Source organism: Nonomuraea sp. NPDC050680, from assembly GCF_040654555.1.
In the GTDB taxonomy this organism is placed as follows: Bacteria; Actinomycetota; Actinomycetes; order Streptosporangiales; family Streptosporangiaceae; genus Nonomuraea.
The window spans coordinates 675,014-905,699 of sequence record NZ_JBFAIF010000003.1; the positions used below are offsets into that span (position 1 = coordinate 675,014).

At 69.3% G+C, this 230,686-nt stretch carries 189 protein-coding genes, 1 tRNA gene and 6 pseudogenes (1 of these 196 only partly in view); 97 read left to right on the plus strand and 99 right to left on the minus strand.

The genetic code is table 11. The features are described 5' to 3' along the window. Positions 1–13: 13 nt before the first annotated feature. Positions 14–748 (plus strand): ZIP family metal transporter, encoded by a 735-nt coding sequence (locus AB0H88_RS14360; RefSeq protein ID WP_357644277.1) that lies wholly within the window; start codon positions 14–16, stop codon positions 746–748. 143 nt (positions 749–891) lie between these two features. Here the strand turns inward: AB0H88_RS14360 and AB0H88_RS14365 are convergent, their stop codons facing one another. Beyond that, a complete protein-coding gene (locus tag AB0H88_RS14365; RefSeq protein ID WP_357644279.1) occupies positions 892–1,842 on the minus strand; it encodes a tyrosine-type recombinase/integrase in 951 nt (316 codons plus the stop codon). Positions 1,843–1,933: 91 nt separating this feature from the next. Between AB0H88_RS14365 and AB0H88_RS14370 the strand changes: the two genes are divergently transcribed. After that, positions 1,934–2,007: transfer RNA gene (locus AB0H88_RS14370), tRNA-Arg, on the plus strand. 208 nt (positions 2,008–2,215) lie between these two features. Here the strand turns inward: AB0H88_RS14370 and AB0H88_RS14375 are convergent. The 10 genes and pseudogenes from AB0H88_RS14375 to AB0H88_RS14420 all read right to left on the minus strand — a co-directional run bounded on the left by AB0H88_RS14375 (position 2,216) and on the right by AB0H88_RS14420 (position 12,752). Then, positions 2,216–2,398, minus strand: a complete 183-nt coding sequence (locus AB0H88_RS14375) for a hypothetical protein (protein ID WP_357644281.1) — start codon at positions 2,396–2,398, stop codon at positions 2,216–2,218. A 9-nt stretch (positions 2,399–2,407) separates the two neighbouring features. Beyond that, positions 2,408–3,499: an integrase core domain-containing protein gene (locus AB0H88_RS14380; RefSeq protein WP_357644283.1), complete on the minus strand. Its 1,092-nt coding sequence runs from the start codon at positions 3,497–3,499 to the stop codon at positions 2,408–2,410. Positions 3,500–3,941: 442 nt separating this feature from the next. Next, a pseudogene (locus tag AB0H88_RS14385) lies at positions 3,942–4,283 on the minus strand (helix-turn-helix domain-containing protein); the annotation flags it as partial. Between the two features lie 135 nt (positions 4,284–4,418). Then, complete coding sequence (locus AB0H88_RS14390; protein WP_357644285.1) at positions 4,419–5,264, minus strand: hypothetical protein; 846 nt, start codon at positions 5,262–5,264, stop codon at positions 4,419–4,421. Next, positions 5,261–6,197: pseudogene (locus tag AB0H88_RS14395) on the minus strand (ATP-binding cassette domain-containing protein). The gene AB0H88_RS14390 and the pseudogene AB0H88_RS14395 overlap by 4 nt, the downstream one beginning before the upstream one ends. Before the next feature lie 145 nt (positions 6,198–6,342). Then, positions 6,343–7,689 carry a ferredoxin reductase family protein gene (locus AB0H88_RS14400; RefSeq protein WP_357644287.1) on the minus strand — a complete coding sequence of 449 codons (1,347 nt, stop codon included), beginning with the start codon at positions 7,687–7,689 and terminating at the stop codon, positions 6,343–6,345. Between the two features lie 115 nt (positions 7,690–7,804). Beyond that, on the minus strand, positions 7,805–8,086 hold the full coding sequence (locus AB0H88_RS14405; RefSeq protein ID WP_357644289.1) for a YceI family protein: 282 nt from the start codon (positions 8,084–8,086) through the stop codon (positions 7,805–7,807). 101 nt (positions 8,087–8,187) lie between these two features. After that, positions 8,188–8,379 (minus strand): hypothetical protein, encoded by a 192-nt coding sequence (locus AB0H88_RS14410; protein ID WP_357644291.1) that lies wholly within the window; start codon positions 8,377–8,379, stop codon positions 8,188–8,190. 751 nt (positions 8,380–9,130) lie between these two features. Then, positions 9,131–10,411 (minus strand): glycosyltransferase, encoded by a 1,281-nt coding sequence (locus AB0H88_RS14415; protein ID WP_357644294.1) that lies wholly within the window; start codon positions 10,409–10,411, stop codon positions 9,131–9,133. A gap of 136 nt (positions 10,412–10,547) precedes the next feature. Further along, on the minus strand, positions 10,548–12,752 hold the full coding sequence (locus tag AB0H88_RS14420; protein WP_357644296.1) for a helix-turn-helix domain-containing protein: 2,205 nt from the start codon (positions 12,750–12,752) through the stop codon (positions 10,548–10,550). A 133-nt stretch (positions 12,753–12,885) separates the two neighbouring features. Here AB0H88_RS14420 and AB0H88_RS14425 point away from each other — a divergent pair, with 133 nt between their 5' ends. Continuing rightward, positions 12,886–13,689, plus strand: coding sequence for a nuclear transport factor 2 family protein (locus AB0H88_RS14425; RefSeq protein WP_357644298.1), 804 nt, complete (start codon positions 12,886–12,888; stop codon positions 13,687–13,689). Between the two features lie 508 nt (positions 13,690–14,197). On the opposite strand, the gene AB0H88_RS14430 is transcribed toward AB0H88_RS14425, so the two are convergent. After that, positions 14,198–15,007 carry a transposase gene (locus tag AB0H88_RS14430; RefSeq protein ID WP_357644300.1) on the minus strand — a complete coding sequence of 270 codons (810 nt, stop codon included), beginning with the start codon at positions 15,005–15,007 and terminating at the stop codon, positions 14,198–14,200. A gap of 897 nt (positions 15,008–15,904) precedes the next feature. On the opposite strand from AB0H88_RS14430, the gene AB0H88_RS14435 reads away from it, so the two are divergent. Beyond that, positions 15,905–16,030, plus strand: a complete 126-nt coding sequence (locus tag AB0H88_RS14435; protein ID WP_357644302.1) for a hypothetical protein — start codon at positions 15,905–15,907, stop codon at positions 16,028–16,030. Between the two features lie 271 nt (positions 16,031–16,301). On the opposite strand, the gene AB0H88_RS14440 is transcribed toward AB0H88_RS14435, so the two are convergent. Next, entirely contained in the window at positions 16,302–17,075 is a 774-nt protein-coding gene (locus AB0H88_RS14440) for a class I SAM-dependent methyltransferase (protein WP_357644304.1), read from the minus strand. 91 nt (positions 17,076–17,166) lie between these two features. On the opposite strand from AB0H88_RS14440, the gene AB0H88_RS14445 reads away from it, so the two are divergent. Beyond that, positions 17,167–17,436, plus strand: a complete 270-nt coding sequence (locus AB0H88_RS14445; protein WP_357644306.1) for an ATP-binding protein — start codon at positions 17,167–17,169, stop codon at positions 17,434–17,436. A gap of 262 nt (positions 17,437–17,698) precedes the next feature. Beyond that, positions 17,699–18,091: a hypothetical protein gene (locus AB0H88_RS14450; protein ID WP_357644307.1), complete on the plus strand. Its 393-nt coding sequence runs from the start codon at positions 17,699–17,701 to the stop codon at positions 18,089–18,091. Positions 18,092–18,111: 20 nt separating this feature from the next. Here AB0H88_RS14450 and AB0H88_RS14455 read toward each other — a convergent pair whose 3' ends face one another. The 3 genes from AB0H88_RS14455 to AB0H88_RS14465 are packed head-to-tail and all read right to left on the minus strand — an operon-like array spanning position 18,112 to position 20,673. Next, positions 18,112–19,473 (minus strand): carotenoid oxygenase family protein, encoded by a 1,362-nt coding sequence (locus AB0H88_RS14455; protein ID WP_357644309.1) that lies wholly within the window; start codon positions 19,471–19,473, stop codon positions 18,112–18,114. Further along, positions 19,470–19,679 carry a hypothetical protein gene (locus tag AB0H88_RS14460; RefSeq protein WP_357644311.1) on the minus strand — a complete coding sequence of 70 codons (210 nt, stop codon included), beginning with the start codon at positions 19,677–19,679 and terminating at the stop codon, positions 19,470–19,472. Before AB0H88_RS14460 ends, AB0H88_RS14455 begins: the two co-directional genes overlap by 4 nt. A 34-nt stretch (positions 19,680–19,713) precedes the next feature. Next, positions 19,714–20,673, minus strand: a complete 960-nt coding sequence (locus AB0H88_RS14465) for a zinc-binding alcohol dehydrogenase family protein (RefSeq protein ID WP_357644313.1) — start codon at positions 20,671–20,673, stop codon at positions 19,714–19,716. Positions 20,674–20,743: 70 nt separating this feature from the next. On the opposite strand from AB0H88_RS14465, the gene AB0H88_RS14470 reads away from it, so the two are divergent. Further along, positions 20,744–21,382 (plus strand): TetR/AcrR family transcriptional regulator C-terminal domain-containing protein, encoded by a 639-nt coding sequence (locus AB0H88_RS14470; RefSeq protein WP_357644315.1) that lies wholly within the window; start codon positions 20,744–20,746, stop codon positions 21,380–21,382. 67 nt (positions 21,383–21,449) lie between these two features. Here AB0H88_RS14470 and AB0H88_RS14475 read toward each other — a convergent pair. Next, positions 21,450–21,572: pseudogene (locus AB0H88_RS14475) on the minus strand (hypothetical protein); the annotation flags it as partial. Positions 21,573–22,264: 692 nt separating this feature from the next. Continuing rightward, entirely contained in the window at positions 22,265–22,861 is a 597-nt protein-coding gene (locus AB0H88_RS14480) for a helix-turn-helix domain-containing protein (protein WP_357644317.1), read from the minus strand. A 102-nt stretch (positions 22,862–22,963) separates the two neighbouring features. Here AB0H88_RS14480 and AB0H88_RS14485 point away from each other — a divergent pair, with 102 nt between their 5' ends. Beyond that, the gene (locus AB0H88_RS14485; protein ID WP_357644319.1) at positions 22,964–23,923 is read left to right on the plus strand and encodes an NADP-dependent oxidoreductase; all 960 of its coding nucleotides are present in this window, start codon (positions 22,964–22,966) and stop codon (positions 23,921–23,923) included. Here the strand turns inward: AB0H88_RS14485 and AB0H88_RS14490 are convergent. Further along, entirely contained in the window at positions 23,910–24,311 is a 402-nt protein-coding gene (locus tag AB0H88_RS14490; RefSeq protein ID WP_357644320.1) for a hypothetical protein, read from the minus strand. The genes AB0H88_RS14485 and AB0H88_RS14490 overlap by 14 nt on opposite strands. Before the next feature lie 65 nt (positions 24,312–24,376). Here AB0H88_RS14490 and AB0H88_RS14495 point away from each other — a divergent pair. Further along, a pseudogene (locus AB0H88_RS14495) lies at positions 24,377–24,982 on the plus strand (alpha/beta hydrolase); the annotation flags it as partial. 248 nt (positions 24,983–25,230) lie between these two features. Then, the gene (locus AB0H88_RS14500; RefSeq protein WP_357644799.1) at positions 25,231–25,500 is read left to right on the plus strand and encodes a hypothetical protein; all 270 of its coding nucleotides are present in this window, start codon (positions 25,231–25,233) and stop codon (positions 25,498–25,500) included. Here AB0H88_RS14500 and AB0H88_RS14505 read toward each other — a convergent pair. Further along, entirely contained in the window at positions 25,493–26,434 is a 942-nt protein-coding gene (locus AB0H88_RS14505; RefSeq protein WP_357644322.1) for a helix-turn-helix domain-containing protein, read from the minus strand. The genes AB0H88_RS14500 and AB0H88_RS14505 overlap by 8 nt on opposite strands. Before the next feature lie 108 nt (positions 26,435–26,542). Between AB0H88_RS14505 and AB0H88_RS14510 the strand changes: the two genes are divergently transcribed. Further along, a complete protein-coding gene (locus AB0H88_RS14510; protein ID WP_357644324.1) occupies positions 26,543–27,268 on the plus strand; it encodes an SDR family NAD(P)-dependent oxidoreductase in 726 nt (241 codons plus the stop codon). Between the two features lie 542 nt (positions 27,269–27,810). On the opposite strand, the gene AB0H88_RS14515 is transcribed toward AB0H88_RS14510, so the two are convergent. Then, positions 27,811–28,278 (minus strand): MarR family transcriptional regulator, encoded by a 468-nt coding sequence (locus AB0H88_RS14515; RefSeq protein ID WP_357644326.1) that lies wholly within the window; start codon positions 28,276–28,278, stop codon positions 27,811–27,813. A gap of 82 nt (positions 28,279–28,360) precedes the next feature. On the opposite strand from AB0H88_RS14515, the gene AB0H88_RS14520 reads away from it, so the two are divergent. Then, positions 28,361–29,809 carry an MFS transporter gene (locus AB0H88_RS14520; protein ID WP_357644328.1) on the plus strand — a complete coding sequence of 483 codons (1,449 nt, stop codon included), beginning with the start codon at positions 28,361–28,363 and terminating at the stop codon, positions 29,807–29,809. A gap of 101 nt (positions 29,810–29,910) precedes the next feature. Here AB0H88_RS14520 and AB0H88_RS14525 read toward each other — a convergent pair whose 3' ends face one another. The 3 genes from AB0H88_RS14525 to AB0H88_RS14535 all read right to left on the minus strand — a co-directional run bounded on the left by AB0H88_RS14525 (position 29,911) and on the right by AB0H88_RS14535 (position 33,592). Then, positions 29,911–31,383 (minus strand): multicopper oxidase domain-containing protein, encoded by a 1,473-nt coding sequence (locus tag AB0H88_RS14525; RefSeq protein ID WP_357644330.1) that lies wholly within the window; start codon positions 31,381–31,383, stop codon positions 29,911–29,913. Positions 31,384–31,587: 204 nt separating this feature from the next. Beyond that, on the minus strand, positions 31,588–32,772 hold the full coding sequence (locus tag AB0H88_RS14530) for a cytochrome P450 (RefSeq protein ID WP_357644332.1): 1,185 nt from the start codon (positions 32,770–32,772) through the stop codon (positions 31,588–31,590). A 28-nt stretch (positions 32,773–32,800) separates the two neighbouring features. Further along, the gene (locus AB0H88_RS14535) at positions 32,801–33,592 is read right to left on the minus strand and encodes an alpha/beta hydrolase (protein WP_357644334.1); all 792 of its coding nucleotides are present in this window, start codon (positions 33,590–33,592) and stop codon (positions 32,801–32,803) included. 88 nt (positions 33,593–33,680) lie between these two features. Between AB0H88_RS14535 and AB0H88_RS14540 the strand changes: the two genes are divergently transcribed. From AB0H88_RS14540 to AB0H88_RS14560, 5 genes are all read left to right on the plus strand, one after another. Next, on the plus strand, positions 33,681–34,277 hold the full coding sequence (locus tag AB0H88_RS14540; RefSeq protein WP_357644336.1) for a TetR/AcrR family transcriptional regulator: 597 nt from the start codon (positions 33,681–33,683) through the stop codon (positions 34,275–34,277). An 842-nt stretch (positions 34,278–35,119) separates the two neighbouring features. After that, a complete protein-coding gene (locus tag AB0H88_RS14545) occupies positions 35,120–36,247 on the plus strand; it encodes an ATP-binding protein (RefSeq protein WP_357644338.1) in 1,128 nt (375 codons plus the stop codon). Next, positions 36,240–37,349, plus strand: a complete 1,110-nt coding sequence (locus AB0H88_RS14550; RefSeq protein ID WP_357644340.1) for a hypothetical protein — start codon at positions 36,240–36,242, stop codon at positions 37,347–37,349. The genes AB0H88_RS14545 and AB0H88_RS14550 overlap by 8 nt, the downstream gene beginning before the upstream one ends. Further along, on the plus strand, positions 37,331–38,008 hold the full coding sequence (locus tag AB0H88_RS14555) for a response regulator transcription factor (protein WP_357644342.1): 678 nt from the start codon (positions 37,331–37,333) through the stop codon (positions 38,006–38,008). The genes AB0H88_RS14550 and AB0H88_RS14555 overlap by 19 nt, the downstream gene beginning before the upstream one ends. Positions 38,009–38,484: 476 nt before the next feature. Then, positions 38,485–40,545 (plus strand): BTAD domain-containing putative transcriptional regulator, encoded by a 2,061-nt coding sequence (locus AB0H88_RS14560; protein WP_357644344.1) that lies wholly within the window; start codon positions 38,485–38,487, stop codon positions 40,543–40,545. A gap of 135 nt (positions 40,546–40,680) precedes the next feature. Here AB0H88_RS14560 and AB0H88_RS14565 read toward each other — a convergent pair whose 3' ends face one another. The 7 genes from AB0H88_RS14565 to AB0H88_RS14595 form a co-directional block, all read right to left on the minus strand. Continuing rightward, positions 40,681–42,585, minus strand: coding sequence for a hypothetical protein (locus AB0H88_RS14565; RefSeq protein ID WP_357644345.1), 1,905 nt, complete (start codon positions 42,583–42,585; stop codon positions 40,681–40,683). Further along, positions 42,582–43,448, minus strand: coding sequence for a hypothetical protein (locus AB0H88_RS14570; RefSeq protein WP_357644347.1), 867 nt, complete (start codon positions 43,446–43,448; stop codon positions 42,582–42,584). Before AB0H88_RS14570 ends, AB0H88_RS14565 begins: the two co-directional genes overlap by 4 nt. Positions 43,449–43,849: 401 nt before the next feature. Continuing rightward, on the minus strand, positions 43,850–44,200 hold the full coding sequence (locus AB0H88_RS14575) for a tyrosine-type recombinase/integrase (RefSeq protein ID WP_357644349.1): 351 nt from the start codon (positions 44,198–44,200) through the stop codon (positions 43,850–43,852). A gap of 186 nt (positions 44,201–44,386) precedes the next feature. Continuing rightward, on the minus strand, positions 44,387–45,439 hold the full coding sequence (locus AB0H88_RS14580; protein WP_357644351.1) for a hypothetical protein: 1,053 nt from the start codon (positions 45,437–45,439) through the stop codon (positions 44,387–44,389). Further along, positions 45,436–49,851 carry a hypothetical protein gene (locus AB0H88_RS14585; RefSeq protein WP_357644353.1) on the minus strand — a complete coding sequence of 1,472 codons (4,416 nt, stop codon included), beginning with the start codon at positions 49,849–49,851 and terminating at the stop codon, positions 45,436–45,438. Before AB0H88_RS14585 ends, AB0H88_RS14580 begins: the two co-directional genes overlap by 4 nt. Continuing rightward, entirely contained in the window at positions 49,848–50,579 is a 732-nt protein-coding gene (locus AB0H88_RS14590) for a hypothetical protein (protein ID WP_357644355.1), read from the minus strand. The genes AB0H88_RS14585 and AB0H88_RS14590 overlap by 4 nt, the downstream gene beginning before the upstream one ends. Continuing rightward, positions 50,576–52,108 carry a hypothetical protein gene (locus tag AB0H88_RS14595; protein WP_357644357.1) on the minus strand — a complete coding sequence of 511 codons (1,533 nt, stop codon included), beginning with the start codon at positions 52,106–52,108 and terminating at the stop codon, positions 50,576–50,578. The genes AB0H88_RS14590 and AB0H88_RS14595 overlap by 4 nt, the downstream gene beginning before the upstream one ends. Before the next feature lie 728 nt (positions 52,109–52,836). Between AB0H88_RS14595 and AB0H88_RS14600 the strand changes: the two genes are divergently transcribed. Further along, complete coding sequence (locus AB0H88_RS14600; RefSeq protein WP_357644359.1) at positions 52,837–53,028, plus strand: hypothetical protein; 192 nt, start codon at positions 52,837–52,839, stop codon at positions 53,026–53,028. Positions 53,029–53,171: 143 nt separating this feature from the next. Here the strand turns inward: AB0H88_RS14600 and AB0H88_RS14605 are convergent, their stop codons facing one another. The 7 genes from AB0H88_RS14605 to AB0H88_RS14635 all read right to left on the minus strand — a co-directional run bounded on the left by AB0H88_RS14605 (position 53,172) and on the right by AB0H88_RS14635 (position 61,701). Next, positions 53,172–54,359, minus strand: a complete 1,188-nt coding sequence (locus tag AB0H88_RS14605; protein WP_357644361.1) for a hypothetical protein — start codon at positions 54,357–54,359, stop codon at positions 53,172–53,174. Continuing rightward, positions 54,356–57,283 (minus strand): AAA domain-containing protein, encoded by a 2,928-nt coding sequence (locus AB0H88_RS14610; RefSeq protein WP_357644363.1) that lies wholly within the window; start codon positions 57,281–57,283, stop codon positions 54,356–54,358. The genes AB0H88_RS14605 and AB0H88_RS14610 overlap by 4 nt, the downstream gene beginning before the upstream one ends. Before the next feature lie 16 nt (positions 57,284–57,299). Then, on the minus strand, positions 57,300–58,382 hold the full coding sequence (locus AB0H88_RS14615; protein ID WP_357644365.1) for a hypothetical protein: 1,083 nt from the start codon (positions 58,380–58,382) through the stop codon (positions 57,300–57,302). Positions 58,383–58,814: 432 nt separating this feature from the next. Further along, positions 58,815–59,459 carry a hypothetical protein gene (locus AB0H88_RS14620; protein ID WP_357644367.1) on the minus strand — a complete coding sequence of 215 codons (645 nt, stop codon included), beginning with the start codon at positions 59,457–59,459 and terminating at the stop codon, positions 58,815–58,817. Continuing rightward, positions 59,443–59,811, minus strand: a complete 369-nt coding sequence (locus AB0H88_RS14625) for a hypothetical protein (RefSeq protein ID WP_357644369.1) — start codon at positions 59,809–59,811, stop codon at positions 59,443–59,445. The genes AB0H88_RS14620 and AB0H88_RS14625 overlap by 17 nt, the downstream gene beginning before the upstream one ends. A gap of 355 nt (positions 59,812–60,166) precedes the next feature. Next, positions 60,167–61,357, minus strand: a complete 1,191-nt coding sequence (locus AB0H88_RS14630; protein ID WP_357644371.1) for a zinc-dependent alcohol dehydrogenase — start codon at positions 61,355–61,357, stop codon at positions 60,167–60,169. Then, positions 61,354–61,701 (minus strand): hypothetical protein, encoded by a 348-nt coding sequence (locus tag AB0H88_RS14635; RefSeq protein ID WP_357644373.1) that lies wholly within the window; start codon positions 61,699–61,701, stop codon positions 61,354–61,356. Before AB0H88_RS14635 ends, AB0H88_RS14630 begins: the two co-directional genes overlap by 4 nt. A 305-nt stretch (positions 61,702–62,006) precedes the next feature. Here AB0H88_RS14635 and AB0H88_RS14640 point away from each other — a divergent pair, with 305 nt between their 5' ends. The 3 genes from AB0H88_RS14640 to AB0H88_RS14650 all read left to right on the plus strand — a co-directional run bounded on the left by AB0H88_RS14640 (position 62,007) and on the right by AB0H88_RS14650 (position 63,229). Next, positions 62,007–62,363, plus strand: a complete 357-nt coding sequence (locus AB0H88_RS14640; RefSeq protein WP_357644375.1) for an STAS domain-containing protein — start codon at positions 62,007–62,009, stop codon at positions 62,361–62,363. Positions 62,364–62,395: 32 nt separating this feature from the next. Next, positions 62,396–62,515 carry a DUF2795 domain-containing protein gene (locus AB0H88_RS14645; RefSeq protein WP_357644377.1) on the plus strand — a complete coding sequence of 40 codons (120 nt, stop codon included), beginning with the start codon at positions 62,396–62,398 and terminating at the stop codon, positions 62,513–62,515. 228 nt (positions 62,516–62,743) lie between these two features. Then, complete coding sequence (locus AB0H88_RS14650; protein ID WP_357644379.1) at positions 62,744–63,229, plus strand: DUF2231 domain-containing protein; 486 nt, start codon at positions 62,744–62,746, stop codon at positions 63,227–63,229. Between the two features lie 374 nt (positions 63,230–63,603). On the opposite strand, the gene AB0H88_RS14655 is transcribed toward AB0H88_RS14650, so the two are convergent. Next, entirely contained in the window at positions 63,604–64,251 is a 648-nt protein-coding gene (locus AB0H88_RS14655) for a helix-turn-helix domain-containing protein (RefSeq protein WP_357644777.1), read from the minus strand. 191 nt (positions 64,252–64,442) lie between these two features. On the opposite strand from AB0H88_RS14655, the pseudogene AB0H88_RS14660 reads away from it, so the two are divergent. From AB0H88_RS14660 to AB0H88_RS14680, 5 genes and pseudogenes are all read left to right on the plus strand, one after another. Continuing rightward, positions 64,443–65,885: pseudogene (locus AB0H88_RS14660) on the plus strand (MFS transporter); the annotation flags it as partial. 267 nt (positions 65,886–66,152) lie between these two features. Then, entirely contained in the window at positions 66,153–66,806 is a 654-nt protein-coding gene (locus AB0H88_RS14665) for a carboxypeptidase-like regulatory domain-containing protein (protein WP_357644779.1), read from the plus strand. A 68-nt stretch (positions 66,807–66,874) separates the two neighbouring features. Next, positions 66,875–67,723 carry a YceI family protein gene (locus tag AB0H88_RS14670; protein WP_357644381.1) on the plus strand — a complete coding sequence of 283 codons (849 nt, stop codon included), beginning with the start codon at positions 66,875–66,877 and terminating at the stop codon, positions 67,721–67,723. 189 nt (positions 67,724–67,912) lie between these two features. Beyond that, entirely contained in the window at positions 67,913–68,041 is a 129-nt protein-coding gene (locus AB0H88_RS14675) for a hypothetical protein (protein WP_357644383.1), read from the plus strand. Position 68,042: 1 nt separating this feature from the next. Further along, positions 68,043–70,439 carry a DUF4132 domain-containing protein gene (locus tag AB0H88_RS14680; RefSeq protein WP_357644386.1) on the plus strand — a complete coding sequence of 799 codons (2,397 nt, stop codon included), beginning with the start codon at positions 68,043–68,045 and terminating at the stop codon, positions 70,437–70,439. Positions 70,440–70,685: 246 nt separating this feature from the next. Here AB0H88_RS14680 and AB0H88_RS14685 read toward each other — a convergent pair whose 3' ends face one another. Together AB0H88_RS14685 and AB0H88_RS14690 are read right to left on the minus strand one after the other, a co-directional pair. Next, a complete protein-coding gene (locus tag AB0H88_RS14685) occupies positions 70,686–73,520 on the minus strand; it encodes a M48 family metalloprotease (protein ID WP_357644781.1) in 2,835 nt (944 codons plus the stop codon). An 8-nt stretch (positions 73,521–73,528) separates the two neighbouring features. Then, positions 73,529–74,017, minus strand: coding sequence for a hypothetical protein (locus tag AB0H88_RS14690; RefSeq protein WP_357644388.1), 489 nt, complete (start codon positions 74,015–74,017; stop codon positions 73,529–73,531). Positions 74,018–74,696: 679 nt separating this feature from the next. Between AB0H88_RS14690 and AB0H88_RS14695 the strand changes: the two genes are divergently transcribed. From AB0H88_RS14695 to AB0H88_RS14740, 10 genes are all read left to right on the plus strand, one after another. Further along, positions 74,697–74,897, plus strand: coding sequence for a hypothetical protein (locus tag AB0H88_RS14695; RefSeq protein ID WP_357644390.1), 201 nt, complete (start codon positions 74,697–74,699; stop codon positions 74,895–74,897). 144 nt (positions 74,898–75,041) lie between these two features. After that, a complete protein-coding gene (locus tag AB0H88_RS14700; protein ID WP_357644392.1) occupies positions 75,042–76,628 on the plus strand; it encodes an FAD-dependent oxidoreductase in 1,587 nt (528 codons plus the stop codon). A 14-nt stretch (positions 76,629–76,642) separates the two neighbouring features. Continuing rightward, complete coding sequence (locus AB0H88_RS14705; RefSeq protein ID WP_357644394.1) at positions 76,643–77,272, plus strand: Rid family hydrolase; 630 nt, start codon at positions 76,643–76,645, stop codon at positions 77,270–77,272. Between the two features lie 330 nt (positions 77,273–77,602). Then, the gene (locus AB0H88_RS14710; protein ID WP_357644396.1) at positions 77,603–78,598 is read left to right on the plus strand and encodes a LacI family DNA-binding transcriptional regulator; all 996 of its coding nucleotides are present in this window, start codon (positions 77,603–77,605) and stop codon (positions 78,596–78,598) included. A 575-nt stretch (positions 78,599–79,173) separates the two neighbouring features. Next, positions 79,174–80,349 carry a hypothetical protein gene (locus tag AB0H88_RS14715; protein ID WP_357644398.1) on the plus strand — a complete coding sequence of 392 codons (1,176 nt, stop codon included), beginning with the start codon at positions 79,174–79,176 and terminating at the stop codon, positions 80,347–80,349. Positions 80,350–80,371: 22 nt separating this feature from the next. Then, positions 80,372–81,622 carry an extracellular solute-binding protein gene (locus AB0H88_RS14720; RefSeq protein ID WP_357644400.1) on the plus strand — a complete coding sequence of 417 codons (1,251 nt, stop codon included), beginning with the start codon at positions 80,372–80,374 and terminating at the stop codon, positions 81,620–81,622. A gap of 37 nt (positions 81,623–81,659) precedes the next feature. Continuing rightward, positions 81,660–82,721 (plus strand): sugar ABC transporter permease, encoded by a 1,062-nt coding sequence (locus AB0H88_RS14725; protein WP_357644402.1) that lies wholly within the window; start codon positions 81,660–81,662, stop codon positions 82,719–82,721. 112 nt (positions 82,722–82,833) lie between these two features. Continuing rightward, the gene (locus AB0H88_RS14730) at positions 82,834–83,574 is read left to right on the plus strand and encodes a carbohydrate ABC transporter permease (protein WP_357644404.1); all 741 of its coding nucleotides are present in this window, start codon (positions 82,834–82,836) and stop codon (positions 83,572–83,574) included. Further along, positions 83,571–85,346 carry an alpha-galactosidase gene (locus AB0H88_RS14735; RefSeq protein ID WP_357644407.1) on the plus strand — a complete coding sequence of 592 codons (1,776 nt, stop codon included), beginning with the start codon at positions 83,571–83,573 and terminating at the stop codon, positions 85,344–85,346. The genes AB0H88_RS14730 and AB0H88_RS14735 overlap by 4 nt, the downstream gene beginning before the upstream one ends. 69 nt (positions 85,347–85,415) lie before the next feature. Beyond that, positions 85,416–87,140, plus strand: a complete 1,725-nt coding sequence (locus tag AB0H88_RS14740) for a right-handed parallel beta-helix repeat-containing protein (protein ID WP_357644409.1) — start codon at positions 85,416–85,418, stop codon at positions 87,138–87,140. Positions 87,141–87,174: 34 nt separating this feature from the next. Here AB0H88_RS14740 and AB0H88_RS14745 read toward each other — a convergent pair whose 3' ends face one another. Beyond that, entirely contained in the window at positions 87,175–88,023 is an 849-nt protein-coding gene (locus tag AB0H88_RS14745; protein ID WP_357644411.1) for a hypothetical protein, read from the minus strand. A gap of 393 nt (positions 88,024–88,416) precedes the next feature. Beyond that, positions 88,417–91,542 (minus strand): amidohydrolase family protein, encoded by a 3,126-nt coding sequence (locus tag AB0H88_RS14750; RefSeq protein WP_357644413.1) that lies wholly within the window; start codon positions 91,540–91,542, stop codon positions 88,417–88,419. Between the two features lie 407 nt (positions 91,543–91,949). On the opposite strand from AB0H88_RS14750, the gene AB0H88_RS14755 reads away from it, so the two are divergent. Then, on the plus strand, positions 91,950–93,146 hold the full coding sequence (locus AB0H88_RS14755) for an acyltransferase (RefSeq protein WP_357644415.1): 1,197 nt from the start codon (positions 91,950–91,952) through the stop codon (positions 93,144–93,146). Here the strand turns inward: AB0H88_RS14755 and AB0H88_RS14760 are convergent. From AB0H88_RS14760 to AB0H88_RS14770, 3 genes are all read right to left on the minus strand, one after another. Then, entirely contained in the window at positions 93,124–94,986 is a 1,863-nt protein-coding gene (locus tag AB0H88_RS14760) for a potassium transporter TrkA (RefSeq protein ID WP_357644418.1), read from the minus strand. The genes AB0H88_RS14755 and AB0H88_RS14760 overlap by 23 nt on opposite strands. Positions 94,987–95,142: 156 nt before the next feature. Further along, positions 95,143–96,603 (minus strand): LCP family protein, encoded by a 1,461-nt coding sequence (locus AB0H88_RS14765; RefSeq protein ID WP_357644421.1) that lies wholly within the window; start codon positions 96,601–96,603, stop codon positions 95,143–95,145. A 213-nt stretch (positions 96,604–96,816) separates the two neighbouring features. Then, entirely contained in the window at positions 96,817–97,710 is an 894-nt protein-coding gene (locus AB0H88_RS14770) for a LysR substrate-binding domain-containing protein (RefSeq protein WP_357644424.1), read from the minus strand. A gap of 71 nt (positions 97,711–97,781) precedes the next feature. Between AB0H88_RS14770 and AB0H88_RS14775 the strand changes: the two genes are divergently transcribed. From AB0H88_RS14775 to AB0H88_RS14785, 3 genes are read left to right on the plus strand one after another with little or no spacing between them, the layout of a single operon-like run. Further along, a complete protein-coding gene (locus AB0H88_RS14775) occupies positions 97,782–98,981 on the plus strand; it encodes a thiolase family protein (RefSeq protein ID WP_357644426.1) in 1,200 nt (399 codons plus the stop codon). Further along, positions 98,978–99,646 (plus strand): 3-oxoacid CoA-transferase subunit A, encoded by a 669-nt coding sequence (locus AB0H88_RS14780; protein ID WP_357644428.1) that lies wholly within the window; start codon positions 98,978–98,980, stop codon positions 99,644–99,646. The genes AB0H88_RS14775 and AB0H88_RS14780 overlap by 4 nt, the downstream gene beginning before the upstream one ends. 2 nt (positions 99,647–99,648) lie before the next feature. Continuing rightward, complete coding sequence (locus tag AB0H88_RS14785) at positions 99,649–100,266, plus strand: 3-oxoacid CoA-transferase subunit B (RefSeq protein ID WP_357644783.1); 618 nt, start codon at positions 99,649–99,651, stop codon at positions 100,264–100,266. A 44-nt stretch (positions 100,267–100,310) separates the two neighbouring features. Here AB0H88_RS14785 and AB0H88_RS14790 read toward each other — a convergent pair whose 3' ends face one another. Continuing rightward, positions 100,311–101,261: an alpha/beta hydrolase gene (locus AB0H88_RS14790; RefSeq protein WP_357644430.1), complete on the minus strand. Its 951-nt coding sequence runs from the start codon at positions 101,259–101,261 to the stop codon at positions 100,311–100,313. 374 nt (positions 101,262–101,635) lie between these two features. Here AB0H88_RS14790 and AB0H88_RS14795 point away from each other — a divergent pair, with 374 nt between their 5' ends. From AB0H88_RS14795 to AB0H88_RS14810, 4 genes are all read left to right on the plus strand, one after another. Beyond that, complete coding sequence (locus AB0H88_RS14795; protein ID WP_357644431.1) at positions 101,636–102,469, plus strand: CPBP family intramembrane glutamic endopeptidase; 834 nt, start codon at positions 101,636–101,638, stop codon at positions 102,467–102,469. Further along, entirely contained in the window at positions 102,466–103,620 is a 1,155-nt protein-coding gene (locus AB0H88_RS14800) for a histidine kinase (protein WP_357644433.1), read from the plus strand. Before AB0H88_RS14795 ends, AB0H88_RS14800 begins: the two co-directional genes overlap by 4 nt. Beyond that, on the plus strand, positions 103,617–104,276 hold the full coding sequence (locus AB0H88_RS14805; protein WP_357644435.1) for a response regulator transcription factor: 660 nt from the start codon (positions 103,617–103,619) through the stop codon (positions 104,274–104,276). Before AB0H88_RS14800 ends, AB0H88_RS14805 begins: the two co-directional genes overlap by 4 nt. 254 nt (positions 104,277–104,530) lie before the next feature. Continuing rightward, positions 104,531–106,033 (plus strand): three-helix bundle dimerization domain-containing protein, encoded by a 1,503-nt coding sequence (locus tag AB0H88_RS14810; RefSeq protein WP_357644437.1) that lies wholly within the window; start codon positions 104,531–104,533, stop codon positions 106,031–106,033. A 164-nt stretch (positions 106,034–106,197) separates the two neighbouring features. Here AB0H88_RS14810 and AB0H88_RS14815 read toward each other — a convergent pair whose 3' ends face one another. Continuing rightward, positions 106,198–106,944, minus strand: a complete 747-nt coding sequence (locus AB0H88_RS14815; protein WP_357644439.1) for a ThuA domain-containing protein — start codon at positions 106,942–106,944, stop codon at positions 106,198–106,200. A gap of 76 nt (positions 106,945–107,020) precedes the next feature. Between AB0H88_RS14815 and AB0H88_RS14820 the strand changes: the two genes are divergently transcribed. Beyond that, positions 107,021–107,473, plus strand: coding sequence for an ROK family protein (locus tag AB0H88_RS14820; protein WP_357644441.1), 453 nt, complete (start codon positions 107,021–107,023; stop codon positions 107,471–107,473). On the opposite strand, the gene AB0H88_RS14825 is transcribed toward AB0H88_RS14820, so the two are convergent. Beyond that, on the minus strand, positions 107,460–107,693 hold the full coding sequence (locus AB0H88_RS14825; RefSeq protein WP_357644443.1) for a hypothetical protein: 234 nt from the start codon (positions 107,691–107,693) through the stop codon (positions 107,460–107,462). The two genes, AB0H88_RS14820 and AB0H88_RS14825, sit on opposite strands and share 14 nt — an antisense overlap. A 244-nt stretch (positions 107,694–107,937) precedes the next feature. Here AB0H88_RS14825 and AB0H88_RS14830 point away from each other — a divergent pair, with 244 nt between their 5' ends. After that, entirely contained in the window at positions 107,938–109,257 is a 1,320-nt protein-coding gene (locus AB0H88_RS14830; RefSeq protein ID WP_357644445.1) for a cellulose binding domain-containing protein, read from the plus strand. 22 nt (positions 109,258–109,279) lie between these two features. On the opposite strand, the gene AB0H88_RS14835 is transcribed toward AB0H88_RS14830, so the two are convergent. Further along, complete coding sequence (locus AB0H88_RS14835; RefSeq protein ID WP_357644447.1) at positions 109,280–112,117, minus strand: beta-L-arabinofuranosidase domain-containing protein; 2,838 nt, start codon at positions 112,115–112,117, stop codon at positions 109,280–109,282. A gap of 248 nt (positions 112,118–112,365) precedes the next feature. Between AB0H88_RS14835 and AB0H88_RS14840 the strand changes: the two genes are divergently transcribed. After that, positions 112,366–112,596 (plus strand): DUF6289 family protein, encoded by a 231-nt coding sequence (locus tag AB0H88_RS14840; protein WP_357644449.1) that lies wholly within the window; start codon positions 112,366–112,368, stop codon positions 112,594–112,596. 33 nt (positions 112,597–112,629) lie between these two features. Here AB0H88_RS14840 and AB0H88_RS14845 read toward each other — a convergent pair whose 3' ends face one another. From AB0H88_RS14845 to AB0H88_RS14865, 5 genes are all read right to left on the minus strand, one after another. Next, positions 112,630–114,297: a glycosyl hydrolase family 28-related protein gene (locus tag AB0H88_RS14845; RefSeq protein ID WP_357644451.1), complete on the minus strand. Its 1,668-nt coding sequence runs from the start codon at positions 114,295–114,297 to the stop codon at positions 112,630–112,632. Positions 114,298–114,380: 83 nt separating this feature from the next. Then, positions 114,381–115,514 (minus strand): FAD-binding oxidoreductase, encoded by a 1,134-nt coding sequence (locus tag AB0H88_RS14850; protein ID WP_357644453.1) that lies wholly within the window; start codon positions 115,512–115,514, stop codon positions 114,381–114,383. A 109-nt stretch (positions 115,515–115,623) separates the two neighbouring features. After that, the gene (locus AB0H88_RS14855) at positions 115,624–116,388 is read right to left on the minus strand and encodes an amino acid ABC transporter ATP-binding protein (protein WP_357644455.1); all 765 of its coding nucleotides are present in this window, start codon (positions 116,386–116,388) and stop codon (positions 115,624–115,626) included. Continuing rightward, a complete protein-coding gene (locus AB0H88_RS14860) occupies positions 116,385–117,236 on the minus strand; it encodes an amino acid ABC transporter permease (protein WP_357644457.1) in 852 nt (283 codons plus the stop codon). The genes AB0H88_RS14855 and AB0H88_RS14860 overlap by 4 nt, the downstream gene beginning before the upstream one ends. After that, positions 117,233–118,120, minus strand: coding sequence for an ABC transporter substrate-binding protein (locus tag AB0H88_RS14865; RefSeq protein ID WP_357644459.1), 888 nt, complete (start codon positions 118,118–118,120; stop codon positions 117,233–117,235). The genes AB0H88_RS14860 and AB0H88_RS14865 overlap by 4 nt, the downstream gene beginning before the upstream one ends. A 231-nt stretch (positions 118,121–118,351) precedes the next feature. Here AB0H88_RS14865 and AB0H88_RS14870 point away from each other — a divergent pair, with 231 nt between their 5' ends. Continuing rightward, complete coding sequence (locus AB0H88_RS14870; protein ID WP_357644461.1) at positions 118,352–119,278, plus strand: LysR family transcriptional regulator; 927 nt, start codon at positions 118,352–118,354, stop codon at positions 119,276–119,278. 42 nt (positions 119,279–119,320) lie between these two features. Here the strand turns inward: AB0H88_RS14870 and AB0H88_RS14875 are convergent, their stop codons facing one another. The 3 genes from AB0H88_RS14875 to AB0H88_RS14885 form a co-directional block, all read right to left on the minus strand. Next, the gene (locus tag AB0H88_RS14875) at positions 119,321–119,656 is read right to left on the minus strand and encodes a hypothetical protein (RefSeq protein WP_357644463.1); all 336 of its coding nucleotides are present in this window, start codon (positions 119,654–119,656) and stop codon (positions 119,321–119,323) included. A gap of 99 nt (positions 119,657–119,755) precedes the next feature. Further along, complete coding sequence (locus tag AB0H88_RS14880; protein WP_357644465.1) at positions 119,756–120,655, minus strand: ADP-ribosylglycohydrolase family protein; 900 nt, start codon at positions 120,653–120,655, stop codon at positions 119,756–119,758. A gap of 40 nt (positions 120,656–120,695) precedes the next feature. After that, on the minus strand, positions 120,696–122,156 hold the full coding sequence (locus AB0H88_RS14885) for an MFS transporter (protein WP_357644467.1): 1,461 nt from the start codon (positions 122,154–122,156) through the stop codon (positions 120,696–120,698). A 183-nt stretch (positions 122,157–122,339) separates the two neighbouring features. Between AB0H88_RS14885 and AB0H88_RS14890 the strand changes: the two genes are divergently transcribed. Then, complete coding sequence (locus AB0H88_RS14890) at positions 122,340–122,816, plus strand: response regulator transcription factor (protein ID WP_357644469.1); 477 nt, start codon at positions 122,340–122,342, stop codon at positions 122,814–122,816. A gap of 30 nt (positions 122,817–122,846) precedes the next feature. Here AB0H88_RS14890 and AB0H88_RS14895 read toward each other — a convergent pair whose 3' ends face one another. Continuing rightward, positions 122,847–123,245: a VOC family protein gene (locus AB0H88_RS14895; RefSeq protein ID WP_357644471.1), complete on the minus strand. Its 399-nt coding sequence runs from the start codon at positions 123,243–123,245 to the stop codon at positions 122,847–122,849. A gap of 163 nt (positions 123,246–123,408) precedes the next feature. Between AB0H88_RS14895 and AB0H88_RS14900 the strand changes: the two genes are divergently transcribed. Beyond that, positions 123,409–124,062: a TetR/AcrR family transcriptional regulator gene (locus tag AB0H88_RS14900; RefSeq protein ID WP_357644473.1), complete on the plus strand. Its 654-nt coding sequence runs from the start codon at positions 123,409–123,411 to the stop codon at positions 124,060–124,062. Positions 124,063–124,167: 105 nt separating this feature from the next. Here AB0H88_RS14900 and AB0H88_RS14905 read toward each other — a convergent pair whose 3' ends face one another. The 3 genes from AB0H88_RS14905 to AB0H88_RS14915 all read right to left on the minus strand — a co-directional run bounded on the left by AB0H88_RS14905 (position 124,168) and on the right by AB0H88_RS14915 (position 126,952). Further along, complete coding sequence (locus tag AB0H88_RS14905) at positions 124,168–124,368, minus strand: ferredoxin (RefSeq protein WP_357644475.1); 201 nt, start codon at positions 124,366–124,368, stop codon at positions 124,168–124,170. Between the two features lie 28 nt (positions 124,369–124,396). Further along, positions 124,397–125,611: a cytochrome P450 gene (locus tag AB0H88_RS14910; RefSeq protein WP_357644478.1), complete on the minus strand. Its 1,215-nt coding sequence runs from the start codon at positions 125,609–125,611 to the stop codon at positions 124,397–124,399. Positions 125,612–125,674: 63 nt separating this feature from the next. Next, positions 125,675–126,952: an FAD-dependent oxidoreductase gene (locus tag AB0H88_RS14915; protein WP_357644480.1), complete on the minus strand. Its 1,278-nt coding sequence runs from the start codon at positions 126,950–126,952 to the stop codon at positions 125,675–125,677. Positions 126,953–127,076: 124 nt separating this feature from the next. On the opposite strand from AB0H88_RS14915, the gene AB0H88_RS14920 reads away from it, so the two are divergent. Continuing rightward, positions 127,077–127,703, plus strand: a complete 627-nt coding sequence (locus tag AB0H88_RS14920; RefSeq protein WP_357644482.1) for a TetR/AcrR family transcriptional regulator — start codon at positions 127,077–127,079, stop codon at positions 127,701–127,703. A 167-nt stretch (positions 127,704–127,870) separates the two neighbouring features. Beyond that, positions 127,871–128,680 (plus strand): glucose 1-dehydrogenase, encoded by an 810-nt coding sequence (locus AB0H88_RS14925; protein WP_357644484.1) that lies wholly within the window; start codon positions 127,871–127,873, stop codon positions 128,678–128,680. Between the two features lie 10 nt (positions 128,681–128,690). Here AB0H88_RS14925 and AB0H88_RS14930 read toward each other — a convergent pair whose 3' ends face one another. Together AB0H88_RS14930 and AB0H88_RS14935 are read right to left on the minus strand one after the other, a co-directional pair. Then, positions 128,691–129,653 (minus strand): ankyrin repeat domain-containing protein, encoded by a 963-nt coding sequence (locus tag AB0H88_RS14930; RefSeq protein WP_357644486.1) that lies wholly within the window; start codon positions 129,651–129,653, stop codon positions 128,691–128,693. Positions 129,654–129,728: 75 nt separating this feature from the next. Then, entirely contained in the window at positions 129,729–130,640 is a 912-nt protein-coding gene (locus AB0H88_RS14935) for an NAD(P)/FAD-dependent oxidoreductase (RefSeq protein WP_357644488.1), read from the minus strand. Here AB0H88_RS14935 and AB0H88_RS14940 point away from each other — a divergent pair, their 5' ends adjacent. From AB0H88_RS14940 to AB0H88_RS14955, 4 genes are all read left to right on the plus strand, one after another. Beyond that, complete coding sequence (locus AB0H88_RS14940) at positions 130,641–130,805, plus strand: hypothetical protein (RefSeq protein WP_357644490.1); 165 nt, start codon at positions 130,641–130,643, stop codon at positions 130,803–130,805. It begins immediately after the preceding gene. Positions 130,806–130,966: 161 nt separating this feature from the next. Then, positions 130,967–135,670, plus strand: a complete 4,704-nt coding sequence (locus AB0H88_RS14945) for an amino acid adenylation domain-containing protein (RefSeq protein WP_357644492.1) — start codon at positions 130,967–130,969, stop codon at positions 135,668–135,670. Then, positions 135,667–145,260, plus strand: coding sequence for an amino acid adenylation domain-containing protein (locus AB0H88_RS14950; protein WP_357644494.1), 9,594 nt, complete (start codon positions 135,667–135,669; stop codon positions 145,258–145,260). Before AB0H88_RS14945 ends, AB0H88_RS14950 begins: the two co-directional genes overlap by 4 nt. Before the next feature lie 126 nt (positions 145,261–145,386). Further along, complete coding sequence (locus AB0H88_RS14955) at positions 145,387–146,718, plus strand: M1 family metallopeptidase (RefSeq protein ID WP_357644496.1); 1,332 nt, start codon at positions 145,387–145,389, stop codon at positions 146,716–146,718. A gap of 115 nt (positions 146,719–146,833) precedes the next feature. Here the strand turns inward: AB0H88_RS14955 and AB0H88_RS14960 are convergent, their stop codons facing one another. Further along, a complete protein-coding gene (locus AB0H88_RS14960; RefSeq protein WP_357644498.1) occupies positions 146,834–148,000 on the minus strand; it encodes an acyl-CoA dehydrogenase family protein in 1,167 nt (388 codons plus the stop codon). Positions 148,001–148,090: 90 nt separating this feature from the next. Then, entirely contained in the window at positions 148,091–149,530 is a 1,440-nt protein-coding gene (locus AB0H88_RS14965) for an MFS transporter (RefSeq protein ID WP_357644500.1), read from the minus strand. A 152-nt stretch (positions 149,531–149,682) separates the two neighbouring features. On the opposite strand from AB0H88_RS14965, the gene AB0H88_RS14970 reads away from it, so the two are divergent. Continuing rightward, a complete protein-coding gene (locus tag AB0H88_RS14970) occupies positions 149,683–150,159 on the plus strand; it encodes a hypothetical protein (protein WP_357644501.1) in 477 nt (158 codons plus the stop codon). Positions 150,160–150,166: 7 nt separating this feature from the next. Here the strand turns inward: AB0H88_RS14970 and AB0H88_RS14975 are convergent, their stop codons facing one another. The 3 genes from AB0H88_RS14975 to AB0H88_RS14985 all read right to left on the minus strand — a co-directional run bounded on the left by AB0H88_RS14975 (position 150,167) and on the right by AB0H88_RS14985 (position 152,863). Further along, positions 150,167–150,847: a phosphatase PAP2 family protein gene (locus AB0H88_RS14975; RefSeq protein ID WP_357644503.1), complete on the minus strand. Its 681-nt coding sequence runs from the start codon at positions 150,845–150,847 to the stop codon at positions 150,167–150,169. Then, on the minus strand, positions 150,834–151,580 hold the full coding sequence (locus AB0H88_RS14980) for a phosphatase PAP2 family protein (RefSeq protein WP_357644505.1): 747 nt from the start codon (positions 151,578–151,580) through the stop codon (positions 150,834–150,836). Before AB0H88_RS14980 ends, AB0H88_RS14975 begins: the two co-directional genes overlap by 14 nt. Positions 151,581–151,717: 137 nt before the next feature. Next, complete coding sequence (locus AB0H88_RS14985; protein ID WP_357644507.1) at positions 151,718–152,863, minus strand: transposase; 1,146 nt, start codon at positions 152,861–152,863, stop codon at positions 151,718–151,720. Between the two features lie 21 nt (positions 152,864–152,884). Between AB0H88_RS14985 and tnpA the strand changes: the two are divergent. Next, a pseudogene (gene tnpA, locus AB0H88_RS14990) lies at positions 152,885–153,320 on the plus strand (IS200/IS605 family transposase). 169 nt (positions 153,321–153,489) lie between these two features. Continuing rightward, positions 153,490–154,446: a diacylglycerol kinase family protein gene (locus tag AB0H88_RS14995; protein WP_357644784.1), complete on the plus strand. Its 957-nt coding sequence runs from the start codon at positions 153,490–153,492 to the stop codon at positions 154,444–154,446. Between the two features lie 3 nt (positions 154,447–154,449). Here AB0H88_RS14995 and AB0H88_RS15000 read toward each other — a convergent pair whose 3' ends face one another. The 3 genes from AB0H88_RS15000 to AB0H88_RS15010 form a co-directional block, all read right to left on the minus strand. Beyond that, positions 154,450–155,661 (minus strand): dipeptidase, encoded by a 1,212-nt coding sequence (locus AB0H88_RS15000; RefSeq protein ID WP_357644509.1) that lies wholly within the window; start codon positions 155,659–155,661, stop codon positions 154,450–154,452. A 54-nt stretch (positions 155,662–155,715) separates the two neighbouring features. Beyond that, the gene (locus AB0H88_RS15005; RefSeq protein ID WP_357644510.1) at positions 155,716–156,507 is read right to left on the minus strand and encodes a DUF1206 domain-containing protein; all 792 of its coding nucleotides are present in this window, start codon (positions 156,505–156,507) and stop codon (positions 155,716–155,718) included. Between the two features lie 86 nt (positions 156,508–156,593). Further along, on the minus strand, positions 156,594–157,481 hold the full coding sequence (locus AB0H88_RS15010; protein ID WP_357644512.1) for a hypothetical protein: 888 nt from the start codon (positions 157,479–157,481) through the stop codon (positions 156,594–156,596). Positions 157,482–157,567: 86 nt separating this feature from the next. On the opposite strand from AB0H88_RS15010, the gene AB0H88_RS15015 reads away from it, so the two are divergent. Then, positions 157,568–157,825: an antitoxin gene (locus AB0H88_RS15015; RefSeq protein WP_357644514.1), complete on the plus strand. Its 258-nt coding sequence runs from the start codon at positions 157,568–157,570 to the stop codon at positions 157,823–157,825. Between the two features lie 60 nt (positions 157,826–157,885). Here the strand turns inward: AB0H88_RS15015 and AB0H88_RS15020 are convergent, their stop codons facing one another. Continuing rightward, complete coding sequence (locus AB0H88_RS15020; RefSeq protein WP_357644516.1) at positions 157,886–160,054, minus strand: helicase-associated domain-containing protein; 2,169 nt, start codon at positions 160,052–160,054, stop codon at positions 157,886–157,888. Positions 160,055–160,167: 113 nt separating this feature from the next. Here AB0H88_RS15020 and AB0H88_RS15025 point away from each other — a divergent pair, with 113 nt between their 5' ends. Both AB0H88_RS15025 and AB0H88_RS15030 read left to right on the plus strand, forming a co-directional pair. Next, positions 160,168–161,403 (plus strand): GAF domain-containing SpoIIE family protein phosphatase, encoded by a 1,236-nt coding sequence (locus tag AB0H88_RS15025; RefSeq protein ID WP_357644518.1) that lies wholly within the window; start codon positions 160,168–160,170, stop codon positions 161,401–161,403. Between the two features lie 36 nt (positions 161,404–161,439). Next, a complete protein-coding gene (locus AB0H88_RS15030) occupies positions 161,440–162,924 on the plus strand; it encodes a cobyric acid synthase (RefSeq protein ID WP_357644787.1) in 1,485 nt (494 codons plus the stop codon). On the opposite strand, the gene AB0H88_RS15035 is transcribed toward AB0H88_RS15030, so the two are convergent. The 5 genes from AB0H88_RS15035 to AB0H88_RS15055 form a co-directional block, all read right to left on the minus strand. After that, complete coding sequence (locus AB0H88_RS15035) at positions 162,911–163,921, minus strand: 1-acyl-sn-glycerol-3-phosphate acyltransferase (RefSeq protein WP_357644520.1); 1,011 nt, start codon at positions 163,919–163,921, stop codon at positions 162,911–162,913. The genes AB0H88_RS15030 and AB0H88_RS15035 overlap by 14 nt on opposite strands. Positions 163,922–163,949: 28 nt before the next feature. Then, positions 163,950–164,762, minus strand: a complete 813-nt coding sequence (locus AB0H88_RS15040; RefSeq protein ID WP_357644522.1) for a patatin-like phospholipase family protein — start codon at positions 164,760–164,762, stop codon at positions 163,950–163,952. A 189-nt stretch (positions 164,763–164,951) separates the two neighbouring features. Beyond that, entirely contained in the window at positions 164,952–165,899 is a 948-nt protein-coding gene (locus AB0H88_RS15045; RefSeq protein ID WP_357644524.1) for a quinone oxidoreductase, read from the minus strand. Between the two features lie 52 nt (positions 165,900–165,951). Beyond that, on the minus strand, positions 165,952–166,806 hold the full coding sequence (locus tag AB0H88_RS15050) for a virginiamycin B lyase (RefSeq protein WP_357644526.1): 855 nt from the start codon (positions 166,804–166,806) through the stop codon (positions 165,952–165,954). A gap of 6 nt (positions 166,807–166,812) precedes the next feature. After that, on the minus strand, positions 166,813–168,531 hold the full coding sequence (locus AB0H88_RS15055; protein ID WP_357644528.1) for a serine/threonine-protein kinase: 1,719 nt from the start codon (positions 168,529–168,531) through the stop codon (positions 166,813–166,815). Between the two features lie 109 nt (positions 168,532–168,640). Here AB0H88_RS15055 and AB0H88_RS15060 point away from each other — a divergent pair, with 109 nt between their 5' ends. Next, on the plus strand, positions 168,641–168,787 hold the full coding sequence (locus AB0H88_RS15060) for a hypothetical protein (protein ID WP_357644530.1): 147 nt from the start codon (positions 168,641–168,643) through the stop codon (positions 168,785–168,787). A 41-nt stretch (positions 168,788–168,828) separates the two neighbouring features. Here the strand turns inward: AB0H88_RS15060 and AB0H88_RS15065 are convergent, their stop codons facing one another. Genes AB0H88_RS15065 through AB0H88_RS15085 form a run of 5 tightly spaced genes read right to left on the minus strand, consistent with a single transcriptional unit; the run spans position 168,829 to position 173,374 of the window. Beyond that, positions 168,829–169,506 carry an HAD family phosphatase gene (locus AB0H88_RS15065; RefSeq protein WP_357644531.1) on the minus strand — a complete coding sequence of 226 codons (678 nt, stop codon included), beginning with the start codon at positions 169,504–169,506 and terminating at the stop codon, positions 168,829–168,831. Further along, the gene (locus AB0H88_RS15070; RefSeq protein WP_357644533.1) at positions 169,496–170,572 is read right to left on the minus strand and encodes an ABC transporter ATP-binding protein; all 1,077 of its coding nucleotides are present in this window, start codon (positions 170,570–170,572) and stop codon (positions 169,496–169,498) included. Before AB0H88_RS15070 ends, AB0H88_RS15065 begins: the two co-directional genes overlap by 11 nt. Continuing rightward, positions 170,569–171,420 (minus strand): ABC transporter permease subunit, encoded by an 852-nt coding sequence (locus AB0H88_RS15075; RefSeq protein ID WP_357644535.1) that lies wholly within the window; start codon positions 171,418–171,420, stop codon positions 170,569–170,571. The genes AB0H88_RS15070 and AB0H88_RS15075 overlap by 4 nt, the downstream gene beginning before the upstream one ends. Next, positions 171,408–172,226 (minus strand): ABC transporter permease, encoded by an 819-nt coding sequence (locus tag AB0H88_RS15080; RefSeq protein WP_357644538.1) that lies wholly within the window; start codon positions 172,224–172,226, stop codon positions 171,408–171,410. Before AB0H88_RS15080 ends, AB0H88_RS15075 begins: the two co-directional genes overlap by 13 nt. Continuing rightward, positions 172,223–173,374, minus strand: coding sequence for an ABC transporter substrate-binding protein (locus AB0H88_RS15085; protein WP_357644540.1), 1,152 nt, complete (start codon positions 173,372–173,374; stop codon positions 172,223–172,225). Before AB0H88_RS15085 ends, AB0H88_RS15080 begins: the two co-directional genes overlap by 4 nt. A 114-nt stretch (positions 173,375–173,488) precedes the next feature. Here AB0H88_RS15085 and AB0H88_RS15090 point away from each other — a divergent pair, with 114 nt between their 5' ends. The 3 genes from AB0H88_RS15090 to dnaE all read left to right on the plus strand — a co-directional run bounded on the left by AB0H88_RS15090 (position 173,489) and on the right by dnaE (position 178,195). Beyond that, on the plus strand, positions 173,489–174,235 hold the full coding sequence (locus AB0H88_RS15090; protein WP_357644542.1) for a GntR family transcriptional regulator: 747 nt from the start codon (positions 173,489–173,491) through the stop codon (positions 174,233–174,235). 79 nt (positions 174,236–174,314) lie between these two features. Beyond that, positions 174,315–174,581, plus strand: a complete 267-nt coding sequence (locus AB0H88_RS15095; RefSeq protein WP_357644544.1) for a DUF6504 family protein — start codon at positions 174,315–174,317, stop codon at positions 174,579–174,581. Next, positions 174,581–178,195, plus strand: a complete 3,615-nt coding sequence (dnaE, locus tag AB0H88_RS15100) for a DNA polymerase III subunit alpha (RefSeq protein WP_357644789.1) — start codon at positions 174,581–174,583, stop codon at positions 178,193–178,195. Before AB0H88_RS15095 ends, dnaE begins: the two co-directional genes overlap by 1 nt. 5 nt (positions 178,196–178,200) lie before the next feature. Here the strand turns inward: dnaE and AB0H88_RS15105 are convergent, their stop codons facing one another. Next, on the minus strand, positions 178,201–178,929 hold the full coding sequence (locus AB0H88_RS15105; protein WP_357644546.1) for a DUF4328 domain-containing protein: 729 nt from the start codon (positions 178,927–178,929) through the stop codon (positions 178,201–178,203). 63 nt (positions 178,930–178,992) lie between these two features. Next, a complete protein-coding gene (locus tag AB0H88_RS15110) occupies positions 178,993–179,643 on the minus strand; it encodes a response regulator transcription factor (RefSeq protein ID WP_357644549.1) in 651 nt (216 codons plus the stop codon). A gap of 175 nt (positions 179,644–179,818) precedes the next feature. Between AB0H88_RS15110 and AB0H88_RS15115 the strand changes: the two genes are divergently transcribed. After that, positions 179,819–180,496 (plus strand): ABC transporter ATP-binding protein, encoded by a 678-nt coding sequence (locus AB0H88_RS15115; RefSeq protein ID WP_357644551.1) that lies wholly within the window; start codon positions 179,819–179,821, stop codon positions 180,494–180,496. A gap of 43 nt (positions 180,497–180,539) precedes the next feature. Beyond that, on the plus strand, positions 180,540–182,492 hold the full coding sequence (locus AB0H88_RS15120; RefSeq protein WP_357644553.1) for an FtsX-like permease family protein: 1,953 nt from the start codon (positions 180,540–180,542) through the stop codon (positions 182,490–182,492). 3 nt (positions 182,493–182,495) lie between these two features. Here AB0H88_RS15120 and AB0H88_RS15125 read toward each other — a convergent pair whose 3' ends face one another. After that, entirely contained in the window at positions 182,496–183,497 is a 1,002-nt protein-coding gene (locus AB0H88_RS15125; protein WP_357644555.1) for an LLM class F420-dependent oxidoreductase, read from the minus strand. A gap of 144 nt (positions 183,498–183,641) precedes the next feature. Here AB0H88_RS15125 and AB0H88_RS15130 point away from each other — a divergent pair, with 144 nt between their 5' ends. Further along, positions 183,642–185,021 (plus strand): sulfatase, encoded by a 1,380-nt coding sequence (locus tag AB0H88_RS15130; protein ID WP_357644557.1) that lies wholly within the window; start codon positions 183,642–183,644, stop codon positions 185,019–185,021. Here AB0H88_RS15130 and AB0H88_RS15135 read toward each other — a convergent pair. Next, positions 185,010–185,825 carry a helix-turn-helix domain-containing protein gene (locus tag AB0H88_RS15135; protein ID WP_357644558.1) on the minus strand — a complete coding sequence of 272 codons (816 nt, stop codon included), beginning with the start codon at positions 185,823–185,825 and terminating at the stop codon, positions 185,010–185,012. The genes AB0H88_RS15130 and AB0H88_RS15135 overlap by 12 nt on opposite strands. Before the next feature lie 52 nt (positions 185,826–185,877). Between AB0H88_RS15135 and AB0H88_RS15140 the strand changes: the two genes are divergently transcribed. After that, positions 185,878–186,720 carry an NAD(P)H-binding protein gene (locus AB0H88_RS15140; RefSeq protein WP_357644560.1) on the plus strand — a complete coding sequence of 281 codons (843 nt, stop codon included), beginning with the start codon at positions 185,878–185,880 and terminating at the stop codon, positions 186,718–186,720. 6 nt (positions 186,721–186,726) lie between these two features. On the opposite strand, the gene AB0H88_RS15145 is transcribed toward AB0H88_RS15140, so the two are convergent. Further along, the gene (locus AB0H88_RS15145) at positions 186,727–187,419 is read right to left on the minus strand and encodes a FadR/GntR family transcriptional regulator (RefSeq protein ID WP_357644562.1); all 693 of its coding nucleotides are present in this window, start codon (positions 187,417–187,419) and stop codon (positions 186,727–186,729) included. Between the two features lie 70 nt (positions 187,420–187,489). Here AB0H88_RS15145 and AB0H88_RS15150 point away from each other — a divergent pair, with 70 nt between their 5' ends. From AB0H88_RS15150 to AB0H88_RS15160, 3 genes are read left to right on the plus strand one after another with little or no spacing between them, the layout of a single operon-like run. Next, the gene (locus AB0H88_RS15150; RefSeq protein WP_357644564.1) at positions 187,490–188,227 is read left to right on the plus strand and encodes a (Fe-S)-binding protein; all 738 of its coding nucleotides are present in this window, start codon (positions 187,490–187,492) and stop codon (positions 188,225–188,227) included. Then, positions 188,224–189,615, plus strand: a complete 1,392-nt coding sequence (locus AB0H88_RS15155; RefSeq protein WP_357644566.1) for a lactate utilization protein B — start codon at positions 188,224–188,226, stop codon at positions 189,613–189,615. Before AB0H88_RS15150 ends, AB0H88_RS15155 begins: the two co-directional genes overlap by 4 nt. Continuing rightward, positions 189,602–190,186, plus strand: coding sequence for a lactate utilization protein C (locus AB0H88_RS15160; protein WP_357644568.1), 585 nt, complete (start codon positions 189,602–189,604; stop codon positions 190,184–190,186). The genes AB0H88_RS15155 and AB0H88_RS15160 overlap by 14 nt, the downstream gene beginning before the upstream one ends. On the opposite strand, the gene AB0H88_RS15165 is transcribed toward AB0H88_RS15160, so the two are convergent. Together AB0H88_RS15165 and AB0H88_RS15170 are read right to left on the minus strand one after the other, a co-directional pair. Then, positions 190,173–191,213 (minus strand): Vms1/Ankzf1 family peptidyl-tRNA hydrolase, encoded by a 1,041-nt coding sequence (locus tag AB0H88_RS15165; protein WP_357644570.1) that lies wholly within the window; start codon positions 191,211–191,213, stop codon positions 190,173–190,175. The genes AB0H88_RS15160 and AB0H88_RS15165 overlap by 14 nt on opposite strands. A gap of 3 nt (positions 191,214–191,216) precedes the next feature. After that, a complete protein-coding gene (locus AB0H88_RS15170; protein WP_357644571.1) occupies positions 191,217–191,510 on the minus strand; it encodes a DUF2795 domain-containing protein in 294 nt (97 codons plus the stop codon). 89 nt (positions 191,511–191,599) lie between these two features. On the opposite strand from AB0H88_RS15170, the gene AB0H88_RS15175 reads away from it, so the two are divergent. From AB0H88_RS15175 to AB0H88_RS15240, 14 genes are all read left to right on the plus strand, one after another. Continuing rightward, entirely contained in the window at positions 191,600–192,664 is a 1,065-nt protein-coding gene (locus AB0H88_RS15175) for a GNAT family N-acetyltransferase (RefSeq protein ID WP_357644573.1), read from the plus strand. Between the two features lie 125 nt (positions 192,665–192,789). Next, positions 192,790–193,965, plus strand: a complete 1,176-nt coding sequence (locus AB0H88_RS15180; RefSeq protein WP_357644791.1) for an SAM-dependent methyltransferase — start codon at positions 192,790–192,792, stop codon at positions 193,963–193,965. A gap of 65 nt (positions 193,966–194,030) precedes the next feature. Then, positions 194,031–194,873, plus strand: a complete 843-nt coding sequence (locus tag AB0H88_RS15185) for a sirohydrochlorin chelatase (protein ID WP_357644575.1) — start codon at positions 194,031–194,033, stop codon at positions 194,871–194,873. A 21-nt stretch (positions 194,874–194,894) separates the two neighbouring features. Continuing rightward, positions 194,895–195,965 (plus strand): nicotinate-nucleotide--dimethylbenzimidazole phosphoribosyltransferase, encoded by a 1,071-nt coding sequence (gene cobT / locus AB0H88_RS15190; RefSeq protein WP_357644577.1) that lies wholly within the window; start codon positions 194,895–194,897, stop codon positions 195,963–195,965. A gap of 10 nt (positions 195,966–195,975) precedes the next feature. Further along, entirely contained in the window at positions 195,976–196,989 is a 1,014-nt protein-coding gene (gene speB, locus AB0H88_RS15195) for an agmatinase (protein WP_357644578.1), read from the plus strand. A gap of 69 nt (positions 196,990–197,058) precedes the next feature. Next, positions 197,059–198,291: a uroporphyrinogen-III C-methyltransferase gene (gene cobA, locus AB0H88_RS15200; protein WP_357644580.1), complete on the plus strand. Its 1,233-nt coding sequence runs from the start codon at positions 197,059–197,061 to the stop codon at positions 198,289–198,291. Next, positions 198,288–200,801 (plus strand): AAA family ATPase, encoded by a 2,514-nt coding sequence (locus AB0H88_RS15205; protein ID WP_357644582.1) that lies wholly within the window; start codon positions 198,288–198,290, stop codon positions 200,799–200,801. The genes cobA and AB0H88_RS15205 overlap by 4 nt, the downstream gene beginning before the upstream one ends. Continuing rightward, positions 200,798–202,420, plus strand: a complete 1,623-nt coding sequence (locus tag AB0H88_RS15210) for an ABC transporter (RefSeq protein WP_357644585.1) — start codon at positions 200,798–200,800, stop codon at positions 202,418–202,420. The genes AB0H88_RS15205 and AB0H88_RS15210 overlap by 4 nt, the downstream gene beginning before the upstream one ends. A gap of 348 nt (positions 202,421–202,768) precedes the next feature. Continuing rightward, positions 202,769–203,890, plus strand: coding sequence for a single-stranded DNA-binding protein (locus tag AB0H88_RS15215; RefSeq protein WP_357644587.1), 1,122 nt, complete (start codon positions 202,769–202,771; stop codon positions 203,888–203,890). A 433-nt stretch (positions 203,891–204,323) separates the two neighbouring features. Then, on the plus strand, positions 204,324–205,616 hold the full coding sequence (locus AB0H88_RS15220; protein WP_357644589.1) for a GGDEF domain-containing protein: 1,293 nt from the start codon (positions 204,324–204,326) through the stop codon (positions 205,614–205,616). A gap of 380 nt (positions 205,617–205,996) precedes the next feature. Beyond that, positions 205,997–206,479, plus strand: a complete 483-nt coding sequence (locus tag AB0H88_RS15225; protein ID WP_357644591.1) for a MarR family transcriptional regulator — start codon at positions 205,997–205,999, stop codon at positions 206,477–206,479. A 104-nt stretch (positions 206,480–206,583) separates the two neighbouring features. After that, on the plus strand, positions 206,584–207,783 hold the full coding sequence (locus AB0H88_RS15230; RefSeq protein WP_357644593.1) for a cytochrome P450: 1,200 nt from the start codon (positions 206,584–206,586) through the stop codon (positions 207,781–207,783). 385 nt (positions 207,784–208,168) lie between these two features. Further along, entirely contained in the window at positions 208,169–209,833 is a 1,665-nt protein-coding gene (gene ettA / locus AB0H88_RS15235; RefSeq protein WP_357644595.1) for an energy-dependent translational throttle protein EttA, read from the plus strand. 214 nt (positions 209,834–210,047) lie between these two features. Next, positions 210,048–210,710 carry a haloacid dehalogenase-like hydrolase gene (locus AB0H88_RS15240; RefSeq protein WP_357644597.1) on the plus strand — a complete coding sequence of 221 codons (663 nt, stop codon included), beginning with the start codon at positions 210,048–210,050 and terminating at the stop codon, positions 210,708–210,710. A 179-nt stretch (positions 210,711–210,889) separates the two neighbouring features. Here the strand turns inward: AB0H88_RS15240 and AB0H88_RS15245 are convergent, their stop codons facing one another. Then, positions 210,890–212,206 carry an MFS transporter gene (locus tag AB0H88_RS15245; RefSeq protein WP_357644599.1) on the minus strand — a complete coding sequence of 439 codons (1,317 nt, stop codon included), beginning with the start codon at positions 212,204–212,206 and terminating at the stop codon, positions 210,890–210,892. Positions 212,207–212,359: 153 nt separating this feature from the next. On the opposite strand from AB0H88_RS15245, the gene AB0H88_RS15250 reads away from it, so the two are divergent. Further along, positions 212,360–212,869: a VOC family protein gene (locus tag AB0H88_RS15250; RefSeq protein WP_357644600.1), complete on the plus strand. Its 510-nt coding sequence runs from the start codon at positions 212,360–212,362 to the stop codon at positions 212,867–212,869. 122 nt (positions 212,870–212,991) lie between these two features. Here AB0H88_RS15250 and AB0H88_RS15255 read toward each other — a convergent pair whose 3' ends face one another. Beyond that, positions 212,992–215,088: an acetate--CoA ligase family protein gene (locus AB0H88_RS15255; protein WP_357644602.1), complete on the minus strand. Its 2,097-nt coding sequence runs from the start codon at positions 215,086–215,088 to the stop codon at positions 212,992–212,994. A 31-nt stretch (positions 215,089–215,119) separates the two neighbouring features. Beyond that, the gene (locus AB0H88_RS15260) at positions 215,120–216,274 is read right to left on the minus strand and encodes an acyl-CoA dehydrogenase family protein (protein ID WP_357644604.1); all 1,155 of its coding nucleotides are present in this window, start codon (positions 216,272–216,274) and stop codon (positions 215,120–215,122) included. Between the two features lie 101 nt (positions 216,275–216,375). Here AB0H88_RS15260 and AB0H88_RS15265 point away from each other — a divergent pair, with 101 nt between their 5' ends. Next, a complete protein-coding gene (locus AB0H88_RS15265; RefSeq protein WP_357644606.1) occupies positions 216,376–216,987 on the plus strand; it encodes a helix-turn-helix domain-containing protein in 612 nt (203 codons plus the stop codon). A gap of 31 nt (positions 216,988–217,018) precedes the next feature. On the opposite strand, the gene AB0H88_RS15270 is transcribed toward AB0H88_RS15265, so the two are convergent. After that, positions 217,019–217,924, minus strand: coding sequence for an SDR family oxidoreductase (locus tag AB0H88_RS15270; RefSeq protein WP_357644608.1), 906 nt, complete (start codon positions 217,922–217,924; stop codon positions 217,019–217,021). A gap of 128 nt (positions 217,925–218,052) precedes the next feature. Here AB0H88_RS15270 and AB0H88_RS15275 point away from each other — a divergent pair, with 128 nt between their 5' ends. From AB0H88_RS15275 to AB0H88_RS15285, 3 genes are all read left to right on the plus strand, one after another. Beyond that, entirely contained in the window at positions 218,053–219,489 is a 1,437-nt protein-coding gene (locus tag AB0H88_RS15275; RefSeq protein WP_357644610.1) for an MFS transporter, read from the plus strand. Positions 219,490–219,554: 65 nt separating this feature from the next. After that, positions 219,555–219,935, plus strand: a complete 381-nt coding sequence (locus AB0H88_RS15280) for a thioesterase family protein (RefSeq protein WP_357644612.1) — start codon at positions 219,555–219,557, stop codon at positions 219,933–219,935. Next, entirely contained in the window at positions 219,932–221,122 is a 1,191-nt protein-coding gene (locus AB0H88_RS15285) for an MFS transporter (protein WP_357644614.1), read from the plus strand. The genes AB0H88_RS15280 and AB0H88_RS15285 overlap by 4 nt, the downstream gene beginning before the upstream one ends. An 84-nt stretch (positions 221,123–221,206) precedes the next feature. On the opposite strand, the gene AB0H88_RS15290 is transcribed toward AB0H88_RS15285, so the two are convergent. From AB0H88_RS15290 to AB0H88_RS15305, 4 genes are all read right to left on the minus strand, one after another. Beyond that, positions 221,207–222,715, minus strand: coding sequence for an alpha-amylase family glycosyl hydrolase (locus tag AB0H88_RS15290; protein WP_357644616.1), 1,509 nt, complete (start codon positions 222,713–222,715; stop codon positions 221,207–221,209). 16 nt (positions 222,716–222,731) lie between these two features. Next, entirely contained in the window at positions 222,732–223,115 is a 384-nt protein-coding gene (locus tag AB0H88_RS15295) for a globin (protein ID WP_357644618.1), read from the minus strand. A 9-nt stretch (positions 223,116–223,124) separates the two neighbouring features. After that, complete coding sequence (locus AB0H88_RS15300; protein ID WP_357644620.1) at positions 223,125–224,057, minus strand: mechanosensitive ion channel family protein; 933 nt, start codon at positions 224,055–224,057, stop codon at positions 223,125–223,127. Positions 224,058–224,551: 494 nt separating this feature from the next. Then, positions 224,552–224,836: a hypothetical protein gene (locus tag AB0H88_RS15305; protein ID WP_357644622.1), complete on the minus strand. Its 285-nt coding sequence runs from the start codon at positions 224,834–224,836 to the stop codon at positions 224,552–224,554. 297 nt (positions 224,837–225,133) lie between these two features. Between AB0H88_RS15305 and AB0H88_RS15310 the strand changes: the two genes are divergently transcribed. The 3 genes from AB0H88_RS15310 (at position 225,134) to AB0H88_RS15320 (ending at position 228,653) form a co-directional block, all read left to right on the plus strand. Next, complete coding sequence (locus AB0H88_RS15310; RefSeq protein ID WP_357644624.1) at positions 225,134–226,660, plus strand: XRE family transcriptional regulator; 1,527 nt, start codon at positions 225,134–225,136, stop codon at positions 226,658–226,660. Further along, on the plus strand, positions 226,657–227,178 hold the full coding sequence (locus AB0H88_RS15315) for a GNAT family N-acetyltransferase (RefSeq protein ID WP_357644625.1): 522 nt from the start codon (positions 226,657–226,659) through the stop codon (positions 227,176–227,178). The genes AB0H88_RS15310 and AB0H88_RS15315 overlap by 4 nt, the downstream gene beginning before the upstream one ends. 227 nt (positions 227,179–227,405) lie before the next feature. Then, a complete protein-coding gene (locus tag AB0H88_RS15320; RefSeq protein WP_357644627.1) occupies positions 227,406–228,653 on the plus strand; it encodes a DMT family transporter in 1,248 nt (415 codons plus the stop codon). Positions 228,654–228,663: 10 nt separating this feature from the next. Here the strand turns inward: AB0H88_RS15320 and AB0H88_RS15325 are convergent, their stop codons facing one another. Beyond that, a complete protein-coding gene (locus AB0H88_RS15325) occupies positions 228,664–228,840 on the minus strand; it encodes a hypothetical protein (RefSeq protein WP_357644629.1) in 177 nt (58 codons plus the stop codon). Between the two features lie 81 nt (positions 228,841–228,921). On the opposite strand from AB0H88_RS15325, the gene AB0H88_RS15330 reads away from it, so the two are divergent. After that, the gene (locus AB0H88_RS15330) at positions 228,922–230,574 is read left to right on the plus strand and encodes a tetratricopeptide repeat protein (protein ID WP_357644631.1); all 1,653 of its coding nucleotides are present in this window, start codon (positions 228,922–228,924) and stop codon (positions 230,572–230,574) included. A gap of 40 nt (positions 230,575–230,614) precedes the next feature. After that, a protein-coding gene (locus AB0H88_RS15335) for a hypothetical protein (protein WP_357644632.1) crosses the window boundary here: on the plus strand, positions 230,615–230,686 show its start. Its footprint extends 384 nt past the window's final position; only the first 72 of its 456 coding nucleotides appear in the window; its start codon is at positions 230,615–230,617; its stop codon lies beyond the right edge, outside the window.

The window sequence follows — 230,686 nt, forward strand, 5'->3', positions numbered from 1 at the left end:
AGCCTGAAGCCTCATGCCGATCATGCTGTCGTTCGCGGCATTCCTGATGACGCTGCTCGGCGGGCTGGTCGCGCATCGGGTCAGGGAACGCCGTCACCTCGTCCTCGGCGCCGCCGCCGGCGTCATGCTGGGCGTGGTGGCGTTCGACCTGCTGCCGGAGGCGCTCTCCCGCGACCCGGCCCAGCTCGGTGGGGTGCCGGTGCCGATGCTCATGTTCGCGCTGGCGTTCCTGGGCATCCACAGCGTCGAACGCTCCATGGGCATCCACGACGCCCACGAAGGCGACTACGCCTCACACCGCCACTCGCACGCGGGCGTCGGCCTCGTCGCCGGCGCCGCGCTCGTCGTCCACAGCTTCCTCGACGGCGCCGCGATCGGCGCCGCCTTCCAGACTGACACCACGCTCGCGGTCGCGGTCGCGATCGGCGTCATCGCGCACGACTTCACGGACGGGTTCAACACGTACACGATCACTTCCCTGTACGGGAACGCGCGCCGCCGGGCGCTGATTCTGCTGGGTCTGGATGCTCTGGCGCCGGTGACGGGGGCTACCTTGACGTCTCTGATCGCGATACCGGCGGGGGTGCTGGGGGCGTATCTGGGGATGTTCGCCGGGTTTCTGCTGTACTTGGCGACGTCGGACATCCTGCCCGAGGCCCACACCACCAGCCGCGCGGCGGGTCCGACGCTGCTGGCCACGGTGGCGGGGGCGGCGTTCATGTGGGTGGTGATCGCACTGACGGACTGACGCGCTCGCGCCGTTTGTGGTCCGCTACGGGCGGCATGGCAGCTACCGGCAGTCGGCACCGAGGTCTGGTGGCGTTCGGCGGCATCGAGGTCTGGTGGCGTTCGGCGGCATCGAGGTCTGGTGGCGTTCGGCGGTGCTGAGATTTAGTGACGTTCGGCGGTGCTGAGGTACCGGCGTACCATCTCCACGCTCTTCCACCCGGTGATCCGCATCAGGTCGAGCGGGTCGCCGCCCTTCTCCAGGTAGCCGTCGGCCATCGTCTGCCGGAACCGGTGCGGATGCAGCCGCCCCGGGATCCCCGCCTCCCGACCCCGCCGTTCCAGCATCTGCTGTATGCCCGTCGCGGTCAGCCGCCGCTGCCCACCCTCGGCTGTGATGCCGCGTACCGGAAGCCAGAGCCAGGGCGACGCCGCGTGCGGATGCCGCGCACGGGCCCGCAGATACCGATCGATCGCCGCGGCGGTCTTCGGCCCGATCGGCACCAGATGCGCGTCGTCGCCCTTACGGACGATCCGCAGCAGCCGCCGATCCAACCACACATCCCCGACCCGCCCGGTTTGAGTACTGTCCCGCTGATCATCGGTAGGACCGTGCCGGAGCCCGGCCAGCCAGGACAGCCGCATCCCGTTGTCCATGAGCACCCGCACGATCGCGTTATCCCGACGATCCACCCAAGACCCCCCGGAACACACCTCCAGCAACGCCTCAAGCTCCCGATCAGCCAGCAACTCGACCGTCCGACTGGCCCCCTTCGGCGGATCGATCCCGTCCATGGGCGTCCCCGCGATCCGCTCCTCTTCCGCGATCAGCCAGTTGAAGAACACCCGCAGGTTGCGAAAATGCTTGCGCGCGTTCCCCGAACTGGTCGCGGCCGTACTGGCATCGAGAAACGCGCGCACGTTCGCGGCGTCGACCGCCTCCACCTCCACGGGCAACCCGCGCTCGGAGAGAAACCGGGCCAGGACGCGTACGCTGTCGAGGTAACTCCGGATCGTTCCGGGTGACTTGTCAGCCGCCTGTAGGGACAATTCCCAGGAGGACACCATGTCGAGCAGGGGAGGCGAAGGGGGCATCTGTCTTCGGGATCGCGCCATGGCCTCTCCAAATCCGATACTGTTCGATCGGCGTATGATTATGCTACCGTCTCTCCTGGTCGGCTGACGTGCTGGTCAGAGGCTAATTCGAGCGCCCTTAGCTCAGCTGGATAGAGCATCGGACTTCTAATCCGACGGTCGCAGGTTCGAATCCTGCAGGGCGCGCTTTGATCATGCTCTGACCTGCGGTTTTGTGGGATCGGACTCGTTCTAGAATTTTCGTCTAGCGGTTGCGTGCTCCCTGCGTGCTCGCCCGCACCAACCCCGCACACACCATGATCCATTCGCCATCTCCGGCTGCTGCGGTGAGAGCAGCGGCCCCGCCTCGCCGCGAGCAGGCGGCGAACGCGGGGCCGAATGCTTAATCCGACTGTCAGCTCCTCAGCGAGATGACTTGCCCGGGCTGGGCCTGGTCTTCCTTGCCGAACAGCAGAGCCGCGGTCTTCTCGGCCGCGGCCGTGGCGACCTGCGGGTAGACGGATGTGTAGGTGTCGGCGGTGAATGCGCTGGAGGTGTGGCCCAGGGTCTCCTGCACTTGCGGGTGCCGATTAATCATCCGGCCAGGTCAAGCTGCATGCCGATACTCCTTCAGGATGCCTCCAAGTCGATCACGTCGATGGATGTCGAGCGCCGTGATCTGGGCTGGGGCGGCGTTGGGAATGGGAAGCGGCCGGAGCGGAGCTGCCTGGCGGAGAGCCCGATGCGCCCGGTGTCCGTTGTAGAAGGTTTCGAACTCGCGCAGCGCGTGCAGAAGGTGGTGCTGGTTCCAGATCAACGTCCGGTCCAGCAGTTCGCGTCGGCAGGTCTGAATCCAGCGCTCCATGATGGAGTTCATTCGCGGTATCCGGACACCGCTTTTGACGATGCGTATTCCGGCATCGGCCAGCACCGCGTCGAAGGCCGCGGCGAACTTGGCGTCCCGGTCACGGATGAGGAGCTTGGCCGAGCTACCCACGTCTTGCAGGTCCATGGCGAGGTTGCGGCCGAGTTGGGTGACCCACTGGCCGGTAGGGTGCGCGGTGACGCCGAGGACGCGGATGCGGCGGGTGGCGTGCTCGATGACCGCTAGAACGTACAGGCGGGCGCCGGTGAGGGTGCGGACTTCGAAGAAGTCGCACGCCAGCAAGGCATTTGCCTGGCTGCGCAGGAAGGTGGCCCAGGTTGTGGTGGTCCGTTCGGGAGCCGGGTCGATGCCGTGTGCTTTGAGGATCTCCCACACGGTGGAGGCAGCGACCTTGATGCTGAGCGCGGCCAGTTCACCGTGAATGCGCCGGTAGCCCCACGAGGCGTTTTCACGTGCCAGTCGCAACACCAGCAACTGTATGGACCGGATGGTACGCGGACGTCCGCGCCCGCGAGGCGCGCTGGCAGCGGCGTGACGGTGCCGCAGCAGATCGCGGTGCCAGCGTAGGACGGTGTCCGGGCGGACCAGCAACACAAGGTGCCGGAGTCTCTCCGTGGGCAGGCGGTGAAGCAGCCCAGCGAAGAGGTACCGATCAGTCGGCGTGAAGGCAGGCTTGGTCACCTGCCGCTGCAGCACCATCAACTGGTGCCGTAACGCCAGGATTTCGATCTCTTTGTCCCGGTCGGTTCGGGAAAGCAGCCCCAGGAACGAGAAGGTGGTCGTCACCGTGAGGTAGGCCAAGCGCAATAACACGATCGACCATCATGCCGTGCGCGGCGCGCGCGACGGGAGCGGGAGAGAACGCATTACCTCCATGACCTGCACGGATGAATGCTCGGCACCCGCAGGGTATGCTCCCCGATCCGGGCGTCCCGGCCGGGTGTGGCCGGTCGAGTTCGTGACACGCTGCGTCGTTCGGAGACGATGTTCATCGAGCCAGACCTGGCGGTCTACGAACGCACGCCCGCCAGCCTCTCACGGCGACGGCGCAGGCCATCACCAACACCACGAAGTCGAATAAGTGACCGACAGAACGACGAAACGTAACCGGTGAACACCTCCTCCCTGATTTGCTCGCTCTCCGTTTGGACTCGTTCACTCGTTAGGAAATTGCCATGAACGAAGCCCTGATCAACACGTTCAGTCCCGTCGTAACCGTTGGTGCGGCTCGATGTCGCGGGTGCCGGGCTTGGTTTTACTCGGCCGCCCCCGGAACCGGGGCCGACGCACGGAAGGTGCGCCGGTAGGTCGACGGGGCGACCCCCGCTTCCGCCGCCAGGTGTCGACGTAGCGACGTGGCGGTGGTGAAGCCGACCTCGTGGGCGACTCGGTCCACCGGCAGGTCGCTGGACTCCAGCAGGTGCCGCGCCCGCCGCAGGCGGTGCTGCGTCAGCCAGCGACCGGGACTCATGCCGGTCTCCTCTAGGAAGCGCCGGGCGAAAGTACGGGTGCTCATCGCCGCGTGGGTGGCCAGTTCGTTCAGCGACAGCGGCGATTCGAGGCGCTGCAGCGCCCAGTCACGCGTCGGCCCGGTGCCGGTCGCGCTCGCCGGCAGCGCGGCGGTCCACGACAGGAGCGTCGCGGCCTGATCGTCCTTGCGCACGTGCCTCACTTGTCCATCGTGGCGGAAGAGCGCCGGTGCGGTACCGGAGTACCTCACCGGCGACCCGGCTCAGGCGTCCGACCGCGCCAGCCGGTACGCGGCTCCGCCCAGGAGCAGCACGGTCCAGCCGAGGAACACCAGCAACCCGGCGGTCGGCGACAGGCTGGTGGCGTCATGGGTCAGGGCGAACATCGACTGGCCCGCGTTGCTCGGCAGGTACGGGCCGATGGTGTCCTGCCAGGAAGCCGGCAGCAGCGAGATCAGGCCGGGAATCAGCATGAGCGCCGCCACGAGGACCGAGGTACCGCCGGCGACCGAACGCAGCAGCGCTCCCAGCGCGACCCCGAGCACGCCGATCAGGCCCAGGTAGGGACCGGCGCCCAGCAGGCTGCGCACGACACCGTCGTGCGACGGCGTCATCGCCGCGGGCGTCGCGGACACGATGCCGCTGCCGACGACGAAGGCGGCGAACACGCCGGCCACGCCGGCCACGCCGACGAGCAGCGCGACGGCGCCGTACACCGCCGACTTGGACCACAGCACGGGCAGCCGGCGCAGAACGCCGGTCAGGGTGGAGCGGATCATGCCGGTCGAGTACTCGCCGGCGGTGACGAGCACCCCCAGCACGCCCAGCGCCAGTTGCGCGAAGTTCGTGCCGAAGAGGGACAGGCTGAGTGCGGTGGCGTTGGCGAAGTCTTCGTCGAGCGGCTGGCCGGAGCCGACGCTGGACTGGTACCGCGCGGCGGAGATCAGCCCGAAGGCCACCAGGAACACCAAGCCGAGGCCGAGGGTGATCCACGTGGAGCGCAGCGACCAGAGCTTCGTCCACTCCGAACGCAGGACACGGAGCCCGGTCACGCGGTAGGCCGGGCGGGCCGCGCGAGTGCGGACGGCCGGCGTCGTCAGGGTGCTCATGCCACCCTCCCCATAGTGTCGAGCCCGGCGGTGGCGCCGTGGTACTCGACGGCGTCGCGGGTCAGGTCCATGAAAGCGTTCTCCAGGGAGACCGTCCGTGCGGAAAGCTCGAACAGGGCGATGCCGTGTTCGGCGGCCTTCAGCCCGATGGTGCGGGCCGAGAGGCCGCTGACTTGCAGTTCTTCGGATCCGGTGCGACCGACGATCTCGACACCGGGTCCGGCCAGGACGTCGCGCAGCCGGCCCGGCTCGGCCGTGGCCACATGTACGGCGTCGCCGCCGGCGCTCCGGACGAGGTCGTGCACGGTCGTGTCGGCGAGCAGCCGCCCCCGGCCGACGACGATCAGGTGCTCGGCGACGAGCGCCATCTCGCTCATGAGGTGCGAGGACACGAACACCGTCCGGCCGTCGGCGGCGAGCTCGGTGAGCAAGGTGCGGATCCAGAGCACCCCCTCCGGATCCAGGCCGTTGACCGGCTCGTCGAGCATGATCGTCGCGGGGTCGCCCAGCAGGGCGGCGGCGATCCCCAGCCGCTGACCCATGCCGAGCGAGAAGTTCCCGACGCGTTTCTTCGCCACGGACTGCAGCCCGGCCAGCTCGATCACCTCATCGACGCGCCGGCGCGAAATGCCGTGGGTCTGGGCTTGCGCGAGCAGGTGGTCGTGGGCCGACCGGCCCGGGTGCACCGACTTCGCCTCGAGCAGGACCCCGACCTCCTGCAGCGGTGCCCGGTGCTCGGCGTAGCGGCGGCCGTTGACGTGACCGAGCCGGCGGTCGGGGCGTCGAGCCCGACGATCATCCGCATCGTGGTCGACTTGCCCGCGCCGTTGGGGCCGAGGAATCCGGTGACCACGCCGGGCGGACGGTGAAGTCCAAGCCGTCCACGGCGGTTTTCACCCCGTATCGCTTCGTCAGCTGTCGTGCTTCGATCATTGCTTGTCCCCTGGGATTTCCGGTCCGGACAGCCCGGTCCGTTCGCTCTTCACGCTAGGGCCGGGGCCGAGACGAAACGTGGTACCGGGGGAGGGAATCGGTGCCGCCCGTAGTACCTGGGTACGACGGCAACGCTGGGCGGTTCCTAGCGGAACTCGAAGTGCTCGGCGTGAACGTAATCGCGCGGGATGCCGTTCCGCCGCAGGCCGGCGCTGAGCCCCGCGACCATCGCCGCCGGACCGCACAGGAACACGTGCGTGTCAGTCGTCACCGGACCGGCCGCGGCCTCGATGCGGTCGATGGTGAGCCTGCCGTGCTCCTGGGAGAAGACCGGGTGCACCTCGAGGTTCGGCAATCGGTCGGCGGCCGCGACGAGGTCGGCCAGGAACACCGCGTCGGCCTCGGTGCCGACGCAGTAGAACAGATCGATGCGGCTCGGCTCGCCGACCCGCTCGGTGGTCAGCCAGCCCAGGAACGGCGCGACTCCGATACCGCCGGCGATCCAGATCTGGCGAGCGCCGCCGAGGGTGTGGTCGAACATGCCGTACGGGCCGTTGACCACGGCCGGCAGCCCCGGACGCAGGTTTTCGCGCAGCCGCCGAGTGCCCCGGCCGCGGGCGCGGATAGTGAGCCGGACCGAGCCGTCCGGCGACGTCCCGGCCACGCTGAACGGGTGTTCGCGCCAGCGGTGTTCCTCGCCCACGCTCAGGTAGACGAACTGCCCGCCCCGCAACGGCGAACCGGCACCGGTCGGCGTCAGCAGGACGTCGGTGATGTGCGGTCCCGGGCGGAGCACCTCCTTGATCACGTAGCCGGCTTTCGGCGCTCTGCGCCGGAGCAGCAGTTCGTCGTAGCCGTACGCGATGACTCCGACCGCGCTGATGATCAGATAGATGACACGCAATACGGCCGATCCCGCCAGTACTTCGTCGAGTAGCCAGCCGTGTACCAGTGCCGCAATCAGCAACAGGCCGATGAAGCGGTGCGTCACCTGCCAAAGCCGGTAACCGACCCGCAGCAGCCGGCTCACCCGGGCCAGTGACACCAGGATCAGCGCGATCAAGCCAACCGCGGCGGAAATGCCCAGCACCCGCCCCGCCACGCCGGAGAAGGCGAGTTCCCCCTCGGGTGCCGTCTGACCGCCGCCGGTGATCAGCGTGTGCGGGACGAACAGCAGCAGGGACCAGATCCCGCACAGCCGGTGCCAGAAGTACACGCGGTCCAGGCCGCCGAAGCAGCGTTCCAGTGTGGACAAGCGGCTGGCCAGGACCGTCGTCCAGGTCATCAGGTAGACCGCGAGCACGCCGAGGACTTCGCCCAGCAGGTAAGAAGTGGCGATCCCGTCCGGCCGGAGCTTGCTCCAGGCCGCCACCACCGCCCCGGCGCCGGAAACCACCCCCAGTGGGCCGGCGTGCCGCAGCTTCAGCCGGACGTCCATCGGCTGGCGCAGGATGCGGACGACGTAGATGGCGATGGCGACGAGGAACGACATGGCGTGACTCCACGTGTCGGTCGGCCGGACAGGTTCTCGGTCGGCACCTTAACTAAGTTCAAGTACTCTGTCGACGATGCCTGAACTTAGTTAAGGTGTCAAGGGCGCGCGGTTGTCAGTCCAGGGTCGCCTGGATCGCCAGCGCGACGGAGATCCTGTCGCCGGTCACTGGGCCGCCGCCGTCCAGTGGCAGGCCGATGCTGACGTCGAACGTCTTGCGGCTCAGCTCGCTGGGCGCTGTGAACGCCACGCGGGTTTCGCTGAAGCCCTCGAGCTGCAAGCGCAGTGGCACCTCGGCGGTGACGCCGTGGCAGGCGAGGTTGTCCCGCAGGGTGGGTACGTGCTCGGCGCCGATCAGGACACGCAGCGGGCGGGTCGCGGTCGTTCCCGTGGGCACGGATACTCCTGGATGGTCGGGGAGAGGTACCGCACCACGATCTCGATCCTGGGTGAATCGCGATCACGATGCGGTTCGGAATCCGGTAAGAGGCGCTGCGGTCAGTGCGCCGTGGGTGTTCCGCCGGGCGCCGGGCCCCGGACGAGGAACGCCCCGACGATCGTGAACAACGACAGCGTGGCCGCTACCAGGAACGCCGCGTGCATGCCGCCCGCCGTCTGCTCCACGAGCGGCACGCCTTCGGCGGTGAGCGCCGCCGAGCGCGCCGACAGCACACTGACCAGCAGCGCCACCCGGCAGCCCCGGCCAGTTGCTGGGCGGTGCTGAAGATCGCGCTGCCGTAGGAGTACAACTTCGGCGGCACCGCCCCCAGGCCCGCGGCGAACAGCGCCGTGAACACGAACGCCAGTCCGACCGACAGCAGCAGGTGGAACCCGACCTGTAGGGCGTCAGAACTCGCGTGTGGGGTCTGATCTGGGGTTTCTCCAGTTGAGTCAGGCGGCTCGACGGTACTCGTTGATCGCTCCTCCGAGTGCCTCGTGGCGCTTAATCATGGTGCTGCGACCTGGCTGCGGCCCAGTAACATCAGCCGGCCGAACACCCGCAGCGTGATGAGGTAGAGCAGGCGGACAAGCACAAGACGCGATCTTGTCTGCAGGGACGGGTCCCATCAAGCCGCAGGCCAGCGCCATCGTGGCTGGGTTTTGACGCGGCACAGGATCGGCCATTTCTCCTCAGGGACAACGGTTCCCAACGGGTCTCCTCAGTTACCGGCGAGACCGTACCGAAGCTGAGCGTCCGAGAGGTCTGATTCCAAGTAACTGACAGGAAGGCGGTGCACCGGTTCTGGTCATCATCCAAGCAACGTGGCTCGGCGCGGCCGGGGAACGGTCAAGGACTTTGGAGAGCCAGGGGCGCTCCGAAGCCAGAGCTCGGGTACGCAGTGCTCGCCCGCGCCCACACCGCCGGGACCGTGACGGGCGGGGTGTGGGTCACCGTCGACGAGGCCGGACGAGCCACGGCAGACGGTCGTGAACGGAGATGTCACGCGCCGTCGATGATGTCGAGGACGGCGCGCACCGGGTCGGCGGCCCGGTAGTCCGCGCTCAGGTCCCGCGCCCGGCGTCGGAACGTCGGCTCGTCCAGTACCCGTCGGACGGCCTGCCCGACCGCGGCGGTCTCCGGTCGGCCGGTGCGCAGGTCGACGCCGACGCCGAAGTCCGCGACCCGGGCGGCCACCGCGGGCTTGTCCTCGCTGCCGCCCGCTACGACGAGCGGCACGCCGTGGTGCAGGGCGAGCTGCACGCCGCCGTACCCGCCGTTGGTGACCACGACGTCGACCAGCGGGAAGAGCGCGTCGAACGGGATGAACGACTCGACGCGTGCGTTCGACGGCACGCGTAGGTCGCCGGGGGCGAGCTCGCGGCCGCCGAGCCCGGCCACGACGAGCACGTCCTCGTCGGCCAGCGCGTCGAGCGTGGGTTGGACAAGATCGGTCAGGTCGTGGTTGGCCACCGTACCTTGGGTGAGCGCGACGACCCGGCGCTGCGACAGCTCGGGCCACCACGAGGGCGGCTCCCATGCGGTGGGCGGTTCGGGCGGCAGGGCCCCGACCAGCCGCAGCGTCGGCGGCGCATCGACCCGGGGGTACTCGAAGGACGGCACGGTGAGCTGAGCGAACACGTCGGGCAGCAGGACCTGCGCGTCGCTGATCACCGGCAGCGTGTCCGTCGCGCCCAGCCCTGCCATGACCTGCTGGGCGTGCGCGGTGGCGCCGGCGAGCTGCGCGGCGAGTTCGGCGTTGAACGCCGCAGCCGCTCCCCGCACGTCGAGCCCGGCGCGCGGGGGAGGAGGCCCCATCATGGTCAGCTCGGCCCCGCTGAGAGTCAGGGGGAACACCCCGAGGCCGACGGTGCGCCGCGGCCGGATCCCGGGCGCGCCCAGCAGCTGCGGCCACGTCCCGTAGAAGGCGGCCTCGTGGACGACGGCGGCGTCCGGCTGCTCCGCCAATACCTCCTGCAGCACGGCGTTCTGCGCCGGCGCCATATCGGTGAACCAGCCGAACATGGCCTGCAGGAACGCCGGGCCCGGCGCCAGCTTGTGCAGCCACGGCTGCAGCTCACCGAGGCGGCGGTCGTCGAAGTCGGCCGGTCCGGCCAGCGGGACGAACGCCGCTCCCGCCGCTTCGGCCTGCGACGCGAACCGACTGCCGCTGACGACTGTGACCCGCCGTCCGGCGGCGACGAAGTGGCGGGCGAGGTTCAGCACCGGCCGGATGTGACCGGTGAGCGGGGTCGCGGCGAGCACGATGGGTGCGGCTGTCATGGGAGGGCTTCCTCGGGGTCGACGGAGGGCGGCCCGCGGAGGCGGCCGACCCGATGAACCCGATTCTCGCCACCCCCGCTCGCTGAAGACCACCGGACACCGACCGGACACCGCCGGTACGGGCGGACGGCCGAGCTCAGTCCCGTCCAGAGACGGTGTCGGCACGCCGGACAAGCTCCCAGAACCGCTCACCGAGCTCATCGGTGTCCAACGGGGCTGCGTCCGACTCCGCCACGCCCTCCCACCACTGTGCCGACGCCACATCACCGAGGTCGGCCGCCACGGCCGCGGCCACGCCCGCCAGGTGTGCCCGCGGCCGGTGCCCGTCCCGCTGGGGGGCCAGCCCGCCGGCGACGGCGAGCATCACGGCCGCGTCGTCCAGGCGTCCTTCGCCGCGGGCGGCCTGCGCGCACTCCGCAAGGACTGCGGCCACCGAGAATCCGCTGCCCAGCTCCTGCGCCGTGGCTGCGGCCCCCCGCCAGTGCCGCGCCGCCGCGGACCGATCACCGCGCAGCAGCGCGCCGTCCCCACGGCCGATGGGCACGTGCACGGCCGCCCACACGTCGCGTTCAACGTCGAGGCGCTCCTTCATGTGGGCCTCTGCCCTGGCCAGCAGAACCCCCGAACCATCGAAGTCCTCCAGGCGCAGCGCCGCCGCCGACGCGAAGATCGCCGCCTCCGTGGCCAGCGAGACGTCGTCGATCCGCTCGGCCAGCCGCATTGCCCGCTCCGCGGTGGCGAACAGGTCCGCGGCGACGCGGTTGAACCCGGCGCGCGCCACCAACCAGCGGGCCCGGCCCCCCTCGCTCAGGTCGTCCTCGTGCAGGCGGTCGGTCCAGGCGAGGCCTTCGTGGGTGTGCCCGGTCATCCACAGCGGCAGCCACACCGACCACAGCAGCTCGGCGGCGTCGTCGTGCCGGCGGGCGTCGACGAGTTGGTCGAAGCCGAGCCGCAGCACGTGGCGATCGACCTCGACCTGCTCGACCGCCGTCATGTCGCCGCGGCCCCGGATCCGCGCACCATGTTCGCGCGCCGCCCGCAAGGCCCATTGGGCCACGCCCCGACGGACCTGTTCCCGGTCGGTCGGTTCGAGCGTCTCGAGCGCGTACCGGCGGACCGGTTCCAGCAGCCGGAACCGCGCGACCAGCCCTGCGTCGTCGCCGCGGGTGACCAGTGAGTGCTCGATCAGCTCGGCGAGCGCACCCACCGCACCTGCCGCGTCCGGCGCAGCGATCGCGTCGACGGTGTCGAGGGAGAAGCTGCCCGGGACCATGGCGAGCCGGGGGAGCAGTCGCCGGGCCGCGGGGCCGAGCATCCGGCAGCTCCACTCGATGGTGGCCGCCATGGTGCGTTGCCGCGCCGGCAGGTCCCGCGGGCCGGCCACGGGCAGATCCGTCAGCTGATCGACCCGCTTGAGCAGTTCCCGTGGCCCGAGTCGGGCGGCCGCGGCGGCCAGGAGCTCGATGGCCAGTGGCAGCCCGTCGGCCCGCCGGCACAGCTGCGCGACGGCACCGTCGTCCCCACTCCCGGCGGGCGGTGGCGCGCCGGCGGCGGCCAGCCGCTCGCCGAAGAGCCGCACGGCCGCAGCCGGGCCGAGCGGGGCGATGCGCACCTCACGTTCCCGGCGCACCCGCAGCGGGACGCGGCTGGTGGCCAGGACCACCGCGGCCGGGGCTGCCGCCAGCAACTCGACCAGCTGCGGGCCGCAGGCCGTCACGCGCTCCAGGTTGTCGAGCACGAGCAGGGCCGACGTCCCGGCGAGGTGCGCGGCGAGGCCGGTCACCGTGTCGGCGTGGGATCCCGCGGCGCGGGCCACGACGGCGACGGCGTCGTCGGGGTCGGTGACGTCGGTAAGGTCGGCGAAGTACACGCCGCCCGGGTGATCGGCGGCCACCACATCCGCAGCCACCAGCGCGACGGTGGTCTTGCCCACCCCGCCCGGGCCGGTGAGCGTCACCAGCCGGCCCGGCGTGGCGCGCAGGGCGGCCACGATCTCGGCGACCTCATCGTCCCGCCCGACCACCGGGACGGCCGGAGGCGACGGCGGGCGGGTCGTCAACGTGCGGGGCGGCATTTCGAGGGCCCCGTCCCCGGCCCGGCCCAGGGTGGACAGCAGCGCCATGCGGTCGGCGTCGCGGAGCTGCAGCGCCGAGGCCAGCGATCGCACGGTGTGCGGCTGGGGCTGGGTCCGCCGCCCGCGTTCCAACGCGCTGACCGCGTCGACGGACAGTCCGGCGGCGGCGGCCAGCTCCTGCTGGGTCAGCGACCTGGCCTCCCGTAGTTCACGCAGCATGGCCGCGAAGCTGCTCGTCCTCCGCGCTGGTCCCAACGAGTCGTTCACAAGCTCGATTATGCCCAGCAGGGCAGAGGCGGTGTCCGGGCGGTGTCCGGGCGGTGTCCGGTTGCCGGGCAGTACCCCCGATGTTCATGCTCGACGGTGACAGAACGAACCAGATAGCTAGGAGATCGACGGCATGCTCCCCCAAGCCCTCCACGCACTGCGCGAGGCGATCAACTCCCACGTCCCGGAGCGGATCGCCGGCTGCTTCACCGACGACTACGTCGCCGAACGACCGCTGCGACCGGCCGAGGGGTTCATCGGTTCCCACCAGGTCGCCGCGAACTGGATGAAGATCTTGGCCGGCCTCCCCGACCTGCAGGCCGAGATCCTGCGCCACGCCCAGAACGGCGACGAGCTGTGGTCGGAGTGGGAATACCGGGGCACCGCCCCGACCGGGGCGACGGTCGTGCTGCGCGGCCCGGTGGTGCTCACCACCCGCGACGGACGGATCGCATGGGCCCGGTTCTACCCCGACCCGGTCACCATGGTCGGCCCAACCCACACCACCGTCTCCCGGGTGCTGGACGCCCCGGCCGAACGGATCTTCGCGGCGCTCCGCGACCCCCGCCGCCACCCCGAATTCGACGCCACCGGCCTCCTGCGGCACGCCGAAACCTCCCACCCGGTCGACGCCGTCGGCGACACCTTCGTCATGGCCATGCACAACGACGAGATGGGCGACTACCGGATCGAGAACCACGTCGTGGCCTTCACCGAGAACCGGGTCATCGCCTGGGCGCCCGGCCAACCGGGTCAGCGCCCGACCGGTCACCGCTTCACCTGGAAGCTCACCCCGACCGACGACGGCCACACCGAGGTGACCCAGACCTACGACTGGACGGCGGTCACCCACCCGGCAGAGGTGCCTCGCCTGCCGGTCGTCTCCGCCGACGAGCTCGACGGGTCGTTGACCCACCTGGCCGCGGCGGTGGCGTAGGGAAGCCGAAGGACTCGGGCGCAGTCCGTGTACCGGCTGAAGCGACGTTTCGCGACGGTCCCTAATGGTCATGGCGACGTAGGGGTGCAGGGGGTGCCGCGAAGAACTGGCGCCCCACAGCCCACGCTCTGACTACCGTCGCCCCGCTGGAACAACGGGAGACAACGCCCGCTCAGCGGTCTGGGCCACCCGCGTGCGGGCCTTGGCCCAAGGCCGGGTAGCTAGTAGGGCTTGGTCAGGTTCACTTGTGAGTGGCGTGTCCATTAGTTCCGCCGCGCATCGCGCATAACTCTCAGCCTGAATCCGCAGTGTGATTCCAGATGATCATTTTCCGGCCCAATTCCTCCACGAGGACAGATTCCGCAGGTGGAGGGGCTGTTTCAGGGCGTGGGAGGGCCGCCGTGCTCGGGTCACGGCTTGTCCGGTGTGCGTCTGGGGGATCCGGGCGCGCGGTGGCGTGGGTGACCGTGAAGGTCGTCGGCGGTGCATGACCCGAGGTATCGGCTGGTCAGGCCCTTCGTGCGGTGGGTGGGTCGTGGATGGCGGTGAAGGCGTTCAGCCAGGCAGACTGCCAGCGCCATCCGGCGGGCAGATGCAGGGTGAGATGACCTTGCCCACCGGATCGTCCGTGCCGGGCCACCCGGGCGGGCACGCTGATGAGGTGACGGCGCAGGGTCGCCCCGCGCGCCTTGGCGTGGAAGGTCGAGGCCAGGCAGCCCAGGGCCCGCAGCAGGTTGTGGGTGATCGCCGCACAGGTCAGCCACGCGGCGTTGGCCGCGAAATGGCCAGAGGGCAGGTGCGCAAGCGGCCCGTCGATCAAATCCGCGTTGATCTGCTCCTGCACCGCGTGATCACGGTGCTGTTCCTCGGCCTGCACCAGCGCATAGGGGCTGTCGGTGAAAATCGGGTAGTACCGCCAGGCGGGAAACAACTCGTCTTGGCCGCGTTCGGCCTGCTCATTCAGCTTCTTGACCCGGCGCACGATCAGCCGAGCGGTGACCTGCTTGCTCTTCTTGCTCGTGAACGCGGTGTAGGTGGCCTCGGCGACCTCGGCGTCGGAGATCCAGCCGCCGGCCTGCTCATCGAAGATCGCCCGAGGGTACTTGATCGGCGTCCAGGCGTCCTCGCCGATAGCGGCGATGGCGGCTTTGATCTTCGCATCCAGCTTGGCGGTGACCGAGAAGCGGACATCCCGGCGGCAGGCGGCCACCACCTGCTCGCTGTAGAAGGCCGAGTCGCCGTGCAGGACCAGCGTGCCCGAGCAGCCCGCCGCCCGCGCAGTGGCGATCGACTCTGCGCCTGCCGAAATTCCATCCATGCAGGTCAAGCAGCATGTGAGTACTCGTGGAGGACGCCGCCAAGCCGGTCTCGTCGGCGTATGTTCAGGTCGATGATTCGCTCTGGATCCGTGATCGGGTTCGGGACGGTGCGCAGCGGGGCGGCTTGGGCCAGAGCTTGATGGGCTCGGTGCTGGTTGTAGAACCGTTCGTACTCGGTTGCGTCCACGGGAGTGCTGTACGGGTCAGAGCACGTGCCGAGCACTGCGAGCGACCTCTACAGACGGTGCCTGCATGACTGGAGCGCGAAATCCACTTCCGCGGAGCTAGGATGCAACCGCCGAACAGGGCGGCGGCCGTGCTCCGTGCGTGCTCGTACGCCCCGACATGCGTCGTCAGGACGCGGCACTGCCTGACACGCAAAATGTGTGAAGGCGGCACGAACCACCACCAGGCGGCACCGCGCGGCACTAAAGGATCTTGCTCCTAATCCGACGGTCGCAGGTTCGAATCCTGCAGGGCGCGCGACCTCCTAGCAGCACAAGAGGGCCTCTGACCTGCGGTGAAGCAGGACAGAGGCTCTCTTCATGTGTCCGGCTGTCTACGGCAGTCAGTGATCGTTTGCGGGCATCTTCGCCCAATGCTTGCCCACGATTCCGTGGGTGGTCCAGATCATGAGTCGCTGAACTTGAGCGCCTCGACGATTCGTCGCTTGGCTGCCGGACCATGCAGGTGGCATAGATCCTGAGCAGCACTTGCATGCTGGACCGCGCCCTACCCAGTCGTGCGTGACGTGGTTCTGTCGGTAGTTGGTGACGTCAGTTGTTCGTGAAAGCTGACGGCACCAGGTGATGGCCCAGAAAGATGTTCGCGAATTCCGACGTCACCATCGGGGTTGCGGTGTCAAGCTGGATGTGCTCGGTAAAGGAGCACCCCCGATGCTGCCTGGCCAGTCGAAGGTCGAGTTGTACGCCGCGCTGCGGCGCGACTCCCGCGATGGCATGTCGAACCGGGCGTTGCAGTGCAAGTACGGCGTCACCTGGAGCACGGTCAACAAGGCCTGACCTCGGCTTGGCCGCAGCCACGCACGACAACCGCTTCGGCGCGGCCGTCGAAGCTGGATCCGTTCACGCCGCTGATCGACGAGATCCTGCTCATTGATCTGGACGCGACCAGGAAACAGCGCCACACCGTCACCCCGGATCTACCGCCGTCTGATCGACGAGCACTCCTCGTCCGAGGCGTTGCGTTGACCACTTGAACCCGCACCGATGAGAGGGCGCAAGCGTCCTGCGAGCAACCGCGCGGTCCGGCCAGGGACTGAGAGTCCGGTGTTTATACCTTGCTCGCGACCACCATGTAGTTCTCGGCCTCAAGATCGAACGTGCTCAGTTCCGTCTGGAGTCCGACCCGGTGCAACTCGACTTCGAGTTCCTCGTACCGGTAGGGCCAGCAGGACAGCAGTTCCGAGCGGACAAGAACCAACCCGGTCGCATCAACTTGCGCGATCGCAATCTCGATGTGGTGCTCCTCCTCCCAATGCGGCGCAATCTCCCAGCGGTAAACCACGACGGCATCGCGACCGTTCCGGCGGACGAGTCGGTCACTGATCTCCAGCCGGGAACCTCTGGCCCTCACGAGTTCCCAAGTGCGGGATGTGAGTACCAAGCGCCCGCCGGGGCGCAGAAGCCGTGACATCGACTCCAGAGCAGCACTCCTGCCTGTCGCGCCCGTGGCATGGTGAAGCGAGTTGCCAACGCAGAACACCATGTCGAACGTGTTGTCCTGGAAATGGTCGGGCAACTCTTCCCAGTTCGCCCGTACGGCCCGGACGGATGCCCCGAACTCCTCAGACAACTCTGCAGTCCGACGAACCATCGCCTCGCTGGCGTCAGTTGCGACAACCTGCATGCCACGACCGGCGAGGCCAACCGCCAACTGTCCGGTTCCGCACGAACAGTCGAGGACGTGAGCGTTCGACGGCAGGAGATTGAGGACGTCGTCGAACGACGCAGCGAACTCGGCTGGAGGCAACTTTGCATCCGAGATGAGCCATTCGTACACCTCGGCAAGCACGTCATAACCTGCCACAACCACTACCTCCGTCACGCGGCAGACTCACGGTAGGACGTCAGTCCATCAGCGGAGCAAGCCGGGCACCAATGGTTTTCGCAAGGATTGCTCTGACGGTGTTTATGGGTTGTCAGTTGTCCGTCTGAGTGAATGTCACCGGCTGGTTAGCTGGGAAGTTGTTCGTGATCTTGGTGAACGCACCGGCACGTCGATGATCTTGACCTCCAACCGGGCGCCGATGGACTGGTATCCACTGTTCCCGAACCCCGTCGTCGCCGAATCGCTACTGGACCGGCTGATCAACACGAGCCATCAAGTATTCATGAACGGACCCAGCTACCGTCCGAACAAGCGCCCTGGGCGCGTCGCCTCGACAGACGAACCCGACAGCGACTAGAAAAGGATCAAGGCTGGGACCTGGGGGAATAACGTGAAGCGACCCCAGAGGAATTACGTGGCGTTCCACATCGATCATGAGCGGCGGGTAGGGCCGGGCCGGCCGCAACACCGGTTCCCCCTGTCGCCCGGCCGAGTCTCCGGGCGAGGCTGATCGGGTCGATCATGGCCATGATCGCGGGCGGTCATCTCCGCATCGCCCCTCGCGGAAGCTGATCAACCCGCCACCCGTCGCTGCCGCCTGCCCGCAAGCCGGCGACAGCATGTCCACGAATCTTCCGCATGACCGTAAGCCTCACCAGCGTGACGACGCGTTCTCCATCGTGAGCATCACGGCGCGCGACGCACTGCATGCCCTTCGGCCCGGAGGGAGAGTCACCGTCGTCGACTTCGGCGGCCCAGCGTCCAACATCGCGGACGCCGGCCACCCCACGCACAGCCATGGCCACGGCCTGGCCCACGCCCTCCAGCACCTGCCCCGCCTCATCCGTTCCCGCGTGGCGCACAGCCCAGTCATGGCCCGCAACCATGGCGACGGCATCGTCGCGCTGCTAGCCGAGGCCGGGTTCGGCGACGCCCGAGAGGTCGCGCACGCCGATCACAGATTCGGCCGGGTCACCTTCGTGCAGGCGACCCGCCCCCTCGAACACACGTGACCAGCTCACAGCATTCCGGTTCAGTCGGCTATCCAGCTTCCGTGGAAGCCGAGCGGGATGCGGACGGGCAGGTGCACGGTGGCGAGAGGCTCGCCGGTGAAGTCCTGCGCGGAGAGGATCACCAGGTCAGCCGCTCCCCGGTCGGGGTTGTTGACGTAGGAGAACACGTAGCCGTCGTCCTCTTCCTCGCCGGCGGCGATGAAGAGCGGTTCGCCCACGTACGCCTTGCGCCCCATCCGCCGGGTCTCGTGCGTGCCGCGCTCAAGGTCGTGCTTGATCAAGGTGTTGTCGAACGCCTCGTCGGACATGTCCTCCAGCTGGGCGTCGCCGGGGTAAAAGACGTTTTCCACGTCGAGGGTGGCGGTGGTGTAGCCGTAGCGGTACGGCCGGCCGGTGCGGCGCTCGTCCATGCGCGGGAACTCCTGCGCCCGGTCGTCCAGCCGGGTCTGCGCGACGCGGCCGGTACGCAAGTTAACGCGCCAGCGGTCGAGCGTGGGCGTGCCCCCGAGGTCCAGCCGGCCCTCCACGAACCGCTTGGGGTAGCGCACCACATCCACGACCACCTCGTCGCCGTCCTCGTAGGCGTTGAGCGTGTGGAACACCCAGCACGGCTCCACCTCAAACCAGCGCACTTCGCCGGTGCTGCGCGACAGAAGGCCGAGCCGCGGCGTATGTGCCTCGTTCCACGCGACCGGCAGCGGCGAGCCCTTCTGCGCGTGCGCCATGCTGAACGTCACCGGCAGGTCATAGATCACCACGTACCGCTCGGTGAGCGCGAAGTCGTGCACCATCGGCCCGTCGGGGACCGGGATGTTCGTCACCTGCGTCACCACGCCCTTGGGGTCGATGACGATGTGCTGGTGATAGTCCCAGCCCCAGAAGTTCGCGATCGCGTGCAGCTCGCCGCTGACCGGGTCGAGGTGGGCGTGGCCGGTGTACCCCCCGGGCAGTGCGCCGCCGAAGTCGCACGGGCCGATCGTGTCGAGCTCGTAGCTCAGCTCGTACGGACGCGCTCCCCCTTCCTGCGTCGCGAAGGTGCGCCCGGCCAGCCCAATCACATGGGTGTTGGGGGGGAAGTCCATGTCGGCGTGCACCGGCCCGGGACGCGGTTCCTCGCCGAGCCGCCGCGCGACGGCCGCGCTGCGCACCCACCGGTTGCGGTACCACTCGGCGCGGCCGTCGCGCAGCCGCAGGCCATGCACCATGCCTTCGCCGGTGAGCAGGTGGCTGGCGGTGGGGTCGTCGAGGCCGAGCGGGTTGGGGCCGTTACGCAGATAGCGGCCGGTCAGCTCGGCCGGAATGCGACCGGTGACCTCCAGGTCGAAGGCCGTGATCTCCTCGGTGACGGGGGTGAAGCCGCCAGTGAACGGGGTGGTGGTCATGTCGTTTCCCTTTCGCCTGTCTCTTGTCGTGGTCCGGCCGGGAACGGCCGTGGTGTCGTGGTCAGGAACGGCGTGAGCACCGAGGTGCAGAGCAGCCGGAAGCGCGCCGACGCGTCGGCCTCCTCGAAATAACTCAACTGCCGCAGCCCGATCGCCGCAGACATGCCCGCGATCCCCAGCCCGACGACCAATGCGCGCTTCTGCACGATGCCGTCCTCCGTTCTCCTCGAGTCGGTCCGATCAGTCCGGGACGATGACGGCGCGGGTGCGGCCCTGGTGCGCCCAGGCCTCGCCGACGCGGCTGAGCGGGTAGTCGGTGTATGGCGCGTGGAAGGTGCCGTCGGCGAACCGGGCGATGATCTCGGGGAACTCGGCGATCATCTCGGCCTTGGAGACCGAACCCTTGCCACTACCGCTGATCCGGATCCGCCGGCTGCGCAGCAGTGCCGCGGGCAGCGCCGCCTCGGTTCCGGCGAGTGAGCCGATCTGCACGTAGTCGATGGCCGCGCTGTCGTCGTCCGTGCCGGTCTTTCCCAGTGCGGCGAAGGTGGCCTCGGCGACGGGGCCCCACACGAAGTCGAGCACGAGCGTAGGCTGCGCCTCGGCGACGGTGGCGGCGAGGGCGGTCGCCCTGGCGTCGGGTGCCGCGGCCGCGAGCGGAACGGTGACGGCGCCGAGGCCGCGCAGCCGCTCCAGCGCCTCGTGATCGCGCCCGGCCGCGATCACCTGTTTCGCGCCGAGGGACAGTGCCGCCCGCACGGCCAGGCTGCCCGACATGCCGGTCGCCCCGAGCACCAGCACGGTGCCGAGCTCGCCCACCTCCTTGTGGTGGGTGATCAGCGGCATCCAGCCCGCCATGGCGGGGTTCATGCCGGCGGCGACCGCGAGCGGATCGGCCCCGGCGGGCAGCTCCACCTCGAACGGGGTGACCAGCCATTCGGCCATCGTTCCCCACGGCGACCGGGCAAGGCCCGTGTAGACCAGCCGCCCGTCATCGGTCCGGGCCACGGCGTCGACGCCCGGCACGAGGGGGTAGGCCTGGTGGCTGCCGTAGTGGCGGCCAGAAGCCAGCCCGCGGACGACGTGGTGCAGACCCGCGCCCACGAGTCTCAGCGGTGCCCGGCCCGGCCGTTGTTCCGGGTCGGGGAAGTCCGCGCAGACGGGTGTCGATTCTGGAGTGTTGACGACCGCAGCACGCATGACACGCTCCTGAACTAAGTTCGTTTTTGGGTGTCGCCCACCATGCCTGAACTTTGTTAAGCTGTCAATCGTGGCGAAGGGCATCACGCGAGAGCGGATCGTCGCGGTGGCACTCGAGCTGCTCGATGACAAGGGCATGGACGCTCTCACCGTCCGTGCGCTCGCTTCCCGGCTCGGCGTGGGAGCCCCCGCGCTGTACTGGCACGTCCGCAACAAGCAGGAACTGCTCGACGAGATGAGCACGTCCGTCATGCGCCGCGTCACCGACGCCCTCTCAGCGATCGCTCCCAGCGCCGGCTGGCGTGACGACGTAGCCGCCAACGCCCGCGTCCTGCGCTCGGAGTACCTGCGCCACCGGGACGGAGCGCGCATCTTCAGCGGTGCGCGCTTCTCCGACCCCGACGTGGTAAAGGCGAAGGAGTCCTGGCTCGCGCGCTTGACCGCGGCCGGATTCTCCCTGGCCGAGGCGGACGACGCCATCGACCTGGTCACCGCGTTCGTGGTCGGCTTCGTGATCGAGGAGCAGGAGCGCAGCCAGTCCACCGGCGCCGACCCGGCCCGGTACTCGCTCGCCGGGCGCGACGCGTGGCTGGGCGAAGGCGCCGATCTGGTCAAGGCCGCCGGGCACCTCCGCGACGACGGTGACCTGCGGTTCGAACGGCAGCTCGGCATCGTCCTCGACGGGCTCGCGGCCCGTCTGCGCAGCTGACAGCCGCCACAGAGAGAGGTAAGGAGCTTCCTCGGGACCGGCCGATTCCCTCACCACGGGCCCGACGTCAGTGGCCGAAGCGGAACCAGTTGATGTTAATGAAGTCCCAGAGCTGGCCGCTTTTGAACGTCAGGTACACGTCGTGCACTCCCCTCACCCCGTTCGCACCAACAGAGACCGTCGACCGGTTCTGCCACCCTGAAGGGTGTCAATACTCCGCGTTCACGGCCGTGAGCTGCGGGTTTGTCTCGTCTTCCTGGTCGGAGCAGCGGCCTGGGTCCGGCATGCTCGAGGCTCGTGACGCTCCGTCTCTTCGATCTGGTCTTCTGCCGCATCGTGGGCTGACTGACGCTGCTGGCTCGTAGCGACGCGTCCAAGAACATGGAGATCCTCGTACTGCGGCACGAGGTCGCCGTGCCGCGCCGTCAGGTTCGTCGTCCAACCTCGGCTATTCGTGCGCCCAGCAGAACGGAGGTGAAGCCGTGACGTAGCGGCTGATCTTGCTGTTCGTAAGCTCGTCGTCGCTTGCCGGTGGAAGTCCGGTTCGGGTAGCTGCCAGGAGGCCCGGTAGCAGGCTGGCGGCTTCGTCTGGAAACGGGCTGTCAACGGCCGATCACCATTATGTGCCGTTTGCTCCATTCTCGACACGGCTATGCGCCGTGACGAGGCCTCAGCCTCTCGGCAGCCGAACAGGGGCGAGCAACGACCGAGAAGTCATGAGGAGGCGACGACCGCTGGAATTCCCCTAGAACCCGCCCGTCGATTGGGGTCAGTATTCACCCGTCGTCGACACACATCGAAACGGGCCGCGCGATCATCGGACGGCGCACCGAGACGTCGACGCCTGTCCCCGGACCGACGGCGCCCACCACCTCTTTACTCTCACTCAGCCGCCTTGGGTTGATCGCAAGCGCAAGGCCGGAGTCCGTCCATCAGGAGGTCCAGCAGGCGAGCCGCCATCGCTTCGTGCTCGGGCGGGCTAGCCACGGTGAAGATACCGATGAGAGCGGCAGCGATGTCTTCGGCGGGGACGTCGGTGCGGAGTTCCGCGCTCGTGCGGCCGGCTGCGAGGATGTTGTCGATGGCCCTGAGCAGCTCGGTCCGGGTGTGGGCATGGGCGATCTCGCCCGATTCGATCATCGCGAGCAGCGTGTGGAGCATCCCGTTCTTGGTTGCGATCCACTCCCCGAACAGGTCCATCCAGCGTCGCAGCGCCGCTGGCGGGTCGAGCTGGGTGAGTAGTTCACGGGCACCGGTGGTGAGCCGCGAGACCTGGTCGCGGTAGACCGCGTCGACCAGCGCCTCGCGGGTGGGAAAGTGCCGGTAGAGCGTGGCGATGCCGACGTCGGCTTCGTTGGCGATCGCGCGCATCGACGGCTCGGCCTCGGCCGAAGCGAACAAGCGGGTCGCCACGGCCAGCAGCTGTTCGCGGTTGCGGGTCGCGTCCGCCCGTGGTCTACGGATCTCTGCGGCGGCCAAAACGGATCACGCTCCATTTGTGCTCGCTTGGGTCACTCAAACGGAGCATAATCCGTTTACGTTGCTTCACGAGCCGCGACAGGAGACAGGAGACAGGTGAGCATGAAAGAACCGAGCCTCAACACGTTGGCGACCACGAGCCGGGCGGTCCAGTTCGAGTCGTTCGGCGGACCGGATGCCTTGAGCGTCCGCGAGGTACCCGTGCCGCACGCCGGCTCGGGGCAGATCCGCGTGCGGGTCACCGCGGCCGGCCTGAACCCGATGGACTGGTTCATGACCTCTGATGCGGAGACCGCCGCGCGATTCGGCTTGAGCCTGCCGTGCGGGTTCGGCACCGACTATGCCGGGGTGGTGGATGAGGTCGGTGACGGCGTGAGCGAGTTCGTGGTCGGTGACCGGGTGTTCGGCGGCGCCCTGTCCCGCGCGGTCGCCGACTATGTCGTCGTGGACGAGGCGGGGACCATCGCGGTGGGCGGCCAGGCGCACCGTACCCCTGACGGCGTCGACGACCCCACCGCTGCCACCCTTGCCATTGCGGGCTGCACGGCGGCCGCGGCCCTGGCCGTGGTCAACCCGGGCCCGGGCGACACGGTGCTCATCGGCGGGGCGGGAGGCGGGGTGGGCGTGTTCGCTGTCCAGCTCGCGCGCCTCGCGGGCGCGCGAGTGATCGGGACGGGGTCGGCGACCTCGGCCGATGCCCTGCGAGCCCTGGGGGCCGAGCCGGTCGCCTATGGCGATGGTCTGGTCGAACGGGTCCGTGCGCTGGCTCCCACTGGCGTCACTGCGGCCATGGACCTGCACGGGACGGACACGGCGCAGGCGGCACGCGAACTTGGCGTGCCTGACGAGCGCATCACCACCATCGCCGCCCAGGTCGACGGGATCACGCCGGCGAACGGCGCCAACGCGGCCCCGGGCGCCATCGAGGAGATCGCTGGCCTGGTTGCGGCGGGTCGGCTCCGGGTGCCGATCGCGGCCCGCTTTCCGGTTGAGCAGATCCGTGCTGCGGTCGAGCTTCAGGCGGGGCGGCACGTGCACGGGAAGGTCGTCATCGACCTCTAGGAGAGGAGAGCGAGGTCCGCCTGGACTGAACGACGGGGAAGGCCACCCTGGTGAGGTCTTCGGAGTCGGCCCACAGCCGCTGCTGGACGGCCATCTCGTAGGACTCCGGGCTGGAGGTGACCAGCCGGGGATGGCCCATGACCTCGTTGCGTCCGCCGGGACCGTAGTACTGACCGCCGAGCACGGCGGGGTCGGTGGCGGCGCGCAAGGTTGGCAGCGCGCCCATCGCGGGCGTCTGGGTGATCAGCGGCGCGAGCCACGTGAGCGGAAGCCGGAGGGCCGCGGGGGTGTTGCGGGCGAGCTCGGTGCTGGACATGCCGGGGTGCGCGGCCACCGAGACGGTGGTGCCGTGTGGGGCGAGCCGGCGCTGCAGCTCGTACGTGAACATCAGGTTGGCCAGCTTGGACTGGCCATAAGCGGCGACCCGCCTGTACGACCGAGAACCGGGTCTGCTCCTACGACCGGCTTGGAGCGGGCGCCAGCGACCAGCCGGACGGCCCACAGGACTCCTCCAGCACGGGCAACATCCTGACCGGCGTGCTCGCCCGCGTCGCCGATGACGGTCCGGTCGTCCTGGCCGGGCACTCCCTGGGCGGGCTCATCGCCGCCAGGTACACACCCGACCACCAGGACCGGGTCAAGGGGCTGGTCCTGATGGACGCCACACCGTCCTCGATGCTGGCCGATATCACCAAGTCGATCCCCGAATCCGCCAAGGGACCGGCGGCCGAATCGCGCGCGCAGAACCTCGCGATATTCAAGGGGCGGAACCCGGAGAAGCTCGTCATCACCGACAGCAAGGTCACCTCAGCCGGGAACATCCCGGTGGAGGTGATCCAGCACGGCAAGCCGTACCTCGCGGCCGTCCCCGAGTACGGGCCGCGCCTGGAGCAGGCGTGGACTGCGGGCCAGCGCAAGTGGCTCGCGCTGTCCAGCAGGAGCAAGCTGAGCACGGCCGAGAACAGCGGCCACTACATCTACCTCGACCGGCCCGATGTCGCCGTCCAGGCCATCGAGCGCGTCGCCGCGCAGGCCGCCCGTCAAGCGCATGGTGAGTAACCAGCCCTCCTGGGCAGGTGATCGCGCCCCTGACCGTGAAGCGTTGGAGCGGGCCGTCGGCCATTGGTTCGGTAGTCCGGCAGTTCAACCGCCGTTCCCCTTTTCGTTCCGATGGACGTCACAAGGGCGCGAAGGCTGCCTCAGCCTGGATCCAGGGCTTGATTTTTGTTGATCATTTCTCGTTCCAATTCCTCGACGAGGACAGCTCCCGCAGGTAGAGGCAGGTTTCGGGGCGTGAGGGACCTGGCGTGCTCGGTCGCGGCTTGTTCATGGGAAAGGCGAGCCAGGCGGCGTTGGCCGGGAACTTCCCGGAGGGCAAGTGGGCGAGCGGTCCGTCGATTCCGCGGGCGGACGGCAGGTCGGCGTTGACCTGCTCCTGCACGCGCGGTTGCGCTCTCATCGCCGGCGATGCCCGGCGATCAGGCATACGCCTGGCGATCGTCGCCCTCGACCGGCTCGAAGCCTTCGTTCGCAACCGGCTCAAGCGCCTTCAGCGCCGGCCCGGCACACTCAGGTGACGTCTGCTTCACGAGCGGCGGTCGCGGCGTAGTCGGTCGGGGTCTGGTCGTAGCGGTTGCGGAAGGCGCGGGCGAAGTGGCCGCTGTCGGAGAACTGCCAGCGGGCGGCTATGTCCGTGATGGTCATACGCCGGTGCGGTGCGATGAGCGCGCGGCGCGCCTCATCGAGGCGGCGATCCCGGATGTAGGCGCTCACTGACTGCCCTTCATGGGCGAAGGCCCGTTGCAGGGTACGCACGGAGATGTTCAGTTTCCGCGCGAGTGCCGCAGGGGAGAGGGCGGGGTCGGTGAGCCGCTGGTCTGCCAGGTCCCGCGCGGCCTGGGCCAGCGCCGGCGACAGCCGGGGCTCCACGTCGTCGACGCCGCCTCGGACCGCGGCCCGGGCCAGCTCGGCCAGGGTGTCGCGGGCGGCGTCGACCCCGGCCGGCCCGAGGTCGACCAACGTTCGGCGCACCATGGTGGCGTGCGCGGTCAGCAGCCGCATCTCGGCGGTGTCGACCGGGCCGGAGGCCGTCATGCCCCGTCCGCGCCGGATCTCGGCGGCGGGCAGCACGAGCACCTGGACGGTGGTGCGCGGCGTCGTGGCGAAGTGGGACAGCTTCCCTGTCTGTACCAGGAAGCGGCCGGCCGGTGCCGTGTGCTCGGCTCCCCCCGGTTCCGCGAACCGCCAGGCGCCCTGGTGGATGATCCACAGGCGTACGTGGTCGTCGGCCCCGACCCGCGGGCCCGCCGTCCGGAGGGTGGCCGTGCTCTCGAAGCGGTTGAACATCACGTCCCGCAGCCGGAACCCGCGGGAGCGTGCCCCGAAGCCGGCGACGGTCGCCCGGCTGAAGGGCGCCAGTGCGAAGGTCTCGCCCATCCGGGTCCGCCACTCGCGTGCGAAGTCGCTGAAGGCGTTCGCACCGCTCAGGCTCACCGAGAAAGTGTCGTTCATCGTTGTCGCGAATCTTCCGTTCAGGCTGTCGCGCCGATCCAAGTCCCCGCGACCCATGCCTTCCTATGTTTTCGACGTGAACCGGAACGATAATAACGAGGTGGCGAATTGAGCACGATCGCGATCGTCGGCGCGGGCCCGCAGTTGGGTCGGGCGATCGGCAGGCGGTTCGGCGCCGAGGGGTTCGGCGTGGCGCTGATCGCCCGCAACCGTACGATGCTCCAGGCGGTGGCCGATGACCTGTCCGGTACGGGCGTCCGGGCCGAGGTGTTCCCCGCCGACGTGACCGACCGTCCCACTCTGCACGCGGCGCTGACCGCCGTCGAGGAGCGGCTGGGGCCGATCGACGTACTCGAGTACTCGCCCGCGCCGTCCCCGGCCGACCTGCGCCGAGCGCCGATCGTCGAGGCCACGAAGGTCACCGTCGACTCGGTCCTGGCCCAACTGGATCTCTACCTGCTCGGCGGTGTCGCGGCGGTGCAGCACGTCCTGCCCGGCATGCTGGAGCGCGGCACGGGGACGGTCCTGATCAGCAGTGGCGCGGGTTCCGGACCGATGATCGCCCCACACGTGGCGAACGTTCAGATCGCCACCGGTGGGATGCGCAACTGGATCCTCAATCTGCATGCCGCGCTTTCCGGTACCGGCGTCTACGCCGCGCACGTGGCGATCGCCGCCTTCATCGGCCAAGGCGGCCACGACTCCCAGCCTCAGACGATCGCCGACGCCTACTGGCGGCTGCACACCGGGCGCACCGAAGCCGAGTTGATCATCCAGGACCTGCCGGACGACTACCTGGAACAAGGTCTGGCGGACAAGTTCATCGAGTCCTGAGCCTTTCCGGGCAACGCTCAGGTTCTTGTGGGTGCCGAAGATTGTGTCACAGGGTTTGGTCTGGGGTTTTGCTGCGTTCGATGGCCCAGCTCCGGCTGGATCGCAGGATGGCGCTTCGGCTGTTGTACGTGATCGTCTTACGGATATTCGGCTGGTCGCGCTACTCGTCCGATCACAGGCGTCCAAGGACGCGGAGATCCTGATACTGCGCCATCAGCTGGCTGTCCTCCGACGCCAGGTCGCCGCTCCCCGGCCATCCTGGGCGGACCGGGCGATCCTCTCCGCGCTTGCGCGACTCCTGCCCTGACGCCGCCGATGTCACTTGTTCGTCACACCGCGGACGCTCCTGCGCTGGCACGCCGAGCTGGTGAAGCGACGCTGGACCAAGGTCTCCGAGGCGCACCAAGATCACATCGCCGCATCCACTCTCCGCCACCGCCGACCCGCCTTCGGGTCTGGCCGTCGCGGCGCACTCGACTCGCCACTGTCTGACGTGGAACGCTGCGATAGGCGCGGACAAGGCAGAAGGGCCTTGCCGTGAGTCAGACGTTTCTGATCTCCATTGTCTCGTTGTAGACGACCTCGTTCGCGCAGTTCGCGAAGTCGAGCAGCAGCGCGAGCTCAGCATCGTCATATTTCTCAATCAGCGCGATGTACGCCCGGCTGAAGCGCTCCATGATCTCTCGGAGGCCGGCGTAGGCGCCGTCACGGTCGAGTTCGATGATGACCTGCCGCCGATCGGCCGTGTCGCGACGGCGGCGGACGAACCCGGACTTCTCTAGCCGGTCGATGACCGCGGTGACGGCACCTCCCTTGGACAGGCCCATCCACTGGGCGAGCTCGCCGGCCGTCATCGGCCCCTCCTTGTCCAGGAGCGCGAGGCAGTTGACGTCGGTGACGTTGAGCCCGGCCTGGGCGGCCACCGCGGAGTGGAAGAAGACTGCCCGGTTGGCCGCGATGCGGTTCGCGTCGTAGAGAGCCGCAATGGCCTGAGCACGCTGAGTCGACATGCTACTCTCTCTAAAATAGAGATATTCAGATTCCGTTAAGCTCACATTTCGAGCTGGTGCTCAGTCTATCCAAAGGAGAACCATGGCGTCACCTGCACAGCCACGCGCCGCACAGAAGCATCCGTGGCTCGTCCTGAGCGTGGTCCTCACCGCCGCGTTCATGGATCTGGTCGACGGGACCATCGTGAGCATCGTGCTCCCTCATATCCAGTCCGACCTTGAGGCCGGATTCGCGGCAGCGCAGTGGGTACTGGCCGGCTACTCGCTCACGTTCGCGCTGATGCTCATCCCTGGCGGACGCCTGGGCGACGTCTACGGACGTAAACGGATCTTCCTCATCGGTGTGGCAGGCTTCACCCTCGCCTCCATCGTCTGTGGCGCGGCCACCGGGCCAGGCCTGCTCGTGGGCGGCCGGCTCCTCCAGGGGTTCATGGCGGCGCTGATGGTGCCACAGGTCATATCGATCATCATGGTCATGTTCATGCCCGAGCGCAGGGCCAAGCCGTTCGCCGTGTACGGCATCGTGCTGAGTCTGGCCAACGTCAGCGGCCCGCTACTGGGCGCCCTGCTGACCGAATACGACGTCTTCGGACTGCAGTGGCGGGCGATCTTCCTTGTCAACGTCCCCGTTGGCCTCCTCGCGTTCGTCGGAGCCGCCCGCTACATGCCCGAGTCGCGTTCCGAACAGGCGCTCAAGATGGACGTGCCGGGCACTGTCCTGATCACGCTGGCCTCCTTCGCGCTCATGCTCCCGCTCATCCAGGGTCGCGAGTCCGGCTGGCCGCTGTGGATGATCCTCCTGATGATCGCGACCCTGCCCCTGCTGGGCCTGTTCGCTCTCGCTCAACGCCGCAGCGCATCTCCGCTCGTCCCGCCAGGCTTGTTCAAGGAACGGTCGTTCGTGGTCGGGCTGATCATGCTGCTCACCCTTTTCACCGGATTGGCATCGTTCTTCCTGGTGATCAACTACGCACTCCAGCTCGGGCTCGGCTGGTCGCTGCTCGCCACCGCGCTGACCGGTATCGGCTGGCCGGTCGGCATCCTGGTCACCTCGGGACTCGCGCAACGGTATGCCACGACTCACGGCAGGCTTCTGATCAGGACCGGGTTGCTCATCATGACGGTGGCAGTCGTCGCGCTGATCGTGCTTTTGGCGGCGTACGCGACCGACATCTCCTACTGGGTGATCGCGCCACCGGTGCTCGTCATGGGGCTCGGCTTCGGCCTGTGCGTGTCCATCCTGACCAACGTGATCCTCACTGGCGTGCCTGCCGACAGCGCCGGCGCGGGATCCGGTGTGCTCAACGCCATGCTCCAGCTCGGCACGGCCGCCGGCATCGCCATAGTCGGCGTCATCTTCGTCAGCCTCGCCAACGGGCAGGACACCACCAGCCTCTATTTCGCCGCTTCCACGACCCTCTGGTACAACGCGGCGGTCTTCTTGGTGGCACTCCTGCTCGCCATGGCACTGCCGCCGGCCCCGCGAGGCACTGAGATGCGAGAGTCGGCTCGCCAGGTCCCTGTCCCGTGAACCGCGCACGCCGCCTCCGGTGACGGCGTGTTTCTGGTTTCCGGTGAACGCGAGCCGGCAGGAAGGTCGGTTATGGGGCTGATCGACGCAGGTCGCGGATCTCAATGGCCCCCATGGGAGTCCTTCAGGTTCAGTCGGGGGTTCACGTGGGACTCCTGGCCCGGTTCGACGATTACGAACTGGCCCATCATGCCCTTGTCCTCGTGGACGAGCATGTGGCAGTGGTACATGTAGGGAGCTTTCGGGTCGGTGTAGTCGCCGAACTCCACCAGCAGCCGTACGTGGCCTTCCGGCGGCACGTACACCGTGTCCTTGCGGCCCGCCTCGTACGCGGCGGGCGGATTCCCATTGACGTCGAGGACCCGGAAACTGACCTCGTGGATGTGGAAGGAATGGTTGGTGCTCGGGTTGGTGAGCTCCCAAACCTCGACGGCTCCGGCCGGGACCACCTCGTCGATGCGGGCGAGGTCCATCTCCTTGCCGTTGATGGAGGTGCTGCTGAAGCGGAAGGTCCGCGTCCTGGCGTTCGGAGGGACGACCAGGGCCGGGACGTCGGTGAGTCGGGCGGGCACGGCCACCGACTCGGCGAGCGGGCCCGGCGCGGTGAACTTCATCAGGTCGAAGACGTCGGCGCCGCCGGTGAACCGGTCGAGTGCGGTGCCGCCGCCCAGTTCCGCGGTGTAGCTGCGGAGCACGACCTGGTCGCCGGGGCGGAAGTCCACCACGATCTCGACGCGTTCGCCGGAGGCGAGCAGCACCCTTTTCAGCCGTACGGGCTCGCCGACCAGGCCGCTGTCCGTGGCGACCAGCGCGAACTCCCGATCGTCGGCGAAGCCGATGTGGTAGACCCGGCCCACCGAGGCGTTGAGCAGCCGCAGCCGCACCCGCGTGGTGGTGACCTTGAACGCCGGTCCGAGCGTGCCGTTGACCAGGACCTCCTTGCCGAGAAAGCCCATCAGGTCCATGCCCGGCAGCATGGACATGCCGAAGTTGTCCAGCGTGAGCGAGCCGTCGCCGTCGAAGGTGGCGTCCTGGATGATGAGCGGGATGTCGTCGACGCCGTACTCATGGGGCAGTTTCGCCATGTGCTCGTCGTCGATGAGGAACAGCCCCGCCAGCCCTTGGTAGACGTGCCGGGCGGTGGTGCCGTGCAGATGCGGGTGATACCAGAGGGTGGCCGCCGGTTGGTCGATCTTCCAGGTCGGTTTCCACGTCGCGCCCGGGGCGATCATCTGATGCGGGCCACCGTCCATGACGGCCGGCAGACGCATGCCGTGCCAGTGCACTGAGGTGGCCTCGGGCAGGGCATTGTGCACCTGCGGAGCCACGGTCTCGCCCCGCCGTACGCGCAACGTCGGCCCCAGATGGGGACCGTTGACGCCCCACGTGCCGGTCTTCACGCCCGGCCGCAACTCGCTGACGCCCGCCTGGAGCTTCAGGTCGAACGAGCCGCCCTCCAGCAGAGGCGGGATGCGCAAGGGACGGTCGAACGGAAGCTCACCCACGTTGCCGGCGGTGGAGGACAGCCAAGCCCAGCCGAACGCGCCGCCACCCGCGGCTACCAGCGCAGACACACTGACCAGCCCAGCCTTCAAGAAGGAGCGCCTTCGCATCCACCGATCTCCTGTCCTTGTCGTGCGAGATAACGGGCTGAGCCTTACAGCCAGGCAGCGCGGTGGAATCCGGCACATTCCCTTTGCGGCTCCTTGGTTCGCGCGTTGACGCGGTCTTCTCCCTGGCAGGGCGTACTGCTTCCGGCGTCATGATCACCTTGTTGGTCACCAGGTGACGGGCAGCGCGTTCAGGCCTGATCCACGGGTGGTGGTCAGTTCGCCGGCGGGCACGGCGAGGCGGAGAGACGGGATGCGGGTGACCAGGGCGCGGAAGGCGATCTCCAGCTCGAGGCGGGCGAGGTTCTGCCCGAGGCACTGGTGGGTGCCGTACCCGAAGGTGAGGTGCGAGCCGGGGGGCCGGTGCACGTCCAGCTCCAGGGGGCGGTCGAGCAGAGCCTTGTCGCGGTTGGCGACGGAGGTGACGATCAGCACACCGTCGCCCGCGCGGATGAGCTGACCGTCGATCTCGATGTCCTCGAGCGCCACCCGGGGCAGTGCCCCCTCGCCGGACACATAGCGCAGCAGTTCATCCACCACGCCCAGCAGCGCGACCGCGCCGCTGCGTATGGCGGCGAATTGCCCGGGATGTTCGAGCAGCGCGAGAGTGCCCATCGAGATCATGCCGGAGGTGGTGGCATGCCCAGCGATCAGCAGCACCAGGGCCAGGCCGACGACCTCGTCCCGGTCGATCGTGCCCAGCGGGACCTGGCTGGTGAGCAGTTCGTCGATCAGCCCGTCACCCGGGTCCGTCTGCTTGGTTCGTACCAGCGCGTCGAGGTATCGGCCGAGTTCCGCCATCGCCTGCGCGCCCCGCTCGGGGTCGTGCCGGAGCCTGGCCTGCCGTTCGAAGAACGCGTGGTCCTCGTACGGGACGCCGAGCAGCTCACAGATCGCCAGCGAGGGCACCGGCAGCGCGAAGCCGGACACCAGGTCGGCGGGTGGCCCGGCGGCGAGCAAGGCGTCGAGCCGCTCGTTGACGAGGTGTTCGAGCCGGGGCCGCAGCGCCGTGACACGCTTGAGGGTGAAGGTGGGCATCAGCGCTTTACGCTGCCGCCGGTGTTCTTGGCCCTCGACGCCGAGCAGCATCGGCCGGGCGCGCGGGCCGGGCGCGGCAGGTATCGGCAGGGGAGAGCCAGGGTGCGCGCGGTCGGCGGTCAGCCGCGGGTCGGCCAGCAGGGCGCGGCCCTCGGCGTATCCGGTCACCGCCCACGCCTTTCGCCCCCCGGGCAGGCGCACCTTCGTCACGGCGCCGCCGTTCCAGCGCGACGGCTCGTAGCCGTCTGCCGGGCGGTACGGGCAGGATCTGACCGTCGGCAGCTCGGGCAGGGCCTCGGTGGTGTGCTCCGTCAAGGTTGACCTCCAGTCGAATGAGAAGCCGTCAGCGCAGGGTGTCGCGAAGTGCTTCGGCGAAGGGCCCGGGATCGTTGATGAAGGCGATGTGGTTGCCCGGGAACTCGACGTACGGGCAGCCGGTGCGTTCGGCGACGAGGGGCGCGGTACGGGCGTAGAACGCGCCGGCGCTCGCGCTCCCGGCCGCGCTGACCATCGCCACCCCGTTGGCGCGGATCCGGTCGAGGTCCGGCACGTAATACGTGATCGGCAGGAACTCCCGCGACAAGAAGAACTCGCTGTTGGGCGTGATGTTCTCCGCCGAGATGCGGGCGATCGTGGACTCCTCGAAGCCCACGAAAGAGGAGTGGAACACCTTCATGGCCGCGACCTTGCCCTCTTTGAGGAATGTGTCGTGGGCGCCGTCCATGAACGTCTGCCAGGCGCGGCCGTCGGGCAGGATGGACATGACCGGAGCCTCGTGGGCGATCAGTTTCGTGATCGCTTCCGGGTGGTGAGCGGCCAGTTCGAGGCCGATGGAGGCGCCGCAACTGTTGCCGAAGACGTAGGCCCGCTCGTGGCCCATGGCGTGGATCACGGCGACGGCGTCGCGGGCCTGCTGGGCCATGTCCATGTCCCGGGTGAGGTCGCCGGTGCTGCGGGAGTTGCACCGCCGGTCATAGCTGACCACCGTGTATTCCTCGGCGAGCAGGCTGGCGAGGCCCCGGTGGCGGGCCGCGTCGCCGCCACCGCCGGAGATCAGCAGCAGTAGCGGGCCGCTGCCCTGGTGGTCGTAGACGATCTGCGCGCCCTCACTGTGCACGCTGGCTGTAGTGACCACGAACTCTCCTTAAGATGCGGGCTGTATCTGATTTCGCCTCGCACGCTAACACACGTAAGATGCGGAGCGCATCTTAAGGAGTGATTCGATGACGGCCACACGGCGACGGGGCGAGCAACTGGAACACGCCATCCTCGACGCGACCTGGCAGATCCTGCGGGAGGTCGGCTATCCCCGGCTGACGTTCGAAGCGGTCGCCGCGCTGGCCGGCACCAGCCGCCCGGTGCTCAGCCGCAGATGGCCCACCCGGGCCGAGCTCGCGCTCGCGGCCATGGAGCGGAGCGCCCCGCCTGGTGTCGAGGTCCCTGACACCGGCGGCCTGCGCTCAGATCTGGTCGAGCTGCTGCGGCAGGGGGTGAACGGGCTAGGCACCGTACGCGGCGAGGTGCTGGCGGGGTTGGCCGCGGAAACGGCCCGTGACCCGGACGCCGCCGCCGCCCTGCACGCCTGGATCGCGCGCTCCACCCGCGAGGACGCGGCGGCGACCGTCCTCGCCAGAGCGGCGGACCGGCACGAGATCCGCGCGGTGGACCTTCCACCACGGGTGCTCCGGCTCCCCTTCGACCTGATCCGCAATGAGGTGGTGCTCCACGGTCGCCCGCCCGCCGACGACGCGATCGCCTCCATCGTCGACGACATCCTCCTGCCGCTCATCCGTCAGCTCGCCGCGGCGAGCGCGGCGTAGCACGCGGGCAGCGCCGTCAACGCGGCCGAGTTGGCCACCAGCCCGGTCGCGGTGCCGTGCCAGCTCTTGCGGGGGATCGAACTGCCTGCTGAACCCGCTGTGACCTCAGCCCGGGAACGCCCCCGCCCTGGGATCCTGGGTCAGCTCAAAGTGCAGGAGACGCCCGTGGGGCTGAAGGCCTCACCGCTGGAGGTCGCCGTCTTGATGACCTTGCCGTCCAGGTAGATCTTCCTGATGATGTTGTAGCGCTTCCTAACACCGATCGGGTAAGCCCGAAACACTGCCGGGAATTAGTGAACGGCCGGGAGTTGCACTGGGACGTCACCGTCACCGTGGTGGACTTGCTGAAACCGATCTGGGTGGCGACGAAGTCGCGCGACACAGCGAGGTTGGAGGTTAGGTGCCCGGCTATGCCCCTGCGGTGCGAGCGTGGAGCCGGCGCCGGGAATCCGGGTCGGAGCGCGAGTGCGCTCCGTGGAACCTTGATGGCGAGCAGAATGAGCTGCTGGTTTCTACACCTCATCGCGAAGATCGTCCGCCCGATACCGTCCTGCGCTGGCATCGCGATCTGGTGAAACGGACATCATGCCCATACCTGGTCTCCTGGATCCTCCGTCCTGCCGGCACCGGCCGCGCTTGGCTGACCCGAGTCCTAGGCGAGGAGACCGCCGCCACGATCGACTGAATTGAGGACCACTGCAGCGACCCGCCCGCTGACCACAAACGGGTGGAATCCAGATCAGGGCGACATGCCCTGGTGATCGCCTTCGTCCTTGGCTGGACGGCGCGTTCGTTAGGCTGCGTCACAGTGAGATCGCTAGCAGTGAGCTGAGAGGTGACGGTTGCCTGGGGAAGCAGCGCGACTGCTGGTGCGCTTCGGCCGCCGGTACGCGGCCGCCGTGCGCCTGGCGACGCTCGTTCCGATCTGCGCGATCGCCCTGTTCCGCGCCCCTCCCGAGCACTTGACGAGCACCGCGTACGTGGTCGGGGTCGCAGCCGCCTGGACCTGCGGGTACGCGTGGTGGCTGCGCTTCGGCCAGGGACGCATGCCGGTCGTCCTCGACGTGGTCGTCCTGCTGGGACTGTTCGCGAGCGTCTTCTGGACCGGCGCCGTCGAGGACAGGAACACCGGGTGGCTGCGGCTTCTGGTCACTTTCGCCTGTGTGACCTGCCAGTGGCACACTCTGCCGCTGGCGGGCGGCGCGGCGGCGCTGGCGGCCGGGGGTGGGGCGGCGGCTTTCCTCACCGCGGCGGGAGCGGCGGACATGGACGCGACCCTGGTCAGGGGGACGATGTGGGCGATCGTGGCGGCCGCGCTGTCCAGAGCGGCTTGGGTGCTCGTTCAGCGCGCGGCGCAACGGGCCGACCGCATGGCGGCCGAGGCCGTACGGGCGCGCGGCGAGTCGCTGGTGGCCGCGGCAGTCCGGGCGGAGGAACGCGAACTCGGCAACTCGTTGCACGACACGGCGGCGACGACCCTGCTGATGGTCGGCATCGGACAGGTGCATTCGGACGCGGACTGGCTGGCGCCGCAGGCGCGCCGCGACCTGGACAGACTCCACTCCGACAGCAGGCGGACCCCGCAGCACGCGGACCTCGTCGATCTGCTGCGCGCCGACCTCGAAGCCACGCATCTGACCGTGGAGTTCGACGCCCCCGCGCGGTTACCGCTTACGTTCGACGTCGCCAGGGCGATCGCCGACTCGGCGCGGGAAACCCTCACCAACGTACGCCGCCACGCGGGCACGACGCGTGCGACCGTCCGGCTGCGCGGGGACGAGAGAACGCTGTGCCTCGACATCGCCGACCAGGGGAAGGGATTTTCGCCGACGGACGTGCCGGCCACCCGGCGCGGCATACGCGAGTCCGTACGCGGCAGGATGAGTCGCGTCGGCGGCACGGCCACGATCACCTCCGCCGAGGGAGAGGGCACCCTCGTACGGCTGGAATGGCGGGCCGGCCATGACTGACGCCGTCGAGGAGGCGACGCGAGCGCAGTTGCGGCACGGCCTGCGGATCGCGACGTTGATCGTCGCCATGGCGATCGTGTTCGGGCTCGGGCTGGCCAACCTGCTCGGCCACCGGGATGTCCACGAGTCACTGAGTACGCAGTTGGCCGCCTTCGCGGCGCTGGGGACCGTGCTCGTCGGCGAGGCCGTACTGCTGGTCCGGGGACGTTCGTGGGGCCGGCTGCGTGGGCCCGCCATCGCCGTCGTGCTCGGCGCGTCCATACTGTCGTACCCGGCCCTGCCGGAGGGACGCACGTCGACGGAGGTGGACTGGATTTTCGGCGCGGCCAACTGGGTGGGCATCGTCGTGCTGCTCGACCGTCCGCTGCGAGCGGCGGCGGCGTTCTTGCTGGCCCACGAGCTCGTTGCCCTGCTCCACCTGGTCCTGTTCGACGACCTCAGCCGGCGGGCGCTGGCCAGGTTCGCCACCGGCTCGGTGTCCGTGATCGGCTTTCCGCTGTGCTTGGCCGTGGTGGCGGCCGTTCTGCTTCGTCTCAGCGCGGTGGCGGCGAACTCCCGGAGGGAGATCGAGCAGATGCGCATCGCCGAGGCTGTCGCCGTGGAGTCCCACCGTCGCAGGCAGCAGCGGTTCGCCGAGCTGTCGGCCACCACGGTCCCGCTCCTGGAAGGGCTCGCGGAAGGCTCGTTGCGCCCCGAGGACCCGGTGGTCCAGCGGCGCTGCGCCATCGAGGCGGCCCGGATGCGCAGACTGTTCGCCGAGACCGACAATGTCGCGAATCCCCTGCTGCACGAGCTGCGCCACTGCATCGACGTGGCAGACCGCAAGGGCGTCGTGGTGGAGCTGGACACCCGCGGCCAGTGGCCCGAGCCGCCCCTGGCCGTACGGCGTGATCTCACCGAGGCGGTGCTCATCGTCCTGGCCACCGCCTTCTCCCGGGCGCGGGTCACCGTCATCGGCAGTGCTGACCTGGTGTCGGTGAGCGTGGTCGCGGACTGCGGTGAGATGAACATGCCGAGCCCGGCCACACCCGGTGTGCAGGTCGAGGCATTGAACAACGACGACACAGTCTGGGTGGAGGCCCGATGGCAGCGGACGAGCTGATCACTGCGGTGATCGTGGACGATCATGCGGCCATCGCCGCGGGTGTGCGTTCCTGGTGCTCCCAAGCCGTGCCACCGATCGATCTCATCGACGCCGGGGAACGGCTCGCCGATGTCTGGACCGGACCCGGCGCCGTCGCCGACGTGGTGATCTTCGATCTGGAGCTGGTGCCGCGCCGGCCGGACTTCGGTGAGCTTCGCAGGCTGGTCGACAACGGCAGGCGCGTGATCGTGTACTCCCAGCACACCGACAATGCGACCGCGATCAAATGCATCGACCTTGGCGCCCTCGCCTATCTCACCAAGCGTGAGGGGCCCGATCACCTGGTGCCCGCCATCCGCGCGGCCGCGGGGGGTGAGTCCTACACCGCGCCGTCGCTGTCCGGGGCGCTCATCGCCAATGACGATCCTGGTCGGCCGCGCCTGTCCCAGCGCGAAACCGAGGTGCTACGGGCGTGGTTCGTGTCCTCGTCCAAGGAACTCGTCGCCGCGAAGCTCAACATCACGATCAAGACCGTCGACACCTATATCGCGCGGGTGCGGGTGAAGTACGCCAACGTGGGGCGGGCCGCTCGTACCAAGAGCGAGCTCGTCGGCCGCGCGCTCGACGACGGGCTCATCACGCTCGCCGAGCTCAACCAAACGGTGACCTCGTTGTAGGGCGTTCACCCGACACCGGCGCGTCCTGGGCCTTCGTAGAGTGATGATCAGTCGCGGGAAGGCCGCGCGAACATCCCCTGCGGTTGGCAGCGGGGTGATCAGGAACGAATGTGAAAGCAATGGAAGAGTTTCCTGTCTTGCCGTCGACCTTGTGCGACGGGCGTGCGCACGACTGCTCATGCATCCAGTGAGGATTCGTACGTGCGGGGACGTACACCAGCACTCAAACGGGGGCCGGCGGCGGCGTTGACGACGACCGCGCCGGCACCTGGCTATGACGCCGTTCCGGCCTGAGCCGTCCGCCAGACGCTACGGGCCGGCCTGATCGTCGGGACGGTGCGCGGCGCTTGAGCGTTCGCGCCTCGCGTCCACCCACCGGGCAGAACAGCCGCGGCCCCGGCCTGGCTGTCCTGCTCCCGCGTGCCGGTGTCACCTTCCACTCGCGTCGGCTATCCAATATGACAAGGAGAGCCCTGATGGGACTGGAGATCAAAATCCTGGGACCGTGGGAGGCCACGGCGGACGGTGCGCCGGTGCGAGTTTCCGGCGAGCGGCGAGTCGGGGTTCTGACCAGGCTGGCACTGAGCGCTGGGCAGCCGGTCTCCGCGGACGAACTCCTCGCCCAGGTGTGGGGTCAGAGCACGGCGACGACAGCCGGCAAGCAACTGCACATCGTGGTGTCCAAGCTGCGGAGCTTGCTCTCGCCACACGAAGACGACGAAATCATCGCGACCGTCTCCGGCGGGTATCAGCTGAACCTCGCGTGTGAGCGCGTCGACGCCCACCTGTTCACGCTCCTGGCCCGCCAGGCACGAGCCGCGCGAGATCGCGGCGAGGTCGCGACGGCCGACGCGCTGTTCCAACGGGCCCTGGCGCTGTGGCGGGGCAACGCGCTGGTCGGCATGACCGCCTTGTGGGCCCAGGTCGAGTCCGCCCGGCTGGAGGAGGAGCACCTGGCCACACTGGAGGACCACATCGACCTGCGCCTCGCAGCTGGTGATCATCACGCGGTGGTGCCGGTGCTCACCGCCCATGCCGAGGCCCACCCGCTGCGGGAACGTCCCCGCGCCCAGCTGATGCTGGCGTTGTACCGGGCGGCCCGGTCGTCCGAAGCCCTTGCGGTGTACCAGGAGACTCGCCGCGTCGTGGTCGAGGAACTGGGCATCGAACCAGGAGCGGCGTTGCGCCGGATGCAGCAGGCGGTGCTGCGGCGGGATCCCGCACTTCACCTCACCTCGCCGGCGCAGCGAACCACGCTCGCCAAGCCCATCGTCCCGATCGAGCTCCCCGCCGACACGCGGGCGTTCACCGCCCGTACCGCGGAAATCGCCTGGCTGCACCAGACGCTCACCGACACCGTGCCCGGACTGCCGACCGTCGCCGCGATCCACGGTCCCGGCGGGATCGGCAAGTCCGCGCTGGCCATCCACGTCGCGCACGCCGTCGCCGATCGCTTCACCGACGGTGTTCTCTACCTCGACCTGTGCGCCGCCACCGCCGGGAGCCAGCCGCTGTCGCCGTTGGAGGCCCTGAGCCGGCTGCTGCGCTCGCTCGGGCTGGACGGTACAGCCGTACCGACCACCCTGGACGAGGCCGCCGCCCGCTATCGATCACTTACCTCGGCGCGCAAACTGCTCGTCGTCCTCGATGACGCCCTCGACGCGAGCCAGGTCCGGCCGCTCATTCCCGCCGGGCCCTCGTGCGCGGTCATCGTCACCGGCCGCGTGGTCATGGCCTCGCTCGACAACACCAGCCATCTGCGGCTGACCGGCCTCGACGACGCCGACGCCGCCGCCCTGTTCGCCGGCATCGCGGATTCCGGCCGGGTCCGGGCCGAGCCGGAGGCGGCTCAGCAGATCGTCCGGCAGTGCAGCGGCCTTCCTCTCGCGCTGCGTATCGCGGCGGCGCGCCTGGCTGCCCAGCCCGATCGTACGCTGACCCATCTGGCCGATCAGCTCGCCGACCCCGACCGCCGCCTTGACGCCCTCGAACACGCTGACCTGGCGATCCGCGACAGCATCGCGGTCAGCCTGCAGCACCTCCCCGGAGAACCCGTGGGCCACGACGCCGCACACGCGTTCCTCCTGCTCGGCCTCCTGGAAACCCCCACCCACACTGCCGCTGCCGCGTCCGCTCTCGCCGACTGGCCGGAACACCGCGCGGAAACGGCGCTCAACCACCTCTTGGACGCTCGCCTTCTCGAACCCGCAGGGCCAGGCCGCTACCGGATGCACGACCTGATCCGTCTCTATGCCCGCGAGCAGGCCGCCCGTCACGTGCCTGAACCTGTGCGCATCAGGGCCACTCACCGCACGTTCCATCACGGGATGCTGGGACTATTTCCTCAGCGAACAACGCAAAGGACTTTTAGCAGCTCAGCACAGGTGTGCTGCCAGGTGCCACGAGAGTGTCAGCGAGCATCGCCGCGGGATGTCAGTAACTCCCGCCACGAAAGTGCCAGCTGCGGATTGGCGCCCCCTTGGCCAGCCCCGCGAGGGACTCGACCGGATGCTCGACCTCCGTCCACGGCGGCATGAGGTCGGTGGGCTCCTGGTGCTATCGAGCCTGAGAGGCGGATGCTGGCCGCTGTGCTTCATCTTGCGGCCAGCACTGGTACTCGTTGTTGCAATCTCGCAGGCTACCTGCGTTGCCTGTGAGGGGAGGCGTGCGGTTTAAAAGCTCTCCGAGCGGTGGATCACTAGTGAAGGGCTGGACATGGGTTCAGGCGTCTGCGGGAGCTGCTGGGCTGCTCGGAGCAGGACCTTGCCCCAGAAGGTGTTCATGTCCAGGACTTCGTCGGGCATCATGAGGCGTGTTATGACATTGTCCTTTATCGAGGGGGCCAGGGAGCTCGCGAGGATCTCGATGACGAGGCTTTCTGGGAGCTGGTCGCGTTCCACCATGGACTTCCAGCCGGTCATGATCTTGTAGGTCGCCTCCTGCGTCTCCGGGCGGGCGAGGCCCTGCCGGATGGTGAAGGAGAAGGCTTCCTGGTCTTCGGGGCGCGACAACTCTTGTAGGTGGGAACCACAGAGCAGGACCATGCCTTTGTGTGTGGACGCAAGTCCTAGAAAGGCCACGATGCCGGCTCGCTCGGATTCAGGGGTGTCCAGCCATTTGAACAGGGTCTGTAGAACGGTTTGGCGGTGGGATATAGCCAAGGATGTGAAGGCGGCCGCAAGGGGGATACTGAGGGCATTCGTGGTCTTTAGGGCGGCAAGGTGGAGACGGACCAGTGCCCTTTCCGGGGCTTGCCTACCGAAGGCGCCGCCGCACACCTCCGCGACCAGGTCGACGCGCTCCTGCGAGGGACTGTTCGCGAGCCAGTTGTAGAGACGTCCGCGGATGTATGGACCGAATCGTGAATCGATCGCTGCCTTGGACAGAGCCTGGGCGAGAGTTGATCGCCGCTTCGTGAGGAGGGCATCTCGAAGCTTGTTAATGATTGCCTTGTCTCGGAAGTGAAGCGTCAGCTCCAGTAGTGCCTCGACGACTTTTTCGGCGTCGTCGGCCGGCAGATTGGCGGCCTGGTTTACGGCCCAATCAGTTAGCAGGTCACGGTGGAGCTGACATTCGTCCCATAGATGCCGGCGCGCCGCCGCAGGCAGTCCGTGGCACTCGGGGGCCAACTGGACTCGGTCGCCGACCCTTTTGATGTGCGCATCGTCCAGCCGTTTCGACGCCGGGGCGTCGGCCAGGACGGCCGCTGGGCCTCGGTCCTCACCGAGCTTGCGGCGAAGGGCCTCGGACATCTGGAGAATCGACAGCCTGCGTCCGCCGTCACACAGCGCCGCGGACCATAGGAGCGTTCGGCTTCCAAGCTGCGCTGGGAACTTCTTGTCCAGCCAGGCTTCCCACCCGCCGTATTCGGCGGCGATGTCTCCGACGTTGAGGCTGGAGGATTTTCTGATGATTTCGGCCAGCCGTGAGGCATCCTCGGCTCGAGGGGAGGAAGTCCAGATGGGCGCGAGGGCCTCATGGCTGAGCAGGAAGGTGCGATTGCTTGCGCCGCGGGCGTTGAGTTGTCGGGCAACGAGGCGGCGGGCGTTGGGAGAGGGTAGTGAGACGAGTTGGTCCCTGAGCTGATGAGTCCATTGCCCGGCCCAGATATCTCCAGTCACCAGAACGACGAGAAGAGCCTGACCCTCCTTCGGCCAGGAGAGCAGAGCTTTGCCGAAGTCCTCCGACGGCTCTTTGGCCGTATCTGAGAGGTCGATGATGTAGCCGTGACCCGCTACGGCCGGAGGAAGAAATCGGCGTTGTGGCTGCGTCCACGTGGGCTCGAGCTCGTGGATTCGCTCTGGCTTCACATGGTTCAGCAGTTGCCGCAGGGCGGCGGTGTGGCGTCCCGTTCCTGCGTCACCGCGTAGGACCAGGACCTTGTGCTCACGGAGCACGCGGTCACATCGGATCCACTCCTCGCCTTCTGGAGCGACGAAGCGGCTTTCATCGCAGACCAGGAACTCCTCGGGCGTTATCGGACGGACCTCGACAAGGTCGTCACCATAGTTGAAGGTCTGCGTCTCGGCCACAAACGCTACGGCCGAACCGTTGACAGCGACCGCCAGCGTCGTCATCGGCCGATCCGTAGCCCGTTGAAAACCTGGCTTTCTGCGGAAAAGAACGTTCCAGAACCGGTGTTGATTATGTTGATCATTTTCGACCTGGAGGAGGCGAGGTCGCGGATGGTCGTCGAAAGGTCGAGACCGAATCTCCGCAGCAGCGCAGCGCAGACCATGTGGATGTCTAGGCTGCCCGCCTTTGGGCCAGCCTCCTGGGCGAGATCGTACAGGCGACCCATGACGCTGTCTGCCGACTGGCCCGCACTTGATGCTAGGTCTGAGACTTGATCCAGCTCCGCACGCCAGTCGCGGCCATCAGGGGCGATCTGCACGTGCCAGACGTGCAGCGCGGAGAGAATCTGATGAGTCAAGGTCTCGGCTTTGGTTATGTCGGTGGTCGTTGCCGCGGTTGCGACCGCTGTCACGACGTGCCTGTGACGGGAGCGTAGGCTGCTGCGAGTTACGCCCTCGCTGAGCAGACGGCCCAGGGACGTGGCGTCCGGATGAGCACGTGCCATCGCAGTCAGCTCGCTTAGCGCTTCGAGGTCAGTTGCTGGGTCCCCGACGGCCAGCCCAAGAAGGAGAGCTCCTTTCGTCAAATCTTTCTCGCGAGAACGGCAAACCGTGAGGGCACTCTCCATGACCTTGACGAACTCGGTGTTACTGCCGCTGACCGCGAGGCGCTTCTTGACCTGGATCTCGATGGAGGGGCCCTGAAGCGCATCGCCTGTTTGCAGGACGATGTCGTCGAAAGCGCTCCCGACGATCCTCTGCTGCAACGCGACGCGCTCGATCGGTTGTTGAATGCCGACTGGGACGTGCGCTCGACGCAGCATCCGGCTGAACAACATGGCCGCGAGCCGGTACTCGAAGATCACACCTGCTCCGCCCGTCGCCTCCGGAGAGACCGCACCTACAGACAATCAGACCACCCGCCTCGGGCCGTGGGGAGTTGCTTGAACATGAAGAGCGTAGGCCGCGCCACCGACAAATTCCGAGGGTTGCCGCGTATGTGCCAGGTCGACGCCGAACCGCTGGTCGTTCAGCGCATCCGGGTACGGATCCAATCGTGGTGGCTCAATAACAGGACGTGGTGGCTGGTCTGTCGTAACGGATGGATCGGCCGTGCTCGGTGCATGCTCGTACGCCCTGTTACGCGCCGTCAGTACCCGGATTCTAATCCGACGGTCGCAGGTTCGAATCCTGCAGGGCGCGCCTACCCACCAGCGGAAACCTCCATCCCGTGCCGCGCTCTACGGCGGCCTGAGGCAGATGTGAGTCAGCCGCTGAGCTCATGCACGAAGGCGGACGCGGCGGAAAGTACCAGCCGGGCCGTCTCCCGTGCTGCCTCGTGGGCCACCGCAGGCACCACCGAGACGTAGGTGTCGGCGGTGAGCACGATGCTGGCGTGCCCGAGCATCGCCTTTACCACCTTCAGATCGGTGTGCGCGGACAGTGCCAGCGTCGCGGCGCCGCGCCGCAGGTCATGCAGCCGGATCGGCGGCAGGCCAGAGGCCGCTACCAGTCGGTGGAACCGACCGGTGAGATGGTCCGGCCGCAGCGGCGCCCCGTCTGCCGTGGTGAATACATACCTTGAGTCCCGCAGCGTGCCACCGCTCTCGCCATGCAACTAAATATTCGAGCGACACACGATCGGCCATCGTGCCGCTCGGAGTGTGCGCCGGGAGCGCAAGAGAGTGCATCACCTCCATGTATTGCACAGATGAATATTCGGTACCCGCACCTCCATCGCCACTCCATCGACGATGGACGAGCCACTTCACACCAACCCACCACCAAGATCTTCAGGACACTCCTAAATCCTGTCGATCACGTCCGGGTTAGTTGACAGCAGCTCGTACCCAACCGCTTCCTGCGGAAGCCGGATGCCACTGATCAGCACCTTCCTGGCTCGTCCGGCGAGCGGGCCGAGCCACGCCGACACGCGCGCAGCGGAATCCGCTGGTACGGGCACGGCAGGCCGTTCGAGGCCTGCCTCGAAGAGCAGTTCGTAGAGCGGAAGTGCTGGCACAACCTCGGGAAGGCCAGCGGCGATGGCGACGGCGCTCGCCGCTGCTGGGATCTGCAGCCCTTTCAGATCCACGTCGCCGAAGTAGACGATCCGGTCGGGTCTCGGGGACAGCAGCGGTACCGACAACACCGCCGACGGGAACTGGTTACCGGTTCCATAGCCCACATGCCGTCCCGGACCTGCGGCAGCGTGCCGCCGCGTGGCCTCCAGAAGCGAAGTGTAGGTGTGGTGGTTTTCCGCGATCAGCAGTGCTGTACCACGAGGGTCGGGGCGTCCCGGAACCCATTGCGAGACGAACGGAATGGGCACCGGGTGACAACGCAGCAGTTCGAGCGTCAGCGCCCCTGAGGCGAACAGCCGGCTCGTCACAAGCCCATCAAGCCGTTTCTCATCGCCGAACAGTTCCAAGGACCGTTCTCTCATCGGCACGCTCGGCCTCGTCGCTCCTCCGTCGCGAAGAAAGGCGGCCACCGTCTCGAGCACGCTGAACTCGTCGTGCCTGGTTGCGATCCGTCCGGCGGATTCGAGCGCGGGCGGCCACACCCGTACGGCCCTCGCCTCGCGTACTACCCGTTCGCGAGGAGGGCGGCGGACCCAGAGCGGCATGGGAGGTGCGTCTCGCGTGTCGAAATACCGGGAGGTACTCGGGAATATCAGCGACTCGGCAACGGCCAGCTCGTTCAGCGCGTCGCGGATCTCGGCACGCGCGGTCGGCGCCGTCGCCAGGCGCCGATCGAATGCGACCGCCGCGTCGTACAGCGTCTCGATCTCGATCTTCTGTCGCGGCGAGGCCGCGACCTGTTCGGCGAGATGTTGGGCCAGGGAGCTCAGCTTCACGACGCAGCGCCGTCCGTCGTCTCATCACGTGTCAGGCGGACGCCGGTGATGCCCTCCACTGCGGATCCGAAGCGTTCCTCCAGGACGACGTACCTCCGCGTACGGAGAGCTCCTGGCGCGTTGCGCATTCGCAGCACGTTGGGGAACTGGCCGACGGCGCCGAGGTCCTCCACCCCGGTGGTGTAGATGAGTTGCACGCCATGAGCGGTCGCCACCTCACGCTGTAGCCGCAGGAGCGCTACGTGGCTTGCGGTGCCCAGCGGATTGTCCAGCACGAGGGTGCCGCCGAGCGCTGCCCTGCCCCTGCCCCGGTTGACGGCGCGCAGCCGGGCGAGTGTGCAGTAGAGCGCGACGCACACGGTCAGCTTCTCGCCGCCGGAGAATTTGCCGAGGCGGGTCACGTCGACCGGTTCGACCGCCAGATCGCTGTTGGGTTTGAGTACTTTGACGGTGAACCCGCGTGGTGCCACAGCTTCGTGGACACATCGCTTGAGGAGGGCGAAACCCTCGGGCTTCGATTTCTCGACCACGATCCGGTCGACGACCGCGTCAATTCGTGCGTGCAGGTCCTCCTCGCTGCTGGGGCGGGCGAACCGGATTCGGAGGAAGTGCTGATCGGCCCATCCGCCCAGGGTTCCCGGCAGTTTCGAGTGCCGGTGTGCGGACTCCAGGTTCGCGAGCACGTCCTGAACCAGTGCGGCGATCTCCACCACGACGAGCCGCTGGTCGCGTCCGATGTCGGCGAGCTGGCCGTCTATGGTGGTGCGACGCGCCCGCATCTCTTCGGCGCGGGCGGCGGCACGCTCGCCGAGCGTTACGGGATCGTCACTGGTGAATCGATCTCTGATCGCATCGGGGATTCCGGAGAACCTGCTCTCCGACGCCAGCCTGCGCACAGCGTCGATGGCTTCGTTCGTCCTGATCCTTGCTGCGGTGACGATCTCCGTGGTAGAGGCCAGGCGACCGAGTACCGCCTGTGTCTCCGACTCGGCTCGTGCATCGTCGCCGTCGAACGCTGCCACTCCGTCCACCACGTCGGTCGGCGCGGCAGCGTCGGTGAGACGATGCGCGCGCTGTGCGAGCACCTGCGCCGAGGTGTCCGCCTCGCTCGCGGCTGAGCCCGCGTCGTCGGCCTCCCTGTTCAGAGCGGTCACCTGTCCACTCATGTCGGTCGCAGTCGCGGCCTGTATCGCGGCGAGCTCCCGCGCCTCGGCTTCGCCTGCGGGTTCGACGTCGAGCTGGGCGTGCCGCAGCCTGTCGCGCGGTGTCCGCTCAGTGACCTCTTTGCGCGCCTGTTCGAGCTGGAGCATGGCACGGCTCAGCCCCTGCTGGGCCTGGTCGGCCTCCGCCCGGGATCGGCGTCGCGCACTGGCACGCCGTTCAACGTCCTGCCCATCGCCCGTTTCGAGCAACGACGCCGCACGTTCGCGGATGGCCTCCGGATATCCCGCGAGTGCCTGTTCGGCGCGTCCGCCACGCTCGATGAGCCCTGCGAGCCGTTCTGCGAGCACGGATTGCGCCGCCACCGTATGCCATTGCGTGTCGAGATCGTTGAAACGGCTCGTCAACATGGACAGAGGGTCGTCCACCGGGGTGGCGACGTCCTCGCGGTCCGCGTCGAGCATGGAGATCGCGCGGCCTTCGCGTTCGTATCGTTCCTTGTTGGATCTGTGCTCGGCGGCTTCTCGCTCGGCGGCGCGCTCGGTCTTGCGCCACTCGTTCGCGCGAGTGGTGGCTTCGTCGGCGACCCGCGTGTACGCCCGGAGGTCCCGGTCCAGTTGTTCGATGTCTCGCGCGAGTTCCGGCAGTGTTGAGACCTTGGCGACAAGGGCTGTCAGGCGCTCGATTGTGCCGACGAGAAGGTTGAGCTTGTCGGACAGCCGTTGCTCCGTGGCCGCGTCCGTGAGGTCATGGGCTTCAAGTTCGTCGATCTGAGAACCAAGTGTCGCGTCGGTGTCGTCAATCATGTCGATGGCCTGCCGGCATTCCTCGGCCCTGATCTCCAAGGTGTGCAGGTAACCGGTTGGGCAGTCGCGCAGCAGGGATTCCAGCACCTCTAGCAGCGTTCGGTCCGCCTGCGTCTGCTGGTGAAGTTCGGCGATCCGCTGTTCCTGCTCATGGCGCCGCCGTTCACGTTCTGCCCGCGCGTGCTCCGCTGCGGCCGGATCGTACAACGCCGGGTCGCTGGGAACCGCTGACCATTCAGGGGCGGCCGCATTCAACGCCTGTTGCATCTGGGTCGCGGTGCACACGGTGACATGAGCGATCGACCGGCAGCTCTGCTTTTCCACGGCGAGGCGGGCGTTGCCAAGGTCGGCGTCCGCGACGACCACTCCCGCGGCGAATTCCGCAACGATGGCGTTCCGCAACACGCCGGCGCGTGCGGGCTCGGTCACCAGGTCACGCAGCAGCTCCCACCCCGGCCGCGCCGCCACTTCGCTGGCGATCGTCTCGGCAACGCGCTGGGCATCACGTGTGGTCGGGAGGAACGCGTCGGTGCGCAACCCGTCCAGCGCACGATCGTCGTCGGCCGCATCGACACGGGTTTCCACGATGACCGATTCGGCCGTCGAGACCGCATGTGTCAGCGCCGCTCGAAGATTGGCCGCTTCGGCCCACAGATCGAGCCGCCCATCTTCGCCGAGCTCCATGAGTTCGGCGAACCTTGCGTTGGTGGCGAGCACGTCGACGCGAGCGGAAAGCTTTTCGTGGTCGGCGACGAGTTGATCCCGTTCGGCGTTCCTGGCGGCCCGCTCGGTCGCCAGGAACCTCCGTTGCTCACTCAGTGATTTTTGCAGCGCCGGCCGGTTAGCGCGACGCTCGCGTACCCCATCCAGCAGCTGGTCCGCCTTGTTCTTGGCTGCCCGCGAGTCGCCGAGGACCTCAGCGGGACCCGCTTCTCGATCGGGAAGGTCGCCTCGGTTGGTTGCGGTTTCGATGGCTTCGTCGATGCTTGCCATCTGCAGGCGGAGGTTGTCGGCGCGTTCCTCCGCTTTGGCGGAGAGTTCCCGGTTGGCGCGCACGCACTCCTCTTCGGTCGCGGCATTGGACCTCGCGGTCTCTGCCACTGAGGTTTTCTGCTCCTCGGCGGTACGTTCGTCAGCCGCAAGAGCGGCATAGCGGGCCTTTAGAACGGCCGCGGCATCATCCCGTGCCTTGCGCAGCGGAGCGGTCTCTCGCTCCACCTCGGTCATCTGCCGGCGCACCGACCGCGCTTGATCCTCTGCCTCCGCCCGCTCGGCCAGGGGGCCGACCGCTTCCCAGGCCAGGTCGTCATTCTTTGTGGCGGTGGCTGCCGACTCCGCTTCATCGGCTGCCTTGGTCACGGCAGCGAGCCGATATGTGGCCGCGATCCTGAGCAGTTCATTCGCGACGTCGTTGACTCGGCCGCGTTCGCTGTCCAGCCTGTGAGCCTCGCCGCGAAGTCGCTTCGCCTCCCCGGAGAACCATTCCCTGTCGGTTTCCTGCGCCGAAGCCGCGCTTTGGAACGCGGCTGCCAGCAGCGCGGCCGCCTGCCTCGCCTCGCTTGCTTCTCGGTCCGCTTCTTTTGTGAGATCGTGTCTTTCGGCCAGCGTGTCAAGTTTGCCGGACATCTCAGCGCAGAAGTCACGATCCACAAGCAGATCTGGTTTCCGGCCAAGGACGTCGATGACCTTCCGCAGATTGGCCGCGACGAGCTCCGGCTGAGTGCTGTCCACGGTCAAATCGATCAGGAAGTCGATGAACTTGTCCGTGGAGGGGAAATTGAACAGCTCGGCGACCCCGCCCTCCGAGTGGTTCATCTCCTTCTGATAGCCGAACAGGGTCGGATCGAGATTTCGCGCGATGAGTGTTTCGGTCCACAGGCCGCGCTGATCGGTGATCGCGAACGAGAACTGCTGCGGCCGTGACGCCGCAGCCTCCCGCAACAGGCGAACGAACTCGGATATCGGCCGGGTGCGGCCCGTTTCATCGTGAACGGGAAGGCGATCGAGATCGAGCACACCAGGCACCTCGAAGAACGAGTAGTACCACCCTCTGAGCTTTTCACGATCACGATCGGGGTCGACGGGTTTGCGGCGATCGCTCCATTCGTACACGGCTCCGGTGATGAGCCGCGGCGGGGGCAACAAGCTGTCGTCGGATTGCGCGACCCATTCAGCGACCGTGTGGCTCGTGTCGCCGGAGGCGACGTAGTCCTCCAGATACCGTTTGACGGACCTGCCCATGAAGTCTTTCCGCAAGGGCAGGAGCAGGGCGAAGAAGAGCGACAGCAGACTCGACTTGCCGCCTCCGTTACGCAGCCAGAGGATCGAGTCAACGGGCTCACTCGAACCGTCTGCGCCTGACGACACGTCCAGCGTGAGATCCGTGAACCGGGCAGCCCTGTCGCCAACGTTCGCCAGCCGCAGACGAGACAGCTGATAGGTCACGGTGCCACCCTCCGGTCGTGGTCGCCACGTCTGATGGCGGCCAATACGTCGTATGCGGCGTTGCCGGCGAGTTCAGCGGCCTGGATCCGGAAGCGTTCGAGCAGTTGGAAGACCTCGGGACCGCGGGAGGGCGCCGATCGGGCGAGCGCCTGGTCGACCATCCAGGTAAGCACGTGCGCTATCCAGTAGGTGGAGGACGCGGGGGACCGGCGCGCCTTGCCCTTTCCTCTGTCCGCCTTGTAGCCGGGCGACAGACGGTCATAGGTACGCCACGCCTCGTCAAGCGAGCCCTGTGCCTGCTCGGGCGCACGCTTGAACCGTTCGCACGTCTCACGGAGGAAGCGTTCGAGCTCGTCGACCGACACCCACCGAACTCGGTCGTCGTCGAAGTCGGCCGGCGCCGGGAACGCGTAGGCGGCGATCGCGACGCTGACGAGTCCCACCAGTAACCGTTCGGTCACACCACCGACGTTCGCCAGGTCCGAGATGCGATAGGCGAAGACCGACTCGCGGCGCACACCGAGCACGAGTCCCAGATCCGAATCGGACAGCACCTGAGCGTCGAATCCGTCGAGGACGCTGTCCACGGCGTTGCGGAACTCCACGTCGGCGCGGTAGCGGCCCAGCAGTGTGCGATAGTCAGAGTCCGCGCCGGGCCGCATCTTCGGACGCAGGGCGCAACCGATGAGTACACCCACATCGGCGAGATCACGCTGGCTGAGGGTCACGAGGCCTCCTGGTCCGCCACCGCCGCCCACCGGCTGAGCGCCTCCTCGTCCTGCGCGACGATCAGATCATTGCCCGACCAGCCGGGCAGGGCGATCCGCGCGCCATCGGCGTCGACCGCCGCCGCGGCGCCGAGGACACGGGCAGCCGTGTCCATCGCCGTGGACACGTCCTGCGCCGTCTCGGGCGCGTACTTCCACAGCGCGGCGAGAACGATGACCTGCTCGACCTCTTCGGGCAGGTCCGCCGCCCGGGCCGAGAGCAGGAGATCTGACAGACGAGCGGGCAGCCCGACCTCGTCCACCAGGCGCGCGGCGGCCTCCAACACCTCCGGAGGTATGGCGGGAGGATCGGGATCACCGAGCTCCTCGTCGGGAACTGGCGGATCTTCCGGCGAAGGCGCGCGTCGTGGCGCGAGAAGGTCATCGACCAGGTCGGCGACGCGCACGACCCTCGGCGCCTGGCCGCCTGAGACCAGGACGGCGAAGGCCTCGGCAGGCTCCACCGCCACGTCGGCGCGCAGGACGAGCAGTGGGAGGAACAGGCCGTCCATGATGTCGGGGTTCCGTAACCCGCCGACCGGCCGGAACGACTGGCGGGCCTGCTCGTCAAGAAAGATCGTCCGTGCGTTGAGCAGCTTCCCGTGGAGCTCGGTGTGCCGTTGACGGCACCTCTCCAGCAGCTCCGCGATGCGCGCCGATGCCTTGGCGACCTCCGGTTCGGTGTCGGGAGCGTCCAGGGCTCCTCGGAGGTGGCCGAGCAACCTGGACTCTGTCGCGAGACGTTCCTCCAGATGCGTACGGTTGCGCTCCAACTGTTCCGGCACCTCCCTGACCCATTGGGGGACCACGGTTCGAATGTCCCGCACCGTGTCCGCCAGCAGCGTCCGCAGCTCATCGGCATAGCGGATGGACAGGAGCAGTGATCGTTCGGCCGCCTTCTCCGCCTGTCCGAACGCTCCGCGTTCGAGCTGCCGCGCGAGCATGAGCTCGATCGCAGCTTGCTCGTCCTCGACGTCGAACTCCAGCCCGCCCACCAGGGCGTTGATGGCGTCGGTCGAAGCACGCAGGACGTTGACGCCTCTGCGGTGATCCTCATGCTCGGTCAGTAGCCGGAACTCGGCCGTCCCGACTCGATGGCGGACCGAGCCATCGTTGTCACGTCCGAAGATCGAGACCTGATAGCTGAACGGCGCCTCGCGTTCCTTGCGGTTGAGCAGCGCGTCCACCACATACCGCGCCACCGCGCCGTGTTCATCGATGGAACGTTCCGGATGGGCACCGGCGGCCAGCACGGCCAGCCCCGCAACCGCTTCGTCGTAGGTGACCTCGTGATCGAATCCCTGCCTAGCGATCACAGCATCGATGGCGGCCAAGGCGAACGTCACGACGTCGTACTCGCATCCGCCCCACATCTGCCGTGCGGCGTTGTCCGCCGCGTCGGCCACCGGCCTGGCCCGCAGGAGCGCTCGCACGCGATCCCCGAACGACTCCTCGAACACCGCCCCGCCCACGGTCGAGAGATCGCTCACTGAGGCGTACCCCCTTGGTGTGCCGACATCCCGCCGCAACAATGTGATGGCCGGGTAGCGCCCGCATCACAAGTCACATCTTTTGATCGCGGAAAAGCCAGCAACGGTTACATGTGGCGAGTTGCGGGAGCCTTACCTCAAGGGTGGTCCTGTTTCGACTATGAAAGAGATGCAGCCCACTCGACGGACCACCGGGCCGAAAGCTCCATTCATGCAGTTCGAGCGGCATATGCGTGGTCGGTGAAGGCTGCGGTCGAGACTGTCTCTCGCAATTTCCGACCAGATGGGGGAGATGATGGCCCCGCCGTGGACGGCAGGATGTCGCGGGCGTGCTCGGTGCGTGCTCGTACGCCCCGACACGCGTCGTCAGGACCCGGCACTGCCGGGCATGCAATGTGCGCGGAAGCGGCCCGAGTCGCCATCGAACGGCACGGTGTGGCACTAAAGGATCTTGCTTCTAATCCGACGGTTGCAGGTTCGAATCCTGCAGGGCGCGCCATCAACGAGGCTTTGACCTGCGGCTCCGCGCGGACCTGGAATCCGATGGGCCACCCGGCCGGATAGGGGAGACCGGAGGGAGACCGCCAGTCTCGGACGCCCCCACCGCCCGAGGCACCAGAGCGACCGACGCCTCAGCCCGCAGTGGCGCACCCCCATGGTGGTGAACACGTATCCCGAGTCTGCCAGCGTGTTCCCGCCGTCGCGCTCAGCTCATCTTGCCGCTCGCGGTGCCGTATCAGCACCCGTACGGTCTCCGCGTCCAGAGCTACCGCCCGGCAACTGGCGGCGCTTTTCGGCGGGCCGACTACGACCTGAGCATTGGCGTGCACCCGCTGCTGCGTCACCGTCAGTTCCGCGGCGTGCAGGTCGACGTCCGTCCAACGCAGACCGGCCAGCTCACCTCGGTGCAGGCCCCGTAGTGCGGCAGCAGGCTGCGGAGAGTGCTTGTCCAGCACGTTTGATTCGGTGCTGCTCCACCTTATGCAGTCCGGCCGAGGCGCTGGATCTGATGGATCCAGGACGGCAGTAGAGAAGGGCATACCTGAGAGACACGGAAGGATCTTCACCCTTCGCCGAGGTCGAGAGTGCCGTATCCGGCCTCACGGGCGTGCCTTTGCAGGTCATCGATGGTGACGTGGGCGTCCGGTTCGAGCTGGCGGCAGACGCGTTCGAGGAATGCCGTCACTTCTGGCACGGTGCGGCGGGTCGCCGTGGCGTAGGCCAAGGCTCGGTTGAGGACGGCCTTGGTGCGAGTAGGGACGTCGTCGCACCACAGCTGGAGGACGTGGCTGCGTGGGGCCACGTACGAGCCGAGCATCATCAGGGAGAACGTGCCCTTCTCCCGCGCCCCGACCGTGCGGCCCAAGTAGCGGGAAGGCGGCAGGGCGAGCCGGAAGCTGTAGTGGTCGACCCAGGCGAGTGCCTGCGCGGCGATCCCTCGTTCGCGCATCCACTCCGCGAAATGGTCGCGCGGCTGCTCGGAGTCGGCGCTCTCCATCACGTGCGTGGCTGTCGGCCAGGAGTTGAGGATGTCCTCCAAGTGATGGTCCCGCAGCTCAGCGACGCCGGAGTAGACGAGCGTCGTGAGCCGCTGGCCGTCGTGCGCTCTGATGGCGTAGCAGGGCAGGAATGCCCGGCCCACCTCCAGCACCTCGAGTTTGAGGAGCTCGTCCGGCAGGTCGTACTCGCCCCGGTCGGGACGCCGGGCCAACTCCCCGACGGCGCCCGGACGGAAGCCGCGCGCCTCGGGGAGGAGGCGGAAGGCCCGCTGGGCGTATGCGGCGTCCCGGTCGAGGATCTGGACGCCGCGGGCGTAGTGGGCGGTACGCAGTGGCTCGCATCGCACGCCGTCGAAGTACAGGCGCAGCCGCTCCTGCTTCTCGGTGTAGCGGCGGTCGTCGCGGACCGACCGCAGGCCGCGCTCGGTGAGGGAGAGGGCGTCGGCGCTGCCCTGCAGGTGGCCGATACCGCCCAGGAATCGCAGCACCCGGTCGACCATGTGCTCGGAGACGCCCAGGAACACGGCGATGTCCTGGAGGCTGGTGAACCCGCCCTCGGCGATGGCGAGGCCGACGTACCGATCGAGGAGGTCGAACGGGCCGCGTTCCTCGATGAACGCTTGAAGCTCCGCGGCGTACAGGGGGAAGGCGAGCGCGTGGATCCGTACTGGCCGGATACCGGGCAGGTCGGCGGCGTGCTCCAGGGCCCGGGTCTGGGGGTACAGGATCGTGTCGGCCGACGTACTGCTCATAGGCTCTCCCCGAGGCGTCGCATGATCTCCCGGGCGCCGCGCAGGTCCCCCGCGGTTCGCACGTTGTCGTGCAGCGCCTGTGCGAGGTCGCGGAAGCCGGGGTCGGTGGCGTTGAGGAGCGTGGTGAGATCACCGACGAGGATCAGCCGCTGCTTGGCACGGGAGAAGGCCACGTTGGAGCGGCGTACCTCGCGGAGGAAGCCGACGTTGCGGTACGGGTTGCTGACCGTGAACCCGAAGAGGATCGTGTCGTGCTGGCCGCCCTGGAACGAGTCGACGGTCGCCACCCGGCGGGCGACGACGCTCTCGTCGCCGATGCGCCGGGCGAGCAGGGAGGTGACCAAGCCGATCTGAGCCGAGTACGGGAGAATGACCGCCCAGTCATCGGACTGCGCGTGGTAGTGGGCTGCCAGGAGCGTCAGCAGCCTGGCCTCGCACTCGTTCAGCCGGCTGTCCTTGGGCCAGGGCTCGTCCGCGCGGGGTTTGCGGTCGCGCCGCGAGCGCTCCGGGAGCTCCGCGGTGTTGATGAACGCCACGGGAGCGGCGAACAGGTCGTCGTGGTGGACCCGTCTCACGTCGGTCTCCAGGAGACCGCCGTAGAAGTGGCGGGAGATGAAGCGGGCCAGGCTCTCGGGCATCCGGCGCTGGAAGCGCAACAGCTCTTTGTTCTCCGGGGGTGTCGAGGGGAACAGTAGCTCGAAGGCGCTGTCGGTGATGAGCCGGGCCAGCTCCGGCTCCCCGGGATGCTCCGCCTCGGCCCAGGCGACGAGCCGCTGATCCGGCAGCGGCGGCAGCTGGACGTGGTCGCCGACGAGGACCGCCCTGCGTGCCCGGACCAGCGGGACGAGCAAGTCGGCCGTGCTGATCTGGCCCGCCTCGTCGACGATGGCCACGTCGAAGTCGATGTCGTCGAGATGCTCGCTCGTCGCGGTGCCGATACAGGTCGCGCCGATCACGTCGGCGTATCTGACGAGCTCGCCGTACAACTGCTCGGTGCGCCGCTCGAGTTGTCCGCGCCAGGACGTCAGGAGATCGAGCCGCCTGCGCATTAGCCCGAGTGCCGAGCCCGCGGCGGGCAGGAACGCGGCCAGCCTCGCCGGATCCGGGCTGATCTCGGGCGTCTCGCCGTCGAGTAATTCGCGCAGGGACGTGGCGACCTGCGCGGCCCGTTCGGCGCGGGCTCGTTGTCCGGCCAGGTCACGCTCGTGAGCCTGGCGGGCGGCCACGAGGTCGGGATGCGTGGCGCGAACCTGGTTGAGCTCGGCCGCCAATCGTGCCCGGTCCTGCGCGATCGCGGCCAGCATCCGGCGGATGCCCTCGGACTCGGCGGCCGTCGCGGACCGCTCCCCTTGGAGGCGGGTGAGCCGCCGCAGGAAGAACCGGCCGACCAGCGGGAGGTCCGCGGCCCGCCGCGCCCTGCCCAGCGCGCGGTCGAGCCGGTCGAGGGCCTGGACGTGCCCGGCGAGCAGCTCCTCGTGGCGGCGCCCCTCGTCGTCCAGGCCATTCGTCCGCCGTCGAAGATCGGCGGTCACGGTATCTTCCCGCTCGGCCAGCGCGGCGGCGCTCCGCCGGACGTCCGCACCGGCCTCCTCCAGACGCCGCAGATCCTCGGTGAGCTGCCGGAACAGGGCGTCCGCCGGGCCATCCGAAGCCGCGGCGTCGTAGCGGGCGAGGACGGGCTCCGTCCGCTCGGCGATACGCTGCTGGAGCTCGACCGCCCGCGCCTCCAGCATCAGGTGCTCGCAGCCCGGTGTGACGCCGTCCTCCCGGCCGATCCGCAGGACCAGCAGGTCCTCCGGCAGGTCCTGGAGCACGTTGTCGACCGCTCGGTTGGTGTAGGAGGAGATGAGGACCTTGCGCTGCTCCTCGGCGCAGGCCAGGACGACCTGGCGGATGGTGTGCGTCTTGCCGGTTCCGGGCGGTCCCTGGATGAGGGCGAGGTCGGGAACGGTCAGCGCCTTGTAAAAGGCGCTGAGCTGGCTGGCGTCCAGATGCTCGCGGGGACGGCGCCCGAGGGCGGGGGCGAAGGGCTGGAAGCGGCGGTCGACCAGCGCGGTCAGCAGCAGCGGATTGCGGGCGCGTCCCTCCCGCAGGATCTCGATGGCCGCGCGCTTCTTGTCGTAGGCGATCAGGTTGGGCGATTCGGCAAAGGCGCCGCTCTCGGGGATCCGGCCGAAGTCCACGGGCCGTTCGAACCGCACTGTTGCCACGCCCTCGTCGATCCGCTCGATCCGGCCGCGCAGGTCGGGCTCGCCGTCGATGTGCACGCGGGTGCCGGCGGTCAGCCGGTTGGCGTCGAGGAGCTGGAAGGCGTGCACCGACCGTGCGGAGCGGCGGGTCGCGGCCACCGGGGTGACGCGGTGGTACGGGACGAGCCGGCTGGCGTCACCCGCCGAAGATTCGATCCGCCGTCCCTGATCCACCAGAGTGGCGAGCCGGTCGAGATAGGCGGTGTGGGAGGCCCGTACCGTGGGCTCTTGATCGGGCGGCGCGGTGACGCCGGTGGCCCAGGCGGTCTGGATGGCTGGCCAGCCGGAGGAGTGATGCAGCTGGTAGGGGTGGTCGAAGACCCGCCATCGCCCGGCGCGCAGCAGCAGGCCGCCCCGCACGATCTGGTCGTGGTCGCTGAAGTGCATCGGATGGATCCAGCCGATCCGGTAGCCGCGCAAGTTCTGGGTGGGGAAGAGCATGAGCGCGTATCGGCCGTCGATGTAGATTTTGAGGAAGTCGTCCCGGCCCTCGCGGCCGCGTTCCAGGCGAGCGGGGATCAGATTCTGCGGCCCGGCCGCCCACAGGTCGTGGCAGATCCCTTCCAGCCCTGGTAGGAGCGGATGGCGTTCGCGCTGTCCGACCAGCTTGCCGGGAAAGTTCTTGGACCAGAGCAGACCGACCTCGGGACCGAGGTCGACGACCCTTCTCTCCACGATCTGCTCCTTCGCCTCAGATGCGCAGTCCCGCGCCGAGCTCCGCGATGTCGCCGCGCTCAGCCGGATCGGGTGAGAGCGCGCGGTTGAGGGCGCGGGCGAAGCGCTCCGGGACGGCGGGGTTCAGGACTGCGGCCGAGACGAGCGGTACAGGTGAGCGCCCGGTTACCGTCACGTGGATCAGCTCGGCCAGCCGGCGGACGTCCTCGGCGGGCTCGGTGGGACGCAGGAACGCATGGCCAGCGTCGCGCAGGAAGAGCGCTCCGTCCCGGTCAGTCATGATCGAATCACGGTGGAGGGCACCATGGGCGAGGCCTCTGGCATGCAGGGAGGCCAGCCCTTCGCAGAGCCCGGCGGCTCCAGCGGCCAGGACACGTACGGCCTCGGCCTCGCGGCCCCGGCCGCCGTAGAAGCTGGCCAGGGTGGTGAACGAGGGAACAGCGGTGACCAGCATCGCAGTCTTCGCCGTCATGGATGCCGCGACGGGCGGCGGCAGGCCGGGGAGTGCTTCGGTGAGCAGGCCGGCCTCGGTGGCCAGGGCGACGCGGCGTTCCAGGGCCTCAGAACCGGGCCATCTGGTGGCGATCCTGCGGATCCAGACGTGACGGCCGTCTGGCGCGAATGCGAACGCCCGGGACACGATCGCTGTGCCGTCCGCGGACCTCTCCTCCTCGAGATCGCTCGTGATCCGGTAGGCGACGTCCCCGATCTCTACGATCTCGCCGAGGCCCGTCGGCTCTTCGTCGAGTGGCTTGTTGGGCTCCGGTCGGGCCCGTTCGACGACCACCCACCCCTCATGCTCGGCCTTGATGGCGCGCAGATGCTCATCCGGCCACAGGCCCGGCTCTTTGTCGATGGTTCGATGGCAGCTCGGGCACAGCAACATGAGGTTGCCGAGGCCATCGACCTCCGCCGGCCTGACCGCCTCCCTGCGAGGCCCGTCCGGGGAGTGCGGCGCGATGTGGCCCATCTCGCCGATGTGGTGGGTGCCGCCCTCGATGTCTAGGGGGCTGCGGCATATCGTGCATCGTCTGTCGGTCGCGTCGAAGAGCGCGCGCCGGATCTCGTTGGGGATGTGCTTGCGCTGAGCTTGCGCCACCCGAAGATGGTAGCGACTGCTGCTCCCAGACGACGGCTGTCCCGCAGAAGTCCGTCGCGCTGCGTCAGTTGCTTGCCATCGGCAAGCCGTCATGATCTAAGGCGTGCGATCTGGAACGGCGTAATTCCCATGACGGACACGCTGCCGCTGACCGTCAAGACCGCGTACCTGCAGCGCGAAGTCAGTCGAGTGTCAGTTGTGTGTGTGCTGCGGGTAGGAATCCGATCGGTGGTCGAGAAGTGGTGACTCCGATGATAGCTCGACGCCGTCCATAACCCGCCGCAACGGGGCTGCATGGTGCGAACGCCGACCAAGGCATGCGGTCGCGCTGCGGTCCGTCACGGACTCATTTCGGAAATCCTGCTGTGACAGGGTCACGCGTCGCAGGTGGGGCTTCAGCCGGGCGCATGCCTGCGCGGGATCAATCCCAGGTTACGACAGGCGGTAGATTCTGTTGGACCACACCCAGACTCCGCGTCCGTCGGCTGTGGGGCCGATCTCCTCCAACGTCTCGAACCCGCGCGGCGCCTTGATTCGCTGCCATACGCCTGCGCGGAATACCAGCTCGGGCTGATCTGCGGAGCCGAACCACACGGCACCGGAAGCATCGATGGCCACGTGCTCCAGCCGGCCCAACTTGACTGGCGGATCCACCTCCCGCCATTGCTCGCCGTCCCAGTGGAGAGCGAGGGTCTTGAGCGTGCTGTACACATGACCCGCACACTTGGCGGCGTGCGAGCGGATCTCGGCCGAGGCCCAGACGTCACCGGTGGCGTCGGTGGCCCAGTCGGTGATCTCCACGGCGGGTTTGGTCCACCTGGTGCCGCAGGATCCGGAAATGCCGCCCTTGGGGGTAGGCGGCAGCTTGTCGCCGGGGAGCGCCGTCTCCACCCACTGGCCGCCGTCCCAGTGCATGGGAGTGCGGCGGTCGTTGCTCAACGCCCAGATGTCGTCGCTGCCCGCCGCGAGCATCTGTGAGACGGCGCGAGGCGTGTCCTGCCGGTGCCACGTCGCGCCATTCCAGCGCCAGACCCGCTTGCTCGCGCCCGCGATCCACACCTCATCCTTGGCGGCCACGACCGCGTCCACCAACCGACCCGCCGACCTGATCGGAAGATCTCTCCAACGCGTCCCGGAAATCTGCCAGACGTGTATCGCGGGTGCCTTTGCCGGCGAATGCCCATGAGCGGCTGATCTCGGCGTTCTTCGCATGTGCGAAGGCAGCCGGGGTGGCCATGGTGCGCCATGTCCGGCCGGTCCAGCGCATCATGCGCCATACGGGGCGCTTCTCCCAGTCGAGGGCGATGGCCAGGTCGCCGTCGATTTCATGATCCTTCGTCAGGAAGGCAGGGCTGTCGGATGAGATCTTCTCCCACTGTGGGTCAGGAGCAACGACCAGCGAGAGCGCGAGGACCAGATGGAGGATCATGCTCGGTATTGTGCGCATACGGCAACAGCCGCGCCAGGTAAACCGAGCAACAGCCCTGGGCCTCGCGCTCCGGGGCGGGCTGCAGGATGACGGTGGCCACCATGGTTTGGGTCAGACTGGCCACGCGGAAGCGGGCCTCGCGCGGCACCGGCCGGTTGGTGTTCAGGTCGGCCTTGCCGCTGGTGGCGATCCGAGCGGCGCATCATCTTTCCGCGGTCACATGCTCCAGTGCCTCACCCGGCCGGACCCGCGCCCCGCCGCCCCTCGGTGCCGGCTGGCGTCCCGCCGCACGGTACGGCGAAGCTTCCCGCCCGTCCGCCGGGCCCCGCCGGCGCGCCGGCATCCTGTTCGCCCCCTATTGCCCTGGCATGGTCGTGCCCGCGGGATGGAACACGGCGCGGACGCAACCGTTGCGCTTCTGCTTGAACAGGTCGTATCCCTTCGGGCCGTCCTCCAGTGACAGGGGATGGGTGAGCAGGTGGGAGGCGTCGATGTCGCCTTGGCTCATCCGCTCGAGGATCATCGGAATGTAGCGGTGGCCGTGCTGCTGCCCGCTGCGCAGCGTCAGGCCCTTGTTCATCACGGCGCCCATCGGGAACTTGTCCACCAGACCCAGGTAGACACCCAGGACGGAGACCGTCCCGCCCTTACGGCAGGCGTGGATGGCCTGGCGCAGCGACAGGCCGCGGTCGGTCTGCAGGCGCAGCGCCTGCTTGGCACGGTCGTAGGCGTACTGCGCGCCGGTGCCGTGGCTCTCCATGCCGACCGCCTCGATGCACACGTCGGGCCCCCGGCCGCCGGTCAACTCCCTGAGCGCGTCCAGGACGTCCACCTGCTCGTAGTCGAGTGTCTGCGCGCCGATGGCGGAGGCCATGGCCAGCCGTTCGGGGAAACGGTCGATGGCGATCACCCGGTCGGCGCCCATGCGCAGCGACGCCAGGGCGGCCATCTGGCCCACGCCGCCGCATCCCCAGACAGCCACCACGTCACCCGGGCCGACTCCGCCCAGGTCCGCACCCATCCAGCCGGTCGGTACGGCGTCGGAGGCGAACACCGCATTGGAGTCGGGGACGTCGTCAGGGACGGGAAAGGCATTGACGTCGGCGTACGGGACGCGCACGTATTCGGCGTGGCTGCCCGCGAAGCCGCCCATGGCGTGGGAGTAGCCGAAGATGCCGGCGGTGGCATGCCCGTTCAGCGTCTCCAGGAAGCCGGGGTTGGGGTTGGTGTTGTCGCACAGCGACCACAGCCCCTCCCGGCAGTAGTGGCAGCGCCCGCAGCCGATGATCGAGCACACCGACACCCGCTCGCCGACCCGCCGCTCGCGAACGTCCGGACCGGCTTCGACGACCTCGCCCACGAACTCGTGCCCGAGCACGTCGCCGGCCATGACCGTGGGGACGTACCCGTCCAGCAGGTGCAGGTCCGAGCCGCACACCGAGCTGGCAGTGACCTTGATCAGCGCGTCCTGGCGGTTGAGCAGCCGCGGCTCGGGGACGTCCTCGACCGCCACCTCGTTCACGCCCGTCCAGCACAGCGCCCTCATCGTGGCCCCTTCCGTGCGACCTGCCGGAACACCGGTCCGGCCGCTCTCCCCAGCAACGTGCGGTGCCCGTGCGGCTGACCCTCCACCAGAAGCACCTCACCGGTCTCCAGGAGTTGCTTGAGGGCCCGTACCTCTTCCCGCGCGCTGCCGTCGGCGCCACGGACGGCGATCTCGCAGCCGCGCCCGCCGGGGGCGGAGGTGATCCGAACCTCGTGCCGCTCGGCGAGCCGGGCCAGGACGTCGGGCCGGTCCTCCCCCTTCAGGCCGGCCACGTCGGCCTGCACCGTCACGGCGAACCACCCCTCAGGCCCCGGCCTGGCCCGGCGGGCCTTGCGCACCGCCATCGCGCCTGCCCCGGCCGCTGCCGCCCCCCACACAAGCAGAAGCGTGCGCGCCCTGCGTCTCCTCGCTCGTGCGGCGGGACGTCGTAGGAGCGCGAGAAGCATCCGCCGGGCTCGCGTCGTCATTGTCATGGTGGCTGCTGCCATGCCTCGCGGCTGCCCGCCGCTGCTCGCGGCAAACGTGGCTGGCCGGCCTCACTACGGGAGCCGCGGGAGCTCTGAGAAAGCGGTTTAGGCGACTTGCTGAGGGTACGGGAGGGGATTTGGCGCACCAGAGCGCTGAGCGTGCACCAGGCTAGGAACCCTTCATGAGACTGGATCTCAGTGTCAGCCTGTCCGCAGGCGCACCTGTTGTCGGAGTAGATGGCGAGGTCGATCTGCTCACCGCCGATGATCTGTACGAGTTCCTCGCCACGATGATCCGCCAGCGTGGCCCGCGGCTGAGCGTGGACCTGCGGCGCGTGACCTTCATGGACTCGCGCGGCGCCGCCGCCGTGCTGCGGGCACGCCGGCTGACCCGCTCGCTCGGCGGGAACCTGACGCTGGTCTGTCCCAGTGCTCCGGCCGCGCTGGTGCTGGGGGCCGTCCTGCCAGAGCAGGACCTGGCACCGCCAGGCCAGACAGCAGTGGCCCCACGCTGCCGCCATCCACATCCGCTCGGCTGAAGGGAAGCAGAGATGACTCAGGACCGTGACCATTGCAGCTGGCCCCGGACGGAGTGCTGTCCGCTCTCCGCTCCCTGCCGGACCGGACTTTTGCCAACGTCGAGGACGTCGCGCATGAACTCGGCATCGGTGGTGGTCAGCAGCACGACTGACCGGTGAGCCGCGTCCATGGACGTCCTCCTGGCGGCTGACCAGCACCACCCCGGCGAACCCGCACTGCGGCACCGCCGCAGGGGATCACAATGCGGTTAGCGGCCCGAACGAGGGGCCGAAGTACCGGCTGAGCAGGACACGCGGTTCCGCTCCCGACAGGCCTGCGACGGCATGGCCGCATCGCCGGGGGAGCCGCTGTCATACCTTCTGGATGAGTAAGGAACGTCATGGACAGCAAGGCCAAGGCCTTGGGACACCCGGTTCATCCCATGCTCATCGTCTTCCCGCTGGGACTGCTGGTCACAGCGGTCATCTTCGACATCCTTCACCTGATCACGAACGGGTCCGGCTTCCCGGTGGCCGCCGCCTACACGATCGCCGCGGGGATCATCGGCGGCGTCGTAGCAGGTGTGTTCGGTCTCATCGACTGGGTCGCCATCCCGGCCGGCAGCCGGGCCAAACGGATCGGCGCCCTGCACGGGATCGGCAACGTGCTCGTCCTGGTGCTGTTCGCCATCAGCTGGCTGCTGCGGACCGGCACCGACTGGGTTCCCACCGTCCCGGCCCTGGTCCTGAGCTTCGCCGGGGTGCTCCTGGGAGCGGTGACCGGCTGGATGGGTGGGGAACTGGTGGACCGCCTCGGCGTCGGGGTGGACGAGGGCGCGAACGTCAACGCCCGCAGTTCGCTCTCCGGCGGGCCCGCCACCCGCTGAAGCTGAACGCCGAGCGGTGTGGCGGAGAGGGCCGGGGGACGCCGCCCCCAGGGGAGACGCGTTCACCCGTTGACGTGCTCGCCACGCCCGGTCGACCAGCTCCACATTCCCACCGGCACTGCGCCACCGCTTGGGAGGCCCATTACAACGGTGCTCCCATCCTGCGTGCGCCAATTCCGTGACCAGACCGATTCGGGGCCGCTGCTTTCCGGCCGGCACGACAATGATCATCTACTACCCCGACCCGGCGAATCCGGCAGAGCTGCTCGAAGTCACCGTGTGTGGCGTTGGCCGCTGGCTGGACTGAGCCCGTTGCCGCGCATTGACCCGATAGTGGGTCAATGCACGGTCGTCGAGGTCGGCCTGTGCGAAGGTCAGTCGCGCGTGACGGGTGCCAGCCACAGCCCGACGAGGGCGTCGATCAGCCCGGTCGCGGTGTCGTGCCAGCTCTTGCGGGGGGTGGAGGCGCCTTCCGCGAGGGCCCGTTCGCGGACGCCGCAGGTGTGCAGGACGAGTTGGCGCATCATCTCGCCCCGTTCGGCACGCACGGCGGGGGACAGTGCCGGCAGGCAGCGGTTGAAGCCCTCGATGTTCCGTTGCAGCGCGGGGGAGGTCCGGTTCTCCTCGGCCATGATCGCGTAGAACGCGGGGTCGGTGCCCACCTGCGCGAGGAAGCGGGCGTACCAGGTGGCGGAGCCGAGCTGCGCGAGGTGCTCGGTGACCGGGCGCACCATGCAGGAGACCCAGTCGCGTACGTCGTCGGAGCCGTCGATGGCGGTCACCATCTGCGCGCGTCGCCGTTCGATCGACTCGCTGTGCCTGCGTACGATCGCGCGGACCAGATGCGTCTTGGTGCCGAAGTGGTAGCCGACCGCGGCGGTGTTGCCCTGCCCGGCGGCCTCGCTGATCTGCCGGTTGGACACGGAGAACACGCCGTGCTCGGCGAACAGCCGCTCCGCCGCCGTCAGGATGTGGTCACGGGTCACTTCGACGCGCTCGGCACGTGCGGTCCTGCCGGTCATCATCACCATCTCACCTGAACTGTGCTGGGTCGCCCGGTGTCCAGTTCGTTCACCATGATCTCGCCACAGTGTGACCTTCGCCAAACCCTGACCCCGCCGTTGGTGACCCAATCTCCGCTGCTAATCTTAACTCAACTGATTGATTTAAATCCTTGGACGTAGACTCCCCCGCCGCAACGGAGGCTTTCCGCATGACCGAAACCCCCGCCCGCGCCGCGCACGCGGCAAGCCCGCAACGGGCGAGCACCTTCGTGGTGGTGCTCGCCTTCAGCGGGATCGCGGTGTCGCTGATGCAGACCCTGGTGATCCCGCTGGTGCCCGAGCTGCCCACGCTGCTGAACGCCTCGGCGGCCGACGCCGTCTGGGCGATCACCGCCACGCTGCTCGCCAGCGCCGCCGCCACGCCGGTGATGGGGCGGCTGGGTGACATGTACGGCAAGCGGCGCATGCTGCTGCTCAGCCTGTTCCTGCTGATCGCCGGCTCCGTCCTGTGCGGCCTCAGCGACTCCCTGACGTCCATGATCGTGGGCCGGGCGCTGCAGGGCCTGGCCTCGGGTGTCATCCCGCTCGGCATCAGCATCATGCGCGACGAACTGCCCGCCGAACGGCTCGGCTCCGCCATCGCCTCCATGAGCGCCTCGCTCGGCGTGGGCGGCGCGCTCGGCCTGCCCGCCGCCGCGCTCATCGCCGAGAACTTCGACTGGCACGTACTGTTCTGGACCGCGGCGGGGCTCGGGGCCGTCGCGTTCATCCTGGTGCTCACACTCGTGCCCGAATCCGCGGTACGCAGCGGCGGGCGCTTCGACCTCGTCGGCGCCATCGGGCTGTCCGGCGCGCTGGTATGCCTGCTCCTCGCCATCTCCAAGGGCGCCGACTGGGGCTGGGGCGACGCCCTCACCATCAGCCTGTTCGCCGCGGCGGTCGTGGTGCTGCTGCTGTGGGGCTGGTGGGAGCTGCGTACCCGGGAGCCGATGGTGGACCTGCGCACCACCGCGCGGCGGCAGGTGCTGTTCACGAACCTCGCCTCGATCATGCTCGGCTTCTCGATGTTCGCGATGTCGCTGGTGCTGCCGCAGCTCCTCCAGCTGCCCGAGGCCACCGGGTACGGGCTCGGCCAGTCGATGCTGGCCGCGGGCCTGGTCATGGCCCCGTCCGGCGTGGTCATGTTGCTGCTGGCGCCGATCGCGGCCCGCGTGTCCGCGGCCTACGGGCCGAAGGTGACGCTGATGCTCGGCGGGATCATCGTGGCCGCCGGTTACGGCCTCAACATCGTGCTGATGTCCGAGGTCTGGCAGCTCGTCCTGGTCTCCTGCGTCATCGGGGCCGGCATCGGATTCGCGTACGCCTCCATGCCCGCCCTCGTCATGGGCGCGGTGCCGATTTCCGAGACGGCCGCCGCCAACAGCCTCAACACCCTGATGCGCGCGATCGGCACCTCCGTGTCCAGCGCCGTGGCCGGGGTCATCCTGGCCGAGATGACCACCCGGTTCGGGCCCGCCGAGCTGCCCTCCCAAGACGGTTTCCGCGTCGTGCTCGCCATCGGCGCCGGTGCCGCCCTGCTGTCCTTCCTGCTCGCCGCCTTCCTGCCGCGCCGGAACCCGTCCGCCGCCGCGGCCCCGGCCCCGGCCCCGCACCACGCCCCCGCCACACATCCGGCCGCCGCCACACATCCGGCCCCCACCACGCATCCGGCCGCCGCCACACATCCGGTCGCCGCCACGGCCGCTCAGGGGACTGCCGTCCTGGAAGGCGAGCCCCAGTTCGCGTACGCCGCCCCGGGCGCGGCCCGGCCGGAGGGCGCGGTGGAGATCCGCGGCTTCGTCAGCGGCGACGACGGCCAGACGGTCGGCCACGCCACGCTGACCCTGATCGACCTGCACGGCCACCAGCTCGGCAGGGCCATGAGCCTGGCCGACGGCGGCTACAGCATCTGGACGCCGGGCACCGGCACCTATGTCCTGATCGCGTCCGCCGCCCACCGCGATCCGCAGGTCGCCACGCTCGTCGTGGGTGAACAGCCGCTCGACTTCAACCTGATCCTCGCCGGATCGAGCAAGCTCATCGGCACCGTACGTGACCTGGAGGGCAAGCCGGTGGCCGGCGCGGTGCTCGTCCTCACCGACGTCCGCGGCGAGGTGCTGTCCACGAGCACGACCGACCCGGACGGCGCGTACTCCTTCTCCGCAGTGACCGCGGGCAGCTACACGCTGGCGGTCAGCGCCGAGTCCTACCGCCCGACCGCCGTCTTCGTCGAGGCCCACGGCACCGGCCAGACCCGGCAGGACGTCGAGCTGCGGCCGGGCACCCGGATCCGGGGCACCGTCCGGGTACGCGACGGAGCCCCGCTGGCCGACGCCCGGGTGACGCTGCTGGACGCGGCCGGGAACGTGGTCGGCACCACGACCACGGCGGACGACGGCGCGTACGCCTTCGCCGACCTGACCGGCGGCCAGTACACCCTCATCGCCACCGGTTACCCGCCCATCGCCGACACCGTGACCATCAACGGCAGGGACGACGACGACCGCGATCTGTGGCTGGCCCACAAGGACTGACCGTCCCGGATTTCCGAACGAAGCACTGCTCCGGACGTACGAGCAGGGGGAGAGCAGGAGCACGCACCATGGACACCAGCCAGCAGCACAGGCAGCAGGACCTCTCGACCGGCCGGCGGGGCCTGCGTGCCGCGGTCCGCACCAAGGACGGATGGGCCGTGCAGCACGCGGTCGTCACGGTGACGGACACGTCCGGGCAGCAGGTCGTCCGAGCCCAGGCCGATGCCGACGGCATCGTGTCGAGCGGCCCGCTGCCGCCCGGCGTGTACACGGCCGTCGCCACCGCGATCGGCTACGCGCCGGCCGCGCTGACGGCCATCGTGACCGCCTCCGGCGTGGCCGAGTTGGGCACTGTGGTGCTGGCCAGGCAGGGCGGCGCCGACCTGCCGCCGCCCGGCCCCTGGACGCTCGACCCGGCCCACTGCACGGTCGCGGCGACCGCCCAGCACCTCGGGCTCAGCACCGTACGCGGGCGGTTCCGGCAGTTCGCCGGGCGGATCCAGGTCGGCACGACCGCGGAGGACTCGACGGTGGCCGCCGACATCGCCGCCGCCTCGATCGACACGGGCAACGCCACCAGGGACGACCACCTGCGCTCGGCCGACTTCCTGGGTGTGGCCTCGTACCCGATGATCTCCTACCGCGGCACCGGGCTCAGTCCCACGGGCCCCGACCGGTGGACCGTCCACGGAACGCTGACCCTCGCCGGGGTGTCGCGGCCCGTGGACCTGGACCTGGCCTACCTCGGCACCGGCCCGGACCCGTGGGGCGGCCTGCGGGCGGCGTTCCACGCCGAGACCGAGCTACGTCGCGAGGACTTCGCGATGACGTACAACCAGGTAGTGCGGGCCGGGATCAATCTGGTCGGGGCGACGGTGAAGGTCGAGCTGGACATCCAGGCCGTACAGGGGCGCTGACGTCAGTTCGCTGGTGAGGTCCGGCGCAGGATCCACCGCCGGCGCCAAGCCGGACTGGAAGGACCCACCCGGACCCGCTACGAAACTGCCAAGCATGCCTTGGTCAGCTCCACGAGTGAGGCTGAATGTCGGTGTCCGTTGATAACTATGGCCCATCACGTTGACCGACCGACGACGATGGAGCCCCCCATGGCCACGGCCACCTTCAGAGACGAGAGCGCCACCCGCAGGTGCTCAGTCGAGATCCCCCTTCCCGCTCGCCCCGACGTGAGCCCGGCGCGCGAGCTCGTCCGCCTCGTGCCGCGGGCCGGAGGCTGACATGGGCGTCCTCGACAATTTTCCCCAGTCCCACGGCTACCTGCTCAGTTACCACATCGAGGGGCTGCCGCGTGAGCTGTTCGCCCGCTACGACGCGGGTGGGCTGCCCGGCACCGATGAGACCGGGCGCAGGGCGTTCGGCATATGGGCGCAACTGCGGCTCAGCCTGGGCGACAAGGGCGGCCACGAGTACCCCGAGGAGGTGCTCCGGCTGGTGCGCGAGGTGGCCGGCGGCGACATCCCCTGGACGTTCGAGGACACGCGCTCTCTGTGGGGGATCGCCGACACGCTGTCGAGTTGCGGTCACACCGGCCACGCCGAGCTGTACCGGATTCCGCTGGCCGCCATCGCGACGCTCGGATACTCCGAGCGCCGTCAGATCCTTGGTGACGCGCCGCCGTGGCACCCGGCCCACCGCAGCCCGGGCCGGGCCGCGTTACGCAAGGACCTGGAGCGCGTCCTGACCGAGCCCCCGGAGCACGGGCCGGCCGGGGTCGTGCGCAGCCTGGTCTGGGACGGCGACCCCATCGCCCGTGCCATGGCGGGGAAGTACGCCGCCCGGCTGGCTCACCCCGCCGTGCTGCCTCTGCTGAAACACTGGCGCAAGGCCAAGGCCGGCAGGCCCAGCGAAGCCTGGCTCGCCAAGGTCCGCACGCTGCTCACCGACGACGGAGTGGCGGTGCTGCGCGAGATCCTCTCCCGCGTGGCCACCCATCGTGAGAGCCGCGAGCCCGGCGGCAGGGTCTTCCTTGCCCGCTACACCGCTCTCCCGCTGCGCGGCATGCTGTGGACCTGTGAGGTGATCGACGCGCCCTGGGTGGCCACGCTGCTCGGCGACGTCGCCATCAACTGCGGCATCGGGCGCAACGGCACCGGGGGCGCCGCAGTCTGCCGCAACGAGAGACTGGCCAACGCCGCACTGAACGTGCTGGCCAAGCGGGGCGGCCTCGACACGGTGGGCGTGCTCGCGCGCGTGCGAGCCAAGCTGCGCAGACCGGCCCTGCTGGCGAAGGCGTCCGATGCCCTCGACGCGGTGGCCGTAAAAGAGGGGCTGAGTCACGAACAGCTCGTCGACCGGACGGTCCCGGCCTTCGGGCTCGGCCCCGACGGGGTCCGGGAGGAGCAGGCCGGCGACTGCGTCGTCCGGCTCGACGTCGACGGGCCGGTGCTGCGGTTCGTCAACGCGTCCGGGCGCGTCGTCAAGTCGGCGCCCCAGTCCATCCGCAAGGATCCGGTGCTCGCCGATCTCAAGGCCACGCTGAAAGACCTCAAACGCACGCAGGCCGCCGAGCGGCTGCGCCTGGAGCAGATGCTCATCGTCGAACGGGAGCTGTCCTGGCAAGAGGTCGAGCAGTACTTCTTCGACCATCCGGTCACCGGCCCCTACACCCGCGCCCTCATCTGGCGGCTCCCCGACGGGTTCGCCGGGCTGCCGGTCAGGAGCGGCGGCGGCTGGGCGCTGGCCGGCGCGAGCGGCGAATCCGTGCGTCCGGGCGCCGACACGCCCGTCCGGTTGTGGCACCCTATCCAGGAGAGCGCCGAGGGGGTGCGCGGCTGGCGCGACCACCTGCTGGAGCGGGGGATCAGGCAGCCGTTCAAGCAGGCGTTCCGCGAGGTCTACCTGCTCACCCCGGCCGAGGAGCGCACCCGCACCCACTCCGACCGTTTCAAGGGCCACGTCGTGCGCTACGGGCAGGCCAAGGCGCTGCTGGAGCAGCGCGGCTGGAGCGGGCTGTCGATCGGTCATTGGGACTACGAGTGCGGCGGCGACGTAGGGGCGGCCGTCAAGACGCTCGGTGGCTGGCAGGCGAGCTGGAGCATGCAGGTTGTCTCCGACCCCCAGCAGGACGACTGGGGCACTGCCTCCTGCGCGGCCACCGACGCGATCCGGTTCCGCCACGCGGATCTTCCCGGCGACGCGCCGCTCACCGAAGTGCCGCCGATGGTGTTGTCGGAACTGCTGCGCGACGCCGACCTCGCCGTGGGGGTCGGGTCCCTGGGCCTCGACCAGCAGGCGGCGGCCGGGCACGACGGCTACTGGCAGTCGTACGGGTTCGGCGAGCTGAGCGAGACCGCTCGCACGCGGCATGACGCGCTGGCCCGGTTGCTGCCCCGGCTGAAGATCGCCGACCGGACGGAGCTGACCGACCGGTTCCTGCGCGTGCGCGGGCAACTGCGCACCTACCGGATTCATCTGGGGTCGGGCAACATCCTGATGGAGCCGAACGACGCCTACCTGTGCATCGTCCCCGGCCGCGACCGCTCCGCCCCATCGGTGTTCCTGCCGTTCGAGGAGGACGGCGGAATGTTGTCGGTCATCCTGTCGAAGGCGTTCCTGCTGGCGGACGACACCAGGATCAGTGATCCCAGCATCACCCGCCAGCTCGTCGCTACCTAGGCCATCAGCCTGGGACAACGACAAGCCTTGGACCCTATCCGGACAGATCGCCCACCTGGACAAAGGGGTGGCCTTCTTGGGGTTCGAGATCCGCCGCTACCGGGCAAGCTGCTGACCAAGCCGAGCAAGAACGCACTGCGGCGGATCCGGAAGCGGCTATCGGGCGACGTTGAAGGCCCTGCGTGGGGCCAACGCCGATGCGGTGACTGCCAGGGGGCGCCGGTCTACAGGCCCGAGAGGCACGCTTCACCTCGGCAACCGAGCTATGACCGACTCGAGCGCACTCCCAGCCTTGATGAGCTCGGTCATGGACGCGATGAAGAGATCGGCGTTCTCCTTGTCTAGGCTCTTTTGGCAGTTTCGGCCCCCGTTGTCCGCCTGGGTGATGAATGTCTGCCAGAACACTTGGGCCTCGTGGTCCGGGACCTGGAAGTAACGGCCCGCGTCTCGGGCGGTCTGGCCCATGTGGGCACACAGAGGACCAATGATTGACGGGTCGATATCGCCGTGCATGGCCTGGGCGGCATCCTTGAGGCTCGTGGAGAGACGCGCGGCGTCGGTTTTGTAGCGTTTGTGCAGATCCCATCCGCCGTGTGCCCACCAGGCCTTCACCTGCAAGTGCCTGATCTCGGTGGACACGGCCACATTGTCGACGCCTATCGCCTGTTGAACCTTGGAATTGAAGTCGGGTCCGGACGAGCTTTGCTGTTCGGCCGTTGCAACGGTTGCCGCCACTGCCGCAGCGCACAGCACAGCCGTACATGCGCGCCGCATGGCGAGCCCGCCATGTGGTTGGCCGGGATACAGCTCGGGGGCCGTACTTTGCGTCTTGGACCGCACCTTCTGGGCCGCCGATACGGTCGCGGCCGCCATGAAAGCGGCGACTGCGGCGAGCACGAGAACGTAGCCCGTGATTGCTTGGACGAGTATCCAAGCCGCATTCGGAAGCCAGTGGCAGCGAGTCGCCATCGTGTTCAGCGGCTGGAAGCATCCGTCCGCGCCGGCGAGCACGAAACGGCCGACGAGGCCGCCCAACGCCACAACCTCGGCGGTGATCAGCGCGACAAGCAGCCGGTAACGGCTCGCCAGGATGCTCGCGGCGACGGCCGCCGCCGCGGCCACGGCCACCAGTGCCACGAGCACCCACGCCTGGTAGACCAGGCCATAGAAGCCTCCTCGGTCCCCGGGCGGGGGCTGCCATGTGTGCATATATGCCATTACGACGGCGACGGTGGCCCAGCACGTCAGCACCCCCAGCAGCGCGACCAACAGCACCCGCCGCTGCAGCGGCAACGCCTGGTCCAGCGCCTCTCGCCTGCCGGCCTCGCCCAGGAAGCCAAGCGCCCAGCGGGGTGGGCTGGTGGTCGGGCGGAGCGCCCAGGCGAGCAGTGGCACCACCCACAGGATCATGACCGCGGAAAGGACGAGAGGTTGGTCGAGGCTGGTCAAGAGCGGCCACACTGCGCCGATCGCAGATTGCATGGCCGGATGGTCCCCAGGCGAGGGGCCGTATATGTCCTGCAATATCCAGCGCATCCCGGCGAGGTCGACTGATCCTGTGCTCGCCAGCGGCGCACCATTGCTTTGCCACCACGCGAACCATGAGAACAGCACCAGCCACGCAGCCGCCAGCCCCAGTAGCATGGCCGGCCGGATCGTGCGCCCCGGCCACGCCCTAACCCACAGTTGGGCACACTGCGCGGTCCACCAGGCAAACGCCACTCCGGCGAACAGCACCAGCGCCAGAACCACCGGGTGATCCGGCAGCCACCGCTGGACCGCGATCCGATTCAGAACCAGCTCGCCAACCGCTCCTCCGGCTCCCAGCCACAGCCCCGCGCGCACACCAGATGGCGGACGGCGCCCGGTGAGTACCGCATGGGCCACAGCACGCCACAGCGCGATCCCGGCGACACCAGTGACCAGACCCGCCACCACCAGGGCAGTCACCTGGACCATCCAGGTACCGTTCGCGACGGGAGGCAGGTAATCCGCCGCCTGAGTATCGATGAGCGGAGCGGCGGCCCCGGTCAGGAACATGGGCAGCGCCTGCACACCGAACAAGGCCGCCGGGTCGGTGACAGCGTCCCGACGCAGCGCCCAGCGCGGGTGGGTGCGCCACAATTCGAAAAAGGAGCCGAGTGCCTGCTGCAGCCTGCCCCTGGCCGGGGCAGATACCGTGAACGTCAAACCGCGCAGGTCCGCACCCCAGCGCGTTGCGGCAAGGTCGGCGTAGATCTCCCGGCTGCGCAGCACGTCCGACCGGGCGAGATAGACCAACAGGATCATGAAGACCGGAAGCAGCATGCCACGCGTTGCGAATGCCGTCTCACCAGGCCAGAACGGCGACCGCACGGAAGCGGGAATCGTGGTGAGGTACCAGGTGACGTACGGGAGGAGCACAAGGGCGATGAACACCCGCCACACGACGATGGTGGCGTAGGTGATGGTGACGTCGCCGTTACGGATGTGGGCGAACTCATGCATCGCTGTCGCCCGGAAGCCGTTGGGGTTGGTGGTCATGCGGGCCAGCAGCCCGCCGTGCAGGCACACAATCGGCCGGCGATTGCTACCGAACACCAACGCGTCGGTCGTGACCGCCGTCGGGTCGACAACGGTCCGGGGCACGCGGGCCAGGCCGGCCGCCGCGGCGAAGTCCTCCAGCCTGCGCCGGATCTCGCCGTCGTGGTCGATCGCCTCCAGCGGTATGACCCGGCCGCGCCGGGCCTTCCAGAGCGGCAGGCACCAGAACAGTGCCACGCTCACCGCCACCAGCAAGACCGGCCACAGGAGGGGTAGCCACCAAGGCGCCGTAGGCTCGTAGCGATCCACGCATGCCCGGTAGGCGTCGTAGTGCGCGATGATCCTCGCGGAGACGGCTCGGTTGGTGCCCTGGTTGGGATCACCTCCGGCGGCGAGCAGACAGCCGTATCCGAAGCCGCCGTAGAACCTGCTGGCTACGATCTGCATCATCGAACCGCTACTCACCAGCAGCAGAGTCAGCAGCAGTATGAAACGCACGGTCGTGCCTGCGCCAATCGCCCGCTCGTCGATTCGTGGCGCGGGGGCCATGGTCTGCATCACTGGTTCTACGCCAGGGCGCCGCCGTTGTTCGGGCCGTCCGGTTCCTGTGCGTCATCGCCCGGTGCGGCCAGTGCGAGCCTGCCCACTACGGCGTCGGCGATGAGCCGTGCGCGGCTTTCCTCAAGCCCATGCTCCACAGCGGTCTCGACCACCCGTTGGTGGACTTCGGCAAGCTCTTCACGCGTCAGATCAGGGACGAAGACGGCCGCCGCCGACCTTCGGAAGATCTTGCGCAGTACGGCTCTCGTTCTTGCGGCCGCGCCATCTACAGCGACATTACCGACCCGCCGCGCAGCCTCGTCGACCATGAGCCACACCACCGGAGTCACCAGGGCTGCAATCTCACCCAGACCGAACCCCAACGGCTCACGTCGATCACCCCGTCGGCCTAGCCGCTGAATCACGGCATCGTCATCGAGCCTGGCCAGCCCGTCCACGAGCAGGAGCTCCTCCGGCGCGATCTCCGCCACCACATCGCGGACGACGTCGCGCACCCTGGTCGTCCCCGCCCTGCTCACATGACCGCCGCTGCTGGGCAAAGCTGCTCCAGAACTCATGACGTCCCCTCTTCATCGCGTTCTGTGATGCACTTGCCGCACTGTGCAGGATTACCATCCTCGCTGAAGGAATCTGGAGATGTGGGTAAACCCAGAAAACGCATGAGCGGTGTAGTGGTTGGCGTACTCACCGAGGTCTCATACCTGCCGTTGGAGTTCTTCCGGGAAATGCTCGCGCAGTTCCGTGGCTTTTGGGTCGTCCGTTTTTCGCGCACGGTCTCTTCATGCGGTGGGAACGGCGCGCCTTCGCGGGGGTCAAGGCCGTGAGGTTCTGTGGTTCTGAGCCCATCCCCAGCCGTTTCTGAAAGCCTGAGCATGGGCGGAGTACCCCGTGAGTGGGACAGCCCGGTGGGTGACATGAACGAGGCGACCGCGCATCTGCTGTTCGACAAGGTAAAGCGGTCGAGCATGGTCTTGAAAAGTATGGCGGGTGGGACTTGAACCCACGACCTACGGATTATGAGTTGGCTTGATTAATGCCGCTCAGTGCCACCGAGGGTTGCATTGTGCCGTTGTGGCCGGGGTTCTTCCCGCTGTAGCGTCGGCATGTTCCTGTGTGTGTCGTGCTGCATCGCGTACACACGAGCAACCATTCGTTCTTGACCATCGGCACTATGTGCTATTTGTTCCCCATCCCGGCGCGAAGTGCGAGCGCGTAGAGCAGCCCGCCGAGGCGGTCGCGTCGGATGACCTTGATATCGGCCTGGACCGGGTCAGGAAGGGCTCGCTGCGGAGCGGCCTGGCCCAGGGAGCGATGTGGGCGATATCGGTCCGCACAACCGAGTGCGCGGTGTCGTCGGCCACAGTCGGCGGCTGACGCTCACCCGGCACGGGAGGCCCGGAAACCTCACATTCATCTACAAACACGATGATGAGCTTGAAACCCACAAACAACACAATGTCGGACTATCAGCAACAAAACCTCCCAAGACTCGCCTCCAGCAAATCTTGGAGGTACGTGTTGGGGTACAGCAGACGCGATTTCCTGTCCGCCGTCGGTGTTTCCGGCGGTGCAGGCGCGCTCTTCGCGACCATGGGCGCGCTCGGCCTCGCGCCGACCGCGGAGGCGTCCGCGAAGGAAACTTTCGACCCGCCGCAGCAGTCTGACTTCTCCCTCACCGGGCGGTCGGCGAAGAAGGTGGTGATCCTCGGCGCGGGGATAGCCGGTCTTGCCACGGCGTACGAGCTGGGCAAGGCGGGCTACGACTGCACGATCCTGGAGGCGCTCGACCGGGTGGGCGGCCGGAACTGGACCATTCGCGGCGGTGACCGCGTGAGCGAGCTGGACGGCTCCACGCAGGTCGCGAAGTTCAGTGACGGCGTCTATCTCAACGCGGGCCCGGCCCGGCTGGCGCAGTGGATGCTCACCATGGACTACTGCCGCGAGCTCGGCGTGGACCTGGAGGTTTTCACCAACTCCAACGCCCAGGCCTACATCTACCACCAGAACATGCAGGCCCCCGTTCGTTGGCGTACCGCCAAGGCCGACGTGTACGGGTACGTCTCGGAGCTGCTGTCGCGGGCGACCGACGCGGGGGCGCTGGACGCCGCGCTCACCGCGCAGGACAAAGAGCGGCTGATCGCCTTCCTGTCGAGCTTCGGGGCGGTGGGAAACAAGGCGAGCGGATTCAAGTACTCCGGAGGCGACCGACGCGGCCACAGCGTGAACCCGGGCGCGGGTGAGCAGCCGGGCACGCTCCTCGGGCCGGTGCCGTCGCTGTCGGAGGTGCTGGCGAGCGGAGTCGGGCAGCGGTTCTCGTTCGAGTTCGGCTACGACCAGGCGATGCTGATGTTCCAGCCGGTGGGGGGCATGGACGCGATCCCGCGGGCCTTCGCCGGCAAGATCGGGCGGCAGCGGATCCGGCTGCGCGCCAAGGTGACCAAGATCACCGACCTGCCGGACGGCGTGGAGGTGGAGTATGAGGACCGCCACGGCCGTACCCAGAAGATCAAAGCGGACATGTGCATCGCGGCGATGCCCCCGCACCTCCTCGCCAAGACCTCGCACAACCTCGGCCCGGACGTCCAGGCCGCCCTCGCCACCCCGACCGTCACGAACGCGGGCAAGATCGGTCTGGAGTACCGCCGCCGCTGGTGGGAGACCGACGAGGACATCTACGGCGGCATCACCGCCACCGACCTCGACCTGGCCACGATCTGGTATCCCTCCTACGGGTACGGCGCCTCGCGTGGCATGGTCGTCGGCTACTACAACTTCGGCGCCCAGGCCGACGCGTACGCCGCGCTGAAGCACACGGACCGCGAGCGCCGCGCGATCGAGCAGGGCGTGAAGATCCATGGCGCGAAGTATCGCGACGAGCTGGCGTCGTCGGTGTCCGTCGCCTGGAAACTCCAGCCGCACATCGAGGGCGCCTGGGTGGGCTGGCCGTCCCGGCAGGGCGCGTACCAGCTCCTCAACAGACCGGCCGGGCACGTGTACTTCGCGGGGGACTGGCTGAGCTACATGATCGCCTGGCAGGCGGGAGCCCTGGAGTCCGCCCGCAAGGTCGTCGCCGAGCTGCACCAGCGCGTCTTGAGCACCTCCTGAGAGGACACCTCCGCATGAAGATCCGCACCATCGCCCTCTCCGCGGCCGTCGTCCTCGTCCTCGGCACCGGTACGGCCGCCGCCAACCCCACCTGGTCGCCCCGGCCGCAGGAGGTCAAGCCCTTCCTCCCGGCCGGCACCACCAACCCCGCGATCGCCGACGGCGTGGCGCTCGGCAAGCAGGTGGCCTCCTACACCGCCAGCGGCCTGGGCCCGGCGGCGGCCAACGCCGAGGCTCCCGCCGACTCTCCCGAGCGCTACGTCGACTTCCCCGGCGCTACTTTGCCCCCTGGCGTCACCATCACCGAGGCCCAGGCGCTCAACGTGCTCAAGCGCATCAAGGCCAACCTCTCCGCCGCTGGGCTGGGCCTGGCCGACGTCGTCTCCATGCGCGCCTACCTGGAGAAGCCTCCCGGAGTTGACTCGGCCGACTTCACCGGCTGGAACCGCGCCTACCGCCAGTTCTTCGCCAACACGGACCTGGCCACCGGCCAGCCCGTACCCGTCCCTCTCGGCACCGCGCCCTCCGCCCCGCCCATGGAGGTCAACGCGGCCCGCCCGGCCCGCGTGACGATCGAGATCGCCAACCTCCCGGTCGCGGGCTGGCTCGTCGAAGTGGAGGTCGTCGCCGCATACAAGCACTGACTGCAAGTACTGACTGCAAGCACTGACCGCCGCACAGGGCTGCGGGCGTGTCCGGCTGATGGAGCCGATCCAGCAGCCGGACGCGGAGGCTGCCGCGGCATCGCGGACAGGGTCTTCATGTGGCTCCCGGCCGCCGGCGAAAGTGTCGCCGCGCCATGGCGGAGATCGGCCGGCCGACAGTCCGCCCATCCCTCTCCGTCAGGTCGGCCACCACCTCGTCACGGCAGGTCCAGGATTGACACCATCGCCGCGGTGTTACTGAACTGCCCGCGCAGTAGGTCTGGCCGTATAGTGACATCACGCGTCGTCCGTATCGATCAAAAGGGAGCTATGGCCAAGGTCGGAATCAGTGACGTCGCCGCTCGTGCCGGGGTCAGCGAAGCGACCGTCAGCCGTGTGCTCAACCGGCGGGGTGTGGTCGCCGCCGGCACGCGCCGTGTCGTGGAGGACGCGATCCGCGAGCTGGGATATGACCGCGGCGGGCAGAGCCAGCTCGTCATCGTCCTGACGCCGGGCCTCGCCCAGCCCTTCTTCGGACGGCTCTGCGAGCTGATCGAGTCGGCGTTGGCGCCACAGGGGTTCAAGGCCGTCGTGTGCTCCACGACGGTGGGCGGGTTGCAGGAGATCGACTTCATCACCTCCACCATGGATCTGGGCATCGCGGGCGCGGTCTTCGCCTCGGCGAGCAACACCCTGATCGGCGTGGACCCGGCGCCGTACCGGCTGCTGCAGGAACGCCAGATCCCGTTCGTCTCGATGAACGGCGCGATCGAGGGCGTCCCGGCCCCCAGCTTCTCCACCAATGACAAAGTGGCGGCGGCGCTGGCCGTCGACCACCTGTGGAACCTCGGCCACCGCGACATCGGCATGATCGTCGGCCCGGTGGGCAACCGGCCCAGCGAGCGGCGCCTCGACGGGTTCGTCGAGGCGATGAGCTCACATGGCGTGGATGACCCGCGGCGACTCGTCGCGCGCCAGGTCTACAGCGTCGAGGGCGGAATGTCGGCCGCCGAGACCCTGCTCGACCAGGGTGCGACCGCGATCGTCGCCGCGAGCGACTACATGGCCCTGGGTGCGATTCGTACGGCGGGGCGCCGCGGTCTGTCCGTGCCGGGCGACGTGTCCGTCGTCGGCTACGACGACTCCCAGATCATGGGATTCGTCGATCCGCCCCTGACGACGGTCCGGCAGCCGATCGAGCGGATCGCGCAGGCGATCTCCGCCACCATGGTGCATCTGGTCAACAGGCGGCCGGTGCCGGCGGGAGAGCTGATGTTCGACCCCGAGCTGATCATTCGCGGCTCGACGGCCGCCCCACGCGCATAGATGGTCGCCGATCGCGGCTCAGCAGGCTGACCCGCTGCCGCCATGGCCAGGCCTGCTGCTGGCCACTGCCGCTTGCTGATCGCCTGATCGCCTGATTCACCGGATTTGCCTGATGTCGCCTGCGTGACGGCATTGGCGGCGATCGTAGCTGCTCGCGGGGTGTGTCCTCCGCTGATGCCTGCCCGGACGCTGATGGTTGCTCGGGCGATGGGGGCTGCCTGCCGTCACGGCAGGCTGTGTGACTCCCGGCGGCCCCACGATGGGCCCGACCCGCCGCCCGGGACGCCAGCTCCTGAAGAGTGTTGCCGTCCTGTAACGCACAGTTTTGCCCTACTGTTGACGTGTTTATGACGTGTATGTAACACTCGCTTTTCATGACGAGGCAGTCACCACCTGCGACGCATGCCGCACGGGGCGATCAAAATCACCCATCATGGCACCTTCGGGTTGATTCGAGCATGCACGATCTTGTCGAATCTTTCATTTGGGCGTCACGTCGTTCGCGTGAGTGGGTTCAGACCGGACGGGACCCGGGATATCTCCCGAGTTACTGGGCCGCTTTGACGGACCGGCCGATGTTCTATTCGAGGGACCTCGCCCATCAAATGCTCGGCGCGCATCTGCTGGGACTGGACGCGGAGAACCTTTCGATGCTCCGGCATTTCGCCGGATCGTCGAACGGCGCCCGCGGCTGGTATCCGTTGTGGGCGTTCGACTTCGACGGCACGCCGGCCGCCATCGACTACCACTCGGATGACGACTTCGTACGAGAGGTCCCGGCGCCATTCGAACTCGTCGAGAAGGCGGTCGAGCAATATCGCTGGACGGCGGACGACCGATTCCTGCTCGCTCCGGAGATCGCGGCGTTCGTGCGCAACACGATGACGTCGTTCGTCGACGCCCATGATCCCCTCGGGACGGGTGTCGCGGGCGAAGGCGGCAGCGGGGACATCTTCCGCGGAACGGCGACCTACAACGAAGGGGCGCGGCCACCGCACCTCCTGGTCGCCGCCGACGGGATCGCCAGCCAATGGGCGGCGCACCTGGCGCTCGGCACCGTCACCGGTACGGTGCTCGACGAGGAGTTCGCCGCGTGGAATCGTGAGCGGGCCGAGCAACTGGATGAGCACTTCTCGCAATCATGGTGGTTGCCCGGCGACCAGCACTACGCCGCGGGCTTCACCGCCGACGGACCGGCCGGCGGGTTCCGGCTGGAGAGCACCTGGTTCCCCGCGCTCAAGGGGATCATGCGCGACGACCAACGCTCGAGCGCGCATCTCGGCTTCCTCAGATCCGGCCTCGCGGCGACGCCGCCGTCCAACATCGAGGCTTTCACCTACCTTCCGGAGGCCTTCTTCCGGTACGGGTGGGACGACGAGGCGTTGCGGTGGATGCGCTATCTCGCGGGCTCCAGGGCGGACTATCCCGAGGTCCCCTTCACCCACGTCGCCCACGTCGCGGTCGGCCTGACCGGGCTGGAGCCGGGCGCCCAGGAGGGCGTCGTCCACACCCGCTCGCATCTTCCGGCCGGAGAGTGGATCGAGGTCGGAGAAGTTGCAGTCGGTGGTTCCGTCGTCGGGCTGCGGCACGAGGCCAGGGAGGCCACCGAGTTCGAGGTGACCGGCGGACCAGGTGTGACCTGGACCTCCACCTGGGACGACGGGCACGTCACCACGGTTGACGTGCCGAACGGTTCACGCGTACGCGCAGGCGCCGACGGCAGCGTCGTCGTGCTTCGCGAGCAGCGATAGATCACTGACAAAGGAGACCCCCTTGCACCGAAAGGCACTCGCCGCCGTCACCGCCGCCTCGGTCCTCGCGCTCGCCGCGTGCAGCAGTGAGACCAGTGGCGGAGGAGGCTCGGCCGGGACCACCACGATCAGCTTCGCCTTCTGGGGGACCTCCGATGAGGCTGCCACCATGAAGGCGATGATCGCGGCGTTCGAGAAGGCCAACCCGACGATCAAGGTCGAGCCCAACTGGATCCAGAGCGACTACGAGCAGAAACTCCAGACGTCGATCGCCGGCGGCGGCGCCCCGACCGTGGCGGAGATCTCCGACACCTCGCTGCCGAGCTTCGCCAACGCTTTCAAGAAGGTCGAGGTCGACAAGAGCGTCTACTACTCGCCGGCCGTCCAGAGGGCGGGTACGTTCGGCGGGGCCGACTACGCGGTGCCCTTCGTCGCGAAGAGCAAGGTCCTGGCCCTCGGCAAGGACGCCTTCGACAAGGCCGGTGTCGCCGTCCCGTCCGGCGCGACGCCGATGACGACCGCGGACTTCGTGGCCGCTGCCAAGAAGCTGACGTCGGGATCGGGCTCGAAGAAGATCTATGGCTCCGCGCCCCTTTGGTACGACGGCTGGCTGATCGCGGAGGGCGGCTCGTACTACAGCGCGGACGGCAAGCAGTGCACGATGGGCAACCCCGATGGGATCCGCGCCGCCCGGACCGTGGTGGACGCCGTGAAGACCGACGGCTTCGCGCCCAACCAGGCCGACGCCCAGGGGCAGGACATGTTCCAGTGGCTCGCCGACGGCAAGATCGCGATGCTGCCCGACTTCGGCCCGTGGAACATCGCCAAGATCGCCGCGCTGGACACCTCGAAGTTCCTCCTCGTGCCGACGCCCGGCAAGGGCGAGCCCATGGAGGTCGACAGCCTGGGCATCGCGAAGGACGCGAGTGAGGCGGAGACCGCCGCGGCGAAGACCTTCACGAAGTTCATGAGCTCGACCCCCGACGCGCAGAACCTCCTGGCGACGACGAAGTCCGCGCTCGGCATCCCCGTCATCAAGGGATCGCTCGACGCCTTCAAATCCATCGCCCCGACGGTGAACCTGCAAGCCTTCATCGACGCCGTCACGAACGCGGTGACCACGCCCGCCGTCAAGGACAAGGTGCGGATCGAGAGCGCCTTCTCAGGTGACCTGAACTCGCGCACCGCGATCGGGTCCGGCACCGAGGATCCGGCCGCCGTGCTGCCGCAGCTTCAAGCCGAGTGCCAGAAGCTGCTGGACGCGGCGCGGTGACGGTCACCGAGCGGATCGCGTAGAGGGGGATCGCGGCATGTCAGGCATCGTGGACGGGCTTGCGGGACTCCTCGAACGGCTGCACGTCGACGAGGGGCTCCGGCCCATCCTCTCCCTGGTCATCATCTTGGCCATCGTGTTCGGCCTCATCGGCGCCGCTCTGTGGGGCGCCCTCCGGGCGCGCTGGATCTCGCGGAACACCGCCGCGTTCTGGCTCTTCGTCTCCCCGTGGATCGTCGGCTTCGTGATCTTCACAGGTGGGCCGATGGTGTACTCCCTGGTCCTGTCATTCATGGACTGGGACCTGATCGATCCGGCGAAGTTCACGGGGCTCGCCAACTACCAGGAAGCCCTCTCCGATCCCAAGCTCGGCCAGGCGATCAAGGTCACCCTGACGTACGCCGTCGTGAGCGTTCCCCTGCAGACGGTGCTCTCCCTGGGTGTCGCGCTCCTGCTGAACGTCCGGGTCCGCGGGGTCAACGTGTTCCGGACCATCTGGTACCTGCCTTCGCTCGTGACGGGAGTGGCCCAGGCGGTGCTGTTCATCTGGGTCTTCCACCCCAGTTACGGCCTCGTCAACGGGCTGCTCGGCCTGTTCGGCGTCGACGGACCCAAGTGGCTCTTCGACGCCGACTGGGCCCTGCCCGCGGTGATTCTCATGAGCCTCTGGACCGTCGGCGGGAACATGATCATCTATCTCGCGGGCTTGCAGGACGTGCCGAAGAGCCTCTATGAGGCGGCCTCGATCGACGGTGCCGGGCGCTGGCGCTCGTTGTGGCACATCACGCTTCCCCAGGTGAGCCCCGTCATCTTCTTCAACGTGGTCACGGGTCTCATCGGTGCGATGCAGACCTTCACCCAGGGCTACGTGGTCACGCACAACGGGGGCGGCCCGTCCGACTCGCTTCTTTTCTACGTCCTGTACCTGTACCAGAACGCGTTCTCCTTCTTCCAGATGGGATACGCGTCCGCCCTGGCTTGGATCCTGTTCGGCATGATCATGGTGCTCACGGCGCTGGTGTTCCGGGGGAGCGCCTTCTGGGTCTACTACGAATCGCAACGGCCGAAGGAGCGGAGGCGGCGTGTCCATGTCAGCTAGCGCGGGAGCGGTGAGTGCGGAGGGGACGCGACCCCGGCCGCTCGGGCCCAGGATCTTCGCGCTCACACTGCTCGTGGTCGGCTCCGTCGTCTTCGTCTACCCCTTTCTCTGGATGATCGCGACCGCGCTGCGGACGCAGGCGGGTGTGTCGCAGGGAGGGGTGTCGCTCTGGCCCATCCAGTGGCAGTGGTCCAACTTCTCCGACGGTCTCGGGTCGTTTCCCTTCTGGACCTACCTGCGCAACTCGGTGCTGAGCACGCTCGTCCCGGTCGTCGCGGTGGTCTTCTCGTCGTCGCTCATCGGGTTCGCGTTCGCGCGGATCCGGGTGCGGGGCTCCGGGGTGCTGTTCGCGATCGTGCTGTCGACGATGTTGCTTCCCGGGGAGGTGACGATCGTTCCGCAGTTCATTCTTTTCAAGAATCTCGACATGATCGACACGCTGTGGCCGATCATCGTCCCGACCTTTTTCGGCTCCTCGTTCTTCATCTTCCTGTACCGGCAGTTCTATCTGCGATTGCCGGACGCGCTGACGGATGCCGCCCTCATCGACGGCGCGGGCTGGTTCCGTATCTGGTTCTCTATTTATCTGCCGCTTTCCCGGCCCATCGTCATCGCGACCGCGGTGCTGCAGTTCATGTCCTACTGGAGCAACTTCTTCCAGGCCGCGATCTACCTTTCGACGGAGCGGTGGAAGACGCTGCCGCTCGCCCTGGCGGGTTTCCAGTCCGTCCACGGCACGAACACTCCACTGTTGATGGCCACCACCTTGGTGGTGACCCTTCCGTGCGTTCTTCTTTTCTTCTTCGCGCAGCGTCACATCATCGGCGGAATATCATTCACGGGGATCAAATGACGGAAATCGAAACGCCTGCCGCGGGTGCCTCCTGGCTACCGGGGTGGACCCACTCGGAGCCTGAGGCGCCCGTCCCGCTGGGCGGCGATCACTCCGGCGCGGGGCTCCTGCTACGGGCGACGCGGCCGGGTGACGTACGCGAACTGCGGGGCGGAGTCTTCGAGGTCGTGTTCAGCACGCTGGGCGAGCCGCTCAGTCTTACCGTGACGATCCCGGCGACCGATGCGAGCGCGTGGTGGCGGCCGGGCAGCACTGTGCCGCACGCGACGATCCCGCCATCGTGGGGGGCGGCGGTCGACGAGACCGCCCTGCGGGGCATTCCGCTCGGGGCCCTGCTCGGCTCGCGCGACGTCGCCCGTCTGGTCTACGCGGTCGACACCGGCTGTAGCGAGACCCAGGTGCTGGCCGGCCTGGTGGAGGAGACCGCCGACTTCGTGATCAAGATCGCCGTCGGCGGCTCTGGCACGACAGGGGACGTGCGGCTTCTCCTGGACGTGTCCGGCGGCACCTTCGCGCAAGCCGTTCCCGAGGCGGGGCACTGGCTCCAGGGGGAGGAAGGCCATCGCGGGGCGCCGGGGGCCGAGGACGCGGTCCTGTGCACCTGGTATTTCGCGCACCAGCACGTCTCGGCCGCCACCGTACTCGCGCAGGCCGATCGCGCGGCCGCGATGGGGTTCGGCACCGTGATCGTCGATGACGGGTGGCAGACGAGCTCGCACGGCCGGGGATACGGATCGTGCGGCGACTGGGAGGTCACGGAGGACAAGTTCCCCGATGCGGCCGGCCTGGTCGAGGCGTTGCGCGCCCGAGGGCTGCGCACCGTGTGGTGGATCGGCACACCGTTCCTGGGCTATCGGGCGAAGGCCCGCGACCTGGGGCTTACGACGCTGCGCGACAAACCCGAGCTGGAGGCGGAGGTCCTCGACCCGCGAGACCCCCTCACCCGCGCCTACCTGGTCGGGCGGATGGAGGAGATCATCGCGCGGACGGGGGCCGACGGCCTGAAGCTCGACTTCCTGGAGGAGTTCCAGGGGGCGCCGGGTTCCGTGGCCGCGGCCGTCGACACCGTGTCCGAGATCGTCGACAGGCTACGAGGGCTCGGAGTCGAGCCGTTGATCGAGTTCCGGGAGCCGTACGTTCATCCAGAGCCCTCCCGGCACGCCTCGATGATCCGCGTCGGCGACTGCCCGTTGAACGCGGTCCAGAACCGCGTCGGCATCCTCGACCTGCGCCTGAGCCGGCCGGGCACGCCGATCCACAGCGACCCGATCATGTGGGCCGAGGGCGACAGCCCGGAGCGGGTCGCCCATCATCTGATCAACTCACTGCTGGGCGTGCCGCAGGTTTCCGTCGACCTGACGCGGCTTCCCGCCGGCCAGTCCGAGGCGCTCACGTTCTGGCTCAGTGTCTGGCGCGAGCACCGCGACCTGCTGCTGCACGGTCGGCTGGTGCCCGAGCGCCCCGAACTGATGTACCCGGTGGCCCGCGTTCACGACGGCGGCCGGCATTTCGTCGCGAGGTACGCGCCGCACGCCATCGCGATTCCGGCCGGCGACTGGACAGAACTGCTGGTCGCGAATGCCGACGACAGCTCCCCGATCCTGCTGAACGAGGGGGACGAGGTCAGCGCCGGCCTGGAGATCTGGGACGCCAGGGGACGACGGGTCGCCGACGGGGACATCGTTCTGGCGTCCGGGCCCCACGCGCTGGCCATTCCCTCCGGCGGGCTGGCCCGGTTGCGCCGGGCCCTTTCCTCGATGCCCTCGACATGACGGAGGGCTCCGCGACGACGTTCACCGACGATTCCCCCGGCCCTCCCTGCCGGGCCGATCTCTAGCCCGGTGCCGGCGACGCTGGACGTCACCGACTTCGGGGCGGCTCCCGGCAGCCGCTCCGATGCCGCGCCCGCGGTCGCGGCGGCGCTCCGGGCCGCCGGCGCCGTGGCGGGGCCGGTGGTCCTCCGATTCCCGCCGGGCGACTATCACTTCTGGCCGGACGGTGCTCAACGTCGTGAGCTTTACGTCTCCAACACGGTGGGGGACGATCCGCGATACCGCGAGAAGACGATCGCCGTACTCGTCGAGGCGATGGACGATCTCGTCATCTCGGGGGAAGGCGCCCGCATCCTCCTTCATGGGCTCCAGACGACCTTCGCCGTCATCGACTCGCGGCGGGTGCGCGTCGAGGGACTCGAGTTCGATTTCGCGGTGCCGACGGTCGTCGACGCCACGGTCGTGGACGGGGGCGTCGAGGCGGGGCGGGCGTACCGGGTGATCCGGGTGCCCGAGGTCACGCTGTTCTCCGTCGAAGGGCGCTCGATCCGCTGGCACGGTGAGGCCCTCGGCTCGGGCGCCGTCGCCTGGGAGGGCCGTGACGCGCTCGAGTACACGCAGATTCATGATCCGTCCGGCCACAGGACGCGGCGCGGCCCGAACCCGCTCTTCGACGACGTCCGGTCGATCAAGGCGGTGGGGAAGCGCGAGATACGGATCGACTACGACCGCGGCGAGGAACCGGCCGACGTCGGCGTCGTCTATGAGATGCGCCTGACGACACGTGATCATCCCGGCGCGCTCGTGCTCGACAGCTCCGGCGTGACGTTGTCCGGGCTGCGTTTCCGGTTCCTGCACGGCTTCGGCGTCGTGGCACAGGCGAGCCGTGACGTCACGATCGAGGGCTGCGAGTTCCGAAGCCCACCGGGTAGCGGGCGGCACACGGCGGGTTTCGCCGACTTCATCCAGTTCTCCGGATGCTCGGGAGTCGCGGCCGTTCGCGAGTGCCTCTTTGACGGGCCGCATGACGACCCGATCAATGTGCACGGCACCTACCTCCGCATCGCCGATCAGCCTGATCGCCGCACGCTGGTGCTCGAGTACGCGCATCCGGAGACGGCCGGACTCCCGCAGTTCTCACCCGGCGACCTGATCGAGATCGTCGAGCGGGAGACGCTCCAGGCGATCGCGACCGCGACGGTGGAGCGCGTACGGCAGCCGAGCGGGCGGGATCGCGCCCACCCGCTCGGGGTCATCGTCCTGACCGTCGGCTCCGAGCTTCCCGGCGACCTCACCGGGCGGGCCGCGGTGGAGAACGTGACCCGGACGCCGGCCGTGCACATCGCCCGCAACCTCTTCCGGAACGTGCCCACGCGCGCCGTGCTCGTGACCACGCGGCGTCCGGTGGTCATCGAGGACAACCGCTTCGAGCGCCCGGGAATGGCCGCGGTCTACGTCTCAGGCGACGCCGCCGAATGGTGGGAGTCCGGGCCGGTACGCGATCTGATCGTCCGCGGGAACGAGTTCGTCGAACCGGGTGGACCGGCGGTCTTCATCGATCCCCAGAACACGCGGGCCGACTCCGCGTACCCGGTTCACCGCGGCGTCGTCGTCGAAGGAAATCGCTTCGTGCTCCGTGACGTCCCGGCGCTCGACGCCAAGAGCACCCGGGGCATTCGCTTCAGGGACAACAGCATCGTGCGCTCCGGGCCGGAGGCATGGGACGTCGTCCTCCGGTCGTGCACGGACGCGGACATCGATGAGCCGACATTGCGGGTCACCGAGCTCGGATGAGCGACACCACGGTTCGGCAGGGTGTCGGCAGGTGTTACAGCAGGGATCCGGCGAGCGGGATGTTCTGCGTCCGCAGGGCGCCGGTGACCAGCCGGGCGATCCGCCGGGCGCCGTACGCCTCGAAGTGGGTGTGGTCGTTGCAGAAGAACTGTCCGAGCGGCCCGGAGGCGTAATCGCCGTTGTTGGGGCACAAGCCCAGGGAGTTGTAGTAGTCGACGCTGAGGGTCTGCAGGTCGATGACCGGTGAGCCGGTGGCGGCGCCGGCCGCGGTGGTCTGGGAGACGAAGCCGCGGTTCTTGACCGCGCTGCTGCCCGAGCAGGTGATGGCCGCGACGGCGGTGAGCAGGATCGGGTGGGCGCCACGGTCCTTCGCCGCCTGCGCCATCATCGTCATCAGCGCCTGGTACCGGGCGGTGCCGACGTGGCGCGGGCAGGTCGTCGAGCTGTCGTTGATGCCGAACTGGATGAACAGGTAGTCACCGGCCTTCATGTTCGCGAGCATCTGCTGCCACCGGGGCGAGTAGGTGGTGGAGCTGAGGACGCACTCGCCGTTCGAGCCGATCGTGGAGGTCACGTTCCCCTCGTAGAGCCAGGTCTGGATGCTGCGCCCGGCGACGGCGAGGTTGTCGACCACGATGTTGCTGTGGAACAGCGAGTCGAATTCGGTGGCCCAGCCCACGGGGCAGGTGGCACTGGGGTCGGCCATGGTCGAGTCGCCGGCCATCCAGACGGTGGTCGTCGCCACGGCGGCGGTCGCGGCCACATTGGCGGCCCGGGCGTCGCACCCGGTCGCGCCGATCACTGTGGCCGAGGCGGGGCTCGGGGCGACCAGCGACAGGGATGTCACCAGGGCAGAGACGATTGATAAGAGGACCTTACGCATGGTTTCTCCTGTCACCCGAATGGCGAAAGGACCGCGCGGGCATCGACGGTGCCGACGGAGATTCCAGCCGAAAGCGTTAGCGCTAACATTCAACGGGTCATCCCCTCGTGGGCACCATTGAGGGCTGGCGGTTATGCCACAGAGCGAATATGACGCCGCCGAGGCTTGTCAATTGCGGTGTCAGCTCTGCTGTCCCCGCCGATCGCGAAGGTCTTCTTACCGGGCATTGCCTCTTCGGGGTGCTGGTGCAGTGAGATTTCAGCCGGGTTCAACCCATTGTCTTGGTCGAACGCGGTTCCCGTACCGGCGTGGGTTCGCTTGCACGGCGGTGGTCAAGGCCGCCGGATCGCCCGCCCACGCTGGTCGTACCCGATGAAAATTTCAGAAGGGGGCTCAGTGGTCGTGGCAGCAGGCGACTCGGGCGCCCTCGAGCTCGGTGGGGTCGTTCCACCAGTGGCTCGCTGTGCTCTGGTGAACGGGGACGCGGTCCTTGACCTTGCCGGACGGTGCGGAGGCCGCGGGTGTCGCCTGGTCGGTGGTGGTGGAGGACGGGTAAGGCGCGAGGAGCTGCTCGATGGTGTGGTGTCTCCCGCCGACGACGACGGCCGTGACGTTGGCGGCGTCCTCGATGCGGGACAGCGGGTCGCCGTCGATGATGGCCAGGTCGGCGTACATGCCCTTGGCGATCCTGCCCAGCGGGAGGCCGAGGTAGGCCCCGGACGTGCTGGTCGCGGCGGTGAGCGTTTCCCGCGGGGTCAGGCCGTACTTGACCATGGCGCGCAGGTTCATGTGCAGGCTGATCCCTAGGTGATCGATCGGTGCGTCGGTGCCGGCGGTGACCACGCCGCCGCCGCGGATCATCGCCGTGAGCTGCGCGACCTGGTTGGCGAGGTTCGTCCGGATCACCCGGACCGCCGTCGGGTCGGCGGTCTGAGCCGTGGTGACCGTCGCCTGGAGCTGCGCCATACGCCAGTTCGGGTAGAGCCGGCGGACCCGTTCGTCGGTGACCAGCGAGGTGTCGTCCCTGTAGAGGGCCGAGGAGGTGAACAGGGTGGGGGTTCTGGCCATCTTCGAGGCGTTGAACATGGCGATGACGTCGGAGTAGGCGGAGCCGACGTTCGTGACGGTGCGTGAGTAGCCGAACCGGTTGGTGGCGCCGACGTGCTCGGTCTGGTCGCCACCCATGGCGATCGCCGGATAGTGGTAGTGCGAGCTGACCGGCTTGCCCTGGCGGTGGGCCCAGTCGATGACCTCTTTGTGCCAGATGACCGGTAGCCGCACGTAGCACTTCATCATGTCGTAGTCGAGGGCGGCGGCCCGCCGCAGTTCGAGGAGCAGTTGGTCGTGGGAGTACGTCGGGCGCATGAAGTTGTAGTAGATGCGCGGCCCGTCGATGGCTTCGCCCGTGCCCAGGTAGCGCGGTGCGAGCCGGGCGCCGGACTGCACTGACTCGCGCTCCTCGACCATGTGGTACGCGGGCGAGCCAGGTGAGCGCGTCGTGGTGACGCCCAGGGCGAGCCACAGCGGACCCTGTCGCGATCCATAGGCGTAGCCCTGCATCTCACGGTGATGGTGGATGTCGATCAGGCCGGGCATGACGAACCTGTCGCGGGCGTCGATCCGGGCGCCGGGCCTTCCGTCCCGGTGCGGCTCGATCGCGGCGATGCGCTGGCCTCGTACGATGATGTCGACGTCGCGGACGACGCTCTTGGAGACGCCGTCCCACATGCGGCCGGCGTGAATGACCACCTGATCGGGGCCGGTGTCGTTGCGCCAGGTCAGCCGCATCGGAATCGACCGGGCGGGCTCGCCGTCGAGGCGCACGCTCTTGAGACGTCCCTCGTTCAGGTAGAGGAGGCCGGCCGAGCCGCCTGCCCAGACAGGGGCGTCGGAGACCTCCCGGGTGACCTGGCGGGCGCTGCCGGTGGGCCGTCCGGTCTTGTCGACGGGCAGGACCCACAGGAGCGATTCCATGGCGAAGGCGAGCATGGTGCCGTCAGGTGACCAGACTGGGCCGTCGTCACCACGGGTCTGCAAGGACCGGTGTGGCGCGGGGTCGATGTACGCGCCGGCACCCGTGGCCCGGTCGATGAGCAGGATCTTGGACAGTCCCTCACGGTAGCGTCGTGAGTACGGCACCACCGCGGCCAGCGCGAGGGTTTTGCCGTCGGGCGACCAGGTCGGGCGACCTGGTTCGAAGGTGGCGTCGAAGACCTTCTGGATGTCGCCGGTGGAGACGTTCACCACCCACAGGGCGCCGTCCTGGTCCAGGTAGGCGATCTCCCTCCCGTCGGGTGACCATCGGACCGACAGGGCGGCGGAGTCGGTCAGATGGGTCATCTGCCGGTCGGCGCCGGTGCTCAGGTCGCGGACCCAGATATTGAGAGTGCCGGTGCGATCGGTGACGAAGGCCAGTTGCCGCCCGTCCGGGGAGAAATCGGGGTCGCTTTTCCACCAGCGGTCACGGAAAAGCGGTTCCGGCGTGCCAGCGTCGCGCATCAGATAGATGTCGTTGAGCGCGCGGAAAGCGATGGCGGACCCGTCCGGGGACACGGCCGGGCTGCCGATTCCGACGACGGGGAATGACCCGGGCTCGTCGAATACGCGGACCCTCTTCTTGTACTTCGGAGTCGTCGTCGTCAGCGCGGCGGTGAAGCCGATGGTGCCGACGGACGCGGAGTTGAGGCGGCGGACCTTGATGGTGCCCGCGGAAGTGTAGTAATAGCGTCCGTCCGGGGCGAACCGGGCACGGAACGGGAAGACCTCCTCGCCGGTGACGAGGGTGCCCGCGGTGCCGGCCAGATCATTGGCGCCCGAGTGGAAGAGGTGGTAGGCGAGGTCGGTGCCGTTCGGCAGCCAGGACGGCTGGTGAATGACCTGACCGGCGGGGACCGTGACCGCGGTGGCGCGCGTGCCGGTGGCGACCTCGATGACGTCGATCCTGGTGTCGGCGACGACGAACGCGACCTTGCTCCCGTCGGGTGACCAGGCCGGCTCGTACTCCTCGGCGGAGGTGTCGGTCAGGACGCGGGTCGCTCCGGTGGCGACGTCGAGCAGGTGGATCCCGTAGCTGCCCCCGGCATCGGAGGAGTAGGCGATGGTGCGCCCGTCCGGGCTGTAGCGGGGCTCGCGATGATCGAATGGGCCGGTGGTCAACTGCTTGATCGCGGACCCGTCGGGCCGGATCGTCCACAGATTGAAGACACCGTCCCGGTACGACTGGAACACGATGGTGGATCCGTCCGGAGACCAGTCGGGCTGGGCGATGTCGTACAGATCGCTGGTGAGCCTGCGGGCGGTGCCCCCGGAGGCGGAGCAGACCCACAGGACACCGAGCAGATCGAGGGCGAGCAGGCGGCCGTCGGGCGAGGACGCGACGGCGAAGTCGGTGCCGGAGGCGACGGCTGTCTTACCGGTGTTCCCCGCTACGCCGGCTCTCGCCGGTGCGGCCGGGGTGAGCACGGCGGCGAGGGCGGCACCGCCGCCCGCCAGGACGGCCCGGCGAGACGGGCGCGACATCGATCCGGAAGTGGAGATGAACGCGTCGGGAGGAACCGGTGAGTGAGACATCGGGGATTTCCACTCCACTATTCACACATGGTCAGATAGTCATCGAGCTGACAGCCTTCGCGAAGAAGGCGGCAGCGAACGGCTGAACGTGATGACGCGCGATTCATGATCCGAGGCGAAATGCGTTATCTGCCGGGAGATCATCCACCTGTCGAGGCGGCTGGTGTGCTCATTGAGAGTAGGGGGACCCGCTTGGCTCGTGTAAGCGCATAGGGATGTACATACGTCGGTCAACAGAATTGGTCAAGAGGGGCCGGTGAGACAGGGGGTCCACGCCGGACGGGATGGCCGGGTGTGAAGGCTGGTCGGGTGAGACGTGGCGTCCCAAGGATCACGATTCCGATACGTTGGGGCGTATGCTCCCCGCCCTTGACGCGTCACAGGTTCCGTCCCGGTTCGCCTGGCTGGACGCGTTGCGCGGCATCGGCGCTCTGGCCGTAGTGGGGGAGCATCTGACGACCTGGGCGATGCCGTGGCTGCGGCCTACCTCGTTCAACCTCGGCGTCTACGGCGTGCTGGTGTTCTTCCTGGTCAGCGGCTACATCATCCCATCCTCGCTGGAACGGCACGGCGACGTGCGGGCTTTCTGGATCGGCCGGTTCTTCCGCCTCTATCCGCTCTACCTGGCGGTCATCGCCCTGGTCCTCGCTCTGGCCTGGTGGATTCCCGTGCGGCAGGAGGTGTCCAGGGACCTGTCCTCGGTCGCCGCGCACCTGACGATGCTGCTGGACGCGGTGGGGGCGGCAGGTGTGCTGAACACCATGTGGACACTGTCGTACGAGATGGTGTTCTATCTGCTGGCCGCGGCGCTGTTCGTGGCCGGTGTACGCGACGGGCGGAACCTGCTTCCGGCCACCTTCGCGCTGATCGGCGCAGTCGCCGGGCTGGTCCTGACCGGGCCGCCGCTGTCGGGTGGCTGGCTGGCCTGGGTGTCGTCCGGCCTCTTCGTGGCCGGGCTCGGCTGCGTGGTCTCCGGCCGCGGGCGTACGGTCGCGGCCTGCGCGTTGGGTGTGATGGGGCTGGCTCTGGTACTGCTGAGCAGCCGCGTCCCCTGGTTCGGGGCGGCGATCCTGGCGGTGATGTTCGCCGGCACGGCGATCCGTCGCTGGGAACGCGGGCAGGCGCCGCTCTGGCCCGTGGCCGTCACCGCGATGGTCGTGGCCGCGACGCCGCTCTGGGCGCTCAACGCCGGCTGGTGGTGGGTGCGACCGGACGTGTGGGGGCTGACCGTCCTCCTCGCCGCCCTCACCTTCGCCGGTGGCATGGCCTTACGTGCTCGCCCCCTTCCTGCCGTGCTCACCTGGCTCGGCACGATCAGTTATTCCCTCTACCTGGTCCACCTGCCGATGCTCCTGATCGTCATGCGGGTGGCCGGTGAGATGCGCTGGTCGCCGCTGCCCCTGCAGATCGGGATCAGCGTGGTCTTCCTGAGCCTGCTCATGCCGGCCAGCTGGCTCAGTCACCGCCTCATCGAAGGCCCCATGCAGCGCCTCGGCCGCCGTCTGGTTTCCCGGCCCGCACTTCGCGAGGTCAGTCTTCGGCGAGGACGATGACCAGGTCGCGGGGGCCGAGCGTGACCGGGTCGGACTTGCCGGGGTTGAGCACCACGCCGTAGTTGGGCGGGGCGGTGGCCTCGACCGTCAGCCGGTAGCCGATGGCGGTCTCGCCGCGGGCCCGGGCGGAGGCGATGACGGTGGCGAAACTGACCGTCATCCCAGGGTGGATGTAGTCGGTGGCGGGCTTGAGGTAGATCTCCGAGCCGTCGGCGTCGAAGAGGTAGCGGAACACCCCGCCCAGGTGCGGGTTCTCCGACAGCTGGGTCATCAGCAGGCTGATCAGCTTGGTGCCGACCACGAAGTCGTCAGCCTTGGTCACCTGGGCCAGGCGGCGGTTGCGGTCGTCGTTCATCTCGCTGACGATCGGGAAGCGCTGCCCGGTACGGGATGCCAGGTCGCGCAGGTGCAGCAGCGTCACCAGCGTGCGTGAATCCGCGTGCTGCGACTCCAGCCGGTCGTCGGCCAGCACGATGATGTGGTCGAACATGCCCGGCTCCAGCGACTCCAGCGTGATCCGGTCGGTGGTGTCGCACTCCTTGACGTTCAGGGCCAGGTTGGGGAGCTCGAACGCGAACGCGGATTCGTCGACGGCGGCGGCCACGTTCAGGATCGAGCCGGGGGCCACGTACTGGTCGAGCTCGGCGACGATTTTCGGGGCGCGGCTGTTCCAGCCGAGCATCAGTGTGCGTTCCGGAGGCGCGGCCTCGCGGGCGGGATGGGTGATCGCCTGCTGGACGACGGGCGGGAAGCCGCGGACGAGCCGGACGGTGGAGTCGTCCTCGGCGATCACGATCATCTGGTCCCCGTCCATGACCTGGGTGTCCATGGGCGGGTTCAGGACCACCGAGCCGTCGCCGCGTCGGATCCCGATCAGCGAGGCGGTCTCGTACGCGAACAGCGCCTCCCCGTACGGGAAACCGGTCAGCTTCGGCTCCGTCCGCATGTAGATCTCGTCGCCGCCGAAGTCCAGCAGATCGGTGACCACCACCGACAGGCCCGACTGGCGGCAGGTCTGCACGATGAGGCGGGAAGCGATGTCGTCGGTGTCGACCACCTGCGCGTGCCCGTTGGCGGCCAGTTCGGCCGCGACGCGGTTGCCGCTGTCGGTCACCGAGGCGATGATCGGCGGGCGGCGGCGGCGCCAGTTGCGGTTGGTCAGAGCGAGGAGCGTCTTGACGACGTGCGCGTCCGGATCCGCACCCGCGGGGGAGAGGACGATGACCGACCGGGCGGTGTCCAGGCTGAGCAGGTCGAGATCGGTCGGCTCCGCGGTGCTGCCGCTGCGTACGACGATGCGGGTCTTGCCGGTGTCGCCGACGCGCGTGCGCAGTTCCTCCTCCATCTCCAGCTTGTCGCCGTCACCGAGGATGGCGATACAGGACCTGGCTTCGCTGGCGTTGGCCTCGACCAGCTCGGGGATGATCGTGAAAACCTGATCCGACCAGCCGACCAGCACCGTGTGGCCGGACTCGACGATGCGGGAGCGGCCCTTGCGCAACTCGGTCAGCTTGTTGTCCAAGCCGGTGGTGAGGACGCCGACGAGGCTGGAGACGATGAGCAGGCCGCCGATCGTGATGGCGAACCCGAGGACCGTGAAGATCGTGCTGCCCTCGTTGTCGCCCGCGACGGTGCCCGGGTCCATGGCGCGCATGAGGCTGCCCCAGAGCGCGTCGTACCAGCTGTCGTGGACGTCCTTGTCGGCGAAGACTATGGACAGGCCCGCGAAGATCACGACCATCACGACGGTGACGAGGGCGAGCCAGCCGATGAGGGCGGGTGTGCCCTTCGACATGCTGTTGTCGAACCGGTAGCGCAGACGTTCTCGTCGTGTGGCCATGACCTAACCCATCGTTTTGGGCATCCTCTCGCCTGAGGCGGTAAGGGATGTGGCGAACGGTACCAATCGCCACAATTGTCCCCTTGCTTCTATGTTGCCGCTTGCATCTCGCTAACAAAGGGGGGATACCGGGGGAGAGAGCGGCGAGGGAGAGAGTTAGGTCTTGTTCTTGGCGGGCGCGCATGCCGAGTCCAGCGTGTCCAGTCGGTCGGACGGCTGGGTGAGCCGGCGTGGTGATCGCGTGGTGGTGGGCGTACTGGCAGGAGATGGAGTGGCGGCCCCGGCGCGGACGACCTTGCCGGAGCGTGCGATGGCGGCCCGCACCGCCTTGCGGATGCGCGGGTAGTCGGGATAGGCCGGGTTGTAGGCGGGTGGTACGAAGTTCATCTTGGCCACCTTGGCGCCCTTGACCCGCTGAGCGAGCGGCACCAGGTCCTGCAGCAGCTCGCGCGGGATGTCGGTGCGAAAGGTCTCCTTGGCGGCCTTGGCCAACGCGTTGAACTTCAACAGCACGTTGCTCGGGTTGAGCTGGTTGAGCATGGCGCTCATCACGCACTGCTGGCGGAGCATGCGGGTGTGGTTGTCGGCGCCGGCGCAGGTGCTGCCCGGATGGTCGCGGGCCCTGCCGTACCACAGGGCCTCGTTGCCGTCGAGGGTACGGGTGCCGGCCTTGACCACGCCGCCGTCGGAGCGGCCCACGCCGTAGCAGACGTCCTGCTCGACGTTGATGGTGACGCCGCCGAGAGCGTCGATCAGGCGTGCCACGCCCCACATGTTGACCAGCATGTAGTAGTCGACCTTGAGGCCCAGGATCTGGCCGAGCGTGCCCTTGACGGCCTCCGGGGCGCGGTCGGGAGAGTGGCCGGCGACCTCGGGGTGCGTGTCGGCGTACGCCCAGACCGCGTTGAGCAGGTCGGCCGAGCCGCGGCCCTGGGCCGGCGGCAAATAGAAGTTCTTCGGCGGCGGGAACCGCCTGGCCAGCGCGGATCCCGGCGCGAACGGCGCGTTCTCCATCTCGCGCGGCAGCGCCAGGACCACCGAGTTGCCTGTGTGGACATCGATGCTGACCACGTTGATGCTGTCGGTACGGATGCTCACGCCCTTGCGCGAGGCGGCGCCGTCCCCGCCCAGCAGCGCGATGTTGACCCGATCGCGTCCCTGCCACGGATCCTGGTGATCGATCGGCTTGGACGGTGCGGCCTTGAAGACGCTGCCGATCGCGTCGTCAGAGGTACGAGCGGTCGTGGCGGCCAGCCCGAAAGGCAGCGCCACGGTCACCGCCAGCACGCCCGCGACCGAGGCCGTACCGAGTTGTCCCCACTTGCCGAGCCTGGCAGGTCGCAGCACGATGTACGAGCTGATCACGACCCCGGCCCAGGCCAGCCCGGCTGCCACGCACAGGCCAGTGACCACGGCCAGCCAGGTCGGATCGAGCAACAGACCAGCCAGCGCGTTACGGTTGATCAGCGCGATCACGGCACCGATCAGCAGCACGCCGAAGATCCCCAACATGATCATGCCGGTACGCTTGCGGCCCGCCCGTAGATGTACGATGCCCGGCACGACGACCGACGCGAGCGTCCAGCCGATGACGGATGGAGCAGTCCACCTGCGCATCCAACCTCCCCCATAGGCAATATTTGCCTCATTGCGCAGGGAACTTAGCAAATCCCCTCGCTTGGGGTGACCTTGTCGATCGATTGGCCTCTGGCGAGCCCGGCCGCCGGGGCTCGATCCCGGTGTTGATCGTTCACCGGCCACCTGGTCTCCGGATCCTGAGGACCGGACGCCTCATACCCAGAACAAAGACCCTGGACCAGCCCTATCGCCCTAGGTCGGATGGGTACGGACGATTCGCTGCACGGCGGAGACGGCACGGACGAGGTGGGTTTCGGCGCGGTCGGCTCGATGGGCGACCGCCAGGTCGATGGCCGCGGGAGGGGCCAGCGGCCGGAAGGCGACGCCTTCCAGCGCCAGGGCCGTCACCGGTTCGGGGACTACGGCCGCGCCGAGCCCGCCCGCGACGAGCGTGATCAGGGTGGAGGTCTCGCCGACCTCGTGCCGGATCCGGGGCTCGACGCCGGTGTCGCGGAACAGCCCGAGGACGACGTCGTACATCACCGAGCGGCGGTCAGCGGAATGGACGATGAGGTCGATGCCCGCCAGATCGATGATCGTCACCTGCCGCTGGGCGGCCAGAGGAGCCTCAGCGGGGACCGCGACGACGAGCCGGTCCCGGCGCAGCGGCAGAACCGTGAGCGAGAGATCGGCGATCGGCGGGCGCAGCAGCGCCACGTCGATGTCACCGGTTCGCAGTGCGGCTACCTGGTCGGGCACCAGCATCTCGCCGCGGAAGGAGAAGTCGACGCCCGGCAGCTCGTGGGACAGGCCGCGGGCGAGCGCGGGCAGCAGGCTGTAGGTCGCCGAGCCTACACAGCCGATCGCGAGATGGCCGACCGCGCCGGCCGCGACCCGGCGTGCCTCGCTTGCCGCCTCGTCCACCGCGTCGAGGATCCGGCGGGCCCGGGCCAGGTAGCCACGGCCCGCGTCGGTGAGGCCGACCCGGCGCGTGGTCCGCTGGAGGAGTTCCACGCCCAGATCATCCTCGAGCCGGCGGATCGCCTGCGACAGAGGTGGCTGGGCCATGTGGAGCCGCTCGGCGGCCCGCCCGAAGTGGAGCTCCTCGGCGACGGCCACGAAGTACCGCAGGTGACGTAGATCCATAGCTGCTGCGTCTCAATAGGGCTGGATATTGATATTTCACAGTATCAAGCTCGGTCCTTAACCTCGGTGGCATGACCTGCTACCTCTACTCCGCCGTCCGGACTCCCTTCGGCCGGTTCAACGGCGCCCTGTCAGGCGTACGGCCGGACGATCTGTCGGCGCGCGTCATCACCGGGCTCCTGGACCGGGTGCCGGAGCTCGACCCGGCCGCGATCGACGAGGTCGTCTGGGGCAACGCCAACGGCGCGGGCGAGGACAACCGCAACGTCGGCCGGATGGCCGCCCTGCTCGCCGGGCTGCCGACCAGCGTGCCGGGCACCACCGTCAACCGACTGTGCGGCTCCAGCCTCGACGCGGCGATGATCGGCTCCCGCGCGATCGAGACCGGCGACGCCGACATCGTCCTGGCCGGCGGAGTCGAGTCGATGACCCGCGCGCCGTGGGTGCTGCCCAAGCCGTCCAGAGGCTTCCCGCCCGGTGACCTCACCGCGGTCTCGACGACGCTCGGCTGGCGGCTGGTGAACCCCCGCATGCCCAAGGAGTGGACCGTCTCGCTCGGTGAGGCCAACGAGCGACTTGGCGAGAAGTACGCCGTCACGCGGGAGCGGCAGGACGCCTTCGCCCTGCGATCCCACCGGCTGGCCACGGCCGCCTGGGCCGAGGGCTTCTACGACCACCTGGTCGTCCCCACAGACGGGCTGGCCCGCGACGAGGGCGTCCGCTCCGACTCCTCGCTCGACCAACTCGCCGCCCTCAAGCCGAGCTTCCGCCCCGACGGCACCATCACCGCGGGCAACGCCTCGCCGCTCAGCGACGGCGCCTCCGCCCTCCTGCTCGGCTCGCGCGCCGCCGCGGATCGGATCGGCGTCGAACCGCTCGCCCGCATCGCGGGACGTGGCGCGTCCGCGCTCGATCCGCAGGAGTTCGGGTACGCCCCCGTCGAGGCCGCCGAACGTGCCCTCGCCCGCGCCGGAATCGGCTGGGACCAGGTCGGCGCGGTCGAACTCAACGAGGCCTTCGCCGTCCAGTCGCTCGTGTGCGTCGACGCCTGGGGCATCGACCCGGAGATCGTCAACGCCAGAGGCGGCGCGATCGCGATCGGTCACCCGCTCGGGGCCAGCGGCGGCCGCATCCTGGGCACACTCGCCGGGGTACTGCGCGAGCGCCGCGAGCGGTGGGGCGTCGCCGCGATCTGCATCGGCGTCGGCCAGGGCCTGGCCATAGTGCTGGAGAACCTGGAGAGCCTGGAGAACGCGGCGGTGACGGCGTGAGCCGCGCGCTGATCCTGGAGAGCCTCGACGAGGCCGTCAGCGGCATCGAGGACGGCAGCACGATCCTCGTCGGCGGCTTCGGCATGGCCGGAATGCCGCTCGACCTCATCGACGCGCTGATCCGGCAGGGCGCCAAGGACCTCACCGTCGTGTCCAACAACGCCGGCAACGGCGAAGTGGGGCTGGCCGCGCTGCTCCAAGCCGGCCGCGTGCGGAAGGTGATCTGCTCCTTCCCGCGGCAGACCGACTCGTACGTCTTCGACGGCCTCTACCGCGCCGGGAAGATCGAGCTTGAGGTCGTGCCCCAGGGCAACCTCGCCGAGCGGATACGCGCCGCGGGCGCGGGCATCGGCGCGTTCTACTGCCCGACCGGCGCGGGCACCTCGCTGGCCCAGGGCAAGGAGACCCGGACCATCGACGGGCGCCTCCACGTCCTGGAGTATCCGATCAAGGGCGATGTCGCGCTGATCAGCGCCCATCGCGCCGACACGATGGGCAATCTCGTCTACCGCAAGACCGCCCGCAACTTCGGCCCCGTCATGGCCACCGCCGCCGCGACCACGATCGCTCAGGTACGCGAGATCGTCCCCGCCGGAGGCATCGATCCCGAGAGCGTCGTCACCCCCGGCATCTATGTCCACCGAATCGTCCAGGAAGCGTGCTGATCATGCCCCTGTCCACCGACGAACTCGCCGCGATCGTCGCCCGCGACATCCCGGCCGGCTCCTACGTCAACCTCGGCATCGGACAGCCCACCAAGGTCGCCGACCATCTTCCCCGCGACTCCGGGGTCGTCCTGCACACCGAGAACGGCATGCTCAACATGGGTCCTGCGGCGTCCGGCGATCAGATCGACCCGGAGCTCATCAACGCCGGCAAGGTCCCGGTGACCGAACTCCCCGGCGCCTCCTACTTCCACCACGCCGACTCCTTCGCCATGATGCGCGGCGGCCACCTCGACGTGTGCGTGCTCGGCGCGTTCCAGGTCTCGGTCACCGGTGACCTGGCCAACTGGCACACCGGCAAGCCCGGCGACATCCCCGCCGTCGGCGGCGCGATGGACCTGGCGATCGGCGCCAAGCAGGTCTTCGTGATGATGACGCTCTTCGACAAGCAGGGCCGGTCGAAGCTGGTACCCACCTGCACCTATCCGCTGACGGGCATCGGCTGCGTCAGCCGCGTCTACACCGACGTCGCCGTCATCGACGTCGGCCCGGGCGGGGCGACGGTGCGAGAGACCTTCGGGATCACGGCCGACGAGCTCCGCGACCGGCTGGCCGTCTGAGCTTCCCGTCGAGAGATTCCATGATCACCCCTGCCCTGAGAGCGTCAGGTCGTGCCGAGGGCCTTGCGCAGGACCTGGATGGCCTGCTCGACGGCGCCCGTGGTGGCGGCGGTCTGCCGGAGCGGGTTGAGCATCATGAAGTCGTGCAGGATGCCGTTGTAGCGCAGGCTCGTCGTACGCACCCCGGCCGCCACGAGCTTGCGCGCGTACGCCTCGCCCTCGTCCCGCAGCACGTCGTTCTCGTCCACGATCACGAACGCCTCGGGCAACCCGGTGAGCTCCTCCAGGCTCGCCCGCAGCGGCGAGGCGGTGATCTCCGCGCGCCTGTCGTGGTCCGGCAGGTACGCGTCCCAGAACCAGGCCATGGCCTGGGCGGTCAGGAAGGGCCCGTTGGCGAACTCCCGGTAGCTGCCGGTGTCCTGGGCGGCGTCTGTGACCGGGTAGTACAGCGACTGGTGGACGAAGGTCACGTCGCCGCGCTGCTTGGCCAGAATGGCCAGGGCGGCCGTCATGTTGCCGCCGACGGAGTCGCCCGCGACCGCGAGGCGTGAGGAGTCGAGCCCCTCCGAGGCCCCGTCCCGGGTGATCCAGCGGGCCGTGGCGTACGCCTGTTCGATCGCCACCGGGTAGCGCGCCTCCGGCGAGCGCTCGTACTCGACGAAGACCACGGCGGCCTTCGCCCCGACGGCCAGCTCGCGGACGAGCCGGTCGTGCGTGCCGGCGTTGCCGAGGATCCAGCCGCCGCCGTGGACGTACAGGACGACGGGCAGCGAGCCGGTGGCGCCCGGGGGCTTGACGATGCGGACCCGCACGTCCCCGGCCTCGGCCGGCACGGTGATCCACTTCTCCTCGACGTCGAGCTTGTCGATCGGGGCGGCCTGGATGTCGTCCAGGACCTTCCGGGCGCCCTCGGGACCCAGTTCGTACAGGAACGGGGGCTTCGAGGTCGCGTCCGCGATCTCCTGCGCCGCCGGCTCCAAGATGTGCTCAGTCATGAGACGTCCCCCTGGTCGTCATGGATGCTCGAGCCCCCCGGGCTGACGTACCCGCAATCTGGAGGACGAACGCACGGTCATCGTGACCTCGCCGAAGAGGGAATCCCCGACAGTGTCACGAGCCGGCTCCCCATGTCCGGTGGAACGGCGCCCTGGCCGTTGCCTTGCAGGGCGCTGACCATGCGCCGTCTCGCCCAGCGGCTCCAGGCACCGAGCGTCTGAGCCCGAGACTGCTTGACGTTTGTCCCCCGTGCGAGCTACCCGCGAGTGTCCACTGCGCGGTGACGATTCCAGGCCGTCGAATCCCTAACGTTCTCGACGTAGCCGCGGCGCCCCGGTCGCGGAAGCTCGTGCAATCTCGAAGAGGAGTCGTCATGCGACTGTTGAAGCAGCTCGTGGCCGTCGCGGTGGTCGCCTTCGTCGGCGGCCTGGGCGCGGGGGCGGTGCAGGGCAACACGTTTCTCACCCTGGTCATCGGTGTCGCGACAGCCGTGCTCGCGGTGTACGTGTACGCCCGGGTGGTGCGGTGGTCCGAACGCCGCGAGCCGGTGGAGGTGGCCGCGAAAGGCGCCGCCACCGCCGTCGGCCGAGGGATGCTGATCGGTATCGGGCTGTTCTCGGCCGTCATCGCGAACATCGCCTTCATGGGCGGCTACCGGGTCGACGGCGGCGGCTCGGTGGCGGGTGCGGTCGCGCTGGTCGGCTTCATGGCCGCCGCCGCCGTTACGGAGGAGCTGCTCTTTCGCGGCATCCTGTTCCGGATCGTCGAGGAACGTACCGGCACATGGATGGCGCTGGTGCTGTCGGGCCTGGTGTTCGGCATGTTGCACCTGTTCAACCCGCATGCCAGCCTGTGGGGCGCGATCGCCGTCGCGATCGAGGGTGGTGGCATGCTCGCCGCGGCGTACGTCGCCACCCGCACCCTGTGGGTGCCGATCGGCCTGCACTTCGGCTGGAACTTCGCCGCGGCCGGCATCTTCAGCACCGAGGTCTCCGGCAACGGCGCGACGGAAGGGCTGCTGCACGGGGTGACGTCAGGCCCGGCCCTGCTCACCGGTGGCGACTTCGGGCCGGAGGGAAGCCCGTACTCGATCGTCTTCTGCGTACTGATGACGATCGTGTTCCTGTGGCTGGCCCGCCGTCGCGGCAACCTGGTCCCTCTCCGGCGCGGCGCCCGGCCCGGCATGACCGCTACGCTCTCCCAGTGATCGGTCTCCATCGGGTCCCGGATCTGTGGCGGCGGTGTGACGTCACGATCCGGGATTCTCCGTTCGCGCTGCTGTTGGCCGTCACGTCGTTCCTGCCGGCGTTCCAGGGCACCGGGACGCAGGTCGGCGACCTGCCGGCCCGTCCCTTCGACGTGCTGGCCGTCGTGGCGGTCGCCCTCCAGTGCCTTCCGCTCGCCGTGCGCCGGCGCTGGCCGGCCGTCTGTCTCGTCCTGGTGTCGCTCGGCTTCGCACTCGACCAACTGCGCGGGTACCACACGGTGGCGGGCACCGGGCTGCCCATCGCGCTCATCAGCGCGGGCGCCCATCTGGAGCGTCACCGGCGGATCACGGCGGTTCTCCTCTCGGTGGCGTACGTGCCGCTGGCGGTCGCGCTCGACCGGCCCGGCGGGACCGAGAGGCCGGAAGGATTCGTACTGTTCTATCTGGCGCTGGTGCTCGCTTGGGGCATCGGGGCTTGGCTGCGCTCCACCCGGGCCGCCGAGGCCGAGCTCCGCCGCCACGTCGCCGAGGCCACTCGCGCCGCCGAGCGCACCCGCATCGCCCGCGAGCTCCACGACGTCGTGACTCACCACGTGACGGCGATGGTGGTGCAGGCTGAGGCGGCACGCTACCTGACCGCCGTACCCGATCGCCTCGACGCGACCCTGAGCGCCGTCACCGACACCGGCCGGCGGGCCATCGCCGACCTGCGGCATCTGCTCGACCTGCTCAACCCCGGCCACGACACCGACGTCAGGACGCCGTCCGTCGGCGAACTGCACGCGCTCGTGGAGCAGACGCGCCAGGCGGGGCAGCCGGTGGAGTTCACCGAGGAGGGCCGGCCGGCGGAGTCGGCCGGCAGCGCCGAGTTCGTGACCTACAGGGTCGTGCAGGAGGCTCTGACGAACGCCCTCAAGTACGCCCACGGCAGCCGCACCGTGGTCCGCGTGCGCTATGGCCAGAAGGAGATCAGCGTGGAGGTCAGCAACGATGGTTCCGGCTCGCGGAGCCGCTCTCCTGGTGGGAGCGGGCGGGGTCTCGCCGGGCTCCGCGAGCGGGTCGACGCTCTGGGCGGCGAGTTCAGCGCGGACCGGCGCGCGGGCGGCGGCTTCGTCGTACGGGCCCGCGTCCCCGCGGGGAGCCCGTCGTGAGCGCGCCGGTCCGGGTACTGATCTGCGATGACCAAGCGCTGATCCGCACCGGGTTCGCGACGATCATCGGTGCGCAGCCCGACCTCGAGGTGGTGGGGGAGTGCGGGGACGGTCGCGCCGCGGTCGACCTCGCCCGCCGGCTGAACCCGGACATGGTGGTGATGGATGTACGGATGCCGGTGCTCGACGGGATCGAGGCGACCCGCCTGCTGGCCGGTGCCGGGGTGGCGGATCCCATCAAGGTGCTCGTGGTGACGACGTTCAACCTGGACGAGTACGTGTACGAGGCGCTGCGGGCGGGCGCGAGCGGGTTCCTGCTCAAGGACGCTCCACCGGCGCAGCTGCTGAATGGCATCCGCACGGTCGCGTCGGGCGCCGCGCTGCTGGCCCCCGAGGTGACGCGGCGGCTCGTCGGCAGGTACGCGTCGAGGATCCGGCCCGCCGAGGACACCCCGGACGGCATCGCGCTGACCCCGCGCGAACTGGAGGTCCTGCGCCTCATCGCCGACGGCCTGTCCAACAGCGAGATCGCCGCGACCTTGGTGATCAGCCAGGAAACCGTCAAGACGTACGTGTCGCGCATCCTCACCAAGCTCGACCTGCGTGACCGCGTGCAGGCCGTGGTCTACGCCTACCGCAGGGGCTTGGTGACCTGAGTCGCACATCACGCATGCCGTCGCCCGGTGATGAACGAACATAAACATTTGTGTATTTCGTTTGACGAAAAGGTTGGCGAATATGAACAGATGATTTCCTTGGGCAGTCATGTGGCGCTTACCTGCGGGTTTTAAATAAAGGCCGATGTGATTATCAACGCGGCCGAAACTCCCTATATGGTGGGGTCTCGCACGCTCGAGCGGGCCGATGGCCTGCCGCGAAATCTGATAATTGATATGTCGGGGAGATGTTGGTGAGCGGCGATAACCTCCGCGAGGAACAGGCGATTCGCCGGACCACCGACCACCTGGTGCAGGTCTTCGCCGGCACCCATTCCGCCGAGCACGTCGAGAGTGTGATGCAGGCGGCTTATCGCCGCTTCGACGGCCTTCCCGTCCGTGACTTCGTCCCCGTCATGGTCGAACGCATCGCTCGCGGTGAGCTGACGGCACGGCTGGAGGCGCCCGCGCCCACGGCGCCCGCGCCCACGGAGGCCGCGCCCACGGAGACCGCGCCCACGGAGGCCGCGCCCACGGAGACCGCGCCCACGGAGACCGTGCCCACGGAGACCGTGCCTGCCAAGGCCGTGGCCGCCGAGGCTGCGGCGCTTTCAGACAAGCCCGCCGACGTTCGGCCTGAGACCACCACAGCCGCGCTGACGGCGAGAATGCCCAGCCGCAAGGTGCTGCTCCCGATCGGTCTGGCCGCCGCGGTCGTCGTGGTCGCCGCCGTGGTGGTCGTGAACCTCGGGAGGGAGGAGACTCCGCCCCCGTCCCCGCCGCTCGCGGTCGTGCGTGGCGTGATCGGCTCCGAGAAGAAGGCGTTCTTCGAGGATCCACAGGTGGTGCGGGCCTTCGCCGACAAGGGCGTGAAGGTCGAGGTCGAATCGGCCGGCTCCCGCCAGATCGCCACCTCGATGGACCTCGGCCGCTTCGACTTCGCGTTCCCGTCGAGTGCGCCGGCGGGTGAGTACATCCAGCGCAAGCGCAAGGTCAGTACGAAGTACACGCCGTTCTCCTCGCCCATGGCGATCGCGACGTTCCAGCCGATCGCTGACCTGCTCACCAAGGCGGGCGTGGTGAAGCAGGCCCCCGTTGCGACCTTCGACATCGGCCGCTACCTCGAACTGGTCACCACGGACACGAAGTGGGACCAGCTCTCGGGCAACTCCGACTACCGCGTCGACAAGAACATCCTGATCTCCACGACCGACCCTCGCACATCGAACTCCGCCGCCATGTACCTGGCGATCACCAGCTATGTCGCGAACGGCAGCAAGGTCGTGCACGGCGCCACCGCGGAGAAGAACGTGCTGCCCCTGGTGACTCAGCTCTTCACCAGCCAGGGTTACACCGACAACACCTCCGAGGGTCCGTTCAACGAATATCTCACGGTGGGCATGGGCCCGTCGCCGATGGTCTGGATCTATGAGGCGCAGTTCGTCGACGCCGCCACGCGAGGGCAGATCAAGCCGGGGATGGTGCTGATGTACCCATCGCCGACGGTGCTGTCCAAGCACACGCTGGTGCCGCTCAACGGCTCCGGCGACCGCGTCGGACGCCTGCTCAGCACCGACCCGCGGCTGCAGCGGCTCGCCGCCGAGCACGGGTTCCGCTCGGCCGACGCCGCCGACTTCGCCAAGGTCGCCGCGGATCACCAGGTACGCGTCCCGACCGACCTCATCGACGTGGTGGACATCCCCTCCTACGACACCCTTGAGCACCTGCTCGACAGCGTCGGCAAATCGTACGGCTAGCCGGTCAAGGACGCTGTGTGGACCAGGCGCTCCACAGCGTCAGCAGCCCGAATGAAGCGATCATGGCAGCCGAGTTCCGTGCCATGCCCGCACCAGCGGCTTGGTGTGTTCGGGCCGGCCTTGGCCGAGCTCTCAGGGGCCGAGGCCGATCTGGATCAGGTCGGTCATGCCTCGGCCCACCAGTTCCGCGGCCATTCGCCCTTCCTGGTGACCTTCGGCTGGGGCTGGGCGGGCGGCGTCGCCCACTGGACCGCGTTGGCCAGCACGCGCCTGATCTCGGGCTGGAAGTAGATCGGGGACTCCTCGTGGCCGGAGGCCAAGAAGAAGATCCGGCCCTTGCCCCGCTGCCACGCGCAGCCGCTGCGCAGCACCTCGCCGCCCTCGTAGGAGCTGATGAAGACGAGCTCGTCCGGCTCGGGGATGTCCATGGGCTCGCCGTACATCTCGCCCTTGGGGATGACGACCGGGTTGGGGACGCCGCGGACGATGTCGTGGCCGGGCAGGATCGTCCAGAGCAGCTCACTGTCGTCGTGCCGCCAGCTGGCGATCTTGCAGGAGGTGCCCAGCAGGGCCCGGGCGACCTTCGACTCGATGGCGGAGTGCAGGATGAGCAGGCCCATGCCGTCGAGCACCCGCCGCCTGACCCGCTCGACGACCTCGTCGCTGACCTCGTCGTGCTTGAGGTGGCCCCACCAGAGCAGGACGTCGGTGCCGTCCAGTACGGCCTGGGTCAGGCCGTGCTCGGGCTCCTCCTGGAGCGCGACGCGTACATGTGCCTCGGGGCTGAGATGTTCGGCCAGCGCCTGCCCGAGCACGACGTGCAGCCCGTCGGGATACACCGACGAGACGCTGGGATACGTCCGCTCCTCATAGAACTCGTTCCACACGGTCACGTTCATTCGCTCGCGCACCCATCCGATGTTTCTGTGAGCCTGCCTCTATTTATGCAAGGATTCTGCATATTAAAATGGGGTGACCCTAGCCACAATGCATCGCGGGCTTCCGTGGGCGCACGCGTACGAACGACTGCTGGACCTGGCGCCGGGGCGCGGTACGGACCAGGAGGACGCGATCCAGGCCGTCTTCGAGGCGGCCAAGGCGGGCGACGCGGCCGCCCAGGCGGGCATCGACGGGTTCGCCGACCTGCTGGTGGCGGGTTTGGCACCGGTCATGGTGACGATCGACCCCGAACTGGTGATCATCGGGGGCGGCATCTCGGCCGGCGGCGAGGCCATCCGCGAGCCGGTACGCGTCCGCGTCGAACGCGAGACGGACTTCCCGCCCAAGGTGGTCTGCTCGGTGCTGGGCGAGCATTCCTCCGCGATCGGCGCCGTGCGCTGCGCGCTCGATGTCGCGGAGGAACGTCTCTTCGCCGAGCTCAAGCCGGGTCCGGGAACGCCGGCTCAGCAGGGGGCAGGGATCGCGCTCAGCAGGGGGTGAAGTAGTACTTCGCCTGGCCGTCCATCGTCCCCCACTGGCCGGGAGGCTGAGAGCATCCGGACCAGCGCTGTCCGACGACCTGGTCCCCCACGAAGTAGCTGACGACGAGGAGGAGGTCGCCCCCCGGCGGGGGAGGGGGAATCGCCTGGGCCGGGGTGGAGCCGAGGGCGAGGGCGCTGAAAGCCAGCGCCATCACTAAAACGCCACGCTTCATTTTCATGCAGGTTCCTCCAGATCAGCCGATTTTCGGGCCAGAGCGAACGCGAAGCTATTTGCCGGAAATGACATCACGATATCCGCTGTCGATCAAGGTGTCGGCGGAGTCGTTTCTTCGTCGCCATTTTCGGTGGCTCGATGAAAGTTTCACCATTTTTGGCGTGTTTCCCCAGCTCAGGCGCATCTCGGCTTGACCGGCCGCCGCTCTGCGAGGACGGTCGTGTCGAACCTTCTGAGTTGGGAGTCCGATGAGTCACCCCCGTCGCCGGTTGCTCGCCATTCTGCTCTCCGCTTTCCTGGTCGCGCTGTGCGCCTTGGCGCCCTTGACGGAACAGTCCGCCAGCGCGGTCAGCGACCCGCCCGGCCCGGTGACGGGCAACGCCACCTACTTCGACGGGCTCGGCATGCCGTACGGTGGCTGCGGCCTGCCCCAGGCGAACCTCGACTCACCGGACTTCGTCGCGCTCAACGTCTACAACACGCCCGGCGACTACTCCTTCTACCCCCGGCCGCTGACCGGGGCCAACCTCAGCAAGGCCGGGCTGTGGAACAACGGCCTGAACTGCGGCCGCTACATGCAGGTAGAGATCGGCGATTACTGCACGGGCACCAACGACGGCGCGCAGAACCAGGCGTTCTGCCGCAACGGCTCCTGGGTCTCCGACGCCTACAAGGGCGCGAAGCTGACCATGCTGGTCGCCGACAGTTGCGGCGACTCCAACGCCTGGTGCCGCGACGATCCATACCATCTGGACCTGGCCAAGGACTCGCTCAACCGGTTCGTGAAGAACGACGCCCCGATCGGGGACATGTATCCCGGCCATTGGAACAATCGGCACATCACCTGGTCGTTCATCCCCGCGCCCAACTACAGCGGCGACATCAACATCGGCTTCCTGCAGTCCGCCCAGGTCTGGTGGCCCGCCATCTCCGTCTCGCACCTGGCCAACGGCATTCACGGCGTCGAGTACTTCGCCAACGGCGCGTGGCAGACGGCCCAGATGAACGGCGACATGGGCCAGTCGTACGTCATCGGCGGGACCACCTCGGGCGGCAACCAGTTCCAGATCCGGGTGCGGGACGTCACGGACACGCTGATCAACGGCGGACGCGTGTACAGTTTCGCGCTTCCGTCCACCTGCAACCCGTGCGGCACGCCGTACACCAAGGTCAGCTACACCACCTCAACCGGCTCGACCTCCACCCCCACCCCGACGGTGACCCCCACCCCCACCCCCACCGTCACCCCCACGCCAACGGGCGGCACCGGCGTCTCCTGCGGCGTGGACTACCAGGTCCCCAACGCCTGGCAGGGCGGCTTCACGACCAACGTCACCGTGCGGAACACCGGGACCACGGCCTGGAACAACTGGACGGTCACGTGGACCATGCCGTCCGGCGTGACCCTGACCAGCGCCTGGAGCTCCACCATCACGCCGTCGGGCACCACCTGGACGATCAAGGCCCCGAACTGGGCCACCAGCCTGGCACCGGGCGCGTCGGCCACCTTCGGCTTCCAGGCCAACGGCCCATCCACCCCCGGCCCGACCAACATCACCTGCTCCTAGGCCGGCCTATGTCCGTAAGGCGCTACCTGCGGAGCCTGGCCTTGGCGGCCGCGGAGACCACCGCGTTCTTCTCGGCGGTGGTCATCAGTCCGGCTCGGATCCAGTCGTCGGCGGTGCGGGTCACCGCCGACACGAAGCGGACCTGGCTGTCGAAGGGGGCCATGGCCCAGAGTGTGTCCAGGAACGTCGCCGAATCCGCCCGCGCGTAGTTCGGCACACCCGAGTCCACCTTGCCGAAGACGATCTTCGGCTCGACGCGGTGGAAGTAGGCGTGGTAGCGGTCGGTGTCGCCGCTGTAGAAGGGCACCAGCGGGAGGCCGTGTGTGGTGAAGGTCATCGGGGCGGTGGACGTCATGGTCCGCGCGAGGTCGCCGGACAGCGTGAAGTCCTGGTAGAAGGAGAAGTCGCGGAAGGTGGTCTCGTCGCTCTTGGCGACCATCGGCACGGGGCCGTACGCGATGCTCTGGGTGGTCGGGACGTCCAGCGCCTTCTCCACCCGCAGGGAGAACGGCATCGACAGCCCGATCTTGTCGCCGCGCCGCCAGTTCCGGTTGAGCGTCACGTATTCGCCGGGCTTGGCGTTGACCCTCTGGTCGATCCCGTTGACCCGGACCGTGAAACCCCTCTCCACCCAGTAGGGCACGCGTAGCTTCACGGCCAGGCGGCCGGTGCCCTCCACCGTGAGCGTCGTCACCCCCGCCGGGTCGGTCGGATAGTTCGTGGCCTGCCTGATCGTGAAGCCTTTCTCCGGCCAGCGCAGCTCCGAGGCCAGGTAGAGGTTCACGTAGAGCGCGGAGTCGTCCGCCGACCGGAAGTAGATCGAGTCCTGGAACTTGGTGTGGCTCTCCAGCCCGGTGCCGCCGCAGCAGGTGCCGAGGTTGCCGTAACTGCGGGACGCGCCCGGACGCATAGGGATGAAGTAGGTCAGCAGCGGATCCGTGGTGCTGTCGGTGTTCCGGCGCGAGGCGAGGATCTGGCCGTAGAGGGCCCGTTCGTAATACTGCATGTACTTGGGGTTCGCCGTGTGGAAGAACAGGCCCCTGCTCAGCTTCAGCATGTTGTAGACGGGACAGGTCTCGGCGTTGTTGGTGCCCAGGGTGCCGACAATGACGTCGCGTGCGCCGAAGAGCTCGCCGTTGTCGGTCGGTCCGGCCGTGCCGCCGTCGGTGAAGGTGCGATGGGGTACGACCATGTCCCAGAAGTTCACGGCGGCGTCGAAGTAGTGGCGTTCCTGGTCGCGCTCGAAGATGGCCAGGTAGCCGATGAACTGGGGGATGTGCTGGTTGGCGTGCTTCCTGTTCAGCGTGTCCTCGTTGTTGACCGTGGCCGTAAGGAGCGCGGTGTTGTCGAAGCACTTGGCCGTCGTGAGGTGTTCCTCCTTGCCGCCGAGGGAGTAGAGGTCGGCCATCACGGTGTTCATGCCGTTGTACTCGCCCGCGATGTAGATGCTCCACATGCGGTTGAGTTGCTCCCGGGGAAGGGGGCCGAGTCGGCTGTGCACCCAGTCGCCCATCTTCATCACGATGGTGAGCGCCTGCTCGTTGCCCGCGTACTGGTAGGCGTCGAGCAGCCCACGCATGATCATGTGGCAGGTGTAGTAGGGCGCCCAGATGGTGGGATAGGTGGCGTACTGCTCCAGCAGGATGAACTGTGTCTCGGGATAGGCGGCCAGGAAGCCGGGATGGCTCGGTCCGGGCTGCCCGGTGGGCTCGGAGACCAGCCGGGCGTCCTTCCCCTTGCCCGAGGAGTCGCCCGCGCTCTCGCCGCTCTCCTCGTCGAAGCGGTACCACGCGACGTCGCCGCCGCCCAGTCCCCCGTCCGCGCTGGTCGTCAGGGCCGCGATCTCCGCCTTGGTCAGCGCGCGGCCGTAGATCTGGAACTCGTCCACCGAGCCCTTCAGGTACGCGTCGCCGTACTGCGACTTCCCGATCCAGTTGTTCGCGGTCGGGCCGAGGCTGGACGGCTTGAGGGTCATGGCGGTGTTCGTGCCGACCGGCGTGCCGTTCACGTAGAGGGTCCCGGTGCCGCCCGACAGGGTGACCGCCAGGTGTGTCCACTGGCCCGTGGGTAACTGGCCGATTCCGTTGACGCGCTGCTCGCCGCTGCCGCCGCTGGTGGTGATGGCGAATCTCGGCGCGGAGCCCGCGCTCACGGTCAGGAACATGGTGCGGCTCGTACCGGTGCCGAAATCGAAGATCCGCGACCAGGCGGTGATCTCGGCCGGGTTCAGCCACATGGCGATGGTGAAGTCGTCGAGGCCGCTCACGATGTCGGCGGGCAGCGACACGTACTGGGGGCCGTCGAGTTTGGCCGCCTTGCCGAACCTTCCCGTAACCCGGGCGACCGGGTCCGGGGCGGGCGCGGGTTGCCCGATCCTGGCGGCCAGCGCGTCCTGGCACTCGCCGAGCGCCTTGACCATGTAGTCGACCTTGTCCTTGTAGAAGGCGTCGCCGGAGCCCGCATAGGCCAGGGCCAGCGCGCTGAGGAAGTGCCCGCTGTAGTGGCCGCGCAGGTTGCCCGTGGCGTCGTCCCAGCTGCCGGGCGGCTGGGCGCCCAGCGTGTCCAGTCCGGCGTTGGCCCGGAAGTTGGCCAGCATCCGGTCGGCGGGGTAGGCCCTCAGGAAGTTTAGAATCCGGTCACGGTTGACGCTGAACAGGCTCTCGCCCAAGGTGACCTGGCTGTTGGCGAACGGTTTCACGATCCAGGCGCCGGGCACCAGCGGGTCGTGCTGCGGCGGCGGGGCCGGAGCCGTACGGGCCGCCTGGGCGGTGCCGAGCGGGAGCGAGGCGAGCGCGGAGGGGGTGACGGCGGCCAGCACCGCCAACCGGAGGGCCTCTCGCCTGGGCATCATGTTCGCCATCTCACTGTCCTGTCCATGCTCGGGTCCGGCGGATGGTAGCGCTAACATTTCTGGCCGAGCACCCTGGTGTTTGCGTGCTCGGTGGGAGTGTTAACGATCTCGTCGGGCCCGTCAAGGTGCCGGGACGGCACGCTCCCTCTGACAGTCGTTTTGACCCTTTGAGTACTGGGATTGACCTTATTGATCTATTCACTTCGACGAACGATCATCAAGGGCAGTAGCGCTTCCGCACCTCAGGAAGGATCTTCATGATTCGCCGCGCATCGCTGGCCGCCCTGGTCGCCCTCGGCGCCCTCACCGTCATCAGCTCGCCCGCGCACGCCCGCGCCTGCCAGATCGACTACCACTGCGAGACGTACTACTACGCCGACTCCGCCCACACCACGCTGGTGGGGGTCAAGTACGAGAACTGCGTCGGGGATGAGGAGTGGGTGGGCAGGCGCGGGTCGTACCCGGTGTTCAACGAGAACCCCTGCTAGCCAGACCTTTCCAGAACCCGCGGCCGGCCGCTTTCAGCCCAGGTGGAGGCGGTCGCGCTGGGCCGCGTACAGGTCGGTGACCCGAGGGCGGGTGCCGTGGTCGGCGAGCAGGTTCTCCAGGTCTCCGGTGAAGTCGGGGGTCAGCTCGCTGACCGTCCCCGTGGTGCCCTGCACGCCGACGGTCAGGCTGCGCGGCGCGACGTCCGCGATCGTGACCGCGTACGGGCTGCCTCCGGTGATGCGGACGTTCCAGTGCGCGATCCGCGCCCCGAACAGCGGGCCCGAGGCCGCGGAGCCGCCGACCCGGCCATTGTTGACCAGGGTGATGTTGGTCCGCGCGTTCTCGAACGGCAGCGCCCGATGCGAGTCGAACGTGCCCTCCGCCATCGTGCCCCTCCGCCAGACGTTCCCGGACGACAGTCCCTCCAGGTTGAGGCCGTGGTGGACGGCTCCCGCGGGGACGGGCACGGTGAACGCCTCGATCTCGAAGTCGTCCACGAGGTTGTCGTGCGACTGCATCCGGCAGGCGAAGCTGTGATGCGCGGAACGGCCGCCGACCGTGACGCGGGTCAGGGTGTTGGACTTGGCGGTGGTGAAGCCGAAGCCGAGGTCGCAGTTCTCCACGCGTACATCCCTGGCCCAGCAGTCGTGCACGGCCTGGAAGCACACGCCGTTCGAGCCGGGGTGCTTGTTGTGGGCGGTCATCGGGACCACGTCGTTGCGGATCGTCAGGTCCTCGACGCCGCTGTCATGCACGGTGGGGCCGAGGGCGCGCAGCCGGGCGGGCCAGCCGGGGCGCAGATCGTACCTGATCGGCTGGGCCAGTCTGACGAGGCGAGTGCCCAGAACGGCCTCGATCCGCACCGGCCACTGGAGGAGTGCGTACTGAATGTACTGACCGCCCGATCCGGTGACGAGCTGAGGCGCGCGGCTCGGCCAGTCGTACGACCGAGTGCCCGGAATGTCGCCTGCCAGGTGCATCAGCAATGTCGCGTCCGGCGGGTTGTCGCATTCGAGCACGACCAGGTCGCCCGCGCGGAGCTTGCTCGTGTCGGACACCAGCAGGGTCCGCTGGCCGCGCGAGGCCGCGCCGACCTCGGCGAGCGTGTCGCCGAGCAGCCAGCCCTCGGTGCCCGCGTAGTCCTCGGACTCGGAGCGGGCGCGCCGCTCGGCCGCGATGAACCAGATCTGGCCGCCGGTCCACGACCAGCGGCTGTTGCCGTTGGACTGCCTGGCCGGCCGGTAGCCGTCGTCCAGCGTGCGGGTGAAGCGCAGGATGGTGGAGTCGCGCCCGGCGCCGCGCAGGACCACGTTCGACCAGTGCATGAACACCGGCGACGAGAGAAGGTAGGTCCCGCCCGGCACCAGCACCGCGCCGCCGCCCCGTTCACCGGCGGCGCGGACGGCCGCGTTGAAGGCGGCGGCGCAGTCGGTCGTCCCGTCCGCGCGGGCACCGAAGTCGGTCACCTTCGCCACCACCCGGGGGCGCGGTGGGCGGGCCCCGAGCCGGTAGCCGGCCCGCGCGATGTCGGGCACCAGCGGGTGCCCGCCTTCCGCCGCCGCCCACTCCTCCAGCAGCGCCGCCGACGTGTCGCCCTGGCGGGCTCGGCTCTCCGCCTGGGCGGCGGACAGGGGGAGCGCGGGTACGGCGGCGACGCCGCCGATCAACGCACGTCGGCTCAGCGTGAAAGGCTCAGGCACACATCGGAGGATTGCATCGTCAATGATGGCGGTCAAGACCATATGGCCATTGGAGCGCGGCAATCCATCGGATGACTTAGTGGTCAGGAGGTGGTCATGAGGGTCAGGCTTTCGTCCTCCACGGAGGTCGCGATGTCGCGGGTGATGCGGTATCGGGCCAGGTCGGGGCCGTCGCCGTGGGTGATCTCCTGAGCCACGAGGCGGCCGAGTTCGGGTGCGAGGTTGACGCCGCTGTGGGTGACCAGGTGATAGAGGCCGGGGGCGTCGGGGTGCGTGCCCGCCAGCGGCAGACCGTCCGTCGGCACCGGCCGGACGCCGAGACGGACGCCGGCCAGGCTGGCGGTGCGCAGCGCGGGAAGGATGCGCTGGCCGGCGGCGTGCAGCCGTTCCGCCAGGGCGTCGTCGCTCTGGCCGGGCAGGAGCGCGTCGACGGGCCAGGAGATGGAGCAGATCCGGTCTCCGGGGGCGGGGCGCAGGTCCACCTGCGGCGTGGCCAGGATCGCGCCGAGCCGGAGACCGGGGATGGGAGTGCTCTCTCCCACCAGGCCGGGGATCCGGGTCATGGGGAGGTCGGTGCCGGCGAGCGCCGCGATGCGGTCGGCGTCCGGGCCGGTGCAGTTGACCACCCAGTCGGCCTCCCAGCGTCGTGTACCGGTCTCGACGCCGGTGACGGTGTCGCCGCTGCGGATCAGCGCCTCTGCCCGCAGGCCGTACCTGATGTCGGCGCCGAGCGTGGCGGCGCGATCGAGCAGGCGCTGAACGAAGAGCGGGGCGTCGTACCACGCGCTCTGATCGTGGATGACGAGTTCGCTCGCCGTACACGCCGCGGGGTCGACGTCGGGGGCGAGTTCGCGCAGCTCGGACGGGTCGGCGATGCGGCAGGGATGCCCCCAGGACTTGAGGCGGACGGCCCGCTCCCTGAGCCCCCGTTGGCTCTCCTCGCTGTCGCCCCACTGGATGGCGGGCATGGGGTGCCGCCATGACGGGCCCCCGAGTTCCTCGGCCAGCGTGGTGTGCAGGGCGGAGCTGGCACGGTTCAGCTCGTAGTAGGTGCGCGGGGTCTTCAGATGGGTGACGTCCATGGAGAAGGTCGCGCTGGAGGTGCCCGCGGCTGGGCCGCCGGCCTCGATGACGACGACCTGGGCCCCTGCGACGGCCAGGTGGTAGGCGACGGAGGCACCGAGCACTCCGGCACCGAGAACGATGACGCGGGACACGTGGATATCTTTCCTTCGGGGTCTTCGGAGCTTCGGAGCCTTCGCGGTCTTCGGGCTCTTCGCGGTCTTCGCGGTTTTCGGGCTCTTCGGGGTCTTCGGGCTCTTCGGGTCAGAGAACCTTGCTGAGGAATGCCCGGGTGCGCTCGTGCCGGGGCTCGCCGAGCACGGCGCCGGGCGGCCCGGATTCGACGACGACCCCGTCGTCCATGAAGACGATGGTGTCGCACACCTCGCGGGCGAATCCCATCTCGTGGGTGACGATGATCATCGTCATGCCGTCCTCTTTCACCAGGTCACGCATGACGTCCAGGACCTCGCCCACGAGCTCGGGGTCGAGGGCCGACGTGGGCTCGTCGAACAGCATGAGACCGGGCCGCATCGCCAGCGCGCGGGCGATGGCGACGCGCTGCTGCTGGCCGCCGGACAGCTGGTCGGGACGGCTGTTCGCCTTGTCGGCCAGTCCCACCCTGGTCAGCAGGGTGTGGGCGCGTTCGCGTACCTCGGCCTTCGGCTCCTTCTTGACCATGATCGGCGCCGTCATGATGTTCTCGAGCGCGGTCATGTGCGGGAAGAGGTTGAAGCGCTGGAAGACCATCCCGATGTCCACCCGCTGGGCGGCGATCGCCTTGTCCGGCAGCTCGTAGACCTTGCCCTCACGCTCCTCGTAGCCGATCAGGCGGTCACGGAAGTAGAGACGGCCGGCGTCGATGCGTTCGAGGTGGTTGATGCAGCGCAGGAAGGTGGACTTGCCGGACCCCGACGGGCCGATCACGGCCAGCACCTCTCCTTCCGCGACCTCCAGATCGATGCCTTTGAGCACGTCGAGCGATCCGTAACGCTTGTGCACGCCTTCCGCGCGGATGAGGGTCTTCATCTGCTGAACTTTCGTTCGATGTAGTGCTGCCCGGCGTTCAGTACGGTCGTGGCCACGAGGTACCAGAAGCACGCCACCGTGAGCAGGGCGACCTGCTGGAAGTTCCTGGAGTAGATGCCCTGGATCGAGGTCAGGAGCTCTGGTACGGCGATGGCGAAGACGAGGGAGGTGGTCTTGAGCATGGAGACCACCTGGTTGCCCGTCGGCGGAATGATGACCCGCATGGCCTGCGGAAGAATGACCTTGCGCAGGGTCTGGAAGCGGGTCAGGCCCAGGGCGTGGGCCGCCTCCGTCTGGCCGGGGTCGACGGAGGTGATGCCGGCCCGGACGATCTCGCCCATGTAGGCCGCCTCGTGCAGGCCGAGGCCCAGCACCGCCGCGGTGAGCTGGGTGATGATCATGTTGGTGTCGAACTCTACGAACGTCGGCCCCCAGGGCACGCCGAGCCCGATCGTCGGCACCACCGCGGACAGGAAGTACCAGAACAACAGCTGCACCAGCAGTGGCACGCCGCGGAAGATCCAGATGTAGAACGCGCTCAGCGCCGACACCACGGGGTTGGGCGACATGCGCAGAACCGCGAGGAGGATGCCGCCCGCCACGCCGACGACCATGGCGAGCACCGTGAGCAGCAGCGTGGTGCCGAGCCCGGCCAGGACGGCGGGGGAGAAGAGGTACTCGCCGACCACCTTCCACTCCATGCGCGGGTTGGCCACCCACCCCTGGAGCAGGAAGATCGCCAGGAAGCCGAGGACGCCCGCGCCCACCCAACGCCCCGGATGACGGAGCGGGACGGCCTGGATCCGCACCTGCGAATCCGGGCCCGCCGTCTGCCGGGTCGTGGTCACGACTCGCCGCCGTTGATCACCGCTTTGTCGAGGGCGCCCGAGGCCATCTCCCACTTGGCGAGGATCTTGGCGTAGGAGCCGTTGTCCATCAGCTTCTGCAGCGCCTGCTGTACGGCCTTGGCCAGGTTCTGGTCCTCCTTGTTGACGAGGATCCCGTACGGCAGGAAGCGGTAGGGCTGACCCACCTGCTTCATCCGGCCACTGGACTGGGCGGCCTGGTAGGTGATGGTGGGGGTGCCGCCGATGAAGGCGTTGGCCCGACCGGTGGAGACGGCCTGCAGACAGCCGGCCGTGTCGGGGAACACCAGCACCTGGACCGCCGGCTTGCCCGCTCCCGTGCACTTCTTGTTCTGCTGCTCGGCGTCGTCGGCCTGGGCGGTGCCCTGCTCGACGGCCGCCGTCTTCCCGCAGAGGTCTTCGAGCGACTTGATCGTCTGAGCGTCCTTCTCCTGGACCAGAAGCGAGCTGCTGGTCTTGAAGTAGTCGACGAAGGTGACCTTCTCGCGGCGCTCCGGCTTGTCGAGCATCGCCTGGACGGCCAGGTCATAGCGCCGGGCCTGCACGCCGGCGATGAGGCTGTCGAAGCTGGCCTGGTTGAAGGTGACTTCGACGCCGAGCACCTGGCCGATGGCCTTCATCAGCTCGGGTTCGAGGCCGATGACCGACTTGTTGTCGGTGTCGAGATAGACCAGGGGCGGGTAGTTGTGGCCCGCCGCGATGTTGAGCGTGCCACTCTTCTTGATCTTGTCTGGCAGAAGCTGGTGGAGCTCCTGATTCTTCTGCTGCGCTGGCGCGGCCGCCTGGGACGTGCCGCCTCCAGAGCAAGCTGTCAGGGACAGGAGTCCCACCAGGCCGAATGCGGCGGCTGTTCGGGTGAACCGCATGGAGCAGGACACCCCCTCTCAGGCGTAGTACGACGTTCCGTAAACACCAATATTGGGGGTCCGTTTGGAAACGACAAGGTGAGCGAGCATGCGCATTGGTGCACAGGCTGTTCAGTCGTGCTTATCCTTTTACCCGGCCCGACCAGCGAGCCGACCCAGGCGGCCGATCGCTCCGCCTCTTGTCGGCCCGAGATCTGGTGATGCTAGTCGCCGGACTGTTAAGTTGGCCCGATGCTTACCCCGGGCCAGTTGCAGGCCATCCGTGAAGTGGTCGCCACCGGTTCGCTCAGGACTGCCGCCAAGCGCCTCGGATTCACGCCGTCGGCCATCTCGCAGCAGGTCTCCTCGCTGGAGCGGAGCCTGGGGGTCCAGCTGTTCGAGCGCCTGCCGCGCAGCATCCGGCCCACCGCGGCGGGGGCCGAGCTGGCCCGCAAGGCCGCCAGGTTGCTGGCCGACCTCGAGGCGGCGGAGGAGGAGATGCGGTCCTTCGCCGCCGCCCACCGGGGCAGACTGCGGCTCGGCAGCTTCTGGTCGGCCGGGTTCCGGCTGGCGCCGGCCGTACTGGCCGAGTTCCTGCGCGACCACCCCAACGTGGACATCCGCTACGAGGAAGGCGATCCGCACCGGACCATTCCCGCGGTGAACGAGGGGCGGCTCGACCTGGCCGTGGTCTTCGAGTACGGCATGGTGCCGCACAGCTGGCCGAAGGACCTGAACATGACGTTGATCATGGAGGAGCCGCTCTACGTGCTCGTGCCGACCGGCCATCGGCTGGCCGCCCGCAAGCGCATCCAGTTCAGTGAGCTGTCGGCCGAACGATGGATCTCCTACACCGAGGGCATGGACGCCTCGCTCAACCTGTCGCACATCTGCGCGGCCAGCGGCTTCGACCCCGACGTGCTGTTCCGCACGAACGACTACAACCTGCCGTTCGCGCTCGTACGCAAAGGGCTGGGGGTGGCCATCGTGCCGGAGCTGGCGATGATCGAGTCGCACGATGTGTGCGTCTTCCGGCTCGGCGACACCTCCCACATTCGCCGGGTCTTCACCGTGTGCCGCGCCACCGACCCGAACCCCCTGCTCAGCCACGCGACGAGCATGCTCATCAGCGCAGCGGAATCCCTGCGCCGGCGGACGGATCTCCCTGTCGCCGTATGAGCCCCGTCGCCGTATGAGCCGGGTCGCCGTATGAGCCGGGTGTCAGCCGGCGAACCTCTTCGCGACGTCACGTGCCCATTGCGCGGCCTTGGCCGCCTCGTCGCCTGTGAAGGGCATGCCGGGCATCCGGCTCAGGCGCTCCACCTGCTCGGCGTAGCGCAGGTGCTCCTGGTGGGCGTGTTCGCGGCAGGCGAGGCAGGTGACGCTCTCCGGACGCGGCGAGGTCATCGCATAGGGCACCTGGAGCCCGCAACCGGTGGTGACGACACTCGGTGCGTCGGGCGCGCCGCCCAGCGTCGATGCGATCACATTGCGGAAGGCGGCGCCGGCCTGCATCACCTTCTGCTCGACGTGGATGTGCGGATCGGCCTGGCTCATCTGCGTCTGCGCCTCCGTCCGAGTCGTCCGGGAATCAGACGTTCAGGAATCAGACGTTCAGGAATGAGACATCCAGGAATCAGACGTCCAGGAATCAGACTAATGCGTGGACTCGCGTGGGGCGCCTGACCAGTTCGGCAGCGGTTCGCAGCTTCTTCTCCACTGCGGCGGCAGTTGAGTGTTCTCGGCGGCCGCGATGATCCCGCCGACGATGGCGCACGTGGTGTCGACGTCGCCGCCGGCCGCCGCCGTGGTCCACATGGCGGTTTCGAAGTCATGGCGTTCGCGAGCCGCCACCCAGAGGGTGAACGGGACCGTGTCGTGCGCGGCGACCTGCCGGCCGTTGCCGAGCATCCGGGCGGCCAGCGTGGGGTCGCTGATGGTGAGGAGCTGCCGAGCCTCGGCGATGCCGTCGTGGACCATGCTCGCGGGCACGTGCTCTCTGACCCGATCGAGGAAACGCCCAGCGGACAAGTCAGGCTCTTTTACGGTGACGGCTGTGGCCACAGCGACGGCTATGGCGCCGGCCACCGCTTCGTGATGGGTGTGGGTCACCTGTGCCGACAGGGCGGCCTGCCGTACGACGTGGGTCAGGTCGTCGGCGAGCCAGGCGCCGAGCGGTGCCACGCGCATCGCGGCACCGTTGCCCCACGAGCCCATGCCGTCGAAAAGCTCCGCCGAGAGCGTCCGCCAGTCGCCGCCCTCACGCACCAGCCGGAGCATCCGGTTCGTCGCGGGGCCGTAGCCGCGGTCGAAGTCGTGACGGGCGGCGAAACTCGCGGCGAGCTCGTCTTGGTCGATGGTGCCGTGGTCGGCCAGAACGCGATAGACGGAGCAGGCCATCTCGGTGTCATCCGTCCACTGCCAAGGGCCGGGTGGAAGGAGGCGAGAAGAGAGGGCGTGCTTGTTGGCCGGTACGAAGAATTGGGAACCGAAGGAGTCGCCGAGCGCCAAGCCAAGGAGAGAGGCTGTGCTCCGCGCGAAGAGATGAGCTGACATCACTGCCATTGTGCAGCACGTCGGCCGGACGGGCCGCGCTTCAAGGGCCGAAGCGCGGCGTGGCCGTGGCCTCGGGCCGGAAGAAGGCGGCCATGAACCCCGCGCCCACGAGGCTTGCGACCGCGGCTGCGAGCACTGCCCGGTGCATGCCGTCGAGGGTGTCGCCGATGCTCGCCACCACGCCGTCGGCCGTGTCGGCGCCCAAGGCCGCGACGGCGGCCAGCACCGGAGTGCCGAGGGTGAGAGCGATCTGCTGGCTCATCGTGCTCAGGCCGGTTGCCAGGCCCTGCTCCTGGTCGGGCAGGCCGGAGGTGGCGATGACCGTGTAGGAGACGAGGCCGAGAGCGTGGCCGAAGAAGGCGACCGCGACGGCGGTGAGGACGATGTAGATTCCGGCGTCGCCCTCGTCCACGGTGAGTAGCGCCAGGATGCCGAGGCCCTGGATCGTCAGGGCGGTGATGATGGCTGGCTTGCTGCCGATCGCGCCGATCACACGAGGAGCGAGGAGCCCGCCCGCGATGGCCGCGATGCTGGATCCGCCGAACGCCAGGCCCGCCATGAGCGGTTTGTAGCCGAGCACGTCCTGGAGATAGAGCGTCATCTGGAAGACGACCGCACTGGGCATGCTGATGACGAGGAGCCCGGCGCAGTTGCCCCAGCGTACGGTGGGGCGTTTGAGCACGCTGACCGGCGCCAGCGGGTTGGGGCTGCGCAGCTCGATGAACCAGAAGGCCACCAGCAGCACCGCGGCCAGGATCAGGCAGCCGATGACGGTGGGGTCGCCCCAGCCGCTCTCCTCGGTCGCGGAGATGCCGTAGACCAGGCTCAGCAGAGCGCCGGTGACCGTGACCGCGCCGGGAACATCAAGCCGGCTGCGGGTCCGGTCGCTGGTGTCACTCAGGAGGCGCGGCCCAAGAGCGAGGATGAGTACGACGACCGGCAGGTTGATCAGGAAGGCCCAGCGCCAGCTCAGTAGGTCGGTCAGGACGCCGCCGAGCACCGAGCCCAGCGCGAAGCCGCCCGTGAGCAGGGTTCCGTTGAGCCCTAGGGCGCGCCGGCGTAGCGAGCCTTCGGGGAACGACGTGGTCAGCAGCGACATCGCGGCGGGCGTCGCCAGCGCGGTGGCGAGCCCCTGCCCGATACGGCCCGCCAGGAGCATGCTCGGTGACTGGGCGAGGCCGCCGACCAGCGACGCCACGCCGAGGACAAGTATGCCCACCAGGAAGAGGTTGCGCCGGCCGAAGAGATCGGCGACGCGGCCGAACAGCAGCGTGAAGCCCGCGGCCGGCAGCATGAATCCGGTGACGATCCACTGCAGGTTGCCCAGCTCGAAGCCGAGCTCGGATCCGATGGTGGGCACGGCGATGTTGAGCACCGAAAAGTCGACCGCGAGCATGAACTGGGCGCCGAGCAGGACGGTCAGGATCAGGCGGTGCCGGGTCGTCATCCGATCCTCGGCGGGCCTGTCCCGCGCTTTGGTGATGGCATCGAGCTCGGTCATCGCTTCCCTCTCATCCGGTGACTCTCGCCTCCGACCTCCGCGCCACGGTTCACACGGCTGCATCGACGGTCGGCCGTCGGCCTGCGGTCAAGCCGACAGAAGGGAGAACACCGGCGAGCGGGAGGGGGTTGCACTACCCATCCCCATTGGCTCGATACCGTCTACGCCCTGGCCTCGTGCAAGATGCTGGAGATCGAGGACGACATCGAGGTGGCCGGCGAGGCCGCCGACGGGGAGGAGGTGCTGCGCGTGGCCGGGCAGTGCCGACCGGACGTGGCGCTGGTGGACGCGAGGATGCCCAGGATGGACGGCACCGAGCTCATCCGCCGGCTGTCGGCCGGGCATCTCGGCGTGGCCGCGATCGTGCTCAGCACCTTTGACGAGGACGACTACATCTTCGGCGCCCTGAGCGGCGGGGCCGTCGGTTACCTGCTCAAGGACTGCACGCCGGAGGAACTGGTCGACGCCATCCGCCGGGCGAGCCGCGGGGAGACGGTGCTCGCCTCGCCCTCCACCTCAAGGACGCCAGGGACACGAACCACACCACCGCCTGAGCGGCAGGCGAGCCGGCCTCGCACGGGCACTCGGCGCCACACGACGCCTCATCGGCCTCCATCGTCAGCTTGGCCAGGAGCTCGGGATCGGTCCACCCTTGGATGATCTAGGTGCTGATGTCCGTGGCGTACAGGGTCAGGCGTCCTCAGACCCGGCGGGGGTGACCCACTCGACGAACTGGACGATCACGCCGTTCGGGTCGGTGGCCTGGAAGAGGCGTTCGCCCCAGGGCTCCTCGCGCAGCGGCATGGTGATCTCGACGCCCTCGGCGCGCAGCCGCTTCTCCTCGTCGTCGATGCCGGTGCCGGTGAAGGCGAGGATCAGGCCGGAGGCGCGCTGGTCGCGCTGCTCGGGTGGCAGGACCTCGATGCCGCGGGCGAGCAGGACGATGTCCACGGCCGCGTCGTCGCGCGAGAGGGAGGCGAATCCGTCGGCGGCGGCCTGCTCGGTGTAGCCGAGGTGGGTGGTGAAGAACCGCTGGGAGGCGGCGACGTCGTCGACGGTGAGTGAGACGGTGGACGCGGTGATCTGCAAGGCGGTTCTCCTCATCAGCTGCGGGGAGCCCGTCGCCGCCGGTCGGCGAAGCGGTATGGACAACCCCTCAACGTTCCTTCGTCGCAAACTTACGACGATGGTAAACTTATCCGGAAGGCTGAGGGGTGTCAACATAAAAATACGACGAGGGTAAGATTGCGTCATGGCTACCGACACCACATCGCCCGTGCAACCCGCCGGCCTGCGGGAATCCAAGAAACAGGAGACTCGGCAGCTCATCTCCGACCACGCCACCCGCCTGTTCATCGCCCAGGGCTTCGAGCAGACCACCATCGCCGAGATCGCCGCCGCCGCGCGGGTCGCGAAGAAGACGGTGACCAACTACTTCGCGCGCAAGGAGGACCTGGCCCTGGACCACCAGGACGCTTTCATCGCCTCCCTGGCGCACACGGTGACCGCTCGGCGGGACGGCGAGTCGGCCCTGGCGGCGCTGCGTCGCGCCTTCGCCGACGCCGCCACGGCCATGGATCCGGTCGCCGGGTTCTCCGGTCCCGCCTTCGCCCGCATGGTCGCCGCCAGCCCGACCCTCTCGACCTGCCTGCGCGGCCTGCACGACCAGCGCGAACATGCCCTGGCCCACGCTCTCGCCGCCGCCGTCGGAGCACCGCCGGAGGACGTCACCGTCCGGACCGCCGCCGCGCTGCTCGGCACCGTCCACCGCATCTTGTTCCAGCGCATCCAGGACCTCACCCTGGCCGACCGCCCCAACGGCGAGATCGCCGAAACCGTCGCCGCGGAGGCGGTCCGCGCCTTCGACATGCTCGAACCGGCGCTAGGTCACTACGCCATCGCCTGACGCTGCTCGAACCGGCGCTAGGTCACTACGCCATCGCCTGACGCTGCTCGAACCGGCGCTAGGTCACTACGCCATCGCCTGACGCGATCGCGGAGCGCCTCGTGTTCACGTCTGCTCGGTCACCTCGATGGCGGCGCCGGGGCAGACGGCGGCGGCTTCGCGGACCGCGCTGTGCTGGTCGGCCGCGGGCTCGGGTTCGAGCAGGATGACGATGCCGTCCTCGTCGCGCTGGTCGAACACCTCCGGCGCGATCAGTACGCACTGCCCGGCGCCGCAGCACTTGACCTCGTCCACGATGACTTTCATCTCGAGATTCCCCCCTTGTCGATCAGGATTACCAGCGGACCGGCACCGTACGCAGGCCGCCGACCGCCAGCCCTTCCACGCGCTCCAGCTCCTCCACCGGCACCGCCAGTTCCAGCGTGGGGAGCTTGCGCAGCAGCACCTCCAGGACGACCTGCAGCTCGGTACGGGCCAGCGCCTGACCGAGGCAGGAGTGCGCGCCGGAGCCGAAGGCCAGGTGGGGGTTGGGGGTGCGGGTCAGGTCCATCTGGTCGGCGGCCTCGAAGGCGCTCTCGTCCCGGTTGGCGGCGGCCATGCTGCAGATCACGGTGGTGCCCTTGGGCAGGAGGGTGCCGCTGACCTCGGTCTCCTCCTTGAGGTAGCGCGGCAGGCCGAAACCGGAGTTGGCGTCGAGGCGCAGTGTCTCCTCCACCGTGGAGCGGATCAGCGAGGGCTCGGCCAGCAGGCGCTCCCACCGGGTACGGTCGGCCAGCAGCATGGAGACCATCTTGCCGATCATGTTGGCGGTGGTCTCGTGGCCGGCGACCAGCAGCGCCATGCCGGTGACGAGGATCTGGATCTCGGCCAGCCCGCCGTCTTCGGGGCCACCGGCCGCGATCAGCTCGCTCAGCAGGTCGTCGCCCGGCTCGGTGCGCTTGGCGGCGAGGTGGTCGGACATGTACTGGAAGAACTCGGCCTGGGCGGCCTCGATCTCTTCCTTGCCGTAGCGGGTGAGGTTGAGCAGCGTGTCGGACCAGTACGAGAACCGGTCCCGATCCTCGGCGGGCACGCCGAGCATGTCGCAGATGACGTACACCGGCAGCGGGAAGCCCAGGCCCGCCCTGAGGTCGGCGGGGGCGCCGCGCTCGACCATGTCGTCGATCAGGCCCTCGGCGATCCGCGCCATCTGGGGCCGCAGAGCGTTCATGCGCTTGGCGGTGAACCACTTGCCGACCAGGCGCCGCCAGTGCTGGTGCTCCTCTCCGCCGTCGGGGATGATCGTCGCCATCTCGCTGTTGAACAGGCCGCCGTCGTCCGTGGCCGACAGCCGGGCCGCGTCGGGGGCGTTCAGCAGACGGGTGAAGCGCGGGTCGGCCAGCACCTCCTTGACGTCGTCATAGCGGGTCAGCAGCGTCGCCTGGTCGCCGCTGGGCAGCCTCACATGCGCCACCGGGCACTTGCCGCGTAGCTCGGCCCACTCCGCGGGCGGGTCCAGCGCCGCGTCGCTGGGGATCGGATAGCTCAGAACCTGCTCGTTGATGCTCATCGGGCATCTCCTCGTGAATGAACGAACGAACGATGGATGGTGGCCTTCTGGTCGTGCGGGTTCTCACGCGGGCGTGAGTGGAGGAGTGGGCTGCCAGGTGCCCAAGAGCCGCTGCCGCAGGAGGCGGGCCTGCTTGGGCATGTTCCAGCCGAGGACGCCGGTGATCTGGCCACCCTCGCGATAGACGGCGGCGAAACGGTGCTGCTCGGGGTCGCCCTCGGCGATGGTGACCTCGGCCGCCGGTGCGGGCAGGCCGTGGGCCTGGATCTTGATGTCGTACTGGTCGGTCCAGAAGTACGGGATCGGCGTGTACGGGCGGTCGGCGCCGAGGAGGTTGGCCGCCACCACCTGGGCCTGCTCGGTGGCGTTGGTGCGGTTCTCCAGCCGGAGGCGCCTGCCGAGCCCGGCGTGTTCGAAGGAGGCCACGTCGCCGACGGCGTACACGCCCTCGGCGGCGCGGCAGCGCGCGTCGCACTCCACCCCGTCGCCCAGGGTGAGGCCACTGCCGGTCAGCCAGCCGGTCGAGGGGCGGGACCCGACGGCGACCACGACCGCGTCCGCGGGCAGCAGCTCGCCAGTGGCCAGCCGCACGCCGGTGACCCGGCCGCCGGCGCCGGTCAGCTCGTCGACGACGACGCCGAGCCGGCGGTCGGTGCCGGCCGGCTCGTCGACCGCCACGTCGAGCTGGTCGTCGATGCCGGTCAGTTCGGCGACCGCGACTCCGAGCCGCAGCCGGACCCCGCGCTCGGTGTGGGCGCGGGTGAGCAGGCCGCCGACCATGTCGCCGAGCTGCTCGCGCAACAGCGTCCGCCCCATGCCGACCAGGGTGACCTCCAGGCCCATGGTGCGGGCGGTGGCGGCGAGTTCGGCGCCCAGTACGCCCTCGCCGACGACCACGAGCCGGGTGCCGGCGGTCAGGCGAGCGCGCAGCGTGAGCGCGTCGTCCAGGCCGCGCAGCACGTGTACGCCCGCCAACCCGTCCTGACCAGGCAGCCGGTGCGGCGTCAGACCGGTGGCCACGACCACGGCGTCGGCCCGCAGCACGCGGCCGGAGGCGGTGGTGACGGTCCGCTCCGCCGCGTCCAGCGCGACGGCGGGCTCCCCCCGGACGAACTCGGCGGCCAGGGCGTCGAGCTGGGCCGCGCTACGGAGCTGGGCGCGGGCCGGCTCCCAAGCGCCGGCCAGGACCTGCTTGGACAGCGGCGGCCGATCGTAGGGGAGGTGGGGCTCGGCGTCCACCAGGGTCAGCCGGCCCTCGTGGCCGAGCCGCCGCAGCGCCTCCGCGGTGCTGAGGCCGGCGGCAGAGGCGCCGACGATCAGTACGTGTCCGGGCGAGGTCACGAGGCGCTCCCCGGGGCGAGGGCCTGAGCTGCACTTATGCACATAGGTCGAGATCCCTTCGTCGTCCCGGTCACACATTAGCCTACAGCTGCAAGGAAACTTGCACCTGTAGGCATTCGATAGGATGACACCTGTGGACACCGCCAGAGAGAGCAAGGCCTCATCAGGTGACCGGCGCGTGCGCCGTACCCGAACAGCGCTGGCACGCGCGCTGATCCAGCTGGTCGAGGAGCAGGACCTGTCCCGGATCAGCGTCTCCGACGTCGCCGAAGGCGCCGGCGTGAGCCGCTCGGCCTTCTACGACCACTACCGGGACGTCCACGAGCTGGCCGAGGACGCCTGCACCGCGATGATCGACGGCCTGATCGAGTCCTTGCCCGCTCCCGAGCTCGATTCGGCGGACCTGGTGCGGGAGACGATCCAGTCGCTGGCGGCGTTCTTCGCCAGCCTCGCCGAGCACGCGGGGCTGTATCGCGCGCTGCTGGGGCTGGAGGGCAGCGCGCGCGTCGTCGGCCATATTCGCCACCGCATGGCCTCGGTCATCCGTGACCACCTGGACGCGGCCGACGCCGGGCAGTGGCCGGAGCTCGTTCCGCATGACGTCACGGCCGCGTTCACCGCCGGGGCGCTGCTCGGCGTGGCCGTCGACTGGCTTGAGGGCGGATGTGCCCGGACCCCCGCCGAGATGGCCGAGGCGATCTGGCCGCTCTTGAACGCGCACTACCGCATCAACGAGGGCGGGAGGAGATGAGGCGACGGACCCGCCGGCCTCTGGACCGCTCAGGTCTGACGAGATGAGGCCGACGAACCCGCCGGCCTCTGGACCGCTCAGGTCTGACGAGATGAGGCCGACGAACCCATCAGCCGCCGGACCGCTCAGGTCTTACACGCGCACGTTTTCCCCCGAAGGAGAGCACCATGTCCACCGCTGATGTGTCGAGCAGGTCCCTGGCCCAGCTTGTTTCCTTGACGGGCCGCCGCGCGGTCGTGACCGGCGGCGGTCGCGGGCTGGGCAAGGCGATCGCGTCACGCCTGGCCGAGGCGGGAGCCGACCTGCTGATCGGCGACATCGACGAAGAGCTCGCCCTGACCGCCGCCGAGCAGCTCGCGCATCGCCACGGTGTACGGGTGATCGGCGCCGCCATGGACGTCACTGACGCCGCGTCCGTCGCCGCCTCGGCCGACCGCGCGGTCGCCGATCTCGGCGGCCTGGACATCTGGGTGAACAACGCCGGTATCTTCCCGGCGGTCCCCCTGCTGGAGATGACCGAGGAGACGTGGGACAAGGTGTTCGCGGTGAACGCGCGCGGCGTCTTCGTCGGCGCGCGTGAGGCGGCCCGGCGAATGGCGGCCGCGGGCACGGGCGGTGTCATCGTGAACATCGTCTCGACCGCCGGTTTCCGCGGCAGCGCGCCGGGCCTGGCCGCCTATGTCGGGTCGAAGCACGCCGCGCGCGGTGTCACGCGGGAGCTGGCCCTCGAACTCGCCCCGCTCGGCATCCGCGTGCTCGGGGTCGCACCGAGCTTCGTTCCCACCGAAGGCAACATGATGGCCGCGGCGGCCGTGATGACCGACGACATCCCGCCGACCGACCTCATGCTGAACGGCCCGATCGGGCGGGTCGGCGTACCTGATGACATCGCGCGCGTCGTCCTGTTCTGCGCGTCGGACCTGTCGACCTTCATGACGGGCAGCACGCTGCTCGCCGACGGCGGCGACACCGCCTGACCCGCCTCGGTCAGTGCCAGTAGTCCCGTTCGGGCAGTCGCAGGTAGGTGTCCGGCTCGGTGATCGCGCCGGCGCTGGCCGGACGCAGGCCCGCGCCGGCGAAGCAGTAGGCCTCGGCGTGGCCCACGTACAGGTATTTGAGCAGGATCTCCTCGGCCGAGTCATCGCTGGACACGTTGCCACCGCCCGGGTGGGTGTCCCACGCGATGACCTCGCCGTCGCGGTAGACGCAGCCCTGGTTGCCGCTCTTGGGGTTGGCGTACATGCCGTAGGCGACGGTGCCCGCCGACAGCACCTGCATGACGACGGGAGTCGAGGCCATGTAGCCCCATTGCTGGCCGACGACGCAGCCGCCGGGTACGTCGGTGAAGCCGATGAATTGCATGGCCTCCTCCTCGAACGGGTTTTCCATGGCCTCTTCCAGCTCTTCCTGGTCGGGGGATGTGGCGGCTAAGCGCTGTGCCGCCTCGGCTGCGCTGATGCCGTGGACACACGCCAGGCTGAAACCGTCGTACCCGATGCCGTCCAGCGCGCCCATCAGGCGTTCGGCCTCCGTCACGGCGGCGGTCTCGGCCTCGGTCAGCCCGGCATGACCCGGCGGGAACGGGAAGAACAGGCCCGGCCTGGGGCCCGCCAGGCTGAGTCGGCCGGGCGACCAGCCGGCCATCATGGGCCGCCATGGGTCCGCCCCCGCGGCGACCAGGGCGAGGGCGTTCTCGGTCCGGTCGTTGAAGACCGCGTCCCAGAGCGCGGTGCGGCCCTGGCACTCCGCGTCGACGTCATCGACCCGGCCGGCCAGCTCGGCGACCACCTCAGGCGAACCGCGCTCCGCAGCGGCGTGCAGCGGCCGCTCGAATGGGTGGGCCCCTTCGTTCGGGTCGGCACCCGCGTCGAGCTTGGCGCGGATCAGAGCGAGGTCCGCCCAGGAATTCCACCCGAAATCTGACCATCCTGCGGTCTCCCTGGCGGTCATGACAGCTCCTTCGAGATCACGTACGTGGACACGAGCGGGGCCATCATGGCGAAGGGCAAGGACAATTTCGGCGCGTCAGCCGGACGTGCTGAACATCTGGGCCGCCATCCGGAGCGAGGCGTCGACGGTGTCGAAACCGCGCGGGAGCATGACGCGCTCGTACGCGGCGACCGCGTCGATGAGTGACTGCTCGCCGCGTGCGGCGATGAGCAGCTCGCCGGCCAGTGTCGCGGCGTCCCGCAGCGCGGTGTTCGCGCCGACGCCGCCGGTCGGCGGCATGGTGTGGATGGCGTCGCCGAGGAGGGTGACCGGCCCGGACTCCCACGCGTCGACCCGCTCACCGGCCCGGATCGTGATCGGGAAGAACCTGTCCGAGTCGGCGGACGCGAACAGCTCCCGCAGCTCCGGATGCCAGTCAGCGGTCGCCTCGAGGGTGAGCTTCCACAGGGCCTCCGGCGAGAGCTCGAACAGCTCCTCGTCCGGCCTGCCGAGCCGCTCCTGACTCGCGAGCAGGGTGACCATCAGGTAATCCGACGCGCCCGCCGGCCGGGAGCGGAACCGCACCGGCGCGAACCCGGCGCCGCACCCGCTCTCGTCGGAGACCCAGGAGAAACCGTGGCTGATGGCCTCCGGGATGAGAGCCTCGGTGGCCTCGGTGATCGTCATCCGGCCATAGACGCATCGGAGGCCGATGTCTTTCACGGTGGCGTTCGGGAGCAACTGGCGGCGTACCGCCGAACCGACGCCGTCCGCGCCGACCAGCAGGTCGCCCTCGTCGTCCCCGCCCTCGGCGAACTCCACGCGTACCCGGCCGGAATCGGTGATCCGGTAGCCGGTCAGCGTCCGCCCGAAGTGGACGGTGTCGGCCAGGCCGGTGAGCAGGCCCTGGCGGAAGGTGTTGCGGTCCACGTTGGTGATCAGGTCGTCGGTGATTCCCGGGAAGGTCCGCGTCATCACCTGCCGTAGCCGGTGGGTGTAATTGGCCACGTGGCCGCCGCCATGGCGACGACCACGCTGCCGCACGTCATCGAAGGCGTCTGCGGCACCGATCCGACCTCGCCCGGGTTCATCACGCACTTCGCCGATCAGGTCGCCGTCCTGGCCCGGCTCATCGGGCTCGACGCCGCCGAACATGACGGCTCTGAGCCGTAGCGGGGAAAACGATGGTCATCGTCCCGGCCGGTACGGAGCGACGTGCCTCGTGCGGGGTCACCAGGGGCGCATGATCCAAGGAGGGTTGACACGAATCTGGTGACCAGGTCATCCTGTTCCGCGGCGTGCCCAAAAAGTGGCAAAACTCACAATCGGTAGGCATGACATTGGATGCACCACATTTAGCATCTGTACTGCGGCTTTACCAAGATCGGCTGTCCACATCTCCTGTCAGGATCGCTGTTTCGGGCGGTCAAGAACACCTCACCTACCGAGAGTTGGATCGCCTCGCGAACGGCATCGCCGCTCAGCTGCTTCGTCTCACGACGACCAGGCAGTCCTGGGTGGCCGTGCTCGCGGGCCGCTCGATCCGGCTGGTCGCGGGCCAGCTCGGTGTGATGAAGGCGGGCCTCGCCTTGGCGCCGATCGACCCCACCACGCCCGCCGAGCGGATCCATACCATGCTGGCGGGAGCCGCGGCCGTGGTCACGGCGCCGGAGTGGAGAGCTCTGGTCCCCGAGGGCATCCCGGTGATCGACACGCCCGGCGTGGCGGAGGCGTCACCCCTGCCGGACGTCAAGCCCGGCGATCTCGCGTACGTGATCCACACCTCCGGCTCGACGGGAACGCCCAAGGGCGTGCTCGTCCCCCACCGCGCGCTGACCAACCTGATCAGGTGGTCGCACGAGACCTTCGGAACCGGCGGCCGGGCCCCGCTGCTCACCAGCCCCAACTTCGACGCGTCGGTCTGGGAGATCTGGCGGTACCTGACCGCGGGCACCACGATCGTCATTCCCAGCGAGCGGACCAGGCTCTCGCTGCCCGCGCTGCGCGACTGGATCGTGGATCAAGAGCTGACCACCTGCTTCGCGCCCACTCCCATCGCCGAGGGCCTGCTCGGACTGTCCTGGCCGGAGCAGACCAGGCTGGCGACGCTGAGCACCGGCGGCGACCGGCTCACCACCTACCCGCGACCCGAGCTGCCCTTCCGGCTGTTCAACGTCTACGCCCCGGCGGAATGCGCCGTCATGGCGATCGTCGGCGAGGTGCCGGTCTCCGCCGGCCAGAGCCGTCCGCCCGCGCTCGGCTCGCCGCTGCCCGGCGTCACCGTCCACCTCCTGGATGAGAGGATGCGGCCGGTCGAGGAGGGCGAGATCTACTTCGGCGGCGTGTGCGTCGGCCTGGGCTATCTCGACCGCCCCGACCTCACGGCCGAGCGCTTCGTCCACGACCAGGACGGGCGGCTCCTCTACCGCACCGGAGACCTGGCCCGCCGTGACCAGGCCGGCCAGTTCGAGTTCCTGGGCCGGGCGGACGACCAGGTCAAGATTCGCGGCAACCGGGTGGAGCTCGGCGAGATCGAGACCGTGCTCGGCCGGCACCAAGGGGTCCGCGCCGCCACCACCGCCGTCCGCGGCCACGAACTGGTCGCCTACCTCGTGGGCACGGCGACCGAGCAGGAGGCGCGCGCCCACCTGCGCAGGTTCCTGCCCGACTACATGATCCCCACCGCCTGGGTCTTCCTGGACGAGCTCCCGCTGACCCGTAACGGCAAGGTGGATCGCGCCGCACTGCCCGCCCCGGTCCGCGAGCCCCGCTCCATCACGCCGCCCAGCACCCCCACCGAGGAACTGCTCGCCGAGATCTGGCGGGACGTCCTCGAGGCGGGGCCGATCGGCGCCGACGACGACTTCCTGGCGCTGGGCGGCCAGTCGCTGCTGGCGATGCGCATCGCCGCCCGCGCCTGCGAGAGGCTGAACAGGCCGGTCGAGCCACGGATGCTCTTCGAACACCCCACGCTCGCCGCGCTGGCCCGCGCGATCGACGGCCTGCCGCAGTCGGCGGCGCCGACCGCCACCGAGGACGGGCTCACGCCCGCACAGCGCCGGCTCTGGTACATCGACCAGGTGGCGCCCGGCGCGCAGTACAACGTGCCCATCCTGTACGCCCTGGACGGCCCCCTCGACACCGGCCGCCTGGAGCACGCGATCAACGAGATCGTGCGCCGGCACCCATCCCTGCGCACCCGTTACGAAGAGCACGACGGCGAGCCGGTGCCCGTCATCGTCGAGCCGGCCGGCGGGCTCATCACGATGAAGGTCATGGACGCCACCCCGCGTAGCGTGGACGCGCTGGCCCGGCACGCCGCCCGGGACCCCTTCGACCTGCGGAACGGTCCCGTGCTGCGGGCGCTGCTGCTCCGGCTCGCCGACGACCGGCACCGGCTGCTGGTGACCGTGCACCACATCGCCTTCGACGGCTGGTCGGCCGGGGTCTTCCTGGACGAGCTGGCCCGGCTCTACGCGGGGGAGACCCTGCCCACGCCGGGCGGGCCATACCGGCGCAGGCAGGGTCTCGACGGCCTGCCGTACTGGAGGAAGGTCCTGGAGTCCGCGCCCGAGCGGCTGGGGCTGCCCGCCGACCGCCCGGGATCGACGGGGCCGCTGCGGCCCGGCGGCCGGGTCCGGGCCACGCTGCCGGACGGGCTGCTCGCCGAGGTGGAGTCGCTGGGCAGGAGCGCTGGGGCCAGCCCGTTCATGGTGCTGTTCGCGGCCTTCCAGGCGTTGCTGCACCGCTACAGCGGCCAGGACGACCTCGTGACGGGCGTGCCGTTCTCCGGCAGGGAGACGCCGGGCGCGGAGTCCATGATCGGCTTTTTCGTGGAGACGCTGCCGATCAGGACCGGCCTGGCGGGCGACCCCACCTTCGAGCGCCTGCTGGCACAGGTGCGGGCGACGGTCCTGGCCACGCCTACGGACGTGCCGCTCGAAGAGATCGTCCGGGAGCTCTGCCCCGACGGCCGGCCGCCCTTCGACGTGATGTTCGCGATGCAGGAGCCGCTGGAGATCAAGCGGGGCGACGGCGTGACCTTCCGGATGCTCGAGGAGGTGGAGAACGGCGGTGCCAAGGCCGACCTGGTGCTCTACGCCGACGGGCGGGAGATGAGCCTGGAGTTCGCCGCCGATCTGTTCGAGCGCGCCACCGCCGAGCGCCTGCTGGGACATTACCTGCGTGTCCTGGAGCAGGTGGCGGCCGACCCGGCCGCGCCGATCTCCACGTTGCTCGCCCGGCGGCACGAGCCCGCCGGTCGCGGTCCCGACCAGTGCCTGCACCGGCTCTTCGAACAGCAGGCGGACAGAACGCCCGACGCGGTCGCCGTCGAGTTCGACGGCGCCGCCCTGACCTACGACGAGCTCGACCGGCGGGCCAACCAACTGGCGCACCTGCTGCGCGGGCTGGGGGTGGGCCCGGAGGTGCCGGTCGCCCTGCACGTACGGCGCTCGCTCGACCTGCCCGTGGCGCTGCTGGGCATTCTGAAGTCCGGCGGCGCGTACGTACCGCTCGACCCCTCCTACCCCGAGGCGCGCCTCACCCAGGTGCTCGGCCAGGTCGACACCCCGGTCCTGGTGACGCACCAGGCGCTGGCCGGCGCACTGCCGCACGAGCGGTCCGTCCACGTCGACACCGACCTTGATGACCAGCCGGAACACCGGTCGGACAGTGGCGTCACGCCCGACGACCTGGCCTACATCCTGTTCACCTCGGGCTCGACCGGTCAGCCCAAGGGCGTGGCGATGCCGCACCGCCCGGTCGCCAACCTCATGGCCTGGCACAGCGGTACGTACCGGAGCCTGCAGTTCACCGCGCTCGGCTTCGACGTCTCGGTGCAGGAGATCTTCAGCACCTGGGCGTACGGCGGGACGCTGATCATGGTCAGCGACGAGGTGCGGAGCGACTCGGCCGCCCTCCTCGACCACATCGCCCGGACCCGGGTGGAGCGGATCTTCCTCCCCTTCGTGGCGCTGCAGTCGCTGGCCGGCGTCGGGATCGAGCCGCCCGCCACGCTGCGCGAGGTGATCACCGCGGGCGAGCAGCTCCAGGTCACGCCGCAACTGGAGCGCTTCATCAGGCCGTGGATGACGCTGCACAACCAGTACGGCCCCACCGAGGGCGCGATCATCGACATCGCCCACACGCTCACCGGCCCTCCGGAGAGCTGGCCGCGGCTGCCACCCATCGGCAGGCCGGTCACCGGCGTCCAGACGCCGATCCTGAACCGCCTGGGCCACGAGACGCCCGACGGCGTCCCCGGCGAGCTGCACCTCGGCGGCGCCTGCCTGGCCAGGGGCTACTACGGCAAGCCCGAGCTGACCCAGGAACGGTTCATCACCTGGCGGGACGGGCGCAGGCTCTATCGGACCGGGGACCTGGCCCGCCGCGACGAGGCGGGCGAGATCGAGTTCCTCGGGCGCGCGGACGACCAGGTCAAGATCCGCGGTTACCGGGTCGAGCCCGGCGAGATCGCCGCGGTGCTGACCGAGCACCCTGCCGTCCGGGAGGCGTTCGTCATGGTCCGAGAAGGCGCCCTGGTGGCTTACGTGGTCGCCGACGGTACCCCCGAGCTGCGCCCTTACCTGGCCGAACGGCTGCCCGAGTACATGGTGCCGAGCACCTTCGTCGCGCTGGACTCCTTGCCGGTGAGCCCCGCGGGCAAGGTGGACCGGCAGGCCCTGCCGAAGCCAGGCCGGAGCGCGCGGATCGTCACGGCCCCGGCCACCCCGGTGGAACAGGCCATCGCCGCGATCTGGCAGGAGGTGCTGGGCGGGCCGGTCGGGCGGCACGACAACCTGTTCGAGCTGGGCGGCAACTCGCTCAACGCCACCCAGATCACCTCCCGGATGCGCGAGGCGCTGGAGGTGCGGGTGCCGCTGCGGACGCTCTTCGCCCACCCGACCGTCGCCGAGCTGGGCGCGACGTTCACGTCGCCGGACGTGGAGGCGGCCGCGGAGCTCTATCTGATGGTCGCCGCGTATTCGGACGAAGAGGCCGCGGCCCTGCTGCGCTCGATGGAAGGTGATCAATGAGCCTGTCGGCCCAGCAGCGGCAACTCCTGGACGCGTTACGCAAGAAGAAGCAGCAGAGCGAGCGGCCCAGGCCCGATCGGCTGCCGATGTCCTTCACCCAACTGCGCGCCTGGTATCTGGACAAGATGGCGCCGGGCGCCGCGCACTACCTGATACCGCTCGCCTTCCGCATCGAGGGCCCGCTCGATCGCGAAGCGCTGCACCGCGCGCTGAACGCCCTGGTGGCCAGGCACGAGAGCCTGCGCACCACCTTCGCCATGGACGAGGACGGCCCGTACCAGATCGTGGCCGGCTCGCTCACGGTCGATCTGGCGGACGCCGAGGACGGCACGCCGATGGACCTGACCACCGGCCCGCTCATCCGCGCCCACCTGGTGCGCGAGGGCGCGGAGCAGCACGTCCTGCACCTCTTGCTGCACCACATCGTCGCCGACGCGTGGTCGCTGGACGTGCTGCGCCGGGAGCTGAGCGCCTTCTACAACGGCCAGGAGCCGCCGGCGTTGTCGCAGCAGTACCCCGACTACGCGATCTGGCAGCGGGAGAAGGACTACAGCGGGGATCTGGCCTACTGGCGAGAGAGGCTGGCGGGCGCGCCGCCGTTCACCGAGCTGCGGACGGACCTGCCGCGGCCGGCCGTCCAGACGTACGCGGGCGCCGAGCTGCCCTTCTCCCTCGACCTTCCGCGCGAGGAGTTCACGGCCTACTGCCGCGGCTTGGGCGCCACGCCGTACATGGTGTTGTTCGCGGCCTATCTGGTGGTGCTCTCGCGGCGCTCCGGCCGGCTGGACCTGGTGGTGGGCACGCCCATCGCCAACCGGGACAGGATCGAGTACGAGGGCCTGATCGGGTTCTTCACCAACACCCTGGCCATCCGCGCCGACCTGTCGGGCGAGCCGTCGTTCGCCGAGGTGGTCGAGCGGGTCAAGGAGGCGGTGCTCGACGCCCACGACCACCAGGGGATGCCGTTCGAGCGGCTGGTGGAGGAGCTCAACCCGGAGCGCCGCCTGGACCGCCCCCCGGTGTTCCAGACGATGTTCATCATGCTGCCCGAGGCCACGGCGGCGTTGGACCTGGCCGGCCTGACGGTCACCTCCGTCGAGATATCCGAGCACACGGCCAAGTTCGACCTGACCGTGGGCGTCCGCGAGACGTTGGACGGGCTCGTGGAGTACAACACGGACCTGTTCCACGCCGGCACGATCCGCGGCCTGGTCGCCGACCTCCAGCAGGTGCTGGCCGGGGCGATGAGCGGGGACGAGACGCCGAGAGAACTGCCGGGTGAGCTGCCGCGCCACGAGATCTCCCGGCTCGTCACCCAGGCCTGGCGCGAGGCACTGGGCACCGACGCCTTCGGCCCCGACACCAACTTCTTCGAGGTGGGCGGCCATTCACTGCTGGTCCTCAAGGTGCACGAGCGATTACGCAAGCGGTTCAGCCTGACGGTCACCGACCTGTTCAGGTACCCGACGATCGCCTCACTGACCGCCTACCTGAGCGTCGACGGCCCGGCGCCGGCGACGGTCTCGACCACCGCGCCCGCCGCCGGCGGCGCGCTCGCCATCGTCGGCATGGCCTGCCGCTTCCCCGGCGCCACAGGGCCCGAGGAGTTATGGGCGGCGATTCGCGACGGTGTGGAAGCCGTCCAGGACTTCACCGACGAGGAGATCCTCGCCGACGGCGAGGACCCCGGCCGGCTGGCGGACCCCGCCTACGTCAGGTCGGGTACGGTACTGGACGGCATCGACCTGTTCGACGCCACACTGTTCGAGTTCACCCCGCGCGAAGCCGAGATCCTCGACCCGCAGCAGCGGCTGTTCCTGGAGAGCGCCTGGGAGGCGCTGGAGGACGCGGGCTGCGACCCCGCCCGTCACCCGGGGCAGATCGGCGTCTTCGCCGGCTCGGCGATGAGCAGCTATCTCATCGAGAACCTGCTGGCCGCGCCCGACGTGCTCAAATCGGTCGGCGACTACCAGGTCATGCTCGGCAACGACAAGGACTCCCTGCCCACCCGGACCTCCTACAAGCTCGACCTGCGCGGGCCGAGCATCAGCGTCAACACCGCCTGCTCCACCTCGCTGGTCGCGCTCCACCTGGCCAGGCAGAGCCTGATCGCGGGGGACTGCGACGTCGCGCTGGCCGGGGCGGTGCGGGTCAACGCCTGGACCCGGCGCGGCTACGTCTACCAGAGCGGCGGGATCGGGTCACCGGACGGCCACTGCCGTCCCTTCGACGCCGAGGCCCAGGGCACGATCGGCGCCGGCGGCGTGGGCGTGGTCGTGCTCAAGCGGCTGGAAGACGCCATCGCCGCGGGCGACACCATCCACGCCGTCGTACGCGGCTCCGCGGTCAACAACGACGGCACCAGGAAGGTCGGCTACACCGCGCCGGCCGTGGACGGCCAGGTCGAGGTCATCACCGCGGCGCTCGCCTCAGCCGGCGTCGACCCCGGCACGATCGGCTACATCGAGGCGCACGGCACCGGCACCGCGCTCGGCGATCCCATCGAGGTCGCGGCGCTGTCCCAGGTCTTCACCGGTGATCGGCGGATCGCCCTGGGCTCGATCAAGTCCAACATCGGCCACGCCGACGCCGCCGCCGGGATGGCCGGGCTGATCAAGACCGTACTGGCGCTCAAGCACCGCACGCTGCCGCCCACGGTCAACTTCGCGACGCCCAACCCGCGCATCGACTTCAGCCCGTTCTACGTGCCCACCGCCAGTGCGGAGTGGCCGCAGGAGCCGGGGCCGCGCAGGGCGGGCGTCAGCGCCTTCGGGATGGGCGGTACCAACGCCCACGTCGTGCTGGAAGAAGCACCCGCGCAGCTCCCCGCCACCCGGCCTTTCGCCCCACGGGCGCTCGGCCCGCACCTGCTCATCCTGTCGGCGGCCAGTGACTCGGCGCTGGAGGAGACGGCCACGCGGCTCCGCGCCCACCTGCGCGCGCGTCCGAACACGGACCTGGGCGACGTCGCCGCCACGCTCCGGCACGGCCGCCGTCAGCTGCGGCACCGCGCCATCCTGATCGTCGAGGACCGCCGGTCGGCGCTGGCGGCCGGGCTCGTCACGGGCGAGTCACGCCCACGTGAGGTCGCCTTCGTCTTCCCCGGCCAGGGCGCGCAACGCCGGGGGATGGGCGCGGGTCTGTACCGATCGGAGAGGGTCTTCCGCGCCACCGTCGACACCTGCTCCGGCATCCTTGAGCCCTACCTCGGCCTCGACCTGCGCCAAGTCCTGTATGGCGAGGCCTGGGACCTCGACCAGACCTGGCTCACCCAGCCCGCGCTCTTCGTCACGGAGTACGCCTTCGCCTGCGCGCTGATCGAGCGCGGCGTCCGCCCGGCGATGATGGCCGGGCACAGCATCGGCGATTACGTCGCCGCCTGCCTGGCCGGGGTCTTCACCCTGGAGGACGCCCTGCGCCTGGTCGCCGCGCGCGGCCGTTTGGTGCAGACCCTGCCCCCCGGCTCGATGCTGGCCGTGCCGCTGCCCGAGTCCGAGGTGGGTGACCTGCTCGGCGTGGACGTCTCGCTCGCGGCGGTCAACACCCCCGAGATGTGCGTCCTGGCCGGGCCGGAGGGGGCCATCGCGGAGGTGGAGCGGCGGCTGGAACGGCAGGGTGTCGCCTGCCGCACGCTGCGCACCTCCCACGCCTTCCACTCCGCCATGCTGGATCCGGTGCTCGACGCCTTCGCCGCCGAGGTCGCCTCGGTGCGGCTGGGCACGCCCGAGTTGCCGTACCTGTCCAACGTCACCGGGGGCTGGGCGTCCGGCGCCGAGACCAAGGACCCCGCCTACTGGGTGCGCCATCTGCGGGAGACCGTGCGGTTCGCCGACTGCGCCCGCGCCCTCGTGGCGGCCGACGCCGCCGTGGTGGAGGCGGGGCCGGGCCGTACCCTGACCACCCTGGTACGCCGCCAGGGCGGCCAGGCGACGGTCGCCCCCCTCGCCCTCGCCGAGCCGGACAGCGGGCGGACCGCCCTGCTGGAGGCCGTCGGGCGGCTGTGGGTCAACGGCGCCGACGTCGACTGGACGGCGTTCAGCCCACCGGGCAGGCGGGTGCCGCTGCCCACCTATCCGTTCGAGCGGCGCCGCTACTGGATCGAGCCCCGCACCCGGCGCTTCGAGGTCGCGGCCGCGCCGGTGGCGGAGGCGGTTCAGGAGCTCGACATGGTCGCCGCCGTCTGGCGGGATGTGCTCGGCCTCGCGCCCACCAGCCCGCAGGACGACTTCTTCGACCTGGGCGGCGACTCCCTCGTGGCCACCCAGCTCGCCTCCCGCCTCGGCCTGCCCATCGAGGCGGTCTTCGACCACCCCACGCTGAGCGGCCAGCGGGCGCTCGTCGCCTCGGCGGCCTCCCGCGAGGCGATCCCGGCCGTCGCCTCGGCGGACCACCGTAAGGTGGCGCCGGTCGTCGCCTCGGTGGGCCAACCTGGGGTGACGCCGGTCGTCGCCTTGGCGGGCCTCCGTGAGGTGATCCCGGTCGGCGAGGAGCCCGCTCCCGTCTCGTTCATCCAGCGGCGCATGTGGTTCATCGACCAGGTGCACGGCTCGGCCGCCTACGCCGTGGCCACGGCGCTGGACCTGCGGGGCGAGCTGGACGTGGCGCGGCTGCACGGCGCCCTGGGCGAGCTGGTGCGGCGGCACGAGTCGCTGCGGACCGTCTTCCGCGCCCCGGACGGTGAGCCGGTGCCGGTGGTGCTGCCCGCGGGGGAGACGCCGCTGCCGGTCGAGGACTGCGACGACGCCGAGCGGGCACTGAGCGAGGCCGCGGCCGAGTCGTTCGACCTGGCGCACGGGCCCCTGTTCCGCGCCCGGCTGCTGCGGCTCGCCCCGGATCACCACGTTCTGTCGCTCAACTTCCACCACATCGTCGTGGACGGCTGGTCGATCACCTTGCTGAGGAGCGAGCTGGTCGCGCTGTACAACGGCGAGACGCTGCCCGAGCCGCAGGTCAGATACCGCGACTACGCGCGCCGGCAGCGGGCCCAGGTCGTCGATCTCGGCTTCTGGAAGGAGCGGCTGCGCGGCATCCCGCACAGCCTGGACCTGCCCACGGACCGGCCGCGCCCACCGATGCAGACCTTCGAGGGAGCGGTCGCCACCCACGTACTGCCCGCGGAGCTGGCCCAAGGGCTGCGGAAGCTGAGCCAAGAGCGCGGCGCCACGCTCTACATGGCGCTGCTGACCGCGCTCCACACGCTGCTGTACCGCTACAGCGGCCAGGAGGACATCTGCGTCGGCTCGCCGGTGGCCGGGCGCACCCGCCCCGAGCTCGAAGGCATCGCGGGCTGCTTCATCAACACCCTGGTCATGCGGGCCACGATGGACGGCGGCCTGCGGTACACCGAACTCCTGGCGCAGGTACGCGAATACGCGCTGGGTGCCTACGCCCATCAGGACGTGCCGTTCGAACGGCTGGTGGAGGAGCTCGACCCGCCCAGGGACCTGTCGCGCAACCCGCTCTTCCAGGTGCTGTTCAACCTGCTCAACCTGCCCAAGAGCGACCTGGACATGGCCGGGCTGGCCGTCAGGGAGCTGGCCGTGGAGGTCGGCACCGCCCAGGTGGACCTGGTGCTCTACGTCAACGAGCTCTACGACAATGAGCAGGACGACGAGCTGGAGTGCAGGCTGGAGTACAACACCGCGCTCTACGACGCCGGCACGGTCCAGCGGCTGCTCCGGCACTACGAGGCCCTGCTGTCGGCGATCGTCGCGGCGCCCGAGAGCACGCTGTCCGAGCTGGACTTCCTCACCGGCGAGGAGCTGGCCGAGCAGCTGGACAGCCAGGACGTCGAGGTGCCCGACCTGTGCGTCCACGAGCTGGTGGAGGCCCAGGCCGACCGGACGCCCGACGCCGTGGCCGTCACCTTCGAGGGCGCCTCACTGACGTACCGGGAGCTGGACGGGCAGGCCAACCGGGTCGCCGGGCGGCTGCGCGCGGCGGGGGTGGGGCCCGAGACGCTGGTGGGCGTCGCGATGGAGCGCTCGGCCACGATGCTGGTCACCCTGCTCGGCGTGCTGAAGGCGGGCGGCGCGTACGTGCCGCTCGACCCGATGTACCCCCAGGACCGTCAGGACTACATCCTGGACCACTCCGGCATCGGCGTCCTGGTCACCGAGCGCGAGCTCGCCGGGCGCTACACCGGCTACCAGGGAGAGCTCATCCTGGCCGACGAGGAGGTCGTGCCGAAGGCGGGCGACGGCGAGAGCCCGGAACGGCTGCCCGCCCTGGCCACCCAGGAGAACCCCTGCTACGTCCTGTACACCTCTGGCTCCACCGGGCGGCCCAAGGGCGTGCGCGTCCAGCACTCCTCGGTGGTCAACTTCCTCACCTCCATGAGCCGCGAGCCCGGCCTGACCGGCCAGGACACGCTCCTGGCCGTCACGACGACCGCCTTCGACATCTCGGTGCTGGAGCTGTTCCTGCCGCTCACGGTCGGCGGGCACGTGGTGATCGCGAGCCGCGAGGCGGCCTACGATCCGCTACGGCTGGCCGCCCTGCTGGACGGCGCGACGGTCATGCAGGCCACCCCGGCGACCTGGCGGCTGCTGCTGTCGTCGGGTTGGGAGGGCAAGCCGGACCTGAAGGCCCTGTGCGGCGGCGAGGCGCTGCCCGCCGACCTGGCGGCCGATCTGCGCGGCCGGGTGGCCGAGCTGTGGAACATGTACGGTCCGACCGAGACCACGATCTGGTCCACCCTCACCCGGGTCACCGACGGGCCGATCACCATCGGCCACCCGATCGCCAACACGCGGATCCACCTGCTCGACGCCGCGATGCAACTGGTGCCCACCGGCGTGGTCGGCGAGCTCTACATCGGCGGGGCGGGTCTGGCCCGCGACTACCTCGGCCAGCCCGAACTGACGGCCGAACGCTTCATCACCTGGCGCGACGGGCGCCGGCTCTACCGGACCGGTGACCAGGCCCGCCGCCGGGCCGACGGCTCGATCGAGTTCCTCGGCCGGGCCGACGGCCAGGTGAAGGTCCGCGGCTACCGGATCGAGCTGGGCGAGATCGAGTCGCTCCTGCTGGCGCATCCCGCGGTCCGCGAGGGGGCGGTGGTGGTGCGCGGCTCGGACGACGATAAGAGCATCGCCGCCTACCTGGCCGCCGACTCCGAGCAAGACTGGCGCGAATACCTGCGGCGCAAGCTGCCCGACTACATGATCCCCTCGGCGTTCGTGCTGCTGGACGCGCTGCCGCTCACCCCGAACGGCAAAGTGGACCGCAAGGCGCTGCCCGAGCCGGTCGCTCAGGTACGCGCTGAGGGCGCGGCGCCGCGGACGCCGGCCGAGGTCAAGCTGGTCGAGCTCTGGTCGGCGATCCTGGGCGTGAAGGGGATCGGGATCGACGACGACTTCTTCGCGCTGGGCGGCGACTCCTTCAAGGCCGTGCGCGCCGTACGGGACTCGGGGATCCAGGCGACCGTGCTGGACCTCTTCAAGAACCCCACCATCCGCACCTTCGCCACACTGGACGGATCATCCCGAAATATCGGGTTATTGCATGAACTGACGCCGCCACGATCCGCGGCCTCGCTGACCCTGGTCTGCGTGCCGTTCGCGGGCGGCGGCGCGATCACGTACCAGCCGCTGGCCTCGGCCCTGCCCGAGCACATCTCCATGCTCGCGCTGCAGCCGCCGGGCCACGAGACCGGCAACCCCGGCGAGCCCGTGCTGCCCTTCCACGAGCTCGTCGAGGGCTGCGTCAAGGAGATCAAGGAGAAGGTCGACGGCCCCCTCGCCCTGTACGGCCACTGCATGGGCGGCGCGCTCACCGTCGAGCTGGCGCGCAGGCTGGAGGAGGAAGGCGTCGGCCTGGAGAAGGTGGTCATCGGCGGGCACCTGCCCGCGCCCCGCCTGCCGGGCAAGACCTTCGCCTGGTTCCGCAAGGTCTTCCCGATGGAGCGGTGGACCTCCAAGCGGCAGGCGCTGGAGTTCCTGCGGGCCATGGGCTTCTTCACCGAAGCGCTGGACCCCGGCGAGCGCGACTTCATCATGGGCGTCTTCCTCCACGACACGCAGGAGGGCGAGGACTACTACACCGACCTCTACCAGGCGCCCATCAAGAAGCTGTCCGCACCGCTGGTCTGCGTGGTCGGCGAGAGCGACCGCGCCACCGAGCTGTACGAGGAGCGCTTCCGCGAGTGGGAGGCCTTCTCCGACAAGGTGTCGCTGGAGGTGATCCCCAAGGCCGGGCACTACTTCCAGAAGCACCAGGCGCCCGAGCTGGCCGAGATCCTCGATGGCGGTGACCGGTCCCCGGCGCCGCTGCCGCCCCGCTACCAGCAGGCCAGCCTGAAGACGTTCTTCCTGGTGGCCTTCGGCCAGCTGGTGTCGCTGATCGGCACCGGGCTGACCACGTTCGGCCTGGGTCTGTGGGTCTACCAGCAGACACAGTCGATCGCGATGTTCGCCATCGTCTCGGTCATGGCGCTGCTGCCCGCCGTCGTGCTGGCGCCGATCGCCGGAGCCGTGGCGGACCGCTTCAACCGCCGGCTCGTCATGATCACCGCCGACTCGGCGGCCGGGGTCTCCTCCGCCTCGCTGGCCGCCCTGCTGTGGACGGGCGGGCTCCAGCTCTGGCACGTCTACCTCATCGTCGCCGTCGGCGCGGTGTCGACGGCCTTCCACCAGCCCGCCTACATGGCGGCGGTGGCCCAGCTGGTGCCCAAACGCTATTACGGCAGAGCCAGCGGCCTGGCCCAGCTGGGGCAGGCGGCGGGGACCGTACTGGCGCCGCTGCTGGGTGGCGCGCTCGTGGCCGCCATCGGGCTGCACGGCATCGTCGTGATCGACCTGTCCACCTTCGCCTTCGCGGTCACCGTGACCCTGGCGGTCCGCTTCCCGAACACGCTGTTCAAGAAGCGGGAGGAGACGTTCTGGCAGGAGATGACGGGCGGCTGGCGCTACATCACCCGCAGGCACGGGCTCCTGGCGATCATCCTGTTCACCTCGTTCCTGAACTTCCCCTTCGCCATGGTCGAGGTCCTGTCCACGCCGCTGCTGCTCAGCCTCACCGACACCCGCGGCCTGGGCATAGCGCTCTCGATGACCGGCATCGGGCTCCTGGTGGGCAGCGTGATCATGGCGGTGACCGGGGGCCTGGCCCGCCGCACGTACGGCATCCTCGGCTGCTTCATGGCCCTGGGCGTCTCCTTCGCCGTCATCGGGATCGCGCCCCATCCGGCGCTGCCCGCGATCGGGCTGTTCTTCGTCGGGCTGTTCACCGCGCTGCTGAACGCGCACTGGTTCGCCATCGTGCAGCAGAAGGTCGGACTCGATCTCCAGGGCCGGGTCATCGCCACGAACCTGATGCTCGGCTGGGCCATGGTCCCGGTCGGGTTCCTGCTGGCCGGGCCGCTGGTCGAGCGGGTCTTCGACCCGATCGCGGGCGCCGCGCACGGCAGGGGCATCGCCCTGCTCACCCTCGTCGCGGGCGCGGTGACCGTGCTGATCGGCCTGGCGGCCTACCGCTACCGGCCGGTCCGCTTCCTGGAGGACGACCTGCCCGACGCGATCCCCGACGCGGTGATCATCACCGACAAGGACCTGATCCAGCGGGCGGCCGACAAGCAGCTGGTCGCTTGATCCCTTTCCCGGTACGGCGGTGTCGTACCGGGAAGTCCACCTGCCGGGGATATTGACGGTCCTGACGGAGGAAGTTACGTTTCGTCGGCAGATCGGGGGCCCGAGCGTCACACAAGGAGCCAGCCCATGATCCGAAGAATGCTGACATTCTGCACGATCGCCATCGCGTTAGCCGCCGGACTCCCCGCGCCCGCCTGGGCGGTCGACGCGACCCGTACCCCGGGCTCGGCCTCCTACACCGTGAACCTCACCAGCAACGCCTCGGGCACCACCTGGACCGGCCACGAGAGCGTCAGCTTCACGAACCTGTCGGCCGACCCCCTCACCGAGGTCTACCTGCGCCTGTGGGACAACTACCACGGCAGCTGCCCGTCCACCCCGATCACGGTCACGAACGTCACCGGCGGTACGGCCGGCTCGCTGACCGTCGCCTGCACGGCGCTGAAGATCACCCTCCCCGCGCCGCTGGCCCAGGGGCAGAACGGCGCGGTCGGCTTCGACCTGAGCATCGTCGTGCCCAGCGGCGCCGACCGGTTCGGCCACGACGGCGCGTACAACTTCATCGGCAACGCCCTCCCCGTCCTGGCCGTACGCGACGGCGCCGGGTGGCACCTGGACCCGTACACCAACAACGGCGAGTCCTTCTACCAGCTCGCCGGCGACTACCGGGTCACCCTGGACCACCCCAGCTCGCTGCTCCTCCCCGCGACCGGCACCTCCGTGGACACCCCCGGCACCTCCGGCCGGACGATCACCACCGCGACCGCCAGTCACGTCCGCGAGTTCGCCTGGGCGGCCGGCGCGTTCGCCAAGACCACCGGCACGACCACCACGGGCGTCACCGTGAACGTCTACCGCGTCAGCGGCATCAGCGCCGCCAGCGCCACCTCGATGATGAACACCGCCAAGAACTCGCTCGTCGCCCACGCCGGCCGCTTCGGCGCCTATCCCTACGGCGAGGTCGACGTCGTCCTGGACAACAACTTCTGGTTCGGCGGCATGGAGTATCCGGGGTTCGTGCTCGACCTGGTCAGCTCCACGGCGCTCGCCCATGAGCTGGCCCACCAGTGGTGGTACGGCATCGTCGGCGACGACGAGTACAACACCCCGTGGCTGGACGAGTCCTTCGCCGACTACGCCACCGACCTTTACCAGGGCATCAGCGGCACCAACTGCTGGAACAGCGTCTCCTGGCAGTCGTCGGCCGAGAAGATCAGCAACTCGATGGCCTACTGGGACGCCCACTCCAGCCGCTACGGCACGGTCGTCTACACCTACGGCAAGTGCGCCCTGCACGACCTGCGCCGCCTGATCGGCACCTCGGCCATGCAGACGCTCCTGCACGACTACGCCGCCTCGCACTGGTACGGCATCTCCACGGTGGCCGACTTCAAGGCCGCCGCCCAGGCCGCGACGACAATCGATCTGTCGTCGTTCTGGACCACGCACCGCATCTAAGAGTCCTGCCGGGTCAGCGTGAAGTCGATCTCGAACGAGCGCTGCCGGGAGAGGTGACGTCTTCGAGCGTCCAGTCCGGGTCGAACCCGTGCAGGGACGGTCCCGAAAACACCCCTCACTCCTCCAGAGCGAAGAGCATCCAGGACTGGCCCGGTGCCAGCCCGGCCAGTTCCCGGCCGCACTCCTGAAGCACCTGCGGGCCCGAGGTGATGTGCTGGGTGCCGGCATGGACGTCCCTGAACAGCCGCTGGATCAACCCGTCCCGCAGCGCCGAGGTGCCGCCCGACGCGTAGACGAACCGGGCCACCTCGGCGATCGTCGAGGTGATGTGGTTGAGCGCGAGCCGCACCATCGTCTCCTCGCGTACGTCGAGGGTCCGTCCCGCGTCCAGCGTGCGTTCGGTGTCGTCCCACGTCTCGTGCACCAGGGCCTTGGCCGCGCGGTACGTCGCTTCGGCGCGGGCGAAGTCGGCGTGGAAGGCATCGCTGTCGGCGATCTGGCCCGGCCGCCCGGCCCGTGCTCCGGCGTAGCGGCTCAGCTCGTCGAGCAGCCGGCGGCCGACGCCGAGCGCCCAGCCGGAGTGACAGATCAGCGCCTGGTCGAGGACGCCGAGCCGGAAGATCGCGCCGCCGCGCAGCGGTTCGTTGTGCGTGAAGATGTGCGTCTGCGACTCCGGTACGAACGCGCCTTCGATGGCGTAGTCGATACTGCCTGTCGCGCGCAGGCCCAGGACGTCCCAGTTGCCGAGCATCTTGACGTCTTCGATGGGGGTGATGAAGATCCGGGCCTCGTCGGTGCCTTCGACGGCGCCCAGGCTGTGGGCGTACTGGGCGTGCGGCATGCCCGAGGCGAAGCCCCATTGGCCGCTCAGACGGAAACCGCCGTCCTCGCGTACGGCGGTGCCCGGCCGGGTGCCCTGACCCGCGATGATCGGCATCCGCGGGCCCGTGAAGATCCGCGCGACGGCCTCGTCGCCCAGGTAGGCGCCGGCCGTACCGTTCTCCAGGGTGGTGGCCATGACCACCCAGCCGGTCGAGGGGTCGGCGTACGACAGCTCCTCGAAGACGGCGAGCAGCTCCCTGGGGGACAACTCGGCGCCGCCGAGCGGCGTCGGCACCCATATACCGAAAAGTCCAGCCTCATGCAGGGCATCCACGACGGGGGTGGTGAGCCTGCCCTGCGCCTCGGCGGCGGCCGCCTCACGCTCGATCAGCGGACGCAGGTCGCGGGCTCGCTCCAGCAGGGCGGGGCCGGCGGTGTGGAGTCGCAGTGTGTCGCTCATGTCCAGGTGCTCCTGTTCGTGATCGTTGACGCTCTTACTCCGTCAGATCACGTTGGCGGCACGTTGTCCATAGCTGGTAGCAAGCCGGCCTCATGCCGCCTGGCTTGCCTCGGCGGCCGTCAGGGGAGTGGCGATCTCCTCCAGGCCCTTGCGTTCGGCCTTGACCCCCAGGAAGAGCTCCACCAGACCCGCCACGATCATGATGATGGCGCCGATCGAGAAGGCCAGCGCCGTGTCGCCCGGCACGCCCGTCTCGACCAGGTGGGCGAAGACGAGCGGGCCCGCGATGCCCCCCGCCGCCGTGCCGATGGCGAAGAAGAACGCGATGGCCATCGCCCGGGTCTCCATCGGGAAGATCTCGCTGACCGTCAGATACGCCGAACTGGCCCCCGCCGAGGCCACGAACAGCACCACCGACCAGCAGGCCGTCAGCGTCACCGCCGTGAGCATCCCCTGGTTGAAGAGCCAGGCCGTGCCCAGGAGCAACAGCCCCGATCCGATGTACGTGGCGGAGATCATCGGGACCCGGCCGACCGTGTCGAAGAGCCGCCCGAGCAGCAGTGGGCCCAGGAAGTTGCCGACCGCGATGACCGCGAAGTAGTAGCCCGTATGCGTGTCGATCTTGAAGAACGTGGACAGGATCTGCGCGTACCCGAAGGTGATCGCGTTGTACAGGAACGCCTGGCCGATGAAGAGCGACAGGCCGAGCACCGTCCGCTTGGGGTAGAGCGCCACCATGGTGTGCGCGATCCGGACGAACCCGATGGACCTGCGCTGATGGATCGTCATCGACTGCTCCGGCTCCGGCAGGTCCCCGCCCACCTGGCGCTCGATGTCGTCGACGATCTCCTCGGCCTCCTGGCCACGGCCGTGGATGAACAGCCAGCGCGGACTCTCCGGTACGTGCCGCCGTACGAGCAGAATGGCCAAACCGAGCACCACACCCAGCCCGAAGGCGACGCGCCAGCCGATGTTGACCGGCAGATCGTTCAGCAGCGGCACGGTCAGCAGGGCGCCGCCCGCCGCCCCGAGCCAGTAGCTGCCGTTGATGATGATGTCGATCCGCCCCCGGTGGGCGCTCGGGATCAGCTCGTCGATGGCCGAGTTGATCGCCGCGTACTCCCCGCCGATGCCGAAGCCCGTCATGAACCTGAACAGGAAGAACCACCAAGCGTCGAACGACAACGCGGTCATCAGGGTCGCGACCAGGTAGACGACCAGCGTGATCAGGAACAGCTTCTTCCTGCCGAACCGGTCGGTCAGCCAGCCGAAGAACAGCGCACCCGAACAGGCGCCCGCGACGTACAGCGCGGCGGCCAGGCCGGCGACCTGCGCCTGCGTGATGTCGAGGCCGCTTCCGGGCTTGGCGAGCTGGGCCGAGAGGTTGCCCACGATGGTCACTTCGAGCCCGTCCAGGATCCAGACGGTGCCGAGGCCGATGACGATCATCCAGTGCCAGCGTGACCAGTGCAGCCGATCGAGTCTCGCCGGCACCTTGGTGGTGATGGTGCCAGTCTCCAGGTCGCTCATGAAGTCAACTCGCTACCCCGAGGCCGGCTCGCAAACGTGCCACGAAGCAGACCAGGCAGGTTGTGCCCTGGTCTCAGGACGTAGCCTGCCTGGTCTCAGGGCACGACCCAGCGAAACTGCCGCGTGATCTTCAGCTGCCATCATCCGGTCCCATGACCCGTCCCTTATTCGCGGGCGCCTGCCTGCTGGCCGCACTCCTGGGATGCAGTCCCGGCGTAGCGCCGACCCCCGCCGTGGCGGCGCAGCCCGCCCCGTCCGCCACATCTTCCGGCGAGGCGGCGAGCCCGGCCGGGGTGGTGTATCACGCCACCGAACTGCGCCCTGGCGACTGCATTGAGCCCATGCCCGAGAGCTTCATGGTGACCGTGGTGCCTTGTGCTGTGCCGCACTCGGCGGAGTACGGGGGTATGTACGTCATCGCCGACGGTCCTTGGCCGGGCACAGCCGAGATACGACGGCTGGCCGAGAACGGCTGCGGGCCCAGGATGCGGTACGTGGCGTCGAGGAGGGAGGAGGTCGGCTTCATCTCACTCATGCCGCTGGAGCAGGAGTGGCCGAAGTACAGAACGGCCTACTGCCTGGCCGTCGCCGGGAACGGCGGGAAGCTCGTCGGCCGCGTGCTCAAGTAGGAGCCATCTACGCCGGTCGGACGAGTTCCGAGACCTGATGCTCCCGCTGCCTCTCACGCCGGTACAAGATCGCCCGAGCGGCCATCACGACGCAGCCGATGCCGAGCAGCAGGCCCCAGATGACGTCGGTGAGGAAGTGCATGCCGCGATACAGGCGGGAGAAGGCCACGATGAGCGGGGCGGCGACGCCGAGCACCCAGATCACCACCTGGAGAGCCCTGTTGCGGACGTGCATGCTCAGGATGAGCGCGACCGAGCAGTAGAACCCGACCGCGGCGCTGACGTGTCCCGACGGGAAGCTGGAGGTGGGCGGGGCCGGGTCGATGTGCTGTACCGGCGGCCGGTGCCGGCCGACGGGCGTGGTGGTGGCCAGGAAGATGAGCGACTGGCTCCAGACGGCCGCGATCAGGAAGATCGATTCCCGCCAGCGCTTGTACACGAGTCTGAAGACGATCGCGCCTATCACGGTGAGCGCCACGATGTAGGGGGTGTCCGAGAGGCTGGTGCCGAAGTCGGTGAGCGTGTTCCACAGCGGGGTACGTCCGGCGGCCAGGCTCCGGCTCACCTCCGCCTCACCGGTGGGCCAGGCGACGATCAGCTTGCCCACACCGAACGTCACCGCGGCCATCAGCAGCATCGGCAATAAGATCGTCAGCGCGTAATACTTCACGTGCTCAGCTTTGGTCATGGGTCACCTTCTCTGACTCGGGTTCCACTCCTTCGGCAAGCGGCGAGTTGGGCCTGCGGCCCTGCTCGCGCCGCCACGTCTCGAATCCCGCCGCGGTGGCGGCGACCACGGCCACGCCCAGGATGATCCCGGCGACCACGTCGCTCACCCAGTGCACGCCGAGCGCGATCCGGGTGTAACCGACCGACAGCACCAAGAACCAGGCGACGGCCCAGGTCACGCGCCGCCCCCATCGGGGCAGCATGGGCAGGAGGAGCAGGACCACCACTCCCGCGCCGAGTGTCACGTTGACCGCGTGGCCCGACGGGAAGGAGTCGCCGGGCGCGAGCGCGACGGGGTCCGGCAGGTGCGGTCTGGCGCGGGCAGTGATGATCTTGAGCGCTAGGCCGAGCAGCCCGCCCACGGTGATGGTGGCGATCGCCCAGACGGCCAGCCGTCGCGCGCCCTCGTACCACAGCCAGGCGGCGAACGCGATGACCGCGATGCGCCACGGCCACGGGCCGAACAGATCCGTCCATACGGTCAGCACCCTGGTCACACCTGGATGGGTAACCGCGTACTCGTGCAGATCCTCGGCGACCTGTTTGTCCAGTCCGTTGACCGGCATCTTGGCCACGACGAGCAGCAGGCTGAACGGGATCATGATGAGCGCCACCGCGAGGCTGGCGATCGTCAGCCGCAGTCCCAGGCTGCGGTCAGGATCGACGCGAGCTTTGACCCATTGGCGGCTCACTGTCCTGATCCTCCCTTGGTAGGCAGTCGCGCTCGGCTACCCAGACAGCGGCCATTGATTCCTGCGTCAGCTTCTCGGCCGTAAGCGACCGAGCTTGCAGCTCCTCGCCGTCGATGGCTTCGACGGTGTGGTCCGCGTCAGGCAGCGTGACTCACTGCCCAGCCCGCCACACCGCGTGCGGCGATGTTGCGGGCTGCGTTGACGTCCGCGTGCTCAGCGAAGCCGCACGACGTACAGGAGAAGGAGGCTTGGTCGAGCCGGTTGTTGCGGTCCACGTGCCCGCACGAGGAGCATTGCTGGGAGGTGTAGGCCGGATCGACGTGGATGACGGCGATCCCGGCGCGGGCCGCTTTGTAGGCGAGGAAGCTGCCCAGTTGGTGGAAGCTCCAGGAATGCAGTGTGACCCGCTGGGGCTTGCGAAGCCGTACCCGGTCCCGGATGCCCTGGAGGTCTTCCAGGGCGATGCCGTTGCCGGTGCGTTCTGCCTCGGTCATGATCTGCTTGGCGATGACATGATTGGTGTTGGCGGCGAACCGCGCCTCGGCCCGGCGCCGCTTTTTCAGCAGTCGCTTGGCGGACTTGGTCTGCTTGGCCTGCAACCGACGGCGCAGCTCGCGCCGGCGGTGGCGGACAGCGTTCAAGCCCTTGCCGCAGTGTCGGCTGCCGGTGCTGGTGGTGGCGATGTTGACGATGCCCAGATCCACGCCCAGGAAGCCGTCAGGGACGGTCACCGGCCGGTCGGGGAGGTCGCAGGTGGCGATCAGGAACCACATGCCGTCCCGCAAGAGCAGGTCCGATTCGCCCTTGCGGTGTGCCGACAGCATCGCGATCTGGTCGGGCGAGGCGGTGAACGCCATGTTTCTCACTCGGCCCGCCACGGTCCAGATCGATACGGTGCGGACATTGATCTGCCAGGACAGGCACCGGTCGTCGTAGGGCTGGGCCGCATCTGGCCGGAAGGTGATCGGCTTGGATGTGGCGCGGGTCCGGCGTGGTGAGCCTTCCTGCCCCAGGTTCCCGGCCCGCAGGTTGGCGTGCAGGGTGGCGTAGGCGTCGGCGACCTTCTTGATGACGTGCTGCGCGGCCTGGGCGGCCAGCCCGTACTCGTCCTTGATCTGCGTGTAGGTGTGCTTGCGCAGGTCGTAGTTGCGAAAGGTCTGCTGGTCGTAGGCCTGCGCGGAGACATGGCAGGCGGCGGCGTTGACCGCGCGCAGGGTCGCCTCCAGCGCCGCCGCCTGCTCGGGCGTAGGCAGGAGCTTGACCTGCACCACCAGCCTCATCATCGAACACATTATCGTTCGGCCCTGCCACCGCGGCGGGAATCCGATCCCGGTATTCGCTGGGGCCGCACCGTCGTCTGCCGCCTCCACGCCCATTTGGTCTTCATCCCCATATGCCGGCGCGAAGTGTTCACCGAGGAGATACTGCGCCGCTGTGAAGCCATCATGATCGAGGTATGTGACACCTTCGGCGTCGTCCTGGCCGCGTTCAACGGCGAGCACGACCACATGATCATGTGCGCCTCCTGGTCGGCTACCCGCCCAAAGTGGCCCTGTCGGCCCTGGTCAACTCCCTCAAGAGCGTCTCGGCCCGGCCCCTGGGCAAAGAGTTCGGCCCGCACATGCGCCGACATCCGCGGGACGGGCACTTCCGGTCCCCGCCCTACCTCGCCGCCACCCGCGGCGACACCCACAGCCGATCATCAACGAGTACATCGACAACCACAAACAGCCGGATTGATCCGCTCACATGAACAGGCCATCACGGCACCGCTCGGGCCTGGAGGCCCTCCCGCGCTGCCGTTTCCTCCCGGGCGTAAACATACGTTTCCTCCCGGGCGTAAACATAAACGCCCGGGGTTCCACGCCAGATTCCGCTGAAAACCGGCCCCAGGGGTAGTCCGGTGACCATGTCTCCCATCGTGGCGGTCGTCGCGCACCGCAAGAAGACCCTCGGCGCAGGCCTGGACAGGCTGCGCGTGCTCATCACCGAAGAGGACGTCGGCGAGCTCCTCTGGTACGAGGTGCCCAAGAGCAAGAAGGCGCGGAAGAAGGTCCGCGAGGCGCTCAAGCGGGGCGCCGATCTGGTGTTCGTCTGGGGCGGCGACGGCATGGTGCAACGGTGCGCCGACGTGATGGCCGGCTCCGGCGTGCCGATGGCGGTCCTCCCGGCGGGGACCGGGAATCTGTTCGCCAACAACATCGGCATCCCCATCGACCTAGAAGAGGCGGTACGCATCGGCTTCCACGGCCGGCGCGAGAAGCTGGACCTGGGAGTGCTGAACGGCGAGCACTTCGCGGTGATGGCGGGCGCCGGGTTCGAGGCCGAGATGATCGCCGACGCCGACCGGCAGGCCAAGGAGCGGCTCGGCAAGCTCAGCTACGTCAAGGCTGCCGTCCGGCACGTCGGCGGGCCGCTGGTGCCGATGGAGATCAAGATTGATGGTACGACCTGGTTCGACGGGGAGGCGAGCTGCCTGCTGCTGGGCAACGTGAGCACGATCGCCGGCGGCATCGAGGCGTTCGACGACGCCCGGCCGGACGACGGCTGGCTGGACGTCGGGGTCTCCACCGCCCAGGGGCCGGTCCAGTGGGCCCGGGTGATCGGCAGGATGGCCACGGGACGCTCCGACGACTCCCCGTTCGTCCGGATCACCCGCGCCAGGAAGGTGTCCGCCCGGTTCGGCGCTCCGCTGACGTACGAGCTGGACGGCGGAGACCGCGAGGCCACCACCTGCCTCAAGGCGAAGGCCGTCCCGGGCGCGCTCACGATCTGCCTTCCGCCGGACGAGCACCCAGGCGAGCGCTCTGACGAGCGCTCAGGCGAGCGGCTGGGTGGGCGCTCGGACGAGAGCTGGGACGGGTAGTCGTTATGAGCCGGCGGGCGCGGTGAACCGTACCGTGCTCGGCTCCTCGCGATTCCGCAGGCCGGCGGCGGTGGCCTCGGCGCCGCGCAGCGCCCGCAGCACGTTGCGCCCGGCCACCTTCGCCAGGTCGGCGTCCGACCAGCCCCGGTCGGCCAGGGCCGCGAACAGCCGAGGGTAGCCGCGCACGTCTTCCAGGCCGTCGGGCAGCCCGTCGCACCCGTCGTAGTCGCCGCCGATGCCGAGGTGGTCGATGCCGGCCACTTCCCGTATGTGCTCCAGGTGCGCCACCACGTCGTCGAGCGTGACAGCGGGCTTGGGGTGCGACTTCTCCCAGGTGGCCAGGTACTCGTGGGTCGCCTCGTAGTCATGGGTGTCGACCCCGGCCGTGCGGGCGGCGTCGGTGGCGACCTGCCGCCACTCCCAGTTGGCCTGCGACACGAAGGAGGGCACGAACACGGCCATGCACACCCCGCCGTTGCCCGCCAGCCTCTCCAGCACGTCATCCGGTACGTTGCGCGGCGTGGAACAGAGCGCGCGTGCCGACGAATGGGAGAAGATCACCGGCGCCCGGGTCACGCGCAGGGCGTGGCGCATCGTGTCGGCCGAGACGTGGGACAGGTCGACCAGCATGCCCAGCCGGTTCATCTCCCGCACGACCTCCTCCCCGAACGCCGACAGCCCGTGGTTCACCGGCTCGTCGGTCGCGGAGTCGGCCCAGGGGGTGTTGTCGTTGTGGGTCAGCGTCATGTAGCGGACGCCGAGGGCGTACAGCATCCGCAGCGCCCCCAGCGAGTTGTCGATCGAATGACCGCCCTCGGCACCCATCAGTGACGCGATCCGCCCGCCGGCGAAGACGCGCTCCACCTCGTCGGCCGTGGTCGCCAGGGCCAGCTGGTCGGGGTAGCGCCGGACCATGGCCCGTACGCAGTCGATCTGCTCCAAGGTCGCGGTGACCGCTTGCCCACCGGGCAGCCCGCACGGCACGAAAACCGACCAGAACTGCCCGCCGACCATCCCGGCCGCCAGCCGGGGCAGGTCGGTATGGGTCCGATCGGAGGTGTCACCGCTGATCTCGAGCCGGTCGAAGTCATAGCCGGTGAGCTGGCGCGCCGTCCAGGGCAGATCGTTGTGCCCGTCGATCAGCGGATGCTCACGTAGCAGCTCGGTGACGCGCCGCAACGAGTCGGTGGACGTGGTCAGAGAAGGTGCTTCCATGCCGATCAGCCAATCACAGGGCACCTCGTCGTGGCGGATCGACCTACGTCCGGCTCAGGTACGCCGCCAGCGGGCCTCTCCCAAGCAGTACAGGGCGAACAGCAGCAGCCCCAGCGCCACCACCGCCAGCAGCCAGGGCCCCGCCGGGGTGTCGGCGAACGCCCTGAGCGTCGCGTCGATGCCCCCGGCCTTGTCCGGGTCGAAGGTGATGGCCGCCTGGATCACGAAGACCCCGGCCAGGCCGGCGATCAGGCCACGCGCGATGTACCCGGCGAGTCCCAGCCGGTTCATCACCGCGCCCGCCCGGGGCGGCATCGGCCTGAGCTGTTTGCGGAACTCCTTCTTGATGCCGTACCGCACCCAGTAGATGCCGAGCGCGACGATGCCGAGCCCGATCAGGCCCACGAGGACCTGCCCGGCCGGCAGCGCGAGCAGCTTGCCCGTCAGATCCTGGGACCGCTTGTCATCGGACCCGGTCTTGCCGGTCAGCAGCATGGTCAGCAGCGCGGCGCAGATGACCACGTAGACCACGGTCCGGCTGGCCGGCTCGACCCGGTCCTTGAGCTTGTGGGCGCCGAAGATCGCCTCAGACGCCTGCCACAGGGCCAGCGCGGCGAACCCGACGACCATGATCCATAAGAGCACGGCCCCGAACGGCAGCGCGGCCACCGTACTGATCGCCCCGTTCTTGTCGGCCTGCTTCCCGCCGCTGCCGAACGCGATCTGGATCGCCAGCACCCCGATCAGCCCATAGAGCACGCCACGACAAACCAGCCCAACCCGCGCGAGTTTGTCCATAACCGGGCTGTCTGCCGCCCGGCGTGCCATCGCCTCAGTTTCGCTCATGGAATCTCCCGAGAGTCGTCAAAGACCCACGGACTGCCCCGGATTCCGCGCTCTAGACCTTCACCCGAGGAGACCAGGGACGGCGCTCAGTCCCGATCGTCCATGACGCCGTAGGTGGACGCCCGGAACAGGAAGGAGGCCCAGGAGCGGTAGGGCCGCCACGCCTCGGCCAGCTTCCGGTAGGCGGCCGGCGGCGCGTCCTCCGGCAGGCCGTACGCCTCACGCAGGATCGCGAACAGGCGCGGCTCGTCGCCCGGGAACGCGTCCGGGGCGCCCGCGCCGCGGATGAGGATGAGACCGGCGGAGAACGGCCCCACGCCGGGCAGGGCCCGCAGCTCGGACAGGGCCTCCTCCGGGGCGAGCGCGCGCAGGTGCTCGGTGGTGAGCAGGCCGTCGAGCGCCGCGCGGGCCAGCCCGCGCACCCACTCCTCCTTCTGCGCGGGCAGGCCCAGGCCGCCGGCCTCCAGCAGCGTCACGGGCGGGGGGAAGACCGGGTACACCTGCCCGTCCAAGGTGACCTTCGCGCCGTACCGCTCCGCGATGCGCTGCTTGAGGCGGGCGGCGATGAGCATCGACGAGCGCTGGACGATCACCGCCCAGCACGCCGCCTCCCACGGGCTCCAGAAGCACACCGGCCGCAGACCGGGCCGGGCCCGCTGCAGGTCGCCGAGCACCGGGTCGTCCTGGCCGAGCCGGGCGAAACCGGCGCCGTCCACATCGAGGGAGAGGATGCGCGCCACCTCGCCCCGGATGCCCGGCCCGGCGGCCCGCGTCGTCGTGACGGCGACCCCGGCCGGCGCGGCCGTCACGGTCACGCCGATGGGCAGCCAGTCGGACTCCGCGCAGTAGGCGAAGCGCAGCGCCCGCCCGTCGGAGGGCAGCGCGCTGGTGGCCGGCCAGTCCTCGACGAAGCGCAGCGAGGCACCGAAGTCGAACGGGCCCTCGGCGGTGAGCGTGAATCCGTGCGCGGTCATGCGCCGTATCGTAGGAGGCCGAGCGGTGTGACCTCGCGCCGCCTCTGGGTAGGGGGCGACTGTAAGGCACGAGGAGGGGAACACCCATGAGCCGTATCGGGGAATGGCTGAAGAAGGCCGAGGACCTGGCCAGAGGGCACTCCAAGCAGGCTGACCAGGTGCTGGATCGCGCCGAGCGCTACGCCAAGGAGCGGACCGGCCACAAGTACGACGACCAGGTCGAAAAGGGCGCGGACACGGTCCGGCGCCGTTACGGAGGAGGCGAACCGCAGGGCGAGCAGCCGCCGACGCAGCCTCAGCAGCCGCCGACGCAACCCGGTCAGCCCCAGCAGCCGCCGGAGTAGCCCGGTCAGCGCCCGGACCGACGACGCGCCGGTCCCGGCACGGGGCTCCTTACGGCGCCTTCAACGGCGACGCCCACGCGGATCAGGGGCCCGCCGGGTGGCGGGCTGTTCCACCAGCGTGGCGCCCGTCTCCGCTTCCAGGGCCGGGGCGTAGCCCGCCGCTCGCAGGGCGGTCACCGTCTCCCGCTCCGGGCTGGCGCTGATCAGTACGGTCGGGGCGATCAACCGCAGGCCGAGCGCGCGCAGCGGCTTGGCGTGCACGAGTTCGGCCAGCAGCGCCTCGTCGTCGGAGCGGATGCAGCAGCCGGATCTCACCACCCGCATCCGCCCATGCGTCCGTCCCACGTCCTTGATCAGGTACTCCAGCGGCTGCGGCAGCTCGCCCTCCGCCACGGCTCGGAGCTGGTCGAGCAGGGTGTCGGGTTGGTGGCCGGAGTCGAGGGCGTGCCGTACGGAGGCGTGGCTGATGCGCCACACCACCGCGTGGCCTTCCGATTCGCGGACGCCGACCGTGTTCAGCAGGGCGGCCAGTTTCGCCTCAGGGGCGCCGCTCACCACGGCGGTCAGGTCGGTCTGGAAACGGGCCGTGGTCCGGGGCGCGGGCAGCATTCCGGTCAGGACCGGGGCGAGCGCGGCGTCCGCGCTCTTCCATGCCTCGCCGGTACGGAGCAGGTCGAGCACGGTGCGGCCGAGCCGGGTCAAGGCGCTCTGGCCGATGACGCCGAGGAGCGCGGCCTCGCGGAGAGTGGCCTCGATGCGCTGGGCACCGGCCGCCCCCTGCGGTATCCGTGCGGGGCGGTGCCAGGTCGTGGCGGGCACCAGGTACGGCGGTGCGTCGGCCGCGCGTAGCGAGGGGGCGGCGCCCAGCGCCTCCAGCAGCGCGTAACGCAGGCTGACGGCGTCCGGGTCGTCCAGACCGGCAAGAGCGACGGGTGTCTGGTCGGAGTCGGGCCACCAGAGCGGGATGTCGCGGCACACGGCCCAGGCGGCGAGGATCGGCACCAGCCGCTGAGCGGGAGTGCGTGACAGCCAGCGGTCATAGGCCGTGGTGGGCAGAACGATCTGGGCGGGGGCGGGCACCTTGGCGCGGCGGTTCGCGGGCGGCTCGGTGGGCTCGGCCACCAGGCCCAGCAGGCCGGCGTGGAAGCAGAGCTCCAGCAGGAAGCGGACGGTTTCCGGCTCGGCGATCTCCTTGGCCAGCCGTTTGGTGTCGCGCACCGCGACCCCGCCGGATTTGCGGACGGTGAGCGGCTGTTCGGCGCAACCGGCGAGCAGCCGTTCGAGTTGCCAGGCGAGCGTGCCCGCCGCCGCCGCGGCCGTGGGCTCGACGCCTTCGGCCCGTTCCAGGCCGTGGGGTTCGGGAGGGTACGGGGTGAACGTCGCCCGCAGCTCGCCGCGGACCGTCATCGCGACCTCGGCGGGCAGCTCGGCTATGTGGGGCACGCCCGCCGGGAGCAGCAGCCCGCGCGCCGCCAGCCAGTCCGCGCCGATGTGTCCCGACCCCCCGGCGAAGACGTACTTGTTGCTGCCGTACGACCCCGCCGGGTGGAAACAGCGGACCTCGACCATGGGCCCCTCGTACGTGAGCCGATCCAGCAGCTCCGTGGCCGAGGCGGGCGCCTTGTCCAGCCGGGCGCGCAGGCGTACCGGATCCGTCAGGTACGCCACGACGTCGCGTTCGGCGGCCTCCCGGCTCGGTGCCTTGTCCAGCCCCAGCGCGGTGGCCAGCCGATGGACCTCGGGCGCGTTGAAATGGCGGGCGATGAGGTGGCCGACGGAGCGGCCCAGCCCCATGCCGTCCGTCAGGTTCCGGTGGACGTAGGGCGCCACCGTGCACTGCTCGCCGTGGGGCGGCGTGAGGAGGGCCTGGTCAGCCAGGCGTTCCAGAACGGCGTCCGCCTCTGCCCGCAGGTCCTCGTCCTGTCCCGCCAGGAGGGTCAGCACCTCGGCTCGGGGAACCGGGCGTGGGTCGGGGGTGCGCCAATAGTCGTCGGGGAAGGGGCCGTAGCGCTGGGCGGCCAGCCAGGCGATCGCGCGCAGGACCTGGAGCTCCGGGAGCGTGCAGAAGCCCGCCAGCCGGGCGACCACGTGATCCTGCCTGAGCAGGTGGGCGTAGTCCTCCAGCGACGGCTCACGACCGCGGGTGCGCAGCGCGCCGCGATCGGCCACGAGCGCCAACTGCTCGGGAGCGCGCGTGGTGAGCCAGTCCATGAGGGCGTCGCGGGGCATGCCTGGCAGCGTAGTACGCGGCGGCCGCCATCTCTTCCCCGTCACGGCGAACCAGCAGGTCTAGGGGCTCCCATCGGGGTATGAAGCCTCAGGGAGACGTAGGAGGCGCGCCCATGCGAGGTGAGGGAGAGGCCATGCTGGGCCGCCTGGTGGACGCGAGCCACCTGGCCACGATCGAGGACCTGCCGGCCCTGGTCGCCCTGCATGCCGAACCGGCCGGGTTCTCCCACGCCACGATCTACGTGGTCGACCTGCAGCAGCAGTATCTCATCCCGCTACCGGGCCAGCACGACGCGGCGGGGGAGTCGCTGCAGGCGATCCGCATCGACTCCACACTCGCCGGGCGGGCCTATCGCAATGTGGAGATCGTGCAGGCCAAGCATGCCGTCGAAGGGGAGCCGGAGCCGCCGGACGACGCGGACCGGCGGAGGCTGTGGGTGCCGCTGCTCGATGGCACCGAACGGATCGGCATGCTGGGGGTGACCGTTCCCGGCGCGGATGAGGCCGCCGACCTGCTGGTGAAGCAGCTGGCCGGCCTGGTCTCCCTGATGGTGATCAGCAAGCGCTCCATCAGCGACACCTACGCCTCGCTGGTGCGCGCGGAGTCGATGACCCTGTCGGCCGAGGTGCTGTGGAACCTGATGCCCAACAGCAGCTTCGCCAACGACAAGGTCGTGGTCAGCGCCGCCCTGGAGCCCGCCTACAACGTGGGCGGCGACGCGTTCGACTTCGCCATCGCCGGAGACACGCTGCACCTGTCGATGTTCGACGCCATGGGGCACGACATCTCCGCGGGGCTGACCGCGACGATCGCCGTCGGCGCCTGCCGCAACAACCGGCGACGGGGGACCGGCCTGCTGGCGGCGAGCGAGGCCATCGACGAGGCGATCGCCGACCAGTTCGACATGGTCCGCTTCGCCACGGGCATCCTCGCCGACCTGAACCTCAAGACCGGTGAGCTGACCTGGGTCAACCGCGGGCACTACCCGCCGCTGGTGATCCGGCGGGGCCGCCGGGTCGCCATCCTGGAGACGGTGCCGTCGCCGCCGATGGGCTTTCGGCTGGGGCTGTCCGCCGGTCTGGAGCATTACCAGCTCGAACCCGGCGATCGCCTGCTCTTCTACACCGACGGCATCGTCGAGGCGCAGAGCCCGGAAGGGGAGATGTTCGGGCTTGAGCGGTTCACCGACTTCGTCGTGCGCCGCGAGGCCGACGGGATGTCGGCGCCGGAGACGCTGCGCCGGCTGATCCAGTCGATCCTCGCGCACCAGCACGGTCGTCTTCAGGACGACGCCACGGTGCTGAGCGTGGAGTGGCGCGGTGAGAAGGAACACCGGCTCATGATGTGAGCCGGCACAGAGCACCGCCCTACGATGTGAGCCATGATGAGCGGAGCGCTGCTGGTCGCGGGCACCACGTCGGACGCGGGCAAGAGCGTCGTCACCGCCGGGATCTGCCGCTGGCTGGCCCGCAAGGGGGTCCGCGTGGCGCCGTTCAAGGCCCAGAACATGTCGCTGAACTCGTACGTCACCGCCGACGGCGCCGAGATCGGCCGGGCCCAGGCGGTGCAGGCGCGGGCCGCGGGCCTCGAACCCGTCGCCGACATGAACCCGATCCTGCTCAAGCCGGGCAGCGACCGCCGCAGCCAGGTGGTCCTCATGGGGCAGCCGGTGGCCGACGTCGACGCGATGGAGTACGGCCGGCTCAAGGACCTGCTCCGCGAGAGCGCGCTGGCCTCGCTCGACCGGCTGCGCGGCTCGTACGACGTCGTCATCTGCGAGGGCGCCGGCAGCCCCGCGGAGATCAACCTGCGCCGGGGCGACATCGCCAACATGGGCCTGGCCAGGGCGGCGAACCTGCCCGTGATCGTGGTGGGCGACATCGACCGCGGCGGCGTCTTCGCCGCCTTCTACGGCACGGTCGGCCTGTTAGACGCCGCCGACCAAGCCCTTATTTCCGGATTTGTCGTGAACAAGTTCCGAGGCGCGGCCGAGCTGCTCGAACCCGGCCTGGACCAGCTCAGAGCTCTCACCGGCCGCCGCGTCTACGGTGTGCTGCCCTGGCTGGACGGGCTCTGGATGGACGTCGAGGACTCCCTGGCACTCGGCAGCCGCTCGATCGCCCCGCAGCGGCCCCACGGTGACCAGACGCTCCGCGTGGCGGTGGTCAAGCTGCCGAGGATCTCCAACTTCACCGACCTCGACGCCCTGGCCGCCGAGCCGGGGGTGCTCGTCCGCTTCGTGACCGACCCGGCGGAGCTCGACGACGCCGACCTGGTGGTCCTGCCCGGCTCGCGCGCGACGGTGGACGATCTGGTCTGGCTCCGCGACACGGGACTGGCCGCCGCCGTTCAGCGGCGTACCGGACCCGTTCTCGGCATCTGCGGTGGTTACCAGATGCTCGCCCGCGAGATCCACGACGACGTCGAGTCGGGCGCCGGTCGGGTCGAGGGCCTGGGCCTGCTTCCGGTCCGGGTCCGGTTCGCCGCGGGCAAGACGCTCGGCCGCCCGGCCGGTCACGCGTACGGGCATCCGGTGAGCGCGTACGAGATCCACCACGGCGTCGCCACCGTCGAAGGCGGCGAGCCGTTCCTCGACGGCTGCCGCGCGGGCGACGTGTGGGGCACCACCTGGCACGGCGCGCTGGAGAACGACGGCTTCCGCCGCGCCTTCCTCACCGAGGTGGCCGAGCGGGCCGGGCGCGCCTTCGTCCCGGCGCCGGACACCGACTTCGCCCTGCTGCGCGAGAGCCGCCTGGACGCGCTCGGGGACCTGATCGAGCAGCACCTCGACACGGACGCCCTGCTCGACCTCATCGAGCACGGCCCGCCCGCCGTCCCGCCGCTGCCGCCGGGGGCTAACGCAGGGTGAGCCGCTGGGCGCTGATCCACTCGTCGATGAGCTCCCACTGGTCGTACAGCCAGCGGATCCGCGCCTCGCGCGCCACGGGGATCCGCGAGGCGGGCACCCGCCACCACTTGGCGGTGATGTGCGCGCTGACCGGCAGCTTGTGCCACACGTCGCCGATCGTGACGAGGTCGTCCAGGCCGGTGTGCGCGACGAAGATGACGTCGGCCGCCGGGCAGGACTCGATGGCCGCGATGGCGCCGCCGGGGCGGGGCGGCAGCAGGTGGTCCATGCCGCGGGCCCGCGACGCCTCCTCGGCCAGTCCCTTCTCCTCCAGCCGCCGGATCGCCAGCCGGCGGCGGCGCGGGGTGAAGTTGCCGCCCTCCGGGAAGATCACCAGGGCGTCGTCCTCGTCCATGGTCGCCGACAGTCGCTTGATCTCGTCGATGATGCCGCTCTCGCCGGTGCGGCGGGGCACGAAGGCGTTCGGCAGCCGGTTGATCACCACGTCCAGCGACGGGTCGAACTGCAGCGCCGCCTTCATCACGATCCGGGGCCGCCGGCCGTACAGGGAGAGGAGATGGTAGATCAGCAGGAAGGAGTCACCGGGACCCGCGTGACGGGCCAGGACGATCACCGGCCGGGTGAGGCGGGCGGCCTGCTCACCTTCGGTGCGCGGCGGTTCGTGGATGTCGACGGTGAGCCGGAAGATCCGTACGGCGGCGCCGTACACCTTGGTCAGGAACCACTTGATCAGCGCGTAGTGCCGCTCCTGATCCCGGTCGCGGCCGAACGCCCCCGCCACCCAGAGCCCGAGGCAGGCGATGAGCATCGCCGACTCCAGCGTCAGCCAGGCCACCCCGAACCAGACGAAGCGCAGCCCACGGCGCTGCGGCGGCGGGAGCCGCAGTGAGGCGGCGAACGTCACCCCGACCCACACCGGCAACGTGATGAGCACGACCACGGTCACCACGATGACCAGGGGGGCGAGGATGAGCCGCCGCAGGATGCGTGGGGGCAACAACGTCGGCCTCCAGGATGTCAGGTCTTCATCGTCCTCCTGTCCGCAGGTATCGGGAAGATGCGTGATAGGCGCGTTCGATGTAGTGGGAGATCTGTGACAGGTCGCGGTAGCGCAGGTTCGACAGCGGTCGCGTCACTCCGGCGGGCAGCACGTGCACCTCGACGTCGGGCGGCAGCGTGGCCATCTCCTCGGCGAACCGGTGCCTGCGCGCGATCTCGAACGCCACCATGCCCACCTCCCAGGGCCGCCGCGGCACGCTGAGCGGGCGCTCGATCCGCCCGACGTGCAGGACGTAGACGCGCTTGGCCCCCAGTTGCACGGCCCGGCCGACGGGGATGCTGTGCACCAGGCCGCCGTCGAAGAAGTGCTCACCGTCGATGGACACGAACGGCAGCAGGCCGGGCACCGCGCACGAGGCCAGCACGGCGTCGACCACCGGTCCGCGGTCGAACCAGTGCGCCGTGGCCCGCTCCACCGAGGCCGCCACGCACTGGAACGGCACGGCCAGCTCCTCGATCCGCGAAACCGGCAGCATCTCGCTCAACAACGCTCGAAGCGGCCCGGTCGTGTGCAGATGGGTGCCGGTCTTCGCCAAGGTGGACAGCCGGGTGACCCACGAACCGGCGAACGCCGTACGGACCACATCGGAACGCCACAGCGACGACAGCCGCTGCACCGCGCAGCCGGGGTCGGCGGCCAGCAGCACGCCGTTCAGGGCGCCGACGGACGTGCCGACCACGAGGTCGGGCACGATGCCCTCCTCGTCGAGCGCCTGGAGCATGCCCACCTCGTGCGCGCCGAGCACACCGCCACCACCGAGCACGAACGCCGTCTGCACAGCAGCACATTACCGGCAGCCCGGTGCGGAAGCCGGTCTCCGGTGAGCCCTCCTGCGTGCTCGCCTTGGCCACGAGCACGCGGATGCCCATCCACACCGGGTACGCGGCGCCCGCCCAGCGCGGGACGTCGTAGGCCAGTTGGGAGGCGGCCATGCGCGCGCCACCTCCCGGCGCGTCTTCGTGAGGGATCAGGGGATCAGGAGCAGCTTGCCCGTCGTACGGCGGGCGGCGAGGTCCTCGTGCGCGCGGCCCGCCTCCGACAGCGGATAGCGCTGCGAGATGTTGATCTTCAGCTGCCCCTCGGCGATCCACCCGAACAGGTCGGAGGCGCGCCACAGCAGCTCTTCCCGCTCGGCGATGTAGTTGACCAGCGTCGGCCTGGTCAGGAAGAGCGAGCCCTCCTTGTTGAGCCGCTGCGGGTCGACCGGCGGCACGGGCCCGCTGGCCGCCCCGTACAGCGCCATGAGCCCGCGCGGACGCAGCGCCGCCAGCCCGCCGTCGAACGTGGTCGCCCCGACGCCGTCGTAGACCACGTCCACCTGGTTGCGCAGTATGTCGGCGAAGTCGTCATAGCGCAGCACCTCGTCGGCCCCGGCCGCGCGGGCCACCTTCTCCTTCTCCTCGCTGGAGACGGTGGTGTGCACGGTCGCGCCCCTGAGCTTGGCGAGCTGGATGAGCAGCTGGCCCATGCCGCCGGCGCCCGCGTGCACGAGGACGCTGTCGCCCGGCTTCACCTCGTACGTGGAGTGCGTGAGGTAGTGAGCCGTCATGCCCTGCAGCATCGTCGCGGCGGCCACGTCGGCCGGGACGCCGGCGGGCACGGGCACCACCCGGTCGGCCGGGACCACGGCCTTCTCGGTGTAACTGCCGAGCACGCTGGCCCAGGCCACGGTGTCGCCGACGGACACGTCCGACACATTGGGGCCTACGGCGGAGACGACACCCGCCCCCTCCGACCCGATCGGGCTGGGCAGATTGAGCGGATACGCCCCGGAGCGGTGGTAGATGTCGATGAAATTGACGCCGCTGGCCGCGACGTCGACCACGACTTCGCCGTCACCTGGCTCCGGGTCGGGACGCTCTACGTACTCGAGGACCTCTGGGCCGCCCTGGGCGGCGATGACTATGGCACGCATACCCCTAGTCAACTCCCCTTCGCGGCTCCCCGATTCCACCTTCTGCCAATCCTCAGTCGATCCTGACGAGCGCGCCCGCCTCCAGCGCGACCCAGATCGCGCCGTCGGGGCCCACCGTGAGCCCGTGCGGCTCGGCCTGGACGCCGCGCGAGGGCAGTTCGTACTCCTTGAGGTCGCCCTCAGCCGTGATGCGGCCCACGCGGTCGGCGGCCCACTCGGTGAACCAGAGGGCGCCGTCCGCCCCGGCGACGATGGCGTGCGGCCGGCAGGCCCGATCCGGCAATGGATATTCAGTAATTTTTCCGGAAAGGTCGACACGGCCGATCTGGCCCGCGCCGATCTCCACGAACCACAGCGCCCCATCGGGACCCGCGGTGATGCCCACCGGCGCGGCCCCCTCGGTCGGCAGTTGGTGGATCGTCACCGCGCCCGACAGCGCGATGCGGCCGATGGCGTTGCCCTGATTGAGGGCGAACCAGAGGGCGTCGTCCGGTCCGGCGGTGATGGCCGCGGGCATGCCGCCCATCACCGGGATCTCGAACTCGGTCCGCGCCCCGTCCGCCCCGATCCGCCCGATCTTGTCGGCTGTCATCCGCGTGAACCACATGGCCCCGTCCGGCCCGGCGGTGATCCCGTAGGCACCCTCCGCCTCGAACGACGTCACCTGACCCGACCCGGTGATCCGCCCCACCCGGCCGCCCTGGAACTCGGTGAACCACATGGCCCCGTCGGCTCCCGGCACGATGACCGTCGGCGCGCCGTCCGCCGGGTCGAGCTGGTGGATCACGGGTTCCGCGCCCGGCACCAGCCTGCCGACCCGGCCCTGGTGCACGAGCGTGAACCAGAGCGCGCCGTCAGGGCCGGTGGCGATGCCGTACGGAGCGCCGTCAGAGATCTCGATCAGCATGTGTGGTCAGGGTTCCTTTCTCCCACGTAGCTCGAAGTCGTCGAAGGTGGTCTTGAGCATCGACGTCGCGTCCTTGGACGTGCGCGCGAACAGGCCCACATAGCCGTTGCCGATGCCGTTGGAGTCGTCGACCTGCAGGACCTTCTCGCCGTTCACCCACATGGTCAAACGCACGGCGCCGCCGTCCTGCTCACAGGAGGCCTCGATCCTGGCCTTTCTGTCCTTCTGCAGCCCGTCCACCTGGACCGGCTGGGCCAGCGTGCCGCCCGAGCCGTCGGAGATGCGCCGGATGCGGGCCATGCCGGAGGTGTTCAGGGCGAACTCGTAGTACGTGCCGTCGGCGCTGTTGTGGCAGAAGACGCCGTACTCGCCGGTGCCCACGGACCGCTTCACCTGGGCCGTCACGCCGACCACCACCGTGTGGGGCAGCATCGGCGTGGGCGTGGCCGACGGGCTCGGTGCCGATGTGGGCGTGGCGATCAGGAAGGGCGCCGGGGCCTTCACCAGGTGCTCTTCGTCGTCGTCCGTCACGTCGAGCCCGTACATGCCGTCGGTGCGATAGCCGTAGCTGTACTCGTCGGTCGGATCGTAGGTGCCGTCCCAGCCGCCACCGGTCTGCGTGAAGTCCTCCCGGTACAGGACGGCGAGCTGGGGCGGCCCACTGTCCCGGAGCGTCGCCCAGGCGGTGACACCCCCGGCGACCAGCACCGCCACGGCCGCGGCGATCCCCCCGACCACGACCCGGCTGCCCCGGCGCTTTCTGACCGGCTGCTCCTGCTCCGCGGTGAACGCCGCGGTCCCGTGCTGCCAGGCCACCTGAGCGGTCTGAGCGGCCTGCTCAGGCCGTACCCCCTGGACGGCCTGCTCAGAATGTCCCGCCTGGGCGGCCTGGACGGTCTGGACGGTCTGGACGCCGGCTTGCCCTGGCGCGACCGAACGCCCCACGAGATGGTCGAGCAACTGCTGCGCGGTCGGCCGCGCGGCCGGATCCTTACGCAGCGCCGCCCTGACCAGCTCTCGCAGCCCCGGCTCGACCGTGTCGAGCGCCGGCTCGGTGTTGAGCACCTGGTAGACGGTCGCGGGCAGCGTGTCGCCGCCGAACGCCGCCTTCCCGCTCGCCGCGTACACGATCAGCGAGCCCCACGAGAACACGTCACACGCGGGCGAGACCGGCTCACCGCGCAGCACCTCGGGCGCCATGTACCGGGGCGTGCCGATGAGCTCGCCGGTCCCGGTGACCCCGCCCAGCGTGTCGAGCGCCCGCGCGATCCCGAAGTCGATCACCCGCGGCCCGACGGGGGACAGCAGCACGTTCGACGGCTTGAGATCGCGGTGCACGACCCCCGCCCCGTGGATCGCGGTGAGCGCGGTGGCCACGCTGACCGCCAGCGCGTCGAGACTGGACCCCCTGAGCGGCCCCGACTGCTGGACGGCCTCCTCCAGATTGGGCCCCGGCACGTACTCGGTGACGACGTAGAGCTGATCACCGTCGAGCGCCGCCTCGAGCACCGCGGCCGTACAGAACCTGCGCACCCGCTGGGCGGCGTCGGCCTCCCGCCGGAACCGCATCCGGAACTGCTCGTGCTGGCTGAGCTCCGGATTGATCACCTTGATGGCGACCCGCTGCCCAGCGGGATCCTCGGCAAGGTGGACAGTACCCATCCCGCCTCGGCCCAGGACACTCAGCAACCTGTAGCGCCCGATCTGGGGGGATTCACCACTCACGGCGGGCAAGCTTACCGACTTCTGCCTGCGCGGGGCCGTGGCGCTCGGCCATCCTGCTGATCGGTGGTACGCGGAGTATCTGGCAGAACGAGTCGGAGGAGAAGAACCGATGACGAATTTTCCCAAGTGGAACGACATCCGCGCCGACATCGTCGCCGACTCCGGCGGCGAGGAAGCCGTGACTGAAGCACGACACCACAATCAGGCCTGCATCGACGGCTACCGGTTGGCCGAGCGCCGCAAGGCGCAGAGATAGAGGTCGCAGCGGTGTTCGGAGGGTCGTTGCCTCGAACGGGATCAAAGCTGGAAATCGCACAGTGCGTGCAGATCGGGAAGGCCGCGTCGAGAGTCGACCGTTATGACGCGGCACCCGGCGGCCGTGGCGGCGGCGATGCCGGGCGGGCTGTCCTCGATCGCGACGCAGCGCCGAGGCTCCACGCCGAGCCGCCTGGTCGCCTCCAGGTACGGGTCCGGATGGGGTTTGCCGCGTGGCGTGTCCTCGACGGCCATCACCAGGTCGAAAGGGTGGTCGAGACGGGGGAGCACGAGGTCGACGATGCTTCGGGGAGAGGCGCTGACCAGGGCGGTGGGGATGGCCTCCGCGTGAAGTTCGGCGAGTAGGGCCAAGGCGCCGGGGATCACCGTCACGCCGCCGCCGACGCGCGTGGCGAAGGCGTCGGTGAGGCGCCGGGCGATCTCCGGCGCGCCGGGAGGTGGGGTGGTGGCGGTGAGCTCCGGCGGGCCGGGACGCGAGGTGGCGGCCGTGAGCAGGTGGGCCGCCACGTCCTCGGCGGTGCGCCCTAGGACTTGGGGAGTGTCGGCGGGGCCGAGTGCGACGCCGAGGGTCCGGGCCACCGCGGTCGTGGCCTGCCACCAGAGTCCCTCGGTGTCCACCAGTGTGCCGTCCATGTCGAACAGGACGGCCTCCAGCGCCCCCGACGACGCCATTCCCGGTGACGGCGACTCAGACGGCATCGGCCGGTTCCGAGGCGGGAGAGGGGACCGTGACCGTTCTCTCGGCCACCAGTACGGGCCGCTCCACCAGGTGGACCGTCACCCGGGTGCCGGGTGCCAGGCTCACCGCCTCGTGGCCCGGTACGTCGGCCAGCACCTCGCCCCCCGACAGCGCCACCCGGAGCCGGACCGAGGCGCCGCGGAAGGAGGCGGCCAGGATCTCCGCCTTGCCCTCCGGAGCCGGGGTCACCCGTACGGCCTCGGGGCGGATCAGCACGTCCACCTCCCGGGTGCCGGCGGGCTCGCCGTCCACGGGCAGCAGCTGGCCCAGCACCGTCACCTGGTCGCCCGAGACGTGTCCGGCCAGGTGGTTCATGGTGCCGACGAACTCGGCCACGAACGGGGTGGCCGGGCGGTCGTAGACCTCGGCGGGCGGCCCGCACTGTTCCAGGCGGCCCTCGCGCAGGACCGCGACCCGGTCGGCGATCGACAGCGCCTCCTCCTGGTCGTGGGTGACGAAGATGGTGGTGATGCCGAGGTCGAGCTGGAGGCGGCGGATCTCCTCACGCAGCGAGACCCGTACCTTGGCATCCAGTGCCGACAGCGGCTCGTCGAGCAGCAGCACCCGCGGCTCCAGTGCCAGCGCGCGGGCCAGGGCGACGCGCTGCTGCTGGCCGCCGGAGAGCTGGTGCGGGAAGCGGTCGGCGTGGGCGGGGAGGCCGACGAGTTCGAGGAGTTCGTCCGCCTTGGCGCGTCTGGTGGCCACGGGCACCTTGCGTACGCGCAGGCCGAAGGCGACGTTGTCGCGGGCGTTGAGGTTGGGGAAGAGGGAGTAGGACTGGAAGACCATGCCCGCGTCGCGCTTGTTGGCGGGCACGTCGGTGATGTCCTCGCCGTCGACGAGCACGGCGCCGGAGTCGGGCCGTTCGAACCCGGCCACGCACCGCAGCGCCGTCGTCTTGCCGCAGCCGGAGGGCCCCAGCAGCGCGACGAACTCGCCCGGCGCGATCGTCAGGTCGAAGCCGTCCAGCGCCACCGTTCTGCCGAACACCCGCCGCAGCCCCCGGAACTCCACCTGAGCCGTCATTTCCGCTCCTTTCCGGAGAACGCGGTGGACACCGCGAGCAGTAGCAGCCAGATGAGCAGCAGGCTGAGGATGGACACCGCGACCGACAGCTGGCCCTTGGACCCGGAGATCGTCACGATCCACACCGCGAACGGCTGGTAACCCAGCAGCCTGGCGACGGTGAACTCGCCCAGCACCAGGGCGAGCGTCAGGAACGACGCGCTGGCCAGGGCCGAGCGCAGGTTCGGGATGATCACCCGGAGCAGTACGTGCGGCCACGACGCGCCCAGATTGCGGGCCGCCTCGACGAGCGTGCGCACGTCCATGGTGCGCAGCCCGGCGTCGAGCGAGCGGTAGACGAACGGCAGCACCAGCACCACGTACGCGAGCACGAGCACGATGGGGAACGCCGGGTTCTGCACCGCGATCAGCGTGGCCCAGAACGGCGTCGGAGCGAGCACGTCCGTGCCGGTGCGCAGCGACGTGGTGAGCCCGGCCACGAACGTGATCGGCGGCACCACCAGCGGCAGCGTGCAGAGCACCTCCATCACGGGGCGCAGCCGCGGCGCGCTGAGCCGTACGGCCAGCATCGCCGGCAGAGTGAGCAGCAGGGCCAGCACGATCGTCGCGACGCCCAGCGACATGGACAGCAGCAGCGACGACCCGAAGCCCTCGGCCGTCAGCAGCTCCCCGTAGGCCGCGAACGACACCCCGGCCGTGGGCGTGTAGATCGTGTACCAGAGCGAGGCCCCGAGGGGGATCAGGAAGTACGCGGCGGCCAGCAGGAACACCGCGCCGCGCCACATCCGCCGCCGGGACGGCGCGCGCGGGGGAGCGGTCACCGGCTCCAGCCCGGTCAGCGCAGCCATCGGGTGCTCCTCTTCTGCAGCGGCAGGTAGATCGCCATGACCAGTCCGGCCACCACGATCATGTCGAGGCTGAGCGCGAGCGCGATGTTCTCGTAGCCGACCAGCACGTCACCCGTGAGCGCGCTGGCGATCTTCAGGGTCACCAGGGGCACCACGGTCCCGACCATGGCGTTGGCCGTCGCGAAGGCCGCGAACGCGCTGCCGAACAGCAGCACCACCCCGCCGAGCATGGCCGGCGTGAGCACCGGCAGCCCGACGAAGCGCCAGAACTGCCAGGCCGTCGCGCCGTTGTTGGCCGCCGCCTCCCGCCACTGCGGCCGCAGCCCGTCCAGCGCGGGGGCCATGACCAGCACCATCAGCGGGATCGCGAAGTACAGGTAGACGATCACCAGCCCCCAGAAGGTGTACAGCGCGCCGGACGGCAGCCCGAGCAGCCCGCTGATCACGCCGGAGTTGCCGAGCGTGGCGATCCAGAAGAAGGCCAGCGGCACGCCGCCGAAGTTGGCCAGCACGCCGGAGGCCGTCAGCACCGCCTCGCGCAGCAGGGCGAACCGGGAGGTCACCACGGCCTGGGCGAGGAACGTGCCGAGCACGGCCCCGGCCAGCGCCACCACGGCCGAGAGCTGGACACTGCCGGCCATCGCGGTCAGGTAGCCGCCCTGGAGGCTCTGGCCGACGTTCGCCAGGCTCGGCTCGCCGTTCGCGGTGAACGCCCCCGCCACCAGCGCGATGGCGGGGATGCCGAAGACCAGCGCGAAGAAGACCAGCAGGGGCAGCGCGCCGAGCCACCCCTTGGCGCGGGTCATCCCGAGACAGCGGCGTCCCAGCCGCTCGCCAGTTTGGCCTTGGCCGCGTCCACCTGCTCGGGAGTGGGGAACGTGGGCGTGCCCTCGACCTTGGGCAGCGCGTCGGCGGCGGCCTTGTCGACCGAGCCGTCGGTGGTCATGGACGGCAGGAGCACCGGCCTGGCGAAGCCCTTGAGGTAGAGGTTCTGGCCCTCGGCGCTGTAGAGGTACTCCTGCCAGAGGCGGGCGGCGGCCGGGTGGGGCGCGTCCTTGTTGACGGCCTGGGCGTACATCTGGAAGTACTTGCCGTCCGAGGGGACGTTCACCTTCCAGTCGAGGCCCTTGGCGGACATCTCGGGGGCGTAGGCGGCGTTGTTGTAGTCCCAGTCGATGCTGATCTGGGTCTCGCCCTTCTCGATCGTCGCCGGGGTGGTCTCGACCGGGTTGTAGTTGCCGGCCGCCTTAAGCTTCTTGAAGAACTCCAGGCCCGGCTGGATGTCGTCGAACGAGCCGCCGTTGGCGATCGACGCCGCGTAGACGCCGGCGAAGGCCGAGCCGGACTTGGTCGGGTTGCCGTTCATCGCGACCTTGCCCTTGTACTCGGGCTTGAGCAGGTCGGCGAAGCTCGTCGGGCAGGCACTGATCTTCTTGGCGTCGCAGCCGATCGACACGTAGCCGCCGTAGTCGTTGGTCCAGAGCCCGGTCGGCTCCTTCTGTCCCTCGGGGATCTTGTCGAACGCCTGCACCTTGTAGGGCGCGAACAGGCCCTCCTTGGCGCCGCTGATCGCGAACGACTGGCCGAGGTCGAGCACGTCGGGCGCGCGGTCCTGGCCCTTGCGGGTCTTCACCGCGGTGATCTCGTCGGCGCTGGCCGCGTCGGGGTCCTCGCTCTCGATCTTGATCCCGTACTTGGCGGTGAACCCCTTGATGATCTCGCCGTAATTGGCCCAGTCGGGCGGCAGCGCGATGACGTGGAGGTTGCCCTCCTTCTTCGCCGCCTCGACGAGTTTGTCCAGGCCGCCGAAATCTGCGGCGGAGGTGGCGGTCTTCGCGTTCACCCCGCCCTCTGACGCCTTGGTCTCCTGTGTGCCAGGGGCGGCGCCGCACGCCGCCGTGGCTACGGTAAGGGCTGCGATGACGCCTGCCGCACGGGTACGAGGTGTGAACACGTTGGCTCCACTCTCCGGGGGGGGTGTGGAAAGAAGCTAAGGGAACTTGTACAAACAAGCCAGCACAAGTAAGTCCCATGAAGATTGCTCTTTCATGAATGCGAAAGGTCGCGGATGGTTGCGCGCTATGAACGGATCGCCGATGAGCTGCGGGACGACATACTCACCGGCGTACATCCGATCGGCTCGCAACTGCCCACGGAGGCGGAGCTGGCCGCGCGCTACCGCGCCGCCCGCGGCACCGTACGCCAGGCGGTGGCGGTGCTGGTCGCCGAGGGGCTCGTCGGCTCCCGGCAGGGGGCCAGGCGCATCGTGCTGGGCAAGGCGCGCAGCCAGAGCTTCGCCGAGCTGCACAGCTTCGCGCAGTGGGCGCGCGCCAACGGCTACCGCTACGGCGGTCAGGTGATCGCCCAGAAGCGCCGGGTGGCCGGCCCCGCCGAGGCGGCCAGGCTCGGCACCGACGAGGTGCTCGACGTGCTCCGGCTGCGCACACTGGAGGGCGAACCCGTCCTGGTCGAGCGGACGGTGTACGCGGGCTGGGTGGCCGCCGCCGTCGAAGGGCTCGCGCCCGGCTGCGAGTCGGTCACCGAGGCGCTGTACGACTCGATCGGGCTGGTCTTCGCCTACGGCGAGCACCTCATCGACGCCGTCTCCGCGGGCGTCCTGGACGCCCGTCTGCTGGGCGTGCGACGCGGCAGCCCGCTGCTGCGCCAGCGCCGCATCACCACCACGCACGAGGGTAGGCCGGTGGAGTGGTCGGACGACCGCTACCGGGCGGGCAGCGTGGTCTTCAGCATCCGCAACTCGATCGACGCCAATCCTCTGGTGCGCCAGGCGGGCGACTTGCGTTTCGGGGCGTAAGAACATATGTTCGAGACATAAGCGCCCGCCTTCCCCCGGGTGGCTCAGCATAGGCACCAGAGCCGCGGGGAGAAGCATCTTGAGCAGACTCTATGGCGATCCGATAGAGGTGTGGACCCGGGACGGGCAGCCGACCCAGTTCGTCTGGCGCGATCGTCTCTATCTTGTCCGCCTGGTCCTCGACCAGTGGGTGGTGGCCCGCGAGTGGTGGAAGATCGACGAGAACGATCCCGGTGAGCGGCAGTTCTGGCGGGTGGAGGCCAGCCCGGGGCGCGAGGTCGGGTCCTACGAGTTGCGGTTCGACACCGCCAGTGGCGGGTGGCTGCTCCTGCGGGCGTGGGACTGATGGCGCCGCCGTTCCCTCACCTGAACGTGAGCTCCGCCTACTCGATGCGCTACGGCACCGCCTTTCCGCGGGCGCTGGTGCGCCGGGCGGCCGAGGACGGGATGGACATCCTCGCGCTGACCGACCGCGACGGTCTCTACGGCGCGATCAAGCACGCCCAGGCGTGCGCGGAGGCCCGGATCGCCTCGGTGTTCGGGGTCAACTTCGCGCTGGCGGGTTCCGCGGCACGCCCGAGCCCGAGGAGTGGGCCGGGAAGCTGGGAGCGGGCCGGCGCCGGGCCGGGCGGCCGGGAGCGGGCCAGGACCGGGCCGGGGGCTCAGGACCGGGTCACGGTGCTGGCCAGGGCGGGCGGCTGGTCCTCGTTGGTGCGCCTGGTCACGGCCGCCCACTACGCGGGCGAGCGCGGCGCGCCCGAGGTGACGCGCGATCTGATCGCCTCCATGGACGCGGGCGGGCTGACGGTGCTGCTCGGGCCCCGTTCCGACGTGGGCCGCGCTGTGGCCGAGCGGCGTGACGAGCACGCCAGGGCGCTGCTCGACCTGTGGCTGGCCACCGTGCCGGGCGTGGTGATCGAGCTGGTCGACCAGTACGGCTTCCGCGACGCCACCACCGCCGTCCGGATGCTCGCCCTGGCCGAGTCCCGGGGCGTGCCGGCCGTGCTCACCAATGCCGTCAGATACCTGGACCCCGCCGACCACCAGGTGGGCGACGTGCTCGACGCGGCGCGGCAGCTCGTCCCGCTGCACCCGCGCCACCTGGAGCGCACCACCTCGCACGCCTACCTCAAGGGCACCAAGGAGATGCGGCAGGTGGCGGCCAAGATCTGCGGGGCCGACCCCGACCGGGTCGGCCGCCTCCTGCACGCCACCCGCGCGCTGGCCGAGGCGTGCGCGATCGACCCGGTCGACCTGCTCGCGCTGAAGCACGACCCGCCGAACCTGCACCTGCCCGAGGTCGGCCGCGACCCGGTGCCGCTGCTGCGCCACCGCGTCGAGGACGGGCTGAGCTCGCGCGGGCTGGACCGCTCGGGCGACGCCAGGGACCGCCTGCGGGCCGAGATGGACGTCATCGAGCGGAAACGTCTGTCCGGATATTTCATAGCCGTGGCTGGCATCACCGACATGATCCGTGGCATGGGCATCCGCTGCGCGATCCGCGGCTCGGGAGCGGGCAGCCTGGTCAACTACCTCATCGGCATCGGCGAGGTGAACCCGCTCGAACACGGCCTGCTCATGGAGCGCTTCCTGTCCGACGGCCGCATCGGGCTGCCCGACATCGACGTGGACGTGGAGTCCGCGCGCCGGCTCGACTGCTACAGGGCCATCTTCGACAGGTACGGCGAGTCGCGGGTGGCCTGCGTCTCGATGATGGAGACCTACCGGGCGCGCAGCGCGATCCGGGACGTGGCGGGGGCCATGGGGCTGCCGCCGTACGAGATCGACGCGATCGCCAAGGCGTTCCCGCACATCAGGGCCAAGCAGATCACCGCGTCGCTGAACGACCTGCCCGAGCTGCGCGACAGCCGGCTCGGCGAGGCCGGGCTGGAGCGGGTGTTCCGGCTGGCGGAGCGGCTCGACGGGCTGCCCAGGCACATCGCGCTGCACCCGTGCGGGGTGCTCATCGGCAACGCGGGGCTGCGCGACAGGACGCCGGTGGAGCGGAGCCTGCTGGAGTTCCCGATGTCGCAGTTCGACAAGGACGACGTGGAGGAGGCCGGGCTGCTCAAGCTCGACGTGCTGGGCGTACGGATGCAGTCGGCGATGGCCTACACGCTGAGCGAGATCCAGCGGGTGGACGACGTCGTGGTCGAGCTCGACACGCAGCACGGCTCGGAGCCAGGCGTCGAGTACGTCCCCCACGATGACCAGGCCACCTACGACATGATCTGCGCCAGCCGTACGCTCGGCTGCTTCCAGATCGAGTCGCCCGGCCAGCGCGAGCTGGTCGCCAAGCTGGAGCCGCGCAAGATGCACGACCTGATCGTGGACATCTCGCTGTTCAGGCCGGGACCGGTGAACTCCGACATGGTCACGCCCTATCTGGAGGCCAGACATGGGTGGCGCAAGCCGCACTATCCGCACGAGCGGTTGCGCGGCGCGCTGAAGGAGACGCACGGCGTCGTGGTCTTCCACGAGCAGGTACTCAAGATCATCGAGGTGATGACGGGCCGCGACCTGTCGTTCGCCGAGTCGCTGCGGCGCACGCTGGCCTCGCCGGAGGGGCGCGAGCGGGTACGGAAGCACTTCGTGCCGCTGGCCAGGTCGAACGGGTTCGGCGACGCGGCGGTGGACAAGGCGTGGAAGGTGCTCGACGCGTTCGGCGCGTTCGGGTTCTGCAAGGCGCACGCGGCGGCGTTCGCGCTGCCCACCTACCAGTCGGCCTGGCTCAAGCGGCACCACGCGGCCGCGTTCTTCGCCGGGGTGCTCACGCATGAGCCCGGCATGTACCCGCAACGCGTGATCATCGACGAGGCGCGGCAGTGCGGGGTCGAGATCCTGCCGCTCGACGTGAACAGGTCCGGCAAGGACTGGCGCGTGGAGCGGCTCGGCCCACGGGTGCGGCTCAGGATCGAGCCGGGTGACTTCCGGATCGGGGAGATCGGGAAGGGCTACGCGCTGCGCGTGCCGTTCTCCGCGATCAAGGGGGTGAGCGAGGCGGAGGTGGGGCGCATGGTGGCCGGTCAGCCGTACACGTCGCTCGCCGACTTCTGGGACCGCGCCCGCCCGTCGCGGCCGGTCATCGAGCGGATCGTCCAGGTGGGCGGCCTCGACGACCTGCACGACCTGCATCCGGGCGGGGCGCGCTGGCGGCCGGGACGGCTGACCCGCCGCGATCTGATCGCCCAGGTCGGCGTCCTCGAACGGGCCTCCACCTCGGGCGTCAAGCCGTCCACCGCGAAGTCCAAGCGCTACACCCCGCCCGCCGCCCGTCCTGCCGTCCGGCCCGAGGAGGCGGCGGTACAGCTCCCACTGGGCTTCGCCGAGCACATCGCGCCCGGCGAACTGCCCGAGATGACCGAGACCGAGATGGTGGAGGCCGAGCTGGAGATCCTCGGCATCGACATCAGCCGCCACGTCATCAGCTTCCACGACGAGCTGCTCGACGCGATCGGGGTGGTGCGCTCCAAGGACCTGCTGACCCAGCGCAACGGGGCCGAGGTGCTGGTCGCCGGGGTCAAGGTGGCCACCCAGACGCCCGCCGTACGCTCGGGACAGCGCGTCATCTTCACCACGCTGGACGACTCGACGGGGCCGATCGACCTGACGTTCTTCGAGTCGGTGCAGGGGCGGTGCGCGGCGACGGTGTTCGGGTCGTGGCTCATGGTGGCGCGGGGCGTGGTCCGCCGTACGGGGACGCGGGCGATCTCGATGCGCGCGGTGGACTGCTGGAACCTGGTCGACCTCGACGCCTTGTGGCGATCGAGCGGGATCGAGGCGGTCAGAGCGATGCTCGACCAGGCTCCCGAGGATGCGGCCGGGGTCGGCGGGCGCCGCATCGAGTACGCCAACGGCTTCCGCCTGTCCCCGTACGCGGACCTGGGGCCGGTGGTCGCGCCGCCCACCCGTCGCCTCTGGCACGCCAGCCAGGGGAGCTCGGGCCCAAGCGCGGCGTGACTTCGCTAACCCGTCTGTTCGAGCGGGGTGGTGGTTTCGGGGGCCGGCTGGGGGAGCCGGGTGACCGTGCCCGCCTTGCGGAGGCGGGCCCGGCCCCTGGCGCTGGACCTGGAACACTGGATACGGGTGATGTCGCGGACCGTGGCCGCGCACAGGAGGGCGGACACCGTCGCGCAGGCGAGCTCCGGGAGGCCGATGCCCGTCAGGTCGCCCGACGAGGAGCCGAGCGGGAGGCGGATCGTCACCAGGGCGAGCATGGCGAGCCAGGACAGCCACCAGGCGGCCAGCAGGGCGAGCCGGCGGGGCCGCCGGTCGTCGGGCGGGCCGGCGCCGCGCCACACCTCGTTCAGCAGGAGCGGCGGCGCGACCAGGTTGACGCCGGGGATCAGCCAGGCGGCGGCCACCGGGCCCGTGGGGGCCGAGCGGTCGTTGGCCTGCCGGGCCCGGACGAGCCAGGTGACGTAGGCCGCGGCGGCGGCGATCGCCGTGGCCGCGACCAGCATCATCAGCACCGCGAACACCGTCACGGCCCCGACCACCGCCTGGGCGTCGGCGCCGTGCGGGCGGCCACCGAACGCCGCGAGCTGGGTGGCGAGGCGGCGGCCGCGGGCCTGTTCGAAGATCACGAGAGCGCCCAGGGAAAGGACCTGTGCGGCAAGGGTCACGTAGACGACAGAAGCGGCCCTAGTGGGCGGTGCCTGGGCGTAGCGCACGTTGTTCTCCCCCCGGGCCATGCGCTGAGGTTCTGCTTCACTTCTATCCCGTCAGGCTCCTTGTTAATCAGCTGGGGCCATTAATCAGCCGACGACACCGGATTCCCACGCCCAAGCCGCGATTCCCACCCGATTGCGGACACGGAGCTTCCGTTGGATGCTCCCGAGATGGGTCTTAACCGTGGAAAGTGAGACAAACAGCTCGCCGGCCACTTCCTGGTTCGTCCGGCCCCGCGCCACCAGGCGTACGACGTCCAGCTCGCGGTCGGTCAGCGGGTCGGTCAGCGGGACGGGGACGCGGACCTTGGGCTGGGCCAGGTGTTGCAGCAGCCGTACCGTCACCGAGGGCGACACCAGCGAGTCGCCGCTCGCCGCCGCCTTGACCGCCTCGATCAGCAGGGTGGGCCCGCTGTCCTTGAGCAGGAAGCCGAGCGCGCCCGCCCGCAGCGCGCCGTAGACGTACTCGTCCAGGTCGAAGGTGGTGACGATGACGACGCGCATGGGGTTCTCGACGCCGGGACCGGCCAGGGCGCGGGTCACCTCGATGCCGTCCAGCTTGGGCATCCGGATGTCGAGCAGGCAGACGTCCGGCCTGAGCCGCCGGGCCTCGGACACCGCCTCCGCGCCGTCGGCGACCGCGGCCACGACCTCCATGTCCGGTTGCGCATCCAAAATCATCTGAAATCCGGCACGTACCAGCTGTTGATCGTCGGCGATGAGCACGCGAATAGTCACGCCGACAACTCTAGAATCAGCCGGCGCCGGCAACGCTGGGATCAGCTCGCCTCTGGGATCAGCCGGCGCCGGCGACGCTGGGGTCAGCTCCCCTCTGGGATCAGCCGTTCGGCCGATGGGGAACCGGACGTCCGGCTGATCCGCCGGACCCCTCCCCGGCGAGAGGCTCGACACCATGAACGACGTGCTTGTTGGACGAGCCCTGGCCAAGCGGTTCGGGCAGACGGTGGCCCTGGGCGGAGTGGACCTCGCGGTCCGGGCCGGAGAGGCCGTGGCGATCATGGGCCCCAGCGGCTCCGGCAAATCAACCCTGCTGCACTGCCTGGCCGGCATCATGAAGCCCGACTCCGGCGAGGTGCACCTGCTCGGCCAGCGCATCGACAACATGCGCGAACGCGGCCGCAGCGCGCTGCGCCGCACCCGCTTCGGCTTCGTCTTCCAGTTCGGCCAGCTCCTGCCCGAGCTGCCCGCCGAGGAGAACGTGGCCCTGCCGCTCATGCTCGGCGACGTACCGAGGGCGCAGGCCGTACGGCAGGCCCGCGACTGGTTCGGACCTCTCGGCCTGCACGGCATGGAGACCCGGCGGCCCGGCGAGCTGTCGGGCGGCCAGGCGCAGCGCGTCGCCATCGCCAGGGCGCTGGTCACCAAGCCCGCGGTGGTCTTCGCCGACGAGCCGACCGGCGCGCTCGACCAGACGACCGGCCAGGAGACGATGCGGCTGCTGGTCGAGGCGACCAAGCACAACGACGCCTGCCTGATCGTGGTGACCCACGACCCCAACGTGGCCGGCTGGTGCGACCGCACGGTCGAGGTCCGCGACGGCCACCTGCTCGCGGGCGGGGTACGCGCGTGAACCTGGACTTGACCTGGCGGCTGCTCAAGGACGGGGTACGCGCGTGAACCTGGATCTGACCTGGCGGCTGCTCAAGGGTGGCGGGCGCAAGGGTCTGCTGGGCACCTGGCTGACCCTGGGGGCCGTGGCCGTCTCCATGGCGCTGCTGCTGTTCGCGGTGGCCGCCAACTACGCCTTCGAGGCCAGGGCAGACCGGAGCGCCTGGCGCAACCCGGTCGCGACCACGGGCGTTCAGGAAAAGGGCAAGGCCGTGGCGATCGAGGCGTCCCGTCATGACTTCGTTCGCGACAAGGACATCACCGTCGTCGACCTGGCGGCGCTCGGCGCGGAGACGCCCGCGCCGCCGCCCGGCCTGGCCCGCTTCCCCGCGCCCGGCGAGGCCTGGCTCTCCCCGGCGCTGAAAGAGCTGGCCGAGCAGCTGCCGGCGGACCAGCTCGCCGCCCGCTTCCCGGGCACCAAGGGCGTGCTCGGCGAGGAGGCGCTGCTCTATCCGGGCGAGCTGGTCGCGGTCGTCGGCCACCAGCCGGACGCGCCCGAGCTGACCACGCGGCGCAGCGATGACTGGATCATCGGCAAACCCCCGGTGAAGGTGGCGAGCCTGGCGGGGGAGCCGACGGAGGACGCCGAGGCCTACCAGGTGCTGGCGCTCATCGCCGGGGTGCTGATGGTCGTGCCGCTGCTCGTGTTCGGGGGTGCGGCGGCCCGGCTCACCGTGGCCAGGAGGGACCAGCGCCTGGCCACGCTCAGGCTGGTCGGCGCCACGCCCGGCCAGGTGGTCGGGATGACCGTGGCCGAGGCGATGATCGTGGCCCTCGCGGGGGCGGTCACGGGCACGCTCGCCTACGCCCTGGCGGCGCCGCTGCTGGCCGGGATCCAGATCGGCGGCGGGCCGTGGTTCGTCTCCGACCTGTGGCCGAGCCCGCTGGTCCTGGGCGGGCTGCTGGTCGCGGTCCCGCTGCTGGTGGGGCTCTCGGCCGTGGTGGGGCTGCGGCGGGTCGTGGTCAGCCCGCTCGGGGTGGCCAAACGGGAGACGCCCCCCGCGATGCGCTTCGTCAGGGTCGTCGCCCTGCTCGCGGTGCTCGCCGCCGTTCCACTGCTGAGCCGTGGCTCCGCGGTGGGTCCCATCGCGGTGGTGATCGGCCTGGCCTTCCTCTGCGTCAACCTGGTCGGCCCGTGGGTGGTCGGGGTCATCGGACGCGTCACGGCCAGGCGGGCGAACCGGCCCGCCCGGCTGCTGGCGGGCCGGCGGCTGGTGGACGATCCGCGCTCCGCGTGGCGCACGGTGAGCGGTGTGGCCATGACCGGCTTCGTCGCCGGGTTCCTGTGCCTGCTCAGTCCGGGCGTCTTCAACAGCAGCGCCGTTACGGGGCAGCTCCGGATCGCCGTCCCGGCGGATCAGACGGCCTCCGTGGCCGAGCAGGCGCGTACCCGGTTGAAGCAGGCGGGAATCACGGCCACGGTGAAGCCGGTGAAGAAGGTCGTCGCCGTCGCCCTCGGCACCTCGGCCGACGCCGCGACCATCGACCGGGCCCGTACGGCGCTGGCCGGGCTGGTTCCCGGGCACACGCCCACCACGGACGCCGACGACGGGCACTTCGGCGTCCAGATCCTGGCCGACATCCGCGCGGGCACGGTGGTCGTGCTGTCGGTGTCGTTCCTGGTCGCCATCGCCAGCGCCGGGATCACGGCCGCGTCGTCGATCCTCGACCGCCGCCAGACGTACGGGCTGCTGCGCCTGGCGGGCACGCCGCTGGAGGTGCTCGACAAGGCACGCAGGGCCGAGACGCTCATCCCGCTCACCGTGATGGGCGGCGGCGCGATCCTGATCGGCGCGTTCTGCGCGACGCCCTTCATGATCGGCGCGGTGAACTCGACCGGGGTGATCACGCTGCTTGTCTGCGTCGGGCTCGGCTTCGCCGGGGTGATCGGGGCGGGGGCGCTGAGCAGACCGCTCCTCAACTCGGTCACCACCGACCCGGCCCCGCGCCCCGACTAGCCGTCAGTTCAGGACCAGGTCGCGGATGATCGTCAGCGACCGCTCGTCCCGAGGCCCCATCACCAGCAGGCTGGTGACCGGGCTCTGGCGCCAGAGTTCGAGGCGTTCCTTGATCCGTCCGGGCGGCCCGACGAGCGAGATGCCGTCGGCCAGCTCGTCCGGGATCGCCTGGAACGCCTCATCCTTCTTCCCGGCCAGGTACAGCGCCTGGATGCGCTCGGCGGCCTCGGCGAACCCCATCCGGCCGATGATGTCGGCGTGGAAGTTGCGGTGCTTGGCGCCCATGCCGCCGATGTACAGGGTGAGCATCATCTTCACGCCGTCGAGCGCGGCCCGTACGTCGTCCGAGATCACCACCATGACCATGGCCGCCACGTCGAAGCCCGGCGCGGCGCCCGACAGCGCCTCGCCGTACATCTCCTCGATCTTGGACGGAAAGGCGAACAGCGGCAGCCAGCCCTGGCCGAGCTCGGCGGCCAGTGCCACGTTCTTGGGCCCTTCCGCCCCGAGGTAGAGGGGGATGTCGGGCCGCAGCGGGTGGGTGATGAGCTTGAGCGGCTTGCCCAGCCCGTCCGCCAGGGGGAGCGGGTAGTGCGGTCCGTCGCTGGTCACCGGCTCCTCGCGGCGCCAGACCTGGCGCATGATGTCGACGTACTCGCGGGTCCTGGTCAGCGGCTTGGCGAACGGCTGGCCGTACCAGCCCTCGACCACCTGGGGTCCCGAGGCGCCGATGCCGAGCAGCAGCCGCCCGCCCGTGAGATGGTCGAGCGTCATCGCCGTCATCGCCGTGGTGACCGGCGGCCTGGCCGACATCTGGGCGATCGACGTGCCGAGCTTGATGCGCGAGGTCCGCGCGCCGTACCAGGCCAGCGGCGTGAAGACGTCGCTGCCGTACGCCTCGGCGGTCCATATCGAGTCATAGCCGAGCCGCTCGGCCGTCAGGACAGTTTCGGTCGCGTCGTCCGCGTTGCGCTGCCAGTAGCCGAGCTGCAAGCCGAGCTTCATGTGACACCTCCGGAATTTAGTTCTATTACGGCCGCAGCGGAGCCGGGTGTCAATGCATGATCTTCCGGGGAAATCACCCTCGTGGTTAACGTTCTGTGTCGACTCGCTTGCGCGCTGCTGTTTCTCTCGGCAGGCGCGTTGCCCGTGATCCGTCCGGCGGAGGCCTCCGGGGAGAGCCGGCCGAACATCGTCATGGTGATGGCGGACGACCTGGAGTACGGGGCGCTCTCCTACTTTCCCGCGATAGATCAGCAGCTGGTGCAGCAGGGCGCCTCGTTCGACCGGTTCTTCGTGTCCAACTCCTGGTGCTGCCCGTCGCGCACGACGATCCTGCGCTCCCAGTACGTCCACAGCCATGGCGTGCTGACCAATACCGCACCGGAAGGCGGCTTCGACCGCTTCCACACCCTGGGTCTGGAACAGTCCACGATCGGCACCTGGATGCAGCAGGTCGGCTACCGCACGGCGCTGATGGGCAAGTTCCTCAACCACTATCCGGGCGACACCGCCACTCAGACGTACGTGCCGCCCGGCTGGCACGAGTGGGACGTGCCCGTGCGCAACCTCTATCAGGAGTACGGCTACCGCCTCAACGAGAACGGCAACCTCGTCGACTACGGCTGGGGCGAGCAGGACTACCTGTCCGACGTGCTGGCGGGCAAGGCCAGAAATTTCATCACCGCCAGCTCGGATCCGTTCTTCCTCTATCTCGCCCCCATCGCGCCACACAATCCGACCAATCCCGCAGTCCGCAACATGGACGCGTTCCCCTGGTCGCAGGCGCCGCGCACGCCGTCCTTCAATCAGGCGGACGTGTCGGAGGAGCCGGAGTGGCTGCGATCGCGGCCACTGATCTCACCGGCGGGCATCGACCAGGTCGACGAGCGCTACCGCAGGAGGCTGCGGGCCATGCTCGGCGTCGACGATCTCGTCAACTCGGTGATCACCGCCCTCCGCGACTCCGGCAAGCTCGACAACACCTACATCTTCTTCACCTCCGACAACGGCTTCCACCTGGGGACGCATCGCCTTCCTCAGGGCAAGACCACCCCGTTCGAGGAGGCCATCCACGTCCCTCTGGTGGTGCGCGGGCCGGGCATCGAGCCGGGCTCGACGATCAACGAGATGACCGCGACGGTGGATCTGGCGCCCACGTTCGCCGCGCTCGGCGGGGCGGCGGTGCCGCCGTTCGCCGAAGGGCGGTCGCTGGTGCCGCTGTTGCAGGGCAAGCGGCCGTCGCCATGGCGACGGAATGTGCTGATCGAGTTCAACCGGCCGGCCAACCGGTCGTCGGCCGCGCAGACGCCGGTGCCCGCCTATGAGGCACTGCGTACGGAGACGCACACCTACGTGAGGTACGCCACCGGCGAGATACAGCTGTACGACCTCACCCGAGATCCGTATGAACTGCACAACCTCGCCCGTTTCGCGGACCCAGGACTGGTGCTGGGGCTCCAGGAACGGCTGTCGAGGATGCACGCCTGCTCGGGCGCCGAATGCCTGGAAGCCGACTCAGCCGGCTGAGCAGGCGGCGGGGGCCGGCAGGCGGCCCGCCCGATAGGCGCTCGGGGGCACGCCCATCACCTCGCGGAACTCCGCCGTCATGTGCGACTGGTCGTAGTAGCCCGCGTCGGCGGCCAGGGACGCGCCCTCTTGGCGACACACCCTGGCCAGCACGCCACGGACCCGGCTGATCCGGGCGAACCGCTTGGGCGGGACACCGACGCCGCCCGTGAACAGGTTGCGCAGATGCCGCTCGCTCACCCCCAGCTCCCTGGCCACCGCGACCACCGCGGGGGCCGCCGCGACGCCCACCAGGTCATCGCGGTCCAGCGCCGCCTCGGCCGAGCGCAACGCCGCCGCGCCCACCAGACCGGCAGGCTCCAGCGCCGCCTCGGCGGAGAGCAGCGCCGCCGCCGCGCCCACCAGGCCGGCGCGGTCCAGGTCGGCGGACGACTGCGCGGCCAGCCGGTCACGGAACGCCGCCTCCAGACGCGTCATCACCTGCTCGGCCCAGTCGCTTTCCGGCACCATGCCCGTCAGCTCTTCGGCCAGCCGGTCCGCCCGTACCCCCCAAAGATCCCGGAGCGGGACGACCTGGTCCACGAGCTCGCTCAGCGGCACCCCGAGCAGCGGCCGGGCGGTCTCCGGGCGCAGCCGTACCGTGACGCAGTGCGGCACGTCCTTGGGCATCAGGTACGACGCCCGCGTACGCGGCCCCAGCACGTACAGGCGCCCAGCCCCGTCCACCGTGCGGAAGGCCACCGTCGGCGTGGTGTCGGGCTCCCGGACGTGAATCCGCCGGGTTCCCAGGAGTGCTCCATCCATAGTGCCGATTCTTCCTATAACCGACGCCAGGCGCGCTGTCAGCCTGGCTGACATGATTCTGATCACCGGTGCCACGGGCACCATAGGCAGCCAGACCGCCCGCCTCCTCCTCGAGGGCGGCGAGACCATACGGTCGATGACCCGGGACCTGTCCCGCTCGCCCGGCGGCGAAGCCGTCCAGGCCGACTTCGAAGACCCGCGATCGCTGCGGCGGGCGTTCGAGGGTGTGTCGGCCGCCCTCCTGCTGACCGGATTCGGCGGGCGGCTGAAGGAGCACGACCAGGCCATGATCGAGGCGGCCGGAGCGGCGGGCGTCAAGAAGGTGGTGAAGCTCTCGGCTATCGGCACGGGCGGCAGCGACGACCCCGACGATGTCAGGTCGTGGCACGTGCCGGGTGAGGAGGCCATCAAGGCGAGCGGCATGTCGTGGACCGTGCTCCGCCCGGCCGGCTTCGCCTCCAACTCGCTGGGCTGGGCGCAGGCCGTCAGGTCGGGCGGCCCGATCCCCAACTTCACCGGCGACGGCGTGCAGCCCATCATCGACCCGCGTGACGTCGCGGCCGTGGCGGTGGCCGCTCTCACGACGAGCGCGCACGACTCGCGCACCTACGACCTCACGGGCCCGGACCTGCTCAGCGTCCCCGCCCAGGTGTCGATCCTGGCCAAGGTGCTCGGCCGCCCGCTGGAGACCGCCGAGATCCCCATCGAGGCGGCCAAGGAGCAGATGCTCGCCTCGGGCGCCGATCCCAGCCTGGTCGCCGTCGCGGCCACGGGCTGGAGCATGCTCAAGGAGGTGGGCTGGCCGCATCTCTCGGACGGCGTCCAGTCGGTGCTGGGCCGCCCGGCCACCTCTTACGAGTCCTGGGTCCGGGACCACCGAGCCGCCTTCAGCTAAGGGCTCTCAGCTCAACGAGGGGTAGGCGTGGGCCAGGTGCTCGGCGACCGCGTTCGCGGCCTCGTCGGGATCGCCCGCCCGTACGGCCGCGAGGATGCGTTCGTGGTCGGCCCGCAGCACGGACGTGTCGCCGAGCCGCGTCACCGCCTCCACCGCGTAGCGCCTCATCGAGTCGCGCAGCGACCGCATGATGGCCGCGATCAGCCGGTTCCCGGACGCGTCGGCCAGCGCGCAGTGGAAGGCGGTGTCGTGCTCGACGAACTCCTCGGCCGACGTCGCCGCGTCCATGCCCGCCAGGGCCGTGGCGAGGCCGGAGGTGTCGGACCCGGCCGAGGCCGCGCGGGCCGCCGCCCAGCGTTCGATCATCAGCCGGGTGTCGATCACCTCGCGCAGTTCCAGGCTGGCCAGTCCCAGATGCAGCCTGAGCAGATCGGTGAGCGCCGTGTCGGGGCGGGAGGTCAGCACCGCCCCGGCATCAGGCCCCCGCCCCACCTGCGACGACACCACGCCGAGCGTCTCCAGCACGCGCATGGCCTCCCGCACCGACGAGCGGCTGACCCCCAGCTGCTCGGCGAGGCTGCGCTCGGCGGGCAGCCTGTCGCCCGCCTTGAGACCGTCCTCGGCGATGCGCCGTTCGATCTGTGCGATGACGTCCTCGAACGTACGGGTCCGCCGGACGGGTTGCCAGTCGGCCACCATTGTCCTCCTGCGCGCGGCTTCGATATGGTCTGACCATACTGTGGTCAGACCATACATCGGAAGGAGAGCCGTGCGAGTCGCCCTGTTCATCACGTGCGTGAACGACACGCTCTTCCCCGGCACCGGCAAGGCCGTCGTGTCGCTCCTGCGCAGGCTCGGCTGTGAGGTGGACTTTCCCGCCGCCCAGACGTGCTGCGGCCAGATGCACGTCAACACCGGCTACCGCGACGAGGGCGTACGGCTGGCGCGCCGTTTCACCGAGGTGTTCGCCGGTTACGACGCGGTCGTCGCGCCGTCCGGATCGTGCGCCGCCATGGTGCGCGAGCAGTATCCCAAGCTGGTGCGGCAGGGGAGCAGGGGAGCGGCGGCGATCGCCGAGGTCGCGCCCAAGGTCTACGAGCTGTCCGAGTTCCTGCTCGACGTCCTCAAAGTCGACGACGTAGGCGCATATTTCCCGCACCGGGTGACATATCACCCGACGTGTCATTCGCTGCGCGGGCTCCACCTCGGTGACCGTCCGACCAGGCTCCTCCAGAACGTCCGGGGCCTGGAGCTGGTCCCGCTCCCGGGGGCGGAGGAGTGCTGCGGCTTCGGCGGCACGTTCTCGGTCAAGAACCCGGCCGTCTCCGCCGCCATGGGCGCCGACAAGGCGCGCAGCGTGCTCGACACGGGCGCGGAGGTGCTGTGCGCGGCCGACAACTCGTGCTTGATGCACATCGGCGGCACGCTCGGCCGTCAGCGGACCGGTGTCCGGGTCATGCATCTCGCCGAGATCCTCGCCTCCACCGAAGAGGGCGGTGCCCAATGAGCGCAACATTCCTCGGCATGCCAGGAAATTTCCCGCAAAATGCGGCGGAGGCCGTACAGAACTCTCAGCTTCGCTACAACCTCCGCAAGGCCACGCACACCATCCGCGGCAAGCGCGCGAACGTCGTCGGCGAGCTCCCCGACTGGCAGGAGCTCCGCGCCGCCGGCAAGGCGATCAAGGACGACACCCTGCGCCACCTCGACCGCTACCTCCTCCAGCTGGAGGAGGCCGTGACCAGGGCGGGCGGCCACGTCCACTGGGCCCGCGACGCCGACGAGGCCAACCGCATCGTCACCCGGCTCGTCCAGGCCACGGGCGAGAGCGAGGTGGTCAAGGTCAAGTCGATGGCCACCCAGGAGATCGGCCTCAACGAGGCGCTGGCCGCGCAGGGCATCACCGCCTACGAGACCGACCTGGCCGAGCTGATCGTGCAGCTCGGCGACGACTTCCCGAGCCACATCCTGGTGCCCGCGATCCACCGCAACCGGGCCGAGATCCGCGAGATCTTCCTCGACAAGATGCGCCCGGTCCCGGCGGACCTCACCGACGAGCCGCGCGCGCTGGCCGAGGCCGCCCGGCTGCACCTCCGCGAACGCTTCCTCAAGAGCAAGGTCGCCGTCTCGGGCGCCAACTTCATGATCGCCGAGACCGGCACGCTGGTGGTGCTGGAGTCCGAGGGCAACGGCCGGATGTGCCTCACCTTGCCGGAGACCCTGATCAGCGTGGTCGGCATCGAGAAGCTCCTGCCCTCCTGGCGCGACCTCGAGGTCTTCCTGCAACTGCTGCCGCGCAGCTCCACCGGCGAGCGCATGAACCCCTACACCAGCATGTGGACCGGCTCGGCCGAGGGCCAGGACTTCCACCTGGTGCTGCTCGACAACGGCCGCACGAACGTGCTCGCCGACGAGGTGGGCCGCCAGGCGCTGCGCTGCATCCGCTGCTCGGCCTGCCTGAACGTCTGCCCGGTCTACGAACGCGCGGGCGGCCACGCCTACGGCTCGGTCTACCCGGGCCCGATCGGCGCGATCCTCACCCCGCAGCTCAGGGGCATGTCGTCGGAGCTGGACGCCTCGCTGCCGTACGCCTCCAGCCTCTGCGGCGCCTGCTACGAGGTGTGCCCGGTCGCGATCGACATCCCCGAGGTGCTCGTGGACCTGCGCGCCAAGGTCCGCCACGCGCCGGCCGAGCGGGCGGGCATGCGCGTCGCGGGCTGGATACTCAACGACGAGGTACGGCTGGCGAAGGCGCAACGCCTGGCCACCCGCTTCCGCAAGGTGGTGCCGAAACGCCTGCCGGGCCCCCTGTCGGCCTGGACCGACACCCGGGACCTGCCGGAGATTCCGGAAGAATCATTCAGAGACTGGTGGGAGCGGAATGAGCGCGCGTGACGAGATCCTGGCCAGGGTCCGCCGAGCGGTGGCAGGCGCCCCCGAGGTGGCGATCCCGCGCGGCTACCGTACGACCGCGCAGGTAGATGACCTCGTGGGCCTGTTCGCCGAGCGGGTGGACGACTACCGCGCCGTCGTGCACGTGCTGCCCGCGGCCGAGGTGCCCGGCAAGGTGGCCGAGCTGGTGGCCGGCCGCCGGATGGTCGTGCCCGATGGCCTGCCGACCGAATGGCAAGTGCCCGGCGCCGTCGCGGGCGGCTCCGTGGCCGAGCTGGACGCCGCCGACGGGGTCGTCACCGGCTGCGCGGTGGCCATCGCCGAGACCGGCACGATCGTCCTCGACTCGGGCCCCGGCCAGGGTCGCCGGGCGCAGACCCTGGTGCCCGACTACCACCTGTGCGTGGTCCGCGCGGACCAGATCGTGGCCGGCGTGCCCGAGGCGGTCGCCCGGCTCGACCCGGTCCGCCCCCTGACCTGGATCAGCGGCCCGTCGGCCACCAGCGACATCGAGCTCAACCGGGTCGAGGGCGTACACGGGCCGCGGACGCTGGAAGTGATCATAGGTACCTGATGACCGCCGCCGCGTCCGAGATCTCCGGGCTGAACCACAGCTCGGCGTCCGTCATGGTCGCGGCCCTGGCCAACGCGGAGTCCGCGCGCTCCGGCACCGGATCGTCCACCCCCCAGCCGCGTAGCTCCTGGGGGGCGGTGGCCAGCTGCGTGCCGCCTCCGCCGCCGATCCACATGGGCTTGGCCACCTTGCCCGGCATCAGCACCGCGTGCACCCTGCCCTCCCGCAGGGCGTGCGCGACCTCGGCCAGCCCGGTGGGTCCGCCGGTCTCCCGGTAGCGGTCGAGCAGCTCCGCCCGCCGGCGGTCGAGGTAGGAGTCGAGCGCGGTCTCCACGTCTCGTTCGAACTGCTCGTGGTCGGCGCGGCTGCCGTGTTCGACCATCAGCACGCGGTCCACGGACTTCGTACCGAGATGATCGCAGAGCAGCGAACGCGACTTCGGGTCGCCGGCCACCACGACCAGTTCGAGGCCGAGCCGCCGGACCTGCTCGTCGATCTCGTGCGCGACGGCGTTCGCGCTCTCCTCCCACGCCTCCTCCATGTCGCGTTCGTACCGCTGGTGTGACCAGCCGCCCCAGCTGGTCCTGTGCAGCGGCCACGGGGCGGCCGCCACGGTGGCCCGGCGGGGGGAGCCGCTGCCGAAGACGGTCAGCTCGGTTCCCGCGTGGTCCACGATGGCCCGCAGGTGCGGCACGTTCTCTCCGCGCAGCATCAGCATGGGCGTGACCAGCGGCAGCGGGCTGTAGGCGGCCAGCTCCGGCACCTCGGCGAGCGTCTCCGCCAGCACCACGTCGCCGTGGGTGGCGAACATCACCCGCCCGGCCACCGACCCCGCCGCTTCCGCTTCCGCTTCCGCTTCCGCCTCCGCTTCCAGAGCATCGAGCGTGTCCGGATCCACCTCGCCGCGGAGCTGGGCGCGCAGCCCGCGCCAGTTCTTCTCGCGCTCTCGCCTGTCGAGTGCGCTCAGATAGACCGAGGCGTACGGCCCGCGGCGCTCATAGAGCGGCCGGATGAAGTCGAGCCGCACCGCTCACCACCTCCGCCTCTCCATGCTGAGCCCGAGCGCCTCCGTGGCCTGCCCGAGGGTGTGGTATTGCCGCTCCGGGAGCGAGTGCAGGAGCTCCAGCACCTCATCGGGCGCGTGCCGGTGTTCGGCGTGCCGCAGCAGGTCCTCCCTGGATGAGGGGAAAGAGGTGTCATTGACCCATTCGAAGAGCTCGGCGCCCTCGGTGTGTGTGGGGCCGCCGCCCCGGACCATGCCTTCCGTCTCGTGCTTGCGCTCCTCGTCAAGGCGGGGGCCGTGTTCGGCGCTGCCACATTCCATGGTGGTCACTCCTCTCTAGGGCGACCTACCCCCGCTTTCATGGGCAAACATCGCGGCTGTGTACCCTGCCGAGGGTGTTCGATCCCGGTGTGAGAATCACCACCGCGCGGCTCGTGCTCCGGCCCTTCGGCATCTCAGACGCCGACCGGATCCGCTCGATCGTGCAGTCCGGTGCGCAGTTCCTGCCGCCCGGCACCCCCGGCAAGGCGTCGGGCATCGCGCACTGGCTCAAGTCCGGCGTACACGAGCTACGCCGCTCCGGCCAGGGCGTGCACCTGGCGATGGCCGACGCCGACGACCGTGTCGTGGGCGCCATCAGCCTGTTCAAGACCTCGTGGGGCGCGGGCACGACCGAGGTCGGGTACGGCGTGCACCCCCTGTACCGGGGCCGCGGGTTCGCACCCGAAGCCGTACGCGGGCTGGTCGACTGGGTGTTCGCCACCACGGAGCTGCGCAGGATCGACCTGACGGCCAACCTCGACAACCTGGCCTCGCTGCGCGTCGCCCAGAAAGCGGGCTTCACCTGGGAAGGCGTGCTCCGCGACGCCGCGATGGAGGACGACGGCCCGCACGATCTGGTGATGTTCGGCCTGCTGCGCGGCGACAGCCGCGCCCCGTCCGACACGCTGCCCCGCACCGAGCTGCGTACCCGGCGGCTGCTGCTCAGGCCGCCGGCCGAGGCCGACGTGGCGGACCTGGCGGCCACGGGCGCCGACCCGCTCACCCAGGCCGAGACCGGGCTGCCGCGCGGCTACACGGTGGCGGACGCCCGCGCGTTCATCGGCGCCGCCGAGCGGATCCGGACCAGGGGACAGGGGATCGCCTACGCCGTGGCGGAGCTGGCCGGTGGCCGTTTCGTGGCGAACGTGGATCTCAGGGACGCCGACTGGGTCAACAGGTCGGCGGAGGTCGGTTACATGACCGCGCCCTGGGCACGCGGCCAGGGGTACGCGGGGGAGGCCGTGCTGGCGATCGCCCGCTGGCTGTTCGTCACGCAGGGCTTCGGGCGGCTGCAACTGCGGGCGGCGGTCACCAACCTGGCCTCGCAGCGGGTCGCGGAGAAGGCGGGCTTCGTCCGGGAGGGTGTGGCGCGCAACGCGCTCCAGGGGCGTGACCTGGTCGTCTACAGTCTCACGCCATCCGATCTGGCCTGATGGATCTCACCGGTCCAGCGGGCAGGACGGGGTGGTTCGTGCGGACAGGCACACCGGACAGGCGTTCGTACCCTTTGTGAAACACCGTGGCACCCGTCACCCTTAGTGGTGAGGCGGTGAGGCGCATGATCACGGTGGTCGGGTGGGACGGATCGGAGCTGTCGGCCAGAGCGGTCGAGCGGCTGCGCGGGGCGGCGCTCGTGGTGGGGCCGGACGCCATCATCGGGCAGCTCGGGCTGACCGCTTCGGTCGTGGCGGACGGGTCGCTGCTCCAGACCCTCGACAGCCACTTCGAACAGGGCGAGGGCGCCGCCGTGGTGGTCGCCGAGGGTGATCCCGGCTTCTTCGGCGTGGTGCGCAGGCTGCGCGCCCACGGGCTCAAGCCCGACGTACTCCCCGCCACCTCGCTCGTCACCCGCGCCTTCGCCCGCGCCGGGCTCAACTGGGAGGACGCGCTCGTCGTGGCCCCGGCCGGTCCGCACCAGCTCAACCGGGTCGTCAACGCCTGCCGGGCGCACCCCAAGGTGGCCCTGCTGGTGGCGCCCGGCGTCGGGCCCGGTGACATCGCCCGTGAGCTGGCGCCCACGACCCCGCGCGAGCTGATCGTCTGCGAGGACATCGGCGGGCCCGACGAGCGGGTCACCCACAGCCGCATGGGCGAGGCCACCACCCGGCCGTGGAAGGACCCCGACGTGGTGCTCGTCATCGACCCCCTCCACCAGGCCAGGGAGCCCGGCTGGGTGGCGGGCGCGCAGCCGGGGCCGGCCGAATGGGCGCTGCCGTTCGCGAGCTGGATCCCGGCCGAGGTCAGGGCGTACATCCTGGCCAATCTCGGCCCCCGGCTCGGCGACCTGGTCTGGGACGTGGGCGCGGGCTCCGGCGAGATCGCCGTCGAGTGCGCCCGGCTCGGCGCGGCCGTCGTGGCCGTCGAGCGGGACGAGGCGGCCTGCGCCCGGCTGCGCGCCACCGTACTCGAACACGGCGTCAAAGTGGCGCTGGCCAGGGGACAGGCGCCACCGGCGCTCGAACCACTGCCCGATCCCGACGCGGTGTTCGTCGGCGGGGGCGGAACCGACGTCATCGTGGCCTGTGCCGCCCGCCGGCCACGCACGCTGGTCTGCGCGCTGAAGACGGTCGAACGGGTCTCCGCGGTGCTCGACCGGCTCCGCGAGCACGGCTATCGTGCCGAGGGCACGCAGATAATCGCCTCAAAGCTCACCATTCAGCCGGACGGATCGCATAGCCTGGCCGCGGCCGACCCTGTCTTCGTCGTACACGCGACCCCCTCGCGTGTGGCGTGACCTGTTTCACCCGGCACGCATCGGTTATCCTCGCGTGTCTTGCCTACGCACCGGAGATTCCCTCAATGAAGCCCCCGCTCCTGCTCATCGGGCAGGGCTCGAACGATGACGCCGACTCCGCCGAGTTCGGCAGGTTCGTCCACAGGCTCCGATGCCGCCTGGACCAGCGGGCCGCCGACGTCTCCGGAGGCTATCTGGAGCGGGCCACGCCCCGGGTGAGCGAGTCCGTCGCCTCCCTGGTCGCCCGGGGACACCACCGTCTGGTGGCGCTGCCGCTGAGCCTCAGCAGGGTGGGCGCGGAGTTCCCCGCCGCCATGGCCAGGGTGCAGGAACGCCACCCGACCCTCATGTGCGACTACGGCCGCCCGCTCGGGCCCGACCCCCGCGTGCTCGCGCTGCTGGCCGAGCGCCTCAACGACGCCGCCACCGAGATGCCCAAGCTGCGCCCGCTGGAGCTGGTCGGCGGCCGGCCCCGGCTGCGGGCCGTCGACCCGGCGGCCACCGAACTGCCCCTCCACGTCGAGCCGGGGGAGACCGCGGTCGTCCTGGTCGGCGAGGGCTCCACCGACCCGGCGGCCAACGCCGAGATCCACCGCGTCTCGCGGCTGTTCTGGGAGACGCACGCCTACGACTTCATGACGGTCGAGACCGCCTTCGTCTCGGTCACGCCGCCCGGGGTGCCCGGCGGGCTCGAGCGCTGCCGCCGGCTGGGCGCCAAGCGGGTGATCGTCGTCCCGTACCTGCTGTTCGCGGGCGGGATGCTGGAGCGCGTGTGGGCGCAGGCGCTGGCCTACGGCGCCGGCCACCCCGATCTCGACATCCGTTGCGCCGAGGTGATCGGCGATTGCGAGACCCTGGCCGATGTCGTCATCGACCGTTACGAGGAAGCGCTCCAACTGGTCCCCTGATCCCCTACCCGGAGGTAAGCCGTGCTCGCTGAGACGCTCGCCGCGATTCGCCCCGCCGACCCGCGCGCCATCGCCGACGCCCGGGCCTACCAGGACCGCCTCACCAAGCCGCGCGGCTCGCTCGGCGCGCTGGAAGAGGTCGCGGTACGCCTGGCGGGAGCCGCGGGCACCACCCCGCCGCCCATGCCGGTCCCGGCGGCCCTGGCCATCTTCGCGGCCGACCACGGCGTCCACGCCCGCAACGTCACCCCGTGGCCGCAGGAGGTCACGATCCAGATGGTGGCCAACTTCCTGTCCGGCGGCGCGGTGGCCAACGCCTTCGCCAAGCAGGTCGGCGCGACGGTGACCGTGGTCGACGTGGGCGTCGCGGCGGACCTGCCCGACGCGCCGGGCCTGGTGAAGCGCAAGATCGATTATGGTACGGCCGACCTGGCCGCGGGGCCGGCCATGACCGTGGATCAGGCCGTACAAGCTCTGGAAGCCGGCATCTCGGTGGCCCGCGAGCTGGTGGCGGGCGGCGCCCGCTGCCTGATCACCGGCGACATGGGCATCGCCAACACCACCGCCTCCGCCGCGCTGATCTCCGCCTTCACCGGCCGGGACCCGGCCGACGTGACGGGCCGGGGGACCGGGATCGACGACGAGACGCATGCCCGCAAGGTGAGCGTGATCCGTGAGGCGCTGCGGGTGAACGGCGTCAACTCCGTCATGTCCCTGCCCAACGACGCCCTGCGGGCCCTGGCCGCCGTGGGCGGGTTCGAGCACGCGGCGCTGGTGGGCTTCATACTCGGCGGCGCCGCGGCCCGCGTGCCGCTGATCCTCGACGGGGTCATCGCCGGGGCGGCCGCCCTGGTGGCGGCGGCGCTCGACCCCGCCGCGCTGGACCACTGCGTCGCCGGGCACCGCTCGGCCGAGGTGGGCCACACCGCCGCCCTCGAACACCTCGGCCTGCGCCCCATGGTGGACCTGGAGCTGCGGCTGGGGGAGGGCACCGGCGGGCTGCTCGCCCACCCGCTCGTCTGCGCCGCCGTGCGCGTCATGCACGAGGTCGCCACCTTCGACTCGGCGGGAGTGACCGAAAAACACGTGTGATGATGGGGCCATGTCGAGATACGGCCCCATGTACGGGCCCGATGTCACCTTCCTCGGTGTCGAGCGGTGCGATGTCGGCGACCCCGCGACGTACGCGGGGGCCGACGTAGTGATCATCGGGGCTCCGTTCGACGGCGGCACCTCCAACCGTCCCGGGGCCAGGTTCGGCCCGATGGCCCTGCGTCAGGCCTGCTACCTGCCGCACGACGGTTCCAGGCCCAGCCTGGCCCTGCGCGTCGACGCGCTGCGGGACCTGCGCGTGCTCGACGCGGGCGACGTCGAGTGCTACTCCGGCGACGTCGAGTCCTCGCTGGCCGCCATCGAGGACGCGGTCCACCGCGTCGCCGCCTCCGGGGCCGTGCCGCTCGTCCTGGGCGGCGACCACACGGTCGCGCTGCCCGACGCCAGGGGCACCGCCAGGGCGTACGAACCGGGCCGGACCTCGATGATCCACTTCGACGCGCACGCCGACACGGGGAACATCGCCTTCGGTCACCTGTACGGCCACGGCCAGCCCATGCGCCGGCTCATCGAGTCCGGCGCCATCCGCGGCGACCGGTTCCTGCAGATCGGGCTGCGCGGCTACTGGCCGGGTCCCGAGACACTCGGCTGGATGGCCGAGCAGAACATGCGCTCGTACGAGATGACCGAGATCGTCACCCGGGGGCTCGAAGAGTGCCTGACGGAGGCGTTCGGCATCGCGCTCGACGAGTGCGACCAGATCTTCCTGTCCGTCGACATCGACGTCTGCGACCCCGGGCACGCCCCCGGCACCGGCACCCCCGAGCCGGGTGGGCTGTCGGCCAGGCAACTCCTCGACTCGGTCCGGCGGATCTGTTACGAACTGCCGGTGGCCGGCATGGAGGTGGTCGAGGTGGCTCCGCCGTACGATCACGCGGACATCACCGCGTTCCTCGGGAACCGGGTTATCCTTGAGGCGCTGTCAGCGATGGCCAGACGCCGGAAGGACGATAATGGCGGGCCCCGCTGGGATCCTCACCAGCCGCTTCTTGACGGCCGATAAATCTCTCGGTAAGACCCGGTAGGTTTACCTCTTAACACACCAAGCTTCGCGAACGGGAGATTCCCCAGCATGGGCCCCTACCTCCTCGGCCTGCGGCTTTCCGGGCGCCGGGTCCTCGTCGTGGGCGGCGGTCGCGTCGCGCAGCGGAGGGTGCCCGCCCTGCTGGAGGCAGGCGCCGAGGTCACTGTGGTGTCCACGAGCGTCACACCCGCGCTCGACGACCTGATCGCCTCCGGCCGGGTCATCTGGCACGCCCGCCCCTACGAGGTCGGCGACTGCGACGGAGCCTGGCTCGTCCAGGCGTGCACCGACGACAAGTCCGTCAACACCGCCGTCGCGGCCGAGGCCGAGGCCAAGCGGATCTGGTGCGTGCGAGCCGACGACAAGGACGCCTCCGCCGCGTGGACGCCCGCCTCCGGGCGGGTGGACGAGATCACCGTGGCCGTGACCGCCGGTGGCGACCCGCGCAGGGCGGCCGGAATCAGGGACGCGGTCGTGGGCGCGCTGCGCGACGGCACGGTCGACGCCCGCCGCAGCCGCACCAAGCCCGTCGGCGTCGCCCTGGTCGGCGGCGGCCCCGGCGATCCCGGGCTGATCACCGTGCGCGGCCGGCAGCTCCTCGCGCAGGCAGACGTGGTGGTCGCCGACCGCCTCGCGCCCCGCGCCCTGCTCGACGAGCTGGCGCCCGACGTCGAGCTCATCGACGCCGCCAAGGTCCCCTACGGCAGGTCGCTGTCGCAGGAGTCCATCAACGAGTTGCTCGTCGACCGGGCCAGGCAGGGCAAGTTCGTGGTCCGGCTCAAGGGCGGCGACCCGTTCGTGTTCGGGCGCGGCGGCGAAGAGATGATCGCCTGCGCCCACGCGGGCATCCCGGTGCTCGTGGTTCCCGGCATCACCAGCGCCGTGGCGGTGCCCGCCTCAGCCGGGGTTCCGGTGACGCATCGCGGGGTCAGCCAGGAGTTTCACGTGATCTCCGTGCACGTCGCGCCGGACGACGCCCGGTCGACCGTCGACTGGCCGGGGCTGGCCCGTTCGCAGGGCACGCTGGTGCTCATGATGGCCGTCGAGAGGCTGGCGAAGGTGGCCGAAGCACTCCTGAGAGATGGACGCCCTCCGGAGACTCCCGTAATGGTGGTACAGGACGGTACTCTTCCGACCCAGCGGGCGGTTGTGGCTCCACTTTCCACCGTGGCCGACCGCGTGTCCGCGGCTGGTATACGGCCGCCGGCGATCGTCATCGTCGGCGACGTCGTAAGGGTCGGCCAGGAGGTCGAGATGGTTCGAGCGGAGCGTCGGCCGTGAACACGGCCATGGATGACGGGCGGCAGGAGTCGCCTGGGGAGCAGACGTTGAGCTTCCGCGCCTTCACGGACGAGTCCGCGGCGCCACCACCGACCGCCGCGACCGAAGACGAGTCCGCGGCGCCACCGCAGGCCTCCGCGGCCGAGGAGGCCCCGGCTCCGGCCGGAGAGTCTCCCGACGAGCCGACGGGGCTTGAGGAGTCGTCCGAGGAACCGGCGGGGCTTGAGGAGTCGTCCGAGGAACCCCCTGACGGGCCTCAGGCGTCGGCTGACGCTGACGGCGACGGCGACGGCGACGGCGACGGCGACGCCGGCGCGTCGGACCCGGAAGAGCCGGAGGCGTCGGCCGAGTTGGACGACTCGGCTGACGAGAAGCCTGACGTGCGGGCGGAGCTGGAGGAGTCTGAGGCTCTGTCTGACGAGGAGCCTGCGGAATCAGCCGAGCTCGCAGGACCCGACCAGCCCGCGGAGCCGGCCTGGCTCAGGGAGCTCGACGAGGCGGAGGCACGGGCGGAGCTCGCGGAGCAGCAGGCGCGGGCGGAGACCGATAAGCCTGAGCAGCCGGCCGGGTTCCTGACACTCGATGAGCCGGAGGCGCGGGTCGAGCCTGCGGAGAGCGACGAGTCTGCCGAGGACGAGCCTGCGGAGAGCGACGAGTCTGCCGAGGACGAGCCTGCGGAGAGCGACGAGTCTGCCGAGGACGAGCCTGAGGGATCGGCTGACGCCGCCTCGCAGCCGTCCGCCTGGCACTTCCCGGACCCGCAGGCCGAACGAGACTTGGCCGCGCAGGCTGTACACGATGACTCCGCAGAGGCCGCCGGCGTGGGAAAGTCCACCGGTGGGAAGCCCCCCGCACCGCGGTTCGAGCCGCTGCCTCCCCAAGCGGTCGCGGCGCTGACGGCGGCGCTCAACGCGCTTCGCGAAAGCGTGTCCGACCTGCGGTTCGGCCTGGACCTGCCGGGCGCGGCCGAGGCCAGGCGGGCCCGCGCCGACCTGCTCGTCCAGCTTCAGGACTACGTGCTCCCGAGAGTACGGACGAACACCGCGCCCGCCCTCATCGTGGTCGCGGGCTCGACCGGCGCGGGCAAGTCCACGCTGGTCAACTCCCTCGCCGAGAAGAACATCTCCCGCACTGGCGTACGACGGCCCACCACCGGCATCCCCGTGCTGGTCTGCCACCCGGACGACCGGCAGTGGTTCACCAAGGGCGACCTGCTCGGCGGCATGCGGCGGATCGACAAGCCGTCGCCCGAGGACGGCCTCGGCAGCCTGGTCGTGGTCGCGACCGAGAAGCTGCCGCAGGGCGTCGCGCTGCTCGACACCCCCGACATCGACTCGGTCGTCGAGGAGCACCACGAGATCGCCCACCGCATGCTCGACGCCGCCGACCTGTGGATCTTCGTGACCACCGCCGCCCGCTACGCCGACGCCCCCGCCTGGAGCCTCCTGCGGCTGGCCAAGGAGCGCGGTGCCCGGCTGGCCATCGTGCTCTCGCGCGTCCAGCCCAAGGCGCGTGAGGTCGTGCTGAAGCACTTCGGAAGGATGCTCAGCGAATACGGCTTGGGCGAGGTCGACCGGTTCGTCATCGGCGAGACGAAGGTCGTCGACGGCAGGCTGCCCGATCATGAGATGACCGATCTGCGCCTTTGGCTGGCCGAGCTCTCCGTAGACGAGGACCGCCGCGCGCAGGCCGTACACGAGACGCTCAACGGTGTGCTCGACAGCTTCCGCACCCGCGTCCCCGCCCTGGCCAGGCATCTGGAGGGGCAGGTCGCGTTCCGCACCGAGCTGCGCGCGGACGTGGAGGCGGCCTACATGAGCGCGCTCGCCGAGATCGACAAGGCGACCAGGAACGGCATGCTCGTCCACGGTGAGGTGCTGGCCCGCTGGCAGGACTTCGCCGGGTCCGGCGACCTCATGCGCACGATCCAGTTCCGCAAGCGGGGCAGGTCGGGCAGGCAGGCGCCCGAGCGCGTCACGGCGTTCCGCGCGGCGCTGCGCGCCGGTCTGGAGTCGGTGATCGTCGCCGCCGCCCACCGCGCCGCCGAGGAGGTGGTCGCCCGCTGGCGGCACCGCTCGGAGCTGGGCGGCACGATCAGCGCGGGCCTCGAACGTCCTTCCGACGAGCTCGTACGGCATGCCACCCGGGCCATCGCCGCCTGGCAGGAGCACGTCACAGAGCTCGTCCGCACGGAAGGCGTGGCCAAGCGGTCGGTGTCCAAGTTCGTGTCATTCGATGCCGACTCGCTATCGTTGATCTTCATGGTTGCGATGTTCAGCGGCGGCACCGTCGAAGGCGTGCCGCACCGGCTGGTCAATGCCCTGCTCGGCGCCGAGTCGCTGCGCGGCATCGGCGCCAAGGCGCTCAGTGACCTGCGAGCCAGGATCGGCATGCTGTTCGACGAGGAATCCATGCGTTACGTGCAAGCGCTCGACTCGGCCGGGATACCCGACGAGTCCACCGCGACCCGCCTCTACCAGGCGACGTACAACCTCGAGGTCGCTCGATGACCGCCGTCACCACCAGGCCGGGCCTGGCCCCGCGGCTGACCGCGCTGACCAAGATCGTTGAGCTTGGCCCTGGGCGGCTCGACCAGAAGGTGCTCTCCGAGGCGAGCGCGCTGCTGACGCGGGCCGGCGACCGGCTCAAGCTGTCGTCGGAGCACACCGTGGTCGCCCTCGCGGGTGGCACCGGCAGCGGCAAGTCGTCCCTGTTCAACGCGATCTCCGGGCTGGAGCTCTCGCCCACGGGCGTACGCAGGCCCACCACGGCCCGTACCCACGCCTGCGTGTGGGGGCTGGAGGGCGCCGCGCCGCTGCTCGACTGGCTGCAGATCCAGTGGCGCCACCGCTTCGCCCGCGCCAGCGCGCTGGACAAGGGTGAGAGCCAGCTCCACGGGCTGATCCTGCTCGACCTGCCCGACCACGACTCGATCCGGGCGCTCACCGACACCGAGGCCGACCGGCTCATCGGCCTGGCCGACCTGGTGGTGTGGGTGCTCGACCCGCAGAAGTACGCCGACGCCTCCACACACCGGCGCTACGTCACCGACCTGGCCGGGCACGACGCGATGACCGTGTTCGCGCTCAACCAGGCCGACAAGCTGTCCACCGAGGAGCTCGCCGAGCTGGTCATCGACCTCAACGACCTGCTCCGCCGCGAAGGCGTCGAACACCCCAGCGTGGTGCCCACCTCAGCGGTCAGCGGCCGGGGCATCGACAGCCTCAAGAGCGTCATCTCGGGCGCGGTCACCCGGCGGCGGGCGGCCATCCACAAGATCGAAGCCGACCTGCGCAGGCTGGAGCGACGCCTGACCGAGACCATGCCGCTCGGCGAGGCCCTCTCCGCGCCGGCGTCGGTCGATGAGGCCCGCAGGCTCGGCCTGACGGACGCGCTCTGCGACGCCGTGGGCGTTCCGGCCGTGGGCGAGGCCATGGAGAACGTCTACGCCGAGCGGTCGAACCGCTGGGTGGGCTGGCCGTACCCGCGCTGGCTGGCCAAGTTCCGTCCGGACCCGCTCAAGTCACTGCGCCTGGAGGATGTCAGCGACGAGATCCGCGGCATCACGACCGGCTCGGTGAGCGCGCAGGCCGCCGAGGTGTCCAACGCCGTCCAGGCGCTCGCCGACGGGCTGACGGTCGGGATGCAGCCGGTGTGGCGTACGGCGGTGCACCGAGCGGCCCGTTCCCGCTCCAGCCAGCTGCCCAAGGTGCTGACCGAGGACCTCACGGAGGTCGCGCCCGAGCTCGACCGGGTCCCGGGTTGGTGGCGGATACTGAAGATCTGGCAGTACTTCCTGGTCGGAGCCTTCGTCGGCGGGCTCGCCTGGCTGGCGGTGGGGTTGACCGTCCCCGGCCAGCTCCCCGCGTCCCTCCAGCTGCTCGGCGACAGTGCCGCGCTGCCCTGGGTGGGGCTGATGATGGCCTCCGTGCTGGGATTGGGGGCGCTGTCGGGCATCGCGTCACGCAATTTCGTCGTGCTCGGGGCCTCGAGGGAACGCGAACGCCTGGAACGTGAGATGCGCCGACGGGTGGCCGCGGTGTCGGAGACCATGGTGGTGGAGCCGGTGGAGCGCGAACTGGGCCGCCACCACGCCTTCTACAGCGCGATGCGTGGGCTGTCCGGCTGACTCCTCTGTAGGCTGGACGGCCTTTTCTTACGGCGCTTCAGCTTTCGAAGTGCCTCGCCTGGCCCCTTTCCACGGGCAGTCGCAGAGGTGGCTTCGTCCACGGGCAGTCGCCTCAGAGGTGGCTTCGTCCGCGGGCAGTCGCCTCAGAGGTGGCTTCGTCCGCGGGCAGTCGCCTCAGAGGTGGCTTCGTCCGCGGGCAGTCGCCTCAGAAGTGGCTTCCTCCACAGGCAGTCGTCCTCAAGGTGACGCTGTCCACAGAACCCCGTTCGGCCCCGCCCGCCCATGCCTGCCTGAGGCACCGTATTCCCAGGTCGCGGGCACCGCGCCCGCCACAGGGGAGGAAACGGGATGAACGATATCTACATCACGCTAACCGGCAACGTCGCAGCAGAGCCACGGCAATACAGCTTCGACGACGGGGCCAGGGTGACCTCACTCCGGGTGCTCACCACCCACCGTTACTTCGACAAGAAGACCGGACAGTGGGCCGACGGGGAGCGGGTGTGCTTCGCCGTCCGTTGCTGGCGCGCCCTCGGTGACAACGTCGCCAAATCCGTGCAGGTAGGACAGCCCGTGGTCGTCTCCGGCAAGCTCCGCATCAGAGAGTTCGGCCCCGAGGGCGACCGGCGCTTCATGCCCGAGGTCGAGGCCAACTCGGTGGGCCACGACCTGCGCTGGGGCACGGGCGTCTTCGCCAAGCCGGAGCGCGGCGGCGGCACCGGTTCGGTGAGCAAGGAGATGCGCGACCGCCTGGACGAGGAAACCCAGGATTGGGCCCTGGGCGCCAACCCCGCCCCCGACCGCCTCACGACAACAACCCGAGTAGATACCCAGGCGGCCGAAGGTTCCGCACCCCGCGTCGCGGAGGAGCAGAAGCGCCGCCCTGACCGTTCGGCGGCGACGCCGGCCTTGGCAGAGGAGGTGATGGCATCGGGAAACCACACGGCATCCCAGCAGGATCGCCCGACTTCGCCGCCCCGCTCGTCCGGGGAGAGCGGCACGGTCGAGGAGGAACGTGCGCCGACTCACAGCATCAAGGATCAGATATCCGCCAGCGTGCGCGACACCGGCTCCCGTCGCCTCCGCGCCCTCGAAAGCACCACTACGGCAGACGCCACCCAGCAGAGCGGCCCCACCGCCACCAGGCAGCCCAGCGCCAAGCAATCCGCCACTTCACCGAGCGCCACCTCGCCCACCGCTGACTCGCCAACTGACGCCGCGCCCACCGACACCGCGTCAGCAGGTGCGGCATCAAGGGGTGCGGCGTCAACTGGCTCTGCGCCTGCCAGCACCGCGCCTGCCAGCGCGGCGTCAAGGGGTGCGGCGTCAACGAGGTCCCAGTCCCGAGGCGCCCTGTCTCCGGCAGCCCGCCCGGGCAGCGGCGCGACCGTACGAATCCTGGGTGCTGACGACAACGAGACCGAGGCGGAAGACGCTGGTTGGCCGACGGAGGAGCGAGCAGCGGCGTAACGGATGAGGAGCGACCGGCGGCGTAGCGGCGTGGAGCGACCAGCGGCGTAGCGGGCTCCTGCGGCACAACGGCTCACGCATGAGCGGAGCATCGGTCGATCAAGCCGGTGCCCGCTCATGCGCCCGCAGGTGAGCGGGAAGGGAGGGAGGGGTCACCGGCCGTACGCGGTGATGCCATGAAGCCCCACAGGGTGGCACCGAAAATTCGGCCGATGGTGTTGCCGGGTGTCAGATGGCTAGAGCGTCTCTCAGGTCCAGGTCACGCCCTGCACCATGGCTGCTCCTTTCCAGCACGGTCCGCTCGCGGAGTGAGCGGGTCATTCGCCGACTACAGCACGTATGTGGTCACAACGTCAAACGTAGTTGGTTCCCATCGCGCAACGCACACTCCGCAATTAATGTGTTACACATCGTTAATCAGGGAGGGGACGAGATGGCGGCGACCAGTCACGCCTCGGTCAAGCCTCGTAACGGTGTTTCAACGCTGGCCGATCGTTGGCCGCTGCTCGGACAACGTCGTCCGCTTCTCTACTACCTGAGCGGGATCGTCATCCTGAATCTCGCCGTAACCGTCTATTTCACGACATCTACCGAACTCCGGTGGCCACAGCTGCTGATGTTCGCCGCTCTCATGGGCTGCGGCGCGGTCTGCATCGAGGCCACCAGGCGCCTGGGCATGCCCGCCGGTGTCTCCCGCGACCTGCTGTCGGCGTGGTGGTTGCCGGTGGCGCTGCTGCTGCCGCCCGCCTACTCGCTGTTCGCGCCGATCGTGCTGCAGATCCTGCTGCAATGGCGGGTCCGTGCGACGGTCCTCTATCGCCGGGTGTGCAGCGCGGCGGTCATCGGGCTGGCTGCCTGTACGGCGTCCGTGACGTTCCACTGGCTCGTACCTGACTCGGCGGTGCTCTCGCGGGGCAGCGGGCCCCCGATCCTCTTCGCGATCGGCTCCGCCGTGCTCTTCGCCCTGCTCAACACCATCCTCATCGCGATCGCGGCACACACCGCCAATCCCGACATCTCCTGGCGCGAGGTGCTCTGGAACAGGGAGAGCGTGCTCCTTGACGTCGTGGAGCTCTGCCTCGGCGTCACGGTCGCGATCGCCTGCGGGCTCAACCTCGCCCTCTTGCTCCTCGCCCTGCCGCCGGTCGTCCTGCTCCAGCGCAGCCTCCTGCACGCCCAGCTCCAGGCGGCGGCCCGCACCGACGCCAAGACCGGCCTGCTCAACGCCGCCGCCTGGCAGCGAGAGGCCGACACTGAGATCGTCCGCGCCCGCCGCACCGGCGAGACGCTCGCCCTCCTGATCATCGACATCGACCACTTCAAACGGGTCAACGACACTCATGGCCATCTGGCCGGCGATCAGGTCCTCGTCGGCGTCGCGGCCACCCTCCGCAGCCAACTGCGCGACTACGACGTGGTGGGCCGCTTCGGCGGGGAGGAGTTCGTGGTCCTCCTGCCCCGCGCCGACATCCACGAGGCCCGCCGAGTAGCCGAACGCCTTCGCTACTGCATCGGCCGCATGTCCGTCCCGGCGGACGAGGCGATGATCTCTGTCACCATCTCGGCAGGCGTGGCCTTGATGAGCGTCCACGGCGACGACCTGATCGAACTGCTCGCCGCCGCCGACCTGGCGCTGTACCGCGCCAAAGAACTCGGCCGCGACCGCGTCTGCGTCCCCGTCATCCAACCACCGCCACCCGCCCTCCCCGAAGACCCCGCCGCTTGACCTCCCCCGAAGCCCTCGTCGTGTGATGCCCTCCTGGAGGACCCGCTGCCTGGCGTCGTACCGGGCTTCGGCGGGCCGCTGCCCCTGAGGTGTTTATGAGGGGTCTGCTGCCTGGCGTCGCAGTGGGCTTCGGCGGGCCGCTGCTTGATGTCCTTCTGGTGAGGTCGCCGCGTGACGTCGCACCGGACTTCTGCAGCCCGCTGCCTGGCGTCCTCCTGAAGAGGCCGCCGCATGGCGTCGCACCGCGATTCTCCAGCCCGCAACCTGAACCCAGCGCCGAAGTCGGGGGCTTATGTGTCCTTCTGGCTGTTGCTGCATGCTCAGGCAGTACGTACACTTCGTCAAGTACGTACTTTACGATAATGCTGGAGTTCGCATAGATGGAGCCGCAGGAGGCCGAGTTCGTCGACCGAATGGGTCTGGTCATGGAGCGTTTGGGCGGGACGCGGACGATGGGCCGCGTGTATGCGTGGCTGATGATCTGTGACCCCTCGCACCAGTCGCTCACTGATCTGGCCGCCCAGCTCGATGTGAGCAAGACCGCGATCAGCACGGTGGCCAGACAACTGGAGGGCGCCGGGATGATCGAGCGCGTTCCCACGTCAAGCCGTGAGCACCGCTACCAGACGGCCGGCGGGGGATGGGAACACGTCCTGAGGGTTCAGCTGGGCGGGGTGGGGTTCGGCCTGGAGACATTGGACTTCGGGTTGTCGATCGTCGGAGAGGGCCGGCGCGACCAGCGGGCGCGGCTGGAGGAGTCCCGGGAGTTCTTCGCCTTCATCGAGCACGATGCGGACGGATTCCTCCAGCGCTGGCAGGACTATCGCGAGAAGTCGGGTGAGGAGGATCAGAGTGGTAACTGACGCATCCCTACGCTGAGGCGCGCGTCGTGGCGGCACGAAGTACATCTCGATCTTTCAGGAACTGATCCACAACCGAAAAGGGATCTACTGCCAAGGGAGAGGCGATGACCGACATCGTCGAGAGGTACAACATCCCCAAACAGCACTTCTGGCTGCACGGGCCGCGATCGGGTCAGCCGGTCGAGTACGACGCCGACACCGGAATGTGGAACGTCTACGGCTACCCGGAGTTGCAGGAGGTCCTCGGGGACCCGGCGACGTTCTCCTCCGACACCATGCGCGTGATCCCCAAGGGCCTGATGCCGGACGCCGAGGAATTCTCGATGGAGGGCTTCATCACCCAGATCGACCCGCCGGAGCATGGCAAGCTGCGCAAGCTGGTCAGCAGCGCCTTCACCCGTAAGGTCGTCGCGGATCTCGAGCCGAGGATCGCCGCCCTCACCCACGAACTGCTAGACGCGGCGCAGGAACGCGGCCGGCTGGAACTCGTGACCGATCTGGCCTACCCGCTTCCGGTCATCGTCATCGCCGAACTACTGGGTGTGCCCAGCAGCGATCGCGCCCTGTTCAAACAGTGGGCAGATGCGCTGTTCCAGCGCGACGCCAAGATCTCACTCGCCAAGCCCACAGAAGAACAGAACGCGGACATTCAGGCCTCACTACGACCGTGGCATGAAATGTCCGCCTATCTCGCTGGCCACGCCGCAGAGCGCAAACGACAGCCGCGCGCCGACCTGCTCACCAGGCTGGTCGAGGCCGAGGTGGACGGCGAACGCCTCCCCGACATCCAAGTGGTCAACTTCGCGATCATCCTCCTGCTCGCTGGACACATCACCACGACGATGCTCCTCGGCAACACGGTGCTCTGCCTGGACGCCTTTCCCGAGCAGCAGGACAAGGTACGGGCCGACCGCGCCTCGATCCCGGCCGTCATAGAGGAATCCCTCCGCTTCTTCACCCCGTTCGCCGCCCTCGGCCGCTCCACCACCCGCGAAGCCGAACTGGGCGGCGTGACGATCCCGGCCGATCAACTGCTCATGGTCTGGCCCGGACCGGCCAACAGAGACCCTCGTCAGTTCCCCAACCCCGACGTCTTCGACCCCGGTCGTGACCCCAACCCGCATCTCGCCTTCGGCCGCGGCATCCACTTCTGCCTGGGCGCCCCCTTGGCCCGGCTGGAGGGACGGGTCGCCCTGAACATCCTGCTCGACCGGTTCAACCCCCTGCGCACCGATCCGAACGACCCCGTGGACTTCATGCCCACGCCGACCATGGCAGGAGTGCGCCGCCTTCGATTGATCTGACCATTTGCGCGTGGGGTCGCCTGCTCAAGGTGCGCAAGCAACTCGTCGAGGACGGCGTCCCTCGCGTCAACGGTCGGCCACGGGTGTGTCCGGCGATGGGATCCAGCTGGTGAAGCTGGATGCGGTGGCCGACATCACCCGTGGCCCGGCCGATCAGACGACGATCACCCGTACGGACGGCCCCAAGGAGTTGGGGGTTGTGGCGTGCCGATCTCGGGTTGTGGTGCGGCGGACGAGGTCGTCTCCGTGGCGACAACCCCAGTTCGGGATCACGCCGGTTGCCGATGGCCAACACCCTGCGGAGCCACGGCCACGCTGACCGTCAGGTGGGGCGCGTCCGGTGGAGCGGCGGAAGCCCGGGTCGAGAGCCCCTAAGCTAGATGCCATGCCGGAGTACATCTATACGCTGCAGCGCGTGCGCAAGGCGCACGGCGACAAGGTTGTCCTTGACGACGTCACGCTGTCGTTCCTGCCCGGAGCCAAGATCGGCGTCCTGGGTCCGAACGGCACCGGAAAGTCGACGCTGCTCCGGATGATGGCCGGCCTGGAGCAGCCGTCCAATGGCGACGCCAAACTCATGCCGGGTTTCACCGTGGGCATGCTCCAGCAGGAGCCCCCGCTCAACGAGGAGAAGACCGTCCTGGGCAATGTCCAGGAAGGCGTCGCCGAGACGCTGGAGATGCTCGAGCGCTACAACGCGATCGCCGAGCAGATGGCCACCGACTACAGCGACGAGCTGCTCGCCGAGATGGGCAAGCTGCAGGACCAGCTTGAGCACCGCAACGCGTGGGATGTCGACAGCCAGCTCGAGCAGGCCATGGACGCTTTGCGCTGCCCGCCGCCGGACGCCGACGTGACCACGCTGTCCGGTGGTGAGCGCCGCCGCGTCGCCCTGTGCAAGCTGCTGCTGGAGGCCCCTGATCTCCTGCTGCTCGACGAGCCCACCAACCACCTCGACGCCGAGAGTGTGCAGTGGCTGGAACAGCACCTGGAGAAATACGCGGGCACCGTCCTCGCCGTCACCCACGACCGCTACTTCCTCGACAACGTCGCCGGGTGGATCCTGGAGCTCGACCGCGGCCGCGCCTACGCCTACGAGGGCAACTACTCCACCTACCTGGAGGCCAAGACACAGCGCCTCAAGGTCGAGGGGCAGAAGGACGTCAAGCGTAAGAAGCGCCTCGAAGACGAGCTGGAGTGGGTCCGCTCCAACCCGAAGGCCCGCCAGACCAAGAGCAAGGCGCGTCTGCAGCGCTACGAGGAGATGGCGGCCGAGGCCGACAAGCACCGCAAGCTCGACTTCGACGAGATCCAGATCCCGCCGGGTCCGCGTCTCGGCACCACGGTGATCAGGTCCGAGGACCTCACCAAGGGGTTCGACGACCGGGTGCTCATGGAGAAGCTGACGTTCGACCTGCCGCGCAACGGCATCGTCGGCATCATCGGCCCCAACGGTGTCGGTAAGACCACATTGTTCCGTATGGTCACCGGCAGTGAGACGCCCGACACCGGTTCGATCATCGTCGGTGACACCGTCAAGATCTCCTACGCTGACCAGAGCCGCGGCGGCATCGACCCGAACAAGAACGTCTGGGAGGTCGTCTCCGACGGGCTCGACCACATCAAGGTCGGCAACGTCGAGATGCCGTCCCGCGCTTACATCGCGGCGTTCGGCTTCAGGGGGCCCGACCAGCAGAAGAAGGCCGGCGTCCTGTCGGGCGGCGAGCGCAACCGTCTCAACCTGGCGCTCACCCTCAAGCAGGGCGGCAACGTGCTCCTGCTCGACGAGCCCACCAACGACCTCGACACCGAGACGCTCTCCTCGCTGGAAAACGCGCTCCTCGACTTCCCGGGCTGCGCGGTCATCACCTCGCACGACCGGTGGTTCCTCGACCGCATCGCCACACACATCCTGGCGTGGGAGGAAGGGTCGAACTGGTTCTGGTTCGAGGGCAACTTCGCCGACTACGAGAAGAACAAGATCGAGCGCCTGGGCGCGGACGCCGCCCGCCCCCACCGGATCACCTACCGCAAGCTCCACCGCGACTGACTTCCGCACCTGGCCCGGGAGCGCACGAGTTTCCTCGACGCTCCCGGCCCGGGGCGGGCGTTTTCCCGATGATTCAGGCCCAGCCCGGTGAGCCGCACCCTTGTGCGGAGCGCGTGCCGCCAGTCGTGGCTGGGCGTTCTTCCCTCTAAGGGCATGTATCGAAAGTACGGGGGCCCCGATCTGGCGTCTCGCGTAGCAGTGACATCCTTGGTCGGTGTTCTCATCCGATCATGTGGGCGCCGTATTCTTCGATGTCGATGGCACCCTCGTCCCAGGCACGAGTTCTTCGGTCTTTCTGGCTGGCTTCCTTGGCCATCGGGACGAGTTGGCCAAGGCCGAGGACGCCTACGCCTCGGGCGACCTGGACAATCGACAAGTCTCCGAGCTGGATGCCAAGGGCTGGGCGGGCGTGCCCGAAGAACAAGTCTCTGGCTGGCTCGATGGGTTTCCCTTGGTTTCGGGCATCACGGAGACCGTGGGCTGGTGTTGGCGGAACGGGTTGGTGCCCGTGCTGGCAACCCTCGCCTGGTCGCCGGTCGGCCGCTACCTGACTGACCGCTTCGGCTTCCACGCGTACAGCGGACCTCGACTGGAGGCCGCCGACGGCCGGTTCACGGGCCGCGTGGCCTGCCACTTCGACGAGTACGACAAACGAGATTTCGCCCTCGCGCAGGTCCGAGAGCTGGGGTTGGCTCTCCGCTCGTGCGGGGCCGTCGGAGACAGCCGCTCCGACCTGCCCTTGTTCGCTTCCGTCGGGCTGAGTGTGGCGTTCAATGCCTCGGCTGGAGCGCGGGCGGCGGCGACCGTCACGGTGGACGGCGGCGACCTACGAGGGGTGCTGCCCGTCTTGAGCCGCTTGGTCACAGCCACTCGTTGATGGCCGCGACGAGGACGGTTGCCTCGTAGCGGACCGCGAGTTTGTCGTAGTCGTCCCATCGGTCCAGCGAGGGTGTTGTCCCTTCCGGTCTGCCGAGCTCGGTCGTTCCTTCGGCCCCCAGCGCGGCCGTTCCTTCGGCCCGCCCAGGGTGGTCAGCCTTTCGGCATCCACGAGGGTGGTCAGCCTTCGGCCTTCCCCAGGGCGACGGCTACAGGGGTGCGGGCGGGGCGGCGCCATGGGCCGTTGAACAGGACGATCGCCGGAATGAACAGGATCAGGCAGCCGAGCGAGATGAACAGCCAGGTCTGCCAGTTCGTGGCCTCGACCACCCGCGGGATGATGACCAGGCCGATCACGGCGATGCCCTTGGAGAGGAACCCGAACAGCCCCCAGGCCGTGCCCTGCAGGCGCGGGTCGGCGTCCTCCGCGTCCTCGGAGTAGTTGGCCATCCAGGGCGCGTACGCCACGCCGAGCGAGCCGCCGAGTAGTGCGCCCACCAGCATGAGCGTGCCCGTCGAGATGCCTTCCTGGCCGAGTGAGACGGCGAGGTAGGCGGTGACGAGTACCGCGGCGATCGTGCCGCCCAGCGAGAACGGCTTGCGCAGCTGGGTACGGTCCGAGAGACGACCGGTGATGATCAGCGTGATCAGGTTCAGGCTCCAGAAGGCCGCCATGATGGTGGACGCCTGGGCGGTGCTGATGCCGAGCGCGCCGACGAGCATCGTCTGCCCGAACAACGACAGCGTGATGTAGAGCACCAGCCAGAGCGAGATGCCCACCACGTGCGCCCAGATGTTGCGCCTGGCGAACAGCGAGCGCAGGCGGGCCGGCTGGCTGAGGTCGACCACCTGGGTGGCGGCCTGTTCGGTGTGCTGGATCCTGGCCCGCAGCTCGGGGGAGAGGTCGGCGATGTTGAAGGCGATGACGAACGAGATCACCAGCGAGAAGCAGCCCATGATGACGAACTGCGAGCGCCATGACTCGTTGAAGATCGGCAGCGTCCAGCCCGCGATGGCCGCGGCCAGGAAGTTGGCGCCGACCGGTCCCCAGGTCCAGAAGCCGAACGCTTGCGCCCGGCCGAGTCGCGGTGAGAAGTCGCGTACCAGAGGCGCGGTGCTGGCCATGGCCACACCGTCCACGAACGCCAGCAGGATGCGGGCCAGCAGCAGGTCGCGCGGGCTGTGCACGAGCGTCATGACGAAGCAGCACACGGCGGTCAGCATCATCAGGGGCACCAGCAGCCGTACCCGGCCGACCCGGTCGGTGAGCCGTCCGCCCAGGATGGAGGCGATCGCCCCGGCGATGGCCGCGGCGCCGGACACGGCGCCGTAGGTGGCCAGCGTCATGTGCAGGTCCTTGAGCAGCAGCGGGACCACCGGCGCGATCTGCGCCTCGTAGGAACCGATGAGGATGGCGAGCACGGCCATCGTGAGGATTTTCATGCGTCGGGCGCCGGTGGGGTACTCGTCGAGTTCGCGGACGTAGGACAGCCTCATGACTCGCCTTTCTCGTCGTACAGGCCCCCGTCATGAGTTCTAGAAGACAGCTCTAGAATCCATTTCTGAAATGCTGCTCCTCACAACGCCCGACGTCAAGAGTGCGGGTCGCTCCGCTAAGATCTAGAATCGAATTCTAGGAAGGGAGTCAGTGTGGACCTCGAACTGGACGGGCTAGAGGTGACCTTCGACCACACGGCCGTGGCGGCGCCCCGCATCCGGGACCTGCTGCCGATCTATCGCGACCTGCTCGGGGGCCGCCACCTGGGCGGCGGTGGCGACAATCGTTCGAGTGGCTACCGCACCCTGCAGCTCACCTATGAGGGCGGCGGCAAGGTCGAGCTGATGGAGCCGCTGGCCGGGTCGGACTTCTTCGACAGCTTCTTCGAGCTGACCCGTGGCAGAGGCGGCGTCCACCACCTGAACTTCCACGTCAACGACCTCGACGCCGCCGTGGCCAGGCTGACCGGGCGCGGCTACCGGCTCCACGGCCTGAACGTTCGCGACCAGCGCTGGCGTGAGGTGTTCCTGCACCCCAAGGAGGCGCACGGCGTGCTGATCCAGCTGGCCCAGGCGGGTCCTCGCGGCGCGGAGCCCCGGCCGTCGCTGGACGACGTGCTCGACGGCCGCGGCCGCAATGGCAACGGAATCCCCAGCCCTTGAGGTTCGCCCGAATCTAAATCTAGAGTTTCATTCTAGAACTAGATTGGGGAGGCCGATGAAGCCCGTACCGAGGCCCACGCCGGAGACGCAGCCCTTCTGGGACGGAACGGCGTCGTGGTCCATCAGGGGCGCCACGTCACCAGCGCGTCCAGAGCCTCCACGTGGGACCCCCTGACCAGCAACGGATTGATCTCCAGCGACTCCAGGCGGTCACCCAGTGACTCAGCGAACGCCGCCACCCGCGCCACCACCTCGGCCACCGTGTCGAGGTCGGCGGCCTCGCCACCCCTGACGCCCCGCAGCAACGCGGCCCCGCGCAACTCCGTCAGCGCCTCCCGCACCGAACGGGCGTCCACCGGCAGGATCCGCAGGGCCGTGTCACGCAGCACCTCCACCCAGATACCGCCCAGCCCCACGGCCAGAGTGAGACCCCAGGCGGGATCTCGCACGACGCCCACCAGCAGCTCCACCCCGCCGTCACGCTGCGGTTGCACCAGGACGGCCGCCTCTCCGGCCAGCGCGGCGACCACGTCGCGGTAGGCCAGCCGTACCTCGTCGGGGGAGGAGAGCCTCAGCCGTACGCCGCCGAGGTCGCTCTTGTGGCCCAAGCCCTCGGCGGCGGTCTTGAGCACCACCGGGAACCCGAACCGCTCCGCCGCCGCGACCGCCGCCACTTCATCGCCCACCAGCTCCGACGGCACGACGGGCACCCCCGCCGAGGCCAGCAGGGCAGCGGCGCGATGCTCCCCCCACACCCCGGCCGCCCCGACCAAGGCCGCAGCGGGCGCTCCAGCCGAAGCCGAAGCCGGGGCGGCGAGGGCGAGGGCGCGGGTGTGGGCCGCCGACCAGCGGACGGCCGCGCCGATCGCGGACATCCCGTGCTCGATCCCGCCCACCACGTACGGAAACCCGGTCTCCTCCTGCACCGCCCGGCCGAACTCCGTGACGTCCGTCAGCACGTTGCTCACCACCACGACCGGTACCGGCGACTCGGCGATCCGCCGGGCGCTGGCCGCGTACAGGGCGAAGACCGGAGCGGGGTCCGGCGGCGCGACCCGAGGCGGCTCCGACAGCAGCATCACCAGGTCGATCCCCGGATCGGCGGTCACCGCTTCCAGGGCCCGGCCCAGCAGCGTCCGGTCGATCAGCACGTAGCCGGTCACGTCGAGCGGGTTCTGCACGGTGCCGAAGGACGGGACGATCTCTGCCAGCCGCGCCACGGTCGACGGCGCGAACGGCGGCAGCTCCAGACCCTCGTCCTCGGCCCGGTCGGCGATGATCTCCGATGCGCCGCCCGACGGCGTGACGACGCCGACGCGCCGTCCGGGCAGCGGTCCCACGGAGGCGAGCAGCCCCGCCGTGATGACCAGATCCTCCAGGGACCGGACCCGGATCACGCCGAGCTGCCGCAGGGCGGCGTCGATGACGTCGTCGTCGCCGACCAGCGCGCCGGTGTGGGCCTGCGCCGTGTGGGAGGCGAGCCTGCTGCGGCCGATCTTCAGCGCCACGATCGGCTTGCCCGCCAGCAGCGCCCGCCTGGCGACGCGGGAGAACTCCGCCGGATCCCGGATCGTCTCCAGGAACAGCGCGATCACCTTGGTGGCGGGATCGTCCACGAGATGGTCGACCACGTCGGTGACGCTCACGACCGACTCGTTGCCCATCGAGGTCAGCAGGCTGATGCCGACGTTGCGGGCCTGCGCGAAGCCGAGCACGGAGCTGGCCAGCGCGCCGCTCTGCAGCACCACGCCCACCGATCCGCGCAGCAGCGGCTGGGGGATGGGCAGTCCGTACGGGGTGATGCCGGCGGCGGCGTTGATGTAGCCGTTCCCGTTCGGCCCCAGGATCGTCAGATCATTTTCCTCGGCAAAAGCCGAAATTTCCGACTCCAGCCGGGCGCCCTCGGGCCCCGCCTCCCCGAAGCCAGCCGTCAGGATCACGTAACACCGGATCCCCAGCTTGGCCCCCTCCCGCAGCACCCCCAGCACCGCCGCCGTCGGGACCATGACGTAGGCCAGATCGACCGGCGCGGGCACCTCGGCCAGGCTCCGGTGGGCGGGCGCGCCGTGCACGGTCCCGCCGCGCGGATTGACCAGGTGCACGGGCCCGGCGAAGCCGCACGTACGCAGGTTGAGCAGTGTGCTGATCGACCACCCCGACTTGTCGGTGGCGCCGACCAGCGCGATGGATCCCGGGTTGAACAGCGCCTCTACCGACATACCACTCCCCAATGGCTCACTCCCCAACGGCTCACTCACCGATGGTGCCCAGGCGGGCGTGGCCCTTGATCAGATTGCGGGCGATCGTACGGCGCTGGATCTCGTCGGTGCCCTCGAAGATGCGCAGCAGGCGCAGCTCGCGATACCAGCGTTCGATCGGCAGCTCCTTGGTGTAGCCCATGCCGCCGTGGATCTGCAGCACCCGGTCCACGACCTGGTTGGCCATGACCGCGCCGTTGAGCTTGGCGATCGAGGCGGCGTGCCGGGCGTCCAGGCCCTCCTGCACCCGCCAGGCCGCGTACAGGGTCAGCCACTTGGCCGCCTCGATCTCCACCTGCGAGTCGGCGATCATCCACTGAATCGCCTGGTATTCGGAGATCGTCTGCCCCATCGACTTGCGGATCTTGGCGTAGTCGATGGCCATCCCCAGCATGCGCTCGGCCGAGCCGATGGCCCGCGCCGGGATCATGTAGCGGCCCTGGCCGATCCACTGCATGGCCAGCTCGAAGCCCTTGCCCAGCTCGCCGAGGATGTTCTCCTCGGGCACCCGGACGTCCTGGAACACCAGCGATGCCGGACCCCATTCGCCCATGGTCGGGATCGGCTCGGACGTCCAGCCCATGTCGCGGTCGGCCAGGAAACAGCTCACGCCGTACGGCTCGGCCACGGCGAACACCATGACGAAGTCGGCCTCGCTGCCGCCGGTGATGAACGTCTTCTCACCGTTGATGATCCACTCGGCGCCGTCACGGACCGCGCGGGTACGGATGTTGCGCGCGTCGGAGCCCGCGCCCGGCTCGGTGATCGCGAAGCAGGAGCGGCGCTCGCCCTCGATCGTCGGGAGCAGGTAACGCGCCTGCTGCTCGGCGGTGCCCGCGTAGAGGATGTTGTCGGCGCTGCCGCCGAACATGAACGGGACGAAGGTCCTGCCCAGCTCCATGACGATGATCGCGGACATGACCGGGCCCAGCGCGGCTCCGCCGTACTCCTCGGGCGTGTTGATCCCCCAGAAGCCCATCTTCCTCGCCCTGGCCCGCAGGTCGCGCAGGACCTCCGGGGCGAGTGCCGGACGACCCTCGCGCTCGTTGCGCAGGACCTCCGGCTCCAGCGGCATGATCTCCTTCTCGACAAAGGAGCGTACGGTGTCGCGGATCTGACGCTCCTCGGCGCTGAGCGAGAAGTCCATGACCGCCTCCCCAATTTCTAGAACGTTCCTCTAGGAAGCCAGTCGGGGCGCATACCTGTCAAGAATCAAATTCTAGAATTCACCCCGGTACGATAGGGCACATGGCACGGAAGTCGTCGTGGGAGTGGAGCCGTACGGCCCAGACCCGCCAGAGCATGCTGACGGCGGCTCGCGAGGTCTTCAGCGAGCATGGTTTCGCCGAGTCGAACGTCTCCGAGGTCGTGGCCCGCGCGGGCTCCAGCGTCGGCAGCCTCTACCACCACTTCGGGGGCAAGACGGAGCTGTTCCTCGCGCTCTACGAGGACCACCAGGCGGCGCACGAGGAGGCCGCGGCCGCCAGCGTGTCGCGGGCCAAGCAGGCAGGTGTCCACGACCCCGTCGAGCTGCTCATCGCCGGGGCGCGGGCCTACCTCGCGGGCGCGTGGGAGCGGCGCGACCGGGTCCGGCTGTTCATCGACGGCGACGGACCGCCGGGCTTCGAGCTGGTCCGCCGCACCCGGGGCCGGGAGTGGGTACGCCAGAACGCCGTGCTGCTCGGCGCGGGCGCCGACCCGCTCGACCGGTTCACCGTCGCCGCGCTGACCAGCATCATCGGTGAGGCGGCCCGCGAGGTCGCCACCAGTGACACCGAGGACGCCGCCCGCGAGGTGATCGAGGCGGCGATGACGCTGATCCGCCGCCTCGACCCACTCAGGGTGCTGGCGGAGGGCTGATCACCCCAAGCACATCCATGGCGCGCACCGGTCAGCTCTCCCGCCCGGGAATCTGGCCGTTGGTCAGCGCGTTGGGCGCGGCCTTGTCGACCAGGGCCGGGATCACCGCGCCCAGCTCGGCCGGGTCCCACCGGCCGCCCTTGTCGACGGCCGGACCGGCGTGCCAGCCCTCGGCCACGCTGATCACCCCCGCCCGCACGTTGAACACCCGCCCGGTGATGCCCCTGGCCTCGGCGCTGGACAGCCAGACCACCAGCGGCGCGATGTCGTCGGGGTCGGCGCTCGATGAGCCGGCGCCGGTCGGGGCGAGGTTCTCCGTCATGCGGGTGAGCGCCGCCGGGGCGACCGCGTTCACGGTCACGCCGTAGCGCTCCAGCTCCTTGGCCGCGATGACCGTCAGGCCCGCGATGCCGGCCTTCGCGGCGCCGTAGTTGCCCTGCCCCGGATTGCCGTAGATACCGGAGGACGAGGTGGTGTTGATGATCCGCGCGTCCACCCGCTCTCCGGACTTGGCCCTGGCCCGCCAGTAGGCCGCCGCGTGGCGCAGCGGCGCGAACGTCCCGCGCAGGTGCACCCTGATGACCGCGTCCCACTCCTCGGCCGTCATGTTGACCAGCATCCGGTCACGCAGGATGCCCGCGTTGTTGACCAGCACGTGCAGGTCGCCGAAGCGGTCGACGGCCGCCTGGACCAGCCGGGCCGCCCCGTCGAAGTCGGAGACGTCCTCGCCGTTGACGATCGCCTCCCCGCCCAGCGCCTCGATCTCCTCGACCACCGCGGCGGCGGCGTCCGACGAGCCCGTGCCGTCGACCTCCGCGCCCAGGTCGTTGACCACGACCTTGGCGCCCTGTCGGGCGAACTCGAGCGCGTGCCCGCGCCCGATGCCCCTGGCCGCGCCCGTGACGATCACCACGCGACCCTCGACGATCCCCCTCATGTCGCAATCCCGCTCATGTCGCAATCCCGCTCATGTCACTATCCCGCTCATGTCGCACCTCGATCCTTGACTGCCTGCCGATGCGAACTAGATTCTAGTATTGAAATCTAGAAAGGACAGGCCCCGAGGTGACCGTAGTCGAGGAACGGGAGCAGGTCCGGTACGCCTGGCGCACCCTGTCGGTGGTGAGCCTGGCCAGTGTCCTCACCGGGCTCGGCGGCAGCGCGATCAATGTCGCCCTGCCCGAGATCGCCAGGAGCACCCACGCCGACGCCACGGCCGCGAGCTGGATCCTGCTCGGTTTCCAGCTGACCAACACCGTGCTCATGGTGGTCTTCGGCCGGCTGGCCGACATGTTCGGGCGGCGCCTGCTCTACCTCTGCGGGCTGGGCACCTACACGCTCGCGGCGCTGCTGGCCGGGCTGTCGCCGGACGCCTGGACGATCGTCGCCCTGCGGGTGTTACAGGCCGCCGGCGCCGCCATGCTGCTGACCAACAGCGCCGCCCTGGTCACGGACGCCTTCCCCCGCTCGCGGCTCGGCGAGGGGATGGGCGTCTATGTCGCCTCCTTTTCGATCGCCCAGCTCGCCGGGCCCACGCTCGGCGGCTTCCTGGCCGAGCAGCTCGGCTGGCGCTGGGTGTTCTGGTACAACGTGCCGCTCGGGCTGGCCTGCCTGGTGTGGGGCGCGATCGTCCTGCGACGGGTCGAGCCCGCCGGGCGCGATCGCGGTCTCGACCTGCCGGGCAACGTGCTCGTCCTGGTCACCTTGGGCGGGTTGCTGCTCGCGCTGTCGGAGGTGACCAGGCTCGGCTGGGCCCACCCGCTGATCCTCGCCGGGCTGGCCGCCTTCGCGCTGGGGCTGCCGCTGTTCGTGGTCAGGGAGCTCAGGGCCGCCCATCCGGTCGTGGACATCGGCCTGTTCCGGGACCGCGGCTTCGCCTTCGGCACGCTGGCGTCCTTCCTCAACTCCGTCGCGCGCGTCGGGCTGGTGTTCCTCGTCGCGCTCTTCTTCCAGGCGGTGCGCGGCGACGATCCGGTGCGGGCCGGGCTGAAGGTGCTGCCGCTGGCCGCCGCGGGGATGATCGGCTCGGCGGGCTCGGGCCTGCTGCAGCGCCGAATGAGCCCGCGCACGCTCGCGGTAGCCGGGGCCGCCACGACCACCGCCGGGCTGTTACTCCTGCTCTGCACGATCTCGTCGAGTGTCCCGTATGCCACGGTCGCGCTCGCGCTGGTGCTCATCGGACTCGGCTCCGGAGTGTTCCTGCCCTCCAACACCACCGCGATCCTGGACGGACTGCCCTCGAACCGGCTGGGCATCGTCAACGCGATGCGGCTCATGCTGCAGAACACCGGCGTGGTCGTGGGCACCGCGCTGACGCTGTCCCTCATCACCGCGCCGCTGCCCGCCGCGCTGCACGACCGGGTCTTCGCCGGCACGCTCTCGCGGGTCTCCGGTCTAGCCGTGGAGCAGCTCGTCACCGGCTACCGGTGGGCGCTCGGGTGCACGGTCGTGATCTCGGTCCTGACCGTGGTGGCCTGTACGGCCCGGAGCAAGGCCACCTGACCGGGACGGGTACGGTGGCCTGCGTGGTTGAACATTCCCTCGCCCAACGGCATATCTTCCCCCGAATGGTGAGATTTGCGGACATCGACTCACTTGGGCATGTGAACAACGTCCGCTTCTTCGACTATCTGGAGGACGCCCGGCTGGGGATGCTCCACATCGATCCGTACAAGGCGGGTGACGCCCCCTTCAACGGACTGGTCGTCTCCCGGCACGAGATCGACTACCTGCGCCCGCTCGGCTTCCGCCCCGAGCCGGTCCGGGTGGAGACCTGGGTGACGGAGATCAGACCGGTCCGGTTCACGCTGGAGTACGAGATCCGCGACGACGAGGAGCTGTTCGTCCGGGCCACCTCGGTGATCGTCGCCTACGACGTCGAACGTGCCGCGCCGCGCAGGCTGACCTCCGACGAACTCGGCTACCTGCGGCGGTTCATGTCGGCATGAAGCGCTGGCTGATGCTTGGTCTGGGGGTCAACGCGCACGCCAGCGTCACGCTGGGGCTGTTCGGGCTGCCGCTCGTCATGCCGGACATCCAGCGATATTTCGGTGTCTCGCTGCCGGTCGCCGGGGTCATCGGCAACGCTCCGGCCTTAGGCATCCTGCTGTCCCTGGTCGCCTGGGGCATGCTGGCCGACCGGCGGGGCGAGCGGCTGGTGCTCGGCGTCGGCGTCGGGCTGGCCGCCGTGCTGTTCGCCGCACTGGCCTTCGTGACCGAGATCTGGGCGGTGGTCCCGCTACTCGCCCTGGCCGGGGCCGCGGGGTCCGCGGCCATGGTCGGCGGCGGCCGGATCGTGCTGCGCTGGTTCGAGCCGCCGGAGCGCGGCGTCGCGATGGGCCTGCGCCAGGTCTCCTACACCCTCGGCATGGCCGTCGCCGCGTTCGTCCTGCCGCCGATCGCGCGGGCCCACGGCATCTCGGGCGTGTTCATCGTCTGCGCCGGAGTCAGCCTGCTCGCCGCCGTCCTGGCCGCTCTCTTCCTGGCCGAGCCGCCGCACGCGATCTCGGGCGCCCGTACGGCACCGGCCGCCTCGCCGTACCGTCAGCCCGCGCTCTGGCGGGTGCACGCGACCAGCGCGCTGCACGTGGTGCCCCAGGTCGTCGTCAGTACGTACGGCGTGGCCTGCCTGGTCGGCGTCTACGGCTGGGACGGCGTACGGGCGGGACAGCTCTTCGGCGTGGCGGCCATCGGCGGCGCGGTGATACGTATCGCGGCCGGACGCTGGTCCGACCGGACCGGCCTGCGGATGGCGCCGCTGCGGCTGCTGACGTTCGGCTCACTGGCCGTGCTGGCCCTGCTGGTGCTGGGCGCGGTCACCGAGTCGTGGCTCGGCCCGGCCATGCTGGCGCTGGCCGCGGTGATCACCGTGGCGGGGAACGGGCTCGCCTACCTCTCGGCGGGCGAGCTCGCCGGCCCCGGATGGGCGGGGCGGGTGCTCGGCACCCACAACACCATCCAGAACGTCGTGTCCCTCGGCGTCACGCCGCTGGCCGGGCTACTGATCACGGCCACGGGCTACTGGGCCGGGTTCGCGGCGGGGCTGGCGTGCGCGCTGATCTCGCTGCCCGTCATCCCCACCCGCGGCGAGCGCCACGCCACCGCGGAGCCGGAAGCGTCCAGGCCGTCGGGATGACGTACGCGGCCAGTTCCGGCCGTCAGGATGACGCACCCGACCAGTTCCGGCCGTCAGGATGACGCACCCGACCAGTTCCGGCCGTCAGGATGACGCACGTAGCCAGACGGCGGTGTCGGGTGGCAGCAGGTCGCCGTCGAGTGGCCCGCTGGGCAGCAGGACCCCGCCGTGCGACGGCAGCCGCACCGGCTCGGTGCCGCAGTTGAGGGCGCAGATCAAGGATCCGCGGGTGAAGAAGAGCGAGCCTTCGGGGGAGTCCAGCCACTCCAGCGTGTAGGGCAGCGATCCCACCAGCTCACGGCGGCAGGCCAGGGCCCGGCGATAGAAGGACAGCGTCGATCCCGGATCGGCGGCCTGGGCCGCCGCGCTGAGCGCCGCGAACGCGGCCGGCTGCGGCAGCCACGGCGCCACCCCGTCGGGGGAGAACCCGTACGACCGGCCGTCGGCCGACCACGGCAGCGGCACCCGGCAGCCGTCGCGGCCGACCAGCTCGCCCTTCGACTGGATGAAGACCGGGTCCTGGCGCGCCTCCGGGGGAAGATCCTTCACCTCTGGGAGTCCAAGTTCCTCCCCCTGGTAGAGATATGCCGACCCGGGAAGGGCCAGCATCGTGAGCACCGCCGCCTTGGCCCGCATCAGACCCGTGCCCGGATCGGCGGTGTCGTAGCGGGTGCGGTGCCGTACGACGTCGTGGTTGGACAGCACCCACGTGGCGAACGGGACCGCGGCCAGCGTGTCGTCGATGACCTTCTTGAACGCGGTCGGCGACCAGGGCGCCTGCAGCCAGGCGAAGTTGAAGCTCTGCTGCAACTCGTCGGGGCGCACGTAGAGCGCCAGGTCCTCGGAGCTGTCCGTCCACACTTCGCCCACCGCCATGCGCTCGCCGGGATAGCCGTCGAGCAGCTTGCGCCAGGACCGGTAGACCTCGTGCACCTCCGGCTGGCCCCAGATCGGGGAGACCGACTTGAACGACTGGTCCTGGATGTCGGGCAGCCCCCACGCCTTGTACAGGCCCATCGCCACGTCGATGCGGAACCCGTCGACCCCCCGGTCGAGCCAGAACCGCAGGATGTCGAGGAACTCCCGGTGGATCTCGGGGTTGCGCCAGTTGAAGTCCGGCTGGCCGGGGGCGAACAGGTGCAGGTAATACTGCCCGTCCGGCAGCTTCGTCCAGGCGGGTCCGCTGAACGTGGACTGCCAGTTGTTCGGCTCGGCACGGAAGATGTAGCGGTCACGGTGCTCGCCGCGCAGCGCGGCCTGGAACCAGGGGTGCTCCGAGGAGCTGTGGTTGGGCACCACGTCCACGAGGACCTTCAGCCCGAGCCGGTGCGCGTCCGCGACCAGCGACTCGAAGTCGTCCAGCGTCCCGAACAGCGGGTCGACGCCGCGGTAGTCGGCCACGTCGTAGCCGCCGTCGGCCATCGGCGAGGGATAGAAGGGGGTCAGCCAGATCGCGTCGACCCCGAGCTCCACCAGGTACGGCAGGCGCTCACGCACTCCGGCCAGATCGCCGACGCCGTCTCCTGAGGCGTCGGCGAAGCTGCGAACATAGATCTCGTAGACGACGGCATCACGCCACCAGGGGATGTCCATGGGGCGGTCATGCCCGCTATGTCGGAGAGTTCACCATGCTGTGTGCCGCGTAGACCAGGTAATCCCAGAGCTTGGTCTGCTGTTCCTGCGGCAACTCCAGCGACTCGACCGCGTCGTGCATGTGCCGCAGCCAGGCGTCGCGCTCGGCCTCGCCGATGACGAACGGGTTGTGCCGCATCCGCAGCCGCGGGTGCCCGCGCTCCTGGCTGTAGGTGGTGGGGCCGCCCCAGTATTGAATGAGGAACCCCCGCAACCGGTCTTCGGCCCCGGTGAGGTCTTCCTCCGGGTAGAGCGGGAGCAGCAGCGGATCCTGCGCGATCCCCTCATAGAAGCGGTGTACGAGTCGCCGGAAGGTCTCCTCGCCGCCGACGGCCTCGTAGAAGGAGGTTTCTTCAGTCACCGTACAAGCCTATGCGGTGGCGACCATGGGGATGCCCGCGGCGTCGAGCGCGGACTTGACCTGGAGCCTGAGCTCCCGCGCGACCTGCGCCTGCTTGGACGGCATCGTCTTGGCGGAGATCCGGAACACCAGCGAGCTGTCGGACAGCTGCTCCACGCCGACCACGGAGGGTTCCTCCACGATGAGCGTCTCGCGGAAGTCGGTGTCGGCCCAGATCTCCTCGGCCACGTGCTCCAAGATAGCTCGAACGGTGGTGACGTCGGTGTTCCAGGCGACGGGGACGTCGAGGTAGGCCCGCGACCAGCCCTGCGACTCGTTGCCGATGCGGGTGATGGTGCCGTTGCGGATGTACCACACGCGGCCGTCGGCGTCACGCAGCCTGGTGACGCGCAGGGTGACCGCCTCGACGGTGCCGACCGCGGCGCCCGAGTCGATCACGTCGCCCACGCCGTACTGGTCTTCCAGCAGCATGAACATGCCCGCGATGAAGTCCTTGACCAGCTCCTGCGCGCCGAAGCCGATCGCCACGCCGAGGATGCCGACGCTGGTGAGCAGGGGAGCGATGGGGATCGTCAGCCGGTCGAGCACGGTCAGCACGGCGGTGCCCATGATGACGATCGAGGCGATGTGCTGGAGCACCGAGCCCATCGTCTCGGCGCGTTGCTTGCGCCGCTCGTGGAGCAGGGCGTCGATGCCCTCGGTCGCGGCGCCGGCCCTGCGGAACCGGCCGGTGATCGTGCCGCCACCGGCGGCGGCACGGCCGACCACCCGGGTGATCAGGCGCTTGGCGATGTTCCGCACGGCGAGGGCGAGCACCAGGATCAGGACGACCGTGATGAGCGTGGCGATGAGCGGGGCGAGGAAACCCACAGGGAGCAAGGTTTGCAGGAACCCGCAGATGACCTTGTCCTGCCCACAGACCTCACCCACATCGCTGATCATCTTCAACGGGTCCAGGGGACTCGGTGGAGGAGTAGTAGGCGGTGCCAGCAGGAACACTGGTTGGGTCCCCTTCCGGAAGCGGTTCGGTCGACGGACTTTTCGAGCGGAACGTTCAAAAAGATACCGCCGACCGAACCGGCCGCAGTCACATCACGCCGGGGAAGACGGGGTCATCAGGCCCCATGGGCCGCGGAGGGCGAGGCCTGATGCTCCGGTGACGTGCGGCTCGGCTGGGACACACACCCGGAAGCATGTCCCAAGCCGTTTCCGGGAGGGGTCCCCCGAACACCCTCCAGGCGGACCTGGAGGGCATCTCCTGTGTACGGCTGGCTGGCCGTACAAGCACGAGTCCCGCGAGAAGCGGAACCGGCGGGATGACCAGAGCCCCTGCGGTGTGCAGGAGACCCTCCGCACCGGCCACCCCGCCGGCTCCGAGAAGCCGCCATGGATGCGGTGAACCGTGGTGGCTGCGCTCCACCCGGACCACCGCGTCATCATTCCCCCACGGCGGCGAGCACGCGTGCGACCTTGGTCGCCGCACCAGCCGGGTCGTCGGCCGTATGCATGCGCTCACCCCAGGACCAGCAGTACCACCAGTCCGGAAGCTCGGCGACCGCAGTAGGCCGGCAGGTGACGCTCTCGGTCAGGCTGGTCGCGTTCGGATTGATGACCCGGACGAACACCCGCCCGTTCTGGGTCCGAACCACTCGTGCGAGCAAGCCACGAGCGTCGAGCTCCGACACCAAACGCTCCAGGTGCCCGAAGTTGTCGTCCCCCACCTTTCGTCCTCCCTTGAATCGTTGCTGGTGGGCCAAAGATGACTCAAGTCAACGGAGTGCGCAACGAGGGGTTTCTGCTCATGGGGAGCCCGTTCTCACTCATAGGTGATAAGAAACAGTCCGCCGGAGGACGATCCTTAACCGGAACCTCCAAGAAGGCGTTTCCAACCTCTCATCAATGCGCCATAGTCATTGGTAGGCGCAGCGCGACCTTAACGCTACGCTCGGTTAGCATTTTCGGACCGATGGTGCGTGAGAGGGGCCGGGATGTCCGGCAGGCAGCACAGAGAGACGGAGATGGCGCGGCGGATCCGGGCCAGAGGGCTCGCCACCGGGCGCACCTCCGCTCAGATCGCTGAGGAGATCCACGAACACTGTGGACCCCAGTTCGGCACGACCAGGATCAAGGGACATCGCCTCTCATACGGCATCGCCCTGGCCGACGTCATCGAGCAGGTCAGAGCCCTGTTCGAGCGCGACGGCAAGTCTCAGCCCGGCATCGGCGAAACCCTGCTGTCCGCCTACGAGAGCGGGCTCAAACGGCCGGGCCCCGAATATCTCCACTACCTCTGCTCGGTCTATCGGGTCGAGCCGGGCTCCCTCGGCTACGAGGGCCCGTGCATCTGCGGCCATGGCCACCGGATGCCCGGGGTGGTCGGCACCGAGGTCAAGGAGCGGCTCCCAGCCGCGAGCCAGCAACGCGAGCTGCTGGTGCCGCCGGAGACGACGACGCCGGCCCCCTCCGACGAGGAGGACGAGAACATCCTGCGCCGCACCCTGCTGAAGCTGCTGAACAACAGCACCCAGTCCGCCAAGTTCGAGGGCGAGGTGCTGGGCGCCTGCGAGGGCATCAGACGGCGGATGGACGCCATGCTCGTGTCGGCCACTGTCTCTCCCGCCATGCTCGATCAGTGGGAAGAGGCCACGCTGGCCTTCGGGCGCCAATACACCACCACCGCGCCGCTGCGGCTGCTGTGCGACGTGCTGCTCGAACTCAGCGCCGTGCACAGTGTCATGTCCTGCCGCCAGCCCATCGACCTGCAGGAGCGCCTGTGCCGCATGGCCGCGCAGCTGGCCGGGCTGAGCGGCATGATCATGATCAACCTCGGCGACCACCGGCTGGCCCGCTCCTTCTTCCGCACCGGCCGCACGGCCGCCGACGAGACCGGCGACCGCGCGCTGCGGGCCTGGGTGACGGCTCGCGAGGCGCTCGTCCCGCTCTACTACGGCGACGCCCGCGAGGCGCTCAACCTGGCCAAGAAGAGCCGCGACCTGGCCGGCCAGACACCGTGCGCCGCGCAGGCCATGGCGCCGGTCGTCGAGGCCCGCGCGCTGGCCATGATCTCGGGCGTCGACAGCAAGAAGGAGGTCGTCGACCAGGCCAAACGCGCCCTGGCGCGGGCCAGGAACGCCTTCTCGCACATGAAGTCGCACGAGCGCGAGGACATGGCCTTCGGCTACACCGAACGGCAGCTCTACTTCTACCAGGGCGACGTCCTCACGAAGCTCGGACAGACCCTCGAAGCCGAGGTGGTGCTCGACCAGGCACTCGACAAATACCAAGATCACATCATCGACCAGACGCTGATCAGGCTGGACCGCGCACAGTGTCGCCTGATCGAGGGGGACATCCAGGAGGCCATCGTCATGGGCAGGGAGGCGATGCGTCTGCTCGGCCCCGAATACCGCACCGATTTCATCATGCGCCCGGCTGTCGCGCTGGCACAGGCGATCAAGGCGCGCGACGCGAATCATCCCGACCTGGCCGTGTTCATGGAGGAACTGCGTCCTACTGAACTGGCCACCGGGGAAGGGAGTGCATGAAGCTGAAGATCCGACGTTATCGTTGGTCTGACCTCGACCCCATCCTCGTCCTGCACCACATCTGTCTCGCCGAGGTGGGACTGGCGCCGGGCGACGGTGTTTACTACGACGACGACTTCCCCCGCATCCAGGAGCTCTACCTGGCGTGCGGCGGTGACTTCCTCGTCGGAGAGCTCGGCTCGCGGGTCGTGGCCATGGGCGGCCTGAGACCCATCGACTCGGAGACGGCCGAGGTGTGCCGCCTGCGGGTCCATCCGGGCTTCCAGCGGCGCGGGTTCGGCGCCACCATGCTGCGGGCCTTGGAGAAACGGGCGGTGGAGCTGGGATTCCATCACGTCCGCGGAGACACGACGCTCAACCAGGGGGCCGCCTTGGCGCTGTACGAGCGCCACGGCTGGCGGGAGATCGCCCGGCGGCAGGTCGGTGACCTCGTCGTCGTCTATGGCGAGAAGCGCCTGGTGCCGGAGGAGGGCGACCGCCGGCGGGTCGTCGAGTCGGCCGACGCGCTCGAATCGTAGAGCCATAGCCCCCGTGCCTGCCCGGGCCGAAGTGCGCGGGCAGGCACACTCCGTAGTCGCGCGGTCGGGCGGGCGAGCGGAGGTGACGGAAATGGTGCCCCAGGGACTCCTGTGGATAGAGATGTACGCACCCGCGGGTGAGGCCCGTTCCTCTCGGTGGTACAGGAGCATCCCCGACTGCTGCCTGTACATCGATGGCTGCTGATTGTAGTGAGATGCTTTTTGGCATGGCCGTTGTGCCCGCTCCCCGGCCCCTCCTGGGAGCCGTGCTCCTGTTGTTCGTCAGCGCCGCATGGGGGTCGGCGTTCCCGCTGATGAAAGATCTCATCCTCCGGTTACCCGTCGAGGACCTGCTCGCCGAGCGCTACCTCCTCGCGGCGCTCACCCTGTACCTGCTCCGGCCGCGCAGCCTCCGGCGCCTGTCTCGGCGGACCTGGGTCAACGGGGTCATCCTGGGGGTCATGTTCGGCGTCGGGCAGTGCGCCCAGGCCATCGCGCTCGACAGTCTCCCGTCGGCGGTCTCGGGGTTCGCCGTCGGGTGCAACGTGGTCATCACCCCGATCCTGGCCCTGGCGGTGTTCCGGGCCAAGGTGCTCCGCCGGGTCTGGGTGGGCGTGGGACTCGCCTTGGCCGGCATGACCGTATTCACGTTGATGCGCGGCACGGAGGACCGGGAGATCTCCTTGCTCGCCCTCGGGGTGACGCTCGGGGCCGCCGCCCTCTACTCCGGCCACACGCTGTTCCTCTCGCGGCTCTCGGGTGGCGAGAAGGTCTTCGACGCCTACGCGCTCACCGTCATCCAGCTCGCCACGATCGGCGCCATGGCCGGTGTGCTGGCCGTGCGCGACAGGATCGCGGTGCCCGCCACCCTGCCTGACTGGGGGATACTCGCCCACCTCTCCGTCGTCTCGTGTGCTCTGGGCTTCCTGGCCCGCTCGTACGGTCAGGCGCACGTGTCGGCCATCCCCAGCGCCGTGCTGATGTCATCCCAGCCACTCTGGGTGACGTTGATCGCGGTGATCTGGTTCCACGAGCAGGTGGGCCTGAGCATGATCGTGGGCGGCGGGCTGATGGCGGCCGCGATGCTGCTGGCCGTGCCCAGTAGGGGCTCGCCGCGAGAGGTGGGCGACCGGGCCCTGGTCGTGGTGACCAGGAGGGCCAGGAGGGTGCTGGCCGATCTGAAGATCAAGCGGGACGATCCGCTGAAGCTGGAGCGGCGCGCCGTGTCGTACCCCGCCAAGACCGCCTGCGCGCGCGCCGAGGCGTGCCCGTGGAACGACCGTTCGCACAAGGGGGCGAGGGAGCCCAGTCTCGATCGGCTGATCGAGCAGGCTACCGATATCGTCCGGGCGAAGAACCTTTCTCACGACGGTTGCCCATCGGATGGGCTCGTCGGCCGTTGTCTGTGCGCGTTGGTCGAGGAATCTGGACAGAAGAGGTCGATGTCAATAGCCCGCTGGTTTCGGTCCCAATAGGCCCCTAATCTCAGTCAAAAAACCAGAGGTTCTTATTGATTGGCCGCTCACTTATTCGCCAGAAATCTTGATATTCGCTGAGGTGTCCGATAGTGGTGAGTAAACCCAAAAGTGAGAGGTTCATCATGAAGCGCATCGCCGTCCGCAAGCCTGGCACCGCAAGGCTTGCCGGGACCTCCAGCGTCATACATAAGGGGTGATCGAGGGGAGATCCCATCTCAGGGCTCGGGGGGGCCCGCCCGGCCGATGGGAGGCAGTAGATCTGCTGATGCCGGTGATCGACGGGCACAGACGGCCCCTGGGCCCCTACACCGTCGGATCCGCGCTGCTGCACCACCTGGTCCTGGCCGCCTTGGACAGCTCCAAGGAGCTCGTGACGGCTCATGACATCGAGATCCGAGCAGTAGCACCTGGTCTGTGTGACCGGGTGCCACCCCGCAGGATGGCCCTGGACGCGGGCCTGTCCGATGACGAGCGCATTCTGGTGCCCGCGCCGCGCCGCTCACTGCGGCTGGCCAACGGGATCGCGGAGTTCGTCCGTGCGGTGGTGCCGCCCGGCTGCGCGCTGGCGGTGTGCAACGCCGACGCCGCCGACCCCACCGACGTCGAACTGCTCGACGTGCTGATGCGCAGGATCCCCCCGGACATCCTGACGATCATGGTCTACTCCGGCGGGCCGGAGCCGCCCGAGGACTCGCGCGATGCCGATGAGCTGTGGGAGCTCGTCGACCGCTGCACGAGGGAGGGCTTCCTGCACGCGCTGGTCGAGCTGGGCCAGCTCGGCCTCGCGCGCACCGAGCCCGGCAGCCGGCGGTGGTGGCTCTTCGCACAGCGCACCGCGACCGCGCTCGGCGCGCTCGGCCAGACGCTCGAGGCCCGCGTGCTGTGGGAGGCCGCCCGCCGCTCCAGCCAGGATCCCGCCGTCCACTCCGCCAGCGCGTACGGCACCGCCATGCTCGACGCCCGCAACTCCGACGCCGCCCAGCGCGACCTGGGCCGGGCCACGGGCTGGATCAACCAGGCGATAGCCATCTCCAGCCTGCTGCCCGACCCCATGGAACGCGCCTTCAAGCTCGGCTTCGACCGCAACGGGCTCGCGCTGATCGAGCTGCGGCAGGGCCGTCCCGAGGCCGCGCTCACCCTGGTGGACTCCGCCCTCGACCTGGCCCGTGAGCTGGGTGAGCGGCACCCGGTGCACCGGATGGTGCTGCTGGCCAACCGCGCCCAGCTGCTGGCCTCGCTCGGGCGGGTCAAGGAGGCGCTGGAGGAGTACGGCGCGGCCATCGCGATCGACCCGATGTTCCCCGACTACTACCTCGACCGCGGCAACCTGCTCTACCGGCTCGGGCGGCACGAGGAGGCGCTGGCCGACTACGAGTGGGCGATGCGGGCCGGGCCGCCGCTGCCCGAGGCGTACTACAACCGGGCCGAGCTGCGCGTCGTACGGGACGACCTCGACGGCGCCCTCATCGACCTCGGCCGGGTGATCGAGCTGGACCCGGACTACCTGGACGCCTACATCAACCGGGCGGGCCTGCTGGCCATGCTGGAGCGGGACGAGGAGGCCAGGGCCGATGTGACGGCCGGGCTCGGTCAGTCGCCGGGCAACCCGTACCTGCTGGTCGTGCTGGGCCAGCTGGACACCGCGGCCGGTCGGCTGAGTGAGGCCCGCCGGGCGCTGGACCTGGCGGTCGACGCGGCTCCCGAGCTGGCGTCGGCCTGGGGCAACCGTGGCGTGCTGCGCTATGAGTCGGGGGACTGGGTGGGCGCGCTGGCCGACCTGACGCAGGCCATCACCCTCGAACCCCAGCAGCCGACCCTCTACGACAACCGCGCCGTGGTCCGCCGCGCCCTGGGCCACCCGGCCGAGGCGGCGGCCGACGACGAGCGGGCGGCACGTCTCCGGTCGGCCAGTATGTAGGGCATCCGCGGTTGGACAGGGCATCGGCCAGTATGTAGGGATGCCGAAGCAACGGGCGGCCAGGGCGGCGGCGGTCTACGCGGCCCTGGGCGTTCTCTGGTGGGCCACCGCC

Bases quoted from the DNA above. Each gene is read 5' to 3' on its own strand.
- AB0H88_RS14485 (WP_357644319.1), top strand. From the start codon at position 22,964: ATGAAAGAACCGAGCCTCAACACGTTGGCGACCACGAGCCGGGCGGTC.
- AB0H88_RS14515 (WP_357644326.1), bottom strand. From the start codon at position 28,278: ATGTCGACTCAGCGTGCTCAGGCCATTGCGGCTCTCTACGACGCGAAC.
- dnaE (WP_357644789.1), top strand. From the start codon at position 174,581: ATGGCGCCGCCGTTCCCTCACCTGAACGTGAGCTCCGCCTACTCGATG.
- AB0H88_RS14435 (WP_357644302.1), top strand. From the start codon at position 15,905: ATGCTGCCTGGCCAGTCGAAGGTCGAGTTGTACGCCGCGCTGCGGCGC.
- AB0H88_RS14730 (WP_357644404.1), top strand. From the start codon at position 82,834: ATGATCGCGACCGCGCTGCGGACGCAGGCGGGTGTGTCGCAGGGAGGG.
- AB0H88_RS14520 (WP_357644328.1), top strand. From the start codon at position 28,361: ATGGCGTCACCTGCACAGCCACGCGCCGCACAGAAGCATCCGTGGCTC.
- AB0H88_RS14555 (WP_357644342.1), top strand. From the start codon at position 37,331: ATGGCAGCGGACGAGCTGATCACTGCGGTGATCGTGGACGATCATGCG.
- AB0H88_RS15070 (WP_357644533.1), bottom strand. From the start codon at position 170,572: ATGACGGCTCAGGTGGAGTTCCGGGGGCTGCGGCGGGTGTTCGGCAGA.
- AB0H88_RS14625 (WP_357644369.1), bottom strand. From the start codon at position 59,811: ATGATCCTCCATCTGGTCCTCGCGCTCTCGCTGGTCGTTGCTCCTGAC.
- AB0H88_RS14865 (WP_357644459.1), bottom strand. From the start codon at position 118,120: ATGCGGTTCACCCGAACAGCCGCCGCATTCGGCCTGGTGGGACTCCTG.
- AB0H88_RS14965 (WP_357644500.1), bottom strand. From the start codon at position 149,530: ATGAGCGACCTGGAGACTGGCACCATCACCACCAAGGTGCCGGCGAGA.
- AB0H88_RS14430 (WP_357644300.1), bottom strand. From the start codon at position 15,007: ATGGATGGAATTTCGGCAGGCGCAGAGTCGATCGCCACTGCGCGGGCG.
- AB0H88_RS15090 (WP_357644542.1), top strand. From the start codon at position 173,489: ATGGTTGCGCGCTATGAACGGATCGCCGATGAGCTGCGGGACGACATA.
- AB0H88_RS15310 (WP_357644624.1), top strand. From the start codon at position 225,134: ATGGCGCGGCGGATCCGGGCCAGAGGGCTCGCCACCGGGCGCACCTCC.
- AB0H88_RS14900 (WP_357644473.1), top strand. From the start codon at position 123,409: ATGGCTACCGACACCACATCGCCCGTGCAACCCGCCGGCCTGCGGGAA.
- AB0H88_RS14655 (WP_357644777.1), bottom strand. From the start codon at position 64,251: ATGACCGGCAGGACCGCACGTGCCGAGCGCGTCGAAGTGACCCGTGAC.
- speB (WP_357644578.1), top strand. From the start codon at position 195,976: ATGTCGAGATACGGCCCCATGTACGGGCCCGATGTCACCTTCCTCGGT.
- AB0H88_RS14675 (WP_357644383.1), top strand. From the start codon at position 67,913: ATGGCCACGGCCACCTTCAGAGACGAGAGCGCCACCCGCAGGTGCTCA.
- AB0H88_RS14770 (WP_357644424.1), bottom strand. From the start codon at position 97,710: ATGGATCTACGTCACCTGCGGTACTTCGTGGCCGTCGCCGAGGAGCTC.
- cobA (WP_357644580.1), top strand. From the start codon at position 197,059: ATGGGCCCCTACCTCCTCGGCCTGCGGCTTTCCGGGCGCCGGGTCCTC.
- AB0H88_RS14390 (WP_357644285.1), bottom strand. From the start codon at position 5,264: ATGAGCACCCTGACGACGCCGGCCGTCCGCACTCGCGCGGCCCGCCCG.
- AB0H88_RS15005 (WP_357644510.1), bottom strand. From the start codon at position 156,507: ATGAGCGAAACTGAGGCGATGGCACGCCGGGCGGCAGACAGCCCGGTT.
- AB0H88_RS15145 (WP_357644562.1), bottom strand. From the start codon at position 187,419: ATGGTGGCCGACTGGCAACCCGTCCGGCGGACCCGTACGTTCGAGGAC.
- AB0H88_RS15065 (WP_357644531.1), bottom strand. From the start codon at position 169,506: ATGCCGTCTGAGTCGCCGTCACCGGGAATGGCGTCGTCGGGGGCGCTG.
- AB0H88_RS14755 (WP_357644415.1), top strand. From the start codon at position 91,950: ATGCTCCCCGCCCTTGACGCGTCACAGGTTCCGTCCCGGTTCGCCTGG.
- AB0H88_RS15160 (WP_357644568.1), top strand. From the start codon at position 189,602: ATGAGCGCGCGTGACGAGATCCTGGCCAGGGTCCGCCGAGCGGTGGCA.
- AB0H88_RS15320 (WP_357644627.1), top strand. From the start codon at position 227,406: ATGGCCGTTGTGCCCGCTCCCCGGCCCCTCCTGGGAGCCGTGCTCCTG.
- AB0H88_RS15300 (WP_357644620.1), bottom strand. From the start codon at position 224,057: ATGATCAGCGATGTGGGTGAGGTCTGTGGGCAGGACAAGGTCATCTGC.
- AB0H88_RS14760 (WP_357644418.1), bottom strand. From the start codon at position 94,986: ATGGCCACACGACGAGAACGTCTGCGCTACCGGTTCGACAACAGCATG.
- AB0H88_RS14505 (WP_357644322.1), bottom strand. From the start codon at position 26,434: ATGAACGACACTTTCTCGGTGAGCCTGAGCGGTGCGAACGCCTTCAGC.
- AB0H88_RS14550 (WP_357644340.1), top strand. From the start codon at position 36,240: ATGACTGACGCCGTCGAGGAGGCGACGCGAGCGCAGTTGCGGCACGGC.
- AB0H88_RS15000 (WP_357644509.1), bottom strand. From the start codon at position 155,661: ATGGAAGCACCTTCTCTGACCACGTCCACCGACTCGTTGCGGCGCGTC.
- AB0H88_RS15230 (WP_357644593.1), top strand. From the start codon at position 206,584: ATGACCGACATCGTCGAGAGGTACAACATCCCCAAACAGCACTTCTGG.
- AB0H88_RS14425 (WP_357644298.1), top strand. From the start codon at position 12,886: ATGCTCCCCCAAGCCCTCCACGCACTGCGCGAGGCGATCAACTCCCAC.
- AB0H88_RS14455 (WP_357644309.1), bottom strand. From the start codon at position 19,473: ATGACCACCACCCCGTTCACTGGCGGCTTCACCCCCGTCACCGAGGAG.
- AB0H88_RS15060 (WP_357644530.1), top strand. From the start codon at position 168,641: ATGACGAATTTTCCCAAGTGGAACGACATCCGCGCCGACATCGTCGCC.
- AB0H88_RS14870 (WP_357644461.1), top strand. From the start codon at position 118,352: ATGCTTACCCCGGGCCAGTTGCAGGCCATCCGTGAAGTGGTCGCCACC.
- AB0H88_RS15075 (WP_357644535.1), bottom strand. From the start codon at position 171,420: ATGGCTGCGCTGACCGGGCTGGAGCCGGTGACCGCTCCCCCGCGCGCG.
- AB0H88_RS15030 (WP_357644787.1), top strand. From the start codon at position 161,440: ATGAGCGGAGCGCTGCTGGTCGCGGGCACCACGTCGGACGCGGGCAAG.
- AB0H88_RS15255 (WP_357644602.1), bottom strand. From the start codon at position 215,088: ATGTCGGTAGAGGCGCTGTTCAACCCGGGATCCATCGCGCTGGTCGGC.
- AB0H88_RS14680 (WP_357644386.1), top strand. From the start codon at position 68,043: ATGGGCGTCCTCGACAATTTTCCCCAGTCCCACGGCTACCTGCTCAGT.
- AB0H88_RS15215 (WP_357644587.1), top strand. From the start codon at position 202,769: ATGAACGATATCTACATCACGCTAACCGGCAACGTCGCAGCAGAGCCA.
- AB0H88_RS15125 (WP_357644555.1), bottom strand. From the start codon at position 183,497: ATGAAGCTCGGCTTGCAGCTCGGCTACTGGCAGCGCAACGCGGACGAC.
- AB0H88_RS15010 (WP_357644512.1), bottom strand. From the start codon at position 157,481: ATGACCGCGCACGGATTCACGCTCACCGCCGAGGGCCCGTTCGACTTC.
- AB0H88_RS14825 (WP_357644443.1), bottom strand. From the start codon at position 107,693: ATGAAAATGAAGCGTGGCGTTTTAGTGATGGCGCTGGCTTTCAGCGCC.
- AB0H88_RS14415 (WP_357644294.1), bottom strand. From the start codon at position 10,411: ATGACAGCCGCACCCATCGTGCTCGCCGCGACCCCGCTCACCGGTCAC.
- AB0H88_RS15265 (WP_357644606.1), top strand. From the start codon at position 216,376: ATGGCACGGAAGTCGTCGTGGGAGTGGAGCCGTACGGCCCAGACCCGC.
- AB0H88_RS15105 (WP_357644546.1), bottom strand. From the start codon at position 178,929: ATGGCCCGGGGGGAGAACAACGTGCGCTACGCCCAGGCACCGCCCACT.
- AB0H88_RS14630 (WP_357644371.1), bottom strand. From the start codon at position 61,357: ATGAGGGCGCTGTGCTGGACGGGCGTGAACGAGGTGGCGGTCGAGGAC.
- AB0H88_RS15080 (WP_357644538.1), bottom strand. From the start codon at position 172,226: ATGACCCGCGCCAAGGGGTGGCTCGGCGCGCTGCCCCTGCTGGTCTTC.
- AB0H88_RS14925 (WP_357644484.1), top strand. From the start codon at position 127,871: ATGTCCACCGCTGATGTGTCGAGCAGGTCCCTGGCCCAGCTTGTTTCC.
- AB0H88_RS14920 (WP_357644482.1), top strand. From the start codon at position 127,077: ATGACACCTGTGGACACCGCCAGAGAGAGCAAGGCCTCATCAGGTGAC.
- AB0H88_RS14670 (WP_357644381.1), top strand. From the start codon at position 66,875: ATGGACACCAGCCAGCAGCACAGGCAGCAGGACCTCTCGACCGGCCGG.
- AB0H88_RS14995 (WP_357644784.1), top strand. From the start codon at position 153,490: ATGTCTCCCATCGTGGCGGTCGTCGCGCACCGCAAGAAGACCCTCGGC.
- AB0H88_RS14735 (WP_357644407.1), top strand. From the start codon at position 83,571: ATGACGGAAATCGAAACGCCTGCCGCGGGTGCCTCCTGGCTACCGGGG.
- AB0H88_RS14400 (WP_357644287.1), bottom strand. From the start codon at position 7,689: ATGTCGTTCCTCGTCGCCATCGCCATCTACGTCGTCCGCATCCTGCGC.
- AB0H88_RS15245 (WP_357644599.1), bottom strand. From the start codon at position 212,206: ATGAGGCTGTCCTACGTCCGCGAACTCGACGAGTACCCCACCGGCGCC.
- AB0H88_RS15290 (WP_357644616.1), bottom strand. From the start codon at position 222,715: ATGGACATCCCCTGGTGGCGTGATGCCGTCGTCTACGAGATCTATGTT.
- AB0H88_RS14685 (WP_357644781.1), bottom strand. From the start codon at position 73,520: ATGCAGACCATGGCCCCCGCGCCACGAATCGACGAGCGGGCGATTGGC.
- AB0H88_RS14640 (WP_357644375.1), top strand. From the start codon at position 62,007: ATGAGACTGGATCTCAGTGTCAGCCTGTCCGCAGGCGCACCTGTTGTC.
- AB0H88_RS14855 (WP_357644455.1), bottom strand. From the start codon at position 116,388: ATGAAGACCCTCATCCGCGCGGAAGGCGTGCACAAGCGTTACGGATCG.
- AB0H88_RS14955 (WP_357644496.1), top strand. From the start codon at position 145,387: ATGATCCGAAGAATGCTGACATTCTGCACGATCGCCATCGCGTTAGCC.
- AB0H88_RS14985 (WP_357644507.1), bottom strand. From the start codon at position 152,863: ATGATGAGGCTGGTGGTGCAGGTCAAGCTCCTGCCTACGCCCGAGCAG.
- AB0H88_RS15225 (WP_357644591.1), top strand. From the start codon at position 205,997: ATGGAGCCGCAGGAGGCCGAGTTCGTCGACCGAATGGGTCTGGTCATG.
- AB0H88_RS14970 (WP_357644501.1), top strand. From the start codon at position 149,683: ATGACCCGTCCCTTATTCGCGGGCGCCTGCCTGCTGGCCGCACTCCTG.
- AB0H88_RS15170 (WP_357644571.1), bottom strand. From the start codon at position 191,510: ATGGAATGTGGCAGCGCCGAACACGGCCCCCGCCTTGACGAGGAGCGC.
- AB0H88_RS14775 (WP_357644426.1), top strand. From the start codon at position 97,782: ATGACCTGCTACCTCTACTCCGCCGTCCGGACTCCCTTCGGCCGGTTC.
- AB0H88_RS14375 (WP_357644281.1), bottom strand. From the start codon at position 2,398: ATGATTAATCGGCACCCGCAAGTGCAGGAGACCCTGGGCCACACCTCC.
- AB0H88_RS14840 (WP_357644449.1), top strand. From the start codon at position 112,366: ATGATTCGCCGCGCATCGCTGGCCGCCCTGGTCGCCCTCGGCGCCCTC.
- AB0H88_RS15260 (WP_357644604.1), bottom strand. From the start codon at position 216,274: ATGGACTTCTCGCTCAGCGCCGAGGAGCGTCAGATCCGCGACACCGTA.
- ettA (WP_357644595.1), top strand. From the start codon at position 208,169: ATGCCGGAGTACATCTATACGCTGCAGCGCGTGCGCAAGGCGCACGGC.
- AB0H88_RS14785 (WP_357644783.1), top strand. From the start codon at position 99,649: ATGCCCCTGTCCACCGACGAACTCGCCGCGATCGTCGCCCGCGACATC.
- AB0H88_RS15210 (WP_357644585.1), top strand. From the start codon at position 200,798: ATGACCGCCGTCACCACCAGGCCGGGCCTGGCCCCGCGGCTGACCGCG.
- AB0H88_RS14750 (WP_357644413.1), bottom strand. From the start codon at position 91,542: ATGTCGCGCCCGTCTCGCCGGGCCGTCCTGGCGGGCGGCGGTGCCGCC.
- AB0H88_RS15135 (WP_357644558.1), bottom strand. From the start codon at position 185,825: ATGGATGGAGCACTCCTGGGAACCCGGCGGATTCACGTCCGGGAGCCC.
- AB0H88_RS14565 (WP_357644345.1), bottom strand. From the start codon at position 42,585: ATGACGACGCTGGCGGTCGCTGTCAACGGTTCGGCCGTAGCGTTTGTG.
- AB0H88_RS14910 (WP_357644478.1), bottom strand. From the start codon at position 125,611: ATGAGCATCAACGAGCAGGTTCTGAGCTATCCGATCCCCAGCGACGCG.
- AB0H88_RS14875 (WP_357644463.1), bottom strand. From the start codon at position 119,656: ATGAGCCAGGCCGATCCGCACATCCACGTCGAGCAGAAGGTGATGCAG.
- AB0H88_RS15220 (WP_357644589.1), top strand. From the start codon at position 204,324: ATGGCGGCGACCAGTCACGCCTCGGTCAAGCCTCGTAACGGTGTTTCA.
- AB0H88_RS15270 (WP_357644608.1), bottom strand. From the start codon at position 217,924: ATGAGGGGGATCGTCGAGGGTCGCGTGGTGATCGTCACGGGCGCGGCC.
- AB0H88_RS14635 (WP_357644373.1), bottom strand. From the start codon at position 61,701: ATGGCGGTGCGCAAGGCCCGCCGGGCCAGGCCGGGGCCTGAGGGGTGG.
- AB0H88_RS15050 (WP_357644526.1), bottom strand. From the start codon at position 166,806: ATGCTGATCGAGATCTCTGACGGCGCTCCGTACGGCATCGCCACCGGC.
- AB0H88_RS14360 (WP_357644277.1), top strand. From the start codon at position 14: ATGCCGATCATGCTGTCGTTCGCGGCATTCCTGATGACGCTGCTCGGC.
- AB0H88_RS14450 (WP_357644307.1), top strand. From the start codon at position 17,699: ATGTCCACGAATCTTCCGCATGACCGTAAGCCTCACCAGCGTGACGAC.
- AB0H88_RS14605 (WP_357644361.1), bottom strand. From the start codon at position 54,359: ATGAGCAGTACGTCGGCCGACACGATCCTGTACCCCCAGACCCGGGCC.
- AB0H88_RS14765 (WP_357644421.1), bottom strand. From the start codon at position 96,603: ATGCGCAGGTGGACTGCTCCATCCGTCATCGGCTGGACGCTCGCGTCG.
- AB0H88_RS14650 (WP_357644379.1), top strand. From the start codon at position 62,744: ATGGACAGCAAGGCCAAGGCCTTGGGACACCCGGTTCATCCCATGCTC.
- AB0H88_RS14715 (WP_357644398.1), top strand. From the start codon at position 79,174: ATGTTCTATTCGAGGGACCTCGCCCATCAAATGCTCGGCGCGCATCTG.
- AB0H88_RS14540 (WP_357644336.1), top strand. From the start codon at position 33,681: ATGACGGCCACACGGCGACGGGGCGAGCAACTGGAACACGCCATCCTC.
- AB0H88_RS15315 (WP_357644625.1), top strand. From the start codon at position 226,657: ATGAAGCTGAAGATCCGACGTTATCGTTGGTCTGACCTCGACCCCATC.
- AB0H88_RS15020 (WP_357644516.1), bottom strand. From the start codon at position 160,054: ATGCCCCGCGACGCCCTCATGGACTGGCTCACCACGCGCGCTCCCGAG.
- AB0H88_RS14960 (WP_357644498.1), bottom strand. From the start codon at position 148,000: ATGAGCGACACACTGCGACTCCACACCGCCGGCCCCGCCCTGCTGGAG.
- AB0H88_RS15025 (WP_357644518.1), top strand. From the start codon at position 160,168: ATGCGAGGTGAGGGAGAGGCCATGCTGGGCCGCCTGGTGGACGCGAGC.
- AB0H88_RS14490 (WP_357644320.1), bottom strand. From the start codon at position 24,311: ATGTTCACGTACGAGCTGCAGCGCCGGCTCGCCCCACACGGCACCACC.
- AB0H88_RS15140 (WP_357644560.1), top strand. From the start codon at position 185,878: ATGATTCTGATCACCGGTGCCACGGGCACCATAGGCAGCCAGACCGCC.
- AB0H88_RS14905 (WP_357644475.1), bottom strand. From the start codon at position 124,368: ATGAAAGTCATCGTGGACGAGGTCAAGTGCTGCGGCGCCGGGCAGTGC.
- AB0H88_RS14705 (WP_357644394.1), top strand. From the start codon at position 76,643: ATGAAGATCCGCACCATCGCCCTCTCCGCGGCCGTCGTCCTCGTCCTC.
- AB0H88_RS15330 (WP_357644631.1), top strand. From the start codon at position 228,922: ATGCCGGTGATCGACGGGCACAGACGGCCCCTGGGCCCCTACACCGTC.
- AB0H88_RS14950 (WP_357644494.1), top strand. From the start codon at position 135,667: ATGAGCCTGTCGGCCCAGCAGCGGCAACTCCTGGACGCGTTACGCAAG.
- AB0H88_RS14465 (WP_357644313.1), bottom strand. From the start codon at position 20,673: ATGCGTGCTGCGGTCGTCAACACTCCAGAATCGACACCCGTCTGCGCG.
- AB0H88_RS14835 (WP_357644447.1), bottom strand. From the start codon at position 112,117: ATGGCGAACATGATGCCCAGGCGAGAGGCCCTCCGGTTGGCGGTGCTG.
- AB0H88_RS15285 (WP_357644614.1), top strand. From the start codon at position 219,932: ATGAAGCGCTGGCTGATGCTTGGTCTGGGGGTCAACGCGCACGCCAGC.
- AB0H88_RS14710 (WP_357644396.1), top strand. From the start codon at position 77,603: ATGGCCAAGGTCGGAATCAGTGACGTCGCCGCTCGTGCCGGGGTCAGC.
- AB0H88_RS14795 (WP_357644431.1), top strand. From the start codon at position 101,636: ATGCGACTGTTGAAGCAGCTCGTGGCCGTCGCGGTGGTCGCCTTCGTC.
- AB0H88_RS14890 (WP_357644469.1), top strand. From the start codon at position 122,340: ATGCTGGAGATCGAGGACGACATCGAGGTGGCCGGCGAGGCCGCCGAC.
- AB0H88_RS15325 (WP_357644629.1), bottom strand. From the start codon at position 228,840: ATGACGCTGGAGGTCCCGGCAAGCCTTGCGGTGCCAGGCTTGCGGACG.
- AB0H88_RS15155 (WP_357644566.1), top strand. From the start codon at position 188,224: ATGAGCGCAACATTCCTCGGCATGCCAGGAAATTTCCCGCAAAATGCG.
- AB0H88_RS14745 (WP_357644411.1), bottom strand. From the start codon at position 88,023: ATGCGTAAGGTCCTCTTATCAATCGTCTCTGCCCTGGTGACATCCCTG.
- AB0H88_RS14365 (WP_357644279.1), bottom strand. From the start codon at position 1,842: ATGGCGCGATCCCGAAGACAGATGCCCCCTTCGCCTCCCCTGCTCGAC.
- AB0H88_RS14830 (WP_357644445.1), top strand. From the start codon at position 107,938: ATGAGTCACCCCCGTCGCCGGTTGCTCGCCATTCTGCTCTCCGCTTTC.
- AB0H88_RS14790 (WP_357644430.1), bottom strand. From the start codon at position 101,261: ATGACTGAGCACATCTTGGAGCCGGCGGCGCAGGAGATCGCGGACGCG.
- AB0H88_RS15280 (WP_357644612.1), top strand. From the start codon at position 219,555: ATGGTGAGATTTGCGGACATCGACTCACTTGGGCATGTGAACAACGTC.
- AB0H88_RS15015 (WP_357644514.1), top strand. From the start codon at position 157,568: ATGAGCCGTATCGGGGAATGGCTGAAGAAGGCCGAGGACCTGGCCAGA.
- AB0H88_RS14880 (WP_357644465.1), bottom strand. From the start codon at position 120,655: ATGTCAGCTCATCTCTTCGCGCGGAGCACAGCCTCTCTCCTTGGCTTG.
- AB0H88_RS15180 (WP_357644791.1), top strand. From the start codon at position 192,790: ATGATCACGGTGGTCGGGTGGGACGGATCGGAGCTGTCGGCCAGAGCG.
- AB0H88_RS14665 (WP_357644779.1), top strand. From the start codon at position 66,153: ATGAGCCTGGCCGACGGCGGCTACAGCATCTGGACGCCGGGCACCGGC.
- AB0H88_RS14725 (WP_357644402.1), top strand. From the start codon at position 81,660: ATGTCAGGCATCGTGGACGGGCTTGCGGGACTCCTCGAACGGCTGCAC.
- AB0H88_RS14945 (WP_357644492.1), top strand. From the start codon at position 130,967: ATGACATTGGATGCACCACATTTAGCATCTGTACTGCGGCTTTACCAA.
- AB0H88_RS14560 (WP_357644344.1), top strand. From the start codon at position 38,485: ATGGGACTGGAGATCAAAATCCTGGGACCGTGGGAGGCCACGGCGGAC.
- AB0H88_RS15115 (WP_357644551.1), top strand. From the start codon at position 179,819: ATGAACGACGTGCTTGTTGGACGAGCCCTGGCCAAGCGGTTCGGGCAG.
- AB0H88_RS14820 (WP_357644441.1), top strand. From the start codon at position 107,021: ATGCATCGCGGGCTTCCGTGGGCGCACGCGTACGAACGACTGCTGGAC.
- AB0H88_RS15045 (WP_357644524.1), bottom strand. From the start codon at position 165,899: ATGCGTGCCATAGTCATCGCCGCCCAGGGCGGCCCAGAGGTCCTCGAG.
- AB0H88_RS15185 (WP_357644575.1), top strand. From the start codon at position 194,031: ATGAAGCCCCCGCTCCTGCTCATCGGGCAGGGCTCGAACGATGACGCC.
- AB0H88_RS14975 (WP_357644503.1), bottom strand. From the start codon at position 150,847: ATGACCAAAGCTGAGCACGTGAAGTATTACGCGCTGACGATCTTATTG.
- AB0H88_RS14930 (WP_357644486.1), bottom strand. From the start codon at position 129,653: ATGACCGCCAGGGAGACCGCAGGATGGTCAGATTTCGGGTGGAATTCC.
- AB0H88_RS14885 (WP_357644467.1), bottom strand. From the start codon at position 122,156: ATGACCGAGCTCGATGCCATCACCAAAGCGCGGGACAGGCCCGCCGAG.